This window comes from Corynebacterium pseudodiphtheriticum (assembly GCF_023509295.1).
GTDB classification, from domain to species: domain Bacteria; phylum Actinomycetota; class Actinomycetes; order Mycobacteriales; family Mycobacteriaceae; genus Corynebacterium; species Corynebacterium pseudodiphtheriticum.
On the sequence record NZ_CP091864.1, the window covers coordinates 865,073 to 1,095,758 of the forward strand.

Here is a 230,686-nt window from a genome sequence, read left to right on the forward strand (position 1 = left end):
CCAGACTGAATCGGGTGCTTCGTCGCATAAGTTGAATAATTCGAAGTCGGGAGCGTGACGATCCGTGGGGCCGCGTTCGGGCACCCAGTCAGCAAATTCGATGGATTCCTGTGCTGGTTCATCGGCTACGGCATCATCGTCGCTCCCGGTTACAGAAGCATTGTCCGAGGTGCAGCCTGCGACTAAACTGCCGGCAAGCAATGTCGCTAGGCTAATTCGGTATCTGCTCATCAGCTTTCCTTCCATCCTATTTTCAATAGCATTGGTGATCTTGGATTATCAGGGGAGGAGTACTACGAGTGGATTAGACTCTGCATTAGGTCAGAAGGTTCCCGCACTCAGCGAAATAGTGCAGTCCGAGAACTTTCGTTAGATAGACGCGAGGCGCCCAGGATCAACACTGCGGTGAGATCCGGGGCGCCTCGCGCTCGCAACCCTATTAATTTATTTCCTAAAATCAGCCGGATTCCGACCCGAGCAATCGATGATCAACATTGATCACTCATAACCCCCATTGGGTCGGAATCCTGTGGCCTTTTGGAAAGCGCCCCCGAAAGCGCTTTCCGAGAGCACGCTGGCGATACACGCGATGACCCCCATCGTGTATCCGCTGAATAGGCAGCTTCGGCTATAGCCGCTTCTCGGGCCTCCTTTCGTCTTCACAGGCGAAACCCGAGCAATTGATGCAGCCCTTGACCTCCGCGCGCCTGACACGGTGATTGAACAACGACGGTTCTGGTTAACATTATTCCCCCGAATGTGGTTAACCAGGCCGTAGCTCAAGGCCGTATCGGCAGCCTGCGTGAGGTCGTTCCGAAGTAGCTGCATCAATGATCCCCCGCTTCTAGCCGGTGATTACAAACGTGCTCTCAGCGAATAATCAGCGGGAACTGATTTCGTTCGCCGGAATTCATTGTGCATGAGAACCGGTGATTTGTCCCGCCGGGTGCAAAGAAATAAAATACATGATTGATCAACCATTTCTTGGAAGTTTTGGATTGCGGGAATGTATTCGGGGCTGAGTTCGATAAGCCTAGTATGGCCTGCGTGTTAGATATTCTCTTGATAGTTTTTCGAGAGAAAATGCTGTGAATTAAATGGCTGGCGGCGGGGTTTTGCAAGCGCAGTCGGGGTGGATTTGCCGCGCTCTAATATTAGAGGGCTGTGAAATCTGAGACGTGTGGGGTTGTAGCTAAATATTGCCTGGAAGAGAACTGGGAAAATTTAAAACGGGAACATGTTCGAAGCCTGGTTTTGGGTGAGGTGAAATGTGTGTTCATGACCGTAAAGCTAGGGCCTGTTTGTTTCACCCCCAATCTGGGGGTATTTCCGGTGCTTTATGCCGACATCGGTTGGGGCACAGGGGGTGCTGAAAGAACAATGTATAGCCCCGAATAGAAAAATACGCCCCTGATTTTCTCAGCGGCGTCGTCAGGTTTCTGGCGGAAAAGCCTCAGAAATCCCTCTCGGGGTTGGCAAAGTGGAGAAGAGAAAGTAATTAAGACTTCTTCACGACGGCGGGCTTCAGCGTCATTGCGCCAAATCCATCGATCTTGCAATCAATATTGTGGTCTTCCGGGCCGGTGCCGGCGTCGTAATTCAAGCGAATATTACGCACCTTGGTGCCTGTCTTCAGCGGTTGTTGGGCGCCTTTTACCTTTACCGTTTGTGTGATCGTGACCGAGTCGCCGTCGGTGAGCTCATTGCCCACGCTGTCTTTAATGATGTTGTTGGAAGCGTCTACAGCGTCATCTGTTGAATCGTTGCTTGGATTCCACTCGTATGCACACTCGGGGCAAACGATCATTGGAGGTAGCTCATAGGTGTATTCACTGGTGCACTCTGGGCAAGCTGGCAAAGTCATTGACTAATAATAACCGTCGTTAGCTCGCTTAAAGGAATTACGTGCACAGCAAAAAAATAGGCGGATAGCCTAAAGAAAAATTCTGCATTAGGGACCGGCGAATTTTTGGGTGTGCATAGAAATGCTTAACGCTCCAGGCATTGAGCCTAGAGCGTTAATTTAATGTGCTGTAAGAGCTGTGCGTACAGCTGCCTGTGGCCAGGCTAGCTGCAGGCAGAACTGCAAGCCTTAGAAGCGATCGCGGTCGGTATTAGCCATGGCGAGTACGTCGAGGCGCTTATCCAACTCTTCTTCGGATAGATCATCGCCAACGAAGCCCAGGTCAATGACGGCCTCACGGATGGTGATTTCCTTGGCCAGTGCATGCTTTGCTACCTTCGCAGCGTTTTCGTAGCCGATAGCCGAGTTTAGCGGAGTCACGATCGATGGGGATGATTGCGCGGAAGTCTTCATCATCTCGCGGTTTGGCTCGATGTCGTCGATTAGGCGCTCGGCGCAGACACGGGACGTATTAGCCAGCAGGCGAGCCGATTCTAGAACATTGCGTGCCATCATAGGGATGAAAACGTTCAACTCGAACTGCCCCTGGGTGCCGCCGAAGGAAACAGCAGCATCGTTACCGATCACCTGTGCGGAGACCTGGGTGGCGGTCTCACACAGAACCGGGTTGACCTTGCCCGGCATGATCGAAGAACCAGGCTGCAGGTCAGCCAGACGGATCTCGCCTAGGCCGGTCAGTGGACCGGAACCCATCAGGCGGATGTCGTTAGTGATTTTGTACAGCGAACCAGCGATGACCTTCATCGCACCCGAGAATTCCACCAGTGCGTCGCGGTTCGCTTGGGCTTCGAAATGATCTACTGCCTCGCGCAGCTCTTCGAGTCCGGTTAGCTTTTTCAATTCTTCGGTGACCTGGGCACCAAAATCAGCGGAGGTGTTCAGTCCGGTTCCGGTTGCGGTACCGCCAATTGGGAGCTCACCCAGACGCGGCAAGGTGGCTTTAACACGCTCGATACCAAGCTCGATCTGGCGAGCGTAACCACCAAATTCCTGGCCCAAAGTCACAGGAACAGCGTCCATCAGGTGGGTACGGCCCGACTTGACGACGTCCTTCCATTCTTTAGCTTTGTTCAGTAGCGAATCGTGCAATTGTTGCAAACCAGGGATGAGGTCCTTCACCGCGGCCTCAGTAGCTGCGACGTGGGTAGCCGTTGGGAAGGTGTCGTTGGAAGACTGGCCCATGTTGACATCGTCGTTCGGGTGAACCTCGGTGCCGGCCTGCTTTGCCAGAGACGCGATAACCTCGTTGGTGTTCATGTTCGATGAGGTGCCGGAACCAGTCTGGAAGACGTCGATTGGGAATTCTTCGTCGTACTTGCCTTCAGCAATTTCCTTGGCCGCGGCAATGATGGCGTCAGCCTTGGCACCGTCCAGAGCGCCGTTGTCTTTATTAACCTGCGCACATGCGGCCTTTAGCAGACCCATTGCGCGAATCTGTGCAGATTCCAAACCACGGCCAGAAATAGGGAAGTTCTGCACTGCGCGCTGGGTTTGTGCACGCCACAAAGCGTCCTTTGGTACCTTGACTTCGCCCATCGTGTCGTGTTCGATGCGGTATTCTTGCTCAGTCATTTTCTCACCTTCAAGTCAATACTTAATTGCGTAATTTGTGTAGCCGGGAAGCTGTGCACTTGGCCGGGTAACGGCCTGTGCTCTATACCAGTATTCCAGCGTTGCGCAATTATTTCCCGTATAAATTGTTGCTTATTTGCTGCTGTAATCAATCACGGAGTATTCCTGCAGCTTAGCGAGCTGGTGAATTGATTCGACATAACGGGTTGTGCCGGATTTCGAACGCATCACCAAGCTACGCGTAACAGCGCCGGCAGGGCGATAAGAAACCCCACGGACCATATCGCCATCAGTCACGCCGGTGGCAGCAAAGTAGCAGTTGTCCGACGAAACCAAGTCATCAGTAGTTAGAACCTTGTCCAAGTCGTGCCCGGCAGCGCGCGCCTTTTCTGCTTCTTCCTCGCTTTGTGGCCACAACTTGCCCTGGATTTCACCGCCCATACATTTCATCGCGCAGGCGGTGATGATGCCTTCTGGGGTGCCGCCGATGCCCATCATCATGTCAACACTGTTGGAATCATGCGATTGTGCAGCGGCAATTGCGCCAGCAACATCGCCATCCATAATGAGACGTACTTTGGCACCAGCTTCACGAATTTCTTTAATCAATTTCTCGTGGCGCGGGCGATCCAAGACTACGACGTTCATTTCCGCAACCTTGATGCCTTTGGCCTTAGCGACGGCGGCTACGTTGTCAGCTACCGAAGCATTGATGTCGATCGCACCACGTGCTTCTGGGCCGACGGCGATCTTGTTCATGTAGAAGACCGCGGATGGGTCGAACATTGTTCCACGCTCTGCAGCTGCAATGACGGAAATGGCATTTGGGCGACCTTCTGCCATCAATCGCGTGCCATCAACCGGGTCTACTGCGATATCTACCTTTGGGCCTTCGCCGGTGCCAACGTTTTCGCCATTGTAGAGCATTGGAGCCTCATCTTTTTCGCCCTCGCCAATCACGACGACGCCGTCCATATGCACCGAGTTAATCAGGCTGCGCATGGCATCGACTGCAGCACCGTCGCCCTCATTCTTCTGTCCGCGACCTACCCAGCGCCCCGAGGCCAAAGCTGCGGCTTCGGTAACGCGGACTAATTCCATGGCGAGGTTGCGGTCAGGGATATACGAGGTGGGAGCGGACATAAATCCTCCTGGGTTCTAGCTTGGGCATAAACGTGCCTCCTATTGTTCCACTAAAATAGTCAACCGTTGTGGGGCACACCCAATAAGCCGCTAATAAAGCCGATGAAATGTGTGAGCCAGCCGATCGCATGGTTAATTGAACACATCGCTGGGTGCTGTAAATTCGTTGTGAATTCGCGCCTGGAATTACCACCTCGAATAGCTAAACATGCCATACTGTTGGACGTGGCTGGCGAATCTAAAAAACCCGCAATTTTTCAAGGTGGCCGAGACATGTTTATCTCTGTCGCCGTCATTGTTATTGCCATGATTCTGGTAGTAGCTCCTACAGGGCTCTGGTCTTATAGCCCAGGGGAGCCAGAATTCGAGCCGGTGCGCGAAGTGGACCCGCAGGCGTTTATCGATAATGAAGCCCGTGCTAGTGCGTACGACATCTACTTCCCGGAGACCCCACAGGATTGGGTTCCGAACTCAGCGCGCCGCAAACTGATCGACGGCGAAACCTCCAGTGTCGTTGGATGGGTGACAGCAGAGCGCGGTTTTATCCAAATTGCGCAAACAGGCGTGCCACTTGCGCAAGCGCTGCAGAAATTTGACAGCAAATATCGCCCGAACCAAGAAGCGCGTCAGATTCTCGGGCGCGAGGTGACCGTGAAATCTTCTGACGATGCTTCCGTAAGCAGGCTGTGGGGAGTGGAGAAAAACGGCACCACGTTGCTGTTTGACGGGGTGGCTTCTGACGACGAGTTCACCACAATCATTGCAAACACCCTGCAGGCCGACGCCTACCAGCCTGCATAGGTAGCGCACTACACGTTGTAATAGAGCTCAAATTCTTTCGGGGTGGGCCCTTTACGCAGCGGCATAATTTCTTCGTCGTATTTCAACTGGATATGAGCGTCAAGCAAAGAGTCGTTGAACACGCCTGTGCGCGTTAGGAATTCTCGGTCATTGTCCAAAGCTTCTAAGGACCGTTCCAGTGAATACGGCACTTGCGCAACTGCTTTTGCTTTTGAGAAGCTGACGTCAGGCAAGCTAGACGAGTCAGACGAATCGAAATCAACAGGGTTGCCTGGATCAATCTGGTTCTGAATACCATCCAAGCCTGCTAGTAGCTGCGCAGCAAAACCCAGATACGGATTCCCTGAAGGATCTGGCGCACGGAATTCTAAGCGCTTGGCATCCGGGTTATTTCCTACAGCCGGGATTCTAATGGCTGTAGAACTATGTGATTCCGAATACGCCAAATTTATCGGTGCTTTGACACCGGAATACAACCGTCGGTAAGAATTCGCTGTCGGGTTGGTAAATGCCATGACCGCACCCGCGTGTTTCAACAACCCACCGATATACCAACGGCCAAGATCTGACAATCCAGCGCAGCCTTCGCCGTCAAATAACGGCTCGCCTTCTTTCCATAAGGATTGGTGCGTGTGCATACCGCAACCTCGGTCACCTTCTAATGGCTTAGGCATGAATGTTGCAGTCCGCCCCATAGACTCTGCTGTGTTCTTCACGATGTATTTGAAGGTCTGCAAATCATCGCCAGCAGCCAACAAAGTATTGAACCTGTACTTGACCTTTTGCGCACCGCCTGTAGCGATCTCGTGATGGAAGCGCTCTACTGCAAACCCGCACCCCGTCAAGTGATGTGCGATTTCATCACGAACCGGAATCGTTTTGTCATATGGGGCGGCGGGGAAGCGGCCGTCGTTAATTTGGATTTGGTTTCCGCGGTTCAGATCCCCGTTGATCATGGCCTTTTCGCCAGAACGCCACCAGCCCTCATCAGAATCGACGTGGTGGAATGCAGTATTAACTGAAGTGGAATAGCGCACGGAATCGAACACGAAAAATTCCGCCTCGCACCCGATATAACAGGTGTCGGCAATGCCAGTGTCTTGCAAGTATTCTTCAGCGCGACGGGCAATGCTGCGTGGATCCCGGGAATAGGGTGTGCCGTCGGAGGCCGACTTGTGCACGAAAAACTTCATATTGACTGTCTTGTGCGCACGAAACGGATCAATATACGCGGTGGAAATATCTGGGCGCAGAATCATGTCGGGTTCATTGATGGTAGTGAAACCATCAATCGACGAACCGTCAAAGGCAAACCCCGCTGCCGCTGAAGCCTCAGTAAAAGTATTTGCCGGAATGGTCAACGCATGCTCGATGCCGCGCAGATCTGTAAAACGCATATCCAAATACTCGACGGAATGTGCTTCGAAAAAATCGAGTAACTCGGTCACAGTAGTGACGGCCATGTCTGCTCCTCGCAGAAGTTTCTTTTGGGGTGGTCGGCTATTCCGGTAATTCCGGAGTCTTCGTCGGCAAGCAGCATAAGAGTTTTCTACATAGTCTCGACGCGTTTTATCCTTATTCGCCGTGATCGGTGCCAGAATCCCGATTCTTTGCGCCAGATTTATCTCCTGCGCTATTCCTAGCACTCATTGCCTCGTCAACACGGCGGTTTGCCCGATCTAAATGCTGTTCGCAACGCTTGGCTAAGGCCTCGCCACGTTCCCAGTACTTTAGCGATTCGTCAAGCCCCATCTGACCTAATTCCAAAATTTTGACGGTCTCAATCAGCTCGTCACGGGCTTGTTCATAGCTGAGTTCATCAACTGGGCGCTCTGGGGAAGGATTTCCGGTACCAAAAGAATCGTTCATTGTGCAGCCTTTCGAAATAAAGAATTACAGAGTTAACGCAAGTTACAGGGACTCAGCAACAAGTTAATGACATGAGGAGGGACTGCTCGTTGCTTAATCCGCATGCTGGGTTCCCATACCTGCCGCAGTGATCGAGCCGTCGGCGACGCGAATGCGTAATTGAGAACCAGGAGGTGCTTGTGCAATCGTGGTCACAACCTCTGGATCGCCACCACGAGGCAGTACCTGCACGATTGAATAACCACGTTCTAATGTGGATGCTGGCCCGAGCGCAGAAACCTGTCCGCGTAGAGCTGCAACCCGCGAGCTTTCCTGGCCAACGACATGACGGATTTCCCGACGAATAGCAGCTAATGCATTTTCGAGTTCGTCGTGCCGGGCTTTGATCGGGGTACGCGGGTCCGCCAACACCGGGCGGGAGCATAAAGCATCCAGATTTTGTCGTTCGCGTGCTACCCACTGTCCGATAGCCTGTGCCATTCGGGAGCGTGCTTCGTCGAGAAGCGCGCGTTCCTCGGCGACGTCAGGGATTACTCTCTTTGCCGCATCCGTCGGAGTCGCTGCACGTAGGTCTGCGACATTGTCCAGAACCGGTGAATCTGGTTCATGGCCGATTGCTGAAACGACGGGTGTGCGTGCCGCTGCTACTGCACGTTGCAGAGCTTCTTCGGAAAACGGTAACAAGTCTTCTACGCTGCCGCCGCCACGTGCGATGATGATGACATCAACCTCGTCGTCGGCGTCTAGCTGCTGGAGTGCGTCTATTACTTGACTGACCGCTTGGGCACCCTGCACTGCGGTATTAATAACGCGGAAGTCCACCGCAGGCCAGCGGTCACGTGCTACTGAAAGAACGTCACGTTCAGCAGCTGATCCTCGCCCGGTAATCAGACCCACTGTACGGGGAAGATAAGGGAGCGGAAGTTTTTTCGAGGCGTCGAAAAGGCCTTCAGCGGCAAGCTGCCGACGCAGATTTTCGATGCGAGCGAGTAGTTCACCGACCCCCACATGCCGAATATCAGTCACCCATAATGAAAATGACCCACGGCCTGCGTAAAACGCTGGCTTGCCGTACACCACGATGCGATCGCCATCTTTAATCGGAGTAGGCAAATTTTGCAGTAATTGTGTGGAGGTCGTGAGAGAAACCGACATTTCCTGGTTGACGTCGCGCAAAGTGAGATAGGACAGCTTCCACGACGGTTTCATGTTGACCTGCGTGAGTTGGCCTTCGACCCACAAATAACCGAGCCTTTCAATCCAGCCCTTGATCTCGGTATTGGCAGTGCTGACTGACCATGGATTCTCTAGCGTAGCGGGTGGTTTACTCAACAACGATCCCTTCGTCCAACGATGCGCGTAGCGGTTGTACCCGGTAACAGCTGCCCATTGTACTGGGTGTTGACGTATTGGATACCCTGGAGGGCATGACTGAACAGGCTGAGCGACAACCCAATGTTCTTCTCGCGGCACCCCGCGGCTACTGCGCTGGTGTGGACCGCGCCGTTGAAACGGTGGAAAAAGCCTTAGAAAAATACGGAGCACCGATCTACGTGCGCAAAGAGATTGTGCATAACAAGTACGTGGTGAAGACCTTTGAAAAGCGGGGCGTTATCTTCGTAAATGAAGCATCGGAGGCCCCAGAAGGCGCCCACCTGGTATTTTCTGCACATGGTATCTCGCCGGCGGTGCGGGCTGAAGCTGGTGAGCGAAAACAGATTACGCTTGACGCCACCTGCCCGTTGGTGACAAAAGTACATCGTGAGGCTGAACGCTTCGCCCGCGACGGCTATCATATTTTGCTGGTCGGCCACGAAGGCCACGAAGAAGTCGAAGGCACCGCTGGGCATGCGCCAGAGGTGACCTATCTTGTCGACGGTGTGGAGGGGGTTGACAAGCTTCCGGAATCGTTGGTTGATGAAAAGATTGTTTGGCTTTCACAGACCACGCTCTCGGTAACGGAGACCATGGAAATCGTCAATAAATTGCGAGAACGATTCCCACACCTAGAAAATCCACCGAGTGATGACATCTGCTATGCGACGCAAAACCGCCAAGAATCTGTTCGTGCGATCGCCCCGCAGTGTGAATTAGTAATCGTGGTGGGATCGACGAACTCTTCGAATTCCAAACGATTGGTAGAAGTTGCCCTTGATGCTGGTTCTAAAGCGTCGTACTTGGTCGATTTTGCTGATGAGATCAAGGAAGAATGGTTGGACGGTGTGGAAACCGTTGGTGTGACCTGTGGTGCTTCGGTTCCAGAATTACTGGTTCGTGACGTCATACAATGGCTCGATGAGCGTGGATTCTCTGATGTGAAAGAAGTGACGACGACAACCGAGACGATTCAGTTCTCACTGCCGCGCGATCTCCGTCCAGCCCGTAACCGGAAAAAGTCGGTCCAAAACTAAGATTCTGGTTGGTTAATTAATTATCCCGGTTATTGCTCCGGGAGAAGGCCGAAGATCCTTCGCCTGCCCGTCGCGCTGACGTACGAGTGGGAGCTGCTGGGCGTGTTGATCGGGGGAGCCGTGATGAACGCACAGGGGAGGAAGTAGCGTTGTCAGCACGGTTACGTGCCATCAATTCTTCTACGGTTACACGGTTGGTGCGTTCGCGGGCGCGCGAACTAGAGCGAATATTGCGTCGATTAGATTCTCGATTACGGTTGCGCTGCTGCCTTCTGTTTCGCTCGTGTATCTTTGCTTGACTGTTTAGTAGCAACAATCGAGCCACAGCGATACCGATGGAGATGACGGTGATCAAAGCTAGCGCGGGAAAATATTCGACCACGGCGTAAATCGAGGTCCATACCATCGTGCGTGATGCAGCCTTGGCCCCGTCTGGCGCTGAAGCGATGTTGTTGCCCCAGGAGGTGGAGAACGCGAAAAAACCAAAAATTAGCGGAAGCGGCGCTACGGTCAGAAATAACGACTCTGCTTCTACGAAGAGCGTGACGAAAACCGCGGCAAGCAAAAAACACAACAAGAAGGGCCAGCCAAGGCCATTAAACAAGATGCTAAGTAGTAGTCCTGTCACGCTGGCGGCCAGCACTAGTATAAGTGCAAGCGACAACGACAGGCCGGAAAAACCTGGCGCGGGGGACCTTCGAGACTGCGTAGACACAGTAGGTCATCTTAGCGGAAGTCAGATTCGTGATAGTCTGCGACATCTACATACGTAGGCGAAGAGTCTGTGGAGCTGTGCCGTGCACGGTGTGCTGCGTGATACGGCTTGGTGGGTTCTCGTGAACTCACTCCCATTTCTGCTAGTCGTCGAGCAGTAACCTGCACTCGGGAATCTAGTGAAGAGAGCGTGGAATTGTAGGCTTCAACAGCCTTGTCCAAACTCCTTCCGACACGATTGTAATGTTCGCTGACCGTATTTAAGCGCGAGTATAGCTGACGGCCCAGCTCATGAATTTCTTTGGCTTTTTCGGAAAAATCTTCTTGTCGCCAGCCCAAAGCTACCGTACGTAGGAGTCCAAATAGTGTAGTCGGTGTTGCAATTACAATGTTTCTGGAAAATGCATACTCGAGTAGTTCCGGGTCGGTATTGAGCGCCGAATCAAGGAATGGGTCCGCAGGTACGAACATGACCACGAATTCTGGACTGGGTTGGAATGCATCAATATAGGGTTTTGCTGAAAGATTTGCGACGTGGTTGCGCAGTAGGTGAGCATGTCGACGCAAATAACCGGCGTGTTCTTCCGGATCATCGGTATCAAGAGCATCCAGATATGATGTGAACGGTACTTTGGCATCGACGATGATCTGCCGACCTCCAGCTAAATGAACAACCATATCGGGGCGAACGAGTGTTTCTCCCAGCTTGGCGCTTGTTTGCACACTGAAATCACAGTGTTCAACCATTCCCCCGAGTTCAACGACGCGTTCGAGCTGTATCTCACCCCAGCGGCCCCGGACATTTGGACTGCGCAGGGCGTTTACAAGCTGATCTGTTCGTTCGTTTAAACGCGTAGATGTGCGCGATAGTGCCTGAATTTGGCTGGTCAGCGATGCCGCGGTATGGCTGCGCTCGGATTCCATGGTGCGCAATTGCCCATTGATGCTTTCCAGCGATCTTTCCACGACGGCGAGAGATTCTAGCGCGGGCGTGAGCCCAGGTTCAGGTCGGGAAGCTGGAGGATGTTGATTTACTGACTCTTCATTGAGTAGCCCCGAGTCTCCTGCAAACTTCGGGCGGCCAAGGGATCGAGTGGCGTTTATTGTGCCGTGTGGGCGCAAGCTACCGTGTGCGAACCATCCGAGAGCGATGCCCAACACGAGTGCAATAAATACGGAAACGATGGCAACTGTAGAAATGGTCATGGTATGGCCTGCGGAGAGTAGGGGAAATGCGATCAGGCATCAGGTTGATGCTTATGTTTATTTGATTTGGACATTTTTGCCCACCAGCGTTCCACGCGGTCGGTGGCCAAGCGGTGATGTTGGCGGTCGGACTTGTTGATGCTTGGTCGGGCGTCTAAATTGATGCGTTTTTCGAGTTGATCTTCGAGATCATCGTCGAGATGAATGGTGGCTTCCTTGGTGTATTTCGCGGCATCCTCGTGGGCGTGGGCGTGTGTGCTTCCGTCTTGCCGCCAGGAACGACGTAAGTTGCGTCCGTTATCCTCGGTGAATTTAGCGGCCAGCTCACCGGCGATCGTCACCGAAGTGATATCGCGTGCGCGGCGCTCACCGGAATTCAGGGTGAGGAGGTCTTGGACGTAACGATAACCGACGGCGATCATTGCTGCGACTGGTACTGCCAAGAATGCGCCGATTAGGTTGAACAGTGCAGTACCAGTAATTACGGAAATTAACACGACCACTGGGTGCAAGTTCATTGCGCGCGCCTGGAACCACGGTGAGAGGATATTGCTCTCAATTTGTTGGACTGCGACGACCACGATGAGCACCATAATTGCTTCAGTAAATCCAAGGCTCACCAACGCAATTAGCGTCGATAAAGCTCCGGCGGTAATCGCCCCGGCAAAGGGAATGAAGCCGGCCATGAAGGTGATAATCGCCAGTGCTAGTGCCAGCGGAACTCCGATGATAACGAGCCCGAGACCAATAAAGATGGCGTCAATTAAAGACACTAAGGCTTGTGCGCGGATAAATCCGCCCAGGGTGAGCCATGCTCGGGTGAAGAGTTCTGTCAAGTGCCAACCAGTACGACGACCCGTAGCGCGGCGCAGCCAAGGTAGGAACCTATGTCCATCTTTGAGGAAGAAAAAGGTCAGAACTAAAACCACAAATAGAGTAATGACCATTGAGGTTGCTGTTTCGATGCCAGCAAAAACACCGCCGACGATGGTGTCGGCCTGTTCTTGCAGCCAGGTAAATACCTCTTCAATGAAATTTGAGAGATCATCGCTATTGAGGTGGAGAGGTGGGCCTTGTAACCAGACTTGCACTCGTTGAATGCCTTCTACCGTCTGTAAGTAAAGGCCTTGGGATTGACGAACGAAGTCGGGGGCGATGAAGAATATAGTTCCGCCTACTAAGCTGACGAAACCACCCAAGGTTATTAAAGCCGCGAGTGAACTCGGAAAGCCTGCATTTCTTAGCTGGCGCGAGATTGGAGCCAGCATGGTGCAGATGATTAATGCAAATGCAATCGGCAATACGCCAGCCCAGAAGCGACCGACGATCCTGCCCAAAAAGTAAATGAATGCACCAAGGATAATTAGGCGTAATGCCCAGGTGGCGGCCTGTTTAATGCCGTGGCCGAGCACCACAGAACGATCGACTTGATCGCCGGGTGGGTGCGGCGTGATATCTGACCACTCGATATCCTGCGGAGCAGGTTCTTGCTCCTGGCGATCTTGTGCTCGGTCTGGCTTCGTACTCACGCCTAATATCATGCCTTATTCCTAGCTGCTAGGCGAAGAACGCAGATGCAGATTCACTCGCAGGGTGCTGTGGGATCGTTGCCTGGGCAAGTTAACTCCAATCCTGCGATGGCTTCGAAGTACCTAAAGCTAATACGTTAGGATGAGCCGTGTGAGTCTTACTTTAGGAATCGTCGGATTGCCCAATGTTGGCAAGTCCACTCTGTTTAATGCCCTGACCCGTAGCGATATTCTGGCAGCGAATTATCCGTTCGCCACCATCGAGCCCAACGTCGGCCAGGTGGAGCTTCCGGATCCACGATTGCGCCGGCTCGCGGAGATTTTCTCTTCTGAGCGGATTTTGCCAGCCATCGTTTCCTTCGTAGATATCGCCGGCATCGTGAAAGGTGCTTCGGAAGGTGAAGGCATGGGCAATGCGTTCTTGTCGAATATTCGCGAAGCCGATGCGATTTGCCAAGTGGTTCGTGCTTTTGCCGATGACAACGTGATCCATGTTGACGGTAAGGTCAACCCAACTAGTGATATCTCCATCATTAATACTGAGCTTATTCTTGCGGATTTGCAGACTTTGGAAAAAGCTCTCCCGCGACTGGAAAAAGAAGCAAAAAAGAATAAAGACCTGACCGAGGTCGTTGAAGCTGCGAAGACAGCTCGTTCAGTATTGGAAGAAGACCGCACACTGTACGCAGCTGCGAAAAACGGTGAGATTGAATTAGCTCCCTTGCGTGAGCTGCATTTGATGACCACTAAACCGTTTCTGTACGTCTTTAATTCTGATGAAGAGGTACTTACAGATGAAGCGAAGCGGGCCGAATTGGCAGAATTAGTAGCGCCAGCCGACTGCGTCTTCCTGGACGCAAAGACCGAAACTGAATTGCTCGAATTAGAAGAAGACGAAGCAGCCGAATTGTTGGAATCTGTCGGGCAAAATGAGCCTGGGCTGAACACCCTCGCGCGTGCTGGTTTTGAGACACTCGGGCTCCAGACCTATCTGACCGCGGGACCGAAAGAAGCCCGTGCGTGGACTATCAAGCAGGGAGCCACAGCCCCACAGGCAGCGGGCGTGATCCACTCGGACTTTGAAAAAACCTTTATCAAAGGTGAAATCGTGTCTTTCTCTGATCTCGACGAAGCAGGCTCCATGGTTGCAGCGCGTAATGCTGGCAAAGTGCGCCTGGAAGGCAAGGACTACGTTATGCAAGATGGCGACGTATGTGATTGGAAGACCGGCGCTTAACGCAGCCGTCTGGAACAACCCGAAAGAACTTCGAGATGACAAAGAACACCCCGCAAGATGCTTCCCAGCAGACCACCGGTGATGCCCATGCTCGCTACATCCCGATTCGTGCCGGGCTATATCCAATTTTTCTGGCTGCGTTCGTCGTTGTTTTTGTCATCTCGAATATAACCGCCAGTAAAGGTGTGACGATAGGTCCGCTAGTTACGGATGGCGCATTTTTCTTGTTTCCAATCGCCTATATTATTGGCGACGTTTTGGCGGAATGCTATGGGTTCAAAGCCACTCGGGTAGCCATTTGGACAGGTTTTGCCTCGGCATTAGTGGCGGTACTAGCGTTTTATGTCGCCATTTGGTTGCCAGCTGCTGATTTTTACGAAAATCAAGAGGCATTCTCTACAGTTCTTGGGTTGGTTCCGCAGATTGTGGCGGCTTCGCTGGCTGGTTACGCTGTTGGCCAGCTGCTCAACGCCTGGGTGTTGACCACGATGAAAAACCGCAATGCTAACGCTCCGTTATGGCAGCGGTTGATGGGGTCGACCGTCGTTGGCGAATTCGGTGACACCTTGGTGTTTTGCCTGATTGCAGCGACCGCGATCGGTATCAGTACATTATCGGATTTGGTGAATTACGTAATCGTAGGGTTTGTCTGGAAGACGGCGATGGAAGCAGTTTTATTGCCGGTAACTTATCGCGTGGTCGCTTGGGTGAAAAACCGTGAAATGCCGGTGAAGCCCTAGGGAAAACAGGTAAATATGAGTGAGACACAACCAGCAGTATCCAAATCCCCGGAACAACCAGAACCTGAATTAACGCCGTTAGATATTTCGGGTATTAAGAAAATCCTGGTTGTTGTGGCACACCCAGATGATCCCGAATATGGTCTCTCTGCGGCCGCACATGCTTGGATTAAGCACGCAGGCATTGAGATTGCCTATTTGCTGTTAACCTCTGGCGAGGCCGGCATCGCGACGATGACGCCGGAAGAGTGCGGTCCGCTGCGTGCTGCTGAACAACGCGAGGCCTGTAATGTGATTGGCGTCGAGTCACTGGAAATCTTAGATTTCCCGGATGGTCATCTGATTTATAGCCTGGAGTTAAGAAAGGCGATTGCACGCAAAATTCGCCAATTTCAGCCTGATGCCGTCGTGACTTTGCCAATGAGCTTGGAGTTGTCCTGGGGATTGAACCAAGCTGATCACAGGGTAGCTGGACTGGCAGCACTCGATGCTGCCCGCGATGCCGCTAATCCGTGGGTCTTTCGTGAGCTACCAGAACCAGCCTGGTCCGCTCGGCAATTTTGGATAGTGAATGACGCGGCTGCAGACCACGCTTATCGGGTGGATTGCGATGATGAACAGGCCGCTATTGCTTCGCTAGAATGCCATAAAAAATATTTGGCTGCACTTGAGGACCATCCGCCTGCTAAAGACTTCATTCCCTTAGTTTTACGTGGTGAGGGCCTAAAGGAAAGCCCGCGCGTGAAGTTTAAGGTTTATCAACTTTAAGGCAAGGACTGTGGTCCAATTGGGTTGGCAGGCTGTTGAATGCTGCGTTGGCCGTGCGGCAGTGGTTGCACGATTGTGGCTGCAGGGTAGATGTCGAGTGGTTGCGCAAGACCAGGAATCTCTACTACGTGCCCGTCACCGTGGGGAAGCGCGACGACCACGTGTCCTTCCGAACAATATGCCCGAACGTTGAGCGGGGTAGAGATCGGCTCTGTGACAGGGATTGAGCCAAGTTTATTGCCATCGATGAACACACTGGTACCCGAAACCACTGCGTACATGTGTGAAGTGCCGTAAGTACGCATGTCATAACTAGAGTGCACAGGATAGTATCGTGAACCCACAGTTACCGGACCTGCAGGGTTATTTACCGCGACAATCCATGGTGCAATTGGAGCTAGAATTTCTAGGTCTATATACCCGGAATCGAGAGAAATGCGTGCCGTTGCTGCAATCTTCAGAGTCCGCAGTGGGCGTAATGCCTCGATATCGGGAAGTACGCCGATAATCCCCTTCGACGCATTGATTCGCCATTTACCCTGGAACGTCATAGTTACTGGAATCTCGAACTGTTTCGCATGGTCCTCATCATCGCGAGCGTGCCGCCCGCTGGGCGGAGCCACGTGAATGTTTGGCAGGCTCAAAATGCCTGCGCTGAACGCCTTCTCAGCCGGAATTGGGTCACTGACATGGACAGCGCTAGCAGGCAGCGGAAACAACTGCACTTCGATCACCCTGCTTATCGTGTTTATAGTTTTGCGTGGCTACCATGGTTTATACCGCGTATTGCAATAAACTTCTGGTTAAGCATTGTAGGTAGAAACCTTGCATCCGCACACCAGAAATTGACCAGCTTAGTGAACTTCTTAAATTAACCAGTCGAATAAAGTCTAATAAAAAGAATGTACGAAACTTCCACGATCTTATTTGCGTTCGCACTCACCCTTGGAGCTGGGCTTTCTACCGGTATCGGGGGCGCGATTGCGGTTGCGAAAAAACGCCCAGGTCCGGCTTTTATGGCGATAGCTTTGGGCTTATCTGCGGGCGTCATGTTGTATGTCTCGTTTGTGGAAATTTTGCCAAAGGCCATGGAGAGTATTGGTGGTTGGGCGGTTGCTGGTTTTTTCGCAGGCATAGCGCTGATCTTGGTGATCGACAGGTTAGTCCCAGAAGACGTCAACCCCCATGAACCTTTGCAGATTCAGAAAGACGCACGTAGTAGGTTTCTGAAGACCGGAGTTTTTACTGCCGTGGCAATCGCCATTCACAATTTCCCAGAAGGGTTGGCGACGTTTATTGCGGGTTTAGAAGAACCAGAAATCGCGGTGGGGGTAGCGTTGGCGATAGCGATCCATAATATTCCTGAAGGCATTGCGGTAGCCATCCCGCTGCGTGAAGCGCTAGGATCCCGGTGGAAAGCGTGGGCAGTAGCGACCTTGTCGGGGTTGGCGGAACCGCTGGGGGCGTTTGTTGGGTTTGCTTTGCTGATGCCCGTGATGGGACCAGTGGCACTTGGTTTCGTGTTCTCTTCTGTAGCCGGCGTCATGGTGTTTATCAGTTTGGACAAACTCTTGCCGACGGCCGAGGTAACGGGCCGCCATCATGCTGCGATATATGGCTTGATTGCCGGAATGGCGATTATGGCAGTCTCGTTGTTACTGGGTGCCTAAATAGTTTCCATCGATTTTGTGGCCCCACATCGGCTTTAGCTTAGCTCTCTATTGGAGGGCTCAGGGTAAACGATTCGGGGTGGGCCCAGGAGATGGGCATATCCAGAGACCTTAACCAAGCTAGAACATCGTCGTTATGCCGCGTGATGCCTTCGACAGCGCGTAAAGTTGCCTCAATTGCGTGTTCGGCGTCGTCGGCGCTAATTAACCCTTGTGAGGTGGCTTCCGCAAGTTCATCGATATCGAGAACCTCAACTGGATGGCCGGTGAGGGAGACGATATCTACGTAGAGGTCACGAGTGTGCCAAGTCGGTTCTACTTTAGACACCGTAGATGGTGTTGCCGATTCTTCCTTAGGCAATGGTTCACCTGCTGTGTTTTCAGCAGTAGGAAGTTTGTTTTCGACTAGGTCTTTGATTTCGACAATGTCAATGTAGAAATCTTGCGGTCTTTCGAAGCCTGGACGGTAGTGAAAAATGCTGACTCGCAACGACAGCTTTGGAAGCAGCCATGATTCGAGATACCCGAATTGTGGGTGATCCGCACCTCGGGCCATGTATAAGCCGAAATCGGTGGTGCGATAAATATCGACGTGGCGGTGAAAACCTTTCGGGTCGATATTCACCTTGCTCTCGGTGGCAAAGGTTTCGTGTTTAACGGGGTGCATGATCGTGACCTGTGAAGTGTTAGCTAGTAATGATCGCGGCGGTAGGGAAGTAGTTACAGGTGCTATCTTCTGTATGGACGCTGCCTTCTACTAAGGCGACAATAATCCCGCGACCGGTGTCCGCGACACCAGAAATGGTCGCCGGCCCTTCTGGATTAATACCGTGGTTTCCAAGACCGATGCTGCCGTGCCTGCCGTTGGAGAGGTTGAACCAATGAGCGCGCATATCTTGGTGTTGTGCGGCGGGTGCGGAGCCTAATGCTGTGAACAAGAAAGCGGTTTCATGTGCTTTGGCACCAGGCAAGGGAATGTCTGCGGGGCCTGGTACTGCGATAGCGGTACCGACGCTGTTATGAGTGCCGTTGATGCAGGAGCCGGCGACCGTAGGCCAGCCAAATTGCGTGAATTGTGGGCCTTGTTTAGGTAAGTCCGGTCCGCCAGTTTCACCTGCTCCGATTGCGAAATCCAGTGCCTGTAAGATGGCGTCTTTTGCCTGTGGCGGGACCCATGGCTGATGCGCGAAATTGCGGATTTGGGCGGCTGTTTCCGGAGTTGGTCGCCCCAGGTGATCGACTGGAGAATACCGGGCAAACAGATCGTCGAGTTGACTACTGAGGAGTTGTCCCTGTTGCGAGGCAGGGTTCGGTGCAGGTAACACACTGGATGCTTGGGGCGCTGCGTGAGCCTGCATTGCCGATGACGCGAGTAAGGCACAGCTGGCGACGATGCTAGCTATGACTGTACGGGTGCGGGGGGCTGCAACCATGTGTTCCTCCGGGAAATGGTCTGTGAACGATAGCTGTGAAAATACCGTTGAATAAGATGAATGGAGCGAAGTAGCCGATATTTTGGCGTCACATGAGTAACACTAAAAACATTGCTCACAATTTTCACAACATTAGTTGGGTTATTCCTTATCTGCAATAGGGGTGTGTGATTGCCTTCATGTCGAAATCTGTGCTCTATCCGTCATCTAACCATCATTATCCGCGCGTGTGAACTGCAGCCTGGAGCAAGCTTCTGTAGAAAACTCAAGAGAACTCAAGACGGTAAGTCCCATGATGTAAGCCGCCTGGTGTAAACGACAATTGGTTTTGGTGCTCGTATTGTGATTTATGGGGGATTGGGGGCATTGCATTAAAGAAAAGGTGCAACGAATGGGCAAGGGGAGTATCGTTGAACCGTTAAAACCCACGATTTTTCAGGAGTACTGTGAACACTGAGTTCCGCAACGTCGCAATCGTCGCACACGTCGACCATGGCAAAACCACGCTCGTCAATGGGATGCTCGAGCAATCCGGAGCGTTCGGCGAACATGGCGAAGTAAATGATCGCGTCATGGACTCGAATGACCAGGAAAAAGAGCGTGGCATTACGATCCTCGCGAAAAACACCGCGGTCCGCCGTAAAGGTCTTGGTAAAGACGGTGCTGACCTTATCATTAACGTCATTGATACCCCGGGCCACGCGGATTTTGGTGGTGAAGTTGAACGCGGAATCTCGATGGTTGACGGTGTAGTTTTGCTTGTCGATGCCGCCGAGGGGCCGCTTCCACAGACACGTTTCGTTCTCACCAAGGCGTTGGAAGCGAAGTTGCCGGTGATCATCGCGGTCAACAAGACTGACCGCCCAGACGCTCGCATCGATGCCGTTGTGCAAGAATCCCAGGACTTGTTGCTGGAAATCGCCGCCGGATTGGAAAACGAAGAGGCCGCTGCAGCAGCGGAAGAACTTCTGGACTTGCCGGTTCTTTACGCGTCTGGGCGTGAAGGCAAGGCCTCGACAGAAAATCCGGGAGATGGCAATGTTCCAGATTCAGAAGATCTGCAACCACTGTTCGATGTGATCTACGACGTTTTGCCGGAGCCATCTGCAACCGTTGATGCTCCGTTGCAGGCGCATGTCACCAACCTGGACTCCTCGGACTTTCTTGGACGTTTGGCGCTACTACGCGTGTACGCAGGCAAGATTACCAAAGGGCAGCAGGTGGCCTGGATTCACTACGACGAAGACGGAAACGAAAAGACTACCAATGTCAAGGTTGCCGAGCTGCTGCGTACAGAAGGCTTTGATCGCAAACCAGCGCAAGAAGCTATCGCAGGTGACATCGTTGCGATCTCAGGTATCCCTGAAATCATGATCGGCGATACCGTCGCTGATCCAGAATCTCCAAAGGCGCTACCTCGTATCGCTGTCGATGAGCCAGCAATCTCCATGACGATTGGCGTGAATACTTCTCCGTTGGCTGGACGCGGCGGTGGCGACAAGATGACAGCTCGGTTGCTGAAAAACCGTCTGGACCAGGAACTCATTGGTAACGTTTCGCTGCGCGTTTTGCCGACTGAAAAGCCAGACGCATGGGAAGTGCAAGGACGAGGCGAAATGGCTTTGTCGGTTCTCATTGAGTCGATGCGTCGCGAAGGTTTTGAGTTGACCGTTGGTAAGCCAGAGGTCGTTACACAGACGATTAACGGACAGGTGCATGAGCCTTATGAGATCGTCACGATCGACGTGCCTGGTGAATTCCAAGGTAATGTCACCCAGCTATTGGCCGGCCGGAAAGGCCAGATGCAGTCCATGGACATCAAAGAAGGCGATTGGGTTCGCATGGTCTTCCGTATTCCTGCCCGTGGCCTGATTGGGTTCCGCACACAGTTTATGACTGAAACCCGTGGTACCGGCATCGCGAACTCCATGTCTGATGGCATGGATGTTTGGGCCGGGCAGATCAAGTCGCGCGCAACCGGTTCGCTTGTGGCTGACCGTTCGGGCAAGATCACTCAGTTTGCTTTGATGTCGCTGGCTGATCGTGGCAACTTCTTCGTTGAACCGGGAGCCGAAGCCTATGAAGGCATGGTCGTCGGTGCTAATAACCGTGATGAAGATATGGACATCAACATCACGAAGGAAAAGAAGCTGACGAACATGCGCGCAGCTTCCGCGGACACTACCGTTACGCTGGCAAAAGCTAAGACTTTGTCGTTGGAGGAAGCCTTGGAGTTCTGCGGCAATGACGAGTGTGTTGAAGTAGCCCCGGAGGTTCTACGAGTACGTAAGGTTGAGCTGAACGCTTCTGAACGTCGTCGTGCAGCCTCGCGTGCGAAAAATCAGAAGTAATTCGCAGAAACAGCGGATAAATCCGCACTAACAGCCATGATGCGCAGATTAGGAAATGCCGCCGCGATAGGCGCGGATAAAAGCTGGGTGACGAAAGTCGCCCGGAGCTGCAGGTTTCCGTTTGCCATCGTGGCTGCTGCTGGTTTATTGACTTCATGCGTGGCCAACCCAGGGCCACCACCGATCGAAACCGGACAAGAAGCTGAATCTAGTGCGGCGGATGTAGCCCGAGGTGATGCCAAGGCAAGCTCTAATTCCCCGGAAAACCACGCAGAGGCGGATCATGGTGCAAAAGAACGTTCAGGAAGTCGCCGCAATTCGGTAGAAGAATCCCAAGTAGGCATTGGGATTGACCCAATACACAACGGGCTGAATCCACATTTGCAGGCGAACCAACAAGCCGTCGTCGATGATATTGCAGCATTGGCCTTGCCATCTGCTTTTGTGAACGGCGAAATCACGGAATTATTGGACTCGGCCGAAGAAGTGGAACTAGCAGGCCTGGACACAGACGCCGTTGCCACAGAGCCCAAACCGGAAGGTACTGAAGACCAAGTCGTCGTGCAGCGAGTCCGTTACGAAATCGCACAGCAGGCGCAATGGTCTGACGGAACCCCAATTACCGGCGAAGATTTTATTTATTTGTGGCAGCAGATGACGACAACTCCGGGTGTGGTGCGCGCTTCAGGATATTTTGCAATTTCGGACATCACCTCTACCGCCGGGGGCAAAGTGGTTGAAGTTGCTTTTTCCCAGCGTGTACACGACTGGCAAGAATTATTCCATTATCTCTTACCGGCGCACTTGATGAATGCCCCGTTCGCAGCAGTAAGAGAAATACCTGCCAGTGCAGGTCGCTACCAAATCGACAGTGTTGATTGGGCACGTGGCAAGCTAACATTGCATCGTAATGACCGATTCTGGGGTGCGGACCCGGCCAACATCGACGTGATTGAACTGACAGAGATTAGAAACCCCAGGCAAGGGCTTGATCTCATGCGTTCCGGCCAGATAACGTTTGCAGACCTCACTCCTGAAGAAACCACATTCCTTGCCTACAACTCGTTGCCGGGAACACAGGTTTTCCGCTTCAATACTCCGCGGCAAATGCAGATTGATTTGTTGACGCAGTCACCGATTTTTAGCCAACAATTGGCTCGATCCGAGTTTGCCAGATTGATTGATAGACCCGAGGTAGCCGTACAAGCGGCTGGTCGACGAACGGACGTGAGAGTCCCAGGATATGCAGAATCCGTCGCCCATAGTGAAACCGGAGGCGAGGAAGCGCCCGGTGCCAACAAAAACACTATTGACGGTGACGCGACTGCCGCGCAAGTGGAACGGTTACGCGAAAGCAGCACTCTGCAGCGTCCACTAAGGATTGCCGCTGACCCCACCGATCCCGTTGCTAGTGCTGCAGCGGCTGCAGTGGTTGATAAGTTGGTCGCGGTGGGAGTCCATGCTGAGGTCGTTGCGAATGATTTTGCTGCTATCGCCAGAGAAATGGTGCCAAATGGGGACGTCGATGCAGTGGTGAGTTGGCAAGATACGAGTGCTTCTTCTGTGAACCTCGCCGACGAATTACTCTGTCGTGCCCCGGGGTTGAGTACTGAGAAAGCCGCGTGGATTTCACAGTGCCTACCAGATTTCGACGATGCGTGGATTCAGGTTCTCGAAGGCAGCGTAGATGCCGAATACGGACTTGATTTAGTTAGTAGCTTAGATTCCGAGTACGTATTGCAAATTCCTGTGCTCGATGAACGAAGAATCCGGGTTCTGGGCAGTGGGATTATTGGCCCGGAAGAACAGTTAGAGCGGTGGCCAGCTGGGCTGAAATCGGCTCCACAGTGGCGTTTATCGGCTGCTGAGGATAAAGCCGGTGTGGGCGGGGTTGGTCGAGGGCTCAAGATAGAAAACCCGCAAGAAGGGTAGTACGTGAACTGGGTACAATCAGATTTCACGGTACCCGGCCCCTATCCTCGGAGGAAGATAATGAAGGTTTTAGCCGTCCACGCGCATCCGGATGACGAATCTATTTGGACAGGCGGGGCGTTAGCGCGGTTTGCCAAGCAAGGCGCCGAGGTCACAGTGCTGACATGCACGAATGGCGAGGAGGGCGAAATTATTGGCAGGGCGGAACTCGTTGATGATCTGGCTCAATTTCGTTTGGGCGAACTTGCAGAAGCGCTAGAGGTCTTACAAGTTTCTGGCCAACGTTTGAATCTGCGAGACTCCGGTATGGCCGGGGCTGAGTCCGCGCAGCATCCTAAGGCATTGGTAAATAATACCGAACAAGCGGCAGCTGCTATAGAGGATTTTCTCCGGGCCGAGGAGCCTGATCTGGTGATTACCTATGGCCCTGACGGGGGATATGGGCATCCTGATCACATTGCCGCACACAATGCTACGCACGAGGCGTTGTCTCGGGTTCATGCATCTGGAATTGCTCCTGAAGTGTGGTGGTCAGTGTTGTACCGGCAAGACGTAATAGATGGGCAGCAACAGTTTGTTTTGCCAGAGGGTTGGCAATGGCCGGGTCAGGAATATTTATTCAACGGAACCGATGATTTTGTCGATGTCGGCTTGGAACTCAGCCCAGCTGAAGTGACTGCTAAACGTGAAGCAATGGCAGCACACGCCACGCAAGTTTGGATCGCCGACGGAAGAGCTTCGACCGTCAATCCGGATAGGGTGGTGGCCTCTCATGATGATGCCATTGCCGGGGTATACGCCTTGTCGAATCTATATGCTTATCCCATTTTGCGAACTGAACATTACCAGTTGCCGTTTGGTCCCGGACCGGTTGCTCGAGCACAGGAGCAGCACCGGTGGGACAACGCGTAATACGAACCGAATTCAGTCGTAGTGAGGTTGCCGGGGCACTAGTCTGGCTCTGTGCTTTCGCCGCAATAGGTGCGGTTTTTTGTCTCTGGTACTTGCCCGCTACCATCACAGTAGAGGTTACGAACCTGCCGTGGACTATCCCATTAGCCTACGGCTGGGTCATGGTTTTGGTGAAAACCGCCACGTTGTGGTCGGCAAACTACCTTATTCAGCTACTGCCCGCGGTAGTCTGGGTGGGAGTAGTTGGGCTGATGTCGCCCACGTCAGCTGCGGTCGCGTACGTGGTGGCTTTGGTATGTGCCGTCTTAGCAGGAGCAGCGTGGTCGGTCATCAAAAACCACAAAGCTGTCGTACCGAAATAGTGAATATCAATCAGGAGAGCCCATGACTTATATCATTGCCCAACCGTGTGTGGATGTGATGGATCGCGGTTGCGTGGAAGAATGCCCGGTCGACTGCATCTATGAAGGCAAGCGCATGCTGTACATTCACCCGGATGAATGTGTGGATTGTGGTGCTTGTGAGCCAGCTTGTCCAGTAGAAGCAATTTTTTACGAAGACGATACCCCTGACGAGTGGGAAGAATATTACGATGCCAACGTCGGATTCTTTGATGACCTCGGCTCACCAGGTGGTGCCGCTGGCTTGGGACCACAAGACTTTGACCATCCAATGATTGCCAAGCTTCCGCCACAAAACCAAGACGCGGACGCCTAATTGGCTACTTGGCGTGCTTGCCTGGCCAGGGAGAAAGATCCCTTCGCCCACGTCGGTGAATAACTAGCGATTAAGGACCAAAATCATGATGCGTACCCCTTCTCTCCCAGATTTTCCGTGGGACAGCTTGACCGACGCGAAAAAGATTGCGGAATCGCATGCCGATGGGATCATTAACTTATCGGTTGGAACCCCAGTCGACCCAGTAGCCCCAGGCATCCAGCTGGCATTGGCAGAATCCGGTTCCGCACCAGGATATCCACAAACTGCTGGCACTGCGCAGCTACGCGATTCGATTTCGTCTGCGCTGCGGCGTAGATATCACATGCACGTAGAGGCAGTTTTACCGGTCGTCGGAACAAAAGAAGCGATTGCCTGGTTACCAACATTGCTGGGCGCCAAGTTTGTGGTGATACCGGAGCTGGCGTATCCGACTTATGAAGTTTCTGCGCGCTTGGCAGGAGCAAATGTTCTTCGTGCAGATTCTTTGACACAGATCGGCCCAGCGCGCCCCGACTTGCTGTTTATCAATAGCCCATCGAACCCAACTGGTAAAGTTCTGGGCATTGAGCACCTGCGCAAAGTGGTGGGATGGGCGCAATCTCGCGGTGTCATTGTTGCGTCTGACGAATGCTATCTAGGTCTCGGGTGGCAGTCTGCGGGAGAAGACGAACCACTGTCTATCCTGGATCCGAGGGTGTGTGACGGTGATACTACCAACTTGATTGCCATTCATTCCTTATCGAAAACTTCTAATCTCGCGTCGTATCGGGCCGGATATTTAGCGGGAGACCCGAAAATTATCGACGCTTTGCTGCAGGCACGGAAGCACGCTGGTCTTATGGTTCCGGGGCCAATTCAGGCAGCGATGGTGGCAGCCTTAGACGACGACGCCCATGAGTTAGCACAAAAACAGATTTACGGTGAACGGCGAGCTAAGCTTCTTGGCGCGTTATCGGACGCTGGTTTCCGGATTGATAATTCTGAGGCCGGGCTGTATTTGTGGGCGAGCCGCGATGAGCCCTGTCGTGACACTGTGGACTGGTTTGCGGAGCGTGGCATTCTCGTTGCTCCCGGAGAGTTCTACGGCCCTAAGGGTAAAAACCATGTGCGTATTTCGCTGACCGAAACAGATGAGCGTATAGCAGCCGCGGTGTCGCGACTTTGCTCTGATAAATAGTGGCTTGGTCAATCGTCGAAAGGGACTTTGTGGCCGAAACTTCTCCGAAGACGGTGCAGACGTTAGCGAGCCTCCGTCAATTCATCCAATTTGGGATGGTCGGTGGCTCCGGAGTGATCGTCAACCTCACCGTTGTATATATTTGCAAAAAATTCGCAGAGGTGGTTTTTGCGTTAAACGAGCGTGAGGTTTTTCTGCCACTTTTGGGCACTGATTTCAACATCCGCTGGTATAACGTTTTTACCGTGGTGGCGTTCGTCATTGCGAATATTTGGAATTATCAGTTGAACCGGTCGTGGACGTTTAAAGGCGTGTCTTCGGTGGGGTGGATTCGCGGACTTGTGCCATTTATGATCACTGGCATTGGTGCTCTTGTGGTATCACAGATTGTTTTGGTGTTGCTCATGAACCCAGGCTCGCCAATTGCACTCTCAGAAAGTGTCTTTGACGATTCCACTGGGCTGCGCACGAAGTTTTATTGGGCCAGTGCTCTGTCGATACTGGTTTCTATGCCAGTTAATTTCGTGATTAATAAATTTTGGACTTTCCGAAAAAGCCCAAAGGGGAGCCGAGTGGTTCTCGACTCCCCAATATCTTAGGTTGCGGTGCTTTCCGTCACCGGAAGCTATGCCGAAGCGCTTCGGTTTTAGCCCTTAATTATTGTGTAGTTGCTCGTTGAGCTGGACCGCCGAAGCCTTCCATTCGGTGGCCTCCACAGAACCGGAGACTGAATTGCGGCGGTACAAAATACCGCTGGCACCACTGAGGGTGCTGGCCTTGACCGTTGATCCATGAGACACTCCGATGGCTTCGGCCACCGGTCCGAAGACGGTGAGCTTTGTGCCGCCGGTGATATACAATCCGGCCTCTACGACGCAGTCGTCGCCCAAGGAGATACCGATTCCGGCATTAGCACCAAGCAAGCAGCGCTTACCGACGGAGATAACCTCTTTTCCGCCACCGGAAAGAGTGCCCATGATCGAGGCTCCGCCGCCGACGTCAGAACCGTCATCTACGACTACACCGGCAGATATCCGGCCTTCGACCATGCCGGAGCCAAGAGTACCGGCATTGAAATTGACAAAGCCCTCGTGCATGACGGTGGTACCTTCTGCGAGATAAGCGCCGAGGCGTACCCGGTCTGCATCACCAATGCGCACTCCTGATGGCACTACGTAGTCGACCATACGCGGGAATTTATCGACAGAGTAGACGGTAACTGGGCCACGGCTTGCTAAGCGGCCTCGGACCATCTGGAAATCTTCCACTGCGCATGGTCCGTAGTTAGTCCACACAACATTTGCTAACAGGCCGAATAAACCCTCGAGGTTTTGCTCATGGGGTTTGACCAAGCGGTGCGAGAGCAAGTGTAGGCGCAGGTAAGCGTCGTAAGTATCCTTGGGTGCTTGGTCTAAATCGGCGATGTCAGTACGCACAGCTATACGCGCGACCCCTCGCTCTTCGTCTGGACCCACCAGGTCGGCGAATTGTTGGGGAACCTCGTCCAGTTTGCTCGTTGTGCTGGAGGAGACGGATTCTCCGAGTTTTGGTGCGGGATACCAGACGTCGAGGACGGTGCCGTCATGAGTGACAGTCGCGAGTCCACGTGCCGATGCTGAAGTCATAGAAAAGCTGCTACCTATTCTGTTTCGGAAACTGTCAAAGCAAGTCACAAGCGCGCAAGTCACAACTGTGCATGTCACAACTGTGATTGCCGGTGCAATTGTGGCTTGCTATCCGAGTTCGAGCATACCCGAAATATTGTGGTTTTATTGCTTAACGACGTTGGATAGGCCTTTGCGTTTGCGGTTTTTTCCCACGAATATCGAGATGATGAGCAAGCCCGAAAGCAGTACAGCGACTGCTAGTAGTTGACCGCGCGCTCCTGGGTCGGTCAGCATGAGGATCATGATGCCAGCCAGCGCAGCCAATGAGATATATGCGTCCCATGGGTAAAAACCGGCGTTGAGTTCTCCCAGTTCTCCGTTGCGCTTCATCACTGGGTGCAATTTCAAGTACGACAAAATGGTGAGAATCCAAATTACCAACAAGCATCCGCCCACGGCGTTGAATAAGAATTCCAGTAGCCCGGGTGGATTCCACCATTGCAGCGCGACTGAACCAAAAGCGAAGATAACTGAGAGAACGACCGCGTTTTGTGGTGCTGATGCCTTGTTGACCTTGGAGAAAATTGCTGGGGCATTTCCATCGCGACTCATGTTAAATACCAGGCGCGAGGTGGCATAGATCTGTGCGTTGAAAGCTGAAAGCAGAGCGATAACGATGATCAATTCCATGAATCCAGCTGCCCCAGGGATATTAGCCATGGACAGAATCTGGGTAAACGGTGAGTCTGCAGCAACGTCTGCGTCTTGGATGGAATCAAAAGGTAAGAGCAGTGTGATGACCAGTACGGATCCGATATAGAAGAAGAGAATTCGGAAAATGATCGCATTGACTGCTGTTTTGACGTTTTTTGCTGGATCTTCTGATTCCGCGGCAGCAATGGTCACTAGTTCGATGCCTCCGAATGCGAAAGCAACTGCCAATAGGCCAGCGGCAATGCCGGAGAGACCGTTAGGGGCAAAGTTTTCAATGAACTCGCCGGGGTTAGCGCCTGTAGCATTCGGCCACAAGCCGAAAATCAGTAGCAAACCTATGCCAATAAAACCAATGATCACCACAATTTTGATGATGGCGAACCAGAACTCAAATTCACCAAAACCACGGACGTTAGCGAAGTTCACCAGAGCAAAAAGAACAACAACGACGAGGGCCGGAATCACTGGTGCAATACCAAACCAGGCACCAATAATCGCTGATGCTCCGGTGATTTCCGCTCCCATCACCATGACTAACATGAACCAATAAATCCAGCCGTTGGTGAACCGTGCCCAGTTACCGAAAGCCATGCCAGAAAACGTCGAAAAAGAGCCCAATGATGGCCGGGCGGCGGCCATTTCACCCAGCATGCGCATGATCAGGGTGACAAGAATTCCGGCGACGATATAGGACAACAATACTGAGGTGCCGGAAATTTGGATTCCCAGACCGACCCCTAAGAACAGCCCTGCACCGACAGCAGAACCCAGCCCCATCATGGTCAGATGGCGGGTTTTCATCAGGTTCGCGCCCTGTTTTTTCGCTGGTGACGCCCCAGCTTGCGGTTGCGACATGAGTTGCGCCTTTCTTTTCCTCTTCGGCCGGTCCCGCTATGGCCGGTCGATCTGCGGCCGATGGCTCCGGTGACTATTGCTTAAAATGAGCAATCGCTTTGCAGAATACTCAACACCCTAGTCCAGAACGTTTTCTTGCTCACGATATGGGGCGAAATAAATGCCGGTTATTTGTCCTCGGATGGTGCGGATCGTGGACTCACGAGCAAGAAAATATGCTAGTTGCTGCGGTATCGAAGGGGAGTGAACCGGCAGTTTGTGCAAAATAGGGTGCGAATGCAGACCGCAAGCGCGGTAGGCTTGGGCACTGTGAATACATCACTCGAGCAAAAACATCAGTCGTCTAGTGAACAAGAAAATAGCTCGCAGAATTCCGGGGAGCAGGCTGTGCCGTACTTAGATTTCGATGCTGACCCAGTCTCTTTGACTGCGGCATTGGTAGACATTGCATCACCGTCCCATGATGAAAAGAATATTGCTGATGCCATCGAATCCGCGCTCTACGCAGTTCGGAAGCATGCAGCAATCGATTTTGTGGTGCAGCGTTATCACAATACGGTCTGCGCAAAAACCAATACGGGGCGTGATACCCGCATTGTTCTCGCAGGTCACGTGGATACCGTTCCTATTGCGGATAATGTGCCGCACCATTTGACTGAGGACGCGGATGGGCAAACCATCATGCATGGCTGCGGAACTACCGATATGAAATCTGGTTTGGCTGTTTACCTACACGTTTTTGCGCGGTTGGTAAAAACCGGCAATCTTTCGTGCGATCTCACGATGATCGCCTATGAGGGCGAAGAGGTAGCCACCAAGTACAACGGTCTGTACCATCTGCAACGCGATCACCCTGAGTGGTTGGCTGGCGACCTGGCACTACTGGGTGAACCATCAGGCGGCATAATTGAAGCCGGCTGTCAGGGAACTCTGCGGTTGAAAATCTCTGCTCGCGGACAACGCGCGCACTCTGCTCGGTCCTGGTTGGGATCGAATGCAGCCCATACTCTGGCGCCGGTGATGGTCAAAGTCGCCGATTATGAGGCACGTAAAGTGACGATTGACGGCTGTACTTATCGCGAGGGGCTCAATATTGTGCACCTGGAAGCAGGAGTCGCGACAAATACGATTCCGGATGACGCATGGATGTTCGTGAATTTCCGTTACGCGCCGGACCGTAGTGAAGACGAAGCACTCGCACACGCACTCGAGGTATTGGGGCTTAGAAATCTCGCCGACGATTCGCTACTGAGCGTGGAAATTGATGACAGTGCAGGCGCAGCGTTACCAGGCCTGGGGGCGCCCGTGGCCAAGCGCTTATTAGAAGCGGTAGGCGGAAATTATCGCGCGAAACTTGGTTGGACCGATGTAGCTCGGTTCAGTGCGCTAGGTGTGCCAGCTGTCAACTTCGGTTGCGGGGACCCAGGATTTGCGCATAAACGCGATGAACAATGCCCGACAGCGCAGATTACCCAGGTAGCGCAACAACTTGTTGACTACCTCCAGAAAGAGGAATTACCTTCCTAATATGGCTGCAGAAACCCCCAAAGAGCGTTCAGTGCCCCCGCATGAACAATGTTCCCCGCATACAGATTACTTTGCCCACGAAGCTGACAATAGTGGTGCAAGGCATGACGGCCAGCGTCGGGGAATGAATATGCGGGGTCCGGTGATCACGCGCAACGAAAACCTTTCGCAATCAACTTATGACCAGCGCTTATTGGAACGCAGCGCTGACCATGACTGGATGCATGCCGACCCCTGGAGGATCTTACGCATTCAGGGCGAATTTGTATCTGGCTTTGATGCCTTGGCGAAGTTGCCGAAAGCGGTTACGGTTTTTGGTTCTGCCCGAATCCCACGCGGGCAGAAATACTACGAGTGGGGCGAGCAGATCGCTGCCAAGCTAGTTGAGAATGATTACGCAGTGATCACCGGGGGTGGACCAGGATTGATGGAAGCCGCCAATAAAGGAGCCTTCGAATCCGGTGGCCGGTCCGTGGGGCTGGGCATCGAGCTGCCATTTGAACAGCAGCTCAATGACTATATTGGGTTAGGTATTCATTTCCGCTATTTCTTTGCACGCAAGACCATGTTTTTGAAATATTCCCAAGCATTCGTCTGCTTACCTGGAGGTTTGGGAACGCTCGATGAGTTATTTGAAGTCCTGTGCATGGTGCAAACCAAAAAAGTTACTAGCTTTCCGATCGTGCTCGTCGGGAAGCAATTTTGGTCTGGCCTGGTGGATTGGTTGCAGCAACGTCTGGTCGCAGAAGGCATGATCGATCAGACCGATCTAGATCTTTTCATCGTGACTGACGACGTAGACGAGGCTATTGCCCATATTGTGCGCGTCCATGAACGTTTTACTGAGACGAACACCGCAGATAGTAAGGCTAGCGTTGATGACTGAGATCATGGCGATTATTAATCGCACCCCAGATTCGTTTTACGATAAAGGCGCGACTTTCGCCGAAGATTCTGCGTTGGCACGTGCACAACAAGCCATTGCCGACGGGGCGAGCATTATCGATGTTGGAGGAGTAAAAGCTGGGCCCGGTGACGACGTTGATGCCGCAGAGGAAATCGACCGGGTAATCCCAACGATCGCTGCTGTGCATGAACTAAACCCTAACGTCACCATTTCTGTGGACACCTGGCGTGCTGATGTCGCCGAGGCAGCGATTGCCGCCGGAGCTAGGCTCATTAACGATACGTGGGCCGGATATGACCCAGAACTCATTGAAGTTGCCGGGGCACACCGGGTCGGATACGTTTGCTCGCATACCGGAGTCAACACTCCGCGCACCCGCCCACATCGCGTACACTACGACGACGTGGTAGCTGATGTGATTGCACAGACTACGTCATTAGCAGAACGTGCCGTAGCCTGCGGTGTGCCGGAAAATAAGGTCTTCATTGACCCCACGCATGACTTCGGAAAAAATACCTTTCATGGGCTGGAATTATTGCGCCGTTGCGATGAACTTGTTGCGACCGGATGGCCGGTTCTCATGGCACTGTCGAATAAAGATTTTATCGGCGAAACATTACAACGAGCGCCCCGTGAAAGGGTCGTCGGGACGCTGGCAGCAACCGCATGGGCTGCTGCTCGTGGGGTAGCAGCTTTCCGTGTACACGAGGTGGCAGAAACTCTCGATGTCATTAAAATGACTGAAGCAATTGCCGGTTTACGCGCGCCGGAAGACACTATTCGCGGGCTGTTATGATGCAGGCTATCGACTTCATGCACCGCGTAAGCGTAGTGATTCCCGCACTCGATGAAGAAAATACTGTTGGGCAAGTAGTGGCTGCAATTGCTGCCGAGCAGCCTGGAGAAATCATTGTCATCGATGCTGATTCTTCCGATGCTACTGCCCATCGTGCGAAAATTGCTGGTGCCAAGGTTATTAACTGGCAGGATGCTGCGCCGGGCCGCGGTGTGCCAACACAGCCGGGCAAAGGAGAATCGTTGTGGCGTGGAGTTGCAGAAGCACGCGGTGATTATGTCGTATTTGTTGACGCCGATTTGGTAGAGCCCCCTGCTGAACTAGTCGGCAGACTTGCGCGACCATTGGCAGAAGATAGTACCAAGCAACTTGTGAAACCAATCTATCGTCGGGGCTACCAGGGGGCCGATAGTGGCGGCGGACGGGTGACGGAACTAACTGCGAAACCCCTGCTAAGACTACTATTTCCGCACTTGGCACACATCGCACAACCTTTGGGTGGGGAATATGCGATTCGACGTTCGGCGGCGTTAACGCTTCCTTTTGTTGGTGGATTTGGTGTCGAAGCTGGATTGTTGATTGATATTGCTGGTGCCTATGGTGCTGCTGCTATTACTCAGGTAGAGCTAGGTACCCGACATCATCGGAACAAACCCCTGGCAGAGCTAGCCCCAATGGCAGATGTAGTTGCGGCCACAATTCTTGGACGGGCCGAACAGTATCCTTGCTTTGGCTCAGACCAACTAGGACGAACTACCGAAGCTACACATTTAAAGTTGGATGGGGCAATATCAGCGCTAGCGCAGACACAAAGTCTAGAACGCGCGAGCCTAGCTGACTATGGGGTCTGCTAAACCGGCATGAGTATTCTAGATAATTTCGTAGACGACTAACGACAAGGAATAATTCGGGCCGATGTTTCTATCATGGATTTTCCTAGTGCTCATTATCGCGGTTCTCGTAGTATTGGGAATTGTGCTCTGGGCTAAATTTTTCGGCATTCATGACTTGGCAGCCCACTCTGGTACCGCACAAAACAGTGGGGACTCTGCAGATGCTGCGTACCAAGAGTCGGAGAGCCAGATAGCTTCTGCTAACCGAAGAGCTGTCGCACACGGACAGCTTGCAGCGGTGGAATTTTCGGTTGTGCCGCGTGGCTACCGTGCGGATCAAGTTGATGCGGTACTAGCTGAATGCCAAGCAGAAATAGACCGCCTGCGTGCGCAACAAGGCCCGCATGCACAACGTGCACAGGATACTGAGAGATAAAAGGAAGAACGAGATGCTCCATGAGGTAGTTGACCTACTGGCTGATCCGAACGATGGGACAGCGTTGCACGGGGAAGATGACTTTCGCCGTCTAGTATCCGAATCTGGCCACAGTTTCGATGTTGCTAAACAAGGCTACGTTACGCTGCTTCCGGGGGCTGGCCGCAAGCACGATGGTGATAGCGCAGCAATGGTGCAAGCGAGGGAAACATTTCTTTCGCACGGGCATTTTGCTCCGTTTGTGGAAGCCGTCACTTCTGCGATGGTGGCGGCGGTTGATTCGGCCAATACTGCAGCATTGGCCGGTAGCGATCATGCCCCGGTAGTTATTGAGTCGGGCGCGGGTACTGGATATTACTTGTCACATACTCTCGATAGCATTGCAGGAGCACGCGGGATAGGGCTGGATATTTCTACCCCGGCCGCGAAACAACTAGCTAAATGCCATCCGAAAGCAGGAGCTGTGGTCGCAGACGTGTGGCAGCGGCTACCAATCGCTAGCGCTTGCGCTGATGCTCTTTCTGTGGTTTTTGCCCCACGGAACATGCCGGAATTCGCACGGGTGCTCAAACCTGGTGGTCAACTGGTCGTGCTGACTCCCCATGCCGGGCATTTGCAAGAATTGCGGGAACCCTTGGGCATCGTTGACGTGGAAGAAGACAAGGTTGCTCGGCTGTATGACCAAGCCGAAGGACTATTAACTTCATTAGACGATCCGACCTTCGTCGAATTTTCGATGCGTTTGGATAAGTCCTCAATCAGCGCCCAGATTGGCATGAGCCCGTCCGCGCGCCATATTGCCGCTACAGACTTGGAAAAGCGTTTAGCGAAACTACCGGAAATCATGACAGTGACTGCGCGGGGGCGCGTGGACTGCTTCAGCAAACCTGCTTGAGCGCAGCTCTTCACATGCATCGAGCATGGGGGGAGTTTAAGTTTAGGAAGCGCTGCGGTGCCAGTCGCGCTCGATTTTCGCATGCCCGGTAGTTTTAGCTTCAATCGCAGAGCATCCTCCGTCGAAATATACGCGCGAAGTCATTGCCACGCAGCCGCCATCCGCGAAAACTTCAACCGTGGAACCATCAACGATGATGGTCAAAGAATCGCTGTCGCCATCGGCAAGTTCTGCTACAGCGGGGGCTTCGTCCCGGTATCGATCGCTAGGACCGACGCTACGGTCGATGCTCAGCGTGTCACCGGAATGCGTGATACGGGCAGTTTCTTTGCCGTTGGAGTCCATTAACGACACCGTTAGAGCGGAACCTTCATCGGCAGGAACTTCACACAAAACGGTGTAGCCATGTGCTCGCTCAGATGCAGATATAGCTTCCGGTAGCCCAGCAGGTGGTGTTTGGTACAGCAGACCGTCCTGCAGAGAAATCATGCGTGGCAGCGTTAAAGCATTCGCCCAACCTTCGTCGGTAAGCGAAGGATGCTGGGTTGGATCGTCGTGTCGACCTACCCCGTTGATGAATCCAAAGAGAGCGGCTTCTGTGTAATAATCAGCCGGGTTTGTCGAGTTATTCGTGGATCCCCGCAGGGTAGTGCCTGTGGTCATGTTGGTGTTGCGTGGGCGTGTGAAATCATGGCCGTGGTCGATACGGCGGAAGCCACTGCGCACATGGTAGGTTGTCCCGCGCAATGTGCCGACGAGGTAACCGGAAATATCGACGCCGGCGCGCTCTAGAGTGAGCAGTAAAATATCATAAATTTCGCCGTCGACCTCATCACGCAAACGCAAAATACGTGGGGCAACGATAGTGGAGAGCTGGCCTTCTTCCGGGGAAAGATCTAAACCGAGCTCACCTTCAAATTCCAGTTCCCCTTGGAAATCCCAAGACTGACCATCCTGCGACGTGGCGATAACCGGGGTAGGAGTCTCAGCATCACCAGTTAAAGCCAACATCAACCAGCCAGCATGCCCAGCTTCTCGATTGACCGGGGTTTGCCAATTCGGAACCACACACGGTGAACGGAAACGTTGGAAACCTTCCTGATTTTCGAGCACCGCCGAGACACGATTGATTGCAGGGTTTAAGGCTGTGTGTTCTTCAGACAGTGGGCAATCTGCGGTAAGCTCATTCATCTTTGCGAGCTGAATATTCGTGCCACCGGAAGTTACCGAAGTGAAATATAAGTTGGCATCTTGTGTACCGTCGCCGTCGATAGGAACCACAGAACCAGCGCGAACCGTCAGCTCCCCACCGACCGGTGCTAATACGTCATCGCATTCGAACCAAGAGAACGGATCACCTTGAGAGATCGTATGTGCCCAGCGTGCCGGTCCCGGAACCTCGGGGCGGTACTGATAGAACACGTGCCAATCATTACCGTCGAGCAGAACTCCAGCAGGGGCATCTAGCACGCCACGTTCCGGGGTGATGTGGAGTTCCGGTCGATGGATCTCAGTCATGATTTCTCCTTGGGTCTTTGAACTCACGACCAGGGTAGTGATGTTTGTAATGTCTTGCAGCAGGAATGCCCTCTAAGAGTGGGCCACTGCAGGTCAGGATAGGTTTGTGTTTACAGTTTTGTGATCAGAGTCAACCCTGAGCCCAGGGGTAGGCGGGTGACGATAGCGTCGTCGAGCTTCCTGCAGTATTCGTCTGCGGTTTGTGCAGCGTGGGTTGCGCGGTCGTTGCGTGAGGGGTCACCAATGGTGCCGTCGAGAAGCGAATTTGCCAGGACTAAGGTGCCTCGGCGCCCCAATAATGGCCAGGCGGTTTCGACCAATTTCGGGAGATCGGTCGACGGTACGTCGGCATAAATCACTTGGTACGAGGCTGCAGCCAATCTTCCCATTACGTCGAGTGGGCGTGACGGTAAAAAGCGGATTCGCGAAGCACTGTATCCGGCTTCCCGAAATGCATGTTTGGCGTGTCGCTGATGTTCCACCTCGGGGTCAATGCAGGTCAAAACTCCTTTTTCGGGTAAGCCTTGCAAGAGATATAAGCCAACCACGCTTGATGCTGGGCTGACTGCGATTACGCCTGCGCTTTTTGGGTTGTCTGGATGCGTGGCGCTTGCAGCGAGGGTGGTTAAAAGTTGCCCAACAGTAGCATCCGGGGCAGGCAGCGAATATTCCTGGGCGTGGGCGAGTGCAGCCTGCAGGCCTTCAGAAACCACCGCGGTGGAGTCAATATATCCGAGCATGGCTGAGACTGGTGAAGTGTGCGGAGAATTCTCTGAAGTAGACACACCAACAGTCTAAATATTTTTTGCAGTATACGCTGCAATGTGGTGCGGGTGATTAGCGAAAACCGTTGCTAAACGCCTTTAGTTAAAATTTTTCCCAAGCAGCAGCGAGTGTTCATGGTGCTCTCCAGCGTCATCTCTGGCGTCCTCTCCCGCGTGCGTGCTGTGTTATTTTGCTGATGACTTTGTCTGTAGTGTTTCTCTGTTGCTGCGGTGTATAGCGCCTGGTTGGTGCAGTTAGTGATTCACAGTGATGACACAGGTAGTGGGCTGGCTTTCTTGAGAGACTTGTAGCACAATCATGCTTATGACGATCCAGGATGGTGCCCCAGGGAGCATAGAATCCACCGCGGAACTGCGCGGCACTGAAGCATTCGATGAAGGTGTTGGTGCGATGCCAAACTGGGACGAATTAGTGGTTGAGCACGCTGATAGTGTCTACCGTTTAGCGTTTCGTTTAGCGGGAAATCCACAAGATGCTGAAGACCTCACGCAAGAGACTTTCATGCGTGTATTCCGCTCGCTGCAAAATTATCAACCCGGTACTTTCGCTGGTTGGTTGCACCGGATCACGACCAACTTATTCTTAGACATGGTGCGTCACCGCTCCAAGATTCGTATGGAATCGCTACCAGAGGATTATGAGCGTTTTGCCGGTAACAGTATGACGCCCGAACAGGCGTATAACGTCGCCAATTTGGATCCTGCGTTGCAAAAGGCGTTGGATGAGCTTGCACCGGATTTCCGAGTCGCAATCGTTTTGTGCGATGTCGTAGGGATGAGCTACGAAGAAATTGCGGCTACGCTGAGTGTGAAGATGGGCACCGTGCGTTCCCGTATTCACCGCGGGCGTTCACAACTGCGTGCCTACCTAGAACAAGAAGCGACTCACAACGAAGAAACCCAGATCTTGCTGCGTACACGTTAGCAATGTGGACGTGGCTAACCTGAGTACTCACGAGGGAGGCGAGTCAATTTTTATCATGACGCCTGCAGAACCTGGCGCGGAGAAAAAGAAGCGCGTCGCAAAACCCCGCCGTCGATTCGACCATCTAGGACCTGAGGCCATCACCGCGTTTGTGGACGGGGAAATGACACGCAAATCAGAACACAACGCACGGGTACATCTTGTGCTTTGCGAAAGTTGCCGTGCTGATGTCCATAGACAACGCCGCGCAGCCCAGGCTTTGCGTAGCTGCAACGGTGATCAGCAGGTGCAAGTGCCTGAATCGTTGTTACACCGACTGCGAGGGATAGCGGATGTATCTAACGATTCCCAATCAGATGATCCCCGATGTGAAAAAACACAGTCCGACTTGCTGCGTCGTCTTGAAAAGTTGGGACGTACGGTGCTTCGAAATCGCTCCGACTAGACGCTAAACTAGTTTCGTGTTTTCCAATATCGGTTGGTCGGAGATTGCCGTCATCTTTGTGGTGGCGATTATCGTCATCGGTCCCGAGCGTTTACCTGGGCTATTACAGGATATTCGAGCCGCGGTATTTGCCGCCCGTAAGGCCATCAATAATGCGAAAAAAGAACTTAACGGCGAGTTCGAAGAACTCGGCACTGAGTTTGAACAATTCCGTGCACCTCTTGAAAAAGTTGGTCAATTGAGCCGTATGGGCCCGCGTGCTGCTATCGCGAAGACGCTTTTCGACGAAGACGATGACTTCTTCAACCAATTTGACCCCCGCACCATTTTGAAAGAACAGGGGCGCGGGAAAGATGCTGCTAGCGGACCGGGCTCTGCAAAAACGTCTCATAGCCAAGAAAAGCGTACCCAGGTGCAGCCGGAGCATAAGCATCGCTTAGAAAGCTCCGGAGGTGACTCAGCCAACAAAAAGCGGGCCGGAAACCAGGAAAATACCATCGATGAGCAGGCTCGCCGACCCCGGCAATCAGGCACAGATCACCAGAGCCCCGGCGGTAAAGCGGAATTTAACTGGGCTGATGTGATTTAGGCCGGCGAGGTGCCGTACCTAAACGATGCCCCAGCGGAGAAATTATCCCGTGGAGCAACCCTGCAGAATTTAATTCACCCCAAGGTTTAGTGGTTTGCCAGCCAGTGAGGTGCGACGTTTCGCTAAACCAGCAGCGATTTTTGTGATTTCTTTTGCAGCCGGGCTGTCGGGCTCGCCCAAAACCACGGGGGTGCCTTCGTCACTGTGTGAACGCAAAGGGGGATCGAGTGGCACTTGTCCCAGCAGCGGAACTTCTGTACCTACCAGTGTGGTTAGGCGTTGAGCAACGATTTCTCCGCCACCGGAACCGAAGATGTCCATTGTGGAACCATCCGGCATCACCATGGCGCTCATATTCTCGATAACGCCGGCTACGCGTTGCCGCGTCTGTTGGGAGAGCGATCCTGCACGCTCTGCGACTTCTGCTGCTGCCGCTTGTGGCGTGGTGACTACTAATAACTCGGCGTTAGGAATCAACTGTGCGACTGAGAGCGCAATATCTCCAGTTCCCGGTGGTAGATCCAACAGCAGAATGTCGAGATCGCCCCAGAATACGTCGGCAAGAAATTGTTGGATTGCACGATGCAGCATTGGGCCACGCCACACGACGGGGGCGTTACCTTCCACAAACTGACCGATGGAAATAAATTTTAGGTTATGGGCTTGCGGAGGCATGAGCATATCGTCGATCACGGTCGGAGCCTCAGTGGACCCCAGTAAATTGGGCACAGAATGGCCGTAAATATCAGCGTCGACGATGCCGACTTTTAATCCTTGGTTTGCTAGCGCAGCCCCCAAGTTAACAGTCATTGACGATTTGCCGACGCCGCCTTTACCCGAAGCGACGGCGAAAACTCGCGTGGTGCTTTCTGGCTTGGAAAACGGGATTTCTGGTTCGCGCTGCGATCCACGCAGGGAGTTACGTAATTCACGGCGTTGTTCATCGCTCATGACATCAAGCGATACCGAGACATTCTCCACGCCGTCCACTTCGGCAACGGCTGCCTGGGTATTCGACTGAATTGTCGATTTCATCGGACACCCAGAAATGGTGAGGTACACCTCGACATTAACGTCGGCGCCGTCGATTGTTATGGATTTCACCATGCCGAGATCAGTAATTGGTTTTCCGATCTCTGGGTCTTCGACGCGCGCCAAGGCTTCGCGGACTGCTGATTCTGTAATGGCACTCATTATTACCCATCTTAGTCCTGCTAGTTAATCTGTAAACTGCACAGCGTGGCTAGGATGAATAACGATGAATAACGTGAAAAAACGCTCGCTTGTAACTGTGCTGGCAACCACCGCGCTGTTGACTGCATGCTCCTCGGCAGAGAATGCTAATCAGGTTGAGCAGGCAAACAATAAAGAGCAATCAGATTCTCGTACCGTCGCAGCTGATGCTCAAGATCGTGCAGTGCGCATTACTGCAGACAGTTCATCAACCGAGCAACTCTTGTGGGCGTATATTTACCGTCAGGTACTTCGTGAGTCTGGCCGTGAAGCCCACGTACTCGGCGACGACGCCGCTAGTACCGCGGACCGCTGGGAACAGTTGCAGACCGGAAAAGCAGATTTCATGATTACTTGTACTGGAAAATTCGTGGAAGACACGAGCCCGGTACTCGCGAAGGAGCTTGCCAGCCAGCAAGATGAGGACGAACAGCGTGATCCTAACGCGACGGATATTCACGAACACTTACACCGTGAGGTTATGGGCCTCTTACCGGTGCATATCGTGACTACCAATCCGTCATCTGCTGAAGGCTGTCCGGATGCAGAATTGGATCTTCCGCAAGATTTCACACCACTGTTTAGCTCTCGTTTGTTTGACCGAGAGGAATTTGGAGCAATTGCGGGCGTTACTCGGCTGATCGATAAGCGGGCCTTGGAAGAACTAGAAGACAAGCTTGCCGACGGTCTCAGCGCCGAGGATGCGGTTGGGCAATGGGCTAGCGTCAACGTAACTGGGGAATCCCTAGATTCGGTTAGCGACGAGGCTTGATTACACGAGGCTGGGGCTTAGCGTCTGTAAAGCCGCGCAAGCTTCGGTAGGGATTGGACCCCTGTGATGGCGAGCTGGAAAGTTGTGCCGCCTTGGTTGTTCCCGAAGGATTCGAACTTAAGTTTGCGCAGCAGAAAAGCCATGCAATGGTGCGACGGTGCTGGCTGCAGAGATAGGAAGTCTGCAGCCAGCACCGTCGAAATGTAGCGGTGTCCGTTTGAGGGCGCTACAAAGACCACTTGCATGGCTTTTCGGGGCTTACGGTGATGCAAGACAACAGATGCCTTGACTCACCGCAAGCGGGCTAAGCGAATGCGCGTACTGGAACCAGGTTCTAGTCAGCGAATGCTTCGTCGATGAGCTGCTTCTGCTCCAGCTGGTGCACCTTGGCAATACCGGTAGCCGTCGAAGACTGTGCACGGCGAGAGATACGACGCATACGAGGCATCTCTGGAATCAGCTCGTGCAAATGCTCGTTGTAGAACGGCCATGGACCCTGGTTAGCTGGCTCATCCTGAACAAAGCGAATCTCTTCTAAGTTCGGGAAGCTGTCGAATGCTTCCGATAGGCGGTTGAACGGGATTGGGTGCAGCATCTCGATGCGGACAATCGCGATGTCTTCACGCTCATCCTTTTGGCGACGCTTTTCCAATTCGTAGTAGACCTTACCGGAACACAGCATCACAGTTTTCACCTTGTCTGCGTCACCGATGACGTTGTTATCGGCATCGACCAGACGAGGGTCGTTGATAACAGAACGGAAAGAGGTTACCTCGGTAAATTCTGCTACCTCAGAGGTTGCAGCCTTTGCACGCAACATAGATTTCGGCGTGAAGACCACAAGCGGACGAGACATTGTGCCCAGTGCGTGACGACGCAACAAGTGGAAGTGGTTTGCTGGGGTCGATGGCTGGGCGATGGTCATGGAGCCTTCTGCAGCTAGTTGCAGGAAACGCTCAATGCGCGCAGAGGAGTGGTCGGGGCCTTGTCCTTCGTAACCGTGTGGCAAGAGAAGGATGACCTTGGACAACTGGCCCCATTTAGCCTCACCAGAGCAGACGTACTCGTCGATGATGGTTTGCGCACCGTTGACGAAGTCGCCGAACTGCGCTTCCCAAGCAACGACAGCATCCAAGTTACCGACAGAATAACCATATTCAACGCCCAGTCCAGCGAACTCGGTTAACGCCGAGTTGTAAGTTTCGAAGCTGCCGCCATTGCCGGTTTCTTGAGCCAGTGCGTGTAGCGGGTTGTACTGCTCAGCGGTGTTCGGGTTGAAAGTCACTGCGTGGCGCTGAGTGAATGTACCGCGTTTGGAATCTTCACCAACCAAACGAACCTGCTTGCCTTCACTTGCCAGAGAACCCAGAGCAATGAGCTCGCCCCAGCCCCAGTCAATACCGCCTTCGACGGCTGACTTGGCACGCTTTTCCGCGATTGGTGCGACGCGGTCGTGTAGCTCGAAGCCTTCTGGCAGATTCAGATAAGCTTCACCCAGCTCACGTAACGTATCTGCCGAAATTGAGGTATCCAGACCGCGAGTCAGCTCCTGAGAAGCGGCAATACCAGTCTGTTCTTGAGGCCCATTCTTTTCGGCTTCTTTAACCTCGTTAAACACGGATTCCATCTGGTCGCGGAAGTCTCGAGCGGCCGCCTCGGCGTCTTCCTCAGAGAGGTCTCCACGACCGATGAGCTCATCGGTGTATTTCTGGCGAACCGAATCGCGGTTTCCGATGCGCTCGTACATCAGTGGCTGGGTCATTGATGGGTCGTCTGCCTCATTGTGTCCGCGCAAGCGGTAACAAATTAGGTCAATAAAGACATCTTTGCCGAAGCGTCGACGATATTCCGTGGCCAACTGACCGACCCAAACAACAGCCTCCGGGTCATCACCGTTGACGTGGAAAACTGGGCAATCGAAGCCCTTCGCGAGATCTGTGGAGTACAGAGTGGAGCGACCAGAGTCTGGAGTAGTCGTGAAACCAACCTGGTTGTTGACGACTACGTGGATGGAACCACCTACGTTATAAGCATCTAGTCCCATCAAGTTGATGGTTTCTTGCACAATGCCTAATCCAGCGAACGATGCGTCTCCGTGCAGCAACAGAGGCACGACTCGCTTGTCATGGCTGCCTTCGACGCGGTCCAGGATGTCTTGTTTTGCCCGGGAAATACCAACTACCACCGGGTTGACAGCTTCCAAGTGTGAAGGGTTCGCAGTCAAGGTGACCTTGATTTCACCATCACCGAACATCTGGAGATGCTCGCCTTCAGCGCCGAGGTGATACTTCACGTCACCCGAGCCACCGGCTTGGCCGCCCTTGTAGTTTCCGTCGAATTCGTTAAAGACTTCAGCTAAAGGCTTGCCTACGATATTGAACAGTACATTCAGGCGGCCACGGTGTGGCATACCGATAACGACTTCATCGAGATTTTGCCCTGCAGCAGTATCGATGACCGAGTCCATCAGAGGGATCAGAGCTTCTGCGCCCTCCAGAGAGAAGCGCTTTTGGCCGACGTACTTCGTCTGCAGGAAGTTCTCAAATGCTTCAGCAGCGTTCACCTTTTGCAGAATGTATTTCTGTTCGGCATTGGTTGGCTTTGGCATTCCTGCTTCAAGGGCATCGCGCAGCCATTCACGCTCATCACGGTCCATGATGTGAGTGAACTCAGAGCCGACCTTGAGCGTATAGGCGGCACGTAGGCGTGAGAGAACCTCACGTAAAGTCATGGATTCTTTGCCGCCGAATCCACCGACATGGAAGGTGCGGTCCAGATCCCAGAGCGTCAGGCCATGGGTGCGGATATCCAAGTCACGGTGGTCTGGGGAAGGCAAGCCCGGTTGCTTCCAACGCAGCGGGTTGGTATCAGCAATCAGATGACCACGCGAACGGTATGCCTCGATGAGGTTCATGACGCGGGTGGACTTATCGATTCCGGTGTTCGGCATATCCTGGGCCCAGCGCATTGGCTCATAAGGAATTTGCAGGTCGGAAAACAGCTCATCCCAGAAGACGTCGTCGACAAGTAACTGTGACATGGTGCGCAGGAATTCGCCGGATTCCGCGCCTTGGATGACGCGGTGATCATAAGTAGAGGTCAGAGTGACCAAACGGCCGACTCCAAGTTCTGCCAGACGGTCGGAAGAGGCACCAGCAAACTCGGCAGGGTAGTCCATGGATCCAACACCGATGATGGTTCCAAGCCCCTTGGTCAAACGCGCAATGGAGTGTCGGGTGCCGATGCCACCTGGGTTGGTTAGGTTAATCGTTGCACCTTGGAAGTCGGCTGCGGTCAGTTTATTTTTGCGGGACCGCGCCACGATGTCGTCGTATGCTTCGATGAACTCGGCGAAGTTCTTCTCCTGCGCCTTTTTCAGTGCGGCAACTACGAGCGCGCGGGAACCATCCTTTTGCGGCAAGTCAATGGCCAAGCCCAAGTTGATGTCTTCTGGGTAAACCACGGTGGGCTTTTTGCCATCAACAAGTTCATAACGCACATTCATGTCAGGGTGCTTCTGGGTCGCCTTGACCAGGGCATAACCGATGATGTGAGTGAACGAGATCTTGCCACCACGGGTGCGCTTCAAGTGCTCGTTAATTAGGGAGCGGTTTTCCCACATAAGCTTGACTGGAATATCACGCACGGAAGTAGCGGTTGGAATCTCTAGAGATTCGTCCATGTTCTTCGCAATGGCTTTAAACATGCCTTTGAGAGCCTTGGATTCGCCGCCCTCGTAGTCCGGTAGTTCGTCTAACGGTGAAGGTGCCTTCTTCGGCGCTTTTGGAGCGACGTCGCGCTTATCAACGCCTGCCTTGTTCTTAGCCTTACGTGCAGATTCATCTACTACAGACTCACGTTGTTCCCGCTTATGCGACAACGATTTCTGTGTCGGTGGGGCCACACTAGCAGCCTCTTTTCCACCTTGAGCTTTTTGGGCTTTGGTGGTGCCTGCGGTTTCCTTGGAATTGGCTTCCGCTGACTCGGCAAAGTTGGATGGCGCGCCGTGCTTATCAAATAACTCGCGCCATTCTTTATCCACCGACTGTGGATCTTTCTTGTACTCCTGGTACAACTCGTCTGCTAGCCAGGTGCTCAAGCCGAAGGGATTGTTAGTGCTCACGGCAGGTGCTCGCCTCTTTCCGTTAATTTGCGTGCATTCGTTTAATCTGCGCATTTGCTGTCTGACTTACGCTCTTTTCAAGCTTAATAGACAGTTTGCATTCATTCTACGCGCTTATGCGTTGTGTAATGGCACCTCATATGTCAACGCGTGTATTTCGCTGCTTGCGACGGTACGTGCTAATCCTTGCTGGGTTAACTAGCCTGGGGCATTATGGATGAATCGTCGCACGTGACGTCGGATTATCCGCGGGTACGCATCAGCAGCGGAGAAATTCAAGGTGAATTCGCTCAGGACGGCACTATTGCAGTCTGGAAAGGGGTCCCGTTTGGTGCGCCTACGGGTGGTGCAGGGCGGTTTCGTCGGCCGAAACCACCACGGCCATGGCAAGGAATTTTAGACTGCACACGCTACCAATCACCGGCCCCGCAACCGAACTATGGACTCAGTGAACGGCTCATAGGGGATGAAGATTGCCTCCATTTGGACATTGTGCGTCCACACTCCGTGGAAAGATTGCCGGTTGTGGTCTATTTTCATGGTGGTTCTTTCCTGATGGGTGCGAGCCATCAAAACATGCTGCGAGGTTATCGTTTAGCCCGCGTAATGAATGTTGTTTATGTATCTCTGAATTTCCGGCTTGGCGTGCTTGGCTACCTCGATCTACGCAGTTTGGGTGGAGATTGCGTCGCTAATCCTGCTTTGTGGGACCAAGTTCTGGCCTTGGAATGGGTTCGTGAAAATATCGCGCAATTTGGTGGCGATCCGGATTCGGTGACGATCATGGGGGAGTCAGCGGGGGGAGCTGCCGTGTTGGCCCTGTTGTGCTCACCGCCGGCGCACGGCCTTTTCCATCGCGCAATTGCGCAATCACCGCCTATCGGATTGATTCATTCTAAAGCACAGTCACAATTATGGGCGCGGCAACTGCTGACCCGTTTGGGATTGTCGCACGACAGTACAGTAGAAGATCTGCGTACTTTTAGTGCGGGTGAATTAGTGCGTGCTGGCATGTCTATGATGTGGCGAGCAGGGGAGTTACAATTCCTGAACTCGACTTTCGGGCCGACGGTGGAGTCGGAGTCTCTGCCGGAACACCCGATGGTGGCATTTCAGCATGGCAGGCAGGCACGTGTTCCTTTGATGTTGGGAACAAACCTGGATGAAGCAGGGATTACCCGCTATTTTTTCCAGCGAACGGCTCGGCGTGCCAAAGCGGGGCGACGCTTGCTCTACCCCTATGATCCAGAACATACGGACACCGTTTTGGAAGCTTATGGTGGCGCGCGCAGCCGTGCGGAATTTGCAGACTTAGTAACGGATGCTTTGTTTTGGGCACCGACTGTGCGGATCGCTAGCCATCACAATGAAGTAGCCCCAACCTGGATGTATCGTTTTGATTTTGCCCCGCAACTAATGCGGAAGCTCGGAATTGGTGCTGCCCATTCTGCTGAGTTATCAAATGTCTTTGGCACCCCGGAAGCTTCGAAAACTCGTTTACTCTCCAAAGTTGGACGTGATGACGCAGCCATGCAGCGGCTGACCGCAGAAATGCAGCGTCATTGGGCGAGTTTTATTTCTAGTGGTCAACCGGGTTCTGACTGGCCGCAATATAAACCGCCGACTGATCAGCACCACTCACGTCCAACTATGGTTTTCGATGCGCAGTCTCGTGTGGAATACGACCCTAAAGCCGACAAGCGTCGAGCTTGGAAGGGATATAACGTGCTGGAATGGGGCGCTGGGCGCCCAGAATTATTGAGAGATTTAGGGTTCCGTGTCGATGATTAGCTTTACCGTAGTAGATTAGCGCTTATGAGCTTCTTTGAAGATATAGCTGCTGCCCTCGATGCCGAAGGGGTGGAATCACGCGTAAATGGCGATGTGCTGTTTGTGCCAATCACCTCGGATATAGAGATTCAGTTTGTGGAAATTGATGCGGTATTGCCAGCCGCAAATGTCTATATTGCGGCGGCTGATGTCGACGAAGACGATGAATATTTCGAAGCTGCACTGGTGTCAGTAGCATTTTCTGTGGAAGATGCCGTGGCTACTGTCGCCGAGCATATTGCTACAGACCAAGTGGTCACAGTCCTCCGCGATTTGCTGGAGGGACGGGACGAACGGATCGCGAATTTAGAATTTGAGCATCACCATCATGATCCTGCGGTGGTGTTAGCGGATGTTGCAGAAAATTCTCATCTGCGCGTGGCGGTGGAATTGTCTGACGGAGTACCAACCGCCAGCTTGTCTTTCCTGGCTTATACCCCCGATGCGAATGCGGAATTGATATCGCCCCTAGGCGAGCCTGTTGATCAAGAAGACCAGGACACTGACAGTGATTTTTCCGGAGTAGGGGATTTGGAGTATGGGGGAGAGCCTGAAATTCTGGAGTTGGGAACTTTCACTGACTTTGATCGGCTGTTTGAGGTCTTGTCTTTATGCGTTGAGCAGGCCGAGGACTGGGAACTCCAGCTAAAGCCGTGTGATGACGGCATTGAGGCACAATAAAAAATTGTGTTGTGCCCTTAGCCCCTCGCTAGGAGCACAGCATAGATCTCAAAAGGATTTCTATGCTGCTTTAGAAAAACCTGCAAACATTGAAGCCGGTGAGTGTATCGGCACATAATTTGCATCAACGAGCCAAACGTAGATTGCCGCGGTGTCATCTTCCCTGTCGATGAGGTGCACTGCATTGATCATGTCCTGGGGCACGATAGCCCGAATCCAAGCCTCGGCCAGAACCATGGGCGGAGGCGTTCCGGCCGGGTCTGTGAGCCGTACGCTGACGGCATAGGCTGGGGTGCGCTGTTCGCCGTATCCGCGAATTCTTGATTGCGCTAGCGGGCCAACTCGGTAACGTGAAAGAGTTGCTTTCAGCTGGCGATGTTTACCGACTGCAAGGGTCAGATGTGGCGGACGCCAGCTTGCCATTGGTCGTGCTAGTGAACGCGGATGATGTAGCACACTGTCCAGCTTGAAGAGCTGGTCACTCGCGGTTGCCTGAATCTCGGTTACAACGTCACGAGTGGTGTGCGAGATGCGTGTAAGTGCGTGTTGTGTAGTCATACGCTGGATAATAGGGAACTGGGAGCACACGAGATATAAAGCGTTCGAATTTTTGTTCGTTATGTGTTGAGTGTGATTCCGGCTGGTTACACCGCACTGATAGTTCTTGCGGAGTAGGCTCGCAAGAACTATGCCTATTGCGAACCCCAATAAAGATACTTACGAGCCTAAAAGCCAGCCAGAACGGCCGCAGATCCCCAAAGAAATTTGGGTCCTGGTCGCAGCGTTTTTCTTGGTTGCTTTGGGGTACGGTTTAATTGCTCCTTTATTGCCACAATTCGTCGTGAGCTTTGATGTCGGCATGGCCGCTGCAGGGGCTGTTATTTCGGTGTTTTCCGTATCGCGTCTCATCTTTGCGACAGGTGCGGGAATCTTAGCTGACAAACTCGGTGTTCGGCGGGTATACATAACGGGCTTGCTGCTGGTCGCGATCAACACCGGACTCATATCTATCGCACAAGAATATTGGCAAATTTTGTTGCTGCGCTTTTTAGCAGGAATCGGTTCCACTATGTTTACCGTTTCTGCAATGGGCCTGATCGTGAAACTCGCACCGCCAGAAATTCGAGGCAAATGTTCTGCCACCTATGCCACGAGTTTTTTGTTAGGCAGCATCCTCGGGCCATTAGTGGGTTCAGCTCTTGCTTTTTTGGGTTTTCGGTGGCCGTTTTTGATCTATGGTATCGGTTTGTGTTTCGCAGCGGTGGTGGTCTGGGCATTAATGCCGAGAATGAATGCTTCGGCGCAGCAGCCCACGAACAATGCGAAAATGACTTATAGGGAAGCTATGCAGGATACTGCATTTCGTAGCGTGCTGGTGTCGAATTTTGCGCATGGCTGGGTCAATATGGGGGTGCGCGTCACAGTTATTCCATTGTTTGCTGCTGCGGTATTTACCGATAGTGCAGCTGCTGCGGGGTACGCGTTAGCTGCCTATGCAGCTGGTAACGCCATAGTATTGCAGTTTTCGGGTCGATTAGCTGATCGGATCGGCCGCAAGCCCATGATTATGGTGGGGTTCGCAGCCGGTGCCCTTTGTGTCGGTCTTTATGGAACAGCAGACACATTGTGGCTTCTGCTCGTGCTTTCAAGCCTGAGTGGTGCAGCAGCTGGGATTGCAGTTCCTGCGCAGCAGGCAACACTGGCTGATGTAATTGGCAATGAACGCTCCGGAGGCAAAGTCCTCGCAGCATTTCAAATGGCCATGGACCTTGGGATGATCTTTGGTCCTCTCGCGATAGGTGCCGCCGCCGATAACTGGGGCTTTACTTGGGCATTCTTGCTCAGTGCTGGAGTAGCTGCGTTTGCGTTCTTTGCTTGGATCCCAGGGCGTGAAACCTTGCTTAGCCGTGACGCTAACCTTCAGGAATTGCCTGTTGCGCGGTAGCGACTATTTTTGCAGTTTGGCATGCTCGTTGATCATGTCATCAAGAAGGCGTGCAGCGACGCGTGCAGTTCGACCATCGACGTCGTAATAAGGGTTCATCTCGGCGATGTCTACCAGGCGCAGTTTTCCACTAGCGGCCAGTGCTTTACACATTGCGCGCATCGGTTCAATACCGATCCCTACAGTGCATGGAGAGGAAACGCCTGGAGCGACAGCTGGCGAAATGGCGTCTAGATCGATAGTGACATAGAGATCATTATGGACATCGGCAACTTCTAAGGCGCGTGCGGCGGCCTCCTGTGGGGACATGTTGTGGATTTCGTCGTCAAGAATGATTTTGGTGCCCAATTCTTTTGCAAAGCTGAACAATTTTCCGGTGTTATCCGCGGTGGAAACCCCAATGACCGAATAATCGAATTCATCTCCAACCATTTCGGCCACCTGGGTAAACGGTGTACCGTGCGTTGGGATGTCGGTTTGCCGGAGATCTAAGTGGCCATCGAAGTTCACAATAGAAATTGGGCGTTGTAAAGCTTTGTGTAAGCCAAGGTAGCTGGCATAACCTACCTCGTGCGAACCTCCGAGAACGACAGGCAGATGGCCAGCGTTGACGAGACCCTTGATGCGCTCAGATAATTCTTCCTGGGCGCCTTCCATATCGGTGCCGTTGACTGTGACGGTGCCGGCGTCGTACCGGGGTAGTGCGTTGTGAACTGGAAGGTTAGCTAGAGCTTCGCGGAGTACATGCGGGCCTTCGGCGGCGCCACGACGGCATCCATTACGCCGGGCTCCTTCATCACATGCGAAGCCGAGAATTGCGGCTCCAGGCTTGCTTCGTACTGTGTCGATAACTGAATGCCAACGGTGGAATTCTGGACCATCGCCATCGTGTCGACCATCCCAGTGGTGTGGAGTAGAGGAAACAGCTGAATGAGAAGTCATGCCACAAGTATAGGGAAAAATAATGTGTTACACCTCACGTTGAGGTTGGTGGCTTTGTGCTGTGGGGAACTCGGTTGTGCGAAAATTGGCGCTAAATGGTGTTTTTCTGTTTGCTGACGTAGTGTGTATCAGGCAATGAGCATTACCGATAACGCCACCGGCGGCGACAACGAGCCGGATAACTTCAGTCAGTCTCCATCGACTAGGTCGGAATCTCAGGAAAATTCGCAAGGCAACACCAAGGACACCGCAGGTGCCGTTGCCAAGAGTGGCGAAACTTCTGAGCACACCGACGCTGCAGCGCAAGCTACGGCCAACGATAGTCCTCAGGGTTTTTCCAACCTCGACCTGCCTACCAATGTGGTAGAAGCGGTAAAAGCCGTAGGTTTTGAAAAGCCATCTCCAATTCAAGAACAAACCATCCCGATCCTTATGCAGGGTCGCGATGTGGTGGGCTTGGCTCAAACTGGTACAGGAAAAACTGCAGCTTTTGCTCTACCTGTTCTGGCTCAGCTGGACTCCACCGAGAAATTCCCGCAAGCTTTGGTATTGGCACCTACTCGCGAGCTAGCACTGCAAGTTGCAGACAGCTTTGAGTCTTTTGCCAAACACCTCGGTGGTATCGAGGTGTTGCCGATTTATGGTGGACAAGCCTACGGGATTCAGCTAGCCGGGTTGCGGCGTGGTGCGCAAATTATCGTCGGCACGCCTGGCCGTGTCATCGACCACCTGGAAAAAGGCAGCCTGGATATTTCCAAGCTCCGGTACCTTGTGCTTGATGAAGCAGATGAAATGCTCAACATGGGATTCCAAGAAGATGTTGAGCGCATTTTGGCCGATACTCCTGAGGAAAAACAGGTTGCACTATTTTCCGCCACAATGCCCAATGGTATTCGCCGCTTATCTAAGCAGTACCTGAATGACCCAGCAGAAGTAACTGTTAAGTCCCAGGCGCGTACTAACGAAAACATCACTCAGCGCTACCTCTTTACGCAGCACCGCGCTAAGTTTGATGCGTTCATCCGTATCTTGGAAGTCATCGATTATGACGGCATGATCGTGTTTACTCGCACGAAGCATGAGACAGAAGAAGTCGCAGAAAAACTGCGTGCAGCGGGTTATAGCGCAGCGGCAATCAATGGTGATATTGCGCAAAACCAGCGCGAACGTACCGTTGAACAGCTGAAGTCTGGTCGTCTAGACATTCTGGTTGCAACTGATGTTGCCGCACGAGGCCTAGACGTAGAGCGTATTTCGCACGTTATTAACTTCGATATCCCTGGTGATACAGAGTCTTATGTGCATCGTATCGGCCGTACAGCTCGAGCCGGACGTAGTGGTGAAGCGATCTTGTTTGTAACTCCACGTGAGCGTCGCATGCTACGTTCCATTGAGAAAGTTACCAAGGCGACGCTCGAAGAGATGCAGTTGCCGACGGTTGATGAAGTAAATGAAGTGCGAAAGAAAAACTTTGCACAGAGCATCACTGAGGCGCTTGCAGCGAAGGACAAAGATTTCTTCCGTACCATGATTCGTGAGTACTCGAAGAACAATGACGTTGCCATGGACGATATCGCTGCAGCTCTGGCTGTGAAGATGCAAGGCGACAAAGAATTCCTGCTGAAAGAACAGCCGGTTGATAAGCGCAAAGACCGTTTCAATGACAAACGCGGTGGCCGTGACTTTGATGACCGAGGTGGACGTGGTGGCCGTGATCGGGGCGGTCGTGATCGCGGTGGCCGGAATAACCGAGATGGTAACTTCCAGCCTTACCGTTTAGCAGTGGGTAAACGCCAACACGTACGTCCAGGTGCCATCGTCGGAGCATTGGCAAATGAAGGCGGTTTGAGCAGCAAAGATTTCGGCCGTATTAACATCGGAGCCGAGCATACGATTGTTGAGCTGCCACGCGATTTGGATCCCGCAGTATTGGACCGCTTGTCTGATACCCGGATCTCTGGTGAATTGATCAAGATCCGGAAAGATCACGGAGCACCATCGCGTGGTGGTTTCCGAGGCGGTGACGGCGGTGGTCGGCAGAACAAGGGCGGCCGCAAAGGCGGAAAATTCCGTAATTAGCCAGCTCCCGTCCAGCCTGCAAGCTTATTGACCTGAGCTAGTAGGTGCTCTAAGTAGCTATGCTGTAGATAATTAACGCCCGGGCCAGGAAAATATTCCTGGCCCGGGCGTTGCTGTTTGTTGGCTAAGCTACGAGAATTTTGGGATCTGTTTGACTTATACGAACATCAGAACCAGAACCACAATCCAGATGAGATTAAAGATTCCGGCGTACATAGATAGTTGTTTCTTCACCTGAGACCAGCTAGCGATCTTGTCTTCTTCTGGTGAAGCCTCGCTTTCTGGAAGCATCCCCAATGCTCCCAAGGCGGTGCGTTGACGTGGAAGAATGACCACGAGCAAGATAACCCAAGCGATAATTGCCAATAAAATCGATGCGTGGAATTTACCTTGGGTGCCGTAGGTTTCCATATCGCTAAGGAAAACTACGAGACCCAACAGCGGAACAAGCGCGGACAGGAAGCCGTAGGTTTTGGTGATCCGGTAGAGGACTGAAGCCGCACCTTTTGCGGTAGCGGTACCGGATTTGGCTTCTTGGATTTGTGCAGGGAATGCAGAAGTAGCAACCATTAACGGGCCGATAAACAGTACCGCCGCGATTATGTGCAGAATAATCAAAAAACTTGTCATGGACTATCCCTTTCGGTAAGGAAAGTAGTGGGGGCAAAAACTCCGCATGCCACTCTACCAGCGCATAGTTAGCCAGCGAAGAGACCGAAGAGTCGGCACGCCTTATTCATTTGCTTAACGTCTGGTTCGGGAATCGATAGCTCATAGAGCACTGCGATATATGCAACCCTGCGCGCGTACCAACAATGTGCTGAGACGTCAGATGGCATCCACTCGTTTGGTAGGGAGTCTGATTTCTCTCGGTTTGCACTTGCATCGGTAGGAACCAAGTTCCGGTAATCGTTTGCAAAATCTTGGCGACGGGTCTGTTCCCAGGAATGTGCCCCTAAGTCCCAAGCCGCGGAAAGCGGGAAAATATGGTCAATATCTACGTGGCGCGCTGAATCTACAATCGAAATTGAGCCACCGGCATATTCATCCCAAATCTCGATATTCTTTATCTTGCAGGATTCTGGTTTTGTGGGCTGTGGTAGTTCATTGGAGTGATGGCGATATTCTTCAGAACGTGGCTGCATATTCGATGCAAGAAGTACGGCTTCTCGCGTCGAGCAGGCTCCTTGTTGGCCCCAACCACGGCCGAAGCGGTCCCGTTCGTATCCTGGAATTTTTTGCCTTTGTGGTGTCGTTATTAATTGGTTCTCTAACTCCTGCCACTCGGGGAGCATGAGGGCGTTGTCATATGTCGTGGGGTTTAGTTTGGACCATGCACCCATCACCAATGCAGTTATGGTTGCGATGGATAAAAGCAGCAAAAATGCACGGTAGATCAGCGTGTCTACTGAATGTGATCTGGCAGTTTTAGCCGATGGCTTTTCCGGCTCTGCGGTCTTCGTGCGAATCAGCGGCATCAGTTGAGCGGTCATAAGCGATTGGACGGCAAAGATTGCACTAAAGTTCCATGCTCCACTAAGCCAACCGATATCGCCTAGTTTGCGAACAGTTTCCGTACGGCCATAAAAATAGCCTTTGGGCGAGATGTTGCTCGCCCAAAGGCTATCGATGTCTTATATTCCCGCAGCCGTAGGATCTCGTGCCACGAGAATAATCGGAGGTGGAAAAGAAGAAGTTACTTCTTAACCTCTTGTGCTGCCTCGTCGAAATCTACGTCTTCGTTCTCGGTAGCAATGTCAGTCAATTTGGAAGCCTGATCGAATTGCTTTTTGACCTTTGTCTCTGGTTCCTTGGTTGCCAAGGTGACCAGTACCAGCACAATTACCGAGGCGGCGAAGCCTGGCACGATTTCGTAGATGATGTCGGAGAACCATACGCCCCAGACAACCGAGACGATTGCACCGGTGGCCATACCGGCGATAGCACCAGGAGCGTTTAGGCGCTTCCAGTACAGGGAGAACAGCACGACTGGACCGAATGCGGAACCGAATCCTGCCCAGGCGAATCCAACCAAGCCGAGGATGGAATCGCTTGGGTTCACTGCCAGAATTCCTGCAAGAACGGCAACGGCAACAACGCAAGTGCGGGACAGGTTGATCAGGACCTGCTCGTTTGGCTTGCGCTTGGCGAACATCTTGTAGAGGTCCTCGATGAGAGAGGAGGACACTGCTAGCAGCTGAGAGGACATGGTGGACATGATCGCTGCCAGAACTGCAGTCAGGACCAAGCCTGCTGGCAATGGGTGGAACATGACCCGTGCCATGTCCAAGAATACGGTCTCGAAGGAATCCTGATCGGTGATGGAGTTACCGGTCTGGGTGAAGAAGACAGTAGCGACCAAGGCTACGAACACTGCGCCAATGACGCAGAGCAGCATCCAGCCGATACCCCAGAAACGGCCGGCGCGGGCGTCGGTGGAGTTACGCAGAGCCATGAAACGCACGATGATATGTGGCTGGCCGAAGTAACCCAAGCCCCAAGCGAAGTTACCGACGATGGCTGCTACGGCTGCAGCAGAACCAACGTTGAACAAGTTAAAGAATTCGGGGTTTGCTTCAACAACGCCGTCGGTGGCGTAGTTGTTGTTTGCTGCGAAGCTAAAGATATCGGAGCCGTTGTCCAAAGAAACGAACGCCATGACCGGAACGATCATTAGGGACAGGAACATGATGATGCCCTGAACGGTGTCGGTGTAGGAAACCGCTAAGAATCCACCAATAAAGGTGTAGGCAACCGTGATGGCAGCCACGATCAGCAGGCCTAGCAGATAGTCACCATCAAATGTTGACTCGAAATAGCGTCCGCCGGCGACCATGCCAGACGAAACGTAGAAGGTAAAGAAGAAGATGATAACCGCTGCGGACAGAACACGCAGGACGCGGGATTTGTCTGCTAGGCGGTTTTCGAAGAAGGAAGGAACCGTAATCGAGTCGTCAGCGATCTCGGAATAAGCACGCAGCCGTGGGGCGACAACCTTCCAGTTGACCCAAGCACCAATCGTGAGGCCGATGGCGATCCACAGCTCAACCATGCCGGACGCGAACAAAGCGCCCGGAAGTCCCATGAGCAACCATCCGGACATGTCCGATGCGCCAGCGGATAAGGCGGCCACGAACGGTGGTAGGCCACGGCCGGCGAGGACGTAGTCGTCGTATTGATCTGTTTGTTTATAGCTCCAGTAGCCGATCGCGAGCATCCCGAACATGTAGATGATGATCGCGATGACAAACCAGGTTGATTCTGTCACCGTTACTCCTAATAAATAGACATCTGACGTACTGTAAAGTACGTGTTTCTTGTACACGGCCTGGCGTTAGTCAGCCAGGCAAGAGTTTTTGTCGAGCTCTGCTTACCACTGAAAACCTGGCAGCCTCCTGCGTGGTCAAGCCACCGCGAGCACCCTGTCGGTGGTCACTGTTGTTGACGTGCACAGCAAAACGCCTGGTTTTTGTGGACCAATGCCTTACCGTAGTGAGAATTCGCAGCTCACCCAAATGTTAGCTGCGTCAAACTCAGAGAAATATCAGGATTTTTAGGCTCTTAGCAGGCAACACTGACAAAAGTAACAGAATAATAACAATTGGATTCTGTCGGGATTACGAACTGGTAGTCTGTCCATTATGTCTTCGTTCCTTCTGCATGGTCTATGGCTCCCTGTTTCTGGCTTGAGTTTATGGATCGAAAGGGTAGAAGGACGGAAAATTGTCCTACCGGAGCAGGTCCCAGCTGGTACTTTTCCTCCGATCGTGGAGTCTTTGTTGCAGCGGCGGAGCTTCCGTAATCGTGCGCGAATATCCTTGCGCACCCCCAAGGGCAAAGACGTCTCGCTTATGGTTCCGATGGGGCTTTTTGCCCCGGAAGATTCTGTGAAAATCCTGAGTGAACTCGAGTTTCTTGACAGCGCATCCCCTGCGGCAACCGAATCTCAGCGCAATGCGATCGCTCCGGATTTATATTGGCTTATTCGTATGTATACGGGGCTTACGAAATTCGTTCAGGCTGGGCGAGTCACTATACGGTTGAGTTATCAAGCAGGTGAATGGTTCCCGCAGTGGCACCTTGCTACCGGATTGTCAGAACGTGGCTGGCTTAGCGAAATGATTGCTGCATGTCCGGGTATTTTGACGGTAAACAACCGTGATCTTTCCGATGAGCTGTCCCACCACCTGGTCCATTGGATAACCATTGCGCAGTTACAGTCATTAGCTAGCGAACCCCGCCCTTATCCATGGCATGATTTTTCGCAAGCTCTGTTGAAAGGTCAACCTATCCGGCGGGGTAAAGGAGCACTTTTACGTGGTCTAAACGACTGGAACGACTCGATTACTTCTGTTGATTTGCAATTAGTCGTGATTGTGAATGAACCGCCAGATGAACCAGATGCGCAGTGGCCTATCCGAGTACAAGTTCGTTCCGGAACAGATTCTCCACAACCCATCCGTACTGACCAACTGGATCAGTCAAGTGTCGAGTTGTTGCGGAGATCGCATTTGCAGGCGATTCGTGTTGCGCCCATGCTAGAGCCGAACCTCGATCCTGTTGAGCGTATTCGGCGTCGGGAAGCGGATGCCAACGCTGGTGATTGGGATGTCTATGTCGAGACCGAACAAATCGTTGACTTCGTTGGTTCGGCCATCAATGATTTGCGCGCAGCAGGTTTTACCGTCATGCTTCCACGTGCTTGGTCGCAGATGGAAACCACTGCCAAGCTGGAAACCCGCGAAATTAATGAAAAAGCGACACAATCCCAGCTGGGTATGGACAAGCTGGTTGAATATAATTGGCGATTGTCTGTCGGTGACAAAGAGCTTACCGACGACGAAATGTCGGAATTGGTGAACTCGAAATCCGGCTTGATTAAGTTACGCGGTAACTGGGTTATGGCAGATACGCAGGCCCTCAGCCGCATCAGTAGCTATATGGATCAGCTGTCGGAAACTGCCACGAAGCGCGCGAAAAAGCGGATGGAAAAAGCCGCACGGTTAGCGGAGATGGCACGTTTAGCTGATTCGCCTGATGCTGAAGAATTAGCTGTAGAAGCAGAAAAACTACGCCAGGCGTACAACGCGGCTCTTAGCCAAGTGGGAGGTCTGGCTGGTGCAGGGGAAGCGGGAGGTAGTTCAGCTTCCTCTGTCCAAGAAGTCACTGTGGGCGACCTGCGCGAGCTAGCATTGCAGTCCATGTCTGAGGAGCCTATTGAATTTACGGGCGCAAAATGGCATTCCAGTTTGCTTGGAGGTATGGAGACGCCAGCTCCTGAGCGGGTAGAGATCCCAGATACGGTGCACGCGGAATTACGCGATTACCAGCGCCGAGGCGTTGATTGGATGTACTGGATGTCGCGTAATAATTTGGGAGCTGTACTTGCCGACGATATGGGCCTGGGTAAAACCTTACAACTGTTAGCGCTCACCGCGATTGAGATTTCTCGGGAGCAAGCTAGCGGGCCCACGTTGGTAGTGGCACCAACTTCAGTCGTAGGCAACTGGGCTCGGGAGGCTGCGAAATTTGTCCCCAGCCTGCGGGTATTAGTGCACCACGGCGGTGATCGGAAAGTGGGGGATGCACTAGTGCGTGCAGCGACAGAGACGGATCTTGTCATTAGCTCTTACGGCACAGTTAGCAGGGATTTTTCGGCTTTAGGCCGTATCGAATGGGGGCGGGTTGTGCTGGATGAAGCTCAGGCAATCAAGAATTCCTCAACGCGGGCGTCGAAAAGCGTGCGCTCGCTGCCATCGCGCCATCGTATTGCTCTCACTGGTACACCGGTCGAGAATCGTTTGTCAGAAATGCGCTCAATCGTGGATTTTACGAATCCTGGTGTTTTAGGTTCTGCCAGTTTTTTCCGGCATCATTTCGCAAAACCGATTGAGCGTAACAGTGATGAAGTTTTAACGGAACGCTTGCGCCGATTAACTGCACCGTTTATTCTGCGTCGCTTAAAAACAGACCCCGCGATCATCGATGACCTGCCAGAAAAAACCGAGGAAGTTCTGACGGTTACGTTGAGTGATGAGCAAGCTGCCCTTTACAAAGCACTGGTTGACGATGTGCAAAGGCAGTTATCAGAAAAAGACGAGGGCATGGCTCGTAGGGGTATGGTGCTTGCCAGTCTGACACGAATGAAACAGATCTGTAATCATCCGGCGCATTATTTGGGGGACGGTTCTCCGGTCACGTTGAAAGGTCAACACCGCTCAGGCAAGATCGAAAAGCTTATGGAACTGGTTGATTACGCCGTGCAATCTGGCCAGAGAATGTTGGTGTTTACGCAATACCGTGCGTTTGGGCAGATTTTGCAGCCTTTTCTGAGCGAGCATCTTGATGAAACCGTACCGTTTTTACATGGTGGAGTGCCGCAGCATAAACGTGACGGGTTAGTGAATGACTTTCAGGCAGACGGTGGGCCTTCAGTGATGATTTTGTCCTTGAAGGCAGGTGGAACCGGACTGAACTTGACTGCGGCCTCGATGGTCGTGCACATGGACCGCTGGTGGAACCCTGCGGTGGAAAATCAGGCGACCGACCGGGCGTTCCGCATTGGGCAGCGGCGAAATGTGGCGGTGTATAAGATGATCAGCGCCGGCACGATGGAAGAATCAATCCAGGACATCTTGGATGGTAAAACCCACTTGGCAGGCGCCATAGTTGGTGAGGGCGAAGGCTGGATTACTGAACTGGATCCGCAGCAATTAGCAGAACTGATGAGCTATCGCGAGCAGTAGCTAGCGGGTATCGTCCCAAAAGCAGGCAAGCAATTAGGCAGGCTATGAACAACGATCGTAGGCAGAATGGGAAGTCCAGGGGTGTGAAGAGCGCAGAACTGGATAACGTCATTTACGCGAACTTTGGTGCGCGTAAACGTGTAGAACAAGCTCCTGAGATGCATGACGCAGTGCGGCGGCTTGCCCGTTCACGTCCATTGCAGGGCTCTGCAGGCTTGGAGTTGCGTCGCATGATCTTCGATAATGCGGACGAAAAACGATATCAACGCGGTATTGATTACGCGCGTAGCGGTCACGTGGTTGACGTCGATATTCACAACGGAGCTGCCCATGGCAAGGTGGCAGGCTCGCAGAACCAACCTTTTTCTGTACTTATTCAGTTGCCACCGCGGTCCAGGGAAGAGCTTAATTCGCTCGGTAGAATGTTGGCGGAGACTAGCGGTGCGATGGAGCGTGTACGAGCTGGAGAGCTTGCCGACGAGCTCTTGGCAGTGCTGCTGGCTGCAGACGATTCAGATATCAGGTGTTATTGCGATTGTCCGGATAGTGCATGGATTTGTAAGCATTTGGTAGCTTTCGCAGAGGAGTTATCAGGGAAACTGGATGCAGATCCAGCTGCTGTATTTCACCTCCGAGGAATTTCCCTGCGACAACTCGAAGAAATGATCGCTTCTTCTGCGCATGAGGTCGCACGTAATGCAACCAAGGATGGTGCAAAGACTTTTTGGGTGGGAAGAGAATTGCCTGCTGTTCCGCGTCCGAAAATAGCTCCAGCCTTGGATGATTCAGATCCAGATTTATTGCGCAAAGCATTGCGTGCAGTCAGCCATACCAACATTGATTTATTGCGTGCTGTGTCCGATATCGAAGATATGTACCATCATTTAACTCATGGGAAACAATGACGTGAGTCGAGTGTGTTAACAATGTAGTTGTGAACCATGCGAGCAAAGAATGCACCGTAAGATTTCTCCACACCTCTGATTTTCAGTTGGGCATGCATAGGCGTTTTCTTGGTGGTGATGCTGGTGCACGTTTCGAAGAGTCTCGGCTTCTAGCGATTGAGAAGCTAGGTGCACTTGCTGAACGGGAATGCTGTGATTTTATTGTCGTTGCCGGGGATATCTTTGATGATAATTCTTTGGAGCAACGAACCTTAGACCGCGCCCTAGAAACGATGCAATCACTACCGGTTCCCATTTATCTATTACCTGGCAATCACGATCCGCTTGTAGCGGACTCGATCTTTTTTCGGGCTCGACAGCGGCCTAATATCCATGTGCTTGATGACACCGAGCCGAGAGTAATTTCTGACGAGGTCGAGATTATTGGCGCACCATTTTTGGTGAAAAGACCCGACCATGATTTGGTATCAGCGGCTTTAGCAAAGCTGGAGCCAACGAGTAGGATTCGCGTGATGGTCGGCCACGGTCAGGTGGAGTCCTATGGTGATGAGATAAAGCCAGACTTGATTGATCTTCAGCGTGTGGAATCAGCGCTAGAAGCCGGAACCATTGATTACCTAGCGCTCGGTGATACCCATTCCACAAGTTCTCTGGGCGAAAGCGGCAGAGTTTGGTTTTCGGGGGCACCGGAAACGACAGACTTTCACAGGCTGGCAGAATGGGGTTTTGACGTTGATGGTGGTGAAGTGGATTCCGGTAATGTTTTGGTCGTTACCGTCAACAAATCTACAGAGCAACCGGTGATGCAGGCGCAAGTTAGCGTCGACAAGCACGCAATTGGGCAATGGCAATTTCATGCTCTACAGCCGGAACTAGACGATGCCGCCACCGTGGACGCATTTGTGGATTACTTACGTAATTACGACAATAAACGACGCACAGTGGTGAAATATTATCTACGTGGTGCTCTCAGCTTGACCGATACTATGCGCCTGGAAAGAGAACTGGAGGCATTGCGTCCCAGCTTCGGTGCGTTATACGAATCTGCGTCCTCCCCCGGGCTGGATTTGCAACCTGAAACTGGGGAACTGGAAAGCCTGGACGTAAGTGGTTACGCGCGCGCTGCGCTTGAAGAATTACTGGGCGATGCTGATCATGACACAGTGGCGCGTGATAGTGCACATCTCTTATTTCGATTAACTAAGGAGGCGCGCCGATGATGCGCATCCACGCACTTAGTCTGCACAACGTCCGAGGAATTACACAGCTGGAGCTTACAGGGCTTCCCGATAGCGGCGTCATTGTGATTCATGGCGACAACGAGGCCGGGAAATCCACCATCATGGATGCCATAGATGCGTGCCTAAATTACAAGTACTCAGGGTTTCCGAAAAACATAAAATCGCTTGTGCCTGCTGACGGCTCCGGTTGGCCAGGGGTCCGGCTTGACTTGGAAATCGGTCCTTATCGGATGGAGGTATACAAGCAGTTTTCTAGCTCGGCTGCAAGTAAAAAATGTGAATTGAAATTGATTTCTCCGAAAAGAGCTCTTCTGCACGGGGATGCCGCGGATAATGAACTTCGTTCCATCATCAGTGAATATCTTGATACGGATTTACTGGATGCGCTGTTTGTTCGCCAAGGGAAATTAAATCACTCACTAGCAGCAGCTGGTATCCCGAGTGTAGAAAGCTCCTTGCAAGCGAGAAATTCTTGGGGTTCCGCTGATGACTCTGCAGGAGGTGACGCGGTTGCTGCAGGGTATGAAGCCGGTACAGAGCAGGCGCAAGAAGAATCACGCCTGCTAGCGGCGGTAAACGCAGAATATAAACGTTATTACACGGACAAAACGGCTAAGCCTGCTAAAGAATTAAAAGAAGCGGAAGAAAAACTCAATTCTGCCCAAGCTCAGTATGACGAGGCGCAAGCGCAATTCGAGAAAGTAGCCAGTCACGTAGCTGAATTCGAGCAGCTTGACGAGAGAGAAAAGGATGCTGCAGCTGAGATCCCGGCCGCGGAACGGGAATTAGAAGACTGGGAGCGCAAAAAAGAACAAGCAGAAACGGTGCAGCAGCGCTTAATAGACGCTGTAGAAGCAGTAAAGCTGGCAGAAAAACAGAAAAATTCGGAATCTGAGCTACTGGAAGCTCGGATTGTGCTATTCGATGAACTCAAACAGGCACAGTCGCGCCGGGATGACTTCGAATCTCAGTTGCACGCAGCAGAAGTAACCGCGGTACGGGAAGCCGAGGCGATTTCCGAATTGCGAGATGCGAAGAATAGCGCTGAAACGGAATACCGGAAGCAGCGTGAACGGCATAAAACTGCACGTGTGGCTTCGCAAGAGTTTCACGACACAGAGCGGGCAGTGGAATTACGCGAGTTGATAGAAAAAGTAGAAGGCATCGACAGTGAGATCGCGGACGCACGCGAAGCTCTCGGAGCTTTGCCTGCGTACGTTGATAATTCTGCTTGGCAGCGGCTGCGTCAAGCGCATGATGACGTGGTCGTTGAACAAAAGCTTGCAGATGCCCACTCCGCGCGTTTGGAACTGCGTTCTGAGTCTCCACAAACGTTGACTGTTGATGATGGCACTGGAAGCCGTGAAGTGGCCCTTGGGTGTAGCCCGCAGACTGTAGTTGGCGAGTCAGATCAGCAAACCTGCGATGATGCTGAACCGGAAAAAACCATTGGCCTTTCCGACGGCGTTACCTTGCGGTTTGGTGATATTACTGCGGTCTATCGCAGCGCACGAAGAGAAACTACTGAGAAACAATCCGCGCAATCTGCCGTGGAACAGGCGCGCGAAACTCTCGACGAATTATTAGCTGAGTTTCATTGCAACGATGTCAGCCAGGCTGAACAAATTTATAAGACCTGTTCCTTACTCGATGAAGAAATAATTGCTTTGCGTAATCAGCGCGCAGGTGTTGTAGGGGAGAAAGATTTAGACGCCTTGCGCCAGCAACTTGCTGGTTTTGAGCGCATCACGGATGTTTCAGTGCTTAGCAATGGTGATGAAATCGGTGCCGAACTTGCTGCTGCAGAAAAAGCCGAAGAAGAAGCACGGATAGCACTGGAAGACTGTGCGTCTAGACTTGCTGCTTACGACGCTATGCCAGGGGAAGCTGAGGCATTGCGCATACGGGAACGTTGTGACCTGGCCTCTGAACGAGTTGCAGAAATCGAAGAGAAAGTCGCCGAGCGGGCGGATCCAGCGTTGATGGACAAACTTCGAGAAAACCTCGAACTTGCGAAACGGAAGTGGGAACAGGCGATCAATGAGCGTGAAGCGGCTAGCGTTGCCGCTGACGCTGCTGACGTTTCTATGACTGTGCGTAATTGGGAAGGTGCCGCGGCTCATGTTGCGCAGTTGCACGATATTGTGCGGGAATCGAAACACCGAAAACTCGCGTTGAACTCGCACATTGATGCAGCAACGGGTGCAGCGGAACGATTGCAGAAAGCAGAAGCCCAATTAGAAAACTATAAAATTGCCTTTGCGGTTGTCGAACGTCGCGCTCAGGCGGCGGCCCGTCTCCGCGAGACCCTTCTGAAGCATCGGGATGCAGCACGTCAACGGTACATGGAACCATTCGCCCGTGAGCTAGAACGATTTGCGCGAGTAGTTTTTGACCACTCTGTCAGTTTTGAACTTGATGAGAATTTAGCGATTTCCAAGCGCATGATCCGGGATACGGCTTTGGATACTGAACATTTATCAGGTGGAGCTCAGGAGCAACTGGGGTTGTTGGCTCGTTTTGCCATTGCAGCACTAGCCGCACGAGGAGAAGTCGGGCAGGCAGGTTCGAATGAGCTACCCGCTATTCCTGTACCAGTCATGATTGACGATGCTTTAGGGTCGACTGACGCGCACAGACTGAAGCTTATGGCCGCGTTGTTTAGTGAAATATCCCGGCAGACACAGGTATTCGTTTTGACGTGTATGCCACAACGTTATTCTCGAGTGGTCGGCGCGCAGCAGTTTTCCATGCGCCAATTGACCTCTGGTTAGCGATCGGAGAGGTTGATTGCTCAGAATCTGACTCGTCAACAAAATTAGTTAGAATATACTCATGCCGGAACCAATACGTTGGCTCAACGACCAAGAACAAGATTTGTGGCGCAGCATTTTGCAGGCCAACCGTAAGATCAATCGCGTTCTCGATGAAACTCTACTTAACGCCAGTGGGTTGTCCACTGCGGAATATGGAGTATTAGTCGTTCTTTCCGAAGCACCAGAGCATTGTTTGCGCCTCTGTGCTTTGTGCGATGAATTGGTGTGGGATCGATCCAGAACGTCACACCAAATTACGCGAATGGAAAAGCGGGGCTTATTGCGTAAGGAAAGATTCAGCGGCGACGGACGTGGTGTCAGTGTCGTATTGACCGATGAAGGCATGGAGCGTCTAAAAAGAGCCGTTCCGAACCATGTGGAATCGGTCCGGCGACTAATTTTTGACCACCTGCATGAAGAGGACATACCAAGCATTCGGAGATTTATGAATGCAGTGCTTGGCGTGGACAATATCCCAGGGTATGCGTCAGTCGACGGCTGCCCACCCTCGGCGCCTCGGTAGAAAAGCTAAGGACAGCCCGCGCGAGATCGAAAATGAAATCGTTCTCGCGACCACAAGTCGTTATGGGGCGGTTGGTTCCAAAAGAGCCAAAGCGTTAGAGTAACAGCCCTGAGTACTAGAAATCCTCGGGGCACCCGCAGTGTGGTGACCCGAGGATTTTCAGTGTGCCCCCGAAAGGGTTCGAACCTTCGACCTTCGGTACCGGAAACCGACGCTCTAATCCGCTGAGCTACGGGGGCAATCCGGCGGAATTTACCGCGACCTAAATACTAACATCTTGTCACTCATAGGCGATAATTAGCAGGTCGCGGGTGCTTCTGTGAAAAATAGGGCTGGTTATTGCTCGAAGTAACCTGGTGCATCAGACTGCTCTGGAGCCTTACCAGTGCGCAGATAATCCACGACGATATCGTCGATGACTTTGTTGCCGTTGCCCACATGGCCGTGGCCTGGGCCATGGACGGTGAGAACGTGCGCGTTCATGACGTCGGCAAGAGCTGCGTGGTCAGCGTAGACGGTTTGTGGGTCTCCAGTGGCACTGACCTGAAGCGGTTGCACGTCAAGTTCGGCGCCATCCAAGTGTGCCACTCCGGTAATCGGCGCCGCACCGTTGCAGGTGTGGCCAGCCGCCATGCGGTAAGAATTGGCAGTAGGAATATCACTGACGACATAGTTTGCCCACAGGTATTCCGGCAGCAACGCAGGGTCCGTTGGCGTCGTGTTTTCATTGCAGACTAATAACTGCTGCGTCGCGATCGTGGCAACTTGCGCTTGCTGGATCTTCTCAATTTCTTCATCGCTGAGTTCGGTAGGCTGTTCCAGTTCAGCAAGCATATCCTCGCTGCCATTGATATGTTTCGCGAGCTTGTCCCATTGCCGTGGTTGCGGAACCAACTGGTGGGTCACGATAGCGGTCAGGGATTTATCGAGGCTGGCGCCAGGGGCGAGTGCGGAACGCGTTAAATGTTCCAGCTGGGCAGAACCCTGACTAGTGGCATTGATGATTTCTGTGCCGATTGCACCGGACCATTCCAATCCTGCTGGTAGGTCACCAATTCGGGCAGCTGGGGGCAGATTGGTGGGGTTTACTCCGGATTCATCCAAAACCTTGTGCGACCAAGAGTTATAGGCGGCTAGCGGGGTGGTGCCGAGGCCATAAATGTTATTGCGGTCAGCGACATAGGTGAAAAAATCTTCGTAGGCGTTGTCGTATCCCCGTTTTTGTTGTGCGAGCACACCACCCCAGGAAGCATAGGGGTTCATGGCGGAATCGAGGATCAACCGATCTGTATGTTCTGGGTACGCGCTTGCGTAGGCAGATCCCAAGTAGGTGCCGTAGGACAAGCCGAGGATCGAGATTTCGTCGTATCCCAGAGCCTGGCGTACCCACTCCCAATCATGTGCGGTGTTTTGTGTGGTCAAGGAGTCGGTATATCCCGGTGTGGAATTCTCGCAGGTATCTTTCCAGAATCCGCCGGGGCGGGCGATGGGATTATTGGCGATGATATCTCGGGGTTCATCGCAGCGCACAGGCGTAGAGCCCGGTAGGCCTCGCGGCTGGACGACGATACGGTCCCATTCTTGGGTGATGCCATCCGGCCATTCGAACATGTCACCTGCGAAGTAAGAATAACCGTCTCCGCCAGGTCCGCCCGGGTTGCCGAATAGTGCACCCCGCGAGTTTCCAGTAGCTTTCTGTCGGACAAAGCCGACGGAGATGGTGCCAGCTTCTGGGTTGTCGTGATAGGTCGGAACGTCGATGCGGCCGCATGCTGCGTTGTCGTCGGTCACCTGCGCGGGGCAGTCTTCCCAGGTAATCTCCGCATTGCGTGCGGGGTGTTGTGCGATGCCGGCGTGTGCTGATGACGGTTGGAACAACGCAACGGAAGCGCCCAGGCAAGCAATGCTGGCGATAGTGGTACGGCTTCGTTGAAAAAATGGTGTCGATCGCACTGACAAGTCCTTCCAAGAAGTGACGAAAGTGAAAATAGTTACTTCGTGCGATGCTAGCGGTTTTAGTTGTGCAGGGTGTCGGGAAACGCCGGGCACCGCATGATCGTTCTGTCGCCTTCTAGAAATGTGCAATCTAAAAATATTCAATTTGCCTGTTTCTTAAGCCAGGTTGTTTGTCTATTACACTAAGGAGCTATGACTCCAGCTGATCTTTCCCAATTAATTAAAGACACCGCTACCGCAGTAATGGCAGAGCGTGACTTGGACTCGTCTGTGTTACCTGAGGTGGTAACAGTGGAGCGACCGCGCAACCCGGAGCATGGTGACTACGCCAGTAATCTGGCTCTACAGGTAGCGAAAAAGGCAGGGACAAACCCGCGCGACTTCGCCAGCTGGCTGGCGGCAGCATTAGCAGGAAACTCCGCGATTGATCAAGCAGAAATTGCGGGCCCGGGATTTCTGAACATTCGCCTGGCTGCCGACGCACAGGGGGAAATCGTCGCCAAGATCCTACGGGAAGAGGAAGCATTCGGAAATTCGGATGCACTGTCTGGTCAGCGGATCAATTTGGAATTCGTCTCGGCGAATCCTACCGGCCCCATCCACCTTGGTGGAACTCGCTGGGCCGCGGTTGGGGACTCTTTGGGCCGCGTATTGGAAGCCTGCGGGGCAGAAGTTACCCGAGAGTATTATTTCAATGACCACGGCGGGCAAATTGACCGCTTTGCGCGGTCGTTGGTGGCTGCTGCGCAAGGTGAGCCGACTCCCGAAGATGGCTATGGAGGCGATTACATCCGGGAAATCGCTAGTGCAGTCGTCGAAAAGAACCCCGCAGCACTTGATGGTGTGCCAGCCGAAGTGCAGGAAAACTTCCGCGCGCTCGGCGTAGAGATGATGTTCGAGCAAATCAAAGCCTCATTACGCGAATTTGGTGTTGAGTTCGACGTTTATTTCCATGAAAACTCCTTATATGAGTCTGGTGCAGTCGAAAAAGCAATTACCACGCTGAAAGACAATGACAATTTGTATGAAGCTGACGGTGCCTGGTGGTTACGCGCAGAAAAATTTGGTGATGATAAAGACCGTGTGGTGATTAAATCGGATGGTGACCACGCGTATATTGCTGGTGATATCGCGTATGTCGCCGATAAATTTGATCGTGGCCACAATTTAGCAATCTATATGCTTGGCGCCGACCACCATGGTTACATCGGACGTTTGCGTGCTGCGGCACAGGCGCTGGGTTATGAGCCAGGCAACGTCGAAGTATTGATTGGTCAAATGGTTAACCTGCTGCGCGATGGCAAACCGGTGCGCATGTCGAAACGTGCTGGAACCGTGATTACCCTGGAAGATTTGGTCGAAGCCATTGGTACGGACGGGGCACGTTACTCGTTAGTGCGCTCCAGCGTTGATACTTCGGTGGACATTGATTTGGAATTGTGGACTGCGCAGTCTGCCGACAATCCGGTGTATTACGTGCAATACGGTCACGCTCGGCTGTGCTCGATTGAGCGGAAAGCAGCAGAACTCGGAGTGGATGCGGATTCCCCAGATTTGGGATTGTTGGTCCATGACAAAGAAGGTGACCTCATCCGCACCTTGGGTGAGTTCCCAGAGGTGGTGGAGACCGCCGCACAACTGCGCGAGCCACACCGCATTGCCCGTTATGTTGAGGACCTAGCGGCAACCTTCCACCGTTTTTATGATCAATGCCAGATTCTGCCGAAAGCAGGCGAGCAGGCGCAAGCTAACCACAGTGCACGTTTGGCTTTAGCCCGTGCGACGCGGCAGGTATTGCGCAATGGCTTAACCATGGTGGGGGTTAACGCTCCGGAACGGATGTAGTCGCATGAGCATGCACCTTTCTGATTTCAACGAACTACCTAGCCATGTTTGGCCCCGTAATGCCTGTCGTGAGGACGACGGCACGGTGGCTATTGCTGGAGTGTCTTTGCCAGAAATCGTCGAGAAATACGGCACTCCCGTCATGGTGTTTGATGAAGATGATTTCCGGTCCCGATGCCGGGATATGGCGCAGGCGTTTCATGGGGCTAGGAATGTGCACTATGCCTCGAAAGCAATGTTGTCGACGCGTATTGTCCGATGGGTCAAGGATGAAGGCTTGTCTCTTGATGTGGCTTCGCTGAACGAGCTTCTCATCGCATTGCGTGCGGGATTTCCAGCCGAACGCATCACGGTGCACGGCAATACCAAAAACAGGGAGTTTTTAAGACGCTGCGTTGCCGCACATGTAGGGCACGTGGTGCTGGACGCGCCTGGCGAACTTGTAGAACTTAATGAGATTGCTGCCGAGCTGGGCAGGAAGCAGCCAGTTTTGGTGCGAGTGACTCCAGGCGTGGATGCACACACGCATGAATTCATTGCTACCAGTCACGAAGATCAAAAATTTGGCTTTTCCTTAGCTGCTGGTGATGCTTGGCAGGCCATCGTCGACGCGCACCAAGCGAATAACTTAGAGCTGCACGGAATCCATTGCCATGTGGGCTCACAGGTATTCGATGCTGACGGTTTCAAGCTGGCCGCGGATCGTTTGCTGGAACTGTTTGCGCGCGTGCACCAAGATTTGGGGTTACAGCTACCTATTTTGGACCTGGGTGGAGGGTACGGAGTGCCGTATCTTGCCGATGACTCCGAGCTGGACATTGCAGCAATTGCCGAAGATTTGCTTACTGCAGTGCATAATAAGGCGGCTTTTTTGGGAATTGAACCGCCTCAAGTTGTCGTCGAGCCTGGTCGTGCACTTGTCGGTCCAGCAGCGGTAACGGTTTACGAAGTCGGTACTGATAAAAACGTGCAAATCGACGAGGGGCGCTACCGCAGGTACCTTGCGGTAGATGGTGGAATGTCGGACAATATTCGTCCCGCACTCTACGGTGCAGATTACGATGCGCGGGTGGTCTCACGTTTTACTGATGGGCACCAAAAATCTACCCGCCTCGTGGGGGCGCATTGTGAATCTGGGGATATTTTGATCCCAGACTTTGCGTGCCCGGCGGATGTACGTACTGGTGATTTGATGGGTCTAGCTGTGACGGGAGCTTATTGTTACCCGATGTCATCGCGGTATAACGCGTTTACCCGCCCAGCAGTGGTGTCAGTACGGGATGGAAGAGCGGAGCTTATGCTGCGTCGCGAAACCATTGAGGATTTGCTTAGCCTCGAGGTGGTGCGGGACGCGGATTGAGCTGACTATGTGGAAGCGTGTACTGAGCACAGATGATGAAGCGAATGCGGGCTGAATAAATTTCGCCAAGCAAGTTAAGTCTGCCGTTAAAGCCGGTACCATTGAATGCGCACGCCCGTGAAAACCGCCGAATGAGCGATTGCGTAGATACGTAATTGCTCGTTTGAGTAACTGACTAACGACGATTTACGAAGGAATGCGAAACAACATGGTCGCTAATTCACCTACCTATACCGAGAACAATGCTGGCAAGCCCGTTGGAATTGCGGTATTAGGAATGGGTACCGTCGGTACCGAGGTAATCCGCCTGCTTGCGGAAAATTCCGAGGACTTCCGTCAGCGCGTCGGGGGCCCATTGGAATTGCGAGGAGTTGCAGTTGACGACACCTCCAAGCCGCGTCGCGGTGTAGATCCGGAAATGATTACCGGCGATGCACACGCTTTGATCGCGCGTGACGACGTCGACGTGGTCGTTGAACTCATCGGCGGCATTGAATATCCCCGGGAATTGGTGCTTGCTGCGCTGCGTGCTGGTAAATCTGTGGTTACGGCAAATAAAGCGCTTGTCGCAGCTCATGCCGATGAACTCGCACAAGCTGCAGAAGAATCTGGAGTGGATCTATACTTCGAGGCAGCTGTGGCCGCGGCGATCCCAGTCGTCGGTATGCTGCGCCGTTCGCTAGCCGGTGACCAGATTCAGCGTATTTCTGGAATCGTCAACGGTACGACGAACTTCATTCTGGACAAGATGATTACTGAGGGCATGGGCTACGACGAGGCTCTGCAAATTGCTACCGACTTGGGCTATGCGGAAGCAGATCCCACTGCCGATGTTGATGGCCACGACGCCGCGTCCAAGGCAGCGATCATGGCTTCACTTGGGTTCTATACGCGCGTCAACTTCAAAGATGTGCACTGTGAAGGTATCCGTGACATCACCGCCGCAGACATCGCAGCTGCAGATAAAGCCGGGTATGTCATTAAGCTGCTTGGAATCTGTGAAAAGATCACCGACGATCAGGGCAACGACGCCGTTAATGCGCGGGTGCACCCAACTCTGGTGGCGAAAGATCACCCTCTGGCCTCGGTTAATGAGTCCTATAACGCGATCTTCGTGGAGGCAGAAGCCGCTGGTTCGCTGATGTTCTACGGTAATGGTGCCGGTGGCGACCCAACTGCTTCTGCCGTGCTGGGCGATCTCGTGGGAGCTTCCCGGAATAAAGTGCATGGCGGCCGAGCACCGGGCGATAACACCTACGCAAACTTGCCAATCGCAGATTTTGGTGAGGTGCACACGCGCTACCATATCGACATGGAAGTGGTCGATCGCGCCGGAGTTTTGTCTGATCTGTCTGCCACTTTCGCACAACAGGGAATTTCTTTGCGCACTGTGCGCCAGGAGGAGAATGAAGACGGTATCGCCCGTCTTATTGTTGTCACCCACAGTGCGAAAGAATCTGTATTGCACGACACCGTCGAGGCATTGAAGAAGTCTTCAGACGTCAAGAAAGTGCATTCTGTCATCCGTTTGGATGTTTAGGGAATCAGGGGAGCTACGCAGTTTATGAGCACTGAACTTGAAATCGGCACGAAAGCGACCGTTCGCGTTCCTGCATCTTCAGCAAACCTGGGACCAGGCTACGATACATTAGGCCTTGCATTGGGCATTTATGATGTCATCGAAGTCGAGGTTATCTCATCCGGCCTGCAAATCGAGATCTATGGGGAAGGTGAAGATGACCTTCCACGGGACGGCTCACATTTGGTCGTCAAAGCTTTAAGATCTGGGTTAAACGCAGCTGATGCTACTGCGCCCGGCCTGCGAGTTACATGTACCAACGCCATTCCGCAATCGCGTGGCCTAGGATCTTCGGCATCCTCGGCCGTTGCTGGTGTGGCTGCCGCGAATGCCCTTGCCGGATATCCTCTTTCCGACAACCAGGTGGTGCAGTTGTCTTCAGCATTTGAAGGACACCCGGATAATGCCGCTGCTTCGGTGCTCGGCGGAGCCACGGTATCGTGGATGACGGTGCCGGTGGACGGACGTTCTGCCCCAGAATATAAGGCTGTAAGCCTTGAGGTACACGATGAGATTCGTGCGACTGCGATCGTCCCAGATTTCCATGCTTCAACACCGGCAGTCCGCCGGGTGCTGCCGAGCCACGTCACACACGGCGACGCCGCATTCAATGTTTCCCGTGTAGCCGTTATGACGGTGGCTATCCAGCATCACCCGGATTTGCTGTGGGAAGGTACCCGCGATCGTTTGCACCAACCGTACCGCTCTGATGTGTTGCCAGTGACTGCCGAGTGGGTCAACCGTTTGCGCAATCGCGGTTATGCTGCCTATTTGTCTGGAGCAGGACCGACCATCATGGTCTTGCACACCGAGGACATTGACGAAGCATTACTTGCTGACGCCCGCGAACAGAACCTCAAAGTCGTTGAACTTGGAGTTGCTGGACCTGTGGAAACTAGCGTGAGCCACGCTTAGTTTTCACTGTGCTGAGGAATGTCGCTAAAAATAGCGCTGAGAACTTTAGGAGCCCGCAGGTTCGTGCTGCCTTCGGGCTCCTAGTTTTTATCTTCTGCAGCCAGGCCTGTTACAGCCAGCTTATCGGCACTGACGCCCCAGATGATTTCATCATCGGGTTCTAACCCGAGTTCGGCAGCATCAAGTGGCGAGACAGTAATCTTGACTTGTTCGCCGTGAGTGTAAACAGTTATGTCACACACTGTGGGGTGAGGCACGGAAATATCCGTGATTGTGCCGACCCAACAATTTTCTTCAGCGGTAGTCTCTTTCGCATCGCCCTTCTTTAACCAGGCATCGGAAGGTAACCAGGTTGCAAGGACCTGGATGCTTTCGCCGTTGTTTGCCTTTAAGTCTGCGTCGCTAAGTTCAATGCGTTTTTCCCCCACGGTAAGTGAGAGTTGCCCGCAACTAATTTGCGCGCTATCCCTACCCAGTGCGTTTGCTCCTATATTCCGTGGCAAGCGCGCTACAAGGGCGTTGAGCCCTAGAGTCGTGGCGAGAAACTTCGTGCTTGGTGCAGAAGTGAGTTTCGTAGTTTTGTCATACGAGACAATTTTGCCAGCCGCAACTGACATGACGTAATCAGACAAGGAAGAAATGTCATGGCCATTGTGCGTGACTAGCAACGTTGTGCGTTGTTGGGAGGTAGAACGGAAATAAGCTTTCCATTGGGCTGCAATAGCGCTATCCAGACCGGCAAATGGCTCGTCCAAAATCAGAACTTCTGGGCTGGCAGCAATAGCACGGACGATGGCTACCTGGCGTGACTGGCCTCCGGATAAGGCCGGAACGGGGACCGACTTTAGTTCACTTAACCCGGCTGCGTTTAACAACTCTTCCGCACGTTCGGTATCTCGTGTTGCCATGGTGATTGCCTGCAGCACAGTGGAAGCTGGAGGCAGTGCTGGGTTTTGGGTCAGGATGATGACTCTCGGTTTATCGGCGGATTGGTGGCCAGGCGCAGCAAAAAAATCCAGTTCAGCCCCGCCCAAGCGTCCCGCAATTGCTTTCATAAGCGTCGTTTTCCCGGCACCATTGGCGCCTACTACCGCTGTGGTACAACCTGCTTCAATATGGCAGCCATTCACGTTGATTCCCAGCGGGCTAGTGGTTGCGCCTGTGAGCTCACCCAGCCGCTGCCGATCGAGCCCGATGTTGTGGCTTACGCGGTGCTTGTGGCGCTTTTTCCATACCGTCGGAAGAGCCGACAAGCAGAGAACGATGATGGCGATGAAGATCAGCAACGCTGCTTGTACATATGCAATATCTGCGTCTACTTCGCGGTTAAGATAAATCGCTAGCGGGAGCGTCCGAGTTTCACCGGGCAAGGAACCAGCAAAAGTGAGGGTAGCGCCGAATTCTCCCAGTGAACGAGCTAAGGCTAACCCTGCACCGGTGCCGACCGCGGGCAAAATCGTTGGCAGGATTACGTGATAGATCACGCGACGGTAGCTCATGCCGATGCTGAGTGCGGAATCTATGATTTCTTGGTTAATTTGGCGCAGCGCAGAGTCTGCAGACACGATAATGAACGGTAATGTAATGAAGACGTGAGAAGCAACGACACCATTAAAAGTAAATGCGATGTTAATGCCAAGCGCATCCAGGATTCCGGAAGTATAAGAACGTCGGCCGATTGCTGCGGTGAGTGCTAAACCGGCTACCACCGGTGGCATTGCTAGCGGTAATACAAAAAGTAAGCGAATGAACCAACCGCTTGCACGGCTTTGCAATAACCACAGTGAGAGCGGAATGCCTAGCGCCAAGGTGATGAGCGTCGATAGAACTGCGGCGTACAGGGATAAGCCTAAGGCTTCTAGCGTGGAAGCCTTAGTGGCAATTTCGGTAAAACGATCCCAAGGGACGCGCAAGATTAGGGCTAGCAGCGGGCCCAGTACCGTCACCACGGCTACCGCAGCGAGAAAAACCAGGGCAATAGGGTTTTTCGGTCGAACTGGGGACGGGGTCCAATCAGCAGAATGCGAGTGTGCCATGGCGCGGTACTTTCAACGGTGATTTATTTGTTGGCTGCTGGCAAAAATCCAGCGTTTTCCCACACCGAACGCATTGCTTCACCGTGGAGCAATGCGAGAACAGCTTGCGCAGCTTCCGCGTTCGTCGCATTTTTTAGAACAGCTGCAGGATAGTCATTGACGAAATTCTCGGAGTTGGGAATTTCAATGACTTCGACTTTATCACCGGCAGCAATGGCATCGGTTTTATAAACCCATGCTGCATCAGCCTGACCAGAGGTAACCTTCCCCAGGGTGTCGGTGACGGAGTGTTCCAACGAGGATGGGTGAAGCTCTAAGTTGTTTTCCGCGGCCAGTTGCTCCGTCAAATTGCCGCAAGGAACCGTCGGGTCGCAGAGGACCAGGGTGGTGTCTTCGTTGAGATCTTCGATGCTGTTGATATTGGCTGGATTATCGGCGGGAACCACCATGACAAGTGTGTTTGCGGCCACGGTTTTGGATTCTTCAACGTCACCGTTGTCTTTAGCCTTGTTCATGGACTTGGTGTCGGCGGTCAACAAGACGTCGGCAGGTGCACCTTCTTTGATTTGATTCACCAAATCGGTGGATCCTGCATTGCTGATCGTTAAGTTCACTGGTGGGTCGAGCTTCTTTGCTTCTTCTACCAGCTCATCGCCGATTACGCGGGTAGAAGCTGCGGCGAACAGGGTGACATCCTGAGCTGCAGCAGCGTCTTTGGAATCGTTAGCTGTGGAGTCAGCGGCGTCTCCGCCACTGGATTGGCAACCAGCCAGAGTGATGGCGCTGGCCGTGACAGCACCCATGGCGATGCGACGAATAGTGGTTGCGCGGTTACGAGAAAGCATGAATCTCTCCTGATAACTAGGGGGTATCTTCTAAGAATCCATTGTACAAGTTGAAACGATTTTCACGAGTGAATCCGCTGAGAAAAAGTCCTGATTGACGTGCCAGATCAACCGCTAATGATGTGGCGGCTGATACAGTCACCAATCCGGAGAATCCAGCAAGTACGGCTTTTTGTACGAGCTCGAAGCTGGCGCGTGAGGTCATCACCAAATACATCTGTTGTGCCGGCAAATCACCATGCATCAACATCGCACCGATTACCTTGTCCGCAGCATTGTGCCGCCCCACATCCTCGCGGGCGAGCATGAGCTGCCCGTCACTGCTGACAGCGCCTGCAGCATGGATACCACCGGTACGGCGGAATGCTTTTTGGCCAGCTTCTAGTAGCCCTGGTAAGGACAAGACAAATTCGGCGGTGGGGCGAACTGGGTGAATAGGGTAGGAACTACGCTTTTCGACGTCATCGATTGAGGTAGTTCCGCAAATGCCGCAGGCTGAGGTGGTGAGCACTGAGCGTACAGGCAACGAAAACGGTTGGCTGTCGCTTTTTCCTGCGGTGGCAGTGGCAGATTGGTTGCTATCTTCTGTTTTTGCAGGGGTTAGAGCCACATCAAGAGTGTTATATGTGTTGAGACCGTCATTGCCGACCGCCCCGCCACAGTATCGAATTGTCGCAATATCGGACGCCCGGCTGATGATACCTTCAGCATGCAGGAGCCCGTGGACGAGCTCGAAATCATTGCCCGGTGTACGCATCGTCGTTAAGAAATCTGTGCCATCGACGCGGATCTGCAAGGGTTCTTCGGCCGCGAGTGAATCGATGCGTTCGGAGACAACAATACGAGAGTCGGCGGGACTGACACGCTGCGCCTTAGTGCTGGCGTCCGTTGTAGCAGCAATATCAGGGTTGGTTTCTTCGCGGTATACGCGGGTGATCGGAGTACGGGATGTAAGCCTTCGAGCCATATCGGACAACCTACCTGGTACCACGTGCTAAATCAGCTAGGTGCGCTAGATGCTGTTGTATAGCTTCGATTTGTTCAGCGTGGGTGCCTTCAGCAGTGCGTTGACCAGCGGTCAAACCTGCTAGAAATGCTGTCACCGGTGCAGCCGGACGGGAGTGTTCGTGGGCGACAATACTGGTGAGGTCCAGGACGTCCTTAATAGTGGCGCGAAGCACTTCCGGATCGACATCGAGTGTTGAGGTCACGGTGCTAAGCCAAGTACTGGCAGCAACTTCTTCGGGTGCAGCCTTGATTTTTGCGGTTTTAGCGGGTTTTAGAGTTTTAGCGGCTTGTGCAGCGTTTCTACCAGGCCCCGTGCCTTCCTGTGCTCCAGACATGTCATTAGTTTAGGTGCTTGGTCGGATCAAATCCTCGATGGGTTTCGCTATTTAACGGGGAATATCCGCTGGGGACAAGCCGCGGTAGCGCTTTTAGCCACCGGCAAAGGGGGGCAACACGTCGATACGTTGCACTCCGGTCAGGGAAGTAGACCGAGTCGCGGAAGCGCCATCGACAAGAAAACTGCACCGCGGGAAAATGTCTGCCAAACTCATCCCAGAATCTGTAGTCCCGGAATGTAGCTGGGCGCGGGAATCGAGGAGTTCCCCTAGTGTTTCGTGGTCAGTTTCGGTGATGACTTCTTCGGCGGTTCCGGCGGCGGCGCGCGCGGCGGAAAAATAATGAATGCTCAGCATGATAACCACCATTCTGCCTGGTTGACTCGGGAGTATGCAATAGCTTGAAAATCTGAGTCGGGCTCAAAAATTTCTAGAACTCAACATTTTCTAGACTCAACATGTTCTAGGTTCAGCAAGTTTTAGAACTTACCCGGCCGAGAGCGTTGGAAGGCGCCTAAACAACGCGTTGTTTGAATAGCCTGGTGTTTAAACAGAACACTGCTTAAATACAACACACCTTAAATAGAACAGTGCTTAAATAGAATTATGAGCAACTGTCGACAGCAAGCGGCTGGAAGCACAAAGCCAACTCCAGAAGAACACTTGGCTAATATCACCGAATTGATCGCACAATACGGTACTTGGCCGAGTACAGAAACCGTTCTGGTGTCTGATGCTTTAGACCGTTACCTCGTTACAGCTGTTCTCGCGCCGTACGATTCACCGCGGTTTTCCAATTCACAGGTCGATGGGTATGCCCTAAGCCAGGCAGCCCTGGATCGCCTGCCTGGTAGTTTCTCCGTGGGGGCGGATATTCCAGCCGGTGCTGATCCTGCGCTGGAATATCCACACGGGATTGACCCTGACAATAGCGGTGAGACGATCGTGCCAATCATGACCGGAGCTAAGATCCCCGCAGGCGTAGCAGCCATTGTGCGCGTCGAAGACGCTGTACCACCGGAATTTCCGGAAAATACTCCCAGCGATGGTGCTAATGGCACGAATACAGACGCCTCCCGAGGCAAGCCCACAGCACAGCGCCGGGAAATTTCTATGGCGCAGCAAGGGCAGTTCATACGGCAACAAGGCATTGATAGCAGAGCTGGGGAGACTATTGTTGATTCCGGCGAGGTGTTGAGCCCAACTGCGATTGCAGCTTTGGCATTCCAGGGGGTCTCGACTGTTGAGGTACGCAAACGCGCGCGGGTTCTGATTGCTACCGGTGGGGCAGAGGTTGCCGAGATTGGTGAATTGGATGTGGAAGCTGGCTCCTCCGTCATTCCGGATGCGAATTTCCCCATGTTGGCGGCGCAAGCACAGCGCTACGGGTTAGAGCCGGTAGGCCGGGTGCATATTGATGATGATGTTGATTCACTTGCTACTAGCTTGCAGCAGGCTATCGACGTGCATCATCCAGATTTGGTCGTTACCTCAGGCGGCATTAGCAAAGGGAAATACGAGGTCGTGCGGCAGCTGCTTGCTGACGGAGACGGCGCCTGGTTTGGTGCGGTAGCCCAACAACCTGGTGGGCCGCAAGGTTATGGAAGTTTTGCAGGTGTACCGTGTATTTGTTTGCCGGGTAACCCGGTCTCGTCGTTGGTGAGCTTCCGGTTATTCGTTGCTCCTGCGGTGGGGTTGGTCCCGGAGCCAATCAAGGTTATTTCTGCGGAGCCTTTGACGGGGCTATCTGACAAAGATCAATTTTTACGGGCCCGGCTTGAATATTCCGGCGGGCATGTTCGAGCGCGAGTCATTTCTGGGCCTGGCTCGCACCTGTTGCAGCAGGCAGTAGCCGCAGACGCGCTGGTGCGCGTTCCGGCTGGTGCTACCGTTAACGCGCGTCAGCGGTTGTGGGCTTATCCGCTTTAGCTGGTTTGCCCTGCACGGGGCTATGAGGTTTTAGGACACCAAGATGTGAGCGAAAACCCGGGAAGCCCCAAAACGACTACAAGGTCGGCCTATTTTCTGCTGTCTGGGTCACCATCCTCTATTATGTTTAGCACACTAGAGTTAGTGAATTAACACACAATAATTATGGGGAGACGCTTATGGCAACGGCCACCTCATTCTTTTCGCGTACTAGGATCATTGCGCCGAAAGAATTTAATCGCTGGTTAATACCACCAGCTGCATTGGCAATTCACTTATCGATCGGCCAGGTTTATGCCTTTTCGGTATTTAAAGCCCCGTTGATGGAGTTTTTTGCTGTCCGTGAAGTGGCCGTGGGGTGGATCTTCTCCCTTGCTATTGGAATGCTGGGGCTTTCTTCAGCCGTTGCTGGAAATTGGGTTGAAAAAGTTGGGCCGAGAACCTCAATGGCAACTGCTGGTCTGTTCTGGGTTATTGGCTTTTTCGTCGCTACATTTGGTCTCGCAATTGGGCAGTTATGGCTGGTCTATTTGGGCTATGGCGTAATCGGCGGTATTGGATTGGGGATTGGCTATATTTCCCCGGTATCAACCTTGATGAAGTGGTTTCCAGATAAACCCGGTCTGGCTACTGGGATGGCGATTATGGGATTCGGCGGCGGTGCCTTAATCGCGAGTCCTGCTTCCAATACCATGATGGAATTCTTTGGAGGCGGTTCAGGTACCGCGAATCTTGCCGACGGCCTCTATGGGACGTTCCTGACCTTGGCTACCTTGTATCTGGTGGTCATTGCGCTAGGGGCTTATGCGATCCGGTTACCACATCCAGACTGGAAACCTAAGGGATATCAACCGGAGAGTAACTCCGGAACGAAGATGAAAACCACGGGAAATGTGTCAGCGAATACAGCCTTGCGGACCCCACAATTTTGGCTGCTGTGGGTTGTGCTTTTTGTGAACGTCACGGCCGGCATTGGAATTTTAGAAAATGCGGCCCCGATGGTGCAGGATTATTTCGCAGAAATTACGGCGGGCGCAGCCGCAGGTTATGTGGGCTTGCTGTCGCTAGCGAATATGGGGGGTCGTTTTGTCTGGTCAACGGTGTCAGACTGGATCGGCAGGAAAAACACCTATTTCCTTTACTTAGGTCTCGGATTACTCTTGTACTTGGTGGTTGCCAGTTTCTCTTCAGCGTCGCTGGCCATTTTTGTTCTCAGTACGCTGGTCATCATTTCTTTTTACGGCGGTGGCTTTTCTACAGTGCCCGCCTACCTGAAAGATCTATTCGGTGTCTACAACGTTGGAGCGATCCACGGTCGGTTGCTCACGGCATGGGCTGCTGCCGGTGTCGCTGGCCCACTGATCGTGAACACGGTGGTGGAATCCCGTGCCGATGCTGGCTTAGAAGGTGCTGACTTGTATCGGGCAAGTTTATTGCTGATGTGTGGATTGCTGGCTGTCGGTGTCGTCGCGAACCTTTTGATCAGACCTGTCAATGAGAAACACCATGTCGATGTAGACGTCGTCAAGCAAAAAGAAGCTGCTGACCGCAAAGCTGTTGAAGACGCAGAACGGGAAGCGAAGGAGAGCGGTCAGGCAAAAGGCAACTCTAGTTTCGCGCACAACGCGGTTTCCCTTATTCTGGGTATTTTTATCGGCGTGAGTTTGGCCTTCGGGCTATGGGACACGATGGTGCGCGCGGCAGGATTGTTTACGGGATAGCAATATCACGGTGCGCTAGGCAGTGTGAGATTCGCACATTCTATCGCGGTATGCGGGTTTTCGAATAAGATTGGGGCGGAAAGCCCGTACTGATCGTGCGGCGAATGTGAGCTCACCACAGCAGAAAGGCCAGCATGGCGCGTACCGATACTGCAGATTCCCCTGAGTTTGGACATAACCAAAATACAGAGCATACTGGGCATCCTGCACCTAGAGGATTGGTGCTGGTGTCCTCGACGCGTGCCGCAGCCGGACTCTACACTGATGAATCCGGCCCCATTGCCGTGAGGTTTTTACGGGAGCAAGGCTTTTGCACCCCGGATGCGCGCGTGGTCGCGGATAAAGATATTTCCCAAGTTATTGCTGAAATTTTCGCTAGTTCTGACAGACCTGACGTGATTTTGACGTCAGGTGGAACAGGAATTAGTCCAGATGATCAGGTGATTGAGTCGATCCAAGCACATCTGGATCGGGAGCTGCCTGGTATTGCACACGCGTTTTGGTCAAAAGGTCTGGAAAAAACGCCGACTGCAACACTATCTCGTGCGCTAGCAGGCACTGTGGGGCAGACCTTCGTGATGGCTATGCCTGGCTCACCGGGAGGAGTGCGCGACGGCGTCAAGGTGCTAGAAGACGTGTTGGTCCATGCAATTAATATTTTGAAAGGACGCCAAGTCACCAATCATGACAAACATCATTCCTAATTCTTCTGGAGAACCCACAGCTACGGCGAACCAAGCGAGAGAGAACACGCTAAACGCGCGCATCATCGGTACTGCCATTACTGACCAGCCGTTGGAGCCATTACGCGAAGAAGCGCAGCGATTGGTGCCCGATGCGACTGCCGGGGCTGTTGTTACTTTTGACGGTATTATCCGCAATCATGACCACGGACATTCGGTCGACGAGCTCGTGTATACCGCGCACCCCTCTGCCGAGAAGGAATTGTCAAATGTCGTCGCTGACATTGCCGCCGAGTACCCGGATGTGCGCCTGTGGGCTGCGCATCGCACAGGCAAGCTTGGGATCGGAGAGCTGGCTTTCGCGGTTGTGGTAGCGAGTGCACACCGTAAGGAAGCATTTGCTGCTTGTGCTGAATTGGCAGATCGTGTCAAAGCTACAGTGCCAATTTGGAAAGAACAATTTCTTACTGATGGCTCAACGCAATGGGTTGGCCTGGACTAGACGGTGAACCGTCATAAGGGAGACAGCATCACTAGGGAGGCAAAGAGTACATGGAGTTTGATCCGCAATGGGTTGCGCGTTATCAGCGACAACTTAGCTTGCGCGGTTTTGGCCGACAAGCACAAGAAAAGTTAGCTGGTTCGCACGTCGTTGTGGTTGGCGCCGGTGGATTAGGCTCTCCAGCGCTGCTGTATCTGGCCGCTGCAGGGGTAGGCGCGCTAACCATCATTGATGGTGATGAAGTCTCGTTATCTAATTTGCACCGTCAGATTATCCACACCACCGAGACAATCGGTACCCCGAAGGCTGCTTCGGCGAGGGATACTATCAAAGCCCTAAACCCGCATATAGCGGTGGCCGTCATCAATGCTGAACTAGATAGGGAACACGCGCGGGAGATTTTTGCTGGGGCTGATCTGGTGATAGATGGCACCGATAATTTGGGTGCCAGATACCTTATTTCGTGGGCTGCATTGCGCAGCGGAATCCCGCATATATGGGGTTCAATTCTGGGATTTGACGCACAAGTTTCAGTTTTCGGTTTAGGCGATGGTCCAATTTATGAGGATGTTTTTCCTACGCCGCCACCGCCTGGTTCGGTTCCTTCTTGCGCACAAGCAGGAGTGCTGGGACCAGTGGTCGGAGTGGTGGGGTCGGCTATGGCGTTAGAAGCAATAAAAGTACTCACAGGCATTGGAAAGCCGCTATCAGGGCGTCTGGGTTACTTCGACGCGCTGTTGGGGGAATGGGAATATATCCCAGTACGAGCTAATGCAATCACGCGGGAGTCTGTATTGTCGAGCGGTCCTATAAGGGCAGACGCTAGTGAGGAGCCCGGAAATCAGCTCGAAGAAGGCCTTGCGGTCGATGACATTGCAGAGGATGCTGTGGTCATTGATGTCCGTGAACCCGATGAATATGCTGAATACTCGGTTCCTGGTGCATTAAATATCCCGCTGTCGACCTTTAACGGCAGTGCTCAGCGCCCTGGTGAGCAAGCGAGTTCTGTAATCGCCGGTGAGACTCTCGCAGCTCAAGTCATCAGCACCGTTCGTGCACATGATCCACAGCATCCGGTAGTCATTTATTGTGCAGCAGGTAAACGTTCAAGCCAAGCAATCGCGTACCTACAGGCGACGGGCATGACTCGCCTGGGAAATTTGCGTGGTGGGATTGACGGCTGGCTGACGCGGCAGGCTGAATAAACTTCTTCTGCAGAACCGCAAGCTCGAGTAGTCGCAGGGTATAGAAGCACATAGTCGTGCAAATTTAGTGGGGATTATCTGTAGGTAGCTCTACCGCGCCACGTACTTTCAACTCAGCTAGGCTGTCGTAATCTACCTCGAGCCCGCCACCGTCGACGCCAATCCAATCTGCGTGATGCACTAAAGCACGGGCTGGCTTGTTGTGCGCAGCGCCAATTTCTGCGAGATTAGCCTGCAGGCGTTCCGATTTCCATACTGAACACAATGGGTTCGCGATTCCTGCCGCATCTTTAATGATTGCTGCATCCTGCTCCGTATGCCGTGTCAGTTCAGCCATAAGTGCGGGTAGTAGCTGCCACGAGTCCGGCGCGTCTACGCTCAAGATTGCTACACGTTGTGCACCCGTCGGAATTGCTGATAATCCTGCAGAAATCCCGGCTAATGGCCCACCGAAGGCTGGATTTTCTGCAGTGTGGGAGATTTCTGCAGCTAGCTGTTTGGTGGAAACGATCACAATCGCTTGCTTCTCAACACCGAGTGACAGCACCCCCGCAAGTTGATGGTCTATTAACCGGGTACCGTTGAGGCGGATCGTGGATTTATCAATTCCGCCCATCCGCTCTGAACGGCCTCCGGCCAAAATAATGACGGCAAGGTCGTCGTAGGCGGGGGAATCGTCGGCAAGAATTTCTGGCTGATTTGCGTTGGTCATAGCTTTTACGTGGTGGTGTTTTGTGACCTATTGTGGCTCCGGGCGAGACCAGTCGCCGGAACGGCCACCGGATTTCTTAACGATCGCGCAATTGCTGATATATGCGCTTCGATCGACGCCTTTGACCATGTCGATTACGTTGAGTGCGGCAACGTTGACCGCAGTGAGGGCTTCCATTTCCACGCCTGTGCGGTCCGCGGTGCGTACAGTGGCTTCGATGCGCAGGCGATCTTCCAGCAAATCGAGGGAAACCTCACACCCGTGAACACCGATTGTGTGAGCCAATGGGAGCAGTTCTGGAACCCGTTTCGCAGCAGAGATACCGCCGATACGCGCGACAGCGAAGACATCACCTTTGGGGACGGTTCCATTGCGTAAGGCTTCCAGAATCTCCTTGGAGCACACAACAGAAGCTACAGCGGTTGCTGCGCGAACAGTTGGTTTCTTCTCTGTCACATCGACCATGTAGGCGTTGCCGGAACTGTCTAAATGCGGGGGTTGTTTCATGTATTTTCGCTTCCTATCAATATGTTAACGAGACCAGCCGAGTACGGTTGCCATTCCAGGGGAATCAGGGTGTTCTGCGTCTTCTGCTGGTGGAATCACTGCTAGACCGTCGATTCCTATGAGTGCGCTGACGAAATGTGAACCGGGATTTCCTCCGGTATTTGGAACCGCGAGCAATCCGGTGTCAGCAGGAACGACCTGGACGGGTACCAATTGGGTTTTTCCAGGCCTCGGGAGTGGCAGGGTTGGGTGAGCGTGAACCAAGGCAGCGCAGTGTGGCCACCACTTGGTTGTGCTCCTGGCCTCGGCTGGGGTGGAGGTTACGCGACCCTGCAAAATATATAGGCAGGCAAGTACGTATACCGTCGCAGAGACATAGGCAGCAACAGGGTTGCCCGGTAGGGTTACGACAGCCGTGCCATTCCAGAGGCCAGCGCCTTGTGGTGAACCGGGCCGCTGTGCTGCGTTTCCGAACCAGAAATCCGCGTTTGGGGAATCTATAGCGGCAGCTTTGACCACGTCGAAAGCGCCTTGTGAGATCCCACCGGTGGTAACGATGAGATCTACTGGCTGTGCGCTTGACGACGTAAGTTCGTTGAGAAGCGCAGTAAGATTGTCGGTTCCATCACCGACGTGGAATCGGCGAACGTCCACTGGGCCGTGCTCAGCCAACAAATTGGCAACCATTGGGCCATTGGAATCTGCAATGCGATAAACCGCATTTTCATCTGCGGTGCCGACACCGGTAGCAACACCGGCAGCGTTCGAGACATTGTTAGTAGCTGCGGCACCAACGTTGGCGGTGGAAACTAATTCATCTCCGGAAGAAATCACAGCAACCTGCGGGCGACGGTATACCGACACGTGAGAGACACCAGCGGTGAGAAAAAATGCCAGGGTCCCAGCGTCGATAAGTGTGTTGGGGTGAGCGATGTCTTCGCCTGGTGTTACTACTTCACCGCGCAACCGGATATGTCGCTTCTTTGGTGCCTCGTGGATGGTTACCTGTGTTGGTAATTGTGCGGGTCCTAGCGATGCGTCCGTGAATTCTGACGGAATCACCCGCAATGATTTTGCATCCCCGGAAATCGGGGCCCCCGTCATAATGCGAAGGGCTTGATTTGGCACAACTTCTTGTGGAAGCCCGCCGGCCGCAACTTCGCCGGATACCGGCAGCGTCCACGGGCCAGATCCAGAAAGATCTTTGTCATGGACCAAGAAACCATCCATCGCGGAATTGTGGAAAGAGGGGATAGCGACGCGGGCCTGCACAGTCTGCGCAAGGTAGCATCCATGAGCTTCCTCTACCGATAGGCGCTGGGGCTTGGTCGGTTGTACGAGTTCACGTACACGCTTGAGGTGTTCTGCAACCGAGACTGAAGAAGTAATCATTATTGTGTCGCCACCTTAACCACCGATAGCAGACATTGTGCGTGCAGGTTGCAAAAAGCCTTCGTCATTGATGCCGTGGCCAGGAAGTTTTTCCCACATGGCAGCTGCCCAGATTGTGGCTAGTTCGTCGTCGCTGGCACCAGCACGAAGCAAATCGCGTAACTGAGTTTCGCGGTTGCTAAATAGGCACGTGCGGATTGCCCCGTCTGCGGTTAGACGAGTGCGGTCGCAGTCTCCGCAGAACGGATAGGAGACTGAACTGATGATGCCCAGTTTTCCTCGGTGCACGCTACGATCTGCATTTTTCCACACATCCCATAAGGCAGCAGGGGCAGAACCACGTGGTTGTTTTGCCGGTGTCATAATAAACGACGATTGCAGCTTCGCTAGTATTTCGTCGGCGGTGATCATATTTTCCCGGGACCAGGCCTCGCGTGGTCCTAGTGGCATCTGCTCGATAAATCGCAGCTGCGCCCCTTTATCGAGTGCGAAAGCCGCGAGATCGACGACGTCGTCTTCATTGACGCCTTTCATTACCAAGGCATTGATTTTGATAGGGCTTAAACCAGCTTCGGCACACTTATCGATTGAGCGCAGCACATGATCCAGACGGTCACGGCGTGTTAGGGCCGTGTACTTTGCCTTGTCGATGGTGTCTAAGGATATGTTAATTCGATCTAGTCCGGCAGCTGACAAACTAGCTACGCGCTTATCTAGCCCGAGCCCGTTGGTAGTCAGGGCGATTTCTGGCGCATCCCCGGTATCCGTTGTCAAGGCTTTGCTGCGTTCGATGATGCTGGGCAAGGATTTACGCAGTAAGGGCTCGCCACCGGTGAACCGTAATTTTCGAACCCCCAGTTTTTCCACGGCGATGCGAACTAAACGGATAACTTCGTCGTCGGCAAGCACTGCGCTATTGTGCATCCACTGCAGGCCTTCGGCTGGCATACAGTAAGTGCAGCGTAAATTACATTTGTCTGTGAGACTAACGCGTAGGTCGCGCGCGGTGCGCCCGTAACGATCAAGGAGTAGACGGGTGCCGTCGGTATTGGCTGCAGGAAGATCGTTAGCGATATCCTGCGCAGGCGAGGTCGGAGGGGTAGTAGGATCAGGCAGCGCAACAGATGTGGACATATTAGTTCCTATTTTAATATCCCTGTGCGGCAGGCACAATGAGTCTGACAGTGGGAATGATCATGATGTACCATCTGTGAGTTCTGAATCTTCTGTGTCATCTTTTTGCTCGATGCGCACACCAGGACCTGGCAAGGCAATGATATCCAAGCGACCAGCTTCGAGGTGCTCACGGAGATCTTTTTTGTCGAACTTGCCGACGGAGGTCTTATCGATGGAATCGACAAAAGCCCAATATTCCGGTGCCATCCAATTCGGCAGCGATTCGCGAAGGTAATTGCGCAGTTTACTGGCTGTAGCTTCGGTGCGTGGTACACCAGCGTGCAGCACGGTGACTGCTAGCGGGCGCTCATTCCATTTCGGGTTTGGGTAGCCAATTACGGCACATTCCACAACCCTGTCGGAAGCCATCACCATGTTTTCCAGCCCAACGGAATAAATCCATTCGCCGCCGGATCTGATCACATCCCGGGCACGGTCGGATACCGTCAAAAAACCATCTTTGGTGATGGAACCCACATCGCCAGTCCGTAACCAGCCGTCGTCAGTAAACTTGTTACGAGCGGCATCAATATCATCGGCGACATCTTGGCCTCGGAATTCCGCTGCGGTTCCGTTGGACGCTTCTGCAGCAGAATGGAAGTATGATCCAGTAACCAGATTTCCCCGAACTTGGATCTCGCCCTCATTGCGGTCGGTGTTCGGCACGATTTCTCCGTCGTTTACTACGCGGTATTCCAGCATCGACGGAAAACGCCCCTGCGAAATCCGGTATCCCCAGCGCGCTTCTCCAGATACGCCTGATGGTGGGCGCGAAACAGTGCCTATGGTGGTAGTTTCCGCCATTCCCCAGACATGGACGACATCGACACCGTAGCGCTCCTCCCAGATTTTAATCAACGACGGTGGCGCTGGGGAGCCTCCAGCGAATATTTCTGTCAGCGACATCCGCTCTGGTGGATTCTTCAGATAGTGCACCATCAGCTGGATCCAGAGGCTGGGCACGCCGTTCGCGCGTCTCGGGTGTGTTGCTTCTATGATCGTGGCGAGTGTTGGTGCAGAGGTGTCAGCGTCGGGGAGTACTAAGGGAGCGCCGGATAGAAAAGCAGCAAAGGGGACGCTCCAGCACAACACGTGATAGATCGGAACACCACACAGAAATGATTCGCCATGAGTGATGGCAAGAGAATCAGTGGTACGCAGTTGTAGTGCTGCTAAGTAGATTGCTCTGTGTGAATAGACCACGCCTTTCGGTGCTCCAGTTGTGCCTGTCGAATAGCACAGCGCGGTAGCATCACGCTCGTCAACTATTGGCCAATCAAAAGTGGTTGGTTGGCCATCTAATAGGGATTCATAGGAATACACCGAAATATGAGCTGGTAACTGCTCCGCGAAATCCGCGAGCTCATTAGGCCTTGGTAAACCAATGAAAGCCACGGTGCGTACACACGGCGCCTCTTCTGTAATCTTTCGCACTTGGTTGATCATCCGCGGGTCGGCGACCAGTATCTCGGTGTGGCTGTGATTGACGATGTGCGTTAATTGATCCAGCATCAACTGCTTGTTGAGTGGAGCGAAGACCGCCCCCATTGACATCACGCCAAACATGACTTCGAGATGTTCGGCGCAGTTATTAAGCAAGGTGCCGACCCGCTGGTCGCCATCAATCTGAAAACGTGTACGTAATGCGTGCGCAAATGCCGCTGCCCGGGACGCGATCGCGCTAAAAGTCGTTTCTTGTGGGCCATCCGGAGACCAGGTGGTGACCTTCGTCGTGGCGTGCGTGCTGCGACCGTATTCCAAAATTCTGGACACAGACAGCGGCAGATCCTGCATCGTCGAGAGCATGAGCCCAATTTTAGCGGTGACTGCAGGCATTAGATAGTAGCTGCCGAATAATGCCTAGCGGGACAGTAAAAGGTTAGAGAATGAATGGGAATATGGCTCCATTAGGGGGTAAATACGAAAAAACATTGATGTGCGCTACACTGGTGCGTGAAATCGGTAGGCAGAGTATTCACACCGTCTGCACGATTATTCTAAATTCTCACAATCAGGAATGCCCGAGCGAAGATGCTGCGGTATCTCGCCGTGCGGGATCCGAATGAGAAATTTGGAATTAGTCTTTTAACTTTTCACTACTGCCACGGTGTTGCGCGCAGAAAGCAAGCAGCCGGAAGTGATGCCAAGGCATCTCACAATCTCTTCCGCGCACGCGTTGCGCACTGCCCGCACCCAGGCTGTAGTCCGGGATCCCCGGTTATCGGGGCTACCTGAATCACGCGAGAAAAATCGACGCGAAAGGATATCCGTGAGCACAACGGACAACCCAGACCTGTATTCCATGAAGCTTCCTGAATTGCGGGAGCTTGCCATTGCCAAAGGGTTGAAAAGCATCACTGCCCTGCGTAAGGGGGAGCTGATCGTAGCAATTGAAACTGGTAAGGTGCCACGTAAATCCACTGAGAAACCGTTGCCGCGGATGAAGAAATCCGAGTTAGAAGCGCAGCGTGCCGCGCGATTGGCCGCTCAGGAATCCGGAACAGGCAGCGTACGGAATTCGCCTGAAAAGGAAGCTCCAGCCTCAACCGAGCACACTGAGCAGCCCATATCTGTAAAGCAAGATGCCACAGTGGATGGTGGCGATCACGCTAGGGACAGCAAAGAAGGGCAGCAACAACCGGGTCTAGACAAGAACACCCCTGGTGCTGCACAAGAGGAAGAGACCCCTTCGCCTGCAGCAGCTCGCCGTGCGCGCCGGGCACGTGCTAAAGCTCGCGCTAACAACAACCAGCACAACCAGCAGCATGAACATGACCGGAATCGCCGGAACGACAATGATTCCCGGCGCGGATCGTCGCAGGCTACACAGGCGTCGGAGGTTGATGAAGCGGTTCAAACGCAAGACCAGGAGCAGCACCCCGATCAGCAGCCCGTTGTGCAACGTACTAGCCCGGCTGCTAACACCCGCAGAGGGCGTCGAGGTCGGCGTGTTCGTCGTTTAGGTGAAAACAATCACCAGCAGGAAGCGGTACAAAATGATTCTCAGGACCACAGCAGTACTGACAACAATGTTGGTGAGGTAGCAGATCGGGGTGGCCAATCTGAGCGCCAAGATCGTACTGACCATGACCACCGCAACCGCAATGCACGTGGTGGCCGCGACGACCGCGACAACCGGGGTTCACGGGAACACCGGAATCGTGGTAACAACCGGGACAATAACGGGTTAAGCAACGATCACTCTGGAAATCATCAGGGGGATAACCACGATGGTGGCAATGACCAAGGCGGTAACAATGACAACCGCAGTAACGGTCTGCAAGAAGTCGCGGGCATTCTGGAAGTAGTCGATGGCAATGCTGCCTTCTTGCGTACTACGGGATATCGTCCGAGTTCGCTTGATGTTTTCGTCAACACCAATTTGGTTCGCCGTTTCCATTTGCGTACTGGCGATTATCTCACCGGCAAGGTGAAAATGACCGGTGGCGGACAGTCGCACGGCAAAGGCCGTAATCGGAAAAAGTATAACCAGATGGTGTTCGTGGAAACCGTCAACGGTTTGCACCCTGAGGAAGCCAAGCAGCGACCACAATTCAGTAAGCTCACGCCGTTGTACCCGAATAAGCGTCTGCGTCTGGAAACTGAGCCGAAGATTCTAACCACCCGCGTGATTGACTTGATCATGCCGATTGGTAAAGGCCAGCGAGCGTTGATCGTTTCGCCACCAAAGGCTGGTAAAACGACCATCTTGCAGAACATCGCGAACGCAATCTCGACGAACAATCCGGAATGCTATCTGATGGTAGTGCTTGTCGACGAGCGCCCAGAAGAAGTTACCGATATGCAACGCAACGTCAATGGCGAAGTTATTGCGTCAACTTTTGATCGTCCACCTTCAGAGCACACCGCAGTTGCCGAACTTGCTATTGAGCGTGCTAAGCGCTTAGTAGAACAGGGCCAGGATGTCGTTGTGTTGTTGGATTCGATCACCCGTCTGGGCCGTGCATACAATAATTCGTCACCAGCGTCTGGTCGCATCCTCTCGGGTGGTGTCGACTCGAACGCACTGTATCCACCGAAGCGATTCCTTGGTGCGGCCCGCAACATTGAAAACGGTGGGTCGTTGACGATCATTGCGACCGCTATGGTGGAGACCGGTTCGACTGGTGACACCGTGATCTTTGAAGAGTTCAAGGGCACTGGAAACGCAGAGCTGAAGCTGGACCGTGGAATCTCCGAGCGCCGTGTCTTCCCGGCAGTTGATGTCAACCCATCGGGCACGCGGAAAGACGAGTTGCTGTTGGTGCCAGAAGAAGCGCGCATTATGACGAAGCTGCGTAGGATTTTGTCCGCGCTGGATTCGCACCAGGCTATAGATTTGTTGATTAAACAGCTGCGGAAGACGAAGTCGAATGGCGAATTCTTGATGCAGGTTGCGTCGTCGGCTCCGATGGCAGCGGCGCTTGAAGAAGAGGACTAATTCATGGCTAATGAGGTATCACTTGTCGACGATGTCGTTTCTGAATATCGTGGCATTGAAGCCCAGATGTCAGATCCGTCAATTGCCGGTGACCAGGCACAATTTGGTAAGCTCTCGAAACGCTATGCCGAATTGCGGCCTATCATGCTCACCTATGAAGAGCTGACCGCAGCGAAAGAAGATCTAGAAGCTGCGCGGGAGATGGCTTACGAGGATCATGATTTTCAATCGGAAGCTGATGAACTTGCGGTACGAGTAGAACAGTTGCAGGAAAAGCTTGCTGATCTGTTAGCACCGCGGGATCCGCAAGATTCTGAAGATATCATCATGGAAATCAAGGCTGGTGCAGGTGGGGAAGAGGCCGCATTGTTCGCCGCCGACCTTGCCCGCATGTATGAGCGTTTCGCCGATAAGGCCGGTTTTGCCTGGAACGTACTTGCGCTGAATGAATCTGATCTCGGTGGCGTTAAAGATATGACGATTTCTTTCCGTGCGAAAAACCCTGGTCGTGATGGCGCTTGGGCATTTTTCAAGTATGAGGGCGGGGTGCACCGTGTACAGCGCGTGCCGGTAACCGAATCCCAGGGGCGCATCCAGACTTCCGCGGCTGGTGTTCTGGTCTATCCGGAGCCGGAAGAAGTGGAATCGGTCGACATCAACGAAAAAGACTTGCGTATCGACGTCTACCGTTCTTCAGGCAAAGGTGGACAAGGAGTCAACACCACGGACTCGGCAGTTCGTATCACGCACTTGCCGACCGGGCTGGTGGTGACCTGCCAGCAGGAGCGTTCACAGATCCAAAACAAAGCACGGGCCATGCAGGTGCTGCAGGCGCGGTTGGATCAGATTGAGCGGGAAAAAGCAGACGAAGAAGCGGGTGAACAAAGAGCTTCGCAGGTGCGGTCGATGGACCGTTCAGAACGAATTCGGACCTATAACTGGCCGGAAAACCGGATTGCGGATCACCGTATCGGATACAAAGCCAGTAATTTGGATAGCGTCCTCAATGGCGACATGCACGATTTGATCAAGGCTTTGCAGGATCAAGAACGTGCTGAGCGCTTAGAGGCGAAGTAACGCGTGGAGTTTCCGGTGCCGGATAAGCAGCCACCGCTACACGCGGTGCTGCATTCAGCCATTCGTCGTTTCTCTGCTGCCGGTATTGCAAACGCCGCGGGTGAGGCTCGTTTACTTGCGGGACACTATCTTGCTGTAGGGTCCACTGAAGTATTTCTTCATTTGCGTGAACCTGCTCCCAAAGGTTTAGCTTCGGCAATTGAGCGGCGAGAACGTCGTGAGCCGCTGCAACACATTATCGGATCTGCTCCCTTTGGACCGCTGGATATGCTCGTCGGGCCAGGCGTTTTCATTCCACGGCCAGAAACGGAAGTGCTTGCGCAATGGGCCGTCGACAAGCTTGTCGGCGACATTACTTCCGAGCACCCGGTGGTGTTAGATCTGTGCACCGGGACTGGCGCTCTTGCCGCTTATATTGCGCACGAGTTCAGCGCCGCCCGGGTCATTGGCGTGGAATATTCTTCACGAGCCATGCGGTGGGCAGAAAAAAATCTGTACAACTTGCAGCAACATTGTGGTCTCAATTATGAGTTAGTCGACGGAGATGTACTCGATCCGACGCTGCTAGCCGACATTGCGGGCCAGGTGGATCTCATAGTGTGCAACCCTCCGTATGTTCCGCGCGATGACACGTTAGATGCTGAGGTGTATGCGGATCCTGATGATGCCGTCTTCGCCGGCGAGAGCGGGATGGATGTTATTAATGGGCTCGCTGTGCAATGTGCGCGTTTATTAAGACCTGGAGGTTTAGTAGGTATCGAACATGATGATGCAACTTCAGAACAATCACTCCAGGTGTTTAAAGCAGAAGCAGATCTTTGTGCCGTTACCCCGTTAGCTGATTTGACCGGCAGGAAGCGGTTTGTGACTGCTGCCAAACGCGTAAAATCTTAGCGCGTAGACTAAGCACGTATTGGCTGCGGCTCCGAGGGACATCTATATAGCGATCTTGAGTAGCCATGTCCGGCCTGGGTGGGCACGGAAAAGTCGACAGCGATCACGTGAGGGATGAGAAAGGCAAAGGCGCAATGAGCACAACATATTCCTGCGATGACAGTAATCAACGCAACGCTGGAATAAGCGCAGCAGTAGAGGCAGCACGTGCTGGCGAGTTGGTGGTTATGCCGACTGACACTCTATACGGCCTAGGGTGTAATGCTTTTGACAATGATGCTGTCGCTCGGTTACTCGAGGCGAAACAACGGGGGCGAGACATGCCAATAGCCGTGCTCGTTGGTTCGTGGGCGACGGTCCAGGGCCTGGTCCGAGAATTCCCTGAACAGACCAAAACCCTGATTGAAGCATTTTGGCCAGGTGGACTGTCTCTTATCGTCCCGCAGGCTCCTTCGCTGCCTTGGGATCTGGGCGATACGCGTGGAACGGTTATGTTGCGCATGCCGTTGCACCCCGTGGCTATATCGCTCCTGCAGGAAGTTGGTCCAATGGCGGTTTCTTCGGCAAATATTTCTGGACAGAAGCCGCCGAAATCGGTGTTTGAGGCGGAAAAGCAACTTGGGCGCAATGTCGCTGTCTATTTGGATGATGGTGACAGTCCTGTGGGGCAAGCCTCTACCATCGTTGATCTGTCGGGGCCGCACCCGGTGGTTTTGCGTGAGGGCGCAATTAGTACGGACCGAATTGCAGAAGTGCTTGGGCTTTCGCCGGAGGCACTGCATAAAGAGAAAAACTGATGGGGGCGGCGGGAATCCCGATACGGGAACTCGGACTGGTGCTTTTGGTTGCAGCAGCCGTGACTTTTCTGATCACTGGCCTGGTTCGGAGTGTAATGGTGCGTTCCGGACGCATAGCGGAAATCCGCGCGCGTGATGTGCACACTCAGCCAACTCCCCGGCTCGGTGGGGTTGCTATGTTCAGCGGCTTTTTGCTCGCGGTTGCTCTCGCAATGCAGTTACCGGCGTTGAACCGCGGTTTTATGCCAGTGACCCCGGAAATGACGGCGGTATTGTGGTCGGCTTTTGCCATTGTCATCGTTGGCGTGTTGGATGATTTATTTGAGCTAACTGCGGTGCTCAAGTTGGTGGGGCAAATTGTTGCAGCCTGTTTGATGAGCCTGTTGGGATTAACCTGGACGCTGCTTTTTCTGCCGATTGGGGACGGAACCACGGTCGTACTTGATCAAGTCCAGTCTCTAATCTTGACTGTGTTGTTTACCGTGATGCTTATTAATGCCATAAATTTTGTAGATGGTTTGGATGGCTTAGCAGCTGGTTTGGGAATGATTGCGGGAGGCGCGATCTTAGTGTTTTCCCTGACGGTGTTATATGACCAAGGGGGAGCAGTTTCGGCATATCCACCAGCGATCATCGCCTCGGGTTTGGTCGGTATCTGTGCGGGATTTTTGCCTCATAACTTTGAGCCTTCAAGGATATTTATGGGTGATTCCGGCTCAATGCTGATTGGTACATTGTTGGCGGCGGCGGCGACCTCAGCGAGCGGCAAGATTAATATGTCCTTATACGGCGCAGCAGATGTGGTGGCGCTGGTTTCCCCATTCATTGTTGTGTTGGCAGCGGTTTTTGTGCCGGTATTGGATCTTATTCTCGCTGTGGTGCGCCGGGTAGCTCGTGGGCAATCGCCGATGGCGGCGGATAAGCAGCATATTCATCATAGATTGCTATCGCTCGGGCACACGCACCGGCGAACAGTTTTGGTGTTGTACCTTTGGGTTGCTGTAGTCGCATTTGGTGCAGTGAGTTTTTCTGTCGTTCCAGCCTGGATAGCGCTGGCTGGGACGGTGTTTGCGCTTCTGATAGCAGGTCTTGTGACGATGATTCCGTTAAAGGCTGGAAAACTTGGTCGCAACGATCGAGCACTCAAATTTGTGTCCAATCAGCCACCTATTTAATGCGGTCAAGCGTGCTTCATACATAGTTCGTACTGTGATGAGCAATTGCGATCTGTTAAATGGGGAGGCGGAAGCCGTGAATAAAGGTAAAAGAGTTTCCACGATATAGGGGTAGGAAAGATTAAATGAATCTAGCGAATAATAAGGGATATAACACGGGCGATGGTCCTGGTGGCGCGAAGAATCACAACCACGCTGAGGGGCTATCACCGTACGAGGATCATAGTTTGCCCCTCAAACGAGGGTTGCGGTTGGGAATTCGCGCACTGATCATCGCGACAATTGCTTCACTCGTGCTTTGGGGTGCGATTGCGGGACTGCCGGGATTATCGGGGGTGCTTCTTGGCGCGGGTATCGGGGGAAGTTTCGTGCTGTTTACTGCTGTGAGCGTATTGCTCACTGCAAATACCACACCGTCCACAACGATGGCCGTTGTGCTTGGGAGTTGGTTACTAAAAATTACGCTGTTGGTGTTGGTTCTGTTTGCAATCCGAGATTTGGAGTTCTACCACACTGTTTCATTATTCGTAACGGTCGTTGTAGTGCTCATCCTTACTTTAGGTACGGAAGTCTGGGCCATCGTTACATCCAAAGTTACTTTTGTTGGATAAAATGGTCCGGGCAAGGCAAATACTGCCGTAACTCTGTGACTTTAAGTACGTGAAAAGTGAGAGAATTTTGCGAAAAATAACTGCGAATTTTTGCAGGTCAGCTTATTAATAGAAAAAGTTACCCCCACAAGGCGACAGAATCGGATTACGCTGATAATATACTGCACGGGTAACCGCAATAGTGGTGCGCCTTTCACAGGTAACTGTAAGGGTGTGACTGAAATGCTGCGCTGTTTCCCCTGCTGTTGCCGCGCTGATGTGCGACGGAGTCCGTGGTAACGGCAGCGAGTTTGAAGACGTCCATCGCACCGTATGAGTTATTCATGCGGCCCGAACACGGGAGAGAACGCTGAGCGTTACAACTATGGCCTTTCGAGGTGAGTTCCACTCGCCTGAACTGGACCCAGAATTTTTCCCGGGGCAATACTATGGCCACATCATCCTTGATGATTTCTTGGGTGGTTGGTTCGCGCTAGACCGCTTGATGCTTGTTCGCTTGCTAATGCTGGCGATCATGCTGGTGGTCTTCCTCGTCGCCTTTAGGAGCCCCAAGCTGGTTCCTTCAGGTTTGCAGAACGTCATGGAGTACGCGCTGGATTTTGTTCGGATCCACATTGCCGAAGACATTTTGGGCAAAAAGGAAGGTAGAAGGTTCCTGCCGATTCTCGCGGCAATCTTCTTCTCAGTTTTGTTCATGAATGTTTCGACGATCATTCCGGGCCTGAACATTTCGGCAAATGCACGTATCGGAATGCCGATCGCTCTTGCGCTGCTGGCCTATATCACCATGATTTATGCCGGTGCAAAGCGCTATGGGTTCGGCAAATTCGTGAAGTCTTCGGTGGTGATTCCTAATCTGCCACCATTACTGCACGTTCTGGTCGTGCCGATCGAATTCTTCTCGACGTTCATCCTGCGTCCGATCACGCTGGCACTGCGTCTGATGGCAAACTTCCTTGCCGGTCACATTATTTTGGTCTTGCTGTTTAGCGCCACTAACTTCTTCTTCTGGCAGCTCAATGGCTGGACAGCACTGTCCGGTGTGACGGTATTGGCAGCGGTCCTGTTTACCCTGTACGAAGTGATCATCATCTTCTTGCAGGCTTACATTTTCGCCTTGCTGACTGCGGTGTACATCGAACTGTCTTTGCACGCAGACGCACACTGACAAACTCGCGAACCACGCGGCTAATTACATAACCCCACAGCAACTACACTCTCGGTAAACCTTACCGAGAACCACGAAAGGGATTGACTTTCACATGAACGAGATCATCTTGGCACAGGCAACTGAGTCCTCCATCGAGCTGGGCGCCATCGGCTACGGATTGGCAACCATTGGCCCTGGTCTGGGTATCGGTATCTTGGTTGGCAAGACCGTGGAAGGTATGGCACGTCAGCCTGAGATGGCTGGCCAGCTTCGTACCACCATGTTCCTTGGTATCGCCTTCGTTGAGGCTCTTGCCCTTATCGGCCTCGTTGCAGGCTTCCTGTTCTAAAAAGCGCGCGGAAATAACACCACACTTTTTAAGACTGGAGAGCCTATGAACGTCACTTATTTGCTTGCGGAGCATGGAGAGGAATTGCCACTGGAAAGTGGGAACTCCCTCCTTTTGCCTGCGAACTACGACATCGTCTGGTCGATCATTCCGCTTGCAGTTGTCGTCTTCCTCTTCGCAAAATTTGTGATCCCGAAATTCCAAGAAGTTCTCGACGAGCGCGAGGACCGGATTAAAGGCGGGATGGACCGCGCTGAAGCCGCCCAGGCTGAAGCAAAGGCAGCGTTGGAAAAATACAACGCACAACTGGCGGATGCCCGTGCAGAAGCTGCGACCATCCGTGAGGATGCTCGTAAGCGCGGCGAGCAAATCGAAGCTGAGCACAAAGCAAAGGCTGAAGAAGAAGCTACTCGCATCATTGAAGCTGGCAACAAACAGCTTTCTGCGAACCGCGAACAAGTCATTGCGGATCTGCGATCAGATCTGGGACAAAACTCGATTAACCTGGCTGAGCGTTTGCTCGGCACCGAACTATCGGATGCTACCAAGCAATCCGGAACGGTAGATTCGTTCTTGTCCGAACTCGACAACGTGGCACCAGCCGCAAGAAAGTAGGCAAGCATGAAAGCAGCGAGCCGCGAAGCATTGCAACAACTTTACGCAGCGATCGACGAGACTTCGTCTCAGTCTTCGAATGCTGTCGAGGTTGACTCGCAGACCGGTTTGGAGATCTTTGAGGTCGTTGAAGCGATCGAAGGTGATCGACCCCTACGCGTTGCGCTTGCCAACAATGCAGCCTCTGCTGAACAAAGAGTGGCTTTGGCAGATAAGGTTTTTTCGCAACACCTTTCTGCCAACGCACTGAATGTTCTGAAAAAAGCAGTGGGGCTAACTTGGTCAACCCCACGAGACCTAAGAACCGGTTTGGTTGCGGGAGCTCGTCGCATCTTATTGCGGGGAGCGGAATACAAAAACCAGTTAGAACAGGTTGAGCAAGAGCTGTTTTCTTTGTCTCGTGTACTGGATCGGGAAGGCGAGCTATGCATGCTGCTGTCTGATCGCCGGGTTGAGGTTTCGAAACGACGCTCACTGCTTGCTCAACTCCTCGAAGGTAAGAACATCACGATGTTTAGCGAGGCGCTCGTGTTGCATGCGGTTGGCAGGATTGAAAAAGATCCGGCTAGCGATGTCGCCGCACTCGTTGAGCAGGCAGCCGAACTGCGTGGTCACAAGGTGGCTCGTGTAGTCAGTGCTGGAAGCTTGACTGGTGCACAGCGGGAAGCCCTCGCAGAGAAACTTCACACGATTTATGATCATCGGATGTCCATCCACAATGAGGTTGACCCCAGCCTCCTCGGTGGCGTGCGCATCCACGTTGGCAACGAAGTCATCGATGGCTCGACCAAGGCTAAGCTGGCGCGTATGCGTTCAGCGCTAAGCGTTGGTTAGAGCGTTTCTGACAGAGCTGACGTAATAAACGATCCTTATAAAGTAATTGCTGGAAAACACAACCGAGAGCAGGAAGAACATGGCGGAGCTAACGATCTCCTCCGACGAGATCCGTAGCGCGATTGCGAACTACACCTCGAGCTATTCCGCGGCGGCCTCCCGTGAGGAGGTCGGCGTGGTCATTTCGGCAGCCGACGGTATTGCCAACGTCTCTGGCCTACCGTCCGTTATGGCGAATGAGCTCCTGGAGTTCCCGGGCGGCGTTATTGGCGTCGCACAGAACTTGGACACTGATTCCATCGGTGTCGTAGTTCTGGGAAACTTCGAATCACTGGCAGAAGGTGATGAGGTTAAACGGACCGGAGAAGTACTTTCCATCCCCGTAGGCGAAGACTTTCTTGGCCGCGTGATTAATCCCCTGGGCCAACCAATCGATGGTCTGGGCGAGATCAAATCTGACAAAGAACGCGCACTTGAGTTGCAGGCCGCTGGCGTTCTTGACCGGCAGCCGGTCGAAGAACCAATGCAGACTGGCATCAAGGCGATTGATGCGATGACTCCAATCGGACGCGGCCAGCGCCAGCTGGTCATTGGCGACCGTAAGACCGGTAAGACCGCTCTGTGTATCGACACCATCCTTAACCAGAAGGCAAACTGGGAGTCCGGTGATCCGGACAAGCAGGTGCGATGCATCTACGTTGCGATTGGCCAAAAGGGCACCACCATCGCCGGTGTTCGTCGCACGTTGGAAGAGCATGGGGCTCTTGAATACACCACCATCGTTGCTGCACCAGCATCTGATGCCGCTGGTTTCAAGTGGTTGGCACCGTTCTCCGGTGCTGCCCTTGGTCAGCAGTGGATGTATGAAGGCAAGCACGTTTTGGTTATCTACGATGACTTGACCAAGCAGGCTGAGGCCTACCGCGCAATCTCGTTGCTGTTGCGCCGTCCACCAGGACGTGAAGCTTACCCAGGTGACGTTTTCTACTTGCACTCCCGTTTGCTTGAGCGCGCTGCAAAGCTTAACGATGAGCTCGGAGCAGGCTCGATGACTGCGTTGCCAGTTATTGAAACTAAGGCAAATGACGTCGGCGCCTTTATTCCGACCAACGTCATTTCGATTACGGACGGCCAGGTATTCTTGCAGTCCGATCTCTTCAACCAGGGCGTTCGCCCAGCTATCGATGTCGGTATCTCGGTATCCCGAGTCGGTGGTGCTGCTCAGACCAAGGGCATGAAGAAGGTTGCAGGTAACCTTCGTCTTGACCTGGCCGCATATCGTGACTTGGAAGCGTTCGCCACCTTTGCTTCGGATCTGGATGCTGCGTCCAAGGCCCAGCTTGATCGCGGCCAGCGCCTGGTCGAACTGTTGAAGCAGCCAGAGTCCAGCCCTCAGAATGTGGAATTCCAAATCGTCTCGATTTGGTTGGCTTCGGAAGGCGCCTTCGACAACGTTCCGGTTGAGGACACTCGCCGATACGAAACCGAACTCCACGAGTACTTGCAGGGTGAGGTTCCACAGGTATATGAGCAAATCCAGGGCGGTAAGCCTTTGGATGATGACTCCAAGGAAGCTTTGCGCAACGCTAACGACGAATTCGCGAAAGGTTTCCAAACCACCTCCGGTGAGCCTGTGATCGACAACCACGAAGATCCTCTGGAGGAGTCTGAAGTGGAAAAGAACCAGCTCAACGTCTCCCGGAAGAGCGTCAAGAAGTAACTAGCAGTAGTAACTCTGATCGCTTCGAGATAAGGAAAGAAGGGAGGGAAGGAAACCATGGCTACTCTTCGCGAATTACGCGACCGAATTCGGTCAGTTAACTCAACGAAGAAAATCACCAAAGCGCAGGAAATGATTGCCACCTCGCGCATTAACAAAGCTTTGGCTCGTGTGGAAGAGGCACAGCCATACGCTGAGGAGATGCAAGAAGTGATGGAGCGCCTGGCGTCTGCAACGACGCTGGAACACCCTATGCTGAAGCCACGCGAGCACGTAAAGACGGCCGCAGTGCTAGTCATTACTTCTGATCGTGGCATGTGTGGTGGTTACAACTACAACGTGCTGAAACGTGCCAATGAGTTGGAGAAACTCTTGGACGAAAAAGGCTATGAGGTCAAGCGTTACGTTGCCGGCGGTAAAGGCGTTGATTTCTATCAATTCCGTGGCGTCGACATCGCAGGACAATGGACTGGTTTTTCCCAGGACCCAAGCATGGAAGCTACCCATGATATGCGCCAGCATCTCATCGAAGGTTTCCAAGCAAGCTCTGAAGGAACTGCGCCATATCGCGACGGAGTCAATGTTGTCGAGGGTGAAGACCTGTTCGGATTTGATTCGGTCCACGTAGTTCACACAACGTTTGAATCTATGCTCGTACAGGAAGTAAACGTCCATCAGTTGCTTCCAATTGAGCCTGTTTACCAAGAGGAAGAAGTCGTCGACGAAGGTTTTTCGACTACTCACGGCGAAACTGAAGCTCAGATGGAATTCGAGCCGGACCCAGAATTATTACTGGAATCCCTGCTCCCGAAGTACGTCTCACGTATTCTGTACGCAATGCTTCTGGAAGCATCGGCTGCGGAGTCTGCCGCGCGCCGTACAGCCATGAAAGCTGCGACGGATAACGCGACCGAGTTGGTCAACGACCTGTCGCGCGTTGCTAACCAGGCTCGTCAGGCACAGATTACCCAGGAAATCAACGAGATCGTCGGTGGCGCTGGTGCGCTTGCCGGCAGCGGAGAAAGTGACTAAATCATGACTACAGCTCTCGATGAGCAGAACACGCAGGAAGGTAGCACCAACGCTACCGGCCGCGTCGTGCGCGTCACCGGTGCGGTCGTCGACGTGGAATTTCCGCGTGGAGCGATGCCTGCTCTGTACAACGCGCTGACTGTCGAGGTCACCCTCGAGGCAGTCGCCAAGACCATCACGCTTGAGGTTGCACAGCACCTCGGCGATAACCTGATCCGGACCATTGCGTTAGCACCTACGGACGGTCTCGTCCGTGGCGCTGAGGTTATCGACACTGGTAAGCCAATTAGTGTTCCCGTCGGTGATGCCGTCAAAGGACACGTCTTCAATGCGCTCGGTGAGTGTTTGGACGAACCAGGATTGGGCCGCGACGGCGAACAGTGGGGAATCCACCGCGATCCGCCACCATTCGACGCGCTGGAGGGTAAAACCGAGATTCTGGAGACCGGAATCAAGGTTATCGACCTCCTCACCCCTTACGTTAAGGGTGGCAAAATTGGTCTGTTCGGTGGCGCCGGCGTCGGCAAGACCGTTCTTATCCAGGAAATGATCACTCGTATCGCTCGTAACTTCTCCGGTACTTCCGTGTTCGCCGGTGTCGGTGAGCGTACGCGTGAGGGTACCGACCTGTTCCTGGAAATGGAAGAGATGGGCGTGTTGCAAGACACCGCCCTTGTCTTTGGTCAAATGGACGAACCACCAGGGGTTCGTATGCGCGTGGCCTTGTCTGGTCTAACCATGGCTGAATATTTCCGCGACGTTCAAAACCAGGACGTTTTGTTGTTCATTGACAACATCTTCCGTTTTACTCAGGCAGGTTCTGAGGTTTCCACGCTGTTGGGCCGTATGCCTTCTGCCGTGGGTTATCAGCCAACATTGGCTGATGAGATGGGTGTTTTGCAGGAACGGATTACCTCTACACGTGGTAAGTCAATTACTTCCCTGCAGGCCGTCTACGTTCCTGCCGACGACTACACTGACCCGGCTCCAGCTACTACCTTCGCGCACTTGGACGCGACAACCGAGCTGGATCGTTCGATTGCGTCGAAGGGTATTTACCCTGCCGTGAACCCATTGTCTTCGACCTCCCGTATCCTCGAGCCTGGCATCGTGGGTGAGCGCCACTACGCGATCGCACAGCGCGTCATCAACATCCTGCAGAAGAACAAGGAATTGCAGGACATCATCGCCATCTTGGGTATGGATGAGTTGTCAGAAGAAGACAAGGTGACCGTTCAGCGGGCCCGTCGTATCCAGCGCTTCTTGGGACAGAACTTCTACGTCGCAGAGAAGTTCACCGGCTTGCCAGGTTCTACCGTTCCTCTGGAAGAAACCATCGACGCCTTCGAACGCATCTGTGATGGTGAGTTCGATCACTACCCAGAGATGGCTTTCGATGGTTTAGGTGGCCTCGATGATGTCGAGGCAAAATACAAAAAGATGAACGAGAAGTAGGAAGTAGGCGACACACATGGCTGAATTCACCGTGGAACTCGTCGCGGTCGACCGTAAGCTTTGGTCCGGCCAGGCCACCATGGTCACTGCTGAGACCACCGATGGTGAGCTCGGCGTGTTGCCTGGGCACCAGCCCCTACTCGGTCAGTTGTTGGACAACGGTGTTGTGACGATTACCGGTGCCAATGGCGATCGTGTTGTCTTTGGCGTACAGGGCGGTTTCCTCTCCGTATCCAAGGAGAAGGTCACGGTTTTGGCTGATTGGGCGATCACATCTGAAGAGTGGGATTCTTCTACCGTCGAAGAATACGAAACCTCTGACGATGAGTACGTCCGTGCGCACGGAATTACCGCACGCCGTGCCCAGCGTCGCGCAGAGTTAATCTAATCCTGCTGTCTGGCTCCAACACAGACGGTTAATCGGAAAGGCTTTTCCCAAACTTGGGAAAAGCCTTTTTCCGTACGTACGGCAGTTTGCCGATGAAAACATTTCACAAACGCTATGTCACGCATTAAACTGGTTTGAAATCTCTTCTGTTAGTTAAGGTGGCAGCTTAATGCAGGATATTATGGGTAGCTTCTTACCGGTATGCGTATTATTGGCGCTAGTTTTCGTCGCAGGCTTGGCTGCGTGGAGGTTCTTCACTCTGCGGTCGAAAGGCAATGCGGTTATAGCCCGGCGTCTTCCTGCGAAGGGTACACACGGCTGGCGTCATGGCCGGATAGTCTGTGATGGCCAGCAGCTAAATATGTACAAGCTTCGTTCATTATCACCCTCTGCAGATGTAATACTCGAACGTCAAGAATTGACGCTCCACCGTCAACGTTCAGTGACAGATGCCGAGGGTTCTTTTATGTCCTCATCACTTCAGGTGCTCGAAGTATCGACGCCGGACGACCACTTTGAATTAGCCGTAGATAAGGCTACGGCGATGGCACTCTGCTCATGGCTGGAATCTGCTCCGGATAGCCGGCAAGAAAGGTACAAGCCGCAGCGTCTGCGCTAGGGTAGTGGGCATGCGTTTAGTGATTGCCCGATGTTCTGTCGACTATGTCGGCAGGTTGGATGCCCATTTGCCCGCTGCTGATCGCTTGATCATGGTCAAATCGGATGGATCTGTCTCGGTCCATGCGGACAACCGTGCATATAAACCGCTGAACTGGATGACTTCTCCGTGCACATTGGCCGAATCCCCGATCACTGATATCGATGGGGAAGACACTGAAGAAAAACTTTGGGTAGTTGAAAACCCCCAAGGTGAGCAGTTGCGTATTACTCTGCATCGCGTATTCCATGATTCGAGCCACGATCTTGGGGAGGATCCAGGCTTGGTCAAAGACGGGGTGGAAGCGCATTTGCAGGAATTGCTCGCGGAACATATTACGACGCTTGGTGATGGTTACACACTCGTGCGCCGAGAGTACCCGACTGGTATCGGCCCGGTAGATATTTTGGCGCGCAATGCGGCAGGAGAAACCGTCGCTGTTGAGATTAAACGTCGCGGTGGTATTGATGGGGTTGAGCAGCTGTCTCGGTATCTTGAGCTGTTGAACCGGGATAGCCTCTTGGCTCCAGTGCATGGAGTGTTTGCGGCACAACAAATTAAACAACAAGCCAAAGCCCTGGCCCGAGACCGGGGTATTCGGTGTGTGACGCTGGATTATCAAGAACTGCGCGGGTTGGAAACCAACGAATTGCGGTTGTTCTAAGTGGCTGCGAAGAAGCCTCGCGGCCCAAAAGGCAAGAAGTCAGGTAAAGCATCGCGGGCGCAACATAGACCGTTCAGTATCCCGGCTGATGGGGGTTCCCTGTTTGGTACACAAGTGACTGAAGGCCCAAGTTGGGATTTCGGTAGGCCGTATGAATATCGGCAGATCGCGGCGGTGCGCGCAGTTAAATACTATGTGTGCCCTGGCTGCAATCTCGACATTCCGCCGGGGGTCGCGCATATTGTTGCTTGGCCGCGCGATTCGGGTGGGCGAGGGGATGATCGCCGTCATTGGCATGCGCGCTGTTGGCAGCGTCGTTAACAATGCCGTGCGCGTTGTCTTTGCGGAAACAGGTAGCCTAGAAGATATGATTGTGGCTTTTTCTGTAGCACCCACCACCACAAATGAGACTGGTGAAATGTCTGAAGCGGTCGCCGAGGCCGTGCGCGTCGTCCGTGATTCGGGGCTGCCGAACGAGACAAATTCGATGTTTACCTTATTGGAAGGTGAGTGGGATGAGGTCTTCGCGGTGATTAAGAAAGCGACTTCCGCAGTAGAGGCTGTTTCTCCACGTGTTTCACTGGTTATCAAAGCGGATATTCGCCAGGGCGTAACCAACGGTTTGACTGCCAAGGTCGACGCCGTGAACCGGCATCTCGCAGAAACTTCGGAGAATGCATCACGAGGGGATTAATACCGCGGTTCCGCTGAAAACAATGAAGACAGATCGTTGTGATGCTCTAGCTCTATCGCCGATTTTCTTGGTTGCTAGTTCCCATCACAACCTTGAGGATTTTTAGGAAGGCAGAATTTTAATGACTATTCCGCAGCAACCAGCCGACCAGAACCCCGGGGACCGCCCTGATTCAGCTAGGCAAGAACCAGCACGTTTCGCCGCATCGGCGGTGGATCTGCAACAACTGAAAAATCGTGCCCAAGCAAGCGCCGGTGGTGCAAACACCGCTGGCTTAGCTAATTCCGCCGGGACAGGCGCGACTGGTCATACCGGAAACGCACACCCAGATCGCGGCACAGGGGCGCAAATACCTGCTTATTTCGAGGTAAGCGAGCACAATTTCGAAACTGATGTGGTTCGTCGATCTGCGGAAGTGCCCGTTGTCGTGTTGCTGGGCACTTCGAGAGCTGCTGAGTCGGATGAGATGAAGCGCAACTTCGAAGAGCTGGTTGTAAAAGATTCCACTCTGGGCAAGATTATTTTCGGTTATGTGGACGCTGATAAAAACCCAGCCATCGTGCAAGCTTTTAGAGCAGAAGCGGTACCAACTGTGGTGGCTTTGGGGCAAGGGCAGCCGCTCACTCAATTTCAAGGTGTTCAACCCGTTGAGGTTTTGCAGCAGTGGGTGGACGCGTTAATTCAACAGATTGGTCCTAAACTGCCCGGAACATCGCAGCCAATCGTTAATCCAATAGATGCTACTGGAAAGCAGGATGCTGATTCGGAAATCGACCCGCGACATGATGCTGCTGAACAAGCCCTGGCTAGAGGAGATTATGGGCAGGCACGTGAGCATTATGAGGCTATTTTGGAGGATAATCCAGACGACAAACAGGCTGATTTAGCTCTTAAGACCGTGGAAGTCATCGAGCGGTTCGATCCAGCAAACCGCAGCGGTGATGCTGTACAAGATGGAGATGCGGAGCCGCACGACGTCGATAAGCAGCTCGATGCTGCTGACGCCGAGGTATTAGCCGGGGTGCCAGAGAAAGCTTTTGCTCGTCTGATTTCCACTATGAAGTTGACTGCAGGCGCAGACAAAGATCGTTTGCGGACCCGGGTTATCTCGTTATTCGAATTATTTGATCCGGCAGACCCACGGGTAAAACAAGCTCGTACTGATTTGGCGAGTGCATTATTTTAAGAACCATTTGCGAGTTCCAGTGCAAGGCAGCGATTGCAGCATTCCGTCCTCGATGAGCCCTAAAATGACTGGGATTAACGGTGAGAAAGATCTGGTCTGGCGCTTGAGACTTTTCATCCCTTTTTCGGGTCGTGGCATAAGCTAGAAGAGGAGTATCCATGAGTTTGAGACAGCGTGATCTGAGCCCAGAAAAGCGCGGCAAGGCCGGAAGCTCATTCAATCCTGGAGAACTTAGGAATAGTTTTTGCACCGCGAAGAAAGAGACGATTTAGATTATGACTTCGACCTCCGCACATCTCACACCTGAAACTAGCGAAGACTTGTTGATCGATTTCCGACAAGTCGGATTACGTCGCGGTGGAAATCGTTTGGTTGGACCCGTCGACTGGCAGGTCGAGCTGGATGAGCGCTGGGTAATTATTGGTCCCAATGGGGCCGGTAAAACTTCATTGGTTCGTATGGCTTCAGCCGAAGAATTTCCCTCGGAAGGTACTGCTTTTGTGATGGGGCAGCGATTTGGGGCTGCCGATATGCGTGACGTACGAGCGATGGTCGGAATTTCTTCCGCAGCTCTCGCCAACCGTATTCCTGCGGGTGAACGTGTCGACGACTTAGTGGTTTCTGCTGGTTATGCGGTGCTAGGCCGTTGGCGGGAAGACTACGAATCACTGGATTTTGAACGAGCCTACGATATTTTGGAGCAGGTTGGTGCTTTTCACCTTATGGAGCGCACTTGGGGAACGTTGTCGGAAGGCGAACGAAAAAGAGTTTTGCTGGCTCGCGCTTTGATGACGGATCCAGAACTGTTGATTTTGGATGAACCATCTGCAGGTATGGATTTAGGGGGACGAGAGGATTTGGTTGGGTATCTGGGTGAGCTCGCATTGGATCCTGATGCACCAGCAATCGTGATGATTACCCATCATGTGGAAGAGATCCCGGAAGGTTTCACTCACGCGATGCTGCTGGACGAAGGCGAAGTCGTGGCACAAGGTTTGCTGGATGATGTTTTGACTTCAGAAAACCTCACGAAAGCCTTCCATCAACCGATTCAGGTAGATCGGTTGGGATCACGCTTTTTCGCTCGGCGTACGAGTCGGGGCCGTGGTTCGCACCGCGCCGGATAGGTCGGTTGAGGTTTTCATGCCAGATTTTTCGACGCATACGCAATTTCACTGTCAGCATCATAGCGATCAAATAGATGCGATTGATCCGGCGGAAATGACTGGTTACCGGGGGGCTCGGTTGGCGGCCACCGTCTTGTTGGTCCGTGATGGTGTGCAAGGTCTTGAAGTTTTCGCTCAAGAGCGGGTGTCGACCATGCGCAATTTTCCGGGAATTACTGTGTTTCCTGGCGGCGGGGTTGATCATCGCGATTTCCCCGCTAGATCGTGGGACTCTGGTGAACATTGGTGCGGGCCATCGGCAGTTTCGCTGGCGCGCAGAATGGAAACGAATAAGTATAAAGCCCACGCGTTGGTGTTTGCTGCAGTCCGAGAACTTTTCGAAGAAGCAGGCGCGCTATTGGCGGTACATGGCGATGGTGCACCAATTGCGAACGTGGCTCCATATGATTATGCGCGTCGCAGCTTGGAATCGCATGAGATCGCGCTATCTGATCTCATGCACAAGCATGATTTGAAGGTTCGCTCGGATTTGTTGCGCCCTTGGGCCCGGTGGGTCGGAAAATCTGATCGTACGCATTTGTGGTTCGATACTTTTTCTTTTGTTGCCCGTGTTCCTGATGGTCAGCGCCCGGCGCCTGATCCGGGCGGCGAAGCGGAAGACGCGAATTGGTTTTCCCCGCAGCTGCTTCTCGACGGTTGGCGAGCAGGGTTGGTTCGGTTTGTTTTGCCTACATGGGCGCAGTTACAAAAACTAGCCGGGTGTAAGACTGTTGATGAGGCGATGCGGTGCGCCGATGAAACGGTGATTCATCCGATTGTTGGTAAATGTTGGGAGGATCCTGCATATCGAGAATTTTTGGAGTTTCAACCGGAAGATCGGATTGGGAAAATGCCATGATCTTAGCCATCTAATTTAGCGGTCGGTCTATTTTAACTAGACCGAGTGGTACAGTTGTTTGCGGTGGGTCACCTATCGCATGTAACGAGCAGGTGTAGTGCACCGTTGTATGATGCGCTTCAGAGGCCAGACGCGTCTGCATTAATAACGAACCGCACAAACAAATTCTGAACTGTGAAAGAAAGGCAGGTGGCAATGATGCCAACCATCGTGGTCTTGGTGAAGACCGTGCCGGATACCTGGTCCACCAAGACGTTGCGTGACGACGCACGTTTGGATCGCGAATCTGTCGACGTCATTATTGATGAGATCAACGAGTTCTCCGTCGAACAGGCCCTTCGGGTTCGCGAAGAGGCAGTGAAACAAGGCGCCGAATATCAAGTGATTGCTTTGAGCATGGGGCCGACTCATCATGAGGACGCTCTTAGAAAAGCGATTGCTATGGGGGTCGACGATGCGGTGCATATCACGGATGAGGCGCTGGCTGGCAGTGATGTTTTGGGCACTGCTTTTGCCCTGCATAGCGCGCTCGAGACCATTGATGATGTGCAGCTTGTGATCGGGGGTAACTATTCTTCTGACGGTTCTACTGGCACCGTGCCTGGGCTTCTAGCAGAATTCCAAGAGATTCCCGCGCTCACTGCTGTGCACTCGCTTTCCGTGGATGGAGATACCGTATCTGCGGTTCGTGAAGATAACCGAGGCACCTGGCAGCTCGAAGCTAAGCTACCAGCATTAGTGACGGTGACTGATAAAGCTGATAGCCCGCGATTCCCGAAGTTCAAAGGCTTACGCCAAGCAAAAAAGCATGAGATGAAGACGGTTGATATAGCTGGCATCGGCCTGGATGCCGATATGGTTGGAGCGGCTAACGCCACCACGAATGTAATCAGCCATAATCAGCGCCCTACGCGTAGTGCTGGTGTAATGATCGATTCCGGAAGCCCGGAAGAACAAGCTCGCAAAATTGCTGATTACCTGGCAGAAAACAACCTCATTTAACTTCGCGAATTAGGGAGCAATACTGATATGGCACACGTATACGTGCTGATAGAACATGAAAACGGGCAACTAAATCCGGTTAGTAAGGAATTGATTGCTGCAGCACGGCCTTTGGGGTCGGTGCATGCTGTCGTCGTCAGCGCACCTGGTGGTTGTGAACAACTGCCCGCCGAGCTTGCCAGTGCTGGAGTGGACAAGATTTATTCTGCGGAGGTTGCAGATTATGAGCAGCGTTTAGTGCTGCCAGAAGTCGATGCGCTGTCTACAGTTGCTGCGTCGAATCCCGGCCCGATTGTGGTTGCCGCGGGCACGGCGGGTAACGAAATTGTCGGCCGTCTGGGTGCACGTCTGGCGTCCGGAATTCTTAGTGATGTCGTGGGCATCAATGCTGATGGTACTGCGCAGCACAGTATTTTTGGTGGCTCGGTGGATGTTGTTGCGCAAGCAGAGGGTGATTGCCCGTTGTATAGCTTGCGTCCCGGTGCAGTAGAACCGGAGGCCAACCCGGTGCAAGGGGCAGGCAATCTCGAAAAGATTGTGCTCGGCGGCGCCGCCGAGAATGAAGCACGTGTTGCTTCCTTTACTCCTGCCGTCAAAGGCGACCGGCCAGATTTGATGCAGGCGAAAAACGTGGTTGCTGGCGGACGGGGAGTCGGTTCGGCAGAGAATTTCGCCGACGTTATCGAGCCACTGGCAGACAGCTTGGGTGCGGCCGTAGGCGCCACGCGTGATGCGGTGGATGATGGTATGTACGCTCCTGCACACCAAATTGGACAAACCGGTGTGACCGTCAGCCCGAAGCTGTATATCGGTCTCGGAATTTCTGGTGCAATCCAACATCTAGCAGGTATGCAGACTGCAGAACACATCATCGTCGTCAACCAGGATGCGGATGAGCCGTTTTTCGCCGTCGCAGATCTGGGTGTAGTGGGCGATTTGCATGAGATAGCGCCCGCCCTAACTGCGGAGCTACGAGCACGAGCACAGAGTTAGGTTCAGCGAAGACGCACTGACGCCGTGAGCAGGACCTCGTGGCGCCATGGAATAGGGAAGTAGAGTGGAGTCTATGACTTACCTTGATCACGCTGCCACTAGTCCTATGCGCCAGTCGGCGATTGACGCGTGGGTGCACGCAGCCGGTGAACTGAACCCAAACGGGCAATACGCTGCGGGTAGGAAAGCGCGTAGTGTTCTGGATTCCGCACGCGAGTCCGTTGCGGAGCTATTGGGGTGTGAACCGATTGAGGTGATTTTTACTGCCTCTGGAACCGAAGCCGACAATATTGCTCTGCAGGGTTTATACGCCGCTAGCGAATCGAGGCGGATCATCGTCCCGCCTTCGGAGCATTCTGCTATCCGTGACGTAGCCAACGCGTTGGCTAGCCAGGGGGCAGAGATTGTGCATCTTCCCGTCGACGGGGCGGCCCGTGTATGTGATCTTTCTGCTCTCGACACCCAAGCGGCTGTAGCCGCTTGCATGTATGCGAACAATGAGATCGGTACCATTCAGCCGATCCCCGAAATTGCTGAACGTGCAGCAGCAGCCGGGACTCCCTTGCACGTGGATGCAGTGCAAGCCGTCGGCAAGCTTCCGATTCATTTCCATGAATTACAGGCGACTACCTTGGCGGCTAGCGCACATAAATTTGGTGGGCCACGCGGTATCGGTTTGTTGTTAGCGAAACGTACCCCGGCTCCGAAACCGGTCTACTTGGGTGGCGGACAAGAACGTGGAATCCGTCCAGGTACCGTCGATGTCGCTGGTGCAGCGGGTTTGGCAGCGGCATTGCGGGAATCTTTAGAGGAGCATGAACAACAACGTGTGCGCCTGTCGCAGTTACGAGATAAACTGCGTGCTTTTATCACCACGCATATCGATGATGTAGTTGTTAACACGGTAGAGCCAGCTTTACCGACGCATCTCCACGTCTCTTTCTTAGGCACCGATGGTGATAGTTTGATCATGCTGATGGACCGCGCAGGTATTGCCGTCTCCACGGGATCAGCGTGCGCAGCCGGGGTGAATCGTTTCAGTCATGTGCTTGAAGCCATGGAAGCTGACGAAGCACGCGCGCGTGGTGCATTGCGATTTAGTCTTGGGTACAGCACTACTGAGGAAGATATTGCGGTTGTGTGCCAACAGCTACCGGATATCATTGCCACCGCCCGGAAAGTTGCAGCTCTCTAGTCCTGGTCTGCTATTCCTGAGCCCACTGTTGTGCCTGTGTGGCATCAAGATATTTTGCGGGCATGGCACCTCGAAGTAGCGTACTGCGCATTTGATCGTAAATAGGAGTTCCCGCCTGCGGTAGCTCAGAATCGGACGCCAGGAGCACTATGTTTCCGCCACTGCGGCCCTGCAGCGTACCCGCATCGCTTATCAGCGCTACCTGGCGGAAAAACCTGTCTAAACCGGAAATTTCTTCTTGTGCTTCGGCGACGCCGTGGCGTGCACCGCAGTTAGCAACAAAAAGGCCGCCAGGTATTAATGCTTGATGCGCATGCTGGTAAAACTCTGTGCTTGTGAGCGAGCGCGGGGTGGTATCGCCAGAGAACACATCGCGAATGATGATGTCTCGACTGGCTGGGCGAAAATTGGCAGTGGCCTCAGCTGCCTCGCCAGGGCGAATTTTTACAGTTGGGGCGCGCGGTATATCGAACCAATTGCGTACCTGTTCACCTAAGCTGGTGTCGAGTTCCACGACGGTATGGCGAGTTTTCGGCCAACGCCACGCTAGGTAGCGGGCCATGGAACAGCCTGCGCCGCCTAGGTGTGTGATTCGTAGTCGGCCTGTATCCCAGCTGTGTGCGCGTACGAATTCTTCTATGCTGGCTGCAAACCAGCGCATATACGCAAAATCTAAATAGTTTGGTTCGCCGAGTAGTACGTGCGAGCTGGGAACGCCGTTGACATAAAGGTAGTAGCCGTTGTCGTGGAATGAATCAGGCTTGATCTCCGCATACCCTGTGCTGATCTCGTATCGTCCGATGATTGATGAAGCTGTTTGCGCTTGGTGTCTTGCCCGTTTGCGTCCCATAGCGTGTCATTCTACGGGGCTTGCCGACGGATTTTGCAGGTAGATCTCGTCTCTGGTGAAGGCCGAAAGCATGGCTTTGACACTGGGCTTAAACTATGAGGCATGCGAGTATTGGTTGCAATGTCCGGCGGCGTCGATTCATCAGTGGCAGCTGCACGTGCGGTAGAAGCTGGCCACGATGTGGTTGGCGTGCATTTGGCTCTGCACCAAGATGCACAGCAAACCAGGGAAAAAGCGCGTGGTTGTTGTTCGTTGGAAGACGCCGCCGATGCCCGTCGTATTTGCGACAAGCTGGGTATCCCGTACTATGTTTGGGATTTTTCTGAGCGTTTTAAAGAAGAAGTCATTGATGATTTCGTTGATTCTTATGCGATTGGGGAAACCCCGAACCCGTGCCTGCGCTGCAATGAGAAGATTAAATTCCGTGCGTTGCTGGAAAAAGGCATGGCTCTGGGCTTTGATGCCGTCGCTACTGGGCATTATGCCACCATTGACGATGAAGGTTATATGCGTCGGTCACCAGACCAAAATAAAGACCAGTCGTACGTGCTCGGGGTGATTAGCGCTGATGAGCTAGCCCATTGCATGTTCCCGGTTGGCGATACACCTAAGCCGCAGATTCGGGAAGAAGCAGCTCGCTATGGTTTTTCTACAGCTGCGAAGCCCGATTCTTATGATATTTGTTTTATCCCGGATGGGCGGACCCAAGCATTCTTGGGTCGTTCGATTGGCATGCGCCCAGGCATGATCGTCGATAAGAATTCCGGAGAAAAGCTGAAAGAGCACGACGGGGCGTGGAATTATACGATTGGCCAGCGCAAGGGGCTGGATATTAAGACCCCCGCAGCGGATGGTCGTCCGCGCTATGTCACTGATATCGACGCCAACACTGGAACTGTGACTGTGGGCTCGCGTGAAGACTTACGCATCCAGACTATCGGTGCCGACCGATTGAAATATCTGCATCCGACGATGGAGGGCGAGCTGAATTGTTTGGTGCAGGTGCGTGCGCACGGCTCTGTGGTGCCGTGTCGTGCGGTGGTGGATCGTGAAGCTGACTCGATGCATTTGGACCTGCAAGAACCGCTTTCAGGCGTAGCACGCGGCCAGGCAGCTGTGTTGTATATGCCAACCGATGATGGTTTGGGCGATATTGTGCTGGGCTCTGGAACTATCTGTTCTACAGGTTCTTAGGGCTAGGGCTGACGAGCGGGATGGAGTTTCGAACGTTGCAATCAGCGGAGGCACAGCACCAACCTGGAGAGCAAGAACAAGCGGCAAAACTTTTCCCGGGTTCACTAGCGCTTGGTCCGCTGGCCGGCACTTCGATGGCGGCAGCCGGGGACATGGTTATCAGTGAATTTGGTGACCAGTTACACTTGCCGCATTTGCCGCAACGCGGATTGGGATCCGACGCAGTTGGTTATAGCGCTGCGCTGCTGGAATCATTAAGTGTTGATCGCGGAGCTCGTAGTTGGCAGCTGAGCGCCCGCCCACAACGGTGGTCTTGGTTCTTAAAAGATCTCCGCGAGCGTGACATTGATGTGCTCGAAGAAACCTGGCAGCACGCAGGACAGGAGATCAAATTGCAGGTCATGGGTCCGGTGAGCTTGGCAAGCCAGATCGAGCTTGCCGACGGCCATCGTGTGCTTAGTGACCGTTCGGCGTTATTCGATCTTGCTGATGCTCTGGCTGTGGGGATTGCGAATTTCCGTGCCGATATGACTCGGCGTTTTTCTGCCACGACCGTGCTGCAAATTGACGAACCATACCTAGCCCAGTGCGTGCGCGGCGAAATTCCGGGTGCGACGGACTACCACAAAATTGCCCCGCTGGACCCAGATGATTTCGCAGCTTTGTTGGCACGTTGTTCCGAAGGGCCGGTTGAATATCTCAATGTTTCGGAGACAGATCACGACGCGTTACATCAGGTGATTGCTGATGCGGTTGCTGACAATATGCAGCAAGCAAGCGTCAGCAATAGCGGCGGAGTACGAGAAATCATCATTGATCAGCACCAGTTAACTGGCACTGCGAAACTTGATCAGCTTGCTGAGTTGCTTGACGCCGGGGTACGGGTTGGTTTGGCTTGCGTGCCTCCAGATCTGATCTGGGATGATCGGGGAGAAAATCCCCGCCGTCTTGCCGTGCGGATTGCCCACTTGCTCGACACTCTTGGCATCGAGCGGCTGGCGGGTTCCCGACTGATTGATATTTGCCCGCAACCGGGCATACCCGGAAAGACCATCTTGGATTGTGCCCGCACTTACCGGCTCAGCAGGGAGGTAGCACGCATGCTGGCCGAGGATATCGGAGATCTCTAACTGGGAACCTTGCGGTTATGGCTTTCCAGCATGTAATAAACGATGAGCGTTACCGATGCGGCCATGAGCACGGCTAAACCCCACCAGACCCAAATGGGAACCAAGGAGTTCCAGGCGACGACGTAGGCAATGAACATCGTTAGCCCGATATTCACCAATAAGTTGATGATTTGAATCGATAAGGAGCCCTTTTTCTCCCGCGCTTTCCACGCGGCAAATCCCCAGTTGAAAATCAACAAGAATACCAGGACGAGGTTGATGATTGCGTTCATTACCGTACTTCCTCTCCTGCTAGCTGCAATCCAATTTGTTCTACACCGCGCGGGGTATTGCCTGCGACGAAGACAGCTCGTGCAGTCTCTGGCGCGACGACCAGCATGGCAGAATAGCCGCCAGTTTGTCCGTTGTGCCAACCTGCGCCGCTGTCTTTGTCGTCTGTAGAAACGGTTGGAGCCCAACCGTAATCAGGCAGGCCTTGTTCTAAGAGATATTCCGCAAATTTCGCCATGTCAGCAGCGGTGGAGCGCACCATGCCCGCAGGTGCATAACCTTCCGTCACCCAGGGCTGAGCATGCCGCCCGTTGTTGAGTAGGCCTGCCGGTTGATCGTCGGGAAGCGGTTCGCTAGCCACGTAGGTATTGTGCATGCCTAAAGGCCGGAAAAGTACGTCGTTAAGCATTTCTTCGTAGGTGGTGCCGGCATTTTCTGCTAGCGCCCAGCCGAGCAATGCGAAACCCAGGTTGGAATATTGTTCTTCACCACGGTTTTCCAATTCTTCGATGTCATTGGCAGCGGCAAAAACGTCGTCACGCCCAATGCCTTGGTATGGGTTGGTGCCCAGCACGGAAAAGCCCAAGTTTGAAGCGAAATTGACTCCTGCCATCCGGGGTAATCCGCCGGTGTGGTTGACGGCTTCTTCCAATGTGACTGAGGCGACTGGTTCGTGTAGTTCGTCGATTAACTCGCCTAGGGTGGTGTCTAACTCCACCTCTTTGTTTTCGATTTCGTGGCGCAGAAGCTCGGCTGTCATCATCTTCGTGACTGAGCCGATTTCGACCTCAGTTTCGCTATCAGCACCCCAACCAGCGTATTCTGTCACGCCATCGTCGATAGTCAATGCGGTGAGCTGATTATGTCCGGGAACGGCTAATTCGGCTAGTTCAGCAGCCAATCGTTTATTGCCGGTTGCTTGGTCTGCGAGCGCAATGCGTTGTGGACCCAGGGCAATGGCACCAAACAGCACCGCTACACCGGCAATGAGTGCGGTTGCGAGTGACTTTTTCATGCTGCCAATCTTACAATTAGCCCTGCATCGGCCAAGAAGTTGCTACCGACGAGGCGTCTCGGTCACGGGAAGTCAGGTAGCGTTTAAATTCCATCTGCATTTCGTAGTAACCCACGGCTTGATACTCCATTAGCTCACCATCATCCATCTTTGCTAACTCCGGGAACCGCTGGTTCACTTGTTTCCAGGCAACACGAGCCGCGGCCATGGCATCGGCGGTGGCTTCGTGCGCGTTATCCAGTGGTACACCGTATTCCTCGCACACTTTGCTTAATGTGCGTGGCCCTTTGCGGTATTTATCTTTCAGTTTGTCGATAACGAACGGATCAAAGACGGGGCCGGTCACTGTGAAATCCTCGTCTAAACTCCGGAGCACAGTCAGGTCGTAATTCGCGTTATAAACAATCAGCGTTTTGCCTTCGTCCCAGCCTTTCTTGATTGCTGCGATGGTCTTTGCGAGTACTTCATCGTGGTCTTGGCCGTGCTCGCGAGCGTATTGCGTAGTAATTCCGTGTACATCGGTGGCTGGTTGCGGAATTTCTATGCCGGGGTTTGCCAGCATTTCTTGCGAGTCCACGGTCGAGCCTTCAATTGAGACCAGGGCAGAGGTGACAATCCGGGCCTCCTGAGGAATGTTCGAGGTTGTTTCTAAGTCGAAGGCAAGCATGCGGGAAGCGTTGAAACTCATGACCTACAGCCTAGACGCGCTTGCCCACAGACAGCTGCACTGGTTCGAACATTCAATGGAAGCTGTGCTCCTATTAGAATGGATGCACGTGAGTGATTTTGATGAAGCAGGTTTTGATGAAGCAGGATTGCGTCGCCGCTGGAATGAACTTGCCGACGAGGTTCGCTACCACCGTGAACGCTATTACAACGAGCAACCCGAAATCCCGGATGCGGAATTCGATGAGCTACTTCGTCGGTTAGCAAAGCTGGAGAAAGACTACCCGCAACTGGCGGTGCCTGACTCGCCCACCATGGAAGTCGGCGCACCGGTGCCCGAAGAGTCCAGCTTCGCCAATGTTGAGCACTTGGCGCCTATGCTGAGCTTAGATAATGCTTTTGACGACGGCGAGCTGCGTGATTGGCTCGCGCGTACCCCTGCTCCGGCCTACCTCACCGAATTAAAAATCGACGGGTTGTCGGTGGATTTGATCTACCGCAACGGCCAGCTGGATCGAGCAGCCACCCGTGGTGACGGAACCACTGGCGAAGACATCACCGCCAACGCCCGCGTCATCGAGGATATTCCACACGAACTCACTGCTACCGAGGAATACCCGATTCCGGAACTCATCGAAATTCGCGGTGAGGTTTATATGAACCCCGAAGATTTCGCCGTCATCAACGAAGAACGCGTGAAACTCGCTGAAGGGCAAGGTAAAAAGCCAGAGACATTCGCTAATCCGCGTAATGCGGCAGCGGGGGGCTTGCGGATGAAAAATACCGAAGAGGTGAAGAAGCGTCGGCTGCGCATGATCGCGCACGGTCTTGGCGCCCGGGAAGGTTTTGCACCCGACTCGCAGTGGGATGCTTATAAGGCTTTGGAGGCTTGGGGGCTTCCGGTATCGCCGTACACCAAACGGGTAACGAGCAGTGCGGAAGTACTTGCACAAGTGGAGTACTGGGGAGAGCATCGCCATGATGCTTTCTTCGAAATGGATGGCCTGGTCGTCAAAGTCGATGACTTGTCGACGCAGCGTGCACTTGGAGCAACCTCACGCGCACCGCGGTGGGCAATCGCCTTTAAATACCCGCCAGAAGAAGTTACCACCAAACTGTTGCGGATTGAGGTAGGCGTCGGTAGGACTGGTCGTGTGACGCCGTACGCAGTGATGGAGCCGGTATTTGTCGCAGGCACTACCGTTTCGATGGCTACCTTGCATAACCAGACAGAGGTCAAACGCAAAGGAGTATTGATCGGCGATACGGTGGTGATCCGAAAAGCCGGAGAGATCATTCCTGAGGTTTTAGGGCCGGTGGTGTCGCAGCGTGATGGCAGCGAGTATGAGTGGAGATTCCCCAGTGAATGCCCGTCATGTGGCAGCACCCTAGCGCCGCAAAAAGAAGGTGATGCCGATTGGCGCTGCCCGAATGCCCGCTCTTGCCCGGCACAACTAGGGGCGCGCTTGGAATATCTTGCCTCCCGTAAAGCATTCGATATCGAAGCCTTGGGAGAAAAGGGAGCGCACGATTTGATTGCCAGTGGGGTGGTGGTTGATGAATCAGATTTGTTTGGCATCAACGAAGAAGTGCTGATGAACTCCACTGTTTATACCCGTACGGTTAAAAAAGACAAGACTAAACGTGAGATCAATGCTTCGGGTCGGAAACTTTTAGAGAATCTAGAAACCGCACGGCAGGCTGATTTTTGGCGTGTGCTTATTGCTTTGTCGATCCGGCACGTAGGGCCTACTGCAGCACGGGCATTGGCCACGCGTTTTGGTTCGATGCAGGCATTGCGGGATGCCGACGTCGACAAGATTGCCGATGTGGATGGCGTCGGAATGACGATCGCCAATTCTCTGCAAGATTGGTTTAGCGTGGATTGGCATCGAGCCATCGTCGACAAGTGGGCTCAGGCCGGGGTGACTATGGAAGTCGAGGCCTCCCAACGTATGGAACAAACGTTGGAAGGGAAGACGATTGTGGTCACCGGAACGCTGGAAGGGTTTAGCCGCGATAGTGCCAAAGAAGCTATTGTTTCGCGTGGCGGAAAAGCTACCGGCTCAGTCTCGAAAAAGACTGATTATTTGGTGGCAGGAGAAAACGCCGGCTCGAAAGAAACCAAGGCTCGTGATTTGGGCGTGCGGATCTTGTCGGAAGAGGAGTTTGTGCAGCTTCTCGACGGCGCGTTCATTGCTGAGCACTAATCAATCAGCTTGCCCAGGATGTTTCCGAGGTGGCCTAGGTGTACTACTTCGCTGGCCAGGTAGTCTGGGCCGCCGGCGCGCCCAATGATTAAGACCAGTCCGCTGTCGCCTAGTGGAGCGCCAGCGAGAGCCGAATCCAAGATGCGCCAAGAATCAGGGATCCAGTCTTCGCTATCGGCAACCAAAACACGGGCAGAAGTGACGTCAATATCCGCAGGGATCGAACCGTCGTCTTCTGGGGCGGCGCTGGAGGCAGCCACGCGCGTGATCTTGTCGGTTGTGTCGACAATGATCGCCCAGGATGAGGTTAAGGCCTTCGGGAAAGCAGAGACAAAATCTTGTAAGGACGTACGTAACCCGCCGCGATTGGTTGCCAGATGTGACAACATTTCGATTTGCCCGCGGCGGTCGACGCGGCCGGAAAACGGCCGAATAGAGTCAACTTCGACACCGTCAACGGAGTTGGCTGCAGTAATTAGAGCATCTGCCATTACTCCTTGGGGCAAGTCGACGACGATATCGTCCATGACGGCATCAGCAGAAAACGCTTCAATAATGTCGACGGATTGAATATTGCCGCCGGTTTGGCCGATGGCGTCAGCTAATTGTCCGAGTGCTCCGGGGGTGTCTGGGAGCAGGACACGGATCAAAAACGACATGATTTATTGCCACCACTTTCTGAACTTCGAGTTCGCTGTCACCATCGTAGCAATCTGGCGCGTTGCTTAGTTGGGGGAAACCTTGTTTTGTTGTCTCACGTACCGGACTATCAGGCGTTGCTTAGCTACTGGTTCCAGTGGCGTAGCATAGTACGGGAGAAAATTGATTCACGAATATTGAAGGATTGAATCGACTGTGTCAGAAATATCCCGCGAAAAAATCGAGCACCTGGCGAAGCTATCGCGTCTTGCTTTAAGCGATGCAGAAATCGCGACTTATGCAGAACAAATCGACGGCATTGTGAACGCTGTTTCTGCGGTACAAAATGTGGATACTGCCGGGGTAGAACCCATGAGCCATCCACATTCGGTGAACGCCACCATGCGTAGCGACGATGTTGTGCGCACGCTGAATTCTGAGCAGGCTTTGGATCAGGCACCGGACGTACGTGATGACCGTTTCGTGGTTCCCAAGATTCGTGGCTAGTTCAGTGCTCACCTGTGAGCGCATGATAAATACTGCACAAGCGATAGAGGTAGAGAATTAATGACTGAATTTACCCGCCCAACAGATGGCATCACCTCGGAAACCGCGGCGGATTTGGCGCAGCGTATCCACGACCGCGAGATTACTTCGCGTGAGGTCACCCAGGCGTATCTGGACCGCATCAACGACACTAACGAGACTCTGAATTCGTTCTTGCACATTGGTGCAGAAGAGGCATTGGCCGCTGCAGATGCGGTGGATAAGGCCCTGGATAACGGGGAAAAGCCGGCTTCTGCATTGGCTGGGGTTCCGCTCGCGTTGAAGGACCTGCTGGTGACCACTGATGCGCCGACTACCGCGGCCTCGAAAATGCTGGAGGGCTACCGTAGCCCGTATGACGCAACCGTGACTCGTCGCTTGCGCGAAGCCGGCATTCCTATCCTGGGCAAAACTAACCTGGATGAATTTGCTATGGGTTCGTCAAACGAAAACTCGGCCTACGGGCCGGTGCGTAACCCTTATGACACTAACCGCACCCCGGGCGGATCTGGAGGCGGTACCGCAGCAGCTTTGGCATCTGGACAAGCACCATTGGGCATTGGTACGGATACCGGCGGTTCGATTCGCCAGCCAGCCGCACTGACAAATACTGTCGGTGTGAAGCCCACCTATGGCACGGTTTCGCGTTATGGCTTGATTGCTGCTGCTTCTTCACTGGATCAAGCAGGCCCGTGTGCGAACACTGTGTTGGATACCGCATTGCTGCATGAGGTAATTGCGGGGCATGACCCCTACGATGCCACCAGTATCGATAAAGCAGTGCCGGATGTTGTTGCTGCCGCCCGTGCGGGGGCAAACGGCGATCTGACCGGGCTCAAAGTTGGTGTCATCAAGCAGTTCGAACGCGATGGATGGCAGCCTGGCGTGATGGAGCAATATCACAAGGCAGTACAGACGCTGGTGGATAATGGTGCGGAAGTCGTCGAAGTAGATTGCCCGCACTTCGACGACGCATTGGCGGCTTATTACCTGATCATGCCGTGTGAAGTGTCATCCAACTTGGCCCGTTTCGACGGTATGCGGTATGGCAAGCGCGTGGGTGATGACGGAGAAAATTCCGCTAACCGGGTCATGGAGCTTTCGCGCGAAGCTGGCTTCGGCCCAGAGGTCAAGCGGCGCATCATGGTCGGAACTTACGCGTTGTCGGTCGGCTATTATGATGCTTATTACCTACAAGCGCAGCGCGTTCGCACCCTGGTAGCGCAGGACTTTGCCCGTGCATACGAAAAAGTCGACGTGCTGGTATCACCAACGACGCCGACTACAGCTTTCCCTCTGGGGGAAAAGGTTGAGGATCCAACCGCGATGTACAACTTTGACTTGTGCACGTTGCCGTTGAACTTGGCTGGTGTCTGCGGTATGTCCGTACCTTCTGGTATGGCGGGAGATACCCAGTTGCCAACCGGTCTACAGATTATGGCTCCGGCCTTCGCCGACGAACGTTTGTACCGCGTTGGTGCAGCCTACGAGGCTTTAGTACGCAATTAAAATGAAATAGGACGTACCCGGTGCTGGCCACATATTAGGCGCGGTGCCGGGTACGTTCCACCAGTGCTTTATTTCCGATCGGATAGGGCGTACGCCGCACCCGCGGTGGCTGCGGTTACCACGCCAACTGCTGGCCAGGAGCCGATCTTCTTTGCCAAAGGGTGCGATAGGCCGAATGCTGCGATGTATCCGCCCAGCAATCCAGCTGTGGTTGCCGGGGTGGTCTTAGCAGCCCATGAGCGTGCCGCCCAGTAACCAGCAGAGCCGAGTATCACGCCACCGAGGGGGCGAATTCCGGTCTGGACGGCGGTGAGATAGCCGCCCGCCAAACCGAAAGCAGTGGTGGTTGCCGTCGATACTTCTTGCGGAGATTTCTTATCGATTAATGCCATGCCCGTTAGTCTAGGCCTCAGTACTGGTTCCGCGCTAGGATCAGCGGAGTGACTCCCTCGCCCGGCCGACGACAGACGTCCGCAGAAAATAGGCATACCGCTGCCGAATCGACAGTGCTTCCAGAATCCCAGGCATGGAAGGCTATGTTCGCCCTCTCACTGGGCTTTTTCATGTCTTTGCTGGATCAAACCCTAGTTGCGGTGGCACTTCCGAGCATACGACGAGAGTTCGATGCGTCGTTGGCACAAACCCTTTGGGTATCTTCCGGGTTTCTCCTGTTCGTGGTGGTTCCTTTGTTGTTTACCGGACGGTTGGGAGATCGGCTCGGACAAAGACGCCTCTTTCGCATTGGTATTACCGTCTTTGTTATTGGTGCGATCGCTTCCGCTACAGCATCTAGTATCGAATTATTGATTGCTGCTCGTTGCTTACAAGGACTCGGCGCATCCATTCAAATGCCGCAGACTATGTCGGTAATCAACCGAGTTTTTGCCCGTGAGCGTCGTGGGCGCGCGTTAGGGGTATGGGGAATTATCGGCTCGGTAGCTGCGATTACCGGGCCGGTACTCGGTGGCGCACTAGTTAATTCGTCTTCATGGCAGGCGGTATTTCTTATCCACGTGCCTTTAGGCGTCCTAGCTGTTGTCTTGGCGACGCTGTGGGTACCTCGTATGCCGACCTATGCCCGAAAGGTAGATCCACTGTCCGTGGCAGTGTCCTTGCTTTCTATGCTGTTATTGGTTGGTGCGATCCAGCAGGCGCCGGAGGCCGACTGGGCGTGGTGGATTTGGCTCATGCTGTTGGCCGGCATCGCTGGTTTGTATGGCTTTATTAGGTTGCAAGCTACTGCGCAGGCACGTGGCGTGGAAGCCATGATCCCGTTGTTTTTATTCCGGAATCACAATTACCGGCTGGGGATTATCATCATCGCGTGCATGGGTTTTATGGCGGCGTCGTTGATGCTACCGATCATGCTGTGGTTGCAAGACGGTCAGGGCTTGGACTCTGCTAGCGCGGGTCTGGTGATGGTTCCGATGGCATTGGCCTCGTTATTTGTGTCGCCGATCGCGGGCATCATGGCGGATAAATTCCATCCGCGCAATCTTGTCGTCGCTGGGTTCAGCACGATGCTGAGTGCGTGCGCAGCATGCTGGTGGATCATGGCTCATGAGTTTCCTCTCTGGTGGCTTGCGGTTGCCGTGAGCCTTTTGGGAATTGGCCAGTCTTTTGTCTGGGGCACGAACTCGGCTACTACCATGCGTGATGTGGAACCTCGGATCATGGGGGCTGCCTCAGGCGTTTATAACACCGCGCGGCAATTAGGCTCGGTGTTCGGTGTGTCTATTTTATCGGCGTTGCTACAAATCACTGTTGCTGCTTCGGGTTTAGCGGTGGGGGCTGCCAATGCGCTCTTGTTGCTCGTGGCGGTATTGGCTATCGGTTTGTTGACCTCGTTGTTTTATCGTAAAACTATTTAGAATTCGGCCGGCAGCAGGTATTGGTGGCTGTGGCGAGCATGCTAAAAATTGGGAGTACTCGGTAGCGAGACGTACCGCACGCTGCAACTCTGCGCTGGCTTGCCTACAGTAGAAGCATGCGTATTGCCACATTGACTTCGGGCGGCGACTGCCCAGGTCTGAACGCCGTTATCCGTGCCGTCGTTCGCACGGCGAATCAGGAACATGATTCCACTGTCGTCGGTTACCGTGACGGCTGGTTGGGCTTGTTGGATGACGATCGTGTCGACCTTTACGACGATGACGCCATCGATAAGATCTTGGTTCGCGGTGGCACTATTTTAGGAACCGGACGCCTACACCCGGATATTTTCAAAGCTAGTTTAGAAACGATCAAGGATAATCTTGCTGACGCCCGCGTCGATGCGTTAATCGCAATTGGCGGTGAAGGCACGCTGAAAGGCGCGAAATGGTTGGCCGATAACGGTGTCCCTGTGATTGGTGTGCCGAAAACCATTGATAATGATGTGTTGGCAACTGATTATACCTTTGGGTTTGATAGTGCAGTCGCGGTTGCTACTGACGCAATTGACCGCCTGCACGCTACTGCGGAATCACACCAGCGGATCTTTATCGTGGAAGTCATGGGGCGGCATACCGGATGGATTGCTTTGCACGCAGGTTTAGCTGGAGGTGCTCACCATATCGTGATTCCGGAAGTTCCTTTCGATGTCAGTGAAATCACCAAGTCGATGGAACGGCGTTTCCAGATGGGTGAGAAGTACGGCATTATCGTGGTCGCGGAAGGTGCGCAACCGCGACCAGGCACTATGGCGGTCGATGACAAGGGGGTCGACGAATTCGGCCACCGTCGGCTCGGTGGTATGGGGCAGTTGATCGGGGAGGAAATATCACGTTCTACTGGTTATGATGTGCGGACCACCGTACTGGGACATGTGCAGCGTGGAGGTACCCCCACCGCGTTTGACCGCGTCCTCGCCAGCCGATTTGGCGTGCATGCCACCCGCGCGGCCCATCGCGGCGAATTCGGCTCCTGCGTGGTGTTAAAAGGAGAGTATATCGAGACGCTTCCGCTGGCAGAGGTCGTCTCTAGGCTCAAAACTGTGCCTATGCGTCGTTACGAAATTGCCCAGGCGCTGTTCGGCTAAATAGCGGTGCTGAAGCCCCGTGCACGAAGTCCCGGCCAAAACCATTACCATGGTGGCTATGACTGCTGCGATGTATGATTTGCTGGACTACGACGAAGTCCTAGAAAAGTACGACCCGGTGATGGGTCTTGAGGTCCATGTTGAGTTGGGGACGGAAACCAAGATGTTTTCTACCTCCTCGGCGCATTTCGGTGATGCACCAAACTCAAATGTCGATCCGGTCTCGCTGGGGCTGCCTGGTGCACTGCCTGTAGTTAACGCCAAAGGCGTGGAATGGGCTATCAAGATTGGCCTGGCATTGAATTGCCAGATTGCAGAATCTTCCCGGTTTGCCCGGAAAAATTATTTTTATCCGGATCAGCCGAAAAACTACCAAATTTCGCAGTACGATGAGCCGATTGCTTACGACGGCTACCTCGATGTGGTATTGGATGACGGCACCGAGTGGCGTGTAGAAATTGAGCGCGCGCATATGGAAGAAGACACCGGCAAGTTGACCCACTTGGGTGGCGCTGATGGTCGTATTCACGGTGCAACTGCGTCATTGGTTGATTACAACCGTGCTGGCATTCCGTTGATTGAGATTGTGACTAAGCCAATCGTCGGCGCCGGTGAACGGGCCCCGGAGGTTGCTCGGGCTTATGTGACCGCTTTACGTGAACTGGTTGCAGCGCTCGGTGTCTCTGATGCTCGCATGGATCAAGGATCAATGCGTGTAGATTCCAACCTTTCCTTGCGTCCAAAGGGCAGGGAGGAATTCGGAACTCGTACCGAGACGAAAAACATAAACTCGCTGAAATCAGTAGAGCAGGCAGTACGGTTCGAAATGCAGCGCCAGGCTTATGCATTGGATAACGGCGAGGAGATTGCGCTGGAAACTCGCCACTACCAGGAGTCGGACGGTTCGACGGCCCAGGGACGCCCGAAAGAGACTGCGGAAGATTACCGTTATTTCAACGATCCAGACTTGCCACCGGTATCTGCTCCGCGCGAATGGGTAGAAGAAATCAAACAGACACTTCCAGAAATGCCGTGGATTCGCCGTGCGCGTATTCAGGAAGAGTGGGGCCTGAAAGATAAAGAGATGCGTGATCTCGTCAACGCGGGTGCGCTCGAGCTAATCATTGAGACCACGGAGCACGGTGCGACCGCCGATGAGGCTCGTGCCTGGTGGGTTTCTTACTTGTCTGGCAAGGCCAACGAAAGTGGCCTGGAACTGGCTGCGTTGCAGATTAGCCCGGCACAGGTTGCGCGCGTCGTGGAGTTGGTCAAGGAAGGAAAGTTGACCACGAAGCTGGGGCGTAAGGCCGTCGACGGAGTTTTGGAAGGCGAAGGCGATGTCGACGAGGTCGTCGCCAAGCGCGGTCTTGAGGTCGTTCGTGATGATGGTGCGATTGAAAAAGCAGTTGATGACGCCTTGGCTGATAACCCGGATATTGTGGAGAAATACCGCGCCGGAAACAAGAAAGTCACTGGCGCTATCGTGGGTGCCGTGATGAAAGCTACGCAGGGTAAAGCTGACCCAGGTCAAGTCAACAAATTGATCGCGGAAAAGCTAGCGGAATAAACGCTCAACAATACAAAATGCCTTAGTGCGTGTATCGTAGGAACGTCAATTCTTCGAAGACAATGTTCTTACACTAAGAAAGAGCGATGATTCGTGTCTTATACACGCATTACAGGTATTGCCCTGTCCTTTGTGGGCCTCGTTGTCGGTGCAGGTTTTGCTACCGGCCGTGAGGTCGTACAGTATTTCTCGTCCTATGGAATGTGGGGGCTAGCAGGTGCTGCGGTAGCAGGCATCGTTATGGCCCTGGCTGGAACTGTGTTTCTGCAATTGGGCAGTTATTTCCATGCCCGCGAACACCGCTTGGTGTTTAAACGCACCACACATCCAATCGTGTCCATCTTGTTGGACATTTCGGTAGTCATCACTCTGTTCTCTATCGGTTTTGTGATGCTTGCAGGTGCCGGTTCTAACTTAGAGCAGCAATTCGGTTGGCAGCCATGGATTGGTTCCACGGTTATGCTGGTTCTGGTTCTTGTAGCCGGAATGTTGGATGTCAATAAAGTTTCGCGCATCATCGGTTTGCTTACGCCGTTGATTATCATCGCGATTGTTTCTGTTGCCATCTATACCTTCTTCAACTGGCCAGACGATGTGAATTTGGTTGCGCAACGTTCTGCTGAAATTGAGAGCCCAATTAGTAACTGGCTGTTGTCGGCTCTTAACTACAACGGTCTCGCGTTGATCCTTGCGGTCTCGATGACCTTGGTTATTGGTGGCGACTACCTGGATCCACGTGAAGCTGGTTGGGGTGGCTTGTTCGGTGGTATCGCTTACGCCATCATGTTGGTTCTGGCGACCATGGCGATGTTGTTCAATGCAGAGTTGATTGATGGAACCTCGATTCCGATGCTCACCCTGGTTGATGACATCAACGAAAACCTCGGCCTGATCATGGCGCTAGTGATCTTCGCCATGGTGTTTAACACCGCAATTGGTATGTTCTACGCTCTCGGTAAGCGCCTTTCCGCTGGCCGCGAGAACCAGTACCGCGTGATCTTCATTGTGGGCACCTTGCTGGGATTTGCCGTCAGCTTTATCGGCTTCGACATCCTGATGCAATACGTTTACCCAGTTCTGGGTTACATGGGCATGTTCATGGTTGTGGTGCTGGTTGGTGCCTGGATTAAGTCTTTCTCGCGGATTCGCGATGAAGCCACTAAACGCGCGCGCTTGCGCCAACTGATGTACTTGTCTTTGCACCCTGATAAGGAACTTGAAAAGAAGCACAACGAAGAAATGCAGAAGTTGGTTTCGGAGTCCAACTTGGGCGACAAGGAACTGTACAACTACATTTCGGATGAAGTCGCCACTCAGCTGGATGATGACGATGAGGTCGATTTCAGCATCGGCGAAGACTACAAGTTGCTTGCCGACGAAAACCAAATCGAAGCCAAGGAAGAAAAGACGGCAGATACCTATGCGGATTCTCTCGCCCAGGATTCCGTGCGGCCTGCAGATGAGTCTCCTTCTGAAAAAGAAGAGAAGCGGCCGCAAGCCGAGTAATCGGATGGGCGTTTAGTTTTCTACCCGACCTAATGTAAGCGGAAGAGTTCGCGTTGCATTTGGGTCGGGTTTTTTAGTTTTTCTTCTTCGGGCAGTGCGCCGGGGAGGCTGGTGCCTTCTGCGAATGGTGCACCAGCTAGATGGTCACGCCCGTGTGGTTGTGCCAGCCCGGACATGTCTGGGCCAGCGGGCACGATCTGCGTAGGATTAACTTCGCGGTGCACGATGTAATAATGTTGTTTGATCTCAGTGAAATCCGTCGTGTCGCCAAACCCAGGGGTTTGGAATAGCTCGCGCAGGTAGCCGTAGACGTTATGCATTTCGCTGATTTTGTTGCGGTTGGCTTTGAAATGACCATGGTAAACGGCATCAAAGCGAATCAAGGTAGCGTAGGCCCGGATATCGGTTTCGGTGATGTGCTCACCCATGATGAAACGCCGGGATGCTAGGCGCTGTTCGAGCCAGTCCAATACTTCGAAGACATCTGCGTAGGCTTGTTCGTAGGCTTCTTGCGATGCGGAGAATCCACAGCGGTAGACGCCATTGTTGAATTTTTTGAAGATGAACTCGTTAATCTCGTGCATTTCTGCGTGTTGCTCGCGCGGTGGGAGTAGGTTCGGAGCCCCTTCGCGGTGGTATTTTGTCCATTCGGTCTGGAAATCGCGCACGAGCGATGAGAAATCGTTGGTGACTACTTTTCGGCTAGATTCTTCTACTAGCGCGGGCACTGTGATGCCGCGGGGATAGTCGGGGAAGCGGTTAAAATAGGCGTCCTGGAGACGAGGAATGCGTAGTACAGGATCGACCTGGCCTGGGTCCAGGTCGAAGGTCCAGGAACGTTTATCGTGTGTAGGGCCGGCTAGCCCTAGGGAAATGACGTCTTCTAGACCTAGTAGTCGGCGCACTATCACTGCGCGGTGTGCCCATGGGCAGGCACGTGCCGCTACCAGGCGGTACCGGTGCGGTTGGACTGGCCAATGCATGACGTCCTGCTCTGCTGGTTGCGCCTGGGTGGTGTTTACTGATGCGAGGATACGGTCCCCAATGTAGTTGGTATCGCGTCGGAATTCTCCGCTAGTGGCAGCGTTCTGGGCGTCTCCGGCCCAATCATCTGTTTGTGGCATGCGTAATTGATCTCCCTAGTACGAAAACTATATGACGTGTCAACTATAGCAAAAGCTGTGATAATCTGAGCGCACTATGCGAGCGCTAAGAAAAACTACGGGCATTGCCCTGATCGGTGCAGTATCGGTGCTGTTATCAGGCTGCACTGTTTCTGAAGATGCAGATTCCATCCAGGGGCAAGCTGTTGCGACGGCAACCACCACGGTGTCGACCACGGTCACCACTACGCAGGCTGCCGAAACGAATGCGGAAGCATCTGAGAATCAGAGTGCGCAGAATCCGTTTCCGCACGCGCAACCAGGTGTCTATACTGACGACTCGCTGGATTACCGTGCCATGCACCAGAGCTTGGAGATCAAAGGCCGAGCCCCGAAAACCGGCTATGAAAGGGAGCGTTTTGGCTCTGCCTGGGCTGATGATGTGAATGTCGCTGGTGGGCGTAATGGCTGTGATACTCGCAACGATATTTTGCAACGCGATCTAGCTCAGATCTCTGTTCGCAATGGGACCCACGGGTGCCTTGTGGAAAGCGGCGAGTTTACTAGCCCGTATACCGGTGAACACATTGACTTTCGTCGTGGGGACAATCAGGTAGATATCGAACACGTAGTTGCGCTTGGCGACGCCTGGGTGAAGGGGGCTTTCGAATGGGGTGAAGCTAAGCGCCGTGATTTCGCGAATGACCCGATTAATCTCTTGGCCGTGGACGCATCCAGCAATCGCGCGAAAGGTGCAGCTGATGCTGCCAGTTGGTTGCCGCCCAACAAGGCTTTTCGTTGCGATTATGGGCGTATTCAGGTTCACGTGAAATATGTTTACGGGTTATGGGCTACTGACGCTGAACATCGAGCGCTTGGCGAATTGTTGGACCAGTGCTAGTAACCTCTTCGGTTTATTGGTGGGTTGGTGCCTGGTTTCTGCAGGATGATCGCATAAATTGGGTCCATGAGCGATCGAAAAAATACTTCCAACGCAGCCCAAGATGGCAATGCTGGCCGAAAACCAGATAAAGCGGATTTTCACGATGACGCATTCGACGTCCCCACCTATGAGGGGCCGCAAACATCGACGACGCAACCTTCCGAAAAACCACAACGGGCCAAAGCTGACACAGAGAAATCTTCTCCGTCTACAGAAGCTCGTACAACTATTTTCGAACGAGCTGGCCGGGCAGCTCCGCAGGTGATTGAGCCGAATTCTAGCGAAATCCGCGCTACTGGTGCGAGCGTTGATTCCGAACCAACTACGCAGTTTGCCCAGCCAGAGGCGGCTACTAATACTGGCGCGGCGGATGCTGGCACACCGAATGCTGGTAAACCGGACGCTGGTGTGTCGGACGCAGCGGATGAGCATCGTCCGGAATACCGGGATGAAGATTTTGCCGCTACCGAAGTCATTGATCCTGCTGGTAAGCAGGCCACCGTACCGGTTGCAGCATCTGCTACACCACAGCAAGCCGGGTATTCGGGGCCAACTCAGCAAGGTGTTCCACAGGGCCAGCATGGTCTCGCCAACGATGAACAGATTCCGGTTGATGAGCCTTATGCACAGGGAGCTGGTGTCTCAGCCGAAACGCCTGGCAACGCAGCTAGTGCAGAGCCGGTGACCACGGTTGATACTCGTCGCGGGACTATCGATTTGGGGCTGTTCCTGCTGCGCATTGCGCTTTCTGTGTGGTTGATCATTCAAGCGACCGGGACATTTTTCACGCTGGGCTCCCATGAGGGTATTGCAGGCTTAGAATCTGATTTCTCTGCTTATAGCCAAGCACACTTATTGGCCATCGCAGTTCCGTCCGTACAATTGGCTGCTGGTATCTTCTTGTTGCTTGGCCTGTTAGCACCAGTTGCTGCCATGCTTGCGTGGATTGTGACCGGGTTTTTGGTCGTCCACGAGATTGCCCAGGCGCAAACTGGTCTCAACGTTTTCAACTGGGAAGAAACTTTGTGGGTGCCGGTGATGGCAGCGGTTCTTGCCCTGGTAGTGCAATTTACCGGGCCCGGATTGTATGCGCTTGATGGTGCGCGCGGCTGGGCACGACGCCCGCTCGCTTCCTCCTGGCTCTTTATGATCCTCGGCATTGCGGCAGTAGTGGCCGCATGGTGGCTGCTGGCAGGAACCAACCCGTTGTCGGCTTAAAGCGTTATTTTATCGCTCGCCCCGGTTTGGCTGGGCACTCCTGCCAGCGATTTCCCGTACCGGTGATACTTGCCTTGTGGCCGGCATTCCCAGGCGATAACGAGCAGGGTTGCTAAGCCGAGCCAGACGAAATCACTAACAAATACCTTTGGCCAGAAGCTTAATGCGTGTACTTCGATGGCATCGCCGTACCACCATTTTGGTGGTTGCTCGAGGACTACCAGAACGGAAATCCAGAGCGCGACGACAGCCCCAAGGCCGTAATCACGCATGCTATGTGCCCGCCAGAACCACACCGGGACCGCTAGTGCTAACCAGACCCAATGGTGGGACCACGACACTGGAGAAATCAATAGCATGATTATTGCGTTGATAAGCCAAGCGTCGACGAGATAGCCACGGCGCAATAACTGGAGCATGATCCATGCGCCAGTGGCGATAGTCAGAATTACCAACACTGCCCAGAGAGCAGTCACGAGGTTTCCAGAATCTTCCAAAGCTTGTTCGCTGCTAAACCAGCGCTGGATCATGCCACGCCAGGAGCTGTTTGATTGGTACGAGGTATTGACTCCGAAATCTCCACCCGAACCCATTCCCAGAAGGCGAGCACCATAAAATTCCCAGGTGGCATCGAAGCGCACGATAGCGGCAAGCAGTGTTGCGAGTGCAGCAGAAATACCGGCGGTGACTATTGCACGGAAGTCTTTGCGGAGCAGGAAATAGAGCAGCATTGCCAATGGCGTTAGTTTGATTGCGGCGGCGATGCCGATTAGCCATCCTTGTGGGAGTGTGCGTTTGCGGGGTACAAGATCGAGTACCACCAACGACATGAGGATGACGTTAATCTGGGCGAAGCTGTGGTTGAGCTCCACCGGCTCACTGATTAAAGCCAACGCCCAAGAAATAGCTGCGGCTGGCATGGCCCAGCGGTTAGCGTCGAGTAGCCAGCGCCATACCAGCCACAAGCAGAGCAGCAAGAGTGCGTTGGAGAGTGCGATGACGATACGCCCCGCGAAGGTGTCATCAATCCCAGGGATTATATTGAGCGGTGCCATAAATAGTGCGCCAAACGGCGGATAGATAAATGGCAGCGCGAGGTCGCCGGCAAACATGGGCTCGGAATACATTTCCCGACCGTGCAAAAATGCGTCAACGCCCTGCCGGTAGATCACCATATCCACCGGCGACGCTGTTTTGTTGATGCGATAAAACGTTGCGGCTAGCCCAGCAATTAGCCCGATAATGGTTAGCAACGGAACACTGTGGTGCCGCAACCTAGTGTCTCTGCTAGTCAACTTGGCGTACGGCCCCTTTATCTGCGCTGGTAGCCATCTTGGCATAAGCACGCAGCGCCTTGGTTACGGTGCGCTTACGTTCGGTGGGCTGCCACGGTTGTGCACGGTTTTCCATTTCTTGGCGACGGCGTGCAATTTCTTCGTCGGCAAGTTCCAGGGTTAAGCTCCTGTCCTTGACGGAAATGCGGATGGTATCGCCATTTTCGATCAATCCGATTAAACCACCTGCTGCAGCTTCTGGTGAGATATGCCCAATGGACAGCCCTGAAGTACCTCCGGAGAACCGGCCATCCGTGATCAGAGCGCACTTTTTGCCCAGCCCAGCGCCCTTCAAGAACGAGGTAGGGTGCAGCATTTCTTGCATCCCTGGACCTCCGGCAGGGCCTTCGTAACGGATTACGACGACCTCACCAGGTTGTACTTCGCGCTTGAGGATTGCGCTGACAGCAGCTTCTTGGGATTCCAGCACGCGGGCCGGGCCACTAAATTCCCAAAGGCTTTCGTCTACACCCGCGGTTTTCAATACAGCGCCATCAGGCGAGAGATTGCCACGCAGGACGACGAGTCCGCCGTCGGCAGAATGGGCGTGCATAACATCATGGATACAACCTGTCTCAGCATCGGTATCCAATGATTCCCAACGGTTTGTGCTGGAGAAAGGCTCAGTGGTGCGCACACCGCCTGGTGCTGCATAAAACAGATCCTCGGCGTCTGTGATTGCTTTGCCCCCGCGGATGTCCCAGTCGTTAAGCCAGCCATCCAGGGTGTCGTACTGCACCGTATGAACATCTTCGTCCAGCAAACCACCCCGTCGTAGTTCGCCCAAGATCGCGGGGATGCCACCCGCGCGGTGCACATCTTCTACGTGGTACATCCCATTTGGAGCGACTTTCGACAGACACGGCACTTGGTGTGAGATTTCCTCGATATCGTGTAGATCGAAATCGACCTCGCCTTCTTGGGCTGCAGCGAGGGTATGCAAAATCGTGTTGGTGGAACCGCCCATAGCCATATCGAGCGCCATTGCGTTACGGAACGCCTTCTTCGTAGCGACGCTGCGTGGCAAGACGGATTCATCTTCGTTACCGTAATAGCGCTCGCACATGTCGACGATCAACTGGCCTGCTTTTTGGAACAAACTGTGGCGTGCCTGGTGTGTTGCCAACGTGGTGCCGTTGCCTGGCAAAGATAAACCAAGGGCTTCGGTCAGACAGTTCATTGAGTTGGCTGTAAACATGCCGGAGCACGATCCGCAGGTAGGGCAGGCTGATTCCTCGATTTTGGCAAGTTCGGTGTCAGAAACTTTGTCGTTAGCCGATGCGGAGATGGCGTCGACAAGATCTGAAGACGACTGTGCAACGCCGTCGACGACGACGGCTTTTCCGGCTTCCATCGGGCCGCCGGACACAAAAACGGTTGGAATGTTTAGGCGCATCGCTGCATTAAGCATGCCTGGCGTGATCTTATCGCAGTTGGAAATACACACCATTGCGTCGACAGTGTGAGCGTTAACCATGTACTCGACAGAATCGGAGATGATTTCCCGAGAAGGCAAGGAATACAGCATGCCCGAGTGACCCATGGCGATTCCGTCGTCCACCGCGATAGTATTGAATTCTTTCGGTACACCTCCAGCTTCGCGTACTTGTTCGGCAACGATATCTCCGACGTTCTTTAAGTGCACGTGACCAGGCACGAATTGCGTGTAGGAATTCACGATTGCCACGATTGGCTTACCGAATTCATTATCCCGGGTGCCGGTGGCACGCCATAAAGCGCGTGCGCCTGCAGCATTGCGGCCAACGGTGGTTACTTTCGAGCGAAGAGGGTACACAAGGATGTCTTTCTATTTTGGGGTTTAGTCGGCGAAGCGGGGAGAAATAACCTAAATCCGGTTTCCTCAGCTGTCCCCTCGGTAACGTCGGCGTTGCTGTTGTTGTTGCTGACGCGACTTGCTATGTGGTTTCCGGGGGCTGTGGTCCGGCTTGTGTTCGTGGACTTGTTGGTGCTGCTGTTTGCGAGAGGCCGGGTGCGATTCGTAGTGCTGGGCAGCAACGCCATCGTATTTTTCAAATTCGTCCCGTGTCATCATGATGCGCTGACCGTCGCGATGAGTGATCACAACTTTTTCGTCAGCGGCTTCTTTGCCCTCGGTGAGGACGTCCCGGATGCGTCCTTGAGATGCGGTTTCTAATGCCGGAAGTGATTGGAAGGTCACCCCGGGAAGGTTAAATTGTTTGCCATCCCGTGTGCTGGCAAAGACTCGGGATCGCTGAAACCCGATGCCTTGGAATTCCTCCCAGGCGATGGTGACATCGGATTTGAAGGCATAGGTAATCGTAATGCCGGTTGCGGTGACGGTTGTTTTTGCGCGTAGAGCCCAGTAGATAAAGGCCAGCGGGAATAGCAACAACCAACCAAGCACAAGGGGAGCCCAGGCGATGCCCATGATCGCAATGCCGATGATGAGTACAGCGGCAATAATGTGGGTGCGCTCTGGGCGGAAACTGGTGCCCTGGGCTGGGTTTTCTGCAACACTCATGGCGACCATGCTACGGGATCAAGGAAAAATCTTTAATTCGTGGATACCTTCAGCGTGGTTTCTGTCGCTGGGGGTGCCAGTGGACCGTGTACCAGTTCGCCGTCGATTTCTATGCTGGAGCCAAGAACACGCACAATCAACAGAGCGATAAACAATAACGACAGGCCCGTTGTTGAAGGGCGGAGGTTGCCATTGAACGACAATAACTTGCCGACGAGCGTGCGCGGGTCCAGTCTGTGGTCGTGCTCAGAGTCTTGTGCGGTTAGCTCGGTGATCTCTTGGCTGTTTTCTTCTGGTGTGGTGGTGCCAAGGGATAGATCCACCCATGGGTTGTTAGCATAAGCACCTGCGGTGTTTTCGGTATATTCCGGTTTCTTTCGTAGGGAAACTTCGCCCTGTAGGTCGCCGTTAATAGTTGGGGCTGAACCGTATTCGCTCCAAAACTCTTCCATTACAGACAGGCGGATGCCGCGCTCAACCATCCATTGCATACCTGCTTCAGTCATAATCATCGCGCGGATATTTACGGTCCAGGGCATTCCAACTACCTGGGGAGGGTTGATGCCGTTGCCGACCGCTGGGTGAATTTCCAAATCGCCCTTGAGGACTTCGGCGATTTCTGGGACTTCGAGTGCGCGCTGCGTTGCTTTTTGGAATCTCTCGACGGCCTCCCAGGGGGTTTTCACTTCGAGCAGCGGGACTGGCATCACGACGACGGCTGAGGACCAGTAGTGCGAATGGTTGATGCAGACGCGGGCGGTGCTGTTTGGGACGATGATGGTCTCTTCATTCAAGGTCCGGATACGGGTGGCGCGCATTGTCACCTGAATGATCGTGCCTTCGACTTCGATTCCGTTGCCTTCAAACTTCACCCAGTCGCCGATGCCATATTGTTTTTCGGACAGAATAAAAAACCCGGCGAGAAAGTCGGCAATAATCGATTGCGCGCCCAAACCTACGGCAGCGGAAGCTGCTGTAGCTGGGATGGTAGCGCCCACGAGAGAGAAGCCTAGTTGCTGCAGGAAAAACACGAACAGCACGAAGTAGGCAATGAGTTGGGCGATATAAATCGCAACACCGGCGACGGCAAGTGATGATTTAGATTCATCAAAATCGGCGATGCGCTGTGACCTGTGTTGTGACCAGCGGTGGGCCAGGCGTCCTGCCCGAGGAACGAGTAGCGCGCCGATGAACAGCAAGGCGAAGTCTACGCCACGTTCGATCGACCAGCGCCAGATCTGTTCCAGCACGAAATCTAGCGTCATGAATCGTATCTTAGACTTCATCGACGGGGTGCTGTGAGCCAGATGGGGGTGAAATCGAGTTTTCTCACATCATTGTGTAATGTAGATCTCGTGATCAACGAAATTCGACTTCAAGTAGTAGTGCCCTAGGGGGCGTGCCCGAACGGGACACACTTGCAGCCGTATTAACGCACGCCTCCGACAGCACCCACCACAGTGCGAATGTCGGGGGCTTTTGTTGTGAGAAGACCGCAATAAAACACCGCAATTTTGCGTCTTCGGCATGATCACCCGAGCGTGAAACATAGAAAATCTTGATGGAATGGAGACCATAACGTGTCGGCCACAAACCAGCCCAGCCCGTCGGTAGCTGCTTCCGGCGCCGGTTCCAAGAGCGCAAGCACGCGCATGATCGGTGCAGAAGCCATCGTGAAAACCTTGGAAGACCTTGGTACAGATATTGCTTTCGGCATTCCTGGCGGTGCGGTGCTCCCGCTATACGATGCGCTGTATAGCTCAGAAAAACTACGTCACGTGCTGGCACGCCACGAACAAGGGGCTGGCCATGCGGCAGAGGGTTATGCGCAAGCAACTGGAAAGGTTGGCGTGATGATCGCAACCTCTGGACCAGGAGCCACGAACCTGGTAACCCCGCTTGCCGACGCTATGTTGGACTCTGTCCCGGTTGTAGCGATTACCGGGCAGGTAGGTTCCAAAATGTTGGGTACTGATGCCTTCCAGGAAGCCGATATTCGTGGCGTCACAATGCCTGTGACCAAGCACAATTTCATGGTTACGCATGTAGAAGAAATCCCAGAAGCGATTGTTTCGGCATTTCACCTGGCGTCGACGGGACGCCCGGGGCCGGTGTTAGTGGATATCCCGAAAGATCTGCAGGTTGCAGAGCTAGATTATATTTTCCCGACGACGGTGGACCTGCCCGGGTATAAGCCAGTAACCAACCCACACCCGCGACAGCTGACTGCTGCAGCTGACTTGATAGCCGCGGCGGATAAACCGGTGTTGTATATCGGCGGTGGTGTGATTAAAGCGGAAGCACACCGTGAATTGCGGGAGTTTGCAGAATACACGGGCATCCCGGTCGTGACCACGCTGATGGGGCTGGGGTCATTCCCGGAATCGCATGAACTGCACATGGGTATGCCGGGCATGCATGGTTCGGTTCCCGCGGTTGCAGCTTTGCAACGTGCCGATTTGCTTATCACGATCGGTGCGCGCTTCGATGACCGGGTTACGGGTGATACCTCTACCTTTGCGCCGGATGCCAAAGTTATCCACGCTGATGTGGATCCAGCGGAGATCGGTAAGATTCGGGCAGTGGATGTTCCGATCGTCGGGGACGCCCGGGAAGTTTTGCTGGGTCTGTTGCGAGCTTTCCAGAACAATTCTTCCCGCGCGGTTCGCGATCTAACTCCGTGGATGACCTACTTGCATGGCTTGCAGGAACGTTTCCCGCGTGGCTACGACGAGCAGGCTGACGGTGCGCTGTCACCACAGTATGTCATTGAGCAACTTTCGCAGGCAGCTGGTCCGGATGCCGTCTATGTCGCGGGCGTCGGACAGCATCAGATGTGGTCTGCGCAGTTTATCGATTTTGAGAAGCCACGCACGTGGCTAAATTCTGGTGGTTTGGGAACCATGGGTTATTCCGTTCCTGCGGCTATGGGGGCAAAAGCCGGTTGTCCAGAAAAGGAAGTCTGGTCTATCGACGGCGATGGTTGTTTCCAAATGACCAACCAGGAGCTCACCACCTGTTTCATGGAGGGGTTCCCGATTAAGGTGGCTCTGATTAACAACGGTAACTTGGGTATGGTGCGCCAGTGGCAGACGCTGTTTTTCAACGAGCACTATTCCAATACCAAATTGAAGAAAGAAAACAGCGACTACGTGCCGGACTTCGTGCAGCTCTCTGAGGCGATGGGCTGCGTCGCGTTACGGGTCACTAAAAAGGAAGAAGTCGCGCCTGCTATTGCGAAAGCACGGGAGATCAACGACCGTCCGGTCGTCATCGATTTCGTCGTTGGGGAGGACGCGCAAGTTTGGCCGATGGTCTCAGCCGGGGCGTCGAACTCGGATATTCAGTACGCGAAAGACTTGCGTCCACTTTTCGACGAAGACAACTCTGCTGGGGAATCCCCAGCGGAAATTCATGAGACCGTGCAAGAGCATCCGGAACAGGAGAAATAACCATGGCTGCATATGAGACGACCCGTCACACGTTGTCTGTCCTAGTCCAGGACGTCGACGGTATTATTTCCCGCGTTGCTCAGCTGTTTACCCGCCGCGGTTATTCCCTCATTTCTCTAGTTTCTGGGCGCACCGAAAAATCTGGTATCAACCGCTTGACCGTGGTTGTTGATGCAGATGATGTCGTAATTGAACAAGTCACGAAGCAGCTGAACAAGCTGATCGAGGTGCTTAAGGTTGTGCGACTGGAAGAATCGCAATCAATTGCGCGGCAGATCATGCTGGTTAAGGTATCTGCGGATGCCTCCAACCGCCCACAGGTAGTGGATGCTGCCAATATTTTCCGGGCTCGGATTGTCGACGTCGCTAAGGAATCCGTTGTCATTGAGGCCACTGGAACTTCGGGCAAGCTCCGCGCATTGTTGGATGTGCTTGAGCCATTTGGGGTTCGTGAACTCGTTATGGGTGGTCGGATCGCGCTGGCTCGTGGCCCGAAGATCATGGCCCCCGGAAAATAATCTCACCTAGTGGCAGATCTGTCTCATAGCGTGATACGCATTGTGGTAGATTACAATCAGGTTAGAAGCTATTTCTAATATAGAATCTATAGAATCCGACAGAAAGGATCTTTCATGGCTATTGAAACTTTTTACGAGGACGACGCGGACCTGTCGATCATTCAGGGTCGCAAGGTAGCCATCATTGGCTACGGTTCTCAGGGGCACGCACACGCTCAAAACCTGCGTGATTCCGGCGTTGAGGTTGTTATCGGACTGCGCGAAAATTCCCGGTCCCGCGCTAAGGCGGAGGAAGCTGGCTTCACCGTCAAGAGCAACGCGGAAGCTTCCGAATGGGCAGATGTCATCATGGTTCTTGCGCCAGATACGGCTCAGAAAGATCTGTATAACAACGAGATCGCACCAAATCTGAAGGATGGCGACGCCGTTCTGTTCGGCCATGGTCTTAACATCCATTTCAAGCTGATTGAGCCTGCCGACAACATCACTATCGGCATGGTTGCACCAAAGGGACCGGGTCACCTAGTTCGTCGCCAGTTTGCAGACGGCAAAGGCGTTCCTTGCTTGATCGCTATTGAGCAGGATCCGAAGAAGGAAGGCCACGACCTGTGCCTGTCTTATGCTTCTGCAATTGGCGGCGCTCGCGCTGGCGTTATCCCAACCACGTTTGAAGCGGAAACCGTCACTGACCTTTTCGGTGAGCAAGCAGTTCTCTGCGGCGGTACTGAGCAGCTGGTTAAGACAGGTTTCGAGGTTTTGGTCGAAGCTGGCTATGAGCCAGAGATGGCTTACTTCGAGTGTCTGCATGAGCTGAAATTGATTGTGGACTTGTTGTTCGAGGGCGGTCTGACCAACATGAACTACTCGGTTTCTGACACCGCTGAGTTCGGTGGCTACCTGTCGGGCCCACGTGTGATCAACGATGACACCAAGCAGCGCATGAAAGATATCCTGAGCGACATTCAGGATGGTACTTTCACCAAGCGCCTGATCGATAACGTGGAAAATGGCAACAAGGAGCTCGAGGATCTACGTAAGGAGACCAACGAGCACCAGATTGAGACCACAGGCGCGAAGCTTCGCGATCTGATGAGCTGGGTGAAAAACCCACTTGATGCCACGGCTTAACCGTAGTTCGGTGGTGGCAGCGGTCATCGTTGCCAGTGGATTGGTGGTCTCTTCGTGTAGTTCGGTGCAGCAAAATTTTGAATCGCGCCCTTTCGAAAAGACCACCTCTGCTGTTCCCACCGCTATTAATCAGGCGCGTTCAGAAAATCTGAACCGGTTCGTTGATGACGCCTATCCGAATAGGGTGCAAGTCATCGCGGAAGACTTCGGTTTGGAAACTGTGCGGGAATTCTTTAGGCAATCACGCACACTGATCGTGGTTGAAAACCGTGACGGGGCAATTGCCCGGGGAGCGTCGATTGGCATAGCACAATATGCTCCAGTGGTGATCTATGACCGGAGCGTGCACGGCGAAATCCGCCAATTAATTGAAGACTTAAGGGTCGAAAGGGTTCTTACCGTCGGTAAAGTGGGGATTGCAGATAGTACAGGTGCGTTCGAAGTGTTCAATGATCCTGGCACCGATCAAGCTCTGGCGGATTTTACAGCGCATAAATTTGAACAAATTGAAGTCAGTGATCCTGCCAATCTCGTACACGCTTTATCCCAGCTGACCCCTGGCGGCAAGCAAGAAGTGGTGGCTACATGGGATCCGTTGGAAACCCGGGAGCACGATCCATTACCCGCGGTTTATGCACAATCGCGCCGCGATAAAGAAATGGCGCCGGTGATGGTGGCTACTAATGAGTCGCCAGCAATTTCGGTAGCTAATGCCACGGCTTTCGGAGCTAAAGTGCGTGTGATGCCAGAGACCGATCTCACGAGTAATTTTGAGTCTTTGGCTATGGTCGCAGGTCTTGCCGACGGGCCATTGATCGCTTTTGGGCGCCAATTTGGAACCTCACGGGAGTTTTCGCACAAAATTCGGGTTGCAGAACTTTCTGCACAGCGAGCAGAAAATACCGCCGCTTCGAAGAGCAAAAATACCAAGTCTTAAGCAGTTACGCTTCACGAATTTTAATCCCGGTGGAGCTCGCACCTCCGCACCAACCTGGTTGTATAATCCAAACCACATCCCAAGTTCATAGCACCTCTATTCAAGCCAATTTTCGCAGGAGAGTATTTCAGTGACCAAGCCGGTGGTTTTAATCGCAGACAAACTAGCGCAGTCCACGGTCGACGCCCTGGGCGATGCCGTCGAAGTTCGTTGGGTTGATGGCCCAAACCGCCAAGAACTGCTGGCTGCAGTTGGCGATGCGAATGCGCTGCTGGTGCGTTCGGCAACGACCGTCGACAAGGAAGTGCTCGAGGCTGCACCAAAGCTCAGCATCGTTGGCCGCGCAGGTGTCGGTTTGGACAATGTTGATATTGATGCAGCTACTGAACGCGGCGTCATGGTTGCAAACGCCCCAACATCAAATATTCATTCTGCGTGTGAACAAGCCATTGCGCTCCTGATGGCTACAGCGCGACAGATTCCGGCAGCTGATAAGACTTTGCGCGACGGCGAATGGAAGCGTTCGTCGTTCAAAGGCGTGGAAATCTTCAATAAAACTATCGGTATCGTTGGATTCGGCCACATTGGCCAGTTGTTTGCACAACGTCTGGCGGCATTCGAAACCGAAATTATCGCCTATGACCCTTACGCGAACCCGGCGCGTGCCGCGCAATTAGGCGTGGAGTTGGTGGAGCTCGATGAGCTCATGTCGCGTTCGGATTTCGTGACCATTCACTTGCCGAAGACCAAAGAAACCGCTGGCATGTTCAACGCCGAGTTGTTGGCAAAGGCGAAGAAGGGCCAGATCATCATCAACGCGGCCCGCGGTGGTTTGGTTGATGAATCGGCATTGGCAGAATCTATTAAATCTGGACACCACCGTGGCGCCGGTTTTGACGTGTATGAATCCGAGCCATGCACTGATTCTCCATTATTTGCCTTGCCAGAAACTGTGGTTTCTCCACACTTGGGTGCGTCCACCGTGGAGGCGCAGGACCGGGCAGGTACTGACGTTGCAGCGTCTGTTCTGAAGGCGCTGCGTGGTGAATTCGTTGCCGATGCCGTCAATGTTTCTGGTGGCCGTGTGGATGAAGAAGTTGCCCTGTGGCTGGAATTATCACGAAAGTTGGGGGTTGCGGCCGCTCGTTTCTTGGATGGTGCCCCAGTTTCCCTGGAGGTAACAGGGTGCGGTGAGCTGTCCACGGAGAAACTAGATGTTTTGGGTCTGTCCGCAGTCCGTGGTCTGTTCAGTGGTGTGACGGATGAAGCGATTACTTTCGTTAATGCTCCACAAGTTGCGCAACAGCGTGGTTTGCAGATCAGCGTGGATAGTCAGAGTGAATCTGCTTACCACCGTTCTTCGCTGCAGGTGAAAGTTGTTGCTTCTAATGGTGATTCGGCCACGGTGGTTGGTGCGTTGACTGGTACAGAACGCATCGAAAAGATTGTACGGATTAATGGCCGCGGTGTAGATATGCGAGCCGAGGGACGTAACTTGTTCTTCCAGTACACTGACGTGCCTGGTGCTTTGGGAGTTGTTGGCACTGAACTGGGCAACGCTGGCATCAACATCGAAGCAGCAGCGTTGACCCAGGCTGCTAAGGGTGACGGCGCTATTTTGATTTTGCGTGTGGAAGCAGAAGTTCCAGCTGATCTGGAGAAGACGATCGCAGACAAGCTGTCTGCAGAATCGTTCCAGCTGGTGTTCTAGAGCTAGTTGGCTAAGTTTTCCTAGGTTTGGCGAGCGGTCTGTCCTTTATTCGGGCAGACCGCTCGCCGTGTTAGGGGCTTGCGTGTATGGTGGCGGGGCTAGTTTTATCGTCCTGGGCTTGTGGCTTTGGCAGGTGTGGGTGGTCGCCATCCAAGGTCTCTGAGGGTTTGTGCAAACTGCTTAATATCGGCTAGCTCTAAGGTGGTCATAGCAGTTGCTCGCAGAATCGCTTGCCCGCGTGCGACGGTTGGGTAGCGGATAGCCGGAATATGAAAGCCGCGGTCTGCTAACTCGGAGGCCAGGCGCACGGCAGAAGATTCAGCACCGACCGGTAGGGGAACGATTGGAGAATAGGCGCTGTCAGAATTAACGCTGTCTGAATCGACGCCGTCGAAAACGCGAATTCCGGTGATTTCCCGTAGCGCGGCAGCACGTTGTTGGAGGCGTACCACTGGGTGTTGCTGTGTCAGTGGCTGTTGAATCACCTCTAGTGCAGCGGAGATAGCCGCGCAGTTTGCTGCGCTGCAGGCGGTTGAATACACGTAGCCGCGTGCTTGGTTACGTAATAATTTTGCTACCGGTGCCGAGCAAGCCACGAAGCCGCCTTCTGCCCCCAGGGCTTTGCTGGCCGTGACAATCAGGATATCGGGGCGGGTGTTGTGCACTTCAGTGCTACCAATCCCGTGCTTACCTACAGTCCCGATTCCGTGTGCATCATCAACCAGCAGCCAGGCGTCGTGGTGAGTGCAGATTTCGCGCAACCTGGCTAGGTCAGCGATATCACCGTCCATGGAAAATACCCCATCACTGACTACTAGTTTGTACCTAGCGGTGCATTCTGCCAGCTGTTGTTCTAATGCTGTGTAGTCGCAGTGTGGGTAAATCGATTTCTTCGTACCGGAAGTTGTGGCTAAGCGAATGCCGTCGATGAGACTGGCATGATTGAGCGAATCCGAAAAGATATGCAGATTCGGGTGTGCCAGCGTTTGCAGAACGGAAAGGTTTGCTTGGTACCCGGTGGCAAACAATACTGCATCTTCGAAGCCGACAAAGTTGGCTAGTTCTCGTTCTATGCGACGATGCCAGGTAGTGGATCCCGTCGTTAAGCGTGATCCACCGGACCCGGTACCGAATTTTTCCAGTGCAGACCTTGCTGCATCGATAACTTCTGGATGGGTAGCAAGGCCTAGGTAATTTGATGATGACAGCAAGATGCGTTCGCTGGGCTGATCATTTAGCTGCGCCCGCGGGGTTTGTGGGCCGGAAAATTCTATGGGGGTGCGCATAAGCCCTTGTTGTTGCCATTTTTCTAGACGCTGGGTGGCGAGCTCGGTGAGGTTCATCCGACGATCACTGCTTGGTTTTCTAAATAGGCTGAAATTTCGGTGAGTGCTTCTTGGTCCGCTCGGCTCACGACAATCACTCGGGTTCCTTGGTCGGTACCAGCCAGCTTCATATTCGCGATGCGATGGTAACGACCTCGTATGCAGACGTATCCGGTGGTGTAGTCCGGGTCGTCGGAGATGCAGACTTCTGCAAGTACGTGTGGGCACGAGGCTACTTTTGCGGCGAGCACGCGGGCTTCGCGTGCGTAGTTTTTGCTGTCTGGTTCGGTTGCGGCAGCAAGATTTAGTGAGCTGCGGTGGTCCATGGTGCTGGCGCGCACCCCGCGTTGCTTATCTGGTTCGACTCGTCGGCCGGTTGCGCTATCTATCACCATCGCTCCACGCAGCCCCGTGACTGTTTGTAGGTAGTGCCAAATGAGTTCGCTGTGCGGGGTTACTTCCGCTAGCAAATCGGTCACCAGTGCGCGAGCCTGGTTCGGGGAAGCGCACGGTAATTCAGAAACGGCGAGTTCTGGCAGGTAGATAATGTCGTCTTTGGCTAATGCGGTGGTGGTGACCACGATGGAATCCGGGCGTCCCTTGGGGTGCCCTAGTGCACGAGCATGCAGGTGTTCGCTGATCTGGCTCACAAAGCCTGCGGGTACTATGCGCTCGGCCCCGGATATATGGGCCCCGGCGCGGCTGGCTCGCATTTTGATGGAATACATGGTCTCCGGCATGAGAGTATTTTAAACCATCATCGGTTCGCTGACTCTGTCGGTGCACAAGCGAATACGTGCGATGAGCTGCACTAAACAGCGTTCAGGTAATGGGGCAGGCCTGCTTAGTGCGCTGGCTATTAGGCTGGGGATATGATTGCAGCTTCACCAGACACGCCAGAGCGTTCGCGCTACCTAGCTATTTTTGATCCGAAGTCTGTCCGCTCGCATGAGGTGTATGCAGCAGATATCTCGGCTGCTGATTTAAACCTTGACATAATTAATGGATCGCTACGCGATGCCGTCGGCATGCTGGGAGAGATTAACCCGAAGCCGGCCGTGCGAAGCCTGCAACCTGCGGCGGTGTTGGTGGCGATAACACCAGAGCAAGAGCCAACAGCAATGACTAAGATTTTCCAGGCTGTGATCCCGAAGCATCTGGGGCTGGTCGATCTGGACCGCGACACGACACTTGCCTATGGCGATGACCTGGTTCGTTACCCTATGACGACGGCGCACTATACCTTGGGCTGGTCGTCGCCAAGCGGGATTGTCGACGTGCTGGAAGAGATTTACCGGCAGCAGAGCACCACTGAATATTCGCGCGCTGACTATGTGAAAATTATTGACCGCAAGCCTGCGCGCACTGTCCATGCCGGAAAGTCTTTGCGCGAAGGGGAACGGGCGCAGAGTGCCTCGGCAGAGGAGAACCAAGAAACGCAGGGGGGTTCGCAGCGGGGCTCGCAGTGGGATACGCAGCACTATATTCAGTGTTTTTATTCTGCTACCTCGGGTTCGGTAGGTACGCAGGGCAACATTATGGCGGATGAGGGTTTCTGGATTGAAGTGCGTAATGGCGCGGCTGAATTACATTTCGGGATTGGAGGATTGGATCTGCATACGGCTACCGCGGTGTTCCGGCGTTGGTTGGATGGTGAGCGGAATTTTCCGGATGTGGGGCAGTGGCAGAAGCTGATTATTTAGCGAGTTGATTGGTGCTGAGCTTCGCTTTGGTGTTTGGGATCACCTGTTCGGGTACGCTATGGGAAAGCGCATTTTTGAGAAAGGATACCACTCTATGAGACTCGCTGTTATTGCTGGCGACGGCATTGGCCCAGAAGTTACTGCAGAGGCATTGAAGGTTTTGCACGCGGTGCGTGACGATGTGGATGTGACCGATTTCCATCTGGGGGCAGACAGATACTTGGAAACTGGAGACACGCTCACTGATGAGGACCTCGCCGCGCTTCGCGAACACGACGCGATTTTGCTCGGTGCTATTGGTGATCCCCGTAAGGTTGCCGCAGGCGTGTTGGAGCGGGCCCTATTGCTCAAACTGCGCTTTGCCTTGGACCATCATGTCAACTTGCGTCCTTCGAAGCTGTATCCGACTTCCTCTTCGCCGTTGGCTAATCCCGGTGAGATTGATTTCGTGGTGGTTCGCGAAGGTACTGAGGGCCTGTATTGCGGCAACGGGGGCGTGCTGCGTGAAGGTACTGCGCACGAGGTGGCCAGCGAGGTTTCGCAAAACACCCGGTATGGCGTCGAGCGTGTCGTCCGCGATGCTTTCGAGCGTGCCAATAATCGCCGCAAACACCTCACCCTGGTGCACAAGACAAATGTGCTGGTCAATGCTGGTGGTTTGTGGATGCGCACGGTACAGGAGGTAGGCCAGGAATTCCCGGATGTCACCGTCGATTACCACCACATTGATGCTGCCACCATCTACATGGTGACCGATCCTGCGCGTTACGACGTCATCGTCACCGATAACCTGTTTGGCGATATTTTGACGGATCTCGCTGGTGCTGTCACCGGCGGCATTGGATTAGCTGCCTCCGGCAATATTGATGCCTCGGGCGCAAACCCGTCCATGTTTGAGCCGGTGCACGGTTCTGCGCCGGATATTGCGGGTACTGGCGTTGCTGATCCCACCGCAGCGATTTTGTCGGTGGCTCTATTGCTGCGCCATCTTGGTGATGAGGATAACGCGGCCAAGATTGAACAAGCGGTGGCCGCCGATATTAGTTCCCGCGGTAACCAGGCTATTTCTACCACCGAGGTGGGCGACCGTATCGCCGCGGCGGTGAATGCATAGGATAGTAACTATGAATTCTCGTTCTCCGTTTTCGAAAGCACATCTGACTGAGTCGGGCACTTCTGCAAAGGCGTTCTCGTCATTGTTGTCCCGTGCAACTCCTTCCCGGGCCAAGAAAGCTGGCGGCCTGAGTGCGGCCGCCGTGATGGCTTGCGCACTGGTTGCGTGTGCTGATGCGGAGGAGGACTCCTCGCCGTTGAGCTCTGCGCATGAGCAAGGGGCTGCCGACGAACCTACGGGGAGTAAGGAATCTGGACCTCCAGTGGCAACTGCCTTATCGGACGGCAACCGTACTGGTGATGTCACCGTTGCTGATTTTTATGATGATTTCTCGACGGTTATCGTTGCTGCTGAGGACGAGGGCGCCCAGCGGACGGCCGCGACTGTTGCTGTAGAAGAAGCAGCCCCGATGATCGCCGTCATGGCTGAGTTTGAAATGGACTTAGTCGATTTTTTCAGTTCACACGATGTCGAAAACATCATCACGGTCGGAAATCCGACAGCCCCGGCTGGCCACGAATGGTCGGATTGGTCGCAAAAAGTCGAAGAGCATGCCGCAAACGGTGCGAGCGAAAGTACTGGTACGACTGCTACTACCGGTGCAGGTGCGCCAGTCGACGCTGTTGACTCTGCGCAACCAATTCAGGAGCCTGCGGCGTTGCCGTGGGCATATGAGGGGCCGCGGATCGCTGGGCTGTTGGATCACTTAGAAGAAAACGGAAATCTGCCGGGCAACTCTGCTAAGAATGCCACTCCGATTTACGTCACTGAGCACACTGCTTTGGCCTCGGTCGCTTCAGTTTTGGCTGCGGGCAATGAGGTGACTGTGCTGGATGCGCCGGATATCCGCGCAACCGCAGAATCGATGGACGCCGCACTCAACGGCGACATCATCACTTTGGGCGCTGCCTTCGGGGACCAGGATTACGTGGATCGCACTGTTGCACTGGCAGCAAATGGCGAACTTCCTGGTGGGGGCGGACTCGTATTCCCCGGCCGTCGAATGATCGCCCTGTATGGACACCCAGCTGGCCCGGCTCTGGGTGTGATGGGCGAAATGCCACCAGAAGAAGCCATTCGCCACGCGCATGAGCTTGTGGATCAGTACCAGCATTTGGATGAGCAACCAGTCATCCCGGCCTTTGAAATCATCGCAACTATTGCGGCTGCACAGCCGGGCCCACACGGCTTGTACACTAACTACACTGATCCGGCGGAGTTGCAACCGTATATCGACGCCGCTATAGAAGACGGTGGCTATGCTTTCTTGGACCTGCAACCCGGCCGCGAAAGCCTACTGGAACAGGCCAAGCACTACGAGGAACTGTTGAAACAGCCCTATGTAGGTCTGGCATTGGACCCGGAGTGGAAGCTAGGCCCTGACGAAGTGCCTCTGCAGCAAGTGGGCCACGTTGACGCCGCAGAAATCAATGAGGTCTCTGAATGGTTGGCAGAGCTAGTCCGCGAGAATAACTTGCCGCAGAAAGGCCTTATGGTGCACCAGTTCCAGCACCAGATGATCCGTAATCGTGAAGCTGTGAACACCAATTACCCCGAGCTTGGTTTCGTGCTGCACGCAGATGGACACGGCCCGCCAGCGGAGAAGTTTGCTACCTGGGATATGGTCCGCAATGATCTTGCCGACGGCTGGTATATGGCGTGGAAGAACTTCATTGATGAGGATAACCCGACCTTCACGCCGGAAGAGACCTACCAGATCAATCCTCGTCCGTGGTTTGTTTCTTACCAGTAATTCGTAATCTGGTTCATGCCAAGAAGTCTGTGTGAAAAGGGCTACTTTTATGTTCGTCTCCAGTAATCTAGGAGCATGAGCGTAGAAGTAGAGGAAGTCACCGGCTTTCTGGCTGAACACGAACCGTTTTCTCACTTGCCGTCAGATGCTCTGACGGCTATTTCGGCTTCTATGACGATGCGCTATATTCGGCGCGGGACCACCGTTATAGAAGCCGGACAGCGTAACGACACCTTGCACGTGATTCGTTCCGGGGCCATGGATGTCTTGGATTCTGAAGGTGGGCTTTTGGACCGCCGCGAACCCGGGTTGAGCTTTGGGTATTCGACTCTGGTAGCAGATCCTGGGGTTGCCGAGTCACGCTATACCACCGTTGCAGTGGAAGACAGCCTGATCTTGGAACTGCCGCGCGAAGCCTTTCAGCGTGCGGCAGCCGAACATCCTGATATCGAACGGTTTTATTCTTTACAAACCAGGCAAATTCGGAGTGCGGCCCAAAATCTTGCCGACGACGCCGCCACCGGTGTTCTACGCACCCCGCTACGTGACGTCATGATCGTGAACCCACAGGCAACCGCGCCTGAAACCAGTATTGCCGCGGCCGCACAGCAAATGCGGGAACAAGCAGTTTCCTCACTGCTGATTACTGCTGACGGAGCCCTGCGCGGCATTGTTACCGATCGCGACATGACCGGCCGCGTGGTTGCGCAGTCACTGGATACTTCCTTGCCGGTTAGCGAAGTGATGACGCGGGACCTGCGTTCCGTCACTCCAGAGACCCTGGCCTTTGAAGCAATGTTGCTGATGGCTGAGCTGAAGATCCACCACTTACCAGTGTTGGAAGAAGGCAAAGTCGTCGGTGTAGTCGCTGGCGCCGATATCGCACGTTTGCTCCGAGTGAACCCCATTTACTTAACCGCAGACTTTTCTCGACGGACTTCCCGCGAGGAACTGCGTGATGCCTATCGTGAGGCTTGCGCAGTGATTGCGCGTTTTCTCGATCGCAGTGGCGATTTTGCGGAAGCAGCGCAGATGATGACTATCGCGGCAGACAGTATTGCCCGCCGGCTATTGGAGCTGGCAGAGGAACAATTCGGAGCGCCACCGGTCCCGTATGCCTTTGTGGTGCTGGGATCGCAGGGAAGACGAGAAATGGGGCTATCCTCTGATCAAGACAATGCGATGGTTTTGTCCAATGATTACGATCCGAACCAACATGGCGAGTACTTTGCCAACCTGGCGCGGTGGGTCTGTGAAGGTTTGGCAGAGGCCGGACAGGCATGGTGCCCTGGCGATATGATGGCGACTAATCCGTTGTGGCGTCAAACAGCCCGGGAGTGGGAAGATACGTTCCACACCTGGATCACCGCGCCGAATGCCGACGCTTTGCTGCACGCTCAAACCTTTTTCGATTTCCGCCCGATTTATGGTGACACCGCGCTTGCCGACGAAGTCCATCGCACAGCGGTGCGCATGGGAGGTGAATCCAAACGACTGCACGCGCACCTGGCAAGCTTGGCGGCGCGCCGGGAACCACCCTTGACTTTCTTCAAAGGTTTGGTGGTGGAACGTTCAGGAGATTATGCGCGGACGCTGAATATCAAAACTGGAGGCACCTACAGCATCGTGCAGATGGCTCGGTTGTATGCAATCGCTTCCGGGGTCGATGCTGTTGATACCGCTACGCGGTTAGAACTCTCTGCCGGGGCTGGTGTATCCAAGGAAGGCGCGCGTGATCTTGCTGATGCTTTTTATTTCTTGCGCACACTCACCTTGCGCCATCAGGCCCGTAAGTTACGGCACGGTGAACAACCGGATTATCACGTTGATCCGAAGCGGCTATCAAAGATGGATCGGGAGCATTTGCGTGATTCTTTCCAAGTGATCAAGCGGATGCAATCTGCATTGGGTAATAAGTATCCCGTGCGTAGCATTTCTTAAACAGGCGGTAGTGCTGATGAGTTTTCTTTCTGCTATTTCTGCGATCTCCGGTGGTTTGTGGCGGCAAAAAACCTTCGATATCGCTGCGCCCGCCCCGGATGCCGCTCTGGAGGATTTGCCGGCGCTTGCGGTCGATATGGAAACCACAGGAATTAAACCTGCCCGGGACACGATGCTGTCGATCGGCTGGGTACCACTGAATGGGCGAAGCATTGATTTATCGGGTGCGGGCTATGTGGTGGTTGCTGGCGGGGAGGTGGGGGAGTCGGCCACCATCCATGGCCTTACCGACGACGAAATTGCATTGGGGGTTAAGCCGGAAGAAGCGATGGAGCAGTTGTTGGAAGCTTTGCATGGGCGCGTGCTGTTGGCTCATTTTGCTGCACTCGAAACGGGCTTTGTGCACAAGCATTGTCGGCAGCTGTACGACGGTGCGGTCCCGGACCTTACGGTCGTCGACACGTTTAGTTTGGAACGGCGGCACATGGAACGTATGGCCACCTACCCGCGTGGTGAGGACCTACGCCTGCCACGGATCCGGGAGCGCTACCAATTACCGCATTACAACAGTCATAACGCGTTGAGTGATGCACTGGCGTGCGCCGAGGTCTATCTTGCGATTACCGCGGCGAGCCGCGTGCACACATTAAAAGATATTAGAGAGTAGGCCTTGTGGGGCAGGCCTTGTACAGTAGATGACATGCGTTTTGGACGAATTGCTCACCCAGAGGGTATGGCTTTCGTCGTCATTGAAGGCGACGACGAGCTGGTAGCCCGCGAAATTTCTTCTACCCCGTTCACGGAGCCAGAGTTCACTGGCAAGGAATGGAAATTGGACGATGTAAAACTATTGGCGCCGATGCTGCCGTCGAAGATTGTGGCGCTTGGGCGAAATTATGCTGACCACGTCGCAGAAGTGTTTAAGGAATCAGCAGAATCCTTGCCACCAACACTGTTTTTGAAGCCTCCCACAGCTATTACTGGACCTGGTGCGCCTATCAAGATTCCAGATTTCGCCACTCGCGTTGAATTCGAAGGCGAACTGGCTTTGGTGATTTCTCGCCCGTGCAAAAATTTGAAGGCCGAGCAGTGGAAAGACGTCACTCTAGGGTTCACCATCATTAACGACGTTTCTTCGCGAGATTTGCAATTCTCTGATGGCCAGTGGGCGCGCGCTAAAGGCATTGACACCTTCGCTCCGTTGGGGCCATGGATTGAGACGGATATCGATAAATTCGATCTATCGGATCACCCGATCAAGGCCTACCTCACCCACGAGGGCGAAACTAATATTAAGCAAGATTCTTCCACCGGACAGATGATTAATACTGTCGGCCAAATCTTGGAAAAGATCACTGCTTCGATGACCCTGCTACCGGGTGATGTGGTGTGTACTGGTTCACCAGCTGGTACGGAAGAAATGGTGCCAGGCGACTTCATCGAAATTGAAATCCCTGGTCTGGGCAAGCTAGGCAATCCAGTAGAACGCGCTTAGCCCGGAGAAGCTGTTTAAGAGTCACTAAGAGTTAAAAGCCGGGCCACTCGGACGGATAAGTCCGGCGGCCTTATAACCCCAGCGAGCGCAGGATTGTCTGCAGCTTCGCTGTGGTTTCTGCCAATTCTTGTTCTGGATCAGAATCTGCGACAATGCCGCCACCCGCCCAGGTGCGGCCCTGTCGACCCCAAATCTCGGCGCAGCGGATGGCCACCAAATATTCCCCATCGCCGGTGCTATCGCACCAGCCAACTGCGCCAGCGTAAAACCCGCGGGCGGATTCCGCGGTGTGGATTAAGTGATCGGCCGCGGCCGTCGGTGTGCCACAAATAGCGGGGGTGGGGTGGATGCGCGCTGCCAAGTCCAATGCACTTAATTGCGGTTGTTTTAATTGCCCACTGATTGGGGTTGCCAAGTGCCACATCTCGTTGGTTTTGATTAACTGTGGCTTCGCCGGAATGCTCAGCTGCTCGCACAGTGGAGACAACGCAGCACGCAAATGCTCGACCACGAAACCGTGCTCGTGCAGATCTTTCGTCGAATTTTGCAGGTGAAAACGTGCGTTTTCATCTTCTACCGGATCGGCTGACCGTGCAGCAGAACCAGCCATGGGGATGGCGCTGACGGTAGAGCCCTGGCGTTTTACCAGCACCTCCGGCGAAGAACCAACCAGCATGTGGCCTTCGCGTCCAGCAGGCGACAGGTCGGCGATGAAGCCGTCGCGATGCGCGGAGTTATCAATCAAACGGGCAGCAACCAGCCGTGGGTCGACGTCGGCAAGAAATTCGAAGTCTACCGCACGGGCTAGCACCACCTTTTCCAAACGAGACGAGACAATGGTGTCGATGGCGGCTTCCACCCGCCGCAAATGCTCTTGTGGTTCCGGATCCACCGAGCTGATTCGTGCTTGTAGCTCGCCCTGTCGATAAAACGCTGGCGGTTCCAGTGGGCCGTCTTCCCGAATAATTGATTCCGGCACCGTCAGTGCAGCGCGGTCATTCGGGTTAAAGGGTAGTGCACCGACGATCATCTCGTGTTTGCCGTCGGCAAGCGCCTGGATGGCTTGATCGATGTCGGTGTAGGTGTCCACGCAGCCTTGGGTGCGCACAGATCCGTGTGCTCGAGAGAGCAAAAAATCCGGTGCGGTGGCAGGACGGGACGATTGCATAACTGTCGATAATACCGCCCCTACGAAGTGGTGCGATAACTGGGCTACCATGGCTGCTATGAGTGATGTACGTGTACGATTTTGCCCTTCGCCCACCGGAACCCCGCATGTCGGATTGGTGCGCACAGCCCTGTTTAACTGGGCCTACGCCCGGCATACCGGTGGCAAACTGATTTTCCGCATTGAAGATACCGATGCTAAGCGCGATTCGGAAGAGTCCTACCAGGCGATTATCGACGGCCTGGATTGGCTGGGGCTGGCCTGGGATGAAGGCGTTAATGTTGGTGGGCCGCACGAGCCGTACCGGCAATCGCAGCGCAAAGACATCTATGCCAAGGTTTTGAACAAGCTGATCGAAGCCGGCGAAGTGTACCCAGCATATTCGACCGCAGACGAGGTGGAACAGCGCCATCGAGCGGCTGGCCGTGACCCGAAGCTGGGATACGACAACTATGACCGTGACTTGAGTGAGGACCAGATCGCTGAGTTTGAGGCCGAGGGTCGTAAGCCGGTGTGGCGTTTGCGTATGCCGGACCAGGATTGGGCCTGGACCGACCTGGTGCGCGGCGAGGTGGAATTCAAAGCTGCGACGCAGCCGGATTTTGTTGTGGCCCGTTCCAACGGTGAGCCGTTGTACACCTTGGTGAATCCTGTCGACGATGCCCTGATGGGAATTACTCACGTACTGCGTGGAGAAGACCTCCTCTCATCCACCCCGCGCCAGTTGGCGCTTTACGGCGCCTTGCAACGTATTGGCGTCGCCGAAGCCACTCCGGAATTTGGCCACCTGCCATTCGTGATGGGCGAGGGAAACAAGAAGTTGTCGAAGCGGGATCCACAATCGGATTTGTTTAACCACCGCAGCAACGGCATCATCCCGGAAGGCATGCTCAATTACCTGGCTCTGCTTGGCTGGTCCCTATCCAGCGATCAAGACATCTTCAGTGTTGACGAGCTGATCGCGGCTTTCGATGTGAAGGATGTGCTGGGTAATCCGGCGCGTTTTGATCAGAAAAAGCTCGAAGCAATCAACGCGGATCAGATCCGCTTGTTGGACACCGCCGAGTTCACCCGGCGTCTACGGGAGTTCCTGAGCGAATACACGGATTTCCCCGCGGATTACCCAGAGGAGAAATTCGCAGTCGCTGCTGATCTGGTGCAGACGCGCATCAAAGTACTTTCCGACGCTTACGGGCTGTTGAAGTTTTTGGTTACCGCCGATGCTGATCTGGAACTGGATGAGAAATCGGCGCGCAAGAACTTGAAGGAAGACGCCATCCAGCCTTTGGATGAGGCAATTGCTGCTCTTGCGGTAGTGGCCGATGAGGAGTGGAAGACGGAGAAGCTGGAAGCGGTATTGTCTAAGGCTTTGATTGAGGATCTTGGGCTGAAACCGCGGAAGGCTTATGGGGCGTTGCGCGTGGCCGTTTCTGGAGCAGCGGTATCTCCTCCGCTCTTTGAATCCATGGAACTTTTGGGCAAGGAATCTACGTTGACCCGGCTGCGTGCTGCTCGTGCGCAAACCCCGTGGGAGCAGAAGGCCGAATAAGACTGGTGGAATAAGCCTGGTGGATTTGCCGGCAGCCGGTAGATTGTCTGCTGAATCTACCGGTATACACACCCTAAAAGGTCGTAAAAAGTGCCTATATACTGCTGATTTGGTGGAATATTAGATGGATGGTTATAGTATATAACCGTTGCACAGAGCGACGCGGAAGACAATAAAATACAATCAATACAATGCGAACAGCGTTAATTGATATCTTCCGTAAGTTTTTGCGGCAATGGCCTATGGTGTAATTGGCAACACAGCGGTTTCTGGTACCGTCGTTCTAGGTTCGAGTCCTGGTAGGCCAGCAGTGAGACTGCTGTGTAGTTTCACTTGTTCTAGCCCCGTTCGTCTAGAGGCCTAGGACGCCGGCCTCTCACGCCGGTAACACGGGTTCGAATCCCGTACGGGGTACAATCAACGCGCAGATTGATCTGAAAAGATCTCCTGCGCGTTTTCTGCATCCCACGTACGCTGGGGGCTTATGGGTACAAAGCAACAGTTGGAAAAGCCATGGTTCAAAGTGCAAGGGCTCCTCGATGAGATTGCAGAAGCCAAGGGATGGAATGATCTGAGCTCCCAAGCGAAAAAGCTGGTCCTAGGGACCATCGGTTATATCGTCGTAGAAAAAGCTTTTACGTGGCATCACGTGTATCACACACCGGAAAAACGCCTGCGTGGGAACAGAAAAGCCTGGTTTGCGGTCACAGGTTTAGTTGATGTGCTGGGCCCTGTCGCTTTCTTCTTGTTTGGCCGGAAAGGCAAGAACAAAAGATAGGTGTTAAGCATGGGGGAGCTAGCGTAGTGGAGCGAAGCCGTGCAGTTCGGGTGCTCGAGCAGCGCACTGGGGTACTGAAGCCGTGCAATGAAACGATCGATGCTAAATTTACGATGCATATATGTGACTAGAGTGGTTCTGGTGGCAGATGGCCGAATCGCGTGATACTGCAGAAAGATCGTTGAGGGGTTCTATGAAGATCCGTAAAGTACTCGCTGCTGCAGCTGCAGCAGTAGTGGGAGTAACCGGCGCAATGGCGCATGCGCCTGTGGCGGAAGCACAGCAGCGTAATGTCGTTCTGTTCGGTGATTCTCTGCTGGCCAATCCACCACATAAATTTGTGGATTTCGTGAACCCTGGTTTTACCACGGGCGTTACGCTTGCAGAACACAGCAGCTGCCCGAAGGGCGTTGACCGTGTCGGGGTGGAGCTGGAACGTCGGCATGGTGCACGGGTCTCGGATTTCTCGTGTTCTGGCGCTGCTACCTATGGCACTTTGAATAATCACAGTCCGTTGGCGATGCAGGTTGATCAGGCGTTGCACTCTCAGCAACTCAACCCGCACACCACCAACGTGCACATGCAAATCGGGCTGAACGACAACTTCAAGGGTTTTGGTATCTACGCCCACCAGAAGCAGGCATACCGCGATTACGTCGGGCACCAGATTGACCGTATCCGCCAGGCCGCACCGAATGCGCGCATCCAGATTCTGGGATACCCGGAGATGATTGGCGCGCATGATTTTGTGTGTCCGGTTCATTTCAACCAGGTGGATCTCAACTTCCCGTTCGCCCCATTGGGTAACTCGCTGCGCGCAGTGGCGGACTGGCAGAGGACGGTAGCGGCAGATAAGAACGTCGAATACTTCGATTTGGCGCGTGCCACGCACGGCCATGGCCAGTGCGCTCCGAAGGCACAGCGTTGGGTTTCTGGTTTCTTGGACAACCAGTCAGACCCGTACAACATGACCTTCCACTACACCCATGAAGGCAACCGCCACATCGCCGATATCATCGCCGGTACCTGGTAAAGCGAAAGCGGGTGTTAGTTCCCGGAGCCATTGGCGTAGGCGCAATCGTCCCAGTACAAACTGCTGTTAATACGCGCTTGCGTGCCGACGTGCGAGACCCCGTCGTTACGGCGCTCTACTCTTTTCTTATCGGCACCACCACGCTGTTGCCAGTCGCGTGGTTGCTGACTGGCCAGCCGCTACCGGATTTCGCTTTGCTTGCCGACGCCCCGCTGTGGTTGTTTTTGGGCGGTCCGCTAGGGGTGGCGTTTATCGTCGGCAATATTTTGTTATTCCCGCAGATCGGCAGTGTGCATACCGTCATCATGCCAATCGTTGGTCAGATGTTGATGGGCTTGCTTGTCGATCACTTTGGCCTGTTTGGCTATGATGTGTTGCCGATTTCCCCGTTGCGCCTGTTCGGAGCGCTCATTGTTCTGGTTGCTACCGCGGTGGTGCTTGATATCGGCCGTGGTCGCCTGTGGGAGGGGAGGGCACAAGGCGTGGCTGCTTGGGCCTGGCGCGGGTTTGGCATCGCGATCGGCATGGGGTCTGCTACGCAAACTGCCGTTAATGGGCGTTTGGGGGCGGTTATTGGGGCACCAATTCACGCCGGTTTGCTGTCACTTGCGGTTGGTGTTGCGGTGTTGTTTATTCTCAGCCTTGTGTTGCCTGGTCGCTCTCGGGTTTTCCGCCCGATTCCGGTAGGGCCGTGGTGGAAATGGCTCGGCGGTGTTCTGGGCGCGTTTTTCGTTGTCGGGGGAGCGTTGTTTGCCCCAATTTTGGGTACCGGGTTGATGGTGATTGCGGCGTTGTCAGGAACTATTACGGCAGGCCAGCTTTTGGAATCACGCGGTTGGATTGGGGCGACAAAGCGCCCGCTGACCGTTCGCCGGGTCAGTGGGCTGGTGGGGATTTTCCTCGGTGTTGTACTGGTGCGGATGGTGTAGCCGGGGTAGGGAAGTTTAGACCTTTTCGATCACCGCTGCCAGGCCTTGGCCGCCTCCGATACACATGGTGATCAACCCGCGCTGTGCGTTGGTGCGGTGCATGTAGTGGGCAGCAGTGACCATCATGCGAGCTCCGGTGGCGCCAACCGGGTGCCCTAGAGAGATACCAGAACCAGAAGGGTTTAAACGCGGATCGTCGGCGTCGATGCCCCATTCATGTAGACACGCTAGAGCTTGTGCGGCGAAAGCTTCGTTGAGTTCAATCAGGTCGATATCGTCAAAGCTGAGCTGCAGGCGTTGAAACAGCTTGTCGACGGCGGCCACAGGGCCAATACCCATCGTTTCCGGGGCTACCCCGGCCACGGCCCAGCCGACAAGTTTGACGGCGGGGGTTAGGCCTAGCTTTTCGGCATTTTCCTCGGTGGTTACGATCATCGCGGCGGCGCCATCGTTTTGGCCGGAGGCATTGCCCGCGGTTACTGTGGCGTCGTCGTCCAGTTTGGAACGGACCGCACGCAGCTTTTGCATGGAGTCCATGCTGGTTTCTGGACGGATGTGTTCATCCTTGTCGACGATGATGTCGTCGCTTTTCCGCTGTGGAATACGTACTGGCACGATTTCTGCGTCGAAGAATCCTTGTTGTTGTGCATTCGCGGCACGCTGGTGGGAGCTGACAGCAAGCTTGTCTTGTTTGTCTCGTGGAATGGAGAATTCTCGGCGTAGGTTTTCTGCGGTTTCAATCATTCCGCCCGGAATCGGGTGGTTTTTACCGCCAGCTTGTTCGCGGCCTTGTGTGAGTCGATCGTGCAGTTCCATCGCCCCGCCTTTGACTCCCCAGCGGATTGATCCGTCTACTGCGTATTCCGTTTGGGACATGGATTCTGCGCCGCCGGCGATGATGAGATCAGCCGCGCCAGCAGCGATATGTGCCGCGGCGGTAGTAATTGCTTGCAGTCCGGAACCACATCGCCGATCCAATTGCATGCCGGGCACGCGTTCGCCTAATCCAGAATTAAGGGCGACAATGCGGCCTAATGCTGGTGCCGCGCTGCTGGGGGAGGCTTGCCCAAGAATCAGATCATCTATTGCTGCGGGGTCCAGCCCAGAATCTTTCATGACTGCCGTTACGACGGTGCTGGCGAGATCTTCTGCAGATACGTTTTTCAGAGCGCCACCGTAACGACCCACTGGTGTGCGTTTAGGGTGGCAGATGACGATGGTGGGAAGCGCCTGGTCAGCGCGGTGTGGGGTAGCCATTGAAGGCTCCTTTCTCATCAGAAGTTTCTCAATAGAAGCTAGTGGGTTTCACAGTCGTGGGACGCTGGTAGGTCTGGCGAGTTGTCTTCGCTGAGGGCGTATTGGATTTTTCGTGCTCTGATGGTGATTCGGTTTTTGTGTATCCTCGGTTGGCACAATCGATCCTTATAGGTTGATTAATGATAAATGGTTCGTCTATACGTACCCGAGTAATCGGAGGAAGTAGTAGCAAATGTCCATTCCATATCGCGTACAAAACCCGGCCACGAACGAGGTTGTCGAATCATTTGATACGGCGACAGACCAGGAAATCCAGGATGTTTTGAGCAAGGCTCATGAGGCATTCCAGACTTGGCGCAACACCAGTTTCGCAGAGCGCGCCAAGATTGTTAACAAGGCCGCGGATTTGCTGCGTGAGCGTAAAACCGAGCTAGCAAAGATCGCTGCAGAAGAAATGGGTAAACAGATCCCAGAGCTGGAAGGCGAGGTTGAGTTCTCCGCTAATATTCTGGCGTTTTACGCGGATCGTGCAGAAGAGTACTCCGCTGATATGCCAATTGAGGTTCCTGGCGGTAAGGCAGTGATGCGTCGTCTGCCACTCGGTGTTCTGCTGGGCATCATGCCGTGGAACTACCCGTACTACCAGGTTGCTCGCTTTGCTGGCCCGAACTTGATGAACGGCAATGGCATTATTTTGAAGCACGCCGAGATCTGCCCGAAGTCCTCGGCAGCTTTTGAGAAGATCTTCCTCGAGGCTGGTCTACCAGAAGGCGTTTTCAATAACGTTTATGCTAATCACGACCAGATCTCCACGATCATCGCTGATAAGCGCATTCAGGGCGTTTCCTTGACTGGTTCCGAGCGCGCAGGTGCCGCGGTTGCTTCACAAGCAGGTAAAGCACTGAAGAAGTGCGTGCTTGAGTTGGGCGGTACTGACCCATACATCGTGCTGGATACGAACGATGTCAAGGACGCAGCGAAGGTCGCTTGGGACAAGCGCATCGATAACACTGGTCAGGCGTGCACCTCGAACAAGCGCATCATCGTCATGGATGATATCTACGACGAGTTCGTGGACGAGATGGTGCGTATCGCAAAATCCTACAAGCCTGGTGATCCACTCAACCCGAACGAGGGCGAGTTCTACCCACTGTCTTCCCGTGATGCTGCGGAGAAGCTTAACGACCAGGTACAGCGTGCGGTACAGGAAGGCGCCACGCTGCACACCGGCGGCGAATTGCACGAGTCCGCTGCGTACTACAGCCCGGCTGTGCTGACCGACGTACCAGTTGGTTCCGAGTCCTACTACGACGAATTCTTCGGCCCAGTTGCTGAGATCTACTCGGTGAGCTCGGAAGAAGAAGCCATCGAGCTGGCTAACAACTCGAACTATGGTTTGGGCGGCGCAGTCTTCTCGGAAGACAAAGAACGTGCCAAGAAGGTTGCCGACAAGATCGAGTCCGGCATGATCCACGTCAACCTGCCACAGGCCATGACGCCAGTGCTGCCATTTGGTGGTGTGAAGAACTCCGGCTTCGGTCGTGAGCTTTCCGTGCTGGCGCTTGATGAGTTCGTGAACAAGCAGTCGTTCTACGTCAACGACTAAGAAGCGAACGACTAAGAAGTGCTTGGCACAAGCACACAAGTGACTGACTAACAAGTCTCTTGTTTCCCCACCCGCGGTCCGTTTATTCGGGCCGCGGGTGGAAGTTTTTCATCTCTTCGTAGGCGGCTAAGGCTTGGCGACGAGATGCTTTTAGATCTACCACCGGCTGCGGATATATCGGAGTCGCGTACTCCGGAACCCAGTGCTGGATATAACGGTAATCGGGGTCGAAACGCTTGGCCTGAGTATCAGGGTTGAAAATCCGGAAATATGGTGCAGCGTCATCGCCACAACCTGCAGCCCACTGCCAGTTGAATGGATTCGATGCTGGGTCAGCATCGACCAGGGTGTCCCAGAACCACGCTTCGCCGTGGCGCCAGTGTATGCCGAGGTTTTTCGTCAAAAAACTGGCCACCACCATGCGCACCCGGTTATGCATGGTGCCGGTTGCCCATAATTCGCGTATCCCGGCATCTACTACCGCAACGCCCGTTTTTCCCGCCCGCCATGCCGAAAACACGCTGCGAAAATCGTCGGCTGTGGCGATCTCTGGAATGTCTTTCTCGGTTTCTGGCCAACGCGGATCCCGGCGCGTGCTCGCTATGCGTCGGGCTTCATTTTCGTCCCAGTGCCAATCGAAATGGTCGAACTGTTCCCGCACGTTGCGTCGGTGCAGATCCGGTAAGTGGTAGAGCCGGTGCCAGGCGAAATCGCGCCACAATAATTCACTCAGGAATGCAGACGCGTCCTCACCAGCAATGCGCCCAGTATCATTCGCTTCGGTGATCATTGCCCACAGGCGGTGGATGCTGATTTCGCCAAAGCGTAAATACGGTGAGAGTCGGGAAGTCGCCTGCTTATCCAAACGGTCACGATCAGCAGCATAGTGTGGCGCTTGTTTCCGCGCAGCCGCAGTTAATTGGTCCAGAAACCCTTCGGCGACCTTCCAGGCTGAGTTTTCTCCAGGGCTCCAGTGTTGGGCTAAGGAATACGTCCAGTCGGCTTCGTCCCAATCAGGTAGCGGGTGTGCGGACGCCAAATCTGCCCCGGGGCCTGCGAGCCCAATTGGGCCTAGTTCATCATGACTTGTTGGCGAAGGGGCTTGATCATTGCCAGTGTTGAGGTAGCTGGCAACATTATCTTCTGCAACTTCGCGGGCGGTTTTCGCAAATGGGGTGTAGACCTTATATTGCTTGCCTTGTTGTGTCTGCACTTCCCACGGCTCGGTTAATAAGTGTCCGGGAAAACTTTTCGCAGCCACGCCTTTTTCTTGCAGTAGGTGCTTAAGCTCTGCATCCAGTTCGCGCAAAGGCTTGTGATAGCGCCGTGACCAGCCCACTGCGGATACCGCGAACTCCTCGACGACGGCAGGAATGATCGCACGCGGATCGCCCTGGTAATACAGCAGCGGAACACCGTGGGCAGCCAAACGCTTGTGCAGCTGGTGCACGCTGCGTTGCCACCACCAACGCGTGGCTGCGCCTAGTGCCCGGGCTCCTGTTACAGTCGCATCTTCATCGATAACAACGGCAATTACTGGGCCTTGCTTCGCAGCCCAAACGAGCGCCGCGTTATCGTGCAACCGGAGGTCATCCCGAAACCACATCAGTGCTGGCTGTGGAGTGTCTTTTTCACTTGGCATGCGTGCAACACCTAATCTTCAACCATTGCAAATCTATAATTGTGCGCTGAGTTCCCGTGCGGTTTGTTGGATAATGCCTGCGTAGCACTCGCTAGGGCTGGGGTGCATGCGTTCGATTGGTCCGGAAATGGACAGTACTGCGACCACAGTATTGGCGCCATCATGTACTGGTGCGGAGATGCTGGCTAAGCCTGGTTCGCGTTCACCGATGGATTCTGACCAGCCACGTTCGACGGCATCGGTGACGTCGGCAAGTGTGTAGGAAGCGGTGTGTAGAATCCGGTCGCGTTCGACAGTGTCGGTGATGGCGGCAAGCAGGACTCGGGCGGCTGAACCTGAATTCAAAGTCAGTGTTGAACCTACCGGCACCACGTTGTGCAGGCCGGAAGCTGGTTCGCAGGCGGCGATACAGATGCGCTCGTCGCCGCGGCGCTGGTAAAGCTGCACGGATTCGCCAGTTGATTCCATCAGTTTTTCCATAAATGGGGTAGCTGTGGCCACCAGTTTGTCCTGGGATCCGGGAAGTTCCGGGCCCGCACCCCAGCGGCCGTCGGCCCGGCGCGCCAAAATCCGGTGCATTTCCAGTGCGCTGGCCAGACGGTGTGCGGTAGCACGAGGAATGCCGGTATCAGCGCACAGTTCGGAGAGGTTCATGGGGGTTGTCGCGGTGGCTTTCATAATCGCAATCGCGCGATCGAGCACCTTGATTCCCGAGATTTCACTATACCGTCCCATACCGTGATACTATCTTCCTAACATGTGGGAGAACAAGTGAGGTGGAAACCATGACAGAAAAACTCACTCTGGCTGAAAAAGTATGGCGCGATCACGTTGTCGTTCAAGGAGAAGACGGCAAACCAGACCTGATTTATATCGACTTTCAGCTGCTACACGAGGTTACTAGCCCGCAGGCCTTTGACGGACTGCGGATGAATGGCCGAACCATGCGGCACCCGGAGCTGCATTTGGCTACGGAGGATCATAACGTCCCGACCGAAGGCATTACCAAAGGTAACCTGCTGGAGATTAAAGAAGAAACCTCCCGCACGCAGGTGGGCACACTGCGCAAAAACTGCGAAGAATTCGGTATCCGTCTGCATTCCATGGGGGATAAGCAGCAGGGCATTGTCCATACTGTCGGTCCGCAGCTCGGGATCACGCAGCCAGGCATGACTATCGTCTGTGGTGATTCGCACACTTCTACCCACGGAGCATTCGGTTCGATTGCGATGGGTATTGGTACCTCTGAGGTAGAGCATGTCATGGCCACGCAGACTTTATCGCTGAAGCCTTTCAAAACCATGGCCATTGAGGTCAGCGGCGAACTGCAGCCAGACGTAACGGCTAAGGACCTAATCCTGGCGATCATCGCGAAGATCGGCACCGGCGGCGGGCAAGGCCACATCATTGAATATCGTGGCGAGGCTATCGAGAAGCTTTCGATGGAAGCGCGCATGACCATCTGCAATATGTCCATCGAGGCCGGTGCGCGTGCAGGCATGGTCGCGCCGGATGAAAAGACCTTTGAATACGTGCGTGGGCGCGAATTCGCCCCAGAAAACTTCGACGAAGCTGTCGCATATTGGAAGACCTTGCCGACGGATGAGGGTGCTGAGTTCGACACTGTTGTGGAGATCGACGGCTCTGCGCTGCGTCCATTCGTCACCTGGGGAACCAACCCTGGTCAAGGCTTGCCACTAGACGCGGTGGTGCCGAACCCGGAAGACTGCACCGACGACAGCGACCGCGCTGCTACAGAAAAAGCCCTGGCTTACATGGATCTGCAACCAGGTACCCCGCTGCGTGATATCAAGATTGACACCGTTTTCTTGGGCTCCTGCACCAACGCGCGCATCGAAGACCTGCGAGCTGCCGCCGAGGTTGTTCGCGGACACAAGTTGGCCGCGGACACCCGCATGATGGTGGTGCCGTCCTCGGCGTGGGTGAAACAGCAAGCCGAAGAAGAAGGTTTGGACAAAATCTTTATCGACTTTGGTGCGGAATGGCGCACCGCGGGTTGTTCGATGTGCCTGGGGATGAACCCGGATCAACTGCGCCCAGGCGAGCGTTCGGCGTCGACGTCAAACCGCAACTTCGAAGGTCGTCAAGGCCCCGGCGGACGCACCCACTTGGTCTCGCCAGCCGTAGCCGCTGCTACCGCAATCAAAGGCACCCTGGCCAGCCCGGCAGATCTGTAAAAGCTAGCTAGGACAAAGAGGAGCACAACCCATGGAAAAGTTCACCACACACACCGGCGTTGGTGTGCCACTGCCGTATTCCAACGTTGATACCGATCAGATCATTCCCGCGGTCTACCTCAAGCGCGTCTCGCGCACGGGGTTTGAGGACGGTCTGTTTGCCAACTGGCGTAAAAACGATGACTTCGTGCTCAACCGCGAAGAGTTCCGTAATGGATCCGTGCTGTTCGTCGGCCCGGATTTCGGCACCGGATCCTCTCGTGAACACGCGGTCTGGGCGCTGGGAGATTACGGCTTCCGCGCAGTCTTTTCGCCCCGATTCGCCGATATTTTCCGCGGTAATGCCGGTAAGGCCGGCCTGTTGGCGGGCATTATGGAACAGTCCGATATCGAGCTCATTTGGAAGCAGCTGGAAGCAGAACCAGGCACTGAGGCGACGGTCGACTTGGAATCGCGTTCCGTGAACGTCGGCGGGAATGTCTATCCGTTTGAAATCGACGATTACACGGCCTGGCGCTTGCGAGAAGGCTTGGATGATATCGGGCTGACATTAAAAAATGACGACGCGATTAGTGATTTCGAATCGCGCCGTCCAAACTTCAAGCCACAGGTTCGTAGCTAGCGCACTGGCAGTGGCGAGGCCAGATAGTCGGCACCGACGAGCTTGCCTTCGCGCAGCGCGAGCACCCAGGTGCCGGCTTTTTTAAATTCCCGCGGTTCGATGTCAAAGTCGGCCTCAGCCGCTAGCGTCTCGATGATCTCCGGCATCATCCCGCCTTGTGAGACGATGACCGGGACCCCACCGCCGGTAGCAATCTCCCGGAATCGCGCGGTTGCCGCAGCAAGATCATCCAGTCCGGCATCCCCCACAATCTGCTCGGTGGTGACCGGCAGGCTTAGTGCGTCGGACAATGGGGCAATGGTGGATTGGCAGCGCGCGGGTTCTGCGGAATACAGCGCGGTCGGCTTGTACGCACTCAGCATGGGCACCAGAAATTCTGCTTGCCGACGCCCTTTTTTATGCAGCGGGCGCAGATTGTCGTCACCGCTCCAGGTTTTGCGGTCATGTGCTTTGGCGTGGCGCACATACAGTACGCGCGTGTCGACGGCGTCGTCATGCCGGATGGCTGCTTGTTCCAAGACCCGCCGGTCGGTGTCGTAGGTGAGTTTCTCGTGCGCCTCGTCTACGCTGAGCCAGCGCAGTTTGTTGACTTCCTCATTTTTCTGGAATTTTCCGCCGGTGATATTCGCGTTCCAGTAAAAAACCACCTTCGTGCGTCCTTGCACGGGGTAGTTGACTGATCCCAGTAGTGAGCCGAGCTGGACTTGATAACCGGTTTCCTCGGCGATTTCGCGCACGCAGCAGCTGGCCAGTGATTCGCCAGGGTCAACCTTGCCTTTCGCCAGTGACCAGTCGTCGTACCGCGGGCGGTGAATCACCGCGACTTCCCAGGCACCATTTTCACCGCGGCGCCACAGCACGGCACCAGCTGCCAGCGTCGGCTTAGGGTAGTCGGCACCTGGATTTTTCCCGATTTGGTGATAACGGGCGGAGAGGTTAAATCCGCTTTGGTTATCTTTATCGGCTTCGCTCATCTGGGATTTTTTCACCATGCTGTCTATTTTTCCGAAAATCACCGCATTTTGCATAACCAGCTCACGTCCACCCGGTAGGCTGGTGGGGATGTATTTCAAGGAGGCGCAATGAGGGTCGCGGTCATGGGAGCTGGTTCGTGGGGTACCACGCTGGCAAAAGTTTTCGCCGATGCCGGAAATAACGTCTGCTTGTGGGCGCGGCGGCAAGAGCTGGCAGAAACCATTAGCAACACCCGGGAAAACCCGGATTATTTGCCGGGCATTACGCTTCCCGACGCCCTGGAAGTCACCACGGATATCGCGGCTGCACTGGGCGGTGCGGAAATCGTGGTGTGTGGCGTGCCCTCGCAAACTCTGCGCGATAATATCGGCGCCTGGGCGCCGCTGATTCCCAGCGATGCCACGGTGCTGTCGATTTCGAAGGGCATTGAGCGCGGCACGTTGAAGCGCATGACGGAAGTCATCGTGGAAGCCGGTATCGAACAAGACCGCGTCGCTGTTTTATCGGGGCCGAATCTGGCGCGCGAGGTTGCTTTGGAACAGCCCGCGGCTACCGTGATCGCGTGCGTGGATGAAAACCGCGCGAAGCTGGTGCAGGCCGCGGTGGCGAATCACTATATCCGCCCGTATACCAATACCGATGTCATCGGCTGTGAGCTCGGTGGGGCCTGTAAAAACGTCATCGCGCTGGCCTGCGGCATGGCCACCGGGTTGAGTCTGGGGGAAAATACCCAGGCCACGCTGATCACCCGCGGGTTGGCAGAAATTACCCGCTTGGGCAACGCCCTGGGCGCCGACGAGCGCACCTTCGCGGGCCTGGCCGGTTTGGGTGATCTGGTGGCTACGTGTAACTCGGAGCTGTCCCGCAACCGTACCTTCGGTAAGCGGCTAGGTTTGGGAGATAGCTTGGCGCAGGCGAAAGCCGCAACGAAAGGCCAGGTGGCGGAAGGCGTGATTTCGTCGAATTCGATTTTCCAGCTCGCGCAGGACCATAACGTCGATATGCCGCTGACCCAGGCGGTGTATTCGGTGTGCCATAAGGATCTGGCCGTATCCGACATGATGGTTTCGCTGATGGGGCGGTCGAAAAAGTCCGAGTAGACCGGGATAAGCCGCAGAAACGCGATGTGCCGGTGGTAGCATGACGCGCATGACAAACAAGACGCGCGTGGCAGTATTTTATGGTGGCCGGAGCACCGAGCATTCGGTTTCTTGCGTATCCGCTTCGGCGGTCATGGCTCACTTGGACCGGGACCGTTATGAGGTCATTCCTGTCGGCATCACTAAAGACGGTGTGTTCACGGTAGGCGAGCAGGGCTTAAAAATTGTCGATGGCCAGTTGCCGGAAGTTACGCTGCGCGACGAGCTTGCATTATCGCTGAACCCGCAGCGTCGGGTGCTGCACAATCTCACCACCGGTAAAGTGCATGCAGAGTTCGATGTGGTTTTTCCTGTCCTCCATGGCCCGTTCGGCGAGGACGGCACCATCCAGGGCATGCTGGAATTAGCCGATATTCCGTATGTGGGCACCGGTGTGTTGTCTTCGGCGGCGAGCATGGACAAGGAGTACACGAAAAAGCTGCTGGTTGCCGAGCAGTTGCCGGTCACACCTGAGGCAGTCGTTGGGGCAGGCGAAGTGCTTGCCGACGACGACAAGCAGCGCTTGGGCCTGCCGGTGTTTGTGAAACCGGCCCGCGGTGGCTCCTCGATTGGGGTTTCCAAGGTCACTGATTGGAAAGATTTCCCGGCGGCTCTGGATGCCGCGCGCGATGCGGATGTGGCGGGCAAAGCGATCGTGGAAACCGAGATCGTTGGTGACGAGGTTGAGGTCGGCGTTTTGCAGTACCCAGACGGTCGCATCGTGGCATCGGTGCCGGCGAAGCTGAACAATATTGCTGCCAGCGAAGAGGGCTTTTACGGTTTTGAAACTAAGTATCTTGCCGACGTTGTCACCCCGACCATTCCGGCCCCGTATGACGATGAGGTTACCGGCCAGCTGCAGGACATGGCGCAGGCCGCATTCCGGGCACTTGATTGCCAGGGACTGGCACGGGTGGATTTCTTCGTTACCGCATCCGGCCCGGTGATCAACGAGATCAACACCATGCCAGGTTTTACGCCGATTTCGATGTACCCGCAGGTATTCCAGGCCAGCGGTGTTGCCTACCCGGAGCTGCTGGATACCATGATCCAGACGGCGCTGTCGCGCTAGCGACCCAAACCACGCTGGCGCGCTAGCAGCCAGCTAGGTCGGCCCGGCGCGCTAACCGGCATTGGGGGCGGCCGCAGTGTGTTGTTTCAGCAGCTCAGTGATGCGTGAGAGTGATTCTTGCGCAGCCGCCTGCGGCGTCGATACCGCTACCGCAACTTCCCGGCCCAACGGGTACCAGGTGGAGGCAGTAGTGCCGTCGGCAAGCACGGTGTCTTCAAACCACGGCACCTCGTTGATTTGCTGCAAACGCTCGCCGAGAGGAACGTCGGGGTCGGCGATGCCGCAGCGCAGCACGATCGGCTCGTAGCCCGGGTGCGTCCAGGCGATGGTGTCTTTGGCGGTGCCGTCGTACAGTTCGTAGCCTTCCGCCGGGGTGAAACCATCTTGCGCGGCGCTGATCAGTGACTGGCAGGCAGCCAGGTCTTCCGGCGTGCCGGAGGCGAGTTCAGACAACGGCGCCGGGTGCGGTTGGTGCTTGCGAAGTTCTAAGGCCTCTGTTGCCCCAGTCAATTGCGCGATGGCTTTGTGGGCCTCGCGGGTGGTTGCCGCCGCGCTATCCGGCGCCTTAGCATTTCCGCCAGCGCCATCGTCTGCACCGTCGTCACCTGCACCGTCATTTCCGGCAGTGCCATTACCCGCACGGTCAACGGTGACCGCGACCGTCGGAAAGCGGTTGGTGGAATACCAGGTGGTTAATGTTGAACCTGGGGTTTGGTCTTGTACCTCGAGCCATTCGGTTGCTGTATTACCGTCACTAGAGCTGTCGCTTGCGTTATCACTAGAGCTAGCGCCGTCGGCTGCAACCACCTGCGTGTGTGAATATTCGCTGTATTGGAACGGAGTGTCCACGCCACACCGCAGGCTTACTTGGTCGCGGTAGTTTCCGCCAGCACCAGAACTTCCGGCGGCCCAGGCGGCCACACCGGCGGGGGCTGGCTCAGCGATTTCTGCGCGTGGGAGGTCAGCGACTTCGTCGGGAAGCGAGTCGATAAGCTGTTGGCATTCGGCAGAATCTGCGTGTTCGGCGGGCAAATCCGATAGTGTCACCGTCGGGGCACCACCACCAATGATGCGCGCACCCGCTAATACCACCGCGACCAGGCCTAGTGATAAGCCCAGCGAGGTGTAAATGGGGGCGCGGCCGATGCCTTCCACCGGGTCGGTAGCTGCCAGCTCGTTGTCTGGTGAAGCGCCATCTGCGCTATCTGCATTGTTGGTGGGATCTGCAGTCATAATCGAAAGTCTAACGAACAGCATCGAATGAAAGGCTATGAGTGAGCGATAAGCCAACCCAGCCAGCCCAGCCAACCCAGTCAACTCGCCGTACCCTCGGCGAAGTCAGCGAGCGTGAGGTCATCCAGGCTATTACCGATGCTGCGCCGTCAGTGATTAACGGCGACGATGCCGCGGTGCTATTTCCGGGCCAACCCAACTCGCGCACGGTAGTCGCCACCGACACCTTGGTGGAAGACCGACATTTCCGTCTGGATTGGTCTAGCCCGGAAGAGGTGGGGCAGAAAGCCATCCTGCAAAATTTCGCCGATATTGAGGCCATGGGTGCGCGCCCGACTGCGGCGTTGTTGTCGCTGTCTGCCCCGCCGGAGACCCCGCTGGAGGTCGTGCGGGGTATTGCTGCAGGCATTGGCACCCGGGCCCGCCGGTACACTGCTGAGTTGGTCGGTGGTGATGTCACCAAGTCGAACCAGCTCATCGTCACGATTACCGCTGTGGGTTCGTTGGGCGGTTCCCGTAGCCCGCTGACTTTGGACCGGGCGCGCGCCGGGCAGCAGCTGGTTGCCCATGGTCGTCTGGGGTGGTCGGCCGCCGGGCTGGCGTTGCTGGAGCGCTTTGGCCGGGCGGATATTCCCCGCGAGCTGACTTCGCTTGTCGACGCCCACTGCGCGCCGTGGCTCAGCCCCAACCGTGGGATGATCGCCCGTGCCGCTGGGGCTTCGGCGATGACGGATAACTCGGATGGGTTGCTCCGCGAACTGCAGTTGTTGTGCCAGCGTTCTGGGGTAGGCATCGATCTGGACTCTGCCGCGCTCACCCCGGATGACTTGCTCGTCCACGCTGGCGAGGTGCTCGGCATTGACCCCTGGGATTGGGTACTCGGTGGGGGCGAAGACCATACTCTGCTTGCAACCACCGCGAAATCCGCGCCGTCTGGCTTCCGGCGCATCGGTGATATCACCGCCGGGACGAAATCCGCGCAGCACAATGTCTGTATGGATGCCACACCAATCCAACTCAGCGCAGCCAACCAAGGATGGGAGTCTTTCCAATGACCGATACTGAACTTGCAGCTAACCACGACAGCACGGGTAACCAAGCAGGCGCAAATAACCTAGAAACCGCAAATAACCAAGCAGCCGCCGAGCTTGCCCAGAAACTCTCCGCTTGGCCCGGCCTGCTCAATCGCGTCGACAAGTCCTGGTACCCAGTACTGGCCACCGTGAGCGACGAGATCGTCGCCGCCATGAGCTATGCCAGCCAAGGCGACTACCTGCCAGCAGAAGACGACGTCTTCCGTGCGCTGTCTCTACCGTTGGACAAGGTCCGTGTGCTTATCGTCGGCCAAGACCCCTACCCAACACCCGGCCACGCCATGGGACTGTCGTTTTCCACCCACCCGGCAGCCACCGGAGCCCCGCCGCGCTCACTGGCGAATATTTACCAAGAACTCGCCGCCGATACCGGGCATGCTGTTACCGCCGACGGCGACCTACGCCCCTGGCACGAGCAAGGCGTGCTGCTACTCAACCGGGTGCTTACCGTCACGCCGGGCCAAGCGGGCTCACACCGCAAGCAAGGTTGGGAGGCCGTGACTGAAGCCATCTTGCGTGCCCTACCGGCAGAAAACTTGGTGGCCATTCTGTGGGGCAAACAAGCCCAGGAATGCGAGAAATTCCTCGACTGCCCAGTGATTACCAGCCCACACCCGTCACCACTTTCGGCACGCCGCGGCTTTTTCGGCTCCCGTCCGTTTAGCCGCGCCAACCAGTACCTGACAGACCAAGGCTGCCAGCCAATTGATTGGCAATTATAAGATTGTAAGCTAGAACATCATGTCTTTGCGCCCAGATACTCTTGCCGACGCCACCGCACCTGCCACCCGCCTCGACGGGGCAGGTCTGCGTCGTTGGGCGCAGCGCGCAGCTACAGAGCTGCAGCGTCGGCGCAGCGAAATCAATGGGCTGAATGTGTACCCGGTACCGGATTCCGATACCGGCTCGAATATGTCGTTCACCATGGATTCGGCTCTGGCCCAAGCCAGCGAAACCCCAGATAACCACGTTGCTACTGCACTAGCCATGGGCGCTGCGCGCGGAGCACGCGGCAACTCCGGGGTGATCCTGTCGCAAGTACTACGCGGCATTGCCGATTCTTGCCCGGATAGCTGCCTGGAGGCCCCACAGTTGCGCTCCGCACTGCACAGCGCGGTGGAATTATCAGAAAAAGCCATCGCCTCCCCAGTAGAAGGCACCATCATCAGCGTGTTGCGCGCTTGCGCACAGGCCGCGGAGCACGCGGCAGCGACCGAAACTACAGAAACAGACCTACTCACCACCGCCTGCGACGCACTGCACGCCGGTGAACAAGCACTCGCCGCCACTCCGTCGCAGCTGCCAGAACTTCGCGAAGCCGGCGTCGTCGATGCCGGGGGAGTCGGCCTACTAGTGCTGCTGCAAACGCTGGTGGACGAACTCGAAGGCCGCACAGAACCACACGCCAGTGCGCTGGCCACCGATACCTTCGTCTCGCACGCCGACCAGAACCGCAGCCACCACCTGGAAGTGATGTTCTTTTTCACCGGCGACGTCGACCAGCTCGAAGCTGGCATCGCACCACTGGGCGATAGCCTGATCATCGCTCGCGTCAACGACACCGAGGCCACCGTGCACATTCACAGTCACCGCGCCGGGGCAGTGATTGAAGAAAGCCTGGCGCATGGCCGCCCGAGTGATATTCGCCTGGAGGTGCTGCCAGATGCTCAGGCCGATGCCCAGGCAGATAACCTGTCGGCTGCATCAGCACACGGCGACGGCGCTCATCGAGAAGACGGAACCGGGGCCACAGGTAATGCCATGGACACTGCCACTGACGATGACGATGGCACGGCTGCTCGCACTAAACCTCGCACCAAACCGCAGACTAAACCTCGCACTAAACGCCGCACTGAGCACCGACAGTTAGTGGCCTTGGTGGACGATTCCAAAATCGCGGAACTATTCGCGCAAGCCGGTGCGCACGTGGCAGCGCCGCAGGAATTCGTAGAACAATACCGTGGTGTACTGGGCTCTGCTAAGACAACTGCCACCAATACCTCGCACACGGGCGCAGCTACCGCAACCGCGCCCGTAAACCTGTCGGAATTGACTGTGCTCAGCAACGGCTACACCAACGCCCAGCAGCATCAACGCTGGCGTTCCCAGGGCGCCGAGGTCATCGAGACCGCCTCACTGTGCGCGGGCATTGCCGCGATTTCGGTGTACGACAAAACCCTGCCCGCAGCCGAAGCCACCGAAACCATGTGTGAGGCCGCTCATGCCATGCGTACAGCAATAATCGAAAACCCAACCGAGTTCGGTGATCAGCTCGGCCCCGAAGTACTACGAGTGGCATCCAACCTGGTCGGTGACGACATCGAACAAATCACCATACTGACCCCGTTTCCGGCCGCTATTGACGCCGAGGCACTGGCCAAGCTGGGCGTAGAAGTCATCGTATTTGCCACGGAAACAGGGCCAATTGAACTAGGGGTGGAATGACGTGCTGGGCTGGCGTGATGACCGGGACCTTGCCGACGTCGTCGGTGAGAAAGAAGCCAAGGCAATTGCCAAGGCCCTGGAGATCAACACGTGCGGCGAGTTAATCACGTATTTCCCCCGCGCTTTCTCGCGCCGCGATGACATCATCACGGATGAGGATCTTAATTCTGCCGACCCGATTACTTTTATCTCGACGGTGGTGAAAGCAGACAAGATTGATACGGGTAAAAAACGCACCGAGATTACTCTCAGCAACGGTGTGACCTTGGTGTTTTTCCACCACCAGGTTTTTGGGGTGTGGAAAGGTGCGACGATCATGGTCACCGGTAAGGTGCGGGTTTTTCAGAAGCATCTGACTGTTACGCACCCGCAATGCTTGGTGTTTAGCAATTCTTCTACAGGCCCTGATGCTAAGCCGAAGAAAACTTTCAGCAGTGGGGCGATGAAAAAGCTGGAGCGCTATGAGGGGCTGACTACCTATCTTGCGGCCCAGCCTTTCATTCCGATTTACCGGCAAAAAGGTGGGCTGGAATCTGCGCGGATTTTAGGCGCGATTTATGAATCTTTGCGCACGATGCCGCTGTTGCCAGATCCTGCCAATGGCGGTATGACGCTGAATGAGGCGTTGTGGGATCTGCATTTTCCGCCTTTTCTTGGTAATGGGCCGGCTGTGGAAAAACTGAAGGACAAGGAAGCGCTCACCCTCGCGTTGGTGATGGCGCTGCGCCGGTTGGATGCGCAAAAAGCTAGTGCCAACCCCTTGCCGCCGGGGGATAAATATCGCCAGCTTGTCGACGGTTTGCCCTACCAGCTCACCGAAGACCAGGAATCGGCGTTATCTGAGATCAGCGGGGAAATGCAGCGTAATTTCCCGATGTCGCGAATGCTGCAGGGCGAGGTCGGCTCCGGCAAAACGGTGGTCGCCCTCGCGGCGATGTTGCAGGCGGCGGAGAATGATAAGCAGGCCGCGTTATTGGCCCCTACGGAGGTCTTGGCGACGCAGCACGCCCGCAGCATCACCGCTACCTTGCGCACAGCCGGGGTAGAGGCAAACGTCGTGTTGTTGACTGGTTCCATGCCGGTGAAAGCCAAGCGTGAGGCGTTGCTGCAGATTATTTCTGGCCAGGCGGATATTGTCATCGGCACGCATGCTTTGTTGGAAGATACGGTGGAGTTTTGCGAGCTCAGTTTGGTGATTGTTGACGAGCAGCACCGATTTGGTGTGGAGCAGCGCGATAAGCTGCGCGCCAAGACTTCTCCGGTGGCGCACCTGTTGGTGATGACGGCAACGCCAATTCCGCGCACGATTGCGATGACGGTGTTTGGTGATCTGGCGGAATCAACGATCAAGCAGCTCCCGCGTGGGCGTCAGCCGATTAGTTCTTCGGTGGTGCAGCATGAGCAGCAGGGATGGACCGATCGCATGTGGCACCGGCTGGAAGAAGAACTCGCGGCCGGGCGCCAGGCGTATGTGGTCACCCCACGCATTGATGGTGCGGGTGGGGTGATTGAGCTCGCCCTGAAGCTGGGTGCGGAGATCCCTCCGGTGGCTATGCCGAATTCCGCCCCGGAAGACCTGGCAGAGAGGGATCCGTGTGCCCGTTATGGCGAGGACGAACGCCCGCTGCCGCAGGACAGTTTGTTTGCTGCTTTCGAACCACCCAAGCGTGAGGTGCTGGACGATGTACCCACGGAGATTACAGGCGCGCGCATTGGTGTGTTGTTCGGCCGCATGAGCGGGCCGGATAAAGAAGAGGTGATGCAGAAGTTCGCGGCTGGTGAGATCAACGTGTTGATTTCCACCACCGTCATTGAGGTGGGGGTGGATGTGCCGAATGCCACGATGATGATCGTGCGCGAATCGGAGCGTTTTGGTCTTTCGCAGTTACACCAATTGCGTGGCCGTATTGGCCGTGGTACTCAGCCTTCGGTGTGTTTGTTCCACACTTTGGCTCCGGAGGGCCACCCGGCGAATGCCCGCTTGCAGCAGGTGGCGGGTACTAATGATGGTTTCGCTGTCGCCCAGATTGATCTTGCGCACCGCAGGGAAGGCAACGTGTTGGGTACTGAGCAGTCTGGGGTGCATTCGCAGTTGAGGTTGTTGGATGTGCAGAATGATTCCGCGCTGATTGAGCAGGCGAAGGTGCAAGCCGCAAGCATCATCGAACACGATGTGGCGATGGCGCGCGCGATGGTTGCAGGCATTGACGATGATGGCTACGAGTATTTGTCTAAGACCTAGCTAGGCTAGCGCGGTTTGCCAGGTTTTCGCCGGTTACACTGGTGGGCATGACTCGGATTATTGCAGGCAGTGCCCGTGGCAGAAAGATTGCGGTGCCCGCAGAAGGCACTCGCCCGACTAGTGACCGCGCCCGGGAGGGGCTGTTTTCTGCGCTGAATGCGCGTTTGGAGTTTCCCGGCGCGCGGGTGCTGGACTTGTTTGCTGGTTCCGGCGCGCTGGGCTTGGAGGCTGCCAGTAGGGGAGCAGACCGGGTGGTGCTTGTCGACGCCAGCCAGGAGGCCTGCGAAATCATCCGTGGCAATGCTGTCGTGTTGGCTGATGTAGACGCCCAGATTGATGTGGTTGCTGCACCCGCGCTGGATTATGTTGCGCGCACTGGTGAGCGCTTTGATCTGGTGCTGGCAGACCCGCCCTATGCGGTAGGCAACGACGAGCTGGCAGAGCTGTTGGATCAGCTACCGCGAGTGCTGAACCCGGATGCCATGGTGGTGATCGAGCGGGAAGTGCGCTCAGCGGAAGCTCCGTGGCCAGAAGGCTTTGTTCCGACCACGCAGAAATTGAAACGCCGCACCTACGGCAAAGCGCGGATGGATATGGCCAATTACCGTGGAACTGAGAACGACGGCTGATAACTATAAGCCTGCTACTAACACCCCGAAATTGAAGGCACAGACTGAAGTTTTCGGAGCCTTGGCTTTCCGAATACCCAGCAACACAAGGAGAAGCAATGAGCGATAACACCCAGCAGAATAAACGCACCACCGCAGTGTGTCCGGGATCGTTTGATCCGGTGACCATGGGGCACGTGGATATCATCACCCGTGCTGCGCGGTCTTTTGATCACGTCACGGTGCTGGTGACAGCTAACCCGAATAAGAAGGGGTTGTTTAGCGTCGAAGAGCGCATGGAGTTGATCCGGCGTTCTGTCGATTGCGATAACGTCAGTGTCGATGCCTGGAGCGATCTATTGGTGAAATATACCGATGAGCACAACATTGATTGTTTGGTCAAAGGCCTGCGCAGCTCGTTGGATTATGAATATGAGTTGCCGATGGCGCAGATGAACAAGCGGCTCTCTGGCATTGATACTTATTTCTTGCTCACCGATGAAAAATACGGCTACACCTCTTCGTCGTTGGTCAAAGAGGTGGTCCGCTTTGGCGGCGATGTTTCGGACCTGTTGCCGGAGCCAGTTTCCAAAGCCATCGCCGAAAAATTTGGTTAAACCTGTGCCTTCTTTTTCGCTTGTGTGCGGTCGGCGATAACGAAGGCCGCCACAATGACCGCGCCAAGCAGCATCATCAGGATGAGCGTCAGGAAGTTCGCGTCACCGTCGCCTTGCCAGGGCCAAATCGCGCGCAGTGAGCCGACCATCAGCCCAGCCATGGCCACTAAGGTTAGGGTGCGGTGCTGGTCGAGCAGGTAGTTGATGACCTTCACGAAGGCCACCAGGCCGGTCAGTGCGCCAGCGGCGAAGACAGCCAACACGGTGAGGTCTCGGTCGGAGACCGAGCCGATGACGAAGTTGTACAGGCCCAGGGTCAGCAAGATCAGCGAGCCGGATACACCCGGCAGCACCAAGGCGCAGACCGCAATTGCTGCGGCGAAGAAGACCGCGATCAGTGAAGGATCCCGGTTCGGTTCGGAGGTAAACCCGGTAACGAATGCGACGAGCCCGGCGGCGATCAGGAACGTGATGATGGCCGGGCCTTTCTTTTTGCTCAGGTCCTCGTCAATCATCATCAGTGGCACGATGATGGAGACTGCCACCATGCCGAAGAATAGCGCGCGGGCAACATCTGGGGTGCCTTCCACAAAAGAGCTCAGGATGCCGGATAGGCCGAATACGGCGGCGAACATGCCGACGCCGATGGTGAGCAGGAAGATCCATTCGACTTCGCGGAATTTTGCTTTCAGCAGCAGGTTGGCGTTGTGGAGGGCGCGTTCATAGATGCCCACGATCAACGCGACGGTTCCGCCGGATACGCCGGGAACCAGTTCTGCGGAACCGATCAGCGCACCGCGCAGAATGTTGAGGAGATGAGTAACCATGCGCGCTATTATATGCATCGCGTGGCGCCAGTAATGGCCAGACCGGGAAGTGTCGGTAATTGGTGGCTGCTACCGTTCGTTCAAGGTCGTGAAAATGGCTTATGAGCAGCCGATTAGTTAATTACGGGGATGGTGTTATAGGCTATTTAGCGCACGCCCCAGTAGCCCAATTGGCAGAGGCAACGGATTCAAAACCCGTCCAGTGTGAGTTCGAGTCTCACCTGGGGCACAACCTTTAACCCTAGCTATCAGGACAAATGCCAGGTAGTTTGGGTATTTTTGTTTTTAGACTCAGTTTGGTTTGGTCTGATTTAGGTCGGTTCTGGGTCAAAAGTGGGTCAAAAATGGGGCTCAACGACAAAAGTGTGGTCGGCCGGGGCCTCGACCAGCGTATTGTGTCTTTTTTACAAATAGTGAACGGAAAAGGCCGTTTTCGGTGGGCCTATTTGTAAAAAAGACACCAAAAACAGGGTTAAACGGCCTAAACGACAAAAAGTGGTGCGGATTATTCTCAGTGAGACTTTGGTGAAAACTGGTGGGGTAGGGAGTATCACGATAATTGCGGGTGTTTGGGTATTGAGGTTGCTCGTGCTGAGGATTTGCCGCAGATTAACCGCGACTTGTGGGACCTTTGGATCGATGCGACGTTTGCCGAGCCATCAACTAAGGAGCAGCTTGCTGCATGGAAGGCGGCATTGGCCACGAGATCTGAAAAGGCGAAATTTTTAGCAGAGTTACCTGTAGTGCCGGGGATTCGGATACCGGAGTACCGTAACGGCGGCAAGCGCTTGGTAGATGGGGTGGAAGAATATTTGCCGGACTTAGATTCCATGCCTGGCCATGTGCTCTATGGATGGAGAAGCGAAAATCTCCCGCAAGAATTTGTGCTAGATAAAACGCTGGGTGGACATACTGCGCAGTCGTTGCAGCAGGGAAAACAAGATTTCCGCAGTCGTGGTCTGATCAAAAGATCGTTAATTCTTTTGTGGGTCTTCTTGAGACGGTGAGATCGTGGTGGATAATGATAAACGAATGATCGAGGACGAGGTTGACGGGGTTATAATTAGAATAAAATACTTTGTGACCGACAGGAAAGGGCAGGGCATTTTTTGGATATCCGTTGCCCATGCCAGAGTTTGGGACGTCAAACGTGAAGCGAAATGGTAGGGTGCGATGGCATTAGAATTGGTTAATCAGATTGAATATGATTTGTGGGATGCAGTTGCGCCCCTAATGCGCCCTGTCGTTTCCGAGTTTAGTTGGGTTGATGCGTTTGAGGACATGGAATATGGCGGTTACCCAGCGATAGGCGTTGCGAGTTTGCTGAATGCAGCAAATGCGCCTTTGCCTGCGGAAGCTGTGGAAATAATTGAACGGTTTATTCCGCGCCTACAAGAATTCAACGGTGATGCGTCTATTGTCGCTGCTTTTTTGGTAAAGGCGAAGCAGCGCGTCGGTGTGTCTGCTTAGCTTTGTGTAATTGAGATGGCGCCACCTTGGTGGGTGTTTGAGTAAGGTTCGATTCCTTACTGGCGTACTAGAAACCCCTGTTGCTGGGTGGGACCTGACCCCTGTTTGGTGGACACCTGATACCCAGCCCATTTAGGCTGGGAAGAAAGGTAATCTACCACCATGTCCAGGTATTCCGAAGAGTTTAAACGTGATGCCGTAGCCCTGTACGAAAACAATGAGGACCTCTCGCTGAAGTCAGCATCAGCAGAGCTCGGCATCAACCAGGCATCGCTATATTCCTGGGTTAAAAAGTACGGCACCGGTAAACGGTCCCGCACGAAAGCGCTACACGATAAAGCCCAAGCGGCGAATGATTCCAAACGCATCCGCCAGCTGGAAAAGGAAAACGCTAAGCTGCGCGAAGAACGTGACATTCTGCGCAAGGCTGCTAAATATTTTGCCGAAGAGACTCACTGGTGATCCGCTTCCAGTTTGTCTATGACCACCGAACCGAGTACTCGGCTTACACGGATGTGCCATGTTTTACAGCTGAATCGTTCCTCGTTTTATAAATGGGTCAGCACCCGCGAAAAACGCAAGGTGAGGAAGCTTTCTGATGGTCTTATTGGCGTGAAAATCAGGTCCATCTTTAATGATGAGCTTGGACTTTACGGGGCTAAACGCATCGCGGCAAGCCTCAAGGAAGACCCTGCGTATACCCCGGTTAATCACAAGAAAGTTGCACGAATCATGAAAGCCATGGGGCTAAAAGGCTTCAGCAAACGGCGTCGATGCATCACCACCAAGCGCAAGCCTGGTCACCGTGTCATGCCAGATCTAATAGGCCGTAACTTCACTGCTGATACGCCGAACCGCGTCTATGTCGGCGATATTACCTACTTGCCGTGTAAGGGAGGTAAAAACCTGTATTTGGCCACAGTCATTGACACGTATTCGCGGAAACTTGCAGGTTATGCACTTGCCGACCATATGCGTGTCTCGTTGGTTATTGATGCCTTATCCCACACACATGGTGTGCGTGGCAGCCTTGATGGGGCTGTTTTCCATTCCGATCACGGCAGTGTGTATACCTCACAGGCGTTTCGGGACCATTGCTCGTCGCTGGGTGTACGCCAGTCTATGGGAGCGGTGGGAACGAGTGCTGATAACGCTTTGGCGGAATCGTTTAACGCCGCCTTAAAGCGGGAGGTACTGCGTGATCGGAAAGTCTTTGACAATCCGATTGCCTGCCGTCAGGAAGTTTTCCGGTGGTGCATGCGTTACAACACGCGCAGGCGGCATTCTTGGTGCAATCTTGTAGCTCCGGATGTCTTTGAAGCCGAGACTTCGGCTACACTGGCTGAAGCAGCATAGCTATCCCCGATGTGTCCACTTTCCGGGGGTCAGGTCCGTGCCCGTTTACGGGTGCTTGGTGGCGGCGGTTTACTCTGCCCAGATCTTTTTGGGGTGCTCTGTAAGAGAGATCGTGAAATTCGTATGAGGAGATGTTTTCCGGTGAAAGGTAATGGGCGTGCGCACCAAATGGGGCGGGACCATGTGATGCCATAGTGTTTGGCGCATTCTACAGTGCGCTAAAGTTCCTTCCCTGCATCCACGTCAATAATTTTAGGCCGCATGGTGTTTCCTTTCTAGCCATTGCTCGCGGGTATCCAGGGCTAAGCACACGATCATGGATGCAAGTGCTGTGGCGGTAGCCCAAGGTGATGCTTTGGTGATGATGAATAATACGCTGATAAGCACGGTGATGGTTGTCATCTCTTGATTTCCTTCTGTATTGTGCGGAGGCTTTCTAATCCCACTGGCTGTTTACTTATTCCACTTTAGTGGGTCTGAGGCTTTCCGGGCATCAGTCCCGGTTTTCGGGTGAGAAGATAGCGAACGAGAGCATCGACTTCATCTTTGCTTACGTGCCACTCATTCGGCATTGTGTCTGCCTCCTGAAAGTGGACGCATCGGGGGGTAGCTATGTTGTGTTAACCATTGTAGCTAAAAGTGAGCGTCAAAAACATCAGGAACCAAAAGATTGCACCAGGAATGCTGCCTGCGTGTGGTGTAACGCCTGCACCATCGAAAGGCTTTGTTGCGGCAGGTGGTCTCACAGCGACGTTTTGGGAACGCATGGAAAACGGCGGGAGCAGGTCTAGCTGGCGGAAATAGTTTGTGGAGTTCCCGGGAGCGAAGGCTAACGCAGAACACACCCGCTTTATCTGGTTTTCGCAGGGCGGATCTACTTCCTAGCACGTAAGTTGGTAAGGAAGTAGTGGCAAATGAGTGATTTTTGGCTACGACGTATATGCGGAGGTGATCGGTCAAGATGTCTGACCGGTATAAGGAAATGGGCTTAGAAATGCTGCCGAATAAGCATTACGCAGCATGGTCGGATGAGCCGTGGCCTGGTCTTGCTATGGTGTAGCGCACCCGGGATAAAGTTATTCCGGTTATTTGCGATGAAAAGCGGATTTTCAACTGTAGATAATGACATCGTTGACTGGGATGCCGGAAATAAATTACAAGGGCTAATTATTGATTGTGCGGATAATGATCTTACGGTTGCCCAAGCGCTGGCTGTTGTGCGCGAAAAATGGGGCCAACCCGATATTGGCCTTAGGGTCGATGATGTCAATACCGCTGGCCCTGCGATTCGTGCAGCGTTAGGGATGGGGACTGCTTAATGAGGACCCCATGCGAGATCTAGCGAATACCAGGGCTAGCACTATTTGCGTAGTTGATGGGGAGAACCTGGCCGGTTTGCGTGCCATTCGCGCACCTCGTCCGCAAGCCATAGCCGTGTACGGCCTAAAATCGTAGCCACGTGTTCTGGGGTGCGGTGGTTGGCTGAGTAGTTTCGCCACGCTGCGTAGCTCACTCCAATGTGGTCGGCGCAATCTGCACCGGTCCAGAGTTCTTGGCCGGTGTCCGCGTCAATGATCTTAGGCTGCATGTTCCCGCCATTTCTGGACGAGCTGGACGGTCTCAATTGTGAGCGTAACCGCAGTGGCGCCCATGACCATCCAGAATATTGGGGTATCTCCTATGGTGAGTGCGATAAGTATCGCGAGCACGATTAGTGCGTTGGAAATTTTAGACATGATGTCCATGGTGTTCCTTTCTGTGTCGTGGTATTTTGAGGGGGTACACCCCGGGAGCTGAGTAGTGCCTTTATTCAGCTCCCGAGGTGTCTAGCTATCTAGCTCCAGCTTTTTCAACTCAATCTTGTGATTTGAGATTACTTGTACTGTCTCTATCGATAGCCGTCAGGGGGAATCGTTCCGAACCAAGCATCGCTGACAAATGGGAAAAGATTTGAGGATAATGCTACCGGCGTAGCTGGGCCGGGGAGCCGGGCCGGTTTGCGTGCCAGTGCTTAATATCCTCGGCAAACCACAATGCGCTACGGCCATCGAGCATGGCGACAGGGTCGGGCGTGCGGCCATTCGCGTAGTAACTCGCCCACGTGCGCGTGGTGATGTCGCAGTGTTTGGCGCACTCTACGGCGCGCCAAAGCTCTTTCCCCGTGTCTGCGTCAATGATCTTAGGCTGCATAGTTTTTCCTTTCATTCTTGTCGATGGCAATGCCGACGGCAATGAATGCAGGAATGAAGAACGCGCTTGCGCCCGCTAAGGCCATGATGGTGGCTGCAGTGGTGGAGATGAGTTTAAACCGCATGGTTTTCCTGTCGTGTTGTATAGTGAGGGGGGTGCCCGGCCATCCTCATTATGGCCGGGACTTTTGTTAGTGGCTATTCGGCACTACTTGCGAGTGTCGAGCCAGATTAAAATCATTACGATCAGTGTGATTGTCGCAATGATGTCTGTGTAGCTGACATTCTCAGCTCTTTTATTTAGTTGTTGTAATGCCTTTCGGCCTTGTATTAATCATCCTACCGTACTGGTACGGCATTAGTAAATTGGAATTAAGTTAAATATATGTCATTTTCCAGCACTCAAAAACACATTCAAAACAACCCCTGGCTGCTATCAGGTCGGGAGTTGATTTTATTCCAAAAGGCAGGCGAAAATGAAGGATTAATACCAGGTACTACCTGTTAAAATCTGGCTACTGCAAAAAATCCGTATCCCCCTTGTCGCATATCCCTAATTCAACGACCCGCTCAATTATCTGATTGAACGTCGCCTGGCCTGTGGGAGCGGCCACGCCTAGCCAAAAAATAACGGTGCATCGAATTCCGTAATGTCATGCGGCTAGCCGCTTGCTTAACTCGGTTGCGCGTGATTCCACAGCGTCAATCGGCAGATATTGCACTCCCGAAGCATCCCAAATTTCTCGCGCGCGCTTAAAGGTATCAAATTGCCCGTTAGTCTGAGGTTCGTAGTAGAAGGCTACGATGTCTGTATCCTTGCCGATTTCGACTCGGGAATTTGCAAATTCTAGCTGTGAACTCGTGTTTTGCATTTTCTCGATTTTTAGTGACCAGGCTTCCACATTTGCGAAACCAGCATTCGGATTCGCAGTCGCGAAGTTGAATGCTTCGTTGAGTTCAAGCACTGTGTCTTCTTTCACGACTGCACAGTTTGGGTTCAGTTGATATTTCGCAATGATAAGAGTCGAGTCAGTTTTTATTGCAGTGCGAACAAGTGGCTGATTTTGATAAGCCTTTTTGATTTTAACCCGCAGATTGCGCACATCATTTGCTGGTTGGTTCCTTGCAGGGGGCTCTATCAGCTGGCTGAACAAAAGAGCGCACGCCTCTGCCAGGGAGGCCGCGTGCATGAACTTTGCAGCATCAACGCGCACTAGATTGTTCCAGTGATCGACACACCAACCAAGGTAATCGTTAAGCGTCTCGGTGCCCTCGATGTCTAACGCGTGGTTAGCATCTTGTAGTTGTTTGAGCTGAGTTTCCAGGTTTTTCCGTGCGGTTTTGACGGCGCCTTGTACTGCTCCCATTCCGCTGTGGTCATCGAGAAATTGCCATTCTGATTCGCCAGTGGATACGCATTGGACGATCACCCCATATCCGAGGGACGTAATCGCTAATGGTGAGGGGACTATGCGCACAGTCCAATATCTGAATTGCATTGTCACTTCCTCCCATTGGTTTTGCGGTATCGCTCTAGTCTTGACAGTGTAAATGGTTTTCGGGCGAGTATGTAATTTATTAGGTTAGATACTTCATTCTTATCGACGGCCCATTCTGGAGGCAGTCGGTCGAAAATAGTCGCGAAGAGATTCTTGTCGAGAGCGTCGACAGCTGCGCTGGCTTTATCCCAGCATTCCTGAGGAATATGCGCCCTTAACATCGGCAAGTCTGGGGTAGCACCTTTCGCCTCCGGAGGGCCGTACCCCCAGGGGCGATCGAATGAATCGAACCAGAAACCGTGGTCAATAGACCACAGCTGATTATCCGCACCGCAATCAATAAGTAATTGGTGATCGTCGTGAACGCAGCAGAGATCCCACAAAGCCAAGATTTTTGGAATGTGATTTATGTTTGCGTCGTCGGTGACATGGGGAATAACAGCCGGAGATGTGCAAACGTCTGATGTATGTAAATTCAAAGAACCGAAAAGAGGCAATTTGCCGATTCGATAGCGATCAGTAGGGTTATGGTCGCTAGTGATCAAGGTATCGCTCAGACTCTGCGGTACATGAATTATTCGCCACGGGCGTATTTGGGCACCGATAGTCTCACCAGTGATGCTTGCGACAACTTCGTTAATGACGGCTTCGGGCCCGTGGGGGCTCTCGAACCGTTTGCACCAGTAATTATCTCCGTCACTAGCAAGACCGAGGAATGGTTTAGAACCAGAGTTTGCCATTTGACGCGGCAGAACCAACTCAATCCGCTCTTGGCGTTTTCTGTGCGCGTCGAAGTCTATTACATTTTCGTTGGAGTTCATTTAATTCATCTCAAATATGATGCTGATCGGTCGCTTGTAAAGTTGATTCTACTGTAACTTAAGGCACAGATAGATTATGTGGGCGTTGTTTCGGTGGAAGCCATCAGTACAGTGCGCAGGACGGAGGTACCGCCGACGCTTTGCCCCACCAGGAATGTCTGGCGGCTGTTGATGATCGCCGGAAGCTCGGTGGCCAGTGTGCTGGCGGATGCTTGAGAGGCGTACTCCTCGCTGCGGTCACCGTGGCGTGCGGGGTAGCGTCTGTCGAATATATTCCAGTCGATGGATAGTCATGCGACAGGATGCGCACATCGACGGTGGGCATCGATGCGGTGAGTTCGACGTCCGAACGGTAGGGGAGCCGTGAAGACGAGGGCAGCCGCGTCCGTGCGCACCGAGATTTGGTGAAAGATGGTCACGTCCGGGGGCTGGCATGAAAGTTGCGCCATTTTCACCATTGACTACATGGGTAAACATAGGCTAACATTAGCTGCGTGCGAGTTGCTGTTTTCGGCTATCAGCCGTGGGGGCACCGGACGTTGTCTGCAGTCATCAGTGCTGGTCATGAAGTAGTTTTAGTAGTTACGTACCCCGCCAGCGATCACCCTTATGAGCGAATGTGGGCAGACTCCGTTGAGGAGCTAGCCAGCGACCATGGGCTCCAGGTGGGTGTCACCGAGCGCGTGAGGCAAAACGTCATTAAGGCGTTGCGCGATGCTGCACCAGACTTACTTCGAATTCCGAGGTTAGCGCGTCCACGTGCGTTCCGCGCACGTCTCGCAAGGTCGGCTCGGCGGAACCCCTTGCCGAGTCACCATCCCTCACGAAGGAGGAATCGCGATGGTCTGCGGATCGCGCGTTGCCGACGTGCCAGCACCGGCGATTGTTCTGGCACGTGTGCGTCTCGACGACAACTCGGAACTGCCCGCGACCGAAACCAATAACAACGGAGAAAAATGACACTCAAGAAGATTCTCGTTAGCACCGCTGTTGTATTGACTTTGGGCGCGGCACTGACCGCGTGCTCGACTGATGACCAGTCCGGAAACTCCGGGGATTCCCAGGCAATCAACGCCGAGCAGGGCGCATTCCCCACCACCATCGAGCACCGCTACGGCTCTACCGAGATTAAGGAAGCCCCACAGCGTGTGGTCTCCTTGGGCTACACGGATCAGGACGCACTGCTGGCACTGGGAGTTACTCCTGTCTCCGTGAACTACTGGGACGGAATGACTCCGGATGGTCAGGCTGCGGGCAACTGGTCCAATGACAAGATCGAGGGCGAGACTCCTCGGATCGACAAACACGCAGAGGTTAATGCGGAAGCTATCGCTAAGGACAAGCCAGACCTCATCGTGGCCGTTTACTCGGATATCGATGAAGCTACGTACAACAAGCTGTCTGAGATCGCCCCTGTTGTCGTACAAAAGGGCGAATACGAAGAACTACAGCAACCATGGGACGTGACAACGGAAGAGATCGGGCAGGCCGTGGGCAAGCCTGAAGAGGCGAAGCGCCAGGTGGAGCAGGTCAAGGAGAAGTTCGCAGAGCTCAAGGGCCGCCACCCAGAGTGGGCCGAGAAGGAACTCGGCGTGGCCACTGTCTCCGACGAGAATCTGGCGGTCTTTGCCGAGGGTGATCCGCGCAGCCGCTTCTTCACCGAGCTGGGTTTCAAGATCAACCCGGCCTACGCGGGCATCACCAAGGATAAGTTCTACGGCGAGGTATCCAAGGAAAACGCAGCCAAGATCAATTCCGACGTATTGGTGTGGGATCAGCTGTCTTACTCTCCGAAGCAGAGCTCGGCTTCTGTGATCGAGGATCCGATCGTGGGCGAGCTGCCTGCGGTGAAGGACGGACGCAGTGTTTATCTGGAGGGCGATTTGGAAAAGGCCTTCGGGTGGCAGACTGTGCTGAGCCTGAACTATTTGCTGGACAAGATCGAGCAGCCGTTGGCAGACGCCACGAAGTAGTCTGAATCAACTTCTGAGCCGCCCCGCGTGAAAGTGCCGGGGCAGTTTTGCTGTCGTTGAAAGCTCTTAAATTCCACGACAATTCCACTGCATGCGAAAACATTTTAGGCATTCTCAGGTGCGTTCACATGCGTTCGCAATTTTGGGAAAGCCGCAACTGCCAGCAAAACCCTGCACAAAAGCCTAAAAGGGTGCTCTGGGCTGGATTAAATAGACCATGCAGTTTGAGGTGCGCCGTGCGGCCGGACTACCAGGGACATCCGGCCTGGTGGGGTAGCAGAATAGGCTGGAGAATCTGCGGCTGGCTCTGAGAAGGCAATACAACCGCGAAGCTCAACGACGCTAGCTTTTTTGCGCGTTCATGCTATCGATTACTACTTCTTCACCGCCGCCATCACCGGCAAGATGAACACCCCATTCCACCACGTTGCCGGTAGTGCGAACTGCTTCGTGGGGCGAGTTGAACGCGAGAGCGAGTCCGACTTCACCTTTTTCCCACCGTGGCGGTGTGTACGTGCCGTTTGCTTTACTATCAGCGACTAGATCCTGGTTTCGGTCGTCAAAAGCGGTGACCAGCAAGGCGCCACGTTTTGCGGCATCGGGCGAATCGAGATCGAATGGTTCTGGAGCATTGATCTTTGTGAAGCTGCCGTTGAGGAAGTCGGAATACTCCCACATATCGACCTGCCGCGGTGCTAATACCGATTGGCCGCTGGCGATGCTCTGCATAATATAGGTATTTTTCCGGTCGGTACCAGTGATGTCGTGACGATCTATACGACGGCTGCGCTTGACAAGTGGCACTGGAAAAGGCACACAGGGAACCTCGATGGTATCGGGATTGGACACGATTGGCAGCAGAACGGCGACCTCGCGAAAATCTGACCCAGAAACGCTTGAGTGCTTGCCATTGCCTAGCAATCCCTGCAGATAACGAATGTGTGGGTTGACGATATTTTCTTCGTAGTTGGAACCATCATACCATTTCATTGCCTCCAGAAGCTCAATGAAAGTATCCGAGGCCACGGTTCCTACGTGAAAATCTTTCTTTCCAGCGTGTGCAAACGGGCGTCCGCTGCGAATTCCTTCTAAACGGAAGTAGGCCATTTGCGTTGTCTTGGAGTCGAGAGACTCTAACAGCGGAATTCCCACCTTTTTGAAGTTCCAGGTTAGCGCCTCTCTATTGCTTCGATCAGGAATCGCGTTCAGCTCCACCACATTAGGTGCCGCCGCGCTGCACCGGATGTATGCATTAAACATCTTATTCGCGCTCGTTGGCTTCAAATCAGGCAGAGATTGCCGTACCAATGGTGCGATCCGACTTGGCGTCAAGCGCTTTTCCGAATCGAGTGGATGCTGTGCATAGACCTTAAGGTTGTCGCGGAAGACTTCTTCGTCGTGCATCGCAGCTTCAAAAAGCTCGACCAAATCACGAGGAGCGTACAGGCGAACTAAATCTTGATAGCCCTTGCGGAAGCCAAACCAGCGACCGGTTTGCATCAAGGTATCTGCACTGCCTGCGCGCCGACGGAAATAAGAAATGGTGAGGCCTTCAACCGTGTAGCCACGAGATAGCTTTGCACCGCCGACGAGTATCTTCCATACTTGGCCGGACTCAAAGTTGGGGCTTTCCCTGCCAACTGTATTTACCTGCAATATCGGCGATCCGCCGGCTTGTACCCCAGTCATCATCTCTGCATAAGCTTCATTGATATAGGGCAATAGCTCTTCATATGACTCGGGGATGGCATAACCTGCGCTATATCGTTCGATATTCATGACATCAAGCAGGTCTGTTTCGAACAACCTCTTCATCGCCGGGGTCGGCCGGGGTAAGTTGTATCCGCGGTTACGCCAAATCGTCTCCAAAATTTGTTTGCCGTCGCTGTGAATGCTGGTGCCCGTACCTTCGTGCACCAGCATGGTGTGGTGTTTAAACGTCAAACCGGGATGTTTGGCTTCGCGGAATTTCTTTATTGCTCCGGTGAGCACGAACATATCGAGCGCTTCTTCGAGCTCATTTGTCCGTTCAGCGTTAAAGAGATCATGATCGTCACAATCACTTTCTTTGACGATGTCACGGATGAATGCTTCACTCTGTGAGTTTTGCCTATTTGCTTCCTCGGGTGTATCGGAAAAATCCATGCGATCGTGGAACCACTTTGCTCCGCGGTACGCTGGTGGCTCGTTGAGCATGAGCACATAGTTCCGCGGGTAAAGATCTACCGGGTCAGCAGGATCGATAAAGACATTTGCGAACGGCGTTGCGGTATAACCCACGTATTGTGCACGCGGGCAGTTCTTGAGCAATTCGGTTATTTGCCCATTGACTGCGGTACGCTCACGTTCTTCATTGACATCTGTTTTGCTTTGCTTCTGTTTTTTCGTGTTGATGGAAGCTTGATCCGACTCATCATCAATCACTAACACTGGAAGGTGCTGTAGATCTTCATTCAAGCGCGCCGCGCGACGCAAGTCGGAGTTGAGATTTCTCAGCACAGAGGAGTTCTTCTTCACGACGGCAACCAGGCATGGCATGTTGTCAAGGTTGTCTGGATGATGAACCGGCTTAGACTTATCTGGGCGCTCAATTTCGATCGCGCTGGTTCCAGTTCGGCGGTAATCACGCACCGAGGTGGTTACGCGCTTGATACGGGGAAAGCCTGTGGTTCCGTAGTTGAGTCCATGACGGATGAAAGCCCCGCCTTTCTCAATCCAGTCACGGTCCCATTCTTCGTCGTCACTGAAATAAGCTTCGTCTCGACGTTCCTTTGTCGTGAGGTTTTCTTCATCGAGTCCGCTCAACACCGATTCTTTTCCACACAGCTCTTTATCTAGGCGCCGTTGTGTTTGATCGCGCAGGTTGTCCATTGTGCCGGCGAGGATAATAATAAACCTATATCCAGCATCAATTGCCTTAGCTGTTACTGCAGTAAAGTTGGCAGTCTTACCGCTTTGCACATAACCAACCACGAGACCTCGGGATGACAAATAGTGCGGTTCTTTTGGGTCTTCAATACGACGAAGAACCTCGGTTGCTTGGGTTCCCACGGTGTCGATCGATTCCGCATTCCAACCGTTTCTGCTCAGAACGCGGCGATAATCATCCCAGTAGTGAGAATTGGCTTGCTGCCTTTCTGGTGTATACCACTCGGTGAACTTATCTTCGACGATCACTGCTGGTTCTGGGTCTGGCAATCGTTTTTGCAAGGAATCAGAGAACTCAGCGAGCCCCAACTGGCTAATAACCCACTGAATCCGTTCTTTGCTGTCCGGAGCAGTCTGTGTTTCTGGTTTGAGCAACGCCGAATCGGCAGACTTCGCCGCAATGATGAAGGTAATTAATGGTTGGATGTCTATATCGGTAGAGTCCTCGATATAGCTTTGCAGCTCAGCCGTGCCGATCTCTATTCCCTCCAGCATCTTCAATCTTTCGAGCAAACCGGAAAATAGTTTCACGTTTGAAGGGGCGAGGACGTTGCTGATCGCGTCCTTCAGAAATTGGAAACTATAGTTTTGTTCGTGAGAGCCGGTGGGCACGATTTTCTCCTGGAATCTGTGCCGCGTTAAGTCCGGCACGTGCATGAATTAACAGTGGTTCATCAATTAGGTTCCACAATACATCGCTGATTAGTTGGCAGGGCAGGATTCAGCGTCACTGCACGACGACAGCCGTATCGGTCAATTAATCGAGCTGGCCGGATTCTTGACGGAGTTGTTCCGCCGCCGCAATGGCCAGCAAATCAGACCATAATTCTGCATTTGCCCTAGCCTTGCCAGTCCTTTTCGACGTAGCAATATCGTTGAATAGCAAGTAGAGCAGTGTTTTTACAAGAGGCGCATCATTTAATCTTCCCTTGCCAGGATTGAGCATTGTCCGGTATTTGCGATTAATTTTGATCGTGTTCCTTACAGAATCAACTTTGACAAAATCATCGTCGGCAAGATCAGCCCAAATGACATCGACCGGATCGCTGCTTTTCAAAATAGCGTCACTCTCGATTGCTTCCCTGATGGCTGGCGCAAGGCCGCGACCACCCTCTGCCAACGGATTAGGGTTGCCAGATTTCTTGTTAGATTCGCGCAATACTGCCACGGCATCGTCGCATACGTCGTCAAAAGTCTTCTGTGGATTTTCAGGGTCCCGCAGGCTAGCAATAAACCGGTGGAAGCCTTCGCCAAGTCGCACCGAACCTTTTTGTGGACTGATTGTGATATATTTTTCAATCACTCGCGGATCATCAATGACAACCCGCAGCAGCTTATAGTTTTTGCGTGACTCCTGCAGCCCACACCAGCCACCTTGGGTGATTAAACGATTCGCAATGTATACATAAAAGCCTTGGTGTCCGAGTGCGTCCTTGCCTTCTAGCTGAAATTCGTCTGTGTTAGACCGGTTCGTCCAAATATGTGCGGTGATTCCAAGTGAGTCTTGTTGCCCGTGTTCGCGCAGGTTTAGGGGATAGTGCTTATCACCGGATTTTCGGTAACCACATGGATTGATGGGCCTGATGTCTGGAGTAGCCACGGGAAAATTTCCATCGTAAAGCAGGAAGATTTTGATGTTTATCCGAGCGTCCTCGAGAAAGCGATGGTAACGGACACCGAGGTGCCTGCGTAATTTCTCGGTTGTTCGGGAAAGGAAGGCGTTAGCTTCTGTCTCCTCGTTGCCCTCATAAACCCCGTGCAGGTCATTCCACAAGATCGACGTGCCACGTTTTAGATCGACCAGGCGGTCGCGCAGATTCCAAACCTGGGTCAGAGCTTTTTCTTGCAATACTCCTGCTGTAAAACTCTCTTTGTGTAATTGGATTCCCTCCGGGAATTGTCCTTTGACCCGGGATAATACCGTTACGGTATTGGCGTTGGCATACGAACCTTCTTTTAAACCCATGCCGTAAATACCGATGGTCTTCTGCGAGTGAGCTTCGTGCCCACCTAAGCGCAACACGCGCTCCATCTTTGCTGCGTCCATGCCGACGCCATCATCATGCACAGCGAGTTGCGTGAGCTTATTGTCGTCCACGTGTAAGACGATGCTGATGTTGCTGGCTTCGGCATCGATGGAGTTGTCCACCAACTCATCGATACCAGAGCAAATATCGTGATTTGCCCCGAGCGCGTGCTGGATAGATTCAGACGGCGCGAGGTGGAGCGTCCTAGCGAACTCCACTGACCTGTTGCTCTTTGTCATTTCTGTGCTCGGCTCTAGTCGTCGGTGTCCAACCCGTCCACAATCCGCACGGTCTCCATCGCCACGCGCGTGACCTTGCCAATCAGGTCCACGATGTAGCGCGGATTGCCCACATCATCGGCCCAATCATTCGGGTCATTCACAATCCCCGAAGTTTTGTCTTTCTTCACCTGGTACCGATCAATCAACCATGCCAACGCTGAGCGCGAGCCCAGCATGTACTCATCCGCCTCTGCCGGAATACCGGAGATGGTCACCTGCTTGTTGTAAATCAGCTTCGTCACGTCGTTGACGTTCTTACCCGTTTCCGGATCCTTGCGCTTGGCCCACTTCATCTTCTGCACGCGCCAGGTCTCACGGTTGGACTCATCACCCTTGACCTGAATATCCAGCGGCCACGGTTCCACGGACTCATAATCCACGTGCAACGCCATGAGTTCCTTACCAGCTACAGCGAACTTATCGAACTCCGCACGCGAACTCGGTGTTTCAATATGCGGCAGCATCTTCTTCAAATCCGCCGCATACCGTGTGCGATAACCCGGATCATGCAACTTGCCGTACACAAAGTGGAAAATGTCATCACCCGAGACATCACCGCCCAACGCATCCCGGTAAATCTGCTTAATCTCCTCCGTGATGTTGTCTACGCGCACATACCCATCAACAACCTCACCGACCTGACCATAGACACTGGCTTCGCTTTGCTTGACGACGTTCCCCTTACCGAATAGGCCACCGTCCTCGGCATCGACTGGTGCCCAGGTGAAGCGGGGGAAGAACTGGCCTGTATATGTAAAGAACGACAAATCTGGGATTAGTTCTGTAGCTAGCACTGCGAATTCAGCTGCATCGCGAGGGGCCATGACGATGAAACCGATATTGGAGTGCTCTGGGGTTGGGAACATTGACGGGAGTTGGCTCATTCGATGAACCAGAGCATCATCATAATACGCCTTCGCTGACACGAATGGTCGGTACAACGATTTGACAATTTTTGCCGAAGTAAAAGGTCCTATGGGCTTATTCTTTTCCAACCTGCTAGTTAAGCTCGAAGACCACTTTATTGAATCCGGCCGAACATATTCAGGATGGCCACTTAAGAAGTCCGCGGATGATTGTGTTAATGGTTTTGCCTCTACAGCTTGATTAAATGTCAAAATATGCTTCTCTAGGTTACTTTTCAAACGCGAAGTAGAATAGTTATAAACCCAAGCGTCGCGGTTAGTGCCTAATCCTAGCGAAAGTATTTTAAAGAATTTCTGTGCTTTTTCTTTCTTGTCACCAATAACCGGCCATGTCTCGAATTCTTCAGAGCGTTGGTTCAGCCAATCGCCTTCTTTGTTCGGTTCGATAGTCTGCCAATTAACGGTTTCAATCGCGCAGGAATTGACGATACTGAGCTTTTCATCGCGATCAGCACCATCAGGAGTTTGAGTGTAGTTCAACGAGAAACTCGTTTTACTTGGGTCTTTTACACCAACAATTACAGCGATAGTTGTCTGCGATCCAGAGCCGAAGATTTGTCCACCTTCAGCTCGCCAATTTGAACTGCGCATATTACCGCGAAGGTTAAATAAATACAGATCGGTGAAATCTTCGGCCATCGACAAGCGCACGCCGTCACCCGTATTGCCGTCAATCCAACCACCGTTTGATACGAAGGCAACCACGCCCTGGTCGCCGATGCGGTCGGTAGCCCAGCGGAAAGCTCGCAAATAGGAATCATAGAGGGTTCGCTGAGAAGTCGCCGTGGATTTAGCCACGTAGGTGTCCGCGATGCGCTTATCCAGGCTGGGGTACTTCTGGTTGGCGTTGAGATCGTTCGCGGACTTTTGGCCGGCGGAATACGGCGGGTTGCCAATCACCACGTTGATGGGCGCGTTCTTCTGTCGCTCGATGGTGGCGTTATTTTCGCGGAAAATGTTGAGGTCCGGAATATCGCCGTCTTCGTGGACCTGGAAGGTATCGGCAAGCGCGATATTCATAAACGGCACGTAGTCTGGAACCGGTTCGCCGTTGCGCTGCGCGGCTTCCTCACGCAAGGCGTTGTAGGTGGTCTCGATATTAACGGCGGAGACGTAGTACGCCAGCAGCATGATTTCGGTGGCGAATAGCTCGTTGGCATATTTGCGCGCCAAGTCTTCCGGCTTGATGAGGCCAGACTGCAGCAGGCGCACCATGAACGTCGAGGTCCCAGCGAAGGGGTCCAGGATACTTACACCCTCATCGCTAAGCCCCTTGCCAAAGTGCTTTTGGGAGACCTCATCGGCTGCGCGCAGGATGAAGTCCACGATTTCCACCGGAGTGTAGACAATGCCGAGGGCTTCCGCTTGCTTCTTGAAGGCTTTACGGAAAAAGCGCTCATACAGATCCTTGATCACCTGCTGCTTACCCGAAGCAGAGGTCACCTCAGAGGCGCGAACGCGCACGGAATCGTAGAATTTCTCCAGCGATTCCCTTTCACTGTCCAGGTGTGCGTCCTGCAGCGCATCCGTCATACGCTGCATTACCTGGGCCACCGGGTTGTTCTCAATGAAGTCGTGGTTATCGAACAACGCGTTGAACACCGGGGCAGTGATCAGGTGCTGCGAAAGCATCGAGATGGCATCGGCTCCACCAATCCCGTCGTTCAGGTTATTACGCAGGCCGTCGACGAAGTCATCGAATTCAGCACGCAAGTGCTTGTCCGCGCCGTCGACAAGCTTAGTAATGCGGGTGACCTGGTTTTCGGCAATCTTGGCTACATCATCGGCCCAGTCTTCCCAATACGTGCGCGAACCAACCTTATCCACCAACTTGGTGTAGATGGCTTCCTGCCACCGCTCCAAAGAAAACAACGCGATCTGCTTCGCTGTGTCTTCGTCAGTGGCATTACCGGTCGGGGAGGGAGCAGGATTGACGATCGGCTCTTTAGGTTTCACAACTGGGTCCACGACAACCGGCAGCTCGTCTGGGTTGCCTTCGTTCAACGCGATGGAGTTGATCTTCGCATTGAAGCGATCATCGTGGGCACGCAGCGCGTTTAGGATCTGCCAGACCACCTTGAAACGCGTGTTGTCGTTGAGCGCCTGCGACGGGCTCACCCCAGGAGGCACCGCGACCGGCAGAATAATATAGCCATAGTCTTTGCCCTCTGCCTTACGCATCACGCGGCCGACAGACTGCACCACATCCACCATGGAGTTACGAGGTTGGAAGAAGATCACCGAATCCAGCCCCGGCACATCCACGCCTTCCGACAGGCAGCGCGCGTTGGTCAAAACCCGGGATTCCGTCGGGGCAATATCAGCTTCCAGCCAGTTGATCCGCGAAGAACGCTGCATCGCGTTCATGGTGCCGTCGACATGCTGGGCTGCCACAGCCACATCCGTGTTGTGCAGGCTGATGTCTTCCAGCGCGGCGTGCTCGTGCAGCGATTCCTGGTGCGCGGCCACCAAAGCAGGGAAGGAATCTGCGATCTGCTTCGAATGTTTGATGTCTTTCGCAAAAGCTACCGTGCGTTGCATCGGCTTGGCATTAACCTCGAAGCCGTCCTTGGTGCCCTGCAACTTGCCAGAGCGTTTCGCCAGCGCATTCCACGCGCCGATGATCGCCGAGGCCGTCGTGAGGTTCACTAATTGCCCTGGGGCATTGGCAAGGGCTTCTGCGGCGACGTCCTCGTCGACCGTCATCACCAACACCTTGTAGTCGGTAAGCAACCCGCGCTCGACGGCCTCGCCAAAGCCTAACCGGTGAAACTCCGGGCCGTAGACGCCTTCATCATCCATCGATGCCAACTCAGCCGAGTGGTCTGCGGCTTTGTCCTTGACGTCGTCGTCGAAAAGCTTCGGCGTGGCCGTCATATACAGGCGCTTGTCGACCTTGAGGTAGTCGGCGTCGTGGATGCGGACGAAATTCGAGGCATCCTCACCAGCCAGCGTCACACCAGTGGTGCGGTGAGCCTCGTCGCAAATGACCAGGTCGAAATCGTCGAGGCCGTGCTGCTGCGCGTCGTGGACGGTGGGCAGCGACTGGTAGGTGGAAAACACCACGTGCAGCCCCGCACCGTGTTTGCCGGTATTAAAGATCTCCGCCAGGCGTGTGCCGTCGGTCGAGACCGGCACCTCGAGATCATAAGGCGCAATATCCTCCGCGCCCTTGCCCACCTTGGTGTCCGAGCACACCGCGAAGCTGCGCATATCGACGGTGGCCTGCGCAGTCCACTCACGCAGGGTTTGCGAGAGCAGCGCGATGGACGGAACCAGGAACAAAACCCGGGCACGGCCGCCACGCTGCTCGGCGAACTGTTCCGCCAGGCGCAGCGACGTAAACGTCTTGCCCGTACCGCAGGCCATGATCAGCTTGCCGCGATCATGGGTAGCAAAACCAGTTAAGGCCTTTTCGATAGCCTCAGATTGGTGCTTACGTGGCTGGAAAGCTTGCTTACGCTCCAGTTTCACTTGGATTTCTGAGCCAGGGAATGCCACATCCCAGTTCACCGGGGCAGAAGCAATATCTCCGATACCGATACGGCTGGTTTCAATGATTTGGTTCGCCAGCGCGGCCTCGGCATTCGAGGACCACTTATCCGTCGTCGAGATGATATAGCGGTGCGAGAAATGTTCCCGGCCCTTTTCCGTTTCGAAGGATTTTCCAGAGGCCTCAAAGAAGGAGTCGATGTGGCCTTTTTGGATACTGGTGGTCGGCTTATAAAACTTTGCCTGGATGGCGACCCAGCTGTCATCGGCCACGCGGTGGGCCACCATATCGATGCCCGTGTCAGTTTGGCCGTTGTTATAGCGCCAATCGGACCAGCGGCAGACCTCATCGAACTGCTCGGCCAGCGATGGTGTGGTGCGGAAGAAGTTCACCATGAGTTTTTCGAAGGCAATACCGTACTTGCCCTGCGGTTGATTCTCACGTAGCTGGTCCAGAACTTCTTCAAACGTAGCCATGCACCGATTATGCCTTACGAGGTTGCGGGTTGAGGTGCTTGGTGCACTTTGCCCAGCCTATGGTTCCTGGCCAGTGCCCGCGTTAATGATTCTATGCTGCACTGTCTTTCTTTTTGGAGGAAGTGGCCGTCGCTAAGTTGTAGCCAGATAGTGCCGCGAGTGCCACGACTATCCCCCAAATCGGAGAATCAGCAATGATCGAATACGCTGCAGCAACAACGATTCCTCCTAGGGCGGATGCTTGTTTTAAGGTCATTGTGTTGATTCCTTTCATTCAGGTCCCACAAGTATGGGGACCATTCGGGATTTAATTACCGTTGCAGCTGTTTCGGTGATTCTGGGTGATCTTCTTGCCATTTTTGATTTTTCTGCGAACCAGAATGAGCTGCGCCCATCGAGCATGACGATAAACCTCAGAATATGTCCATTAGCATAATAGTTAGCCTAGGTGCGCGGAGCTATGCACAGTATTCCGCGCATCCTACGGCTCGCCATAATTCTTTTCCAGTGTCTGCGTCGATGATCCGAGGATGCATTTTTCAATACTGCGCGCGTTGAAGAGCCAAAGGTCGCATTGTTTTCGCGGCGCGCTAGTTGAGGTGCCGCCCAATCAATTGTCCGTATCCGTGTATTCCGAGAGCGTTGAGGTGCAGCGGGATGTTTCCCGGTGCTGGTGGTGCAACGTCAAAAAGGTTACGCCACCAACGCTGCGGCGAACACATATCGTGGCCTTCAGAGGCAGGCCAGGCGTCGACAAAGGTGGCCCCATTGTGCTCGGCTACCTCACGCAGGTTGTTCTGCAAACGCTGCTCCGTAGCGGCAATGAGGGGAGTAGGGATAGGTAGCGGGTCAGATGAATGCAGCCCACTGTTCGCACATGTTGTGCCATCGCTTGTGACACGGGGATATCCAACCACCACAATCCTGGCATTCGGTGCGTGCTCGTGGATAACGTCGATGGCGTTCTGCAAGCCACTACGGACCGCGTGATCAACCGACTGCGTATCGAGTCCGTAACGGTAAGTATCGTTAGCCCCCGCAACAATAACGACGTTTCTCGTACTCCGGGTGAGATCGCCCTGTTCTGCAGCTGTGCGGAGAGTATCGTCGATACGAGGCTCACCACTAGCTAACGAAGCACCAGAACACTGATACTGATCCACTCGAGCGACGCCGGACGCCTGACGAATCTCGTCGGCGATGGCGCCGTCGGTAACGCAACCGACACCGGTGGTCATGATGTCTTTGCTGCTACCCGACGCATCGGAGCTCTTGCCTGGCATAGCAGAACTACTACTGGACGTATCAGTGGCGCTACCTGACGAAAGCGGCATGTTATTGCGCACAACATCGAAAGGTACGGGGTTGGCGACCACGCTGTCACCGGCTAATACGGTATTTCCCGGAGGTGCCGTATGAGCTGCGGCAGCACCAGCAGTAAGAGATGCAGTAGTGGCCACGATAGCAGTCAGTAGAGCGAGCTTAGTACGCATGCGTGTCCTAGCGGAATGAAAATGGTTTTGCGTTACACCTTAGTCAAACTTGTCGAACCACCGAAGATCCACAGTTGGGCGTAGCTTGACGCCTGATTCACCGTCCGCGCGAATCAGTTCCGCGAGACGGTCACCGCTAATGAGATCTACTGTGGGTACCGATGCCGTAGCAGCTTTACGGGCGGGTTCTGTGAACCGGCTCAGAGTGACGATAATGGCGCGCTCTGCTCCCTTGGTATGAGCATCGCGTTGGAAAAGCGCCACCGTATCACGGCCAATAGGCTTATCTGGGGCATAGCGCTTGACTTGTACTGCCACACGAGAAGAAAGCACTGAACTGATTGGTGCTGTACCGATGGCATCGACGCCTTCGTCACCAGAACCGCCGGTTTGTTGCAGGTGCAGGCCTTGTCGCCGAAGCAAATAGATAACAAACTTTTCGAAGCCGTCCGGCGATAATTGGTGGAGTCGTTCCAGTAGTTGACTCTTCCAATCTCTATCCATTTCTTCGTCGTCGGAGTCTTCGCGAATCTCTGCGTCAGAAATATCGTCTTCCACTTCAGAGTCTGTAGTTTTCGCTTCTTTTTCTAATTTCTTCCGCTGCCGTTGTGCTCGGGAAATCTCTCGATCAAGGTCTTGAACTTTGTCGAAAGCATCCACTTCCGTAAGCTCAAGAAGCTCTTCGCCTTTATCGGTGAGCAAATACATTCCTTGCCCTGGTTGTTCGAGCACACCAATTCGTTTAGCCGTAGTACGAGCCCACCCAATGCGGTCAATCAGCACAGAGAGATTTGGGCGAGTCGGATAAGTAATTTGCTGAAGGTTTTCTGAACCCGGGACTAGCTCCAATACGTGCTCGGTAATTTCGTTGGCCCTGGCAGATCCACCCAAAACATGCATCGCTTTGAGCACAGGCACAACGAGTTGCTGGTGGGTCGGAATTCCGCGTTCGGTAAAAGACTTATTTGATTCTGAAGCGCTCATTCTTCCATTCTCGCAGAGCTAGAATGCCAGGGAAGAATACGGCGAAAGGTAACCCCCAATGCTTTATCCCTACCGTGTGAACCTGGATTGGCTCTGGGGCACACCACCCGGTAACGACGGCACCCCCGCTACAGTGCGTGCAGTCCTCGAAGGCGCTGACGCCTGCGCATTAGCCCACGCCTGGCTGGAAAGCCTCTCGGTAGACGACAACGGCCACCGTGGCGAAGGTGGATGGGGAGCACAACTAGTACACGCCGAGGAACGCTCGCGCCGGGCCATCCTGGCGATCACTTCTGCCGGAGAAGACGTCGCAGATGGCATCGAAGACGGTACCGATAACCTGTACTGCTTCCTCGCCGAACAGGTGCGCGGTGTGGCAGAATCCGATCTCAACGTGGAATGGCAGGAGCTTGACCGTCGGCAAGCGTAACGGGGCAGCAGGCCACGGTGGGTGTAGCGCTTGGGCTCGAGCATGGTAGCTCTAGCGCTGTGGCTGTAGTGTGCTGCCGGTGGCGGCTAAAGTGTAGGGCATGAAACGCCTCTTGCTCATCGACGGACACTCCATGGCCTTCCGCGCTTTCTACGCGCTCCCGGCAGAAAATTTCTCCACCGGCGGCGGCCAGCACACCAACGCGGTCTACGGATTCCTCACCATGCTCACCGGCATCGTCGGCGATGAAAAACCCGACCACATCGCGGTGGCCTTCGACGTCGGGCGCAAGACCTTCCGCACCGAAAAATTCCCGGATTACAAAGCCCAGCGCGCGGCCACGCCAGAAGAATTCAAAGGCCAAGTTGAACTCATCCGCGAAGTCATCGAAGCACTCGGCATCACCACGCTCTCAGTCGAAAACTACGAGGCCGACGACATCCTCGCCACCCTGGCCACCGCAGCCGGGGCACAGTCCGGCGAATACGAAACCCTGATCGTCACCGGCGACCGCGACTACCTACAGCTGGTCAACGACATGACCACCGTGCTGTACCCTATGCGCGGGGTATCCAAGCTGCACCGCTTCACCCCGGATGCGGTAGAAGAAAAATACGGCTTGAGCCCGCAGCAATACCCGGACTTCGCCGCGCTACGTGGCGACCCATCCGATAACCTGCCCAACATCCCCGGCGTCGGCGAAAAAACCGCACAAAAATGGATCAAACAATACGGCAGCCTCGACGAGCTGATCGCACACGCCGACGACATCAAAGGCAAAGCCGGCAACAGCTTCCGCGAACGCATCGAACAAGTGCGCCTCAACCGTGAACTCACGCAAATGATCACCGATATGCAACTTTCGCACAGCCCGGATGATCTTTCTTTTGCCGACGTCGACGCCAACCAAGTGGCCGCCCATTTCGACGACCTCGAATTCGGCCCCAACCTGCGCGACCGCGTACTCGGCGTTTTCGGCGCTGAAGCCGAGATTGACGACACCCCCGAATTACCCGCCATCACACACGACGAAGCCACACTCACCGACTGGCTCGCGGAGCACACCGAAGGCGTCGCCATGTTCGTCGACGGCAACGGCGCGCCGGGCCAGGGTGATGCTACGGCGATCGCGCTCGTCGACACGAACCGACAGGGCATCACGGTGGTGCTGGAAGATCTTTCCGCCGACGAAGACAAAACCCTGGCAGAATGGCTTGCCGACGACAGCGCCAGCAAATATTTGCACGAGGCCAAAGCTGCCTTCCACATGCTGGCAGGCCGCGGCTACCAACTGCGTGGCATCAGCCACGACACCGCGATCGCCGCATATCTGCTGCGCCCAGGCCAGCGCGGTTATGATCTGGCCGATGTTTACCAGCGCCACCTGCAGAAGACCCTGCCGGGCGGGGAGGGGGAAACCCAGCAGCTGTTGGAAAAAGCCGGGGCGATCCTGGAATTGGCCGAGCTGCTCACCGCCGAGTTGCTGAAGATCGAGAGTTTCGAGCTCTACCGCGACCTGGAGCTGCCGCTAGTGCAGATCTTAGGAACCATGGAAGCCACCGGTATTGCCGTCGACCGTGACGTGTTGGACGAGCAAGCCGAGACCTTTGCCGAGATGGTGCGTGAAGAACAAGAGGCCGCCCGTGAGCTGGCCGGAGATGAAAACCTGAATTTGAACTCGCCTAAACAGCTGCAAACTGTGCTGTTTGAGACCCTAGATTTGCCGAAGACGAAGAAAACCAAAACTGGTTATTCCACCGCCGCTGGTGAGATCGAGGCTTTGGCGGCGAAACACCCGCACCCATTTTTGGACCGGCTGCTGGCACACCGCGAATACCAGAAAATGAAGACCACCCTGGAAGGGCTGTCCAAAACCGTGCAAGGCGATGGGCGCATTCACACCAGCTTCCACCAAACGGTGGCTTCGACCGGCCGGTTGAGCTCGTCAGATCCGAACCTGCAGAACATCCCGGTGCGCACCGAGGCCGGGCGCAAGATCCGCTCGGCCTTCCAGGTCAGTGAAGGTTTTGAAACACTGCTGAGTGCGGACTACTCGCAGATCGAAATGCGCGTGATGGCGCACTTATCCGGCGATCCGGGGTTGATCCAGGCTTACCAAGAAGGCGAAGACCTGCACAATTACGTCGGTTCGCGCGTGTTCGACGTCCCGGTGGAAGAAGTCACCCCGGAACTGCGACGACGGGTTAAGGCGATGTCTTACGGCCTGGTGTACGGCTTGTCTGCTTATGGTTTATCGCAGCAGCTGAATATTCCACCGGGGGAGGCGAAAAAGATCATGGAAAACTACTTCGCCCGCTTCGGTGGGGTGAAGCAGTACCTAGATGAGGTCGTCGAAAAGGCCCGGCATGATGGCTTTACCTCAACGGTGTTTGGCCGGCGTCGTTATTTGCCGGAGCTGAACTCAGATAACCGCGTTGCCCGGGAAAACGCCGAACGGGCCGCGTTGAATGCGCCGATTCAGGGCACTGCCGCAGACATCATTAAGGTGGCGATGATTCGCGTCGACGACGCGCTGCGGGAAGCGAAGCTGCGATCCCGGGTGCTGTTGCAGGTGCACGACGAGTTAGTCGTGGAAATCGCGCAAGGCGAGCTAGAGCAGGTCCGCGAGCTGGTGGAACGCGAAATGGATCAAGCCATCACGCTGACTGTCCCGTTGGAGGTATCTACCGGCTCGGGCACCAACTGGCAAGCCGCCGAGCACTAGCCTCGCTAGCACCCGGCAGCATTCTGGAGTGCTGGAGAGCCAACCGCGAGTTGCTCGGCATTGTGGTCGGGGCGTGAGCCACTTCTTCTAGGTTCGAAACTCGAAGACTAAGCTGCCTGCATCTGGCTGGTCGGAGCCGTGCTTGCCGACGGTCGGCGCTGGCAATCCCGCGCGGCCGAAGAGGTAATACAGTTCTTCCCGGCTGCGCAGCTGCTCGCCGTACAGTGCAAAGGTGACCAGTGCGCTCTCGGCACTAGATCGCTGGGCACTAGATCGCTGGGCACTAGACTGCGCGGCGGTAGCACGTGAGGCAGCAGACGGTGTGGAGAAACCGGTTTCACCAGTGGAATCCGGCAACCGGCATTGGCAAGCAAGCCGCAGCGAATTTGCCCCGGCTTGTTGTTGCTTGCGGTAGAGATCCTGCAGATACTCGGTTGCCGCCGCATCGTCGCGTTGGGCCAGATCCGCGGTCACCGGAATGACTGAGTTAGTTGCGTCGGTTGCGTCTGTTGTTTCGGTTGCTTCGGTTGGTGCTGCTGCGGTGCCTAATCCCGTGGCTGTCCCGGCCGCAGCCGTAACTCCCGGGTGGTAGCCGTCGACAAGCGCGGTACGCAGGTGCACAAGACCCGCCAGTGCTGTTTGGTTACGCTGATTGTTATCAGATAGCTGCTCGACGGTGGCGTCTTCGGCCAGAATCCGGCCAGAAGCAGTCAATTGCCACTGCGCAGGCGTGGCACGGAAAACCAAGCCCAGGGTTTCCAGGTACACCAGCAGTTTTTCTAACCCAGCCGGTTGGGTATTTGTGGCTGCGGCAAGCTCGTGCACATCACGCGGGGCTGTGGCCAAAGTGGTGCCCAGCCCAACAGTTACTGCCGTGCGAATGGCGAAAGCCGCGGTGAGGTCACTCAGGGCAGCAAATTCTGCTTGAGCGTTGTGGATTGGTGTACCGTTCCCGGCATGCCCATCCTTGTGCGGTGTCAATTGTGCTGGTTCGGCAGTGTTCGTTGTTGCGGTATGCGCGCTGGGACTGGCCAACGTTTCTGGCGCCCGGCGTGGTGGCGTGGAGTAGTGCTTCGTACGGGATTTCCAATAACCAGAAAAATGCATCTGATGTTTACGCAGCCCCTTGGCCTCCTGCAGCCACCGGCGAATTGGTTTCAAACTGGCAGACTCGCCAGCCACCCAGGCGAAGACTTCGCCGTCCCACCAGTCGGTGGTGGAGATGGCGTCGTACAGTGTGTGCCCATCGCTCCGGAATAACCAGGTGATTTCCACGCCATCTGGGCAGGGGAGTTGTTGGCGGTGGGAATGCTCGTTAACCAAGATGAAAAATTTTCCGCGCTGCCCGGCAGGCCATTCTTCTAGCCAACGGCTCAGCGCGGGCAACGCGGTGGCATCGCCGGCGGCAAGGATCCAGTCAGCGCCTTGCGGTTGGGAAGACGTCGACTTCGGGCCTGCGATTTGCAGAATATCGCCGGGTTGGGCTTGCGACGCCCACGAGGTGGCGGGGCCGGAGCCGTGCAAAACAAAATCTACATCCAGCTCGCCGTGCTGGCTATTGAAACGGCGCACGGTATAAGTTCGGCGTGGCGACGACGAAGATTTTGCAGGCCAATCTAGCTTGCGATCCCGCTGCGTTGGGCCCACGGGTTTATCTCCGGGAGCCTGCGGCAGGATTAGTTTGATGGAGTCGTCGAAATTATCTGAGCGAAACTCTGGGACGACGTAGCCGTTGTCGGCAGTATGCGCTGCTAGTTGTGGGCCGCCCAAGGTGACCCGACGCATGCCGTCGGTGACATCCTGGACGCGCAGCACCTGCAAAAATCGGGTGCTTGCTGGGTACGAAGTACGTGTGCGGGCCATAAGCCCATTTTAGTCGTACTTTGCCAGCTGGCAGAGGCCAGGTTAACCCCGGCCTATTGCATTCAGAAACCCAGCTTGATGGACAAGACAGGTGCCTTTAAGCTTGCCCGTTTCCGAGTTTGATGTTCATTCCTGGAACAGAATTGATGAGATTGCGAGTATATTCTTGCTCCGCATTGCGGAACAAGTTTTCGGTGGTGTTTTTTTCCACCAGGTTTCCGTTCTGCAATACAACTACGTCGTCTGCGGATTGCCGAACCACTGCAAGATCGTGAGTAATAAAGAGGTAAGAGAGATTATGCTCATCCTGCAGATTCTGTAATAACTTAAGAATCTGGTCTTGGACCAAAACATCGAGCGCAGAAACAGCCTCATCGAGGACAAGCACCTCGGGGTTTAATGCCATGGCGCGAGCGATAGCGATTCGTTGTCGTTGTCCACCCGAAAGCTCATTAGGGAATCTCTGCATAGCTGAAGCAGGCATTGCAACCATATCCAACAGTTCAGCGACTCGTCTTTGCCTTTCTTTCCTGTTGCCACGCTTATGCAGGATTAGTGGTTCCTCGATTGATTTATAGATCGAGTACATGGGATCCAAGGACCCATAAGGGTTCTGGAACACAACTTGCATCTTTTCCCGAAGATTGAACAATTGTTTCTTGGAAAATTTAGATACGTCTTCACCATTGAATTTAATGGTTCCAGAGGTAGGCTCAAGCAGCTGCAACACCATGTTCGCGATTGTTGATTTACCCGACCCGGATTCACCAACCATTGCAAGTGTCGTTCCACGACGTACGTTGAACGACACATCGTCGACAGCCTTAAAGACATCTTTCCCACGACCGCGCTGAGCAAATTCCTTTGTCAGGTTAGCTACTTCGATGACGAAATCGTTGTCGGCACTGATCGGTTCACCCGAAGTTGGCTGTGAATCCGTGCCGTCGCTGTTCTCGTTGACCGTCGCATTCTCGGAGTACCGCGCGGTGTTGATTGACGGGGCAGCTTGTACTAGGCGTTGCGTATACGGGTGTTGTGGGTCCTGCAGAATTTCTTGAGAGGGACCAGATTCAACGATCCGACCCCTGTGCATAACTACTAGATGTTCCGCGCGTTCGGCTGCTAGCCCAAGATCGTGGGTCACGAGTAGTACCGCAGTGCCGAGTTCTTCTGTCAAACTAGCGAGGTGATCCAGGATCTTACGCTGCACAGTAACGTCGAGAGCCGAAGTAGGCTCGTCTGCGATGAGCAGTTGTGGTCGGGCAGCTAGGCCAATGCCGATGAGAGCGCGCTGACGCATACCTCCAGAGAATTCGTGGGGGTACTGCTTTGCTTTCTTTGCAGCGTCCGGTAGCCCCGCTTCGGTAAGCAATTGGGCGACTTTTTCGTCTTTGTCTGCGCCGTCGAGAGCATTGTTCGCTTTCAAAGACTCGGTGACCTGTGTACCGATTTTCCAGACTGGGTTGAGGTTTGACATCGGATCTTGGGGGACTAGACCAATTTCCGCGCCCCGAATTTGTTGAAAACGTTTTTCTGATGCCTTCGTCAGGTCTTCACCATTGAAAAGAATCGATCCGCCTTCAATCTTTCCATTTTTGGGCAGTAGACCAATGATCGACATTGCTGTCGTGGATTTACCCGAACCTGATTCACCAACAATGGCTACAGTTTCTCCGGGATAAACTTCTAGGTTTGCTCCGCGTACTGCATGTACATCTCCGCCGGACGAGGAGAAAGTGATATTCAAGTCTTTGAGCTCGAGCAGCGGCTTTGAATTATCGCTCATGGTTAACGTTTCCTCGCTTTCGGATCGAGCGCATCTCGGACGACATCACCCATAAGAATGAAACCGAGAACGGTAAGAACCAGACCGCCCGCTGGGTAGAACAAAATGGAAGGTCGCGTACGTAGACTGTCCTGAGCCGCGGAAATATCGCCACCCCAGCTAACCACGTTGGAAGGAAGACCAATGCCAAGAAACGATAGAGAAGCTTCAGCTACGATGAACACGCCGAGGGAGACTGTCGCGTAGACAATGATCGGGGCCGTCGAGTTAGGCAGGATGTGCTTAAACAGAATTTTCGATGAAGATGCACCGAGCGACTTGGAAGCGGTCACGTATTCTTCTTGTTTGGTTGACATGACAGTTCCTCGCGTAATGCGGGCGATGCTTACCCAACCGAAAATGCCTAAGACGAATACTACAGACCAGATTGAGCGGGAATCGCGGAACATTTGCATAAACACGATTGCTGCAAGAAGAAGGGGGACAGCAAAAAATACGTCTATGATACGGGAGATGACTGAGTCGATCCATCCTCCGACGTAACCGGCGATTGCCCCGATAGCGGTACCCAGTACTGTAACGAACAAGGTGGCGAAAATACCGACGAGAACGGAGGCGCGTGCGCCATAAATTACTCGAGCGTAAATGTCACAACCTTGACGGTTGAAACCAAAAGGGTGACCCGACTCAGGCCCAGCGAGTGATTTTGAGAGCTCACAGTAGCGCGGATCTACATTGGTAAACAAGCTGGGAAATGCAGCCATGAGGCAAGCAACAAGGATGAGTAGTCCAGAGATCCAGAACAATGGCCGTTTTCGCAGTGACTTCCATGCTTCGCCCCATTGCGATTGAGGTGCCCCAGCATCTTTGACAGCGTCAACTGCGCCGAGACCTTGCTCATCAGTATCGGCGACGAAATGCTTGTGATGTGGGCGCAGTGAAGGTTTTTGAGCTTTATTGGTCATAACGGATCCTTGGGTCTAGAACTGCGTACAGCAAGTCAACGAGCAAGTTCGCGATGATGTAGATAATCACCAGTACGGTTGTGAATGAAACGACGGTCGCAGGTTCACCTCGGATGATTGCTTGGTAGAGCGTGCCGCCAACACCGTTAATTCCGAAAATTCCCTCCGTAATAATGGCGCCACCCATGAGGGCTCCCAAGTCTGCGCCTACAAAAGTCACCACTGGAATCAAAGAATTTCGCAGGACATGCCGACGCATCAGCTGGCCTTCCGGTAATCCTTTGGCACGGGCAGTCCGTACATAGTCAGCTTGTAGATTTTCGGCAACTGATTGGCGGGTTAACCGGATGACGTAAGCAAACGAAATAGCGCCCAGCACTAAAGCAGGAAGAATCAGGGCAGTGAATGATTCGTTGGTTCCGACTGTGGGAGGCAGTAAGCCCCATTTGATACCCACGAGAAATTGGAGAACGAAACCAAGAACAAAGCCGGGAATCGCGATTAGTAGCAGGGACATCACGAGGACAGTGGAATCAAAGACGCCACCTTTGCGGATTCCGGCAATAAAACCGAAAGCAATACCTAGTATGGTCTCAAAAAATACAGCCATAAAGGTGAGCTTGATGGTGACAGGAAAAGCATTCGCCATTACTGCACTGACCGAACGGCCAGAGAAGGTAGTGCCGAAGTCTAAGGTGATAATGCCTTTGAGATAAAGCAGGTACTGCACTAAGAACGGCTTATCGAGATTATATTCTTCGGTAATAGCTTTGCGGGCAGCTTCGGTAAGCCCTCGGTCGCCGCCGAGAGCATCTACAGGGTCTCCGGGCATTAAGAAGACAAGGGCGAACACGAGGAATGTTGCGCCGAAGAATACCGGGATCATCTGCAGGACGCGACGCCCTACGTAATTCAACATTTTCGGAATCTTTCTAAAGCGAGAATTATAGTTCGTTTTTATGGGGTAGAGGTGTAAGTGGGTAGTTCTCGCAATCGACCTGCGTGAAATCCCGACAGCTTATTTGCAATTTGGACGCAAGTTAAGCGTTGGCGCGTATAGGTTGTTGCTCATCACCATTACGAGATAACTACGTTAATTCTCCTTAATTCTATGACTAGGTTAACAATCTGATTGGAGGTAGTTTATAGGTTACTCGTGCTGCAAAAAAGTTTTCCTTCGATACTGTCGACGTGATATTTACTACATCCGGCTGGATCTATGTTGGCTAAATGAGTTGCAGTGGGATGTGTTGTGCGGCAGGGGTGCTTGACAATGCGGGGTGTTGTCGAATTCTTGTTGGACAATGTAATTGTTTTGGGTGACAAGTGTTATTGTTTAGTCAACAGTGTGATTCAGCTTGTAAATTGTTGTGATCCAGCTGGAAGATTTTTGCTGTGACTCTTTGGAAAGGCGTCGAAGTATGAAGTTCAAAAAGATTACTGCCGTGATGGCTGCGCTAACCCTCGGTAGTGGGTTAGTGGCATGTTCGGATGATTCCGGGACGGGTGCCGCCGGTGCAGACGCGGACGGTGTGGTCTCTGTGTATGGTGGCGAGCCACAAAATCCGCTTATCCCTTCGAATACATACGAAGCTTTGGGTGGTCGCGTCATTGATATGATCTATTCCGGCCTTCTCACGTATGACACTGACGGTAATACGCAGTACGAAGTTGCCGAAAGTATCGAAAGCAACGATGACAACACGGAATTCACGGTCACATTGAAAGACTGGGAATTCGCAGATGGTACTCCAGTGACTTCGAACTCATTCGTCGATGCCTGGAATTATTCCGTCAAAGAGTCACACATGACTTCTTTCTTCATGGAGCCGATCGTTGGATACGAACCCGGTAGCGAAAGCATGGAAGGCCTGGAAGTTGTCGACGATAAGACTTTTAAGATCAAACTTTCGCACCCAGTTTCTGACTTTAAAGAACGCCTAGGCTACACCGCGTTCTTCCCGCTGCCACCAGAGGCCTTCGACGATATCGAAGCGTTTGGTGAAAAGCCCAATGGCAACGGCCCATATGTTCTTGAAGAGTGGAATCACAACAGTAATCAGTTGATGTTGCCTAACGAGAACTATCCCGGGGACCGCAAGCCCCAAAACGGAGGTATTAACTACGTCCATTACGCCAGCACTGACGCGGCCTATGTGGATGTAGTGGCGGGCCAGCTGGATGTCCTTGATGGTATTCCGACCGCAAGCTTCTCAGTGTTCGAAGATGACCTCGGTTCTGAAAGGACTTATAGCGAACCAACCGCTATCATTCAGGCTTTTAACATCCCAACAGGTCTCGAACATTTCGAAGGCGAAGAGGGTGCCTTGCGTCGTCAAGCTATTTCCATGGCGTTTGACCGTGAAGAGATCACCGAGGCCATCTATCAGGGAGCAGCTACTCCGGCTGTCGACATGTCGTCCCCGGTTCTTCCGGGATTTAACGACAGCATCGAAGGTAATGAGGTCTTTGAGTTCAACCCAGACAAAGCTAAAGAGCTTTGGGAACAAGCGAACGACATCAATGACTGGGGAAACTCTAGTTTTAAGATTGCTATCAATGCTGACGGTGGAAGCGCAGCTTGGGCTGATGCGGTAACCAACGCACTGAGGAACAATCTGGATATTGATGCTGAAACCGACGCTTATCCGGATTACAAGTCGCTTCGTGACGACATCACTAACGGCACCATTGAGACTGCTTACCGTGCTGGCTGGCAGGCAGATTACCCATCGATCGGTAACTTCATTGAGCCGCAGTTCTCGACTGGAGCAGAGTCTAACGACACGGATTACAGCAATCCTGAGTTTGACGAGTTGATGAAGAAAGCTGCTGAGGCTCCGACTGCGGAAGAAGCAGCTGAAATCTACAACGAGGCACAAAAGATTCTGTTCAAGGATTTGCCTACGATTCCGCTGTGGTACAGCCACACGGTAGCTGGGTGGAGCGAGTTTGTTGACAATGTCTCCTTCAACTGGCGCGGCGATGTGGAGTACTACAAGCTGACGAAAAAGTAATTCGGGAAATAATTGATTGACCGGATTAACATGCCGACGGGGTTCTCTCCGTCGGCATTTTTGTTGCCAATCACAATGACTGAATTAAAACGGTTGCAGATATAAGTTTCCCAGCCTAGAATTCAGGGGGCATGTCTATGCGTTGGAAGTGCGTGAACTCTGATAGGAAGTTTGACGCGCTTGTAGCGCGAGATCGTGAGCTTACATGAAAGGTTGAACCGTTCTTTGGTTCAGTGTCTGAAGTGAAGCCTTCGAGAGACTGCGAATGTACACAATCGATTTCCTATCCATTTCGGAGCACGCAACAATATGACAGCTTCTAAGGCCCCTCAGGTAGCCGTAAACGACATCGGCACCGCTGAGGATTTTCTCGCCGCGATCGACGAGACCATCAAGTACTTCAATGACGGTGACATTGTAGAAGGCACCGTCGTCAAGGTCGATCACGACGAGGTACTGCTTGACATCGGATACAAGACCGAGGGCGTTATCCCTTCGCGCGAGCTGTCCATCAAGCACGACGTCAACCCAGATGAGGTTGTTCAGCTGGGCGACCAGATCGACGCCCTGGTTTTGACGAAGGAAGACAAGGAAGGCCGTCTGCTGCTTTCCAAGAAGCGCGCCCAGTACGAGCGCGCTTGGGGTGCCATCGAGGACCTCAAGGAAAGCGATCAGCACGTCACCGGTACCGTCATCGAGGTTGTCAAGGGCGGCCTGATTCTGGATATCGGTCTGCGTGGCTTCCTTCCTGCCTCCCTGGTAGAAATGCGTCGCGTTCGCGACCTGGAGCCATACATTGGCCAGGAGCTTGACGCTAAGATCATCGAGCTGGACAAGAACCGCAACAACGTTGTTCTGTCCCGCCGTGCATACCTGGAGCAGACCCAGTCCGAGGTTCGCTCCGAATTCCTGCACCAGCTGCAAAAGGGTCAGGTCCGCAAGGGTGTCGTTTCCTCCATCGTCAACTTCGGTTCCTTCGTGGACTTGGGCGGTGTCGACGGTCTGGTACACGTTTCCGAGCTGTCCTGGAAGCACATCGACCACCCATCCGAGGTTGTCACCGTTGGTGACGAAGTAACCGTTGAGGTCCTGGATGTTGATCTGGACCGCGAGCGCGTTTCCCTGTCGCTGAAGGCAACCCAAGAAGATCCTTGGCGCGTATTCGCCCGCACTCACGCTGTGGGTCAGATCGTTCCAGGCAAGGTCACCAAGCTGGTTCCATTCGGTGCGTTCGTTCGCGTCGAAGAAGGCATCGAAGGCCTGGTTCACATCTCCGAGCTGGCCCAGCGCCACGTCGAGGTTCCAGACCAGGTTGTCAACGTTGGCGAAGAAGCCATGGTCAAGGTCATCGACATCGACCTCGAGCGTCGTCGCATCTCCCTGTCCCTGAAGCAGGCAGACGAGGACTACACCGAGGAATTCGATCCATCCAAGTACGGCATGGCCGACTCCTACGACGAGCAGGGCAACTACCTGTTCCCAGAAGGCTTCGACCCAGAGACCAACGAGTGGAAAGAAGGCTTCGACGAGCAGCGTCAGGCCTGGGAAGCTCGTTACGCCGAGTCCGAGCGTCGCTTCCAGCTGCACACCGCGCAGATCGAGCGCAACCGTGCCGCAGCAGAAGCCGCTGCTAACAGCGACGAAGCCGCTAACTACTCCTCCGAGTCCGGCGCATCGGATGCCGCTCCGTCATCCGAAGGCACCACCGAGGATGCAGGTTCCCTGGCTTCCGACGAGCAGCTTGCTGCACTGCGCGACAAGCTGGCTGGCAACTAAACAAGCCGCTTAGCTAGCCAAAATTTTCAGCTAGCGTCGCAAAAGCATAAGAACCCACTTCTTTCTGCCCCAACCCGGGCATTGAGAAGTGGGTTTTTGCGTTCTACACTGGGATTATGAAAATTATCGGACTTACCGGAGGGATCGGCAGCGGTAAGTCAACCGTCGCCCGAAGCCTGCAAAAACACGGATTCCCAATCGTCGACGCCGACCTCATCGCACGCGAAATCGTCGAACCCGGCCAACCCGCACTCGCCGAACTCACCAAAGAATTCGGCGCAGACATCCTCAATACCGACGGCTCCCTCGACCGAGGACTGCTTGCATCACGCGCATTCGAAAACAAAGAAACCACCCAGCGACTCAACAACATCACCCATCCACGCATCAACCAGCGCACACAAGAACTCTTCGACGAAGCCCGCGAAAATGGGGCAGAAGCCGTCATCTACGACATGCCCCTGCTGATCGATAAAGGCCTACACAAAGACATGGACGCAACCATCGTCGTGCACGCCGCAGAACACGTGCGCCTCGAACGGCTGACTACCAAGCGTGGCCTCGACGTTGACGATGTCCGCCGTCGCATCAACGCGCAAATCGACGACGAAACGCGCAAACAACACGCAGACATCCTCCTCGACAATAACGGCACTGAAGAAGACCTAACACAACAAATCGCACAAGCCGTCGACAAGATTAAACAGTTGACCAAGCACTAGCAGCCGAGATAGCAGAGTAGACTGGCGACTATGGCTTTTGCTGCTGAGTACCCTGTTTTATCTGAATCCGAACACCGCCCAGTCGGCGCAATCGAGCGCCGGAAAAAGACCTTCGAGGTCGTTTCCGAGTACCAACCGGCCGGTGACCAGCCAACAGCAATTAAAGAACTCGATCGGCGCCTGAAAGAAGGCGAATCCGACGTCGTCCTACTCGGCGCCACCGGTACTGGTAAATCCGCCACCGCAGCCTGGCTGATTGAACAACAGCAGCGTCCCACGCTAGTCATGGCACCGAACAAAACTCTCGCGGCGCAGCTAGCCAACGAATTACGACAGCTTCTCCCGCACAACGCGGTGGAATACTTCGTCTCGTACTACGACTACTACCAGCCGGAAGCCTACGTCGCGCAGACAGACACCTATATCGAAAAAGACTCCTCAATCAACGAGGACGTCGAACGCCTGCGCCACTCCGCGACCTCCGCGCTGCTATCACGCCGCGACGTCGTCGTGGTCTCTTCCGTCTCGTGCATTTATGGTCTGGGAACCCCACAGTCCTACCTGGACCGCTCCGTCGTCATGAAGGTCGATGACGAAGTAGAGCGTGACCGCTTCCTGCGCCTACTGGTCGATATTCAATACGAACGCAATGACGTCGGATTTACCCGCGGTGCCTTCCGCGTCAACGGCGATACCGTCGATATCATCCCGGCCTATGAAGAACGCGCTGTGCGAATCGAATTTTTCGGAGACGACATCGACGCGCTGTACTATATCCACCCTTTGACCGGCGACATCCTGGAACAAGTCGACGAGGTCCGTATCTTCCCAGCCACACATTACGTCGCGGGGCCAGAACGCATGGAAAAAGCCATTGCGGACATCAAAGAGGAGCTGCAACAGCGTCTTACAGAATTGGAAAATCGCGGCAAGCTTCTCGAAGCCCAACGGTTACGCATGCGCACCGAATACGACCTGGAAATGATCGAACAAGTCGGTTTCTGCTCCGGGATCGAGAACTATTCGCGCCATATCGACGGGCGAGAGGCTGGCAGCGCGCCAGCAACATTGATGGATTATTTCCCAGAAGACTTCCTCACGATCATCGACGAGTCACACGTGACCGTCCCTCAGATCGGGGGCATGTTCGAAGGCGATATGTCGCGCAAACGGAACTTAGTAGATTTCGGTTTCCGTTTACCCTCCGCTCTGGATAACCGCCCGCTGACTTTCGACGAATTTGAAAAACGCGTCGGCCAGACTGTCTATCTCTCTGCCACCCCGGGTGACTACGAAATCACCGCCGCCGGTGGTGAATACGTAGAGCAGGTCATTCGTCCGACGGGTCTGGTGGACCCGAAGGTCACCGTGAAACCAACCAAAGGCCAGATCGATGATCTTATCGATGAGGTCAAAACGCGCACGGCAAAGAATGAGCGCGTGCTGGTGACCACGCTGACCAAACGCATGGCCGAAGACCTTACCGATTACTTGTTGGAACACGGTGTCAAGGTTCGCTACTTGCACTCCGACATTGACACCTTGCAACGTGTGGAATTGCTGCGGCAGTTGCGGTTGGGTGAATTCGATGTGCTCGTCGGCATCAACCTGTTGCGTGAGGGCTTGGACCTGCCAGAAGTTTCCCTGGTGGCGATTTTGGATGCAGACAAAGAAGGCTTTTTGCGTTCGACGACGTCGCTGATTCAAACGATTGGTCGTGCCGCCCGTAACGTCTCAGGTGAAGTGATCATGTACGCCGACCGGATCACGGAATCGATGAACAACGCGATCGAAGAAACCGAACGCCGCCGGGAAAAGCAGATCGCCTACAACAAGGAACACGGCATCGACCCGCAGCCACTGCGGAAAAAGATCGCGGATATCCTGGACCAAGTTTACGAATCTGGTGATGACGGGGAAGCGGCAAATAACTCGGAATCCGGAGATGCGGCGCTCGTCGACAAGCCAGACGTGTCATCCATGGCAGAAGGCGAGATCCAAACTCTTATCGACGATCTGACGAAGCAAATGAAGGTTGCCGCCCGGGATCTCAAGTTCGAGTTGGCAGGCCGATTGCGTGATGAGATCGCGGATCTGAAAAAGGAACTGCGCGGAGTGAAAGAAGCTGGTATATAACTTGCAGCCAGTGTGGTGATAATCGCGTCATATTTGCCGGATTCTCCGGTGATTTTTCCGTGGAGTGTGAGATAAGGCGTTAGAATCGCACTATCGCCAAGTTCGGAAGGAACTCCCCGTGGTCGCATATTCCACCATCGTTACTGGATCTGACGGATCGGACTCGTCACTGCATGCTGTACGGTCAGCTGCGAGCCTGGCGCGGGCATTTCAAGCCAAGCTGATCATCGTTTCTGCTTTTTACCAGAAAAATGGTCTGATGATTGATGCCAAAGCCGACGCAAATGCGTTGCCCGTTATTAATCGCGATGCAGCTGAAGATATCCTGCTCGAAGCCCAACAGGTAGCTACGGGCGAAGGTGCAGAGCACATCGAGCTACGTGCACTAAATGGGGGCCCGGTAGCAGTGCTACGGGAGGTGGTTGAAGAATCCGCAGCCGATCTTGTGGTCATCGGCAACCGCGGCCTAAAGACGCTGTCCGGTCGTGTTTTCGGCAGCATACCCAGTGAGGTTACTCGGCGTTTTGATGTAGACGTGTTGGTTGTCAACAGTGATCATCATGAACAAGCAGACGAAGCGCAAGCATAGGGGAGCAGGGCTCCGGGAATCATGAGATCTGAATCCTCCGGCATGGGGAAGCCACCCGCTGATCCTAGCAGCGAAGATTACTCCACCATTGTGGTTGGCAGCGATGGCTCCCCGTCGTCGCTATTAGCGGTCCGGCGTGCTGCACGCTTGGCTGCAGCTTTCGACGCCGAGTTAATTATTGCGTGCGCCTACTATGAACCTGAAGACACAGCCGGTCAGCAAGAATGCCAAAGTGAGCATCCAGTAGTCGGACAAGAACATGCCGATTCTATATTGCAACCAGCGTGTGAAGAGGCCCGAGCGCTTGGCGTACAGACAGTGGCTGCAGCCATGGAAACTGGAAGCCCCGTCGCGGCGCTGATGCGCATAGTTTCCCAACACGATGCTGATGTGCTCGTGGTAGGAAACCGTGGCATCAATACCTTGACGGGGCGGTTATTGGGCTCGGTGCCAGCAGATATCGCACGACAATCCGATTGTGACGTGATTATCGTGCACACCGTGTCATAGCCACCACAGTTAGACAGGCACCGGCCGGTGAAAACCGGCGCAGTACAACTGCCTGTATGAGCCCACCCCTGCTAAGCCCAAGGATTCTTAGTCCCACCCTGCTAAATCCAACGTGCCGATAATGCTGAGAGTCTGCGTTGCGCGGGTACATGCAACGTAGAGATCCTGCCATCCCCGCGAGGAAGCAGCGATGATTTCTTCCGGCTCCACGACGATCACGTGGTCAAATTCCAGGCCCTTGTACGTGGCCGCATTGTGGGCAGAAATAATCGCATAACTGCGCTGGTTTTGGTCAGCGGTATCGTCTTCCGCACTCGCTGCAGTCTCGTCTGCGCGCAATTGATCACGAACATCCTCCGGCGAGGTACCACTTGGTAGCCAGCGCACAGCATCTTTCCGGTTACGGATAGCCTGGGCCACTGCGGTATCTGGGCTGTACTTGTGCACGATGCTTTCGGCCAGCTCAGCGATTTCTACCGGTGTTCGATAATTAATCGTCAGTTGATGCTGCCGGTAGCGCTTGCCGACGAACGCCTCTAATGCCTCGCTCCAGCTATCACAGCCAGCCGGTGAACTCGTTTGGGCAGGATCCCCAACTACCGTCATCCATCGGTTAGGGCTCCGGCGAAACACCATTCGCCATTCCATCGCAGAAAGTTCCTGCGCTTCGTCGACGACAACGTGCCCGAATGCCCAGGTACGGTCGCCTTCTGCCCGCTCTGCGGTGGTCCGATAATCACGTGCCTGCTGGCGACGCGCTAAGGTTTCCGCATCAATCACGTGGTGCGCAGACAGTATTTCTGAGTCGAAGACGTCATCGTTATCGGTGGATTCCGAAGTAGCCAGGATATCCAGTGCGCCCTCGGCTTCTTCCAGTGCTTCGCGCCATTCCTGCTCATCCGCAGCAGCTTGCTGTTCGTCGTCACCGCTGCCCAGCAGTTGGGCAAGCTCATCCAACAGTGCGGCATCAGAATCCGACCATCCTTGCTCCGAACGCCATAGGGCAGACACGAATTCTTCGCCACCGTTACCGCGACAAGCAGCGTGCAATTTCTCGCGGTCGGATAACAGTTCGCGCAATACTTGGCGCGGCCCTAACTGCGGCCAGAACTCGTCTACAAGCTCGTCGACGATGGCCTCATCGGAAATATCTTCATGCAACGCTGAAATATCCGCGCTATTGAGTAGGTTGCCACCATCTAGTGGATTGTGGCCTATGATTTCAGCCAAACCCTGCGCAAGAAGCTCTTGGAGCTGCTCACTGAAGATTTCACGGGCTTCGTTGTGCGGTTTTCGCGACCGTCGTGCCTTTGTACGAGCTGTTTTCACCATGGTCGGTGTCAGCTCCACGCGAGTGCCTTCTAGCACCACTTCCCGGCTATGCTTCGGCACGTGTTGATAAGCCTTGACCGCTGCCTTCAATACATCGACCATCTGCAGCGAGCCTTTGACCCGTCGGGTTTCAGCAGTGTCGTGCAAGGTAGGGCGCAACCCCGGGTAGAGACGGCCAATCGTACTTAGAACCACGCCAGTTTCCCCCAATTCGGGAAGAACCTGCGAAATATAGTTCAAAAAAGTCGGGTTCGGCCCGATGATCAATACGCCGGTGCGTGAAAGCTGCTCCCGCCAGGTGTATAGCAAGTAGGCCACTCGGTGCAGCGCAACGGCAGTTTTCCCGGTGCCGGGTCCTCCTTCTACGACGAGAACCCCGCGGGTGCTATCGCGAATGATCGCATCCTGCTCTCGCTGGATGGTTTCTACAATGGACTCCATGTGTTCACCGCGAGCGCTATTCATTGCGTGCAGCAGCGCAGCCTCGCCGGCTACATCAGCGCGATCCGCGTCGGCTGGAGCGGTGCCAGATAGGAGCTCGTCGTCGATATCCTTGACGACACGATCCGCGGTGCGAATATGTCGGCGAACCCGTACGCCTTCTGGGTGGGCAGTGGTGGCCAAATAGAACGGCCGAGCCATAGGGGCGCGCCAGTCGATCAGCAGTGAACGGTAGTCGTCATCGCGATCCATGAGACCGATGCGTCCGATGTATCGGCGGTCCAGACCTTCTGACGTCGGGTTTTCGCCTTTCGCGTCCACATCTATGCGTCCAAAAACCAGACCGATCTGTGCCAGGTTCAACTGGTCGAGTTTTTCTTGCAGTCGGTGATATTCGGTTTCGCGACGCAGCAAGGCATCGGAATCAGCATTGGCAGGGTCGATAGTTAGCTGTGCGTCGGCAAGACGCTGTCGTGCTTGAGAGACATCTGAATCCAAAATGCCGAACAAAGCATCAACATAGCTTTGTTCGGCAGCGAGCTCTGCAGAATAGTTCGAGTGATGTACTCGTTTGGTTCTCTGCGAACCCGTGGATTGCTGTCCCGTAGTTCTACGGGGAGACAATGGTCAGTATTTTCCTAGAAATCGATTTTCTTGTCGAGCTTCTTCATAGCCTTGGACAGAGCTTTGTCTGCCTTGCTTTGAATCTTCTCGGCGTTCTTGCGGGCCTTCTTTGCCTTCTTGCCGTGCTTCTTCTCGGCGTCCTTCAGAGCATCGTTGGCCTTGTCTTGGGCCTTTTTAGCGGCCTTTACGGTGCTCTTTTTGGCTGTTTTGGCGTTGGAGCGTGCAGCATCCAGCCATTCATTGGCATTCTTGGACCAATCGCCCTTGTTGTCCTTGACGTAGGCCTGCGCTTTTTCGCTGGAATCCTTGATCCAGTCGCTAGCCTGACCACCGAATTCGCCTGCTTTTTCGCGGGCATCCTGGAGCATCTTTTCAGAATCAGACTGTGTTGGCAGTGCCTGCTGCATCTTCTTGCCAGCCTGCTTCGAAGCGTGTTCTGCGCGCCACTTCAGGCCTGGTTTGCCCTCGGTGTCTTGGGAGGCGATGAACAAGCCACCCAGCAAAGCTGAGGAAGTAGCGAAGTTGTTTAGACGCGCGCGGCGCTCGTCATCTTCATCTGCAGACCAGAAAGCATCGCGGGTGAAAAGCGTCGGCAAGCTCGTGATTGCCAGGGTTGCAGCAGCCAGACGTGGTGCCTTACCGATAGCAAACAGGGAACCAGCACCAACTTTAACGCCGCCCAAGGCACGAGCGACGGTCTTTGGGCTGTTAGGAATAGCGTCCGCGATGTCTGCTGGGACGATCTTGCGCACACGCGCGATTAGGTCTTCGGTGGTGTCAACGCGTTCGTTAGTCTTCCGCAGCGCATCAACGCCGTCGAGGATGAAGACTGAAGCCAGCATTGGTCGTGCGATCTTGCGGATCATAGCTAGTAATGCTCCTTGTAATAGTAGCTCGAAGTGCTAAGCGCTAATTCTACGTTATCTGCCCACAAAGTGTGGTGGGCATTGTTCGTGACCTACCAGCGTCGTTCCCACCATTCTGCAAGTTTGCCGCGCTCTTCTCCCAAAGTGGTTGGGTTACCGTGCCCGGGCCAAACTTTGGTTTCATCGGGGTACTGGTCAAAAATCCGGTCGCTGACGTCATGGAATAAGCGCACGAAATCGCCTTCGGAATCGGTTTTTCCTAAACCGCCCGGGAATAGCGAATCGCCGACGAACAAGTTCGGTACACCATCAATCACAGCAGCTAACGCGACTCCACCGGGAGTATGCCCACGCAAGATAATCACCGGGTATTCCTTGCCAGCGAATTCGAGAACGTCGCCATGCTGTAGCTCCACATCGATGTTGCCGGGGATTGCTGGGGCATCCAGGTATGACGCGTAGTGCTTTGCGCCAGTTTTTTCCAACAACTCTTCCAACGCGCGCGTGTGATCCCAGTGGCGGTGGGTGGTCAACACCGTGGTGATGGTGACTCCTAATTCCTCAGCGAAAGCTAGCAGCCGTGGGGCATCGTCTGCGGCGTCGATCAGTAACGCCTGGTCGCCGTCGACAAGAAAATAACACTGGTTGTCCATCTCTGATATGGACACAGAATGTAACGCTAGGGTGCTCATGCAGACAGTTTACGTCGATAATGGTTGCTGCATACAACCTGGTAGTTTTGAAGGGACGAGAGCGTCTAAAGCGTGCTGGTTGCAGTCGGATATATAAACAGAAAATTGTGGGAAGGCTTGGTGGATCCGTGGCGGATCGTTTGGTGGTCAAAGGTGCACGCGAACATAACCTAAAAGGCGTGGACATTGATTTGCCGCGCGATAAGATGATCGCGTTTACCGGGCTTTCTGGCTCGGGTAAATCCTCACTGGCGTTCGATACTATTTTTGCCGAAGGGCAACGTCGATATGTGGAATCATTGTCTTCGTATGCCCGTATGTTCCTCGGCCAAATGGACAAGCCGGACGTCGAGTTTATTGAAGGCTTGTCGCCAGCGGTTTCAATTGACCAGAAGTCAACCAACCACAACCCCCGTTCGACTGTCGGGACGATCACCGAGATTTACGACTACTTGCGTTTGCTGTTTTCGCGTGCAGGAACCCCGCATTGTCCTACCTGCGATGCCGTGATCGAACGGCAAACCACACAAATGATCGTCGATCAGGTGCTTGCGCACGAGGAAAAAGCTAAATTCCAGGTGCTAGCGCCAGTCGTGCGCACACGCAAGGGCGAGTTTGTGGATCTGTTTGCTGATTTGTCGGCACAAGGTTTTTCTCGCGCACGGATTGATGGTGAAATCTATCAGCTGAGTGATCCGCCGACACTGAAAAAGCAGATCAAGCACGATATTGACGTCATCGTGGACCGTTTGCAGGTTAAGGCTTCGCAGAAACAACGCCTAACTGATTCGGTCGAGACGGCGTTGCGGCTTGCCGACGGCCTGGTGACCATAGATTTTGTTGATGATCCGGATTCTACTCGGATGTTTTCTGAGAACTCCGCCTGCCCAAACGGGCATGCTCTGACGATTGATGAGTATGAACCCCGCTCCTTTTCCTTTAACTCGCCGTACGGTGCTTGCCCGAGTTGTGACGGTTTAGGCTCACGCCACGAGGTGGACCAGGATTTGTTGATTCCGGATCCGGATGCCCCAGCCAATAAGGCGGTACAGCCCTGGTACGCCAGCCCGAATCAACGGTATTTCGTTAAATTAGTCGAAGGTCTGGCCAAGACACTGGATTTTGACCCGGAGACACCGTTTTCGCAACTGACTAAGCAGCAGCGTGATGCGCTGGTTAATGGCACGAAAACTGAAGTTCGTGTGCGCTACCGCAACCGTTACGGTCGCCAGCGCGATTGGACGGCCCCGTTCGAAGGTGCGGCAGGGTATGTGCGTCGCAAGCTGGATACTGCCGAATCGGATTCACAAAAAGACCGTTTCATGGCTTATACCCGCCAGGTGCCGTGCAAGAAGTGCAAGGGCACACGCTTGAAACCGGAGATCCTCGCTGTGCGGCTGGCTTCTACCTCACATGGTGAGCTTTCAATCGCAGGGCTGGCAGAGCTACCGATTGAAGAAGCCACGCAGTTCCTGGATACGCTGCAGTTGGATCACCGTAACGAAATCATCGCTGGTGCAGTACTCAAAGAGATCCAAGCGCGTCTGCAATTTCTTGTCGACGTCGGACTGACGTATCTGACCCTTAACCGGGGGGCTTCCACTTTGTCGGGAGGTGAGGCCCAGCGTATCCGCTTGGCCACGCAAATCGGAGCCGGGCTCGCCGGTGTGTTGTACGTGTTGGATGAGCCGTCTATTGGTTTGCATCAGCGTGATAATCACAGGTTAATCGCTACGTTGCAGCGCTTGCGCGATTTGGGCAACACCTTGATTGTCGTCGAACATGACGAGGACACGATTCGTGCCTCGGATTGGATGGTCGATATTGGCCCGCGCGCCGGTGAATATGGCGGCGAGGTCGTTTATCAGGGGGCCCCTGCAGGGATTGTGGATTGCCCGGGATCGTTAACCGGGGATTACCTGTCTGGGCGTAAGGTTTTGGCAGTTCCAGGAAAGCGTCGTCCAATTGATAAGGAGCGGCAGCTGACCGTTGTTGGTGCTCGGGAAAATAATCTGCGTGGCATCAACGTCACCATTCCGCTAGGAGTGCTGTGTTGCATCACGGGAGTTTCGGGATCGGGAAAATCTACCGTGGTCAACGGAATTTTGGCGAAGACTTTGGCCAACGAGCTTAACCGTGCCCGTCAGGTTCCGGGTCGCGCAAAGCGCGTGGAAGGTGTTGAAAACCTGGACAAGATGGTGCAGGTGGACCAGTCGCCAATTGGCCGCACACCGCGCTCGAACCCGGCCACGTATACCGGTGTGTTTGATAAGATCCGCAACCTGTTTGCCGAAACGCAAGAGGCTAAGGTGCGCGGTTATAAGCCTGGGCGTTTCTCCTTCAACGTGAAGGGAGGGCGTTGCGAATCCTGTCAAGGCGAAGGCACGCTGAAGATTGAGATGAACTTCCTTCCGGATGTGTTTGTGCCCTGTGAGGTGTGCCAGGGCGCGCGTTATAACCGGGAAACACTGGAAGTGCATTATAAAGGCAAAAATATTGCCGAAGTGCTGAATATGCCAATTTCGGAAGCAGCCGAGTTCTTCGAGCCGATTACTTCAATCCATCGCTATCTAGCGACGCTTGTCGACGTCGGCTTGGGCTACGTGCGCTTGGGGCAATCAGCGACGACGCTGTCCGGTGGTGAAGCGCAGCGGGTGAAACTGGCATCGGAGCTGCAAAAGCGTTCGCATGGTCGCACTGTCTATATTCTGGACGAGCCGACCACTGGGTTGCACTTTGAGGACATTCGCCGCTTGATGTTGGTAATTCAAGGCCTGGTGGACAAAGGGAATTCAGTGCTGATCATTGAGCATAACCTGGATGTAATTAAGGCAGCAGACTGGATTGTCGACATGGGGCCCGAAGGCGGCTCTGGTGGCGGCACCGTGGTGGCGCAAGGTACTCCAGAGGATGTGGCGAAGGTGGAAGCCTCTTATACCGGGCAATTTTTGGCGGAAATCCTGCATGCTTAGAGCGAGTGATGGCCCTGCTCGGAGCGAGTGACCGCAGTGCAGTGGCATTCCTATGGGGAACGTGCTCATCGATTTGTGTGATTGATTAATGCGTGCTAGAATGATGCGTACTACCACCTAGGGTTCCGTCCAGGAACTTAGGTCGCAAGTGGAGTCTCCTCCCACCCTATACCGCTCCGTGAGCTGGTTACGGGTAAAGGTGCATACGGCGAGTGATCTCTGTGTTGATCCCTGACGTGTGCTTTCTCGGGGGAGTGCTCTTATTGTGGCAGGGTAGACGTTTCATTCGCCCCTTTTGAACTTAGGAGTCACACATCAGCGCTGAAGCTCGCATTAATGAGCGTATTCGAGTACCGGAAGTCCGTCTTATCGGTCCTGAAGGTGAGCAGGTTGGTGTCGTTCGTACCGACGACGCCCGCAAAGTTGCCTATGAGGCCGATCTTGATCTAGTTGAGGTTGCGCCGAACGCAAAGCCACCTGTCGCAAAGATCATGGACTACGGCAAGTTCAAGTACGAACAAGCCCAAAAAGCCCGTGAGTCCAAGAAGAATCAGCAGCAGACCGTCGTCAAGGAGCAAAAGCTTCGTCCAAAAATTGACGACCATGACTATGAGACCAAAAAGGGCAATGTTGTCCGCTTCCTGGAAAAGGGCTCCAAGGTCAAGGTAACCATCATGTTCCGCGGTCGTGAGCAGTCGCGCCCTGAACTTGGTTTCCGCTTACTGGAACGCTTGGCTAACGATGTCGAAGAATATGGTGTCGTGGAAGCCAAACCGAAGCAGGATGGTCGCAACATGACCATGGTGCTTGGTCCAGTACGCAAGGGCAAGAAATAACGAACCGTCAATTAAAGGGATTAAGGAAACTCCATGAAGCAGAAGACCCACAAGGGCACAGCAAAGCGATTCAAGCAGACTGGTTCCGGCAAGTTGCGTCGTGAGCAGGCGAATCGTCGCCACCTGCTGGAGCACAAGCCTTCTAAGCGCACCCGCCGTCTGAAGGGTGACGTTGACGTTGCACAGGCTGATCAGAAGCGCATCAAGCGTTTGCTTGGCAAGGCCTAAAGGCCCACTCGTTTCATCCCACATCAGTACCAACAACAAGATTTAAGGAAGTTTCACCGTGGCACGAGTAAAGCGGTCCGTTAACGCCAAGAAGAAGCGTCGCACAATCCTGAAGTCCGCAAAGGGCTACCGGGGTCAGCGCTCCCGCCGCTACCGCGTAGCAAAAGAGCAGTGGTTGCACTCCATGACTTACGCTTACCGCGACCGTCGCGCGCGTAAGTCGGAATTCCGCAAACTGTGGATCCAGCGCATCAACGCTGCAGCCCGCATGAACGACATCACCTACAACCGTCTGATCCACGGCCTGCGTTTGGCCGAGATCGAGGTTGACCGCAAGATGCTTGCAGAGCTGGCTGTCAATGACTTTGACACTTTCTCTGCACTGTGTGAGGCTGCCAAGTCCGCACTGCCTGCCGACGTCAACGCACCGGCAAACGCTTAATCATCACGCAGCACTAAGTGCTTGTGTTAGCGCCCCTGGCTTGTTCCGGGGGCGTTTTGCTGTTCTGCAGACCTTAACTCTGATCCCGTAGACTAAGCCACCATGACGCTAGATTTTTCCGCCCCGTTTACCGAGCGCACACCCCGCGTGTCCCGAGCAGCGAAGCTGCACCGTGCCGCCGTCCGTAAGAAAGAACAACGTTTCCTTATTGAAGGCGAGAATTCAGTAGACGCGGCAGTCTCGACGGGTGCAGCGACTGACCTGTTTATAACGCAGAGTGCTGCTGAGCGTTTCGAGCATATTGTGAGCACCGCAGGGTTTATGGATGTGTATATTCACCCGATTACTGAGGGTGCAGCGAAATTACTTTCGGAAACGACAACCACCCCGGGTATCTTCGCGGTTTGTTTACCGGTGATGTTTAGTGCCGGAAAAATTATCAAATCTTCCCCGCGTTTGTTGACGATACCTGTGGAAACCTCAGAACCGGGGAACGCGGGCACACTAATCCGCGTTTCGGATGCCCTTGGTGCAGACGGCGTCGTATTCGCGGGAAACACTGTTGATCCGCACTCCAACAAAGTGGCGCGTGCATCTGCGGGGTCACTATTTCATACACCCGTGGCGCGAGAAACAGGCGTTAACGATGTATTGGGCCAGTTACGCGCGGCAAATCTGCAGATCTTGGCGACGTCCGCCGATGGGGAGATAACCCTGGAAGAAGCTGAAGAATCTGGCATGTTGCACAAACCCACTGCTTGGTTGCTGGGAAATGAGGCGCATGGTCTTTCTGCGGGTGTGGCTGCTCGCGCTGATCACCGAGTGTCAATCCCTATTCGTGGCAACGCGGAATCACTGAATCTAGCGACGGCTGCAGCAATCTGCCTTTACGAATCCGCCAAAGCGCAAAACCGGCGTCGCTAAAGCATTTGTGCTGAGCACGTAAAGGCTACTCCGCTACCTGTTACCTATTGTTGATCGCTAGACTGGCATGCGGACGAAACCGAATTCTTAACTACTATCGATTACTGCGAGGACTGCTGACGTGTCGAACGCACCTGATAACGGAACTGATATTGATTTGAGCCAGGAAGCTTTGGATGCTGCTGCTGAGAAAGCTATGGCAGATTTCTCAGCGGCATCCACTATGGAAGAACTTGCCGAAGCACGACGGCAACATCTTGGCGATGGCGCTTATATTCCTCGCGCTCGACAATCATTAGGCTCATTGCCCAAGGACCAACGCAAAGCCGCTGGAAAAGCCGTTAATATGGCACGTGGTAAAGCGGAAAAGGCTTATTCGCAAATTCATGCAGAATTAGAGGAACAAGAGCGACAAGCCCAACTGATCCGGGAAAAAGTTGACGTCACTGTTCCGACCACACGGCACCAAACTGGAGCGCTGCACCCAATCACTGCTTTGTCTGAGCGGATTTCAGATATTTTCATCGGTATGGGCTGGGAGATCGCTGATGGACCAGAGGTCGAGGCCGAATATTTCAACTTTGATGCGCTGAACTTCAAGCCAGACCACCCGGCTCGGACGCTGCAGGATACCTTCCACGTCGGTCAACCAGGTTCGCAGCAGGTCTTGCGCACCCACACTTCGCCGGTGCAGGTTCGGTCCATGCTTGAGCGCGATGTGCCTCTCTATATTGCTTGCCCGGGCCGGGTGTTCCGCACCGATGAACTCGATGCCACTCACACCCCGGTCTTCCATCAGATTGAAGGTCTAGCCGTCGACAAGGGGCTGAACATGGCCCACCTGCGCGGCACCCTGGACCACTTGGCAAAAACGCTTTTCGGCCCAGAGACCACCACGCGTATGCGTACAAATTATTTTCCGTTCACCGAGCCTTCCGCTGAGGTCGATGTCTGGTTCCCAAACAAAAAGGGCGGTGCCGGCTGGATCGAGTGGGGCGGATGTGGCATGGTCAACCCCAACGTCTTGACTGCCGTGGGTGTTGACCCGAACGAATACACCGGTTTTGCCTTCGGCATGGGGCTGGAGCGCACCCTGCAGTTCCGTAATGGCCTTTCGGATATGCGCGATATGGTCGAAGGCGACGTCCGCTTTACCTTGCCATTCGGAATCCACGCTTAACCACCAACCCAGAATAAGGAGCCGCAACAATGTTGATCACCCAGAACTGGGTTAGCCGTCTACTGAACCAGCACAACCCGGAGTGGGCCGTCAGTCCAGCCGATTTCGACGGTGGTTATGTCCGCGTTGGTTTTGAAACTGAAGGCTATGAGGCAATCGAAGAAACCACTGGGCCTCTGGTATTCGGGCGTGTAGAAGAAATCGAAGAACTGACCGAGTTCAAAAAGCCGATTCGTTACTGCCAAGTGAACGTTGGTAAAGCCAATGGCACCGGCGACCTGCAGGAAATTATTTGTGGTGCACGGAATTTCGCGGAAGGTGACCTCGTGGTTATCGCTCTTCCAGGAACCGTGTTGCCCGGGGGCTTCGCCATCGGCGAGCGCAAGACCTACGGAAAGATGTCTCGTGGCATGATCTGCTCGGTAGCAGAGCTGGGCCTGACTGATAAATCCGACGGTATTTTGACCCTGCCAGCCGAAGCAGGCGAACCAGGCGAGAATGCCCGTGGTTATCTGGGCTTGGACGATGTCATCTTCGATGTCAACATCACTCCGGACCGAGGCTATGCTCTTTCCGCTCGTGGTTTGTCTCGTGAGATCGCCTCGGCGTTTGGCTTGAAATATGTGGATCCCGCAGTCGACCCTACTGTTGCAGGACTGAGCACTGAAGGAGTGCCTGCTGCCGACGGCGAAACCCTGTCCGTCACCATCGCCGAGGACACTAAAACTCGCCGTTTTGGCCTGCGCAAAGTCACCGGAATTGACCCGAAAGCGCAATCACCATGGTGGATGCAGCGCGAATTAATGCTTTCCGGTCAGCGCCCAGTAAATGCTGCTACGGATATCACGAACTACCTGATGTTGCTGCTAGGCCAGCCAATGCACGCGTTCGACGCCAGCAAGATTCAGGGTGGGCTCACGGTGCGGTGTGCAGAAGAAGGCGAGAAATTTGAGACGCTTGATCACGTCGACCGTGCCCTGAATGCAGAAGACGTCGTGATCTGTGATGAGTCTGGCATCCAGTCCTTGGCTGGTGTCATGGGGGGTACCACCTCTGAAATCAACGATGAGACCACTGATGTCTACTTCGAGGCCGCTAACTGGGATCCGATTACAGTGGCGCGTACTTCGCGGCGACACAAGTTGTCCTCGGAAGCATCCCGTCGTTTTGAACGCGGCGTTGATCCAGCCCTGGTTGAGATCAGCCTGGATCTGGCCTGCGCGTTGCTCGCGGAGATCGCTGGCGGAACGGTAGAAGCCACCCGAAGTGTGCAGGGGGAAGTTCCCGCGGCGCCGGAAATTGCCATGGATATCAATTTCCCGTCTCGGATTGCTGGCGTTGACTACCCGGAACGAGCCGTTATCGGGCGTCTGGAAGAGATCGGCGCGGAAGTCTCCCAGGACGGTGCACAATTGCGTGTGACTCCACCAACTTGGCGTTCTGACTTGACGGTTGCTGTCGACCTGGTGGAAGAAGTATTGCGTTTGGAAGGGTTGGAAGACATTCCGACCATCTTGCCGACGCCATCGGCAGGGCGCGGGTTGAGCCCTGCGCAAAAGCGCCGCCGTGCAGTTGGTCATGCTTTGGCGTACTCCGGGTATGCGGAGATCTTGCCGACGCCATTCATTGCTAATGACACTTTCGACACTTGGGGATTGGCTGCTGACGACTCACGCCGCAATACCGTGGCAGTGCAAAACCCGCTGGAATCTGACCATGCGGTTTTGGGAACCACGCTGCTGCCTTCGATGCTGGATGCGGTACGTCGTAACGTTGCCCGGGGCCGTGACTCGGTTGGTTTGTTCGGTCTCCAGCAGGTGAGCTTCGCTGTTGCGGATCACACCCCTATGCCGTCGGTTGCCGCGCGGCCGGATGATGCCACCGTGGCGAGCGTAATCAATAGTTTGCCGCGACAGCCGCTGCACGTGGCAACCGTAGGTTCCGGTGAGCTGGAATTTACTGGACCGTGGGGTAGCGGTCGTCATTACACCTATGCAGATGCTATCGAGTCTGCGCGCATAGTGGCGCGTGCCTGTGGGGTAGAACTGGAAATTGCGAACGCAGAATATTTGCCGTGGCACCCGGGACGCTGCGCGCAGCTGAGTGTTGCGGGCACCGTGGTTGGTCACGCTGGTGAGCTGCACCCACAGGTTGTCGAAGCTCTTGGACTTCCTGCGCGTACGTGCGCTATGGAATTGAATCTTTCCGCATTGCCGTTGGACGAATCCTTCCCGGCGCCACGCCTGTCGGCCTTCCCGGCTTTGCACCAAGATTTGGCGCTGGTCGTCGACGACGAGGTACCTGCCGAGACTGTGCGCCGCGTCGTTGAATCGGCAGCAGGTGACTTGCTGGAATCCGTGGAGCTTTTCGATGTCTTCCGCGGCGAACAGCTGGGAGCAGGCAAGAAGTCGCTAGCATTTAACTTGGTATTCCGCGCCGATGATCGGACCTTGACTGATGATGAGGTCAATGAATACCGTGTGCAAGCTGCAGAGAAGGCTCGCGTCGAGCTGGGAGCTCACATGCGTGCGTAAACGTGTTTGGCCTTGGCGGGATATGGACAGTTCGGTTCGCTGCGCCGCCGAGCTTCCTTGTGCTCTGGCGGGGGCGCCTGCACTCGCCAGGCTCGTGGAGCATTAAAAATGCGCCCTACCGTGCGGTAGGGCGCTCTTTTACAAATAGTGCTCAAAAACTGCCTACTTTTAAGCCACTATTTGTAAAACTGGTCGTGATTTCTGCATTCGTGCCCGGTTCTGGCCCAAGATCCTGCCCGTGGCCCTTGGCGCCAGGTCCTTCGCCGAGCCCTGGAGCCCTCCCAGGCTCGGGCCAGCCGACGAAAGTTTAGACCAGGGAAGGAACTTCCGCGACCAGCGAGAAGAGATCCTTTGGATCCTCTGGGTTGGCGATCAAATCGATGTCGGTCTCGAGCTCGGTACCGGCCACATCATCGCGGAGGTAACGCAGAGCAGAGAAATCGTTGATGGCGAAACCGACGGAGTCGAACAAGGTAATCTCCTCATTGGATGAACGACCCTTTTCCTTGCCGGTGATGACCTTCCAGAACTCAACAACCTCGTAGTCGTCTGGCTTCTGCTGGATCTCGCCTTCGATGCGGGTCTGCTCAGGCAGTTCGACGAAGACGGTGGACATATCCAGGATGTCTTCTACCAACTCGGTCTTGCCAGGGCAGTCGCCGCCAACTGCGTTGATGTGTACGCCGGGCTTGACGTGCTGGGTGCCCAGAATCTGGTTCTGTGCCTTATCCGCGGTGCAAGTGGTGATGATGTCGGCACCCTCGACGGCTTCTTCGGTGGTGGAGCAGACGGTGATGTTGAAGCCCAGCGGTTCCAGGTTGCGGCGAACCTTCTCCAAGGCCTCAGGGTCTACGTCGTAGATACGGATGTCTTCGATGCCCAAGGTTCCACGGAAGCCCAAAGCCTGGAATTCAGCCTGCGAACCGGCACCAATCATGGCCATGGTCTTGGAATCTGGGCGAGCCAGTTTCTTGGCCACCATGGAAGACACTGCTGCGGTGCGCAATGCAGTCAGCAACGTCATTTCAGACAAGAAGGTTGGGTAACCATTGTCGACGTCGGCAAGCATGCCGTACGCGGTAACAGTCTGGAAACCGCGTGCTGGGTTGGATGGGTGACCGTTAACGTACTTGAAGGAGTATTCTTCGCCGTTCGACGTCGGCATCAGCTCGATGACGCCAAACGGGGTGTGGCTAGCAACGCGAGGGATGAGATCGAAACGCTCCCACTCGGAGTAATCCTTCTCCAGGTAGCTAACCATACCGGTGATGATCTTTTCGACACCTTCGCGCTGGATCCAGCGTGCCATATTGTCGACATCTACAAATTTGACCATATTTTTGGTTTCCTTTCGGGTTGTGCTTCTTCGTTCCGGGCCGACCGCTAAAGATTATTTGGGCTGGCCGGAAGAGCTGTTCGAAAGCTATTTATTCGCCAGATTTCTGGCTGTTGCTTCCTTCATTGTACGCGTTCATTCGAGCTTGGCGAGCTTCTAGCTGTGCCATTACCTGCGGTTTGCACGCCCGCCAGCCGAACCAGAACATCGGGATGAGCAGCAGAGACGCTGCCAATGTGTAGGTTCCCACCGGCCAGTCGAAAGCCATGAGGATGATCACAACACCGATAAAGATCACAACTGCGATATCGCCCCAGGCGTTAAACGGACTGCGGTAGCTGGAGCGTTCGTACTCACCGGTCTTGGAAAGTTTGACGAATTTCCAGTGTGCCATGCTGATTGCTGCCCAACTGGCCATGGTTCCCAGAGCTGCCAGGTTCAGCACAATTTCGAAGGCCATTTCTGGGACCACGAAGTTCAAGAACACGCCAGCGAATGCGATGGCTCCGGCAAGCAGGATACCGCCGTAAGGCACACCGTCCTTTGACAGTGCTTTACCGAATTTTGGACCAGAACCGGAAATCGACATGTTGTACATCACTCGACCAGTGGAATACAGACCCGCGTTGAGCGAGGACAGTGCCGCAGTGATTAGAACCAGCTGGAAAATCGGTGCAGCTACGCCAATACCGAAAGAATCAAAGAAGGTCACGAATGGTGAGACGCCGGCAATGTATTCGGTGTGCGGCAAAACCATGGTCAACAGCATCACCGAACCGAAGTAGAAGAAGATGATGCGGAACAACACCGCATTGACGGCCTTCGGGATGATCTTTTCGACGTTTTTGGTTTCACCCGAAGTTGTACCAACGAGTTCGATACCTGCGTATGCGAAAACAACACCTTGGATAACGACAATGGCAGGCAACAAGCCGTTTGGTAACCATCCGCCGCCTTCGCTAATGAGCTGGAATCCAGTGTCGTATCCCTGTGGATGGCCGGTGAGAACTACCCAAATACCCAGAGCCATGAATACCAAGAGCCCAACGATCTTGATCAAGGAGAACCAGTAT

198 protein-coding genes, 4 tRNA genes and 1 pseudogene (2 of these 203 cut by a window edge) are annotated in these 230,686 nt (G+C 54.0%); 125 read left to right on the forward strand and 78 right to left on the reverse strand.

Translation table 11 applies throughout. The annotated features are described in order from the left end of the window. From L9H78_RS03875 to glpX, 4 genes are all read right to left on the reverse strand, one after another. Positions 1–231, reverse strand: the beginning of a protein-coding gene (locus tag L9H78_RS03875; protein ID WP_249620554.1) for a hypothetical protein. Its footprint begins 378 nt before the window's first position; 231 of the gene's 609 nt are visible here — the first part of the coding sequence; its start codon is at positions 229–231; its stop codon lies beyond the left edge, outside the window. Positions 232–1,498: 1,267 nt separating this feature from the next. Then, positions 1,499–1,864 (reverse strand): zinc ribbon domain-containing protein YjdM, encoded by a 366-nt coding sequence (locus tag L9H78_RS03880; RefSeq protein ID WP_249620555.1) that lies wholly within the window; start codon positions 1,862–1,864, stop codon positions 1,499–1,501. A gap of 228 nt (positions 1,865–2,092) precedes the next feature. Continuing rightward, entirely contained in the window at positions 2,093–3,496 is a 1,404-nt protein-coding gene (locus tag L9H78_RS03885; protein ID WP_249620556.1) for a class II fumarate hydratase, read from the reverse strand. A gap of 132 nt (positions 3,497–3,628) precedes the next feature. Then, the gene (gene glpX / locus L9H78_RS03890) at positions 3,629–4,639 is read right to left on the reverse strand and encodes a class II fructose-bisphosphatase (RefSeq protein ID WP_021353015.1); all 1,011 of its coding nucleotides are present in this window, start codon (positions 4,637–4,639) and stop codon (positions 3,629–3,631) included. Between the two features lie 102 nt (positions 4,640–4,741). Between glpX and L9H78_RS03895 the strand changes: the two genes are divergently transcribed. Then, positions 4,742–5,440 carry a DUF4245 domain-containing protein gene (locus tag L9H78_RS03895; protein ID WP_283775226.1) on the forward strand — a complete coding sequence of 233 codons (699 nt, stop codon included), beginning with the start codon at positions 4,742–4,744 and terminating at the stop codon, positions 5,438–5,440. Positions 5,441–5,448: 8 nt separating this feature from the next. On the opposite strand, the gene glnA is transcribed toward L9H78_RS03895, so the two are convergent. From glnA to xseA, 3 genes are all read right to left on the reverse strand, one after another. Then, on the reverse strand, positions 5,449–6,903 hold the full coding sequence (gene glnA / locus L9H78_RS03900) for a type I glutamate--ammonia ligase (protein WP_249620558.1): 1,455 nt from the start codon (positions 6,901–6,903) through the stop codon (positions 5,449–5,451). Positions 6,904–7,015: 112 nt separating this feature from the next. Further along, entirely contained in the window at positions 7,016–7,309 is a 294-nt protein-coding gene (locus L9H78_RS03905; RefSeq protein WP_249618554.1) for an exodeoxyribonuclease VII small subunit, read from the reverse strand. 93 nt (positions 7,310–7,402) lie between these two features. Further along, positions 7,403–8,641, reverse strand: coding sequence for an exodeoxyribonuclease VII large subunit (gene xseA, locus L9H78_RS03910; protein WP_249620559.1), 1,239 nt, complete (start codon positions 8,639–8,641; stop codon positions 7,403–7,405). Between the two features lie 95 nt (positions 8,642–8,736). On the opposite strand from xseA, the gene L9H78_RS03915 reads away from it, so the two are divergent. Beyond that, entirely contained in the window at positions 8,737–9,720 is a 984-nt protein-coding gene (locus tag L9H78_RS03915) for a 4-hydroxy-3-methylbut-2-enyl diphosphate reductase (protein ID WP_249618556.1), read from the forward strand. 16 nt (positions 9,721–9,736) lie between these two features. On the opposite strand, the gene L9H78_RS03920 is transcribed toward L9H78_RS03915, so the two are convergent. The 3 genes from L9H78_RS03920 to L9H78_RS03930 are packed head-to-tail and all read right to left on the reverse strand — an operon-like array spanning position 9,737 to position 13,169. Next, a complete protein-coding gene (locus tag L9H78_RS03920) occupies positions 9,737–10,435 on the reverse strand; it encodes a DUF6542 domain-containing protein (RefSeq protein WP_249620560.1) in 699 nt (232 codons plus the stop codon). An 11-nt stretch (positions 10,436–10,446) separates the two neighbouring features. Further along, positions 10,447–11,640 carry a DNA recombination protein RmuC gene (locus L9H78_RS03925; RefSeq protein ID WP_249620561.1) on the reverse strand — a complete coding sequence of 398 codons (1,194 nt, stop codon included), beginning with the start codon at positions 11,638–11,640 and terminating at the stop codon, positions 10,447–10,449. A 32-nt stretch (positions 11,641–11,672) separates the two neighbouring features. Beyond that, the gene (locus L9H78_RS03930; RefSeq protein ID WP_249618559.1) at positions 11,673–13,169 is read right to left on the reverse strand and encodes an AI-2E family transporter; all 1,497 of its coding nucleotides are present in this window, start codon (positions 13,167–13,169) and stop codon (positions 11,673–11,675) included. Positions 13,170–13,320: 151 nt separating this feature from the next. Between L9H78_RS03930 and ychF the strand changes: the two genes are divergently transcribed. From ychF to L9H78_RS03945, 3 genes are read left to right on the forward strand one after another with little or no spacing between them, the layout of a single operon-like run. Then, the gene (gene ychF, locus L9H78_RS03935; RefSeq protein ID WP_249618560.1) at positions 13,321–14,406 is read left to right on the forward strand and encodes a redox-regulated ATPase YchF; all 1,086 of its coding nucleotides are present in this window, start codon (positions 13,321–13,323) and stop codon (positions 14,404–14,406) included. Positions 14,407–14,441: 35 nt separating this feature from the next. Continuing rightward, entirely contained in the window at positions 14,442–15,146 is a 705-nt protein-coding gene (locus tag L9H78_RS03940) for a queuosine precursor transporter (RefSeq protein ID WP_249618561.1), read from the forward strand. A 15-nt stretch (positions 15,147–15,161) separates the two neighbouring features. Continuing rightward, positions 15,162–15,914 (forward strand): PIG-L deacetylase family protein, encoded by a 753-nt coding sequence (locus tag L9H78_RS03945; RefSeq protein ID WP_249620562.1) that lies wholly within the window; start codon positions 15,162–15,164, stop codon positions 15,912–15,914. On the opposite strand, the gene L9H78_RS03950 is transcribed toward L9H78_RS03945, so the two are convergent. After that, complete coding sequence (locus tag L9H78_RS03950; protein ID WP_249620563.1) at positions 15,911–16,648, reverse strand: hypothetical protein; 738 nt, start codon at positions 16,646–16,648, stop codon at positions 15,911–15,913. The genes L9H78_RS03945 and L9H78_RS03950 overlap by 4 nt on opposite strands. Before the next feature lie 168 nt (positions 16,649–16,816). Here L9H78_RS03950 and zupT point away from each other — a divergent pair, with 168 nt between their 5' ends. Then, positions 16,817–17,584, forward strand: coding sequence for a zinc transporter ZupT (gene zupT, locus L9H78_RS03955; RefSeq protein ID WP_249620564.1), 768 nt, complete (start codon positions 16,817–16,819; stop codon positions 17,582–17,584). Positions 17,585–17,624: 40 nt separating this feature from the next. Here zupT and L9H78_RS03960 read toward each other — a convergent pair whose 3' ends face one another. Continuing rightward, complete coding sequence (locus L9H78_RS03960; protein WP_249620565.1) at positions 17,625–18,251, reverse strand: ribonuclease FAU-1 family protein; 627 nt, start codon at positions 18,249–18,251, stop codon at positions 17,625–17,627. 19 nt (positions 18,252–18,270) lie between these two features. Then, positions 18,271–19,017 carry an Rv1157c family protein gene (locus L9H78_RS03965; RefSeq protein ID WP_249620566.1) on the reverse strand — a complete coding sequence of 249 codons (747 nt, stop codon included), beginning with the start codon at positions 19,015–19,017 and terminating at the stop codon, positions 18,271–18,273. Between the two features lie 446 nt (positions 19,018–19,463). Between L9H78_RS03965 and typA the strand changes: the two genes are divergently transcribed. Further along, positions 19,464–21,368 (forward strand): translational GTPase TypA, encoded by a 1,905-nt coding sequence (gene typA / locus L9H78_RS03970; protein WP_021353033.1) that lies wholly within the window; start codon positions 19,464–19,466, stop codon positions 21,366–21,368. Here the strand turns inward: typA and L9H78_RS03975 are convergent. Further along, positions 21,359–21,496 (reverse strand): hypothetical protein, encoded by a 138-nt coding sequence (locus L9H78_RS03975; RefSeq protein WP_249620567.1) that lies wholly within the window; start codon positions 21,494–21,496, stop codon positions 21,359–21,361. The genes typA and L9H78_RS03975 overlap by 10 nt on opposite strands. A gap of 1 nt (position 21,497) precedes the next feature. On the opposite strand from L9H78_RS03975, the gene L9H78_RS03980 reads away from it, so the two are divergent. The 6 genes from L9H78_RS03980 to L9H78_RS04005 all read left to right on the forward strand — a co-directional run bounded on the left by L9H78_RS03980 (position 21,498) and on the right by L9H78_RS04005 (position 26,708). Further along, the gene (locus L9H78_RS03980; RefSeq protein ID WP_249620568.1) at positions 21,498–23,300 is read left to right on the forward strand and encodes an ABC transporter substrate-binding protein; all 1,803 of its coding nucleotides are present in this window, start codon (positions 21,498–21,500) and stop codon (positions 23,298–23,300) included. Positions 23,301–23,360: 60 nt separating this feature from the next. After that, entirely contained in the window at positions 23,361–24,212 is an 852-nt protein-coding gene (locus tag L9H78_RS03985) for a PIG-L family deacetylase (RefSeq protein ID WP_249618568.1), read from the forward strand. 92 nt (positions 24,213–24,304) lie between these two features. Then, entirely contained in the window at positions 24,305–24,574 is a 270-nt protein-coding gene (locus L9H78_RS03990; protein ID WP_126849615.1) for a hypothetical protein, read from the forward strand. 22 nt (positions 24,575–24,596) lie between these two features. Further along, on the forward strand, positions 24,597–24,929 hold the full coding sequence (fdxA, locus tag L9H78_RS03995) for a ferredoxin (RefSeq protein ID WP_249618569.1): 333 nt from the start codon (positions 24,597–24,599) through the stop codon (positions 24,927–24,929). A gap of 85 nt (positions 24,930–25,014) precedes the next feature. Further along, the gene (gene dapC / locus L9H78_RS04000) at positions 25,015–26,109 is read left to right on the forward strand and encodes a succinyldiaminopimelate transaminase (RefSeq protein WP_283775227.1); all 1,095 of its coding nucleotides are present in this window, start codon (positions 25,015–25,017) and stop codon (positions 26,107–26,109) included. Positions 26,110–26,204: 95 nt separating this feature from the next. Further along, positions 26,205–26,708: a GtrA family protein gene (locus L9H78_RS04005; RefSeq protein ID WP_126849698.1), complete on the forward strand. Its 504-nt coding sequence runs from the start codon at positions 26,205–26,207 to the stop codon at positions 26,706–26,708. Positions 26,709–26,762: 54 nt separating this feature from the next. Here L9H78_RS04005 and dapD read toward each other — a convergent pair whose 3' ends face one another. After that, entirely contained in the window at positions 26,763–27,734 is a 972-nt protein-coding gene (gene dapD / locus L9H78_RS04010; RefSeq protein ID WP_249620569.1) for a 2,3,4,5-tetrahydropyridine-2,6-dicarboxylate N-succinyltransferase, read from the reverse strand. Positions 27,735–27,878: 144 nt separating this feature from the next. Further along, the gene (locus tag L9H78_RS04015) at positions 27,879–29,285 is read right to left on the reverse strand and encodes an amino acid permease (protein ID WP_249618571.1); all 1,407 of its coding nucleotides are present in this window, start codon (positions 29,283–29,285) and stop codon (positions 27,879–27,881) included. Positions 29,286–29,594: 309 nt separating this feature from the next. Between L9H78_RS04015 and dapE the strand changes: the two genes are divergently transcribed. The 6 genes from dapE (at position 29,595) to L9H78_RS04045 (ending at position 34,679) form a co-directional block, all read left to right on the forward strand. Beyond that, positions 29,595–30,812, forward strand: a complete 1,218-nt coding sequence (gene dapE / locus L9H78_RS04020; protein WP_430622746.1) for a succinyl-diaminopimelate desuccinylase — start codon at positions 29,595–29,597, stop codon at positions 30,810–30,812. Between the two features lie 124 nt (positions 30,813–30,936). Then, positions 30,937–31,698, forward strand: a complete 762-nt coding sequence (locus L9H78_RS04025) for an LOG family protein (RefSeq protein WP_249620732.1) — start codon at positions 30,937–30,939, stop codon at positions 31,696–31,698. Further along, positions 31,691–32,515: a dihydropteroate synthase gene (folP, locus tag L9H78_RS04030; protein ID WP_249618572.1), complete on the forward strand. Its 825-nt coding sequence runs from the start codon at positions 31,691–31,693 to the stop codon at positions 32,513–32,515. The genes L9H78_RS04025 and folP overlap by 8 nt, the downstream gene beginning before the upstream one ends. Continuing rightward, complete coding sequence (locus tag L9H78_RS04035) at positions 32,512–33,369, forward strand: glucosyl-3-phosphoglycerate synthase (protein ID WP_249620570.1); 858 nt, start codon at positions 32,512–32,514, stop codon at positions 33,367–33,369. The genes folP and L9H78_RS04035 overlap by 4 nt, the downstream gene beginning before the upstream one ends. Before the next feature lie 85 nt (positions 33,370–33,454). Then, on the forward strand, positions 33,455–33,784 hold the full coding sequence (locus L9H78_RS04040) for a DivIVA domain-containing protein (protein ID WP_249620571.1): 330 nt from the start codon (positions 33,455–33,457) through the stop codon (positions 33,782–33,784). A gap of 13 nt (positions 33,785–33,797) precedes the next feature. Beyond that, positions 33,798–34,679: a methyltransferase domain-containing protein gene (locus tag L9H78_RS04045; protein WP_249618575.1), complete on the forward strand. Its 882-nt coding sequence runs from the start codon at positions 33,798–33,800 to the stop codon at positions 34,677–34,679. A gap of 42 nt (positions 34,680–34,721) precedes the next feature. Here L9H78_RS04045 and L9H78_RS04050 read toward each other — a convergent pair whose 3' ends face one another. Further along, entirely contained in the window at positions 34,722–36,197 is a 1,476-nt protein-coding gene (locus L9H78_RS04050) for a GH32 C-terminal domain-containing protein (RefSeq protein ID WP_023019676.1), read from the reverse strand. Between the two features lie 110 nt (positions 36,198–36,307). Then, the gene (locus L9H78_RS04055) at positions 36,308–36,937 is read right to left on the reverse strand and encodes an O-methyltransferase (RefSeq protein ID WP_249620733.1); all 630 of its coding nucleotides are present in this window, start codon (positions 36,935–36,937) and stop codon (positions 36,308–36,310) included. 343 nt (positions 36,938–37,280) lie between these two features. Between L9H78_RS04055 and sigE the strand changes: the two genes are divergently transcribed. Continuing rightward, positions 37,281–37,907, forward strand: coding sequence for an RNA polymerase sigma factor SigE (gene sigE / locus L9H78_RS04060; protein ID WP_419145555.1), 627 nt, complete (start codon positions 37,281–37,283; stop codon positions 37,905–37,907). Between the two features lie 461 nt (positions 37,908–38,368). Next, positions 38,369–38,941: a Sec-independent protein translocase protein TatB gene (tatB, locus tag L9H78_RS04065; RefSeq protein WP_249620572.1), complete on the forward strand. Its 573-nt coding sequence runs from the start codon at positions 38,369–38,371 to the stop codon at positions 38,939–38,941. A 69-nt stretch (positions 38,942–39,010) separates the two neighbouring features. Here tatB and L9H78_RS04070 read toward each other — a convergent pair whose 3' ends face one another. Beyond that, positions 39,011–40,135 carry an Mrp/NBP35 family ATP-binding protein gene (locus L9H78_RS04070; protein WP_249618578.1) on the reverse strand — a complete coding sequence of 375 codons (1,125 nt, stop codon included), beginning with the start codon at positions 40,133–40,135 and terminating at the stop codon, positions 39,011–39,013. Positions 40,136–40,199: 64 nt separating this feature from the next. Between L9H78_RS04070 and L9H78_RS04075 the strand changes: the two genes are divergently transcribed. Beyond that, the gene (locus L9H78_RS04075; RefSeq protein ID WP_249618579.1) at positions 40,200–40,946 is read left to right on the forward strand and encodes a hypothetical protein; all 747 of its coding nucleotides are present in this window, start codon (positions 40,200–40,202) and stop codon (positions 40,944–40,946) included. 334 nt (positions 40,947–41,280) lie between these two features. Here the strand turns inward: L9H78_RS04075 and L9H78_RS04080 are convergent, their stop codons facing one another. Next, positions 41,281–45,069, reverse strand: a complete 3,789-nt coding sequence (locus tag L9H78_RS04080) for a multifunctional oxoglutarate decarboxylase/oxoglutarate dehydrogenase thiamine pyrophosphate-binding subunit/dihydrolipoyllysine-residue succinyltransferase subunit (RefSeq protein ID WP_249620573.1) — start codon at positions 45,067–45,069, stop codon at positions 41,281–41,283. A 213-nt stretch (positions 45,070–45,282) separates the two neighbouring features. Here L9H78_RS04080 and L9H78_RS04085 point away from each other — a divergent pair, with 213 nt between their 5' ends. Continuing rightward, complete coding sequence (locus L9H78_RS04085; RefSeq protein ID WP_249620574.1) at positions 45,283–46,860, forward strand: carboxylesterase/lipase family protein; 1,578 nt, start codon at positions 45,283–45,285, stop codon at positions 46,858–46,860. A gap of 24 nt (positions 46,861–46,884) precedes the next feature. After that, a complete protein-coding gene (locus L9H78_RS04090) occupies positions 46,885–47,580 on the forward strand; it encodes a hypothetical protein (protein ID WP_249618582.1) in 696 nt (231 codons plus the stop codon). 60 nt (positions 47,581–47,640) lie between these two features. Here the strand turns inward: L9H78_RS04090 and L9H78_RS04095 are convergent, their stop codons facing one another. After that, on the reverse strand, positions 47,641–48,138 hold the full coding sequence (locus L9H78_RS04095; protein WP_249618583.1) for a hypothetical protein: 498 nt from the start codon (positions 48,136–48,138) through the stop codon (positions 47,641–47,643). A gap of 130 nt (positions 48,139–48,268) precedes the next feature. On the opposite strand from L9H78_RS04095, the gene L9H78_RS04100 reads away from it, so the two are divergent. Next, positions 48,269–49,525, forward strand: coding sequence for an MFS transporter (locus tag L9H78_RS04100; protein WP_249620575.1), 1,257 nt, complete (start codon positions 48,269–48,271; stop codon positions 49,523–49,525). 3 nt (positions 49,526–49,528) lie between these two features. On the opposite strand, the gene hutG is transcribed toward L9H78_RS04100, so the two are convergent. Next, on the reverse strand, positions 49,529–50,467 hold the full coding sequence (gene hutG, locus L9H78_RS04105; RefSeq protein WP_249620576.1) for a formimidoylglutamase: 939 nt from the start codon (positions 50,465–50,467) through the stop codon (positions 49,529–49,531). A gap of 135 nt (positions 50,468–50,602) precedes the next feature. Between hutG and L9H78_RS04110 the strand changes: the two genes are divergently transcribed. Beyond that, the gene (locus L9H78_RS04110; protein WP_249620577.1) at positions 50,603–52,546 is read left to right on the forward strand and encodes a DEAD/DEAH box helicase; all 1,944 of its coding nucleotides are present in this window, start codon (positions 50,603–50,605) and stop codon (positions 52,544–52,546) included. 156 nt (positions 52,547–52,702) lie between these two features. Here the strand turns inward: L9H78_RS04110 and L9H78_RS04115 are convergent, their stop codons facing one another. The 3 genes from L9H78_RS04115 to putP form a co-directional block, all read right to left on the reverse strand. Next, positions 52,703–53,176, reverse strand: a complete 474-nt coding sequence (locus L9H78_RS04115; RefSeq protein ID WP_249618587.1) for a DUF2269 domain-containing protein — start codon at positions 53,174–53,176, stop codon at positions 52,703–52,705. Between the two features lie 68 nt (positions 53,177–53,244). Next, positions 53,245–54,039 carry a GmrSD restriction endonuclease domain-containing protein gene (locus tag L9H78_RS04120; RefSeq protein ID WP_249620578.1) on the reverse strand — a complete coding sequence of 265 codons (795 nt, stop codon included), beginning with the start codon at positions 54,037–54,039 and terminating at the stop codon, positions 53,245–53,247. A gap of 203 nt (positions 54,040–54,242) precedes the next feature. After that, entirely contained in the window at positions 54,243–55,814 is a 1,572-nt protein-coding gene (gene putP / locus L9H78_RS04125; RefSeq protein ID WP_021353066.1) for a sodium/proline symporter PutP, read from the reverse strand. A 373-nt stretch (positions 55,815–56,187) separates the two neighbouring features. On the opposite strand from putP, the gene L9H78_RS04130 reads away from it, so the two are divergent. The 5 genes from L9H78_RS04130 to L9H78_RS04150 all read left to right on the forward strand — a co-directional run bounded on the left by L9H78_RS04130 (position 56,188) and on the right by L9H78_RS04150 (position 64,777). Further along, a complete protein-coding gene (locus tag L9H78_RS04130; protein WP_249620579.1) occupies positions 56,188–59,292 on the forward strand; it encodes a DEAD/DEAH box helicase in 3,105 nt (1,034 codons plus the stop codon). Between the two features lie 83 nt (positions 59,293–59,375). Continuing rightward, positions 59,376–60,197: an SWIM zinc finger family protein gene (locus tag L9H78_RS04135; RefSeq protein WP_347276288.1), complete on the forward strand. Its 822-nt coding sequence runs from the start codon at positions 59,376–59,378 to the stop codon at positions 60,195–60,197. 29 nt (positions 60,198–60,226) lie between these two features. Further along, positions 60,227–61,417, forward strand: a complete 1,191-nt coding sequence (locus L9H78_RS04140; RefSeq protein ID WP_283775228.1) for a metallophosphoesterase family protein — start codon at positions 60,227–60,229, stop codon at positions 61,415–61,417. Next, positions 61,414–64,212: an AAA family ATPase gene (locus L9H78_RS04145; RefSeq protein WP_249620580.1), complete on the forward strand. Its 2,799-nt coding sequence runs from the start codon at positions 61,414–61,416 to the stop codon at positions 64,210–64,212. Before L9H78_RS04140 ends, L9H78_RS04145 begins: the two co-directional genes overlap by 4 nt. 61 nt (positions 64,213–64,273) lie before the next feature. Beyond that, positions 64,274–64,777, forward strand: coding sequence for a MarR family winged helix-turn-helix transcriptional regulator (locus L9H78_RS04150; RefSeq protein ID WP_249618594.1), 504 nt, complete (start codon positions 64,274–64,276; stop codon positions 64,775–64,777). Positions 64,778–64,942: 165 nt separating this feature from the next. Here L9H78_RS04150 and L9H78_RS04155 read toward each other — a convergent pair. Further along, positions 64,943–65,016: transfer RNA gene (locus tag L9H78_RS04155), tRNA-Arg, on the reverse strand. A gap of 97 nt (positions 65,017–65,113) precedes the next feature. Beyond that, the gene (locus L9H78_RS04160; protein ID WP_249620581.1) at positions 65,114–66,730 is read right to left on the reverse strand and encodes an alpha/beta fold hydrolase; all 1,617 of its coding nucleotides are present in this window, start codon (positions 66,728–66,730) and stop codon (positions 65,114–65,116) included. 195 nt (positions 66,731–66,925) lie between these two features. On the opposite strand from L9H78_RS04160, the gene argS reads away from it, so the two are divergent. From argS to thrB, 4 genes are all read left to right on the forward strand, one after another. Continuing rightward, positions 66,926–68,578 (forward strand): arginine--tRNA ligase, encoded by a 1,653-nt coding sequence (argS, locus tag L9H78_RS04165; protein ID WP_249620582.1) that lies wholly within the window; start codon positions 66,926–66,928, stop codon positions 68,576–68,578. 4 nt (positions 68,579–68,582) lie between these two features. Then, positions 68,583–69,938 (forward strand): diaminopimelate decarboxylase, encoded by a 1,356-nt coding sequence (gene lysA, locus L9H78_RS04170; RefSeq protein WP_249620583.1) that lies wholly within the window; start codon positions 68,583–68,585, stop codon positions 69,936–69,938. Between the two features lie 208 nt (positions 69,939–70,146). Next, entirely contained in the window at positions 70,147–71,478 is a 1,332-nt protein-coding gene (locus L9H78_RS04175) for a homoserine dehydrogenase (protein WP_021353076.1), read from the forward strand. A 24-nt stretch (positions 71,479–71,502) separates the two neighbouring features. Next, entirely contained in the window at positions 71,503–72,432 is a 930-nt protein-coding gene (gene thrB / locus L9H78_RS04180; protein ID WP_249618598.1) for a homoserine kinase, read from the forward strand. An 80-nt stretch (positions 72,433–72,512) separates the two neighbouring features. Here the strand turns inward: thrB and L9H78_RS04185 are convergent, their stop codons facing one another. The 5 genes from L9H78_RS04185 to L9H78_RS04205 all read right to left on the reverse strand — a co-directional run bounded on the left by L9H78_RS04185 (position 72,513) and on the right by L9H78_RS04205 (position 77,013). Further along, a complete protein-coding gene (locus L9H78_RS04185) occupies positions 72,513–74,468 on the reverse strand; it encodes an ATP-binding cassette domain-containing protein (protein ID WP_249618599.1) in 1,956 nt (651 codons plus the stop codon). Positions 74,469–74,491: 23 nt separating this feature from the next. After that, positions 74,492–75,313, reverse strand: coding sequence for a molybdate ABC transporter substrate-binding protein (gene modA, locus L9H78_RS04190; RefSeq protein ID WP_249618600.1), 822 nt, complete (start codon positions 75,311–75,313; stop codon positions 74,492–74,494). A 16-nt stretch (positions 75,314–75,329) separates the two neighbouring features. Then, positions 75,330–76,280: a formate dehydrogenase accessory sulfurtransferase FdhD gene (fdhD, locus tag L9H78_RS04195; protein WP_249620584.1), complete on the reverse strand. Its 951-nt coding sequence runs from the start codon at positions 76,278–76,280 to the stop codon at positions 75,330–75,332. 10 nt (positions 76,281–76,290) lie between these two features. Continuing rightward, positions 76,291–76,656, reverse strand: a complete 366-nt coding sequence (locus L9H78_RS04200; RefSeq protein ID WP_249618602.1) for a DUF6457 domain-containing protein — start codon at positions 76,654–76,656, stop codon at positions 76,291–76,293. A 93-nt stretch (positions 76,657–76,749) separates the two neighbouring features. Then, a complete protein-coding gene (locus L9H78_RS04205; protein ID WP_249618603.1) occupies positions 76,750–77,013 on the reverse strand; it encodes a MoaD/ThiS family protein in 264 nt (87 codons plus the stop codon). Between the two features lie 249 nt (positions 77,014–77,262). Here L9H78_RS04205 and L9H78_RS04210 point away from each other — a divergent pair, with 249 nt between their 5' ends. From L9H78_RS04210 to L9H78_RS04230, 5 genes are all read left to right on the forward strand, one after another. Further along, complete coding sequence (locus L9H78_RS04210; protein WP_249618604.1) at positions 77,263–78,585, forward strand: molybdopterin molybdotransferase MoeA; 1,323 nt, start codon at positions 77,263–77,265, stop codon at positions 78,583–78,585. A 179-nt stretch (positions 78,586–78,764) separates the two neighbouring features. Then, positions 78,765–80,306 carry an L-lactate MFS transporter gene (locus L9H78_RS04215; RefSeq protein WP_249618605.1) on the forward strand — a complete coding sequence of 514 codons (1,542 nt, stop codon included), beginning with the start codon at positions 78,765–78,767 and terminating at the stop codon, positions 80,304–80,306. 134 nt (positions 80,307–80,440) lie between these two features. After that, complete coding sequence (locus tag L9H78_RS04220) at positions 80,441–81,010, forward strand: MogA/MoaB family molybdenum cofactor biosynthesis protein (protein ID WP_249618606.1); 570 nt, start codon at positions 80,441–80,443, stop codon at positions 81,008–81,010. Further along, positions 80,991–81,491, forward strand: a complete 501-nt coding sequence (locus tag L9H78_RS04225; protein ID WP_249618608.1) for a molybdenum cofactor biosynthesis protein MoaE — start codon at positions 80,991–80,993, stop codon at positions 81,489–81,491. Before L9H78_RS04220 ends, L9H78_RS04225 begins: the two co-directional genes overlap by 20 nt. A gap of 50 nt (positions 81,492–81,541) precedes the next feature. Beyond that, positions 81,542–82,696, forward strand: coding sequence for a ThiF family adenylyltransferase (locus L9H78_RS04230; protein ID WP_249618610.1), 1,155 nt, complete (start codon positions 81,542–81,544; stop codon positions 82,694–82,696). 64 nt (positions 82,697–82,760) lie between these two features. Here L9H78_RS04230 and mobA read toward each other — a convergent pair whose 3' ends face one another. The 5 genes from mobA to L9H78_RS04255 are packed head-to-tail and all read right to left on the reverse strand — an operon-like array spanning position 82,761 to position 88,289. Then, a complete protein-coding gene (mobA, locus tag L9H78_RS04235) occupies positions 82,761–83,408 on the reverse strand; it encodes a molybdenum cofactor guanylyltransferase (protein WP_249618611.1) in 648 nt (215 codons plus the stop codon). A gap of 27 nt (positions 83,409–83,435) precedes the next feature. Continuing rightward, complete coding sequence (gene moaC / locus L9H78_RS04240) at positions 83,436–83,915, reverse strand: cyclic pyranopterin monophosphate synthase MoaC (RefSeq protein WP_249618612.1); 480 nt, start codon at positions 83,913–83,915, stop codon at positions 83,436–83,438. A 24-nt stretch (positions 83,916–83,939) separates the two neighbouring features. Then, positions 83,940–85,307 (reverse strand): molybdopterin molybdotransferase MoeA, encoded by a 1,368-nt coding sequence (locus tag L9H78_RS04245; RefSeq protein ID WP_249620585.1) that lies wholly within the window; start codon positions 85,305–85,307, stop codon positions 83,940–83,942. A 15-nt stretch (positions 85,308–85,322) separates the two neighbouring features. Further along, positions 85,323–86,441 carry a GTP 3',8-cyclase MoaA gene (gene moaA, locus L9H78_RS04250; RefSeq protein ID WP_249620586.1) on the reverse strand — a complete coding sequence of 373 codons (1,119 nt, stop codon included), beginning with the start codon at positions 86,439–86,441 and terminating at the stop codon, positions 85,323–85,325. 60 nt (positions 86,442–86,501) lie between these two features. After that, positions 86,502–88,289, reverse strand: coding sequence for a long-chain fatty-acid--CoA ligase (locus L9H78_RS04255; RefSeq protein WP_249620587.1), 1,788 nt, complete (start codon positions 88,287–88,289; stop codon positions 86,502–86,504). 463 nt (positions 88,290–88,752) lie between these two features. On the opposite strand from L9H78_RS04255, the gene rho reads away from it, so the two are divergent. From rho to L9H78_RS04375, 24 genes are all read left to right on the forward strand, one after another. Further along, on the forward strand, positions 88,753–90,924 hold the full coding sequence (gene rho / locus L9H78_RS04260) for a transcription termination factor Rho (protein ID WP_249620588.1): 2,172 nt from the start codon (positions 88,753–88,755) through the stop codon (positions 90,922–90,924). A gap of 3 nt (positions 90,925–90,927) precedes the next feature. After that, positions 90,928–92,001: a peptide chain release factor 1 gene (gene prfA / locus L9H78_RS04265; protein ID WP_021353094.1), complete on the forward strand. Its 1,074-nt coding sequence runs from the start codon at positions 90,928–90,930 to the stop codon at positions 91,999–92,001. 3 nt (positions 92,002–92,004) lie between these two features. Further along, complete coding sequence (gene prmC, locus L9H78_RS04270; protein ID WP_430622705.1) at positions 92,005–92,895, forward strand: peptide chain release factor N(5)-glutamine methyltransferase; 891 nt, start codon at positions 92,005–92,007, stop codon at positions 92,893–92,895. A gap of 134 nt (positions 92,896–93,029) precedes the next feature. Continuing rightward, complete coding sequence (locus tag L9H78_RS04275; RefSeq protein ID WP_034645264.1) at positions 93,030–93,692, forward strand: L-threonylcarbamoyladenylate synthase; 663 nt, start codon at positions 93,030–93,032, stop codon at positions 93,690–93,692. Next, positions 93,692–94,867, forward strand: coding sequence for a glycosyltransferase family 4 protein (locus L9H78_RS04280; RefSeq protein ID WP_249618621.1), 1,176 nt, complete (start codon positions 93,692–93,694; stop codon positions 94,865–94,867). The genes L9H78_RS04275 and L9H78_RS04280 overlap by 1 nt, the downstream gene beginning before the upstream one ends. 125 nt (positions 94,868–94,992) lie before the next feature. Further along, positions 94,993–95,478: a Cg1360 family ATP-synthase-associated protein gene (locus L9H78_RS04285; protein ID WP_023019635.1), complete on the forward strand. Its 486-nt coding sequence runs from the start codon at positions 94,993–94,995 to the stop codon at positions 95,476–95,478. A 364-nt stretch (positions 95,479–95,842) separates the two neighbouring features. Continuing rightward, positions 95,843–96,646: a F0F1 ATP synthase subunit A gene (atpB, locus tag L9H78_RS04290; protein WP_021353099.1), complete on the forward strand. Its 804-nt coding sequence runs from the start codon at positions 95,843–95,845 to the stop codon at positions 96,644–96,646. A gap of 94 nt (positions 96,647–96,740) precedes the next feature. Beyond that, positions 96,741–96,977, forward strand: coding sequence for an ATP synthase F0 subunit C (locus tag L9H78_RS04295; protein ID WP_018120014.1), 237 nt, complete (start codon positions 96,741–96,743; stop codon positions 96,975–96,977). A gap of 45 nt (positions 96,978–97,022) precedes the next feature. After that, complete coding sequence (locus L9H78_RS04300) at positions 97,023–97,592, forward strand: F0F1 ATP synthase subunit B (protein ID WP_021353100.1); 570 nt, start codon at positions 97,023–97,025, stop codon at positions 97,590–97,592. A gap of 6 nt (positions 97,593–97,598) precedes the next feature. After that, positions 97,599–98,426 (forward strand): F0F1 ATP synthase subunit delta, encoded by an 828-nt coding sequence (locus tag L9H78_RS04305; protein ID WP_249620589.1) that lies wholly within the window; start codon positions 97,599–97,601, stop codon positions 98,424–98,426. 46 nt (positions 98,427–98,472) lie between these two features. Beyond that, positions 98,473–100,146 (forward strand): F0F1 ATP synthase subunit alpha, encoded by a 1,674-nt coding sequence (gene atpA, locus L9H78_RS04310; RefSeq protein ID WP_024272794.1) that lies wholly within the window; start codon positions 98,473–98,475, stop codon positions 100,144–100,146. 57 nt (positions 100,147–100,203) lie between these two features. Then, positions 100,204–101,178, forward strand: a complete 975-nt coding sequence (locus tag L9H78_RS04315; RefSeq protein ID WP_023019632.1) for a F0F1 ATP synthase subunit gamma — start codon at positions 100,204–100,206, stop codon at positions 101,176–101,178. 3 nt (positions 101,179–101,181) lie between these two features. Next, on the forward strand, positions 101,182–102,633 hold the full coding sequence (gene atpD, locus L9H78_RS04320; RefSeq protein WP_249618623.1) for a F0F1 ATP synthase subunit beta: 1,452 nt from the start codon (positions 101,182–101,184) through the stop codon (positions 102,631–102,633). A 16-nt stretch (positions 102,634–102,649) separates the two neighbouring features. Next, the gene (locus L9H78_RS04325) at positions 102,650–103,021 is read left to right on the forward strand and encodes a F0F1 ATP synthase subunit epsilon (protein ID WP_021353105.1); all 372 of its coding nucleotides are present in this window, start codon (positions 102,650–102,652) and stop codon (positions 103,019–103,021) included. Between the two features lie 169 nt (positions 103,022–103,190). After that, positions 103,191–103,640: a DUF2550 domain-containing protein gene (locus L9H78_RS04330; RefSeq protein WP_249618624.1), complete on the forward strand. Its 450-nt coding sequence runs from the start codon at positions 103,191–103,193 to the stop codon at positions 103,638–103,640. Positions 103,641–103,650: 10 nt separating this feature from the next. Continuing rightward, positions 103,651–104,343: an endonuclease NucS gene (gene nucS / locus L9H78_RS04335; RefSeq protein ID WP_249618625.1), complete on the forward strand. Its 693-nt coding sequence runs from the start codon at positions 103,651–103,653 to the stop codon at positions 104,341–104,343. A 78-nt stretch (positions 104,344–104,421) separates the two neighbouring features. After that, complete coding sequence (locus tag L9H78_RS04340; RefSeq protein ID WP_249620734.1) at positions 104,422–104,664, forward strand: hypothetical protein; 243 nt, start codon at positions 104,422–104,424, stop codon at positions 104,662–104,664. Between the two features lie 46 nt (positions 104,665–104,710). Continuing rightward, positions 104,711–105,037, forward strand: a complete 327-nt coding sequence (locus L9H78_RS04345; RefSeq protein ID WP_249618811.1) for an MTH1187 family thiamine-binding protein — start codon at positions 104,711–104,713, stop codon at positions 105,035–105,037. A 121-nt stretch (positions 105,038–105,158) separates the two neighbouring features. Then, entirely contained in the window at positions 105,159–106,223 is a 1,065-nt protein-coding gene (locus L9H78_RS04350; RefSeq protein ID WP_249620590.1) for a tetratricopeptide repeat protein, read from the forward strand. A gap of 275 nt (positions 106,224–106,498) precedes the next feature. Further along, positions 106,499–107,350, forward strand: coding sequence for an ABC transporter ATP-binding protein (locus L9H78_RS04355; protein ID WP_249620591.1), 852 nt, complete (start codon positions 106,499–106,501; stop codon positions 107,348–107,350). A gap of 16 nt (positions 107,351–107,366) precedes the next feature. After that, positions 107,367–108,248, forward strand: a complete 882-nt coding sequence (locus L9H78_RS04360; protein WP_024272797.1) for an NUDIX hydrolase — start codon at positions 107,367–107,369, stop codon at positions 108,246–108,248. Between the two features lie 198 nt (positions 108,249–108,446). After that, the gene (locus L9H78_RS04365; RefSeq protein ID WP_249618812.1) at positions 108,447–109,250 is read left to right on the forward strand and encodes an electron transfer flavoprotein subunit beta/FixA family protein; all 804 of its coding nucleotides are present in this window, start codon (positions 108,447–108,449) and stop codon (positions 109,248–109,250) included. Positions 109,251–109,277: 27 nt separating this feature from the next. Further along, complete coding sequence (locus L9H78_RS04370; protein WP_249618628.1) at positions 109,278–110,243, forward strand: electron transfer flavoprotein subunit alpha/FixB family protein; 966 nt, start codon at positions 109,278–109,280, stop codon at positions 110,241–110,243. 73 nt (positions 110,244–110,316) lie between these two features. Further along, a complete protein-coding gene (locus L9H78_RS04375; RefSeq protein ID WP_249620592.1) occupies positions 110,317–111,438 on the forward strand; it encodes a cysteine desulfurase family protein in 1,122 nt (373 codons plus the stop codon). A gap of 10 nt (positions 111,439–111,448) precedes the next feature. Here the strand turns inward: L9H78_RS04375 and L9H78_RS04380 are convergent, their stop codons facing one another. After that, the gene (locus L9H78_RS04380) at positions 111,449–112,288 is read right to left on the reverse strand and encodes a spermidine synthase (protein WP_249620593.1); all 840 of its coding nucleotides are present in this window, start codon (positions 112,286–112,288) and stop codon (positions 111,449–111,451) included. A gap of 102 nt (positions 112,289–112,390) precedes the next feature. Here L9H78_RS04380 and mnmA point away from each other — a divergent pair, with 102 nt between their 5' ends. Further along, positions 112,391–113,482 carry a tRNA 2-thiouridine(34) synthase MnmA gene (gene mnmA, locus L9H78_RS04385; RefSeq protein WP_249620594.1) on the forward strand — a complete coding sequence of 364 codons (1,092 nt, stop codon included), beginning with the start codon at positions 112,391–112,393 and terminating at the stop codon, positions 113,480–113,482. A gap of 20 nt (positions 113,483–113,502) precedes the next feature. Beyond that, complete coding sequence (locus tag L9H78_RS04390) at positions 113,503–114,612, forward strand: uroporphyrinogen decarboxylase/cobalamine-independent methonine synthase family protein (protein WP_249620595.1); 1,110 nt, start codon at positions 113,503–113,505, stop codon at positions 114,610–114,612. Here the strand turns inward: L9H78_RS04390 and L9H78_RS04395 are convergent. The 3 genes from L9H78_RS04395 to L9H78_RS04405 are packed head-to-tail and all read right to left on the reverse strand — an operon-like array spanning position 114,609 to position 116,585. Next, positions 114,609–114,884 carry a hypothetical protein gene (locus tag L9H78_RS04395; RefSeq protein WP_126849640.1) on the reverse strand — a complete coding sequence of 92 codons (276 nt, stop codon included), beginning with the start codon at positions 114,882–114,884 and terminating at the stop codon, positions 114,609–114,611. The genes L9H78_RS04390 and L9H78_RS04395 overlap by 4 nt on opposite strands. Next, positions 114,884–115,897 (reverse strand): serine hydrolase domain-containing protein, encoded by a 1,014-nt coding sequence (locus L9H78_RS04400; RefSeq protein ID WP_249620596.1) that lies wholly within the window; start codon positions 115,895–115,897, stop codon positions 114,884–114,886. The genes L9H78_RS04395 and L9H78_RS04400 overlap by 1 nt, the downstream gene beginning before the upstream one ends. Before the next feature lie 16 nt (positions 115,898–115,913). Further along, on the reverse strand, positions 115,914–116,585 hold the full coding sequence (locus tag L9H78_RS04405) for a 3'-5' exonuclease (protein WP_249618634.1): 672 nt from the start codon (positions 116,583–116,585) through the stop codon (positions 115,914–115,916). An 82-nt stretch (positions 116,586–116,667) separates the two neighbouring features. On the opposite strand from L9H78_RS04405, the gene ligA reads away from it, so the two are divergent. Further along, positions 116,668–118,773: an NAD-dependent DNA ligase LigA gene (gene ligA / locus L9H78_RS04410; RefSeq protein ID WP_249618813.1), complete on the forward strand. Its 2,106-nt coding sequence runs from the start codon at positions 116,668–116,670 to the stop codon at positions 118,771–118,773. Here ligA and L9H78_RS04415 read toward each other — a convergent pair. Further along, positions 118,770–119,432 carry an ACT domain-containing protein gene (locus L9H78_RS04415; protein ID WP_023019617.1) on the reverse strand — a complete coding sequence of 221 codons (663 nt, stop codon included), beginning with the start codon at positions 119,430–119,432 and terminating at the stop codon, positions 118,770–118,772. The two genes, ligA and L9H78_RS04415, sit on opposite strands and share 4 nt — an antisense overlap. Positions 119,433–119,628: 196 nt before the next feature. Here L9H78_RS04415 and gatC point away from each other — a divergent pair, with 196 nt between their 5' ends. Further along, positions 119,629–119,919 carry an Asp-tRNA(Asn)/Glu-tRNA(Gln) amidotransferase subunit GatC gene (gatC, locus tag L9H78_RS04420; protein ID WP_249618635.1) on the forward strand — a complete coding sequence of 97 codons (291 nt, stop codon included), beginning with the start codon at positions 119,629–119,631 and terminating at the stop codon, positions 119,917–119,919. Between the two features lie 60 nt (positions 119,920–119,979). After that, positions 119,980–121,467 carry an Asp-tRNA(Asn)/Glu-tRNA(Gln) amidotransferase subunit GatA gene (gatA, locus tag L9H78_RS04425; protein WP_249620597.1) on the forward strand — a complete coding sequence of 496 codons (1,488 nt, stop codon included), beginning with the start codon at positions 119,980–119,982 and terminating at the stop codon, positions 121,465–121,467. A gap of 68 nt (positions 121,468–121,535) precedes the next feature. On the opposite strand, the gene L9H78_RS04430 is transcribed toward gatA, so the two are convergent. After that, on the reverse strand, positions 121,536–121,859 hold the full coding sequence (locus tag L9H78_RS04430) for a hypothetical protein (protein WP_249620598.1): 324 nt from the start codon (positions 121,857–121,859) through the stop codon (positions 121,536–121,538). 144 nt (positions 121,860–122,003) lie between these two features. Between L9H78_RS04430 and L9H78_RS04435 the strand changes: the two genes are divergently transcribed. From L9H78_RS04435 to L9H78_RS04450, 4 genes are all read left to right on the forward strand, one after another. Then, positions 122,004–123,338: an MFS transporter gene (locus tag L9H78_RS04435; RefSeq protein WP_249620735.1), complete on the forward strand. Its 1,335-nt coding sequence runs from the start codon at positions 122,004–122,006 to the stop codon at positions 123,336–123,338. A gap of 116 nt (positions 123,339–123,454) precedes the next feature. Beyond that, positions 123,455–124,486, forward strand: coding sequence for a 6-phosphofructokinase (locus tag L9H78_RS04440; protein ID WP_249620599.1), 1,032 nt, complete (start codon positions 123,455–123,457; stop codon positions 124,484–124,486). A gap of 58 nt (positions 124,487–124,544) precedes the next feature. Next, positions 124,545–126,053 carry an Asp-tRNA(Asn)/Glu-tRNA(Gln) amidotransferase subunit GatB gene (gene gatB / locus L9H78_RS04445; RefSeq protein WP_249620600.1) on the forward strand — a complete coding sequence of 503 codons (1,509 nt, stop codon included), beginning with the start codon at positions 124,545–124,547 and terminating at the stop codon, positions 126,051–126,053. A gap of 93 nt (positions 126,054–126,146) precedes the next feature. Then, entirely contained in the window at positions 126,147–127,559 is a 1,413-nt protein-coding gene (locus L9H78_RS04450; RefSeq protein ID WP_249618637.1) for a YkvI family membrane protein, read from the forward strand. Positions 127,560–127,588: 29 nt separating this feature from the next. Here L9H78_RS04450 and L9H78_RS04455 read toward each other — a convergent pair whose 3' ends face one another. Continuing rightward, positions 127,589–128,683, reverse strand: coding sequence for a glutathione S-transferase C-terminal domain-containing protein (locus tag L9H78_RS04455; RefSeq protein WP_249620601.1), 1,095 nt, complete (start codon positions 128,681–128,683; stop codon positions 127,589–127,591). 76 nt (positions 128,684–128,759) lie between these two features. On the opposite strand from L9H78_RS04455, the gene L9H78_RS04460 reads away from it, so the two are divergent. Both L9H78_RS04460 and L9H78_RS04465 read left to right on the forward strand, forming a co-directional pair. Beyond that, positions 128,760–129,563 carry an HNH endonuclease family protein gene (locus L9H78_RS04460; protein ID WP_249620602.1) on the forward strand — a complete coding sequence of 268 codons (804 nt, stop codon included), beginning with the start codon at positions 128,760–128,762 and terminating at the stop codon, positions 129,561–129,563. 66 nt (positions 129,564–129,629) lie between these two features. After that, on the forward strand, positions 129,630–130,823 hold the full coding sequence (locus tag L9H78_RS04465; RefSeq protein ID WP_249620603.1) for a DoxX family protein: 1,194 nt from the start codon (positions 129,630–129,632) through the stop codon (positions 130,821–130,823). On the opposite strand, the gene L9H78_RS04470 is transcribed toward L9H78_RS04465, so the two are convergent. From L9H78_RS04470 to L9H78_RS04485, 4 genes are all read right to left on the reverse strand, one after another. Next, positions 130,820–132,076 carry a glycosyltransferase family 87 protein gene (locus tag L9H78_RS04470; RefSeq protein ID WP_249620604.1) on the reverse strand — a complete coding sequence of 419 codons (1,257 nt, stop codon included), beginning with the start codon at positions 132,074–132,076 and terminating at the stop codon, positions 130,820–130,822. The two genes, L9H78_RS04465 and L9H78_RS04470, sit on opposite strands and share 4 nt — an antisense overlap. Positions 132,077–132,110: 34 nt before the next feature. After that, positions 132,111–133,952 carry a dihydroxy-acid dehydratase gene (gene ilvD / locus L9H78_RS04475; RefSeq protein ID WP_249620605.1) on the reverse strand — a complete coding sequence of 614 codons (1,842 nt, stop codon included), beginning with the start codon at positions 133,950–133,952 and terminating at the stop codon, positions 132,111–132,113. A 66-nt stretch (positions 133,953–134,018) separates the two neighbouring features. Further along, entirely contained in the window at positions 134,019–134,660 is a 642-nt protein-coding gene (locus L9H78_RS04480; RefSeq protein WP_249618643.1) for a PH domain-containing protein, read from the reverse strand. 32 nt (positions 134,661–134,692) lie between these two features. Next, a complete protein-coding gene (locus L9H78_RS04485) occupies positions 134,693–135,925 on the reverse strand; it encodes a mechanosensitive ion channel family protein (RefSeq protein WP_249618644.1) in 1,233 nt (410 codons plus the stop codon). A gap of 315 nt (positions 135,926–136,240) precedes the next feature. Here L9H78_RS04485 and L9H78_RS04490 point away from each other — a divergent pair, with 315 nt between their 5' ends. From L9H78_RS04490 to serA, 5 genes are all read left to right on the forward strand, one after another. Beyond that, positions 136,241–138,112, forward strand: a complete 1,872-nt coding sequence (locus L9H78_RS04490; RefSeq protein WP_249620606.1) for an acetolactate synthase large subunit — start codon at positions 136,241–136,243, stop codon at positions 138,110–138,112. 2 nt (positions 138,113–138,114) lie between these two features. Then, positions 138,115–138,630, forward strand: a complete 516-nt coding sequence (gene ilvN / locus L9H78_RS04495) for an acetolactate synthase small subunit (protein WP_021352355.1) — start codon at positions 138,115–138,117, stop codon at positions 138,628–138,630. A gap of 114 nt (positions 138,631–138,744) precedes the next feature. Next, on the forward strand, positions 138,745–139,758 hold the full coding sequence (gene ilvC, locus L9H78_RS04500; protein ID WP_021352354.1) for a ketol-acid reductoisomerase: 1,014 nt from the start codon (positions 138,745–138,747) through the stop codon (positions 139,756–139,758). Then, positions 139,745–140,695, forward strand: a complete 951-nt coding sequence (locus L9H78_RS04505; RefSeq protein ID WP_249620607.1) for a hypothetical protein — start codon at positions 139,745–139,747, stop codon at positions 140,693–140,695. The genes ilvC and L9H78_RS04505 overlap by 14 nt, the downstream gene beginning before the upstream one ends. Before the next feature lie 130 nt (positions 140,696–140,825). Next, complete coding sequence (serA, locus tag L9H78_RS04510) at positions 140,826–142,406, forward strand: phosphoglycerate dehydrogenase (RefSeq protein ID WP_249620608.1); 1,581 nt, start codon at positions 140,826–140,828, stop codon at positions 142,404–142,406. A 104-nt stretch (positions 142,407–142,510) separates the two neighbouring features. Here the strand turns inward: serA and L9H78_RS04515 are convergent, their stop codons facing one another. Together L9H78_RS04515 and L9H78_RS04520 are read right to left on the reverse strand one after the other, a co-directional pair. Beyond that, complete coding sequence (locus L9H78_RS04515) at positions 142,511–143,749, reverse strand: aminotransferase class I/II-fold pyridoxal phosphate-dependent enzyme (protein WP_249620609.1); 1,239 nt, start codon at positions 143,747–143,749, stop codon at positions 142,511–142,513. Then, on the reverse strand, positions 143,746–144,471 hold the full coding sequence (locus L9H78_RS04520; RefSeq protein WP_249620610.1) for a 6-carboxyhexanoate--CoA ligase: 726 nt from the start codon (positions 144,469–144,471) through the stop codon (positions 143,746–143,748). Before L9H78_RS04520 ends, L9H78_RS04515 begins: the two co-directional genes overlap by 4 nt. A 132-nt stretch (positions 144,472–144,603) precedes the next feature. On the opposite strand from L9H78_RS04520, the gene L9H78_RS04525 reads away from it, so the two are divergent. The 6 genes from L9H78_RS04525 to L9H78_RS04550 all read left to right on the forward strand — a co-directional run bounded on the left by L9H78_RS04525 (position 144,604) and on the right by L9H78_RS04550 (position 151,737). After that, positions 144,604–145,434 (forward strand): hypothetical protein, encoded by an 831-nt coding sequence (locus L9H78_RS04525; RefSeq protein WP_249620611.1) that lies wholly within the window; start codon positions 144,604–144,606, stop codon positions 145,432–145,434. 94 nt (positions 145,435–145,528) lie between these two features. Then, complete coding sequence (locus L9H78_RS04530) at positions 145,529–146,548, forward strand: 3-isopropylmalate dehydrogenase (RefSeq protein WP_249620612.1); 1,020 nt, start codon at positions 145,529–145,531, stop codon at positions 146,546–146,548. A gap of 10 nt (positions 146,549–146,558) precedes the next feature. Then, positions 146,559–148,301, forward strand: coding sequence for a cell wall-binding repeat-containing protein (locus tag L9H78_RS04535; protein WP_249620613.1), 1,743 nt, complete (start codon positions 146,559–146,561; stop codon positions 148,299–148,301). Positions 148,302–148,376: 75 nt separating this feature from the next. After that, positions 148,377–150,242 carry a DUF294 nucleotidyltransferase-like domain-containing protein gene (locus tag L9H78_RS04540; RefSeq protein ID WP_249620614.1) on the forward strand — a complete coding sequence of 622 codons (1,866 nt, stop codon included), beginning with the start codon at positions 148,377–148,379 and terminating at the stop codon, positions 150,240–150,242. A 16-nt stretch (positions 150,243–150,258) separates the two neighbouring features. Continuing rightward, positions 150,259–150,909 carry a 3'-5' exonuclease gene (locus L9H78_RS04545; RefSeq protein WP_430622750.1) on the forward strand — a complete coding sequence of 217 codons (651 nt, stop codon included), beginning with the start codon at positions 150,259–150,261 and terminating at the stop codon, positions 150,907–150,909. Positions 150,910–150,942: 33 nt separating this feature from the next. Then, a complete protein-coding gene (locus L9H78_RS04550) occupies positions 150,943–151,737 on the forward strand; it encodes a fumarylacetoacetate hydrolase family protein (protein ID WP_021352342.1) in 795 nt (264 codons plus the stop codon). Between the two features lie 70 nt (positions 151,738–151,807). Here L9H78_RS04550 and L9H78_RS04555 read toward each other — a convergent pair whose 3' ends face one another. Beyond that, positions 151,808–152,905: an isochorismate synthase gene (locus L9H78_RS04555; protein ID WP_249620615.1), complete on the reverse strand. Its 1,098-nt coding sequence runs from the start codon at positions 152,903–152,905 to the stop codon at positions 151,808–151,810. 49 nt (positions 152,906–152,954) lie between these two features. Here L9H78_RS04555 and gltX point away from each other — a divergent pair, with 49 nt between their 5' ends. From gltX to L9H78_RS04585, 6 genes are all read left to right on the forward strand, one after another. After that, the gene (gltX, locus tag L9H78_RS04560; protein WP_249620736.1) at positions 152,955–154,454 is read left to right on the forward strand and encodes a glutamate--tRNA ligase; all 1,500 of its coding nucleotides are present in this window, start codon (positions 152,955–152,957) and stop codon (positions 154,452–154,454) included. A 236-nt stretch (positions 154,455–154,690) separates the two neighbouring features. Beyond that, positions 154,691–154,762: transfer RNA gene (locus tag L9H78_RS04565), tRNA-Gln, on the forward strand. A 33-nt stretch (positions 154,763–154,795) separates the two neighbouring features. Beyond that, positions 154,796–154,868 (forward strand) — tRNA-Glu (locus tag L9H78_RS04570). 70 nt (positions 154,869–154,938) lie between these two features. Beyond that, positions 154,939–155,232 (forward strand): hypothetical protein, encoded by a 294-nt coding sequence (locus L9H78_RS04575; RefSeq protein ID WP_249620616.1) that lies wholly within the window; start codon positions 154,939–154,941, stop codon positions 155,230–155,232. Positions 155,233–155,425: 193 nt separating this feature from the next. Continuing rightward, positions 155,426–156,265, forward strand: a complete 840-nt coding sequence (locus tag L9H78_RS04580; protein WP_249620617.1) for a GDSL-type esterase/lipase family protein — start codon at positions 155,426–155,428, stop codon at positions 156,263–156,265. 11 nt (positions 156,266–156,276) lie between these two features. Continuing rightward, complete coding sequence (locus L9H78_RS04585) at positions 156,277–157,194, forward strand: DMT family transporter (protein ID WP_249618658.1); 918 nt, start codon at positions 156,277–156,279, stop codon at positions 157,192–157,194. A gap of 15 nt (positions 157,195–157,209) precedes the next feature. Here the strand turns inward: L9H78_RS04585 and L9H78_RS04590 are convergent, their stop codons facing one another. After that, positions 157,210–158,451 carry an acetyl-CoA C-acetyltransferase gene (locus L9H78_RS04590; protein ID WP_249620618.1) on the reverse strand — a complete coding sequence of 414 codons (1,242 nt, stop codon included), beginning with the start codon at positions 158,449–158,451 and terminating at the stop codon, positions 157,210–157,212. A 232-nt stretch (positions 158,452–158,683) separates the two neighbouring features. Between L9H78_RS04590 and L9H78_RS04595 the strand changes: the two genes are divergently transcribed. Next, entirely contained in the window at positions 158,684–160,057 is a 1,374-nt protein-coding gene (locus tag L9H78_RS04595) for an NAD-dependent succinate-semialdehyde dehydrogenase (protein WP_249620619.1), read from the forward strand. An 82-nt stretch (positions 160,058–160,139) separates the two neighbouring features. Here the strand turns inward: L9H78_RS04595 and L9H78_RS04600 are convergent, their stop codons facing one another. Then, entirely contained in the window at positions 160,140–161,699 is a 1,560-nt protein-coding gene (locus L9H78_RS04600; protein ID WP_249620620.1) for a cryptochrome/photolyase family protein, read from the reverse strand. A 33-nt stretch (positions 161,700–161,732) separates the two neighbouring features. After that, a complete protein-coding gene (locus L9H78_RS04605; RefSeq protein ID WP_249620621.1) occupies positions 161,733–162,434 on the reverse strand; it encodes an IclR family transcriptional regulator in 702 nt (233 codons plus the stop codon). Positions 162,435–162,484: 50 nt separating this feature from the next. Here L9H78_RS04605 and leuC point away from each other — a divergent pair, with 50 nt between their 5' ends. Together leuC and leuD are read left to right on the forward strand one after the other, a co-directional pair. Beyond that, positions 162,485–163,897, forward strand: a complete 1,413-nt coding sequence (gene leuC / locus L9H78_RS04610; protein WP_249618663.1) for a 3-isopropylmalate dehydratase large subunit — start codon at positions 162,485–162,487, stop codon at positions 163,895–163,897. Positions 163,898–163,928: 31 nt separating this feature from the next. Continuing rightward, on the forward strand, positions 163,929–164,519 hold the full coding sequence (leuD, locus tag L9H78_RS04615; RefSeq protein ID WP_249620622.1) for a 3-isopropylmalate dehydratase small subunit: 591 nt from the start codon (positions 163,929–163,931) through the stop codon (positions 164,517–164,519). Here leuD and L9H78_RS04620 read toward each other — a convergent pair. Further along, positions 164,516–165,511: an NUDIX hydrolase gene (locus tag L9H78_RS04620; protein ID WP_249620623.1), complete on the reverse strand. Its 996-nt coding sequence runs from the start codon at positions 165,509–165,511 to the stop codon at positions 164,516–164,518. The genes leuD and L9H78_RS04620 overlap by 4 nt on opposite strands. A 90-nt stretch (positions 165,512–165,601) precedes the next feature. Between L9H78_RS04620 and L9H78_RS04625 the strand changes: the two genes are divergently transcribed. Next, complete coding sequence (locus L9H78_RS04625; protein ID WP_249606469.1) at positions 165,602–166,594, forward strand: NAD(P)H-dependent glycerol-3-phosphate dehydrogenase; 993 nt, start codon at positions 165,602–165,604, stop codon at positions 166,592–166,594. A gap of 49 nt (positions 166,595–166,643) precedes the next feature. Continuing rightward, entirely contained in the window at positions 166,644–167,705 is a 1,062-nt protein-coding gene (locus L9H78_RS04630; RefSeq protein ID WP_249620624.1) for a D-alanine--D-alanine ligase family protein, read from the forward strand. Positions 167,706–167,756: 51 nt separating this feature from the next. On the opposite strand, the gene L9H78_RS04635 is transcribed toward L9H78_RS04630, so the two are convergent. Next, the gene (locus L9H78_RS04635; protein WP_249620625.1) at positions 167,757–168,938 is read right to left on the reverse strand and encodes a DUF3515 domain-containing protein; all 1,182 of its coding nucleotides are present in this window, start codon (positions 168,936–168,938) and stop codon (positions 167,757–167,759) included. Between the two features lie 41 nt (positions 168,939–168,979). On the opposite strand from L9H78_RS04635, the gene L9H78_RS04640 reads away from it, so the two are divergent. The 6 genes from L9H78_RS04640 (at position 168,980) to coaD (ending at position 175,944) form a co-directional block, all read left to right on the forward strand. Then, positions 168,980–169,993: a thiamine-phosphate kinase gene (locus L9H78_RS04640; protein WP_249620626.1), complete on the forward strand. Its 1,014-nt coding sequence runs from the start codon at positions 168,980–168,982 to the stop codon at positions 169,991–169,993. After that, the gene (locus L9H78_RS04645; protein ID WP_249620627.1) at positions 169,990–170,754 is read left to right on the forward strand and encodes a uracil-DNA glycosylase; all 765 of its coding nucleotides are present in this window, start codon (positions 169,990–169,992) and stop codon (positions 170,752–170,754) included. Before L9H78_RS04640 ends, L9H78_RS04645 begins: the two co-directional genes overlap by 4 nt. Before the next feature lie 19 nt (positions 170,755–170,773). After that, a complete protein-coding gene (locus L9H78_RS04650; RefSeq protein WP_249620628.1) occupies positions 170,774–172,477 on the forward strand; it encodes a DAK2 domain-containing protein in 1,704 nt (567 codons plus the stop codon). Position 172,478: 1 nt separating this feature from the next. Then, positions 172,479–174,719 carry an ATP-dependent DNA helicase RecG gene (locus L9H78_RS04655; RefSeq protein WP_249620629.1) on the forward strand — a complete coding sequence of 747 codons (2,241 nt, stop codon included), beginning with the start codon at positions 172,479–172,481 and terminating at the stop codon, positions 174,717–174,719. Between the two features lie 47 nt (positions 174,720–174,766). Next, on the forward strand, positions 174,767–175,348 hold the full coding sequence (gene rsmD, locus L9H78_RS04660; protein ID WP_249620630.1) for a 16S rRNA (guanine(966)-N(2))-methyltransferase RsmD: 582 nt from the start codon (positions 174,767–174,769) through the stop codon (positions 175,346–175,348). Between the two features lie 98 nt (positions 175,349–175,446). Beyond that, positions 175,447–175,944: a pantetheine-phosphate adenylyltransferase gene (gene coaD, locus L9H78_RS04665; RefSeq protein ID WP_018120086.1), complete on the forward strand. Its 498-nt coding sequence runs from the start codon at positions 175,447–175,449 to the stop codon at positions 175,942–175,944. On the opposite strand, the gene L9H78_RS04670 is transcribed toward coaD, so the two are convergent. Next, positions 175,941–176,771, reverse strand: coding sequence for a DUF368 domain-containing protein (locus L9H78_RS04670; RefSeq protein WP_039733636.1), 831 nt, complete (start codon positions 176,769–176,771; stop codon positions 175,941–175,943). The genes coaD and L9H78_RS04670 overlap by 4 nt on opposite strands. A gap of 155 nt (positions 176,772–176,926) precedes the next feature. On the opposite strand from L9H78_RS04670, the gene L9H78_RS04675 reads away from it, so the two are divergent. From L9H78_RS04675 to L9H78_RS04690, 4 genes and pseudogenes are all read left to right on the forward strand, one after another. Next, a tRNA-Leu gene (locus L9H78_RS04675) sits at positions 176,927–177,000 on the forward strand. Between the two features lie 340 nt (positions 177,001–177,340). Then, positions 177,341–177,778: a hypothetical protein gene (locus L9H78_RS04680; protein WP_249620631.1), complete on the forward strand. Its 438-nt coding sequence runs from the start codon at positions 177,341–177,343 to the stop codon at positions 177,776–177,778. Between the two features lie 166 nt (positions 177,779–177,944). Beyond that, on the forward strand, positions 177,945–178,241 hold the full coding sequence (locus L9H78_RS04685; RefSeq protein ID WP_249620632.1) for an RNA-binding protein: 297 nt from the start codon (positions 177,945–177,947) through the stop codon (positions 178,239–178,241). 162 nt (positions 178,242–178,403) lie between these two features. Further along, positions 178,404–179,597 (forward strand): annotated as a pseudogene (locus L9H78_RS04690) (IS3 family transposase). Between the two features lie 252 nt (positions 179,598–179,849). Here the strand turns inward: L9H78_RS04690 and L9H78_RS04695 are convergent. Next, positions 179,850–179,999, reverse strand: coding sequence for a hypothetical protein (locus L9H78_RS04695; RefSeq protein ID WP_249620633.1), 150 nt, complete (start codon positions 179,997–179,999; stop codon positions 179,850–179,852). 692 nt (positions 180,000–180,691) lie between these two features. Here L9H78_RS04695 and L9H78_RS04700 point away from each other — a divergent pair. Next, positions 180,692–180,916, forward strand: coding sequence for a hypothetical protein (locus tag L9H78_RS04700; protein ID WP_249620634.1), 225 nt, complete (start codon positions 180,692–180,694; stop codon positions 180,914–180,916). 41 nt (positions 180,917–180,957) lie between these two features. Here L9H78_RS04700 and L9H78_RS04705 read toward each other — a convergent pair whose 3' ends face one another. The 5 genes from L9H78_RS04705 to L9H78_RS04725 form a co-directional block, all read right to left on the reverse strand. After that, positions 180,958–181,185, reverse strand: coding sequence for a hypothetical protein (locus L9H78_RS04705; RefSeq protein ID WP_249620635.1), 228 nt, complete (start codon positions 181,183–181,185; stop codon positions 180,958–180,960). Next, positions 181,175–181,333, reverse strand: a complete 159-nt coding sequence (locus tag L9H78_RS04710; protein WP_242722168.1) for a hypothetical protein — start codon at positions 181,331–181,333, stop codon at positions 181,175–181,177. Before L9H78_RS04710 ends, L9H78_RS04705 begins: the two co-directional genes overlap by 11 nt. Before the next feature lie 443 nt (positions 181,334–181,776). Beyond that, complete coding sequence (locus tag L9H78_RS10545) at positions 181,777–181,911, reverse strand: hypothetical protein (RefSeq protein WP_283775229.1); 135 nt, start codon at positions 181,909–181,911, stop codon at positions 181,777–181,779. Between the two features lie 528 nt (positions 181,912–182,439). Next, the gene (locus tag L9H78_RS04720) at positions 182,440–183,285 is read right to left on the reverse strand and encodes a DUF3037 domain-containing protein (protein ID WP_249620636.1); all 846 of its coding nucleotides are present in this window, start codon (positions 183,283–183,285) and stop codon (positions 182,440–182,442) included. Between the two features lie 2 nt (positions 183,286–183,287). Continuing rightward, positions 183,288–184,106, reverse strand: coding sequence for a HipA family kinase (locus tag L9H78_RS04725; RefSeq protein ID WP_249620637.1), 819 nt, complete (start codon positions 184,104–184,106; stop codon positions 183,288–183,290). A gap of 759 nt (positions 184,107–184,865) precedes the next feature. Between L9H78_RS04725 and L9H78_RS04730 the strand changes: the two genes are divergently transcribed. Both L9H78_RS04730 and L9H78_RS04735 read left to right on the forward strand, forming a co-directional pair. Continuing rightward, a complete protein-coding gene (locus tag L9H78_RS04730) occupies positions 184,866–185,066 on the forward strand; it encodes a hypothetical protein (RefSeq protein WP_249620638.1) in 201 nt (66 codons plus the stop codon). Next, a complete protein-coding gene (locus tag L9H78_RS04735; protein WP_249620639.1) occupies positions 185,063–186,079 on the forward strand; it encodes an iron-siderophore ABC transporter substrate-binding protein in 1,017 nt (338 codons plus the stop codon). The genes L9H78_RS04730 and L9H78_RS04735 overlap by 4 nt, the downstream gene beginning before the upstream one ends. Positions 186,080–186,421: 342 nt before the next feature. On the opposite strand, the gene L9H78_RS04740 is transcribed toward L9H78_RS04735, so the two are convergent. The 6 genes from L9H78_RS04740 to L9H78_RS04765 form a co-directional block, all read right to left on the reverse strand. Continuing rightward, positions 186,422–189,502 carry a Z1 domain-containing protein gene (locus L9H78_RS04740; protein WP_249620640.1) on the reverse strand — a complete coding sequence of 1,027 codons (3,081 nt, stop codon included), beginning with the start codon at positions 189,500–189,502 and terminating at the stop codon, positions 186,422–186,424. Positions 189,503–189,764: 262 nt separating this feature from the next. Then, on the reverse strand, positions 189,765–191,156 hold the full coding sequence (locus L9H78_RS04745; protein WP_249620641.1) for an ATP-binding protein: 1,392 nt from the start codon (positions 191,154–191,156) through the stop codon (positions 189,765–189,767). 131 nt (positions 191,157–191,287) lie between these two features. Beyond that, a complete protein-coding gene (locus L9H78_RS04750) occupies positions 191,288–196,210 on the reverse strand; it encodes a DEAD/DEAH box helicase (RefSeq protein WP_249620642.1) in 4,923 nt (1,640 codons plus the stop codon). Positions 196,211–196,301: 91 nt separating this feature from the next. Then, a complete protein-coding gene (locus L9H78_RS04755; RefSeq protein WP_021352231.1) occupies positions 196,302–196,466 on the reverse strand; it encodes a hypothetical protein in 165 nt (54 codons plus the stop codon). Positions 196,467–196,800: 334 nt separating this feature from the next. Further along, positions 196,801–197,703: a GDSL-type esterase/lipase family protein gene (locus L9H78_RS04760; RefSeq protein ID WP_249620643.1), complete on the reverse strand. Its 903-nt coding sequence runs from the start codon at positions 197,701–197,703 to the stop codon at positions 196,801–196,803. Between the two features lie 39 nt (positions 197,704–197,742). Continuing rightward, positions 197,743–198,687 carry a restriction endonuclease gene (locus tag L9H78_RS04765; protein ID WP_023019556.1) on the reverse strand — a complete coding sequence of 315 codons (945 nt, stop codon included), beginning with the start codon at positions 198,685–198,687 and terminating at the stop codon, positions 197,743–197,745. Positions 198,688–198,745: 58 nt separating this feature from the next. Between L9H78_RS04765 and L9H78_RS04770 the strand changes: the two genes are divergently transcribed. Together L9H78_RS04770 and polA are read left to right on the forward strand one after the other, a co-directional pair. After that, positions 198,746–199,117 (forward strand): hypothetical protein, encoded by a 372-nt coding sequence (locus L9H78_RS04770; protein ID WP_249620644.1) that lies wholly within the window; start codon positions 198,746–198,748, stop codon positions 199,115–199,117. Between the two features lie 100 nt (positions 199,118–199,217). Continuing rightward, on the forward strand, positions 199,218–201,842 hold the full coding sequence (polA, locus tag L9H78_RS04775) for a DNA polymerase I (protein WP_249620645.1): 2,625 nt from the start codon (positions 199,218–199,220) through the stop codon (positions 201,840–201,842). A gap of 87 nt (positions 201,843–201,929) precedes the next feature. Here the strand turns inward: polA and L9H78_RS04780 are convergent, their stop codons facing one another. From L9H78_RS04780 to L9H78_RS04795, 4 genes are all read right to left on the reverse strand, one after another. After that, positions 201,930–203,705: a siderophore-interacting protein gene (locus tag L9H78_RS04780; RefSeq protein WP_249620646.1), complete on the reverse strand. Its 1,776-nt coding sequence runs from the start codon at positions 203,703–203,705 to the stop codon at positions 201,930–201,932. 97 nt (positions 203,706–203,802) lie between these two features. After that, positions 203,803–205,491: a dipeptide ABC transporter ATP-binding protein gene (locus L9H78_RS04785; RefSeq protein WP_249620647.1), complete on the reverse strand. Its 1,689-nt coding sequence runs from the start codon at positions 205,489–205,491 to the stop codon at positions 203,803–203,805. A gap of 2 nt (positions 205,492–205,493) precedes the next feature. Further along, complete coding sequence (locus L9H78_RS04790; RefSeq protein ID WP_126849679.1) at positions 205,494–206,456, reverse strand: ABC transporter permease; 963 nt, start codon at positions 206,454–206,456, stop codon at positions 205,494–205,496. Then, complete coding sequence (locus tag L9H78_RS04795; RefSeq protein ID WP_249620648.1) at positions 206,446–207,375, reverse strand: ABC transporter permease; 930 nt, start codon at positions 207,373–207,375, stop codon at positions 206,446–206,448. Before L9H78_RS04795 ends, L9H78_RS04790 begins: the two co-directional genes overlap by 11 nt. Positions 207,376–207,877: 502 nt before the next feature. On the opposite strand from L9H78_RS04795, the gene L9H78_RS04800 reads away from it, so the two are divergent. From L9H78_RS04800 to L9H78_RS04825, 6 genes are all read left to right on the forward strand, one after another. Further along, complete coding sequence (locus L9H78_RS04800; RefSeq protein WP_249620649.1) at positions 207,878–209,473, forward strand: peptide ABC transporter substrate-binding protein; 1,596 nt, start codon at positions 207,878–207,880, stop codon at positions 209,471–209,473. A 309-nt stretch (positions 209,474–209,782) separates the two neighbouring features. Then, positions 209,783–211,249, forward strand: a complete 1,467-nt coding sequence (gene rpsA, locus L9H78_RS04805; protein ID WP_023019548.1) for a 30S ribosomal protein S1 — start codon at positions 209,783–209,785, stop codon at positions 211,247–211,249. Between the two features lie 116 nt (positions 211,250–211,365). Continuing rightward, positions 211,366–211,971, forward strand: coding sequence for a dephospho-CoA kinase (gene coaE, locus L9H78_RS04810; RefSeq protein ID WP_249618687.1), 606 nt, complete (start codon positions 211,366–211,368; stop codon positions 211,969–211,971). 30 nt (positions 211,972–212,001) lie between these two features. Further along, the gene (uvrB, locus tag L9H78_RS04815; protein ID WP_023019546.1) at positions 212,002–214,107 is read left to right on the forward strand and encodes an excinuclease ABC subunit UvrB; all 2,106 of its coding nucleotides are present in this window, start codon (positions 212,002–212,004) and stop codon (positions 214,105–214,107) included. Between the two features lie 118 nt (positions 214,108–214,225). Continuing rightward, entirely contained in the window at positions 214,226–214,696 is a 471-nt protein-coding gene (locus tag L9H78_RS04820; RefSeq protein WP_249618688.1) for a universal stress protein, read from the forward strand. Positions 214,697–214,717: 21 nt separating this feature from the next. Continuing rightward, complete coding sequence (locus tag L9H78_RS04825; protein WP_249620650.1) at positions 214,718–215,206, forward strand: universal stress protein; 489 nt, start codon at positions 214,718–214,720, stop codon at positions 215,204–215,206. 87 nt (positions 215,207–215,293) lie between these two features. On the opposite strand, the gene L9H78_RS04830 is transcribed toward L9H78_RS04825, so the two are convergent. From L9H78_RS04830 to L9H78_RS04840, 3 genes are all read right to left on the reverse strand, one after another. After that, positions 215,294–217,603 carry a HelD family protein gene (locus tag L9H78_RS04830; RefSeq protein WP_249620651.1) on the reverse strand — a complete coding sequence of 770 codons (2,310 nt, stop codon included), beginning with the start codon at positions 217,601–217,603 and terminating at the stop codon, positions 215,294–215,296. A gap of 14 nt (positions 217,604–217,617) precedes the next feature. After that, positions 217,618–218,469 carry a DoxX family protein gene (locus L9H78_RS04835; protein WP_249618691.1) on the reverse strand — a complete coding sequence of 284 codons (852 nt, stop codon included), beginning with the start codon at positions 218,467–218,469 and terminating at the stop codon, positions 217,618–217,620. A gap of 92 nt (positions 218,470–218,561) precedes the next feature. Continuing rightward, a complete protein-coding gene (locus L9H78_RS04840; protein ID WP_249620652.1) occupies positions 218,562–219,161 on the reverse strand; it encodes an MBL fold metallo-hydrolase in 600 nt (199 codons plus the stop codon). A 128-nt stretch (positions 219,162–219,289) separates the two neighbouring features. Between L9H78_RS04840 and uvrA the strand changes: the two genes are divergently transcribed. The 7 genes from uvrA (at position 219,290) to pheT (ending at position 228,277) form a co-directional block, all read left to right on the forward strand. Then, positions 219,290–222,133, forward strand: a complete 2,844-nt coding sequence (gene uvrA, locus L9H78_RS04845) for an excinuclease ABC subunit UvrA (RefSeq protein WP_249618693.1) — start codon at positions 219,290–219,292, stop codon at positions 222,131–222,133. Positions 222,134–222,447: 314 nt separating this feature from the next. Further along, a complete protein-coding gene (gene infC, locus L9H78_RS04850) occupies positions 222,448–222,969 on the forward strand; it encodes a translation initiation factor IF-3 (RefSeq protein WP_081703749.1) in 522 nt (173 codons plus the stop codon). A 33-nt stretch (positions 222,970–223,002) separates the two neighbouring features. Further along, entirely contained in the window at positions 223,003–223,197 is a 195-nt protein-coding gene (gene rpmI / locus L9H78_RS04855; protein WP_018120128.1) for a 50S ribosomal protein L35, read from the forward strand. A 58-nt stretch (positions 223,198–223,255) separates the two neighbouring features. Continuing rightward, positions 223,256–223,639, forward strand: coding sequence for a 50S ribosomal protein L20 (gene rplT, locus L9H78_RS04860; protein ID WP_021352214.1), 384 nt, complete (start codon positions 223,256–223,258; stop codon positions 223,637–223,639). A 102-nt stretch (positions 223,640–223,741) separates the two neighbouring features. Beyond that, positions 223,742–224,563, forward strand: coding sequence for a TrmH family RNA methyltransferase (locus L9H78_RS04865; RefSeq protein WP_249620653.1), 822 nt, complete (start codon positions 223,742–223,744; stop codon positions 224,561–224,563). Positions 224,564–224,759: 196 nt separating this feature from the next. Beyond that, on the forward strand, positions 224,760–225,743 hold the full coding sequence (gene pheS / locus L9H78_RS04870; RefSeq protein ID WP_249620737.1) for a phenylalanine--tRNA ligase subunit alpha: 984 nt from the start codon (positions 224,760–224,762) through the stop codon (positions 225,741–225,743). A gap of 29 nt (positions 225,744–225,772) precedes the next feature. Further along, positions 225,773–228,277: a phenylalanine--tRNA ligase subunit beta gene (gene pheT, locus L9H78_RS04875; RefSeq protein WP_249620654.1), complete on the forward strand. Its 2,505-nt coding sequence runs from the start codon at positions 225,773–225,775 to the stop codon at positions 228,275–228,277. Positions 228,278–228,584: 307 nt separating this feature from the next. Here the strand turns inward: pheT and L9H78_RS04880 are convergent, their stop codons facing one another. Beyond that, positions 228,585–229,613 carry an ornithine cyclodeaminase gene (locus tag L9H78_RS04880; protein WP_249618696.1) on the reverse strand — a complete coding sequence of 343 codons (1,029 nt, stop codon included), beginning with the start codon at positions 229,611–229,613 and terminating at the stop codon, positions 228,585–228,587. A gap of 91 nt (positions 229,614–229,704) precedes the next feature. Then, positions 229,705–230,686, reverse strand: partial view of an amino acid permease gene (locus tag L9H78_RS04885; protein ID WP_272723902.1) — the 3' portion only. The gene runs 434 nt beyond the window's last position; the window shows 982 of its 1,416 coding nt (coding positions 435–1,416); its start codon lies beyond the right edge, outside the window — the gene reads right to left on this strand; its stop codon occupies positions 229,705–229,707.

Excerpts from the sequence above, each read along its gene's own strand:
- L9H78_RS03880 (WP_249620555.1), bottom strand. The coding sequence starts at position 1,864 with ATGACTTTGCCAGCTTGCCCAGAGTGCACCAGTGAATACACCTATGAG.
- L9H78_RS03885 (WP_249620556.1), bottom strand. The coding sequence starts at position 3,496 with ATGACTGAGCAAGAATACCGCATCGAACACGACACGATGGGCGAAGTC.
- glpX (WP_021353015.1), bottom strand. The coding sequence starts at position 4,639 with ATGTCCGCTCCCACCTCGTATATCCCTGACCGCAACCTCGCCATGGAA.
- L9H78_RS03895 (WP_283775226.1), top strand. The coding sequence starts at position 4,742 with ATGAAATGTGTGAGCCAGCCGATCGCATGGTTAATTGAACACATCGCT.
- glnA (WP_249620558.1), bottom strand. The coding sequence starts at position 6,903 with ATGGCCGTCACTACTGTGACCGAGTTACTCGATTTTTTCGAAGCACAT.
- L9H78_RS03905 (WP_249618554.1), bottom strand. The coding sequence starts at position 7,309 with ATGAACGATTCTTTTGGTACCGGAAATCCTTCCCCAGAGCGCCCAGTT.
- L9H78_RS03915 (WP_249618556.1), top strand. The coding sequence starts at position 8,737 with ATGACTGAACAGGCTGAGCGACAACCCAATGTTCTTCTCGCGGCACCC.
- L9H78_RS03925 (WP_249620561.1), bottom strand. The coding sequence starts at position 11,640 with ATGACCATTTCTACAGTTGCCATCGTTTCCGTATTTATTGCACTCGTG.
- L9H78_RS03940 (WP_249618561.1), top strand. The coding sequence starts at position 14,442 with ATGACAAAGAACACCCCGCAAGATGCTTCCCAGCAGACCACCGGTGAT.
- L9H78_RS03945 (WP_249620562.1), top strand. The coding sequence starts at position 15,162 with ATGAGTGAGACACAACCAGCAGTATCCAAATCCCCGGAACAACCAGAA.
- zupT (WP_249620564.1), top strand. The coding sequence starts at position 16,817 with ATGTACGAAACTTCCACGATCTTATTTGCGTTCGCACTCACCCTTGGA.
- L9H78_RS03960 (WP_249620565.1), bottom strand. The coding sequence starts at position 18,251 with ATGCACCCCGTTAAACACGAAACCTTTGCCACCGAGAGCAAGGTGAAT.
- L9H78_RS03965 (WP_249620566.1), bottom strand. The coding sequence starts at position 19,017 with ATGGTTGCAGCCCCCCGCACCCGTACAGTCATAGCTAGCATCGTCGCC.
- L9H78_RS03975 (WP_249620567.1), bottom strand. The coding sequence starts at position 21,496 with ATGGCAAACGGAAACCTGCAGCTCCGGGCGACTTTCGTCACCCAGCTT.
- L9H78_RS03985 (WP_249618568.1), top strand. The coding sequence starts at position 23,361 with ATGAAGGTTTTAGCCGTCCACGCGCATCCGGATGACGAATCTATTTGG.
- fdxA (WP_249618569.1), top strand. The coding sequence starts at position 24,597 with ATGACTTATATCATTGCCCAACCGTGTGTGGATGTGATGGATCGCGGT.
- dapC (WP_283775227.1), top strand. The coding sequence starts at position 25,015 with ATGATGCGTACCCCTTCTCTCCCAGATTTTCCGTGGGACAGCTTGACC.
- L9H78_RS04005 (WP_126849698.1), top strand. The coding sequence starts at position 26,205 with ATGGTCGGTGGCTCCGGAGTGATCGTCAACCTCACCGTTGTATATATT.
- dapD (WP_249620569.1), bottom strand. The coding sequence starts at position 27,734 with ATGACTTCAGCATCGGCACGTGGACTCGCGACTGTCACTCATGACGGC.
- L9H78_RS04015 (WP_249618571.1), bottom strand. The coding sequence starts at position 29,285 with ATGTCGCAACCGCAAGCTGGGGCGTCACCAGCGAAAAAACAGGGCGCG.
- L9H78_RS04025 (WP_249620732.1), top strand. The coding sequence starts at position 30,937 with ATGAATATGCGGGGTCCGGTGATCACGCGCAACGAAAACCTTTCGCAA.
- folP (WP_249618572.1), top strand. The coding sequence starts at position 31,691 with ATGACTGAGATCATGGCGATTATTAATCGCACCCCAGATTCGTTTTAC.
- L9H78_RS04035 (WP_249620570.1), top strand. The coding sequence starts at position 32,512 with ATGATGCAGGCTATCGACTTCATGCACCGCGTAAGCGTAGTGATTCCC.
- L9H78_RS04045 (WP_249618575.1), top strand. The coding sequence starts at position 33,798 with ATGCTCCATGAGGTAGTTGACCTACTGGCTGATCCGAACGATGGGACA.
- L9H78_RS04050 (WP_023019676.1), bottom strand. The coding sequence starts at position 36,197 with ATGACTGAGATCCATCGACCGGAACTCCACATCACCCCGGAACGTGGC.
- L9H78_RS04055 (WP_249620733.1), bottom strand. The coding sequence starts at position 36,937 with ATGCTCGGATATATTGACTCCACCGCGGTGGTTTCTGAAGGCCTGCAG.
- sigE (WP_419145555.1), top strand. The coding sequence starts at position 37,281 with ATGCTTATGACGATCCAGGATGGTGCCCCAGGGAGCATAGAATCCACC.
- L9H78_RS04070 (WP_249618578.1), bottom strand. The coding sequence starts at position 40,135 with ATGAGTGCCATTACAGAATCAGCAGTCCGCGAAGCCTTGGCGCGCGTC.
- L9H78_RS04075 (WP_249618579.1), top strand. The coding sequence starts at position 40,200 with ATGAATAACGTGAAAAAACGCTCGCTTGTAACTGTGCTGGCAACCACC.
- L9H78_RS04085 (WP_249620574.1), top strand. The coding sequence starts at position 45,283 with ATGGATGAATCGTCGCACGTGACGTCGGATTATCCGCGGGTACGCATC.
- L9H78_RS04090 (WP_249618582.1), top strand. The coding sequence starts at position 46,885 with ATGAGCTTCTTTGAAGATATAGCTGCTGCCCTCGATGCCGAAGGGGTG.
- L9H78_RS04095 (WP_249618583.1), bottom strand. The coding sequence starts at position 48,138 with ATGACTACACAACACGCACTTACACGCATCTCGCACACCACTCGTGAC.
- L9H78_RS04100 (WP_249620575.1), top strand. The coding sequence starts at position 48,269 with ATGCCTATTGCGAACCCCAATAAAGATACTTACGAGCCTAAAAGCCAG.
- hutG (WP_249620576.1), bottom strand. The coding sequence starts at position 50,467 with ATGACTTCTCATTCAGCTGTTTCCTCTACTCCACACCACTGGGATGGT.
- L9H78_RS04110 (WP_249620577.1), top strand. The coding sequence starts at position 50,603 with ATGAGCATTACCGATAACGCCACCGGCGGCGACAACGAGCCGGATAAC.
- L9H78_RS04115 (WP_249618587.1), bottom strand. The coding sequence starts at position 53,176 with ATGACAAGTTTTTTGATTATTCTGCACATAATCGCGGCGGTACTGTTT.
- L9H78_RS04120 (WP_249620578.1), bottom strand. The coding sequence starts at position 54,039 with ATGACCGCTCAACTGATGCCGCTGATTCGCACGAAGACCGCAGAGCCG.
- L9H78_RS04130 (WP_249620579.1), top strand. The coding sequence starts at position 56,188 with ATGTCTTCGTTCCTTCTGCATGGTCTATGGCTCCCTGTTTCTGGCTTG.
- L9H78_RS04145 (WP_249620580.1), top strand. The coding sequence starts at position 61,414 with ATGATGCGCATCCACGCACTTAGTCTGCACAACGTCCGAGGAATTACA.
- L9H78_RS04150 (WP_249618594.1), top strand. The coding sequence starts at position 64,274 with ATGCCGGAACCAATACGTTGGCTCAACGACCAAGAACAAGATTTGTGG.
- argS (WP_249620582.1), top strand. The coding sequence starts at position 66,926 with ATGACTCCAGCTGATCTTTCCCAATTAATTAAAGACACCGCTACCGCA.
- lysA (WP_249620583.1), top strand. The coding sequence starts at position 68,583 with ATGAGCATGCACCTTTCTGATTTCAACGAACTACCTAGCCATGTTTGG.
- L9H78_RS04175 (WP_021353076.1), top strand. The coding sequence starts at position 70,147 with ATGGTCGCTAATTCACCTACCTATACCGAGAACAATGCTGGCAAGCCC.
- thrB (WP_249618598.1), top strand. The coding sequence starts at position 71,503 with ATGAGCACTGAACTTGAAATCGGCACGAAAGCGACCGTTCGCGTTCCT.
- L9H78_RS04185 (WP_249618599.1), bottom strand. The coding sequence starts at position 74,468 with ATGGCACACTCGCATTCTGCTGATTGGACCCCGTCCCCAGTTCGACCG.
- modA (WP_249618600.1), bottom strand. The coding sequence starts at position 75,313 with ATGCTTTCTCGTAACCGCGCAACCACTATTCGTCGCATCGCCATGGGT.
- fdhD (WP_249620584.1), bottom strand. The coding sequence starts at position 76,280 with ATGGCTCGAAGGCTTACATCCCGTACTCCGATCACCCGCGTATACCGC.
- L9H78_RS04200 (WP_249618602.1), bottom strand. The coding sequence starts at position 76,656 with ATGTCTGGAGCACAGGAAGGCACGGGGCCTGGTAGAAACGCTGCACAA.
- L9H78_RS04205 (WP_249618603.1), bottom strand. The coding sequence starts at position 77,013 with ATGCTGAGCATTCATTATTTTTCCGCCGCGCGCGCCGCCGCCGGAACC.
- L9H78_RS04210 (WP_249618604.1), top strand. The coding sequence starts at position 77,263 with ATGAGCAACTGTCGACAGCAAGCGGCTGGAAGCACAAAGCCAACTCCA.
- L9H78_RS04215 (WP_249618605.1), top strand. The coding sequence starts at position 78,765 with ATGGCAACGGCCACCTCATTCTTTTCGCGTACTAGGATCATTGCGCCG.
- L9H78_RS04220 (WP_249618606.1), top strand. The coding sequence starts at position 80,441 with ATGGCGCGTACCGATACTGCAGATTCCCCTGAGTTTGGACATAACCAA.
- L9H78_RS04225 (WP_249618608.1), top strand. The coding sequence starts at position 80,991 with ATGACAAACATCATTCCTAATTCTTCTGGAGAACCCACAGCTACGGCG.
- L9H78_RS04230 (WP_249618610.1), top strand. The coding sequence starts at position 81,542 with ATGGAGTTTGATCCGCAATGGGTTGCGCGTTATCAGCGACAACTTAGC.
- mobA (WP_249618611.1), bottom strand. The coding sequence starts at position 83,408 with ATGACCAACGCAAATCAGCCAGAAATTCTTGCCGACGATTCCCCCGCC.
- moaC (WP_249618612.1), bottom strand. The coding sequence starts at position 83,915 with ATGAAACAACCCCCGCATTTAGACAGTTCCGGCAACGCCTACATGGTC.
- L9H78_RS04245 (WP_249620585.1), bottom strand. The coding sequence starts at position 85,307 with ATGATTACTTCTTCAGTCTCGGTTGCAGAACACCTCAAGCGTGTACGT.
- moaA (WP_249620586.1), bottom strand. The coding sequence starts at position 86,441 with ATGTCCACATCTGTTGCGCTGCCTGATCCTACTACCCCTCCGACCTCG.
- L9H78_RS04255 (WP_249620587.1), bottom strand. The coding sequence starts at position 88,289 with ATGCTCTCGACGATGCAGGATCTGCCGCTGTCTGTGTCCAGAATTTTG.
- prfA (WP_021353094.1), top strand. The coding sequence starts at position 90,928 with ATGGCTAATGAGGTATCACTTGTCGACGATGTCGTTTCTGAATATCGT.
- L9H78_RS04275 (WP_034645264.1), top strand. The coding sequence starts at position 93,030 with ATGAGCACAACATATTCCTGCGATGACAGTAATCAACGCAACGCTGGA.
- L9H78_RS04280 (WP_249618621.1), top strand. The coding sequence starts at position 93,692 with ATGGGGGCGGCGGGAATCCCGATACGGGAACTCGGACTGGTGCTTTTG.
- L9H78_RS04285 (WP_023019635.1), top strand. The coding sequence starts at position 94,993 with ATGAATCTAGCGAATAATAAGGGATATAACACGGGCGATGGTCCTGGT.
- atpB (WP_021353099.1), top strand. The coding sequence starts at position 95,843 with ATGGCCTTTCGAGGTGAGTTCCACTCGCCTGAACTGGACCCAGAATTT.
- L9H78_RS04295 (WP_018120014.1), top strand. The coding sequence starts at position 96,741 with ATGAACGAGATCATCTTGGCACAGGCAACTGAGTCCTCCATCGAGCTG.
- L9H78_RS04300 (WP_021353100.1), top strand. The coding sequence starts at position 97,023 with ATGAACGTCACTTATTTGCTTGCGGAGCATGGAGAGGAATTGCCACTG.
- L9H78_RS04305 (WP_249620589.1), top strand. The coding sequence starts at position 97,599 with ATGAAAGCAGCGAGCCGCGAAGCATTGCAACAACTTTACGCAGCGATC.
- L9H78_RS04315 (WP_023019632.1), top strand. The coding sequence starts at position 100,204 with ATGGCTACTCTTCGCGAATTACGCGACCGAATTCGGTCAGTTAACTCA.
- atpD (WP_249618623.1), top strand. The coding sequence starts at position 101,182 with ATGACTACAGCTCTCGATGAGCAGAACACGCAGGAAGGTAGCACCAAC.
- L9H78_RS04325 (WP_021353105.1), top strand. The coding sequence starts at position 102,650 with ATGGCTGAATTCACCGTGGAACTCGTCGCGGTCGACCGTAAGCTTTGG.
- L9H78_RS04330 (WP_249618624.1), top strand. The coding sequence starts at position 103,191 with ATGCAGGATATTATGGGTAGCTTCTTACCGGTATGCGTATTATTGGCG.
- nucS (WP_249618625.1), top strand. The coding sequence starts at position 103,651 with ATGCGTTTAGTGATTGCCCGATGTTCTGTCGACTATGTCGGCAGGTTG.
- L9H78_RS04345 (WP_249618811.1), top strand. The coding sequence starts at position 104,711 with ATGATTGTGGCTTTTTCTGTAGCACCCACCACCACAAATGAGACTGGT.
- L9H78_RS04350 (WP_249620590.1), top strand. The coding sequence starts at position 105,159 with ATGACTATTCCGCAGCAACCAGCCGACCAGAACCCCGGGGACCGCCCT.
- L9H78_RS04355 (WP_249620591.1), top strand. The coding sequence starts at position 106,499 with ATGACTTCGACCTCCGCACATCTCACACCTGAAACTAGCGAAGACTTG.
- L9H78_RS04360 (WP_024272797.1), top strand. The coding sequence starts at position 107,367 with ATGCCAGATTTTTCGACGCATACGCAATTTCACTGTCAGCATCATAGC.
- L9H78_RS04365 (WP_249618812.1), top strand. The coding sequence starts at position 108,447 with ATGCCAACCATCGTGGTCTTGGTGAAGACCGTGCCGGATACCTGGTCC.
- L9H78_RS04370 (WP_249618628.1), top strand. The coding sequence starts at position 109,278 with ATGGCACACGTATACGTGCTGATAGAACATGAAAACGGGCAACTAAAT.
- L9H78_RS04375 (WP_249620592.1), top strand. The coding sequence starts at position 110,317 with ATGACTTACCTTGATCACGCTGCCACTAGTCCTATGCGCCAGTCGGCG.
- L9H78_RS04380 (WP_249620593.1), bottom strand. The coding sequence starts at position 112,288 with ATGGGACGCAAACGGGCAAGACACCAAGCGCAAACAGCTTCATCAATC.
- mnmA (WP_249620594.1), top strand. The coding sequence starts at position 112,391 with ATGCGAGTATTGGTTGCAATGTCCGGCGGCGTCGATTCATCAGTGGCA.
- L9H78_RS04390 (WP_249620595.1), top strand. The coding sequence starts at position 113,503 with ATGGAGTTTCGAACGTTGCAATCAGCGGAGGCACAGCACCAACCTGGA.
- L9H78_RS04395 (WP_126849640.1), bottom strand. The coding sequence starts at position 114,884 with ATGAACGCAATCATCAACCTCGTCCTGGTATTCTTGTTGATTTTCAAC.
- L9H78_RS04400 (WP_249620596.1), bottom strand. The coding sequence starts at position 115,897 with ATGAAAAAGTCACTCGCAACCGCACTCATTGCCGGTGTAGCGGTGCTG.
- L9H78_RS04405 (WP_249618634.1), bottom strand. The coding sequence starts at position 116,585 with ATGAGTTTCAACGCTTCCCGCATGCTTGCCTTCGACTTAGAAACAACC.
- ligA (WP_249618813.1), top strand. The coding sequence starts at position 116,668 with ATGCACGTGAGTGATTTTGATGAAGCAGGTTTTGATGAAGCAGGATTG.
- L9H78_RS04415 (WP_023019617.1), bottom strand. The coding sequence starts at position 119,432 with ATGTCGTTTTTGATCCGTGTCCTGCTCCCAGACACCCCCGGAGCACTC.
- gatA (WP_249620597.1), top strand. The coding sequence starts at position 119,980 with ATGACTGAATTTACCCGCCCAACAGATGGCATCACCTCGGAAACCGCG.
- L9H78_RS04430 (WP_249620598.1), bottom strand. The coding sequence starts at position 121,859 with ATGGCATTAATCGATAAGAAATCTCCGCAAGAAGTATCGACGGCAACC.
- L9H78_RS04435 (WP_249620735.1), top strand. The coding sequence starts at position 122,004 with ATGTTCGCCCTCTCACTGGGCTTTTTCATGTCTTTGCTGGATCAAACC.
- L9H78_RS04440 (WP_249620599.1), top strand. The coding sequence starts at position 123,455 with ATGCGTATTGCCACATTGACTTCGGGCGGCGACTGCCCAGGTCTGAAC.
- gatB (WP_249620600.1), top strand. The coding sequence starts at position 124,545 with ATGACTGCTGCGATGTATGATTTGCTGGACTACGACGAAGTCCTAGAA.
- L9H78_RS04455 (WP_249620601.1), bottom strand. The coding sequence starts at position 128,683 with ATGCCACAAACAGATGATTGGGCCGGAGACGCCCAGAACGCTGCCACT.
- L9H78_RS04460 (WP_249620602.1), top strand. The coding sequence starts at position 128,760 with ATGCGAGCGCTAAGAAAAACTACGGGCATTGCCCTGATCGGTGCAGTA.
- L9H78_RS04465 (WP_249620603.1), top strand. The coding sequence starts at position 129,630 with ATGAGCGATCGAAAAAATACTTCCAACGCAGCCCAAGATGGCAATGCT.
- L9H78_RS04480 (WP_249618643.1), bottom strand. The coding sequence starts at position 134,660 with ATGAGTGTTGCAGAAAACCCAGCCCAGGGCACCAGTTTCCGCCCAGAG.
- L9H78_RS04485 (WP_249618644.1), bottom strand. The coding sequence starts at position 135,925 with ATGACGCTAGATTTCGTGCTGGAACAGATCTGGCGCTGGTCGATCGAA.
- ilvN (WP_021352355.1), top strand. The coding sequence starts at position 138,115 with ATGGCTGCATATGAGACGACCCGTCACACGTTGTCTGTCCTAGTCCAG.
- ilvC (WP_021352354.1), top strand. The coding sequence starts at position 138,745 with ATGGCTATTGAAACTTTTTACGAGGACGACGCGGACCTGTCGATCATT.
- L9H78_RS04505 (WP_249620607.1), top strand. The coding sequence starts at position 139,745 with ATGCCACGGCTTAACCGTAGTTCGGTGGTGGCAGCGGTCATCGTTGCC.
- L9H78_RS04515 (WP_249620609.1), bottom strand. The coding sequence starts at position 143,749 with ATGAACCTCACCGAGCTCGCCACCCAGCGTCTAGAAAAATGGCAACAA.
- L9H78_RS04520 (WP_249620610.1), bottom strand. The coding sequence starts at position 144,471 with ATGCCGGAGACCATGTATTCCATCAAAATGCGAGCCAGCCGCGCCGGG.
- L9H78_RS04525 (WP_249620611.1), top strand. The coding sequence starts at position 144,604 with ATGATTGCAGCTTCACCAGACACGCCAGAGCGTTCGCGCTACCTAGCT.
- L9H78_RS04530 (WP_249620612.1), top strand. The coding sequence starts at position 145,529 with ATGAGACTCGCTGTTATTGCTGGCGACGGCATTGGCCCAGAAGTTACT.
- L9H78_RS04535 (WP_249620613.1), top strand. The coding sequence starts at position 146,559 with ATGAATTCTCGTTCTCCGTTTTCGAAAGCACATCTGACTGAGTCGGGC.
- L9H78_RS04540 (WP_249620614.1), top strand. The coding sequence starts at position 148,377 with ATGAGCGTAGAAGTAGAGGAAGTCACCGGCTTTCTGGCTGAACACGAA.
- L9H78_RS04545 (WP_430622750.1), top strand. The coding sequence starts at position 150,259 with ATGAGTTTTCTTTCTGCTATTTCTGCGATCTCCGGTGGTTTGTGGCGG.
- L9H78_RS04550 (WP_021352342.1), top strand. The coding sequence starts at position 150,943 with ATGCGTTTTGGACGAATTGCTCACCCAGAGGGTATGGCTTTCGTCGTC.
- L9H78_RS04555 (WP_249620615.1), bottom strand. The coding sequence starts at position 152,905 with ATGCAATCGTCCCGTCCTGCCACCGCACCGGATTTTTTGCTCTCTCGA.
- gltX (WP_249620736.1), top strand. The coding sequence starts at position 152,955 with ATGGCTGCTATGAGTGATGTACGTGTACGATTTTGCCCTTCGCCCACC.
- L9H78_RS04575 (WP_249620616.1), top strand. The coding sequence starts at position 154,939 with ATGGGTACAAAGCAACAGTTGGAAAAGCCATGGTTCAAAGTGCAAGGG.
- L9H78_RS04580 (WP_249620617.1), top strand. The coding sequence starts at position 155,426 with ATGAAGATCCGTAAAGTACTCGCTGCTGCAGCTGCAGCAGTAGTGGGA.
- L9H78_RS04590 (WP_249620618.1), bottom strand. The coding sequence starts at position 158,451 with ATGGCTACCCCACACCGCGCTGACCAGGCGCTTCCCACCATCGTCATC.
- L9H78_RS04595 (WP_249620619.1), top strand. The coding sequence starts at position 158,684 with ATGTCCATTCCATATCGCGTACAAAACCCGGCCACGAACGAGGTTGTC.
- L9H78_RS04600 (WP_249620620.1), bottom strand. The coding sequence starts at position 161,699 with ATGCCAAGTGAAAAAGACACTCCACAGCCAGCACTGATGTGGTTTCGG.
- L9H78_RS04605 (WP_249620621.1), bottom strand. The coding sequence starts at position 162,434 with ATGGGACGGTATAGTGAAATCTCGGGAATCAAGGTGCTCGATCGCGCG.
- leuC (WP_249618663.1), top strand. The coding sequence starts at position 162,485 with ATGACAGAAAAACTCACTCTGGCTGAAAAAGTATGGCGCGATCACGTT.
- leuD (WP_249620622.1), top strand. The coding sequence starts at position 163,929 with ATGGAAAAGTTCACCACACACACCGGCGTTGGTGTGCCACTGCCGTAT.
- L9H78_RS04620 (WP_249620623.1), bottom strand. The coding sequence starts at position 165,511 with ATGGTGAAAAAATCCCAGATGAGCGAAGCCGATAAAGATAACCAAAGC.
- L9H78_RS04625 (WP_249606469.1), top strand. The coding sequence starts at position 165,602 with ATGAGGGTCGCGGTCATGGGAGCTGGTTCGTGGGGTACCACGCTGGCA.
- L9H78_RS04630 (WP_249620624.1), top strand. The coding sequence starts at position 166,644 with ATGACAAACAAGACGCGCGTGGCAGTATTTTATGGTGGCCGGAGCACC.
- L9H78_RS04635 (WP_249620625.1), bottom strand. The coding sequence starts at position 168,938 with ATGACTGCAGATCCCACCAACAATGCAGATAGCGCAGATGGCGCTTCA.
- L9H78_RS04645 (WP_249620627.1), top strand. The coding sequence starts at position 169,990 with ATGACCGATACTGAACTTGCAGCTAACCACGACAGCACGGGTAACCAA.
- L9H78_RS04650 (WP_249620628.1), top strand. The coding sequence starts at position 170,774 with ATGTCTTTGCGCCCAGATACTCTTGCCGACGCCACCGCACCTGCCACC.
- rsmD (WP_249620630.1), top strand. The coding sequence starts at position 174,767 with ATGACTCGGATTATTGCAGGCAGTGCCCGTGGCAGAAAGATTGCGGTG.
- coaD (WP_018120086.1), top strand. The coding sequence starts at position 175,447 with ATGAGCGATAACACCCAGCAGAATAAACGCACCACCGCAGTGTGTCCG.
- L9H78_RS04670 (WP_039733636.1), bottom strand. The coding sequence starts at position 176,771 with ATGGTTACTCATCTCCTCAACATTCTGCGCGGTGCGCTGATCGGTTCC.
- L9H78_RS04685 (WP_249620632.1), top strand. The coding sequence starts at position 177,945 with ATGGCATTAGAATTGGTTAATCAGATTGAATATGATTTGTGGGATGCA.
- L9H78_RS04695 (WP_249620633.1), bottom strand. The coding sequence starts at position 179,999 with ATGACAACCATCACCGTGCTTATCAGCGTATTATTCATCATCACCAAA.
- L9H78_RS04700 (WP_249620634.1), top strand. The coding sequence starts at position 180,692 with ATGAAAAGCGGATTTTCAACTGTAGATAATGACATCGTTGACTGGGAT.
- L9H78_RS04705 (WP_249620635.1), bottom strand. The coding sequence starts at position 181,185 with ATGCAGCCTAAGATCATTGACGCGGACACCGGCCAAGAACTCTGGACC.
- L9H78_RS04710 (WP_242722168.1), bottom strand. The coding sequence starts at position 181,333 with ATGTCTAAAATTTCCAACGCACTAATCGTGCTCGCGATACTTATCGCA.
- L9H78_RS10545 (WP_283775229.1), bottom strand. The coding sequence starts at position 181,911 with ATGCGGTTTAAACTCATCTCCACCACTGCAGCCACCATCATGGCCTTA.
- L9H78_RS04720 (WP_249620636.1), bottom strand. The coding sequence starts at position 183,285 with ATGCAATTCAGATATTGGACTGTGCGCATAGTCCCCTCACCATTAGCG.
- L9H78_RS04725 (WP_249620637.1), bottom strand. The coding sequence starts at position 184,106 with ATGAACTCCAACGAAAATGTAATAGACTTCGACGCGCACAGAAAACGC.
- L9H78_RS04735 (WP_249620639.1), top strand. The coding sequence starts at position 185,063 with ATGACACTCAAGAAGATTCTCGTTAGCACCGCTGTTGTATTGACTTTG.
- L9H78_RS04740 (WP_249620640.1), bottom strand. The coding sequence starts at position 189,502 with ATGCTGGAGGGAATAGAGATCGGCACGGCTGAGCTGCAAAGCTATATC.
- L9H78_RS04750 (WP_249620642.1), bottom strand. The coding sequence starts at position 196,210 with ATGGCTACGTTTGAAGAAGTTCTGGACCAGCTACGTGAGAATCAACCG.
- L9H78_RS04755 (WP_021352231.1), bottom strand. The coding sequence starts at position 196,466 with ATGACCTTAAAACAAGCATCCGCCCTAGGAGGAATCGTTGTTGCTGCA.
- L9H78_RS04760 (WP_249620643.1), bottom strand. The coding sequence starts at position 197,703 with ATGCGTACTAAGCTCGCTCTACTGACTGCTATCGTGGCCACTACTGCA.
- L9H78_RS04765 (WP_023019556.1), bottom strand. The coding sequence starts at position 198,687 with ATGAGCGCTTCAGAATCAAATAAGTCTTTTACCGAACGCGGAATTCCG.
- L9H78_RS04770 (WP_249620644.1), top strand. The coding sequence starts at position 198,746 with ATGCTTTATCCCTACCGTGTGAACCTGGATTGGCTCTGGGGCACACCA.
- polA (WP_249620645.1), top strand. The coding sequence starts at position 199,218 with ATGAAACGCCTCTTGCTCATCGACGGACACTCCATGGCCTTCCGCGCT.
- L9H78_RS04780 (WP_249620646.1), bottom strand. The coding sequence starts at position 203,705 with ATGGCCCGCACACGTACTTCGTACCCAGCAAGCACCCGATTTTTGCAG.
- L9H78_RS04785 (WP_249620647.1), bottom strand. The coding sequence starts at position 205,491 with ATGAGCGATAATTCAAAGCCGCTGCTCGAGCTCAAAGACTTGAATATC.
- L9H78_RS04790 (WP_126849679.1), bottom strand. The coding sequence starts at position 206,456 with ATGACCAATAAAGCTCAAAAACCTTCACTGCGCCCACATCACAAGCAT.
- L9H78_RS04795 (WP_249620648.1), bottom strand. The coding sequence starts at position 207,375 with ATGTTGAATTACGTAGGGCGTCGCGTCCTGCAGATGATCCCGGTATTC.
- L9H78_RS04800 (WP_249620649.1), top strand. The coding sequence starts at position 207,878 with ATGAAGTTCAAAAAGATTACTGCCGTGATGGCTGCGCTAACCCTCGGT.
- rpsA (WP_023019548.1), top strand. The coding sequence starts at position 209,783 with ATGACAGCTTCTAAGGCCCCTCAGGTAGCCGTAAACGACATCGGCACC.
- coaE (WP_249618687.1), top strand. The coding sequence starts at position 211,366 with ATGAAAATTATCGGACTTACCGGAGGGATCGGCAGCGGTAAGTCAACC.
- uvrB (WP_023019546.1), top strand. The coding sequence starts at position 212,002 with ATGGCTTTTGCTGCTGAGTACCCTGTTTTATCTGAATCCGAACACCGC.
- L9H78_RS04825 (WP_249620650.1), top strand. The coding sequence starts at position 214,718 with ATGAGATCTGAATCCTCCGGCATGGGGAAGCCACCCGCTGATCCTAGC.
- L9H78_RS04835 (WP_249618691.1), bottom strand. The coding sequence starts at position 218,469 with ATGATCCGCAAGATCGCACGACCAATGCTGGCTTCAGTCTTCATCCTC.
- L9H78_RS04840 (WP_249620652.1), bottom strand. The coding sequence starts at position 219,161 with ATGAGCACCCTAGCGTTACATTCTGTGTCCATATCAGAGATGGACAAC.
- rpmI (WP_018120128.1), top strand. The coding sequence starts at position 223,003 with ATGAAGCAGAAGACCCACAAGGGCACAGCAAAGCGATTCAAGCAGACT.
- L9H78_RS04865 (WP_249620653.1), top strand. The coding sequence starts at position 223,742 with ATGACGCTAGATTTTTCCGCCCCGTTTACCGAGCGCACACCCCGCGTG.
- pheS (WP_249620737.1), top strand. The coding sequence starts at position 224,760 with ATGGCAGATTTCTCAGCGGCATCCACTATGGAAGAACTTGCCGAAGCA.
- pheT (WP_249620654.1), top strand. The coding sequence starts at position 225,773 with ATGTTGATCACCCAGAACTGGGTTAGCCGTCTACTGAACCAGCACAAC.
- L9H78_RS04880 (WP_249618696.1), bottom strand. The coding sequence starts at position 229,613 with ATGGTCAAATTTGTAGATGTCGACAATATGGCACGCTGGATCCAGCGC.